Here is a 230,686-nt window from a genome sequence, read left to right as displayed (position 1 = left end):
CGCTGAGCTCAACGACCGTGAGCGAGGCTCACAGAGCGCTGGGTGCCACCAGAGAGTGCACGAAGCCGATCTTCTTCACGACGGTCGCCGGCAGCACGAACGGGTACAGGTCCTGGTGACCCATCGATCGGTTGATCTGGTTGAGTGCCCACGACAACGGCAGCCACCAGTCGATGATCTGATCGAAGCCGACCTCGCCGGGCAGCGGGCTCTTGAGGGTGGATCCGGCCGGTGCCATCCCGAAGGCCGCGGCCGTGTCGAGGGTGTCGCGGATGTGCAGGTAGTGGGCGAAGGTCTCGGCCCAGTCCTCGGCGGGGTGCATGGTGGCGTAGGACGAGACGTAGGTGTCCTCCCAGCCCTCCGGTGCACCTTCGCTGTAGTGGCGATCGAGCGCATCCTGGTAGCTCGAATCCGGATCGCCGAACAGTTCCTCGAACGCCGCGCGGTGTTCACCGTCTCCGACCAGCACCATCTGGTAGTAATGGCCGATCTCGTGACGGAAGTGCCCGACCAGCGTGCGGTAGGGCTCCGACATCTCCACGCGGAGCTGCTCGCGGTGCACGTCGTCGCCCTCGGCGAGGTCCAGGGTGATCAGACCGTTGTTGTGACCGGTCATCACCTGCTGGTTGGCGCTGGAGAGCAGATCGAACATCAGACCCGTGGACGCGTCCTCGTCCCGGCCGACGATCGGCAGACCCAGCTCGGTGAGCTCGAGGATGACGCGACGCTTGTTGGTCTCCGCGTCCGCGTAGGCGGCCATGGCGTCCAGGTCGTCGTCGGCCGGGCGAGTCCGCGTCAGCCGGCAGGACAGGCAGAGGTCGTCGGAATCGGATGCGTCGACCAGCCAGTTGCAGCGTGCGGTGTTGAGATTGGCGCACGTCTTCCAGATGGCACCGTCCACCTCGGCCTCGGAGATGCCGTCTTCCTTGTCCGGGAGCACCAGGAGGGCTCTGCTCGGCAGATGGAAGCCGAGTGCGCTCGAGCAGCTCAGACACAGTGAGTTCTCGAACGACAGCTTCTGTCCGCACTTGCGGCAGATGAAATCACGCATGGATGTTCCTTAGTGGCAGGGGTGAGTCGGGCTCGTATTCCCGATTCTCGGCGGACTAATGCCGTTCGCCGAATATGTCGTGCACATCTCTTCGACAACGCTTCCCGGCAAGAGAACCATCCAGGGTACTGACCTGCGTGGAAGTAAAGCGTCGACCGCCGTGTTGGTACAGACTGCTTCACAACACCTCCGAGGAAGGACCCGGGCTGCAGATGGCAGATCAGATCACGCCGACGGACCGGCCGATGGCACGATTCGTCGAACGGATCTCGCGGGCTCGCGGCGAGAAGAACAGTGAAACCTTGGCCGCGGGCTTCCTGCTGGCGGCCACCTTGATCGCCCTGATCTGGGCGAACTCACCACTCGGTGACACCTATCAGTCGTTCTGGCACACCGAACTGTCGATCACCGTGGGTGAGCACGGCATCTCCCTCGACCTCGCCCACTGGGTCAACGACGGGCTGATGGCGCTGTTCTTCTTCGTCGTCGGCCTCGAGGTCAAACGCGAGTTCGCGATGGGTGAGCTCACCGACAGATCGCGCGCAGCGATTCCCATCGTGGCTGCACTCGCCGGTCTGGCCGCACCCGCGCTGCTGTTCCTCGCCTTCAACCCCTCCGGCCCGGCCGCCCAGGCCTGGGGCGTGGTCATCTCCACCGACACCGCGTTCCTGCTCGGTGCCCTTGCGGTACTCGGCCCGAAGAAGGCCGCGCGGCTGCGGATCTTCTTGTTGACGCTGGCCGTGGCCGACGACGTGGGCGCGCTGGCGATCATCGCGTTCTTCTACACCGACGATCTCGACGTGGTTCCGTTGGTGTTGGCGTTCATCGGGCTCGGACTGATCTTCCTGTTGCGTCGGCTCGAAGTGTGGCGCGGTGTCGGGTACTTCGTCGTCGCACTGTTCACGTGGGTCGCGATGTACGAGTCGGGAGTTCACCCCACGCTCGCCGGCGTGATGATCGCACTGATTCTTCCGGTGTACCCGCCGCGTCGCTCCGAGGTGGAACGAGCCTCGGACCTCACCCGCGCCTTCCGTCAATCGCCGAATCCCGAATACGCCCGAGCCGCGAGACTCGGCCTGGATCAAGCCGTCTCGGTCAACGAGAGACTGATGCGCCTGTATCAGCCGTACACCGCGTTCATCATCGTGCCGATCTTCGCGCTCGCCAATGCCGGGGTGGTGCTCAGCTCGGACACCCTGAAGGCTGCCTCCACGTCGACTCTCACCTGGGGCATCATCGCCGGCCTGGTGCTCGGCAAGCTCATCGGAATCACCGGGGCCTCGGCCATTTTCGCGAAGTTGCGACCCTCGGCTCTGGCTCCGGGGCTGACCATGTCGCACATCGCGGGCGGTGCGGCGATGTCCGGAATCGGATTCACGATCTCACTGTTCATCATCGACCTCGCGCTCGACGATCCGCTGCTGGCCGACGAGGCCCGCGTCGGCGTGCTGGCGGCCTCGGTCATCGCTGCCCTGCTCGGCTGGATTCTGTTCCGCATCGATGCGAAGATCCACCCGCCGAAAGCCGAAGCGTCGCTGCGTATTCTGCGTCCGGTCAGCGCCAAGCGCGATCACATCCGCGGGCCCGTCGACGCTCCGCTGACGATCGTCGAATACGCCGATTTCGAATGCCCGTTCTGCAGCAAAGCAACCGGCAGTGTCGCCGAGGTACGCAAGCACTTCGGTGACGACCTCCGGTACGTCTACCGACACCTGCCGCTGGACGACTACCACCCCCATGCCCGCTACGCGGCATACGCCAGCGAAGCCGCCGCGGCGCAGGGCAAGTTCTGGGAGATGGCCGACGTGTTGTTCCGCAACAGCGACGCCCTCGAACCCGACGACATCGACGGGTACGCACGCGAACTCGGCCTCGACATGGACAGATTCGAGGACGACATCCGCACCGGTGACTACGTGGTGCGCGTCGAGGACGACGAACTCGACGCCACGTCCTCCGATGTGGGCGGCACTCCGACGTTCTACCTGGGTCGCGGCGACAAGAACCTCACCCGCCACGTGGGGCCGTACGACGCGGCGACGTTGATCCGGGAACTCGAATCCATGTGAGGGTGGGCCGGGTTGCACAGAACACGGCTCGATCGACCGGATCCCGTCGACAACGCTACGTAGTGTGCAACCCTGCCCAGGCCGAGCGGAACTAGCTGTCGGTGCGGTTTCCTTCCGCATCCCAGTGCTCGGCGACTTTCTTCGACGGCTGCACTCGGGGCGGTTCGCCCGGCATCTTGGGGTAGTCGGGCGGGAAGTTCAGCTCACCACCCGGCAGTGTTTCCCACAGGTGCAGAAGCGGTTCCAGTGAGTAGGCCTTCGTGTCCATGTCGGCCCACGGGTCGCCGTCCTGCACCAGGTCCGGCACGGTGACGAGGTTGAAGTCACGCGGATCGGTGACGTCCGCCAACTGCGACCACGTCATCGGCGTACTCACCGTCGCTCCGGGACGGGCTCGCAGACTCCACGCGCTGGCTATGGTGCGGTCACGGTTGTTCTGGTTGTAATCGATGAAGATGCGTTCTCCGCGTTCTTCTTTCCACCAGTTGGTGGTCACCCCGTCGTCGCGACGTTCGAGTTCTCGGCCCAGGCCGATGGCCGCATGGCGCACCTGCTCGAAGGTGTACTCGGGCTCGATGCGCACGTAGATGTGAATGCCACGATTGCCGCTCGTCTTGGGGTAGCCGCGTAAGCCCAACTCCTCCAACAGCTCCCGCGTCACGTCGGCAACTCTCAGTGCGTCCGCGAACGTAGTGCCCGGCTGCGGATCGAGATCGAGACGTAGCTCGTCGGGATGATCCACTTCCGGTCTCCGCACCGGCCACGGATGGAACGTCAGCGTGCCCATCTGAGCCGCCCACACCAGCGCAGCCGGCTCCGAGGGACACAGTTCCTCGGCAGTGCGCTTGCTCGGGAACGCGATCTTCACGGTCTCGATCCACTCGGGCGCACCCTTGGGCAACCGCTTCTGATAGAAACCGTCGCCCTCCTTGTCCTGCGGGCCGAGCGCCAATCGCATGCCCTCGCGGTAGCCGTCGGGCCACCGCTCCATCGCGGTCGGGCGGTCGCCGATCGCCCGCATCAGCGGTTCGCCCACCGCGGCGAAGTATTCGCACACCTGGAGTTTGGTGATGTCCGGGGTGCGTTCGGTCGCTTCGTAGATCACGCGGTCGGGACTCGACACTCGCACTTCGCGCTCGCCCGCCTGCACGAACGCCGGTGGTGTTTTCGCGGCCATGCCTATCGCCCTCCAGCAATCACATCGGCGACGTCGTAGCGCACCGGCACCTCGAGCTGGTCGTAAGCGCACGAGCGCGGATCGCGATCCGGTCGCCAGCGCAGGAACCTGGCCACGTGCCGCAGCCGCGCGCCTTCCATCTGGTCGTAGGCCACTTCGATGACTCGCTCGATGCGCACCGGAATCCAATTGCGATCGTTGGACGAATTCCAACGGGTCGCCTCGCCGTCGTAGGTGACGTCGTCACCGAGCCGGAGCGGTTCGAGCTCTTCGAGCAACTCCAGCCGCCGCTTGTCGGTGAACGCCGACGCTCCGCCGATCATGCGCAGATCCTCGCCGTCGTACAAGCCGAGCAGCAGTGATCCGATACCGTTGCCGGACTTGTGAATTCGATAACCGATCAACACGCAGTCGGCAGTGCGAGCATGCTTGATCTTGATCATCTCGCGCTTGTTGGGCAGATACGGCCCGTCGAGCTTCTTCGCTACGACGCCGTCGAGGCCTGCTCCCTCGAACCGCTCGAACCAGTCCTCGGCCACGGCCGCATCGTCGGTGGCCGAGGTGACGAAGCAACTCGGCCCGCCCGTGCCCACCGCGTCGAGCAATCGCGCCCGCCGCGTCGAGAACGGCTCACCCGTCAGATCCTCGTCGCCGACGGCCAACAGATCGAAGCCGATGAACTGCGCCGGTGTCTTCTCCGCCAGCATCGTCACTCGGCTCGCCGCGGGATGGATGCGCTCGGACAACGACTCCCAGTCCAGGCGCGTGGAACCGTTCTTCTCGCGCGGCACCACGATCTCTCCGTCGATGACGATCTTCTCGGGTAGTTCGGCCTTGACGGCCTCGACGAGCTCGGGAAAATAGCGAGCGAGGTCCTTGCCGCCGCGCGATCCCAGCACCACCTCGTCGCCGTCGCGAAACACGATGGCACGAAAACCGTCCCATTTGGGCTCGTACGACCACACCGGCGGCCCGTCCTCGGGCTGAGGAGGCACCTCTTTCGCGGCTTTGGCGAGCATCGGCGCAACCGGAACGGCGAGAGGAAGATCCACGCACTTCATCCTGCCTCATGCGGCCGACAACCGAGTCCGATATTTTCTACACACATACGGTCGATGCACCCAGCACGCTTCTTTCGTCGAGAGCAGGACTCACCATGGCGTCACCCACTCGTTCGGTCCGCGCTTTCGTCGTCGCTCTGTCCGCCTGCGCGGCGGTGCTACTGAGCGGATGCGCCTCGGAGGTATCCGGGACCGCCGTCGCCATCTCCGGTGCCAGCATTCCCACCACCACCACGACGCCGCCTCGCACCACCACCGGTTCCCCGCCCCCCGACATCGACGAGGGCGGCAGCGTCGACATCGACGTCGAGATCGGCCAGTGCGTCGAACTCGGTGGGACGGTCGAGAACGCCACCGTCGCCAATGCGACCTGCGGATCCCCACAGTCCAACTACGTCGTGTTCGCCAAGACTCCGACCTCGGCCGAATGCCCGCCCGACGCCGATCAGTACTACTACGAGACGTACTTCGACATCGAGCAAGGGGCCCTGTGCCTCGACATCGACTGGATCGTCGGTGGCTGCATGGACCTGGTGGGCGAGTTCGCGCAACGCGTCGACTGCGCCACCCCGGGTGCCGACACCCGCCGGGTGGTGACCATCCTGCAGGGCACCACGTCGGTCGACGACTGCCCCGACCCCGCGTTGTACGGATTCGAGAAGGACTCCCGCAACTTCGTCGTCTGCGTCGAGAAGTTGTGATCGAGCAGCCTGCAGAGCGGCCCGATGTAACCATTTCGCTGTCCAGTGCGCGGGGCCGATGGATCGTCGCGGCCACCGTGCTCGGGTCGTCTCTGGCGATGCTCGACGCCACCGTGGTCAACATCGCGCTGCCGGCGATCGGTCGGGATCTGGGATCGGGTGTCACCGGGCTGCAGTGGACGCTCAGCGGTTACACGTTGGCGCTGGCGTCGCTGATCCTGCTCGGCGGCTCGCTCGGTGACCGGCTCGGACGCAGGCGGGTGTTCGTCTGGGGCACCGTCTGGTTCACGGCGGCCTCGGTTCTGTGCGGTCTTGCCCCCAACATCGAGGTGTTGATCGCGGCGCGGCTGCTCCAAGGCATCGGCGCGGCATTGCTGACCCCCGGTTCACTTGCGCTCATCTCGGCGTCCATCAGATCCGACGATCGCGGAGCCGCGATCGGGCTGTGGTCGGGGTTGGGCGGAGTGGCGTCGGCGATCGGTCCACTGCTCGGCGGCTGGCTCGTCGACGCCGTCGGCTGGCGCGCGGTGTTCTTGATCAATGTTCCGCTGGCCGTGGTGGTCGTGTGGGTGGCCATGAAACATGTTCCGGAGAGCCGTGATCCGCACGCTGCCGGTCGCCTCGACGTCCCCGGCGCGGTCACGGTCGCCGCTGCCCTCGGGCTGCTGACGTACGGCCTGATCGAGTCCCACGTTCTTGCGCTCGCGTTGGGGATCGTCGCGGTCGGAATGTTCGTGGTGATCGAGCGCCGCACCCACGATCCGCTGGTACCGCCGTCACTGTTCGCCTCGCGCGTGTTCCTGGCAGCCAATCTCGTGACCTTCGCCGTGTACGCGGCGCTCGGCGGGGTGTTCTTCCTGCTGGTGTTGCAGCTGCAGTTCGCGGTCGGATTCTCCCCTGTCGCAGCCGGATTGGCCACCATTCCGATCACCGTGCTGATGCTCGTACTGTCGGCCCGCGCGGGCCGGCTCGCGTGGCGCATCGGCCCGCGCATTCCGATGACGGTCGGGCCGCTGCTGTCGGCGGCGGGGCTGCTGCTGATGCTGCGCATCGGGCCCGGATCCACCTACGTCGCCGATGTTCTCCCCGCCGTCGTCGTGTTCGGCCTCGGCCTCTCCGCTCTGGTGGCCCCGTTGACCGGAGCCGTTCTGAGCGCGGCACCGGACGACCGCGCCGGAATCGCATCGGGCGTCAACAATGCTGTCGCCAGAACCAGTCAACTGCTCGCCGTTGCCGCGCTGCCCGCATTGGCAGGCATTGCCGGGTCCGATTACTCCGCGCCACAGGTTTTCTCGTCCGGGTTCCACTCGGCGATGCTGATGTGCGCCGGGCTCTTGGTACTCGGCGCTGTCATCGCGGCGGCGCTGATCAGGAGCGCTGGTAACCCCTCCGACTGCCCACCGCACTGCGATCTGGGTGCCCCGCCGGTCGACAGACGCAGCGTCGACTGACTGCTCACCGCACGATCAACACCGAGCATTCGGCATGGTGTACGAGGTTCTGACTGACCGACCCCAGGATCGCACCGCGGAGGGCACCTCTACCTCGGCACCCGACAACGAGCATCGATGCCGACGCAGACAGCGCTCGCAAGCCTCGTGTCGGGCTCGATTGGGCACTGACGGTCGTGAGCTGCACAGCCGGATACTTCTCGTGCATCTTCTCCACATGCGTTTCCAGCCAACGCTTCTCGTCTTCCTGCACCGCCTGCCAGTCGATGTAGCCGGCGCTCATCCCGATGCCGGCCTGAGCCGCGAACCCCCAGTAGTTGACCGCGATCACGGGTGCGCCCAGGTTGTCGGCCATCTCGAGCGCGGCACCCAGCGCTCGATCGGACTGTTCGCTGCCGTCGATCCCGACCACGATCGGGCGGCCCACGTCGGCCTTGTCGTTTTCGTTGCGGAGCAACAACACCGGACACTGCGCGTGCGTCATGACGCGCAGCGTGTTGCTCCCGAGGGTGAGGTCGCGGATCGCGCTCGACTTCCTGGATCCCAGCACCACCATGTCTGCTCCCACGTCGGCCACGTACGACGCTATGGTGCCGTCCACACTGACGGTGTCCACGGATACCCCAGGTGCGGCGGCGTGTACCTCGCCCTCTGCTCGAACGAGGTGTTTGCGGCCCATGGCACGAAGATCCCTCTCCAGCGCGCCACCGTCGACGAATGCTGCCGACCCGTACCAATCCCCCACCGGGACTGCATGAACGAGACGTACGGTCGCGTGGACCTTGTCCGCGTAGGTGCCGGCCCATCGGGCTGCAGCCTCGGCCTCGGCCGATCCGTCGATACCCACGACGATGGGAAGTGTGCGGGCGGTGGAATTACTCATGTGATCTTCCTGTCTCGATGTCGACGGCTCAGTTGCCATGACGTGATGATTTGCAGTGCAGTCGAATTGGCAGTCCGTGTTCGTGTCCGGTCAGCGGCCGAAGAGCGCGGACACCTCGTCGAGATCGATGTCGGTTCGGCAACCGCTCGGCTCCAATTCGACGTAGAAACTCTCGTAGCCGCGCGGGTCTGCACCCCGCTCACCCGTGCTGCGCCGCTCGAACACTCGTGCGTCCGGCCACCGTTCGAGCACGGCTGTTCTGAGGATGTGTCCGTCGGGCGAGACCCCGCTGAGAGGCCCGTACTCGGCGATCACCACCGAATGGACGACACCGTCGATCGATGCAGTGGTCACCGGAAACACCATCGGTACCGATTGCGTCGGAATCTCGACGACCAAGGAGTCGGAATCGACCCGCATCGAGCCCGTCACCTGCGGCCATTCACTGTCGGTCCTCCTCGTCGTTCCTGCTCTCGCGGGCTCACGTCCGCCGGAAGTCGGCGTCACATCGACCCCGCGACAGAATCGGAACCCGAAGGCGCATGCGACCTTTGCGCGGCGTGCTGCCCTGCACGAAGGCTCACTGCGGCCATCACGAACATCGCTGCTGCCGCACCTCCGCAGACCGCAGCCCAGCCGGTCACACCGGACGCGAGCAACGTCAGGAAAAGGCCTACCGCGGCGACGGCACACACCAGTAGCACTTCGGCGAGGACATTTTCGGCCTCGGCCAACACGGCCTGCCCGTCGTGTCCGTCGTGTACTTGCTGCTTCATCTCGAACTCCTCGAAGTCGACGAATCGGTAGAACCGACATTGCCGAATTCTCGATGCCGACGGCAGGGTCGAAAGTCCCGATCCTTCCGCCATGAGGCCCGGCCTCACCCTCGTGAATTCGTCTCGCCCGCAGTCGGTCCACGCATCAGCTCGACCCCCGACACCGACGTCGGGGTCACTTCGACGAGTCGGTGCATCGGCGGGCCGTCCGAATGCGGCCGGGGCAGTAGCTGTTCGAGGACTTCGAGTCGAGCATCCACGACCGCACGGGCGATTCCGTGAATCACGACAGTCGATACGGTCAGGTGAGCGTCGTCCTCGGCGTCCACTTCCAGGACGACCGAGGAATCGAGCGCACTCCACCCCAACCGCGACCGCCCCTCGGCGTAGAAATACACCCGACTACCGCTCCATACGATGGAGACCGGGTCGATGGTGGGCCCGAAGTGGTCGTGGCCGATCAGCCGTGCGACGGTCGCCCGTCGCGCAAGCCGATGAGCGTTGTCGGAGTTCAGAACTCGTCGTCGATCATCACTCCCGCGCACACGATTCGGTACGGTGCGGTTGGTCATCGGTCTCTGCAGATCATCACCGGGCAGTGGGCGTGGCGGGTGAGGTTGCTACTGGTCGATCCGAACAGTGCTCGGGCAACCACTCCTCGCCCGTGACTGCCGACCACCACGAGGCCGGCTCGCTTGGACAGATCGACAAGGAGGTGCGCCGGGTTACCCTGTCGCACGACATGTTCGACACTGACATCCGGATATTTCTCGGCCCACCCGGCCAGACATTCGGAGAGCAGCATCTGCTGCTCACGCTCGATCTCGATGCTGTCATGCGGCCCCGGCGGAGAGAGTGCCGCGCCGTGAGACCACGAGTTCCAGGCGAGCGCTGCGATCATCGGTACACCGAACAACGAGGCCAGATCGAAGGCCTGTTCGACGGCCGCCTCACTCGTTGCACTGCCGTCGATACCGACGAGGACCGGCGCGTCGAAGCCGGCGTCGCCCTCCCGCCACACGATCACCGGGCACAGGGCCGCATTCGAGGTCTCCTGCGCCGTACTGCCGAACAATGCGGACACGATCGGACCGGAACCCGAATTGCCGACGACGAGCATCCGCGCGGTGGAGGAGAGTTCGACCATCATCGTGCACGCCGTCGCCTCCTCCACCAAGGTGGAGACGGCAAGGTCGGGATGACGGGCCAGCACTGCGGCAGCGACGTCGGTCACCATGTGTTCGGACGCTCGGCGCTGCTCGTCCCACACCTCCTTCGGCACGACCGCTGCGGGCTCGCCCATGTAGATCACAGGCTGCTGTACTGCAGTGGCGATGAGCAGGGGAGAGTCCACCCTTTCTGCCAGTGTCGCCGCCCAGAGCGCAGCGCCGATACTGCCGGCCGAACCATCCACCCCCACCACGATTTTCTGATGTGCTGCGAGAATCACGATCGTCTCCTGTTCGTTGCGCGTGCGGGAGCAGACAGCACCGAGGCCACCGCATGTCGTGGCGTTCGAGGCGCCGGGGCGCCGATCATCGGTGTACCGACTCGAATCAGCACCTGTGCCATGCCGATGTGCGGTGCCAACGACTGGACGAGTCGCCTGCTGCCGGCCTGTTCCGTCATGTGAGTCAGCGGGCACGTCGCCAAGCCGTCCGCGGTCGCTGCCAGCAGAAACGTCGACATGGCACGGCCACAGTTCAGCCAATCCAGTCGTTCGTCCGACGGTGTGCCGAGCAGCACCACCGTGGACTCGTCTTCGACCGGCTCGCGCGGAACCACCGTGCCGACGCGGTGCGGTTCGGGGAATGCTCGTCCCACCTGGACCCTCGACGCATCCGCGCGGTTCGTCAGCGCCTCGGGCGGAATTCCGCCGGAACGAAACGAGTGCCCGGCCCACCATCTGATCTCGGCCTGGTACGTCGCGTCGTACTTCCGGATGCCCGCGCTCAGCGTCGAGGCCCTCGCCAACGTCTGTTTCGACTCTGCCGACAAGACGGTCATCTCGGTGCCGTAGTGCTGACGACCGAGATACCGCGTCAGAACACGATCGGTCGGCACCGGTCCGAACGCCCGACGATCCGAGTGCCGACGATTGATCGCACTCAACATGTCGAACTCACGCGACCGAGGATGCGCGTCGTGCACGAGGCGGATACGCGCAAGATGATCCGGCGTGCCCGGGGCGGGCAACAGGTCGATCTCGGTCTTCCACCGAAACGCCGCGGCAGCCTTCTCGAGATGGTCCAACGCGGCCCCGCAGCTCATCACCATCTGCCGTTCGGTCGGGTCGATCACCCCCAGCACGCGGGAGGTGTCGGTGTACAGATCGAGTCCGTGTTCGGAGTAGGTCCACCTCCACGGCTGACTGTTGTGCACCGACGGCGCGCGGCACGCGAGCTCCACCAGCATTTCCACCACGGCCGTATCCGGCTGATCGCTCATCGTCTCTCCTCGACCTCCCACCGCGATGCGGTGGATCCGTCCCCACTGTCGCCCCGAGGTCCCGGTGCTCGACAGGGCCGTTCGTCACTCGATGGAGGGCATTCCGGTGCATGCCGAAAGAGCGCAGCGCCACAGGTTTAGTGTTGACGGTGAATGCGACTCGGGGCGGAACCTGAGGACGCGACCGAGGAGCCACCATCGCCGACCGTTCAGGAGTGTCATGACGACCCCGCACAATCCACCCGAAGTCGACGTCAAGCCACGTAGCCGGGACGTCACCGACGGGCTGGAGAAGACTGCCGCCCGCGGCATGCTCCGCGCCGTCGGGATGGGCGACGACGACTGGGTCAAGTCCCAGATCGGCGTCGCGTCGTCGTGGAACGAGATCACTCCCTGCAACCTCTCGCTCGAACGACTGGCGAAGGAAGTCAAGAAGGGCGTCCACGCGGCCGGCGGGTATCCGTTGGAATTCGGCACCATCTCGGTGTCCGACGGCATCTCGATGGGCCACGAGGGCATGCACTTCTCGTTGGTCTCGCGTGAGGTCATCGCCGACAGCGTCGAAACCGTCATCAGCGCCGAACGTCTCGACGGCTCCGTGCTGCTCGCCGGCTGCGACAAGTCGCTGCCCGGAATGTTGATGGCTGCCGCGCGTCTCGACCTCGCCAGCGTCTTCCTCTACGCCGGATCCACGCTGCCCGGATTCGCCACCCTGTCCGACGGCAGCGAGCACCAGGTGACGATCATCGACGCCTTCGAGGCCGTCGGTGCCTGCTCCCGTGGACTGATGTCGCGCGCCGACGTCGACACCATCGAACGCGCCATCTGCCCCGGCGAAGGTGCCTGCGGCGGCATGTACACCGCGAACACCATGGCCAGCGCCGCCGAGGCCATGGGAATGTCGTTGCCCGGCAGCGCTTCTCCGCCGGCACCGGACCGTCGCCGGGACGGCTTCGCACACGCCAGCGGCGAGGCCGTCGTCGAATTGCTGCGACGCGGCATCCGCACCAGCGACATCCTCACCAAGGAAGCCTTCGAGAACGCGATCGCCGTCGTCATGGCTTTCGGTGGATCCACCAACGCCGTGCTGCACCTGCTGGCCATCGCGCACGAAGCCCAGGTCGAACTGACCCTCGCCGACTTCACCCGCGTCGGAGCGAAAGTTCCACACCTCGCCGACGTCAAGCCCTTCGGCAAGCACGTCATGACCGACGTCGACGCCATCGGCGGTGTCCCCGTGGTCATGAAGGCTCTGCTCGACGCCGGCCTCATGCACGGCGACTGCATGACCGTCACCGGAAAGACCGTGGCGGAGAACCTCGCACACATCGCTCCCCCGGACCCCGACGGCAAAGTGCTGCGCGCACTGGACAAGCCGATCCACCCGACCGGCGGCATCACCATTCTCGAAGGATCACTTGCCCCGGGCGGAGCCGTCGTCAAGTCCGCCGGTTTCGATTCCGACGTATTCGTCGGTACCGCACGAGTTTTCGAGCGTGAACGCGCGGCCATGGATGCTCTCGAAGACGGCACCATCGCGGCAGGCGACGTCGTCGTCATCCGCTACGAGGGACCCAAGGGCGGACCCGGAATGCGCGAAATGCTCGCGATCACCGGAGCCATCAAGGGCGCGGGCCTGGGCAAGGACGTCCTGCTGCTCACCGACGGCCGATTCTCCGGCGGAACCACCGGCCTCTGCGTCGGACACGTGGCACCCGAGGCAGTCGACGGCGGACCCATCGCCTTCGTCCGCGACGGCGACCAGATCCGACTCGACGTCGGCAAGGGCACCCTCGACGTTCTCGTCGACGCAGCCGAAATGCAAGCACGCCAGGAGGGTTGGGCACCGCTTCCTCCGCGCTACACCCGCGGAGTGCTGGCCAAATACTCGAAGCTGGTCGGTTCGGCATCGAACGGTGCGGTGCTGATCTAGCCACCCGCCCTAGCCCTAGCCCTAGCCCTAGCCCCCGGCCCTAGCCCCCCCGGTTGGGATCAATGTGGGTTTCAGTCAGTTGGACTGCAACAAAGGCGCATTGATCCCAACCCGGCGGTAGTGCAGTGGTCCATTCACGCGTTCGGGAGGTCTACAACGGCATCGCCCAGATAGGGCTCGAGCGTTCGTTCAGCTCGGTGCACGTCGCGTGTTGTCGGCTGGCTCGTTGGTAGAACGTCTGCAGGGGTTCGGTCGGCTCCACGTCCGGCGGTGTGGGTACGACGGGCAGTTCGCCGAGTTCGAGCGCCAACTGATAGATGCTGGGGCGTTCGAGTTCGGCGTCGACCAGTGCCGGCGCGGCAGCGTTGTGCGGCTTCGCTGTTCGCGGTACACGCGGCGTACTCGGTTCGGGCTTGGCTGCCGACGGGCGTTCGAGTAGCTGCTCGAGCTCGGCGACCTCACGGACGGCCGCTGCGCGAGTGGCCGGCGGCGCAACGAAGGGCACGATCGGCTCGAACGCGATCATGTCCGACGACGACGCGAGCGCCTTGTTCTTGGCCGGGATGAGGAACGCCACGATCACGGTTCCGGTTCCGAACACCACGGCCGCAACGACACTGGTGTGCACGACGGCACTGCCGAAGGCAGAGATGGCATTCGCTTCGAGATTGTCTGCGAAGCCGCTCAGAAATGCATTCTGCTCGCGAATGATGTCCGAGACGATCACCGCACCGGCCAGCGAATCCTGCGATGCCGCAAGCCCTTCTGCGGCCTGACCGGTGTACTGGCCATTGGGTTGCTTACCGGGGAAGGTCTGCAGAAACCCCTCGATTCCCTGTCGATACGACGCCGCCAGAACCGAACCCAATACAGCGATGCCGAGAGACCCGCCCAGTTCGAGTGCAGTGTCGTTCAGTCCGCCGCCGACACCGAGCTTGTCGTCCGGGAACTCACCCATGATGGCGTCGGTGCAGGGCGAGACGGAGAGTCCGATGGCGAGTCCGAGCAGCGTCAGTACGGGTAGGAAGTCGACATACGTTGCCGTCGAATCGATTCCGACGAGGGAGACGACCGACAGCGTGCCCACGATCATCCCTGCGGTGACGGTGACACGCGGCCCCATCTTGGGGGTCAGCCACATCGTGATTCCGGACCCGACGAACACTGCGCCGGCCAGCGGCAGCAGATGCACTCCGGTGGAGACCGGGCCGTACCCGAGAGCGAACTGGAGGTACTGCGCCACGAGGTAGATCGCCCCGAACGTCACCAGGAAGAACACCAGTACCGCAAGGGTGGCGCCCCCGAGGACACGCGAGGAGAACATCCGCACGTCCAGCAACGGATTGGGGTGTCGTAGTTCCCAGCCCACGAAACCCAACACCGACAGCAGTCCGACGAGGCCGAAGTACAGCGGCCCGACGGTCCAGCCGAAGTGCATGCCCTCGATGATGGAGTAGACGATGGTCGAGACGGCCAGAACCGACAGCAACCCGCCGATCCAATCGATCGCACCGGCATCGACGGCTCGCGACGGCGGGACGAGTACGACGGCTCCGGCTATGGCGGCCAGCGCAATCGGGACGTTGATCAGAAATGTCGAACTCCACGTGAAGCTCTCGAGAAGCCACCCGGCCAGCAACGGCCCGGCGGCGATGGCGAGGCCGGACGTGGCCGCCCACACGGTGACGGCTGTGGCCCGCTCACGCTTGGGGAACGTGGCCACCAGCAGAGACAACGTCGCAGGCATGACGATCGCAGCCGCGACACCCATGACGATTCGGGCCAGGATCACGCCGAGCGTGGCATCGGTCAGCGCCCCCGCCACCGATCCCGCCACGAAGATGATCAGTCCGATGATCAGCGCGCCGCGTCGGCTGTACCGGTCGCCGATCACTCCGCACAACAGCATCAACGACGCGTACGGGACGGTGTATCCGTCGATCACCCATTGAAGATCACTGCTGGTCAAGCCCAGATCCATCGTCATCGACGGCGCGGCGACGAGCAGGGACGTGTTCGCCATGACCACGATCAGCAGGCTCAGGCACAACACCACCAAGGCCGACCATCGTCGGGCATAGGGTTTGTGCATTTCTTGGACAGGTGTCATCGCAAGCAGTGTCATGTGTTCCCCCCGTTGGCAAAGTGCGACACACCTTGCACAGTGCTGTGCAGCTTAAGAAATTCGCGCTAGGATCGGCAATCTTTTGTGGCGGCAACCACACTGCGTCGACGCGATCGTGCTAGAAGTGGACGTGTGCCGAAGACGACGGAGTCGAGACCGAGCGCACGGACAGACCGATCGCCCGTGCAGCGAAGTGACGCCCGCTCGAACAGAGCGCGAATTCTCGATGTCGCCCAGGGGGTACTGGCGAACAACCCGGACGCGACCATCAACGACGTCGCGTCCGCGGCCGGGGTGGTCCGACGAACGGTGTACTCGCACTTCGCCTCTCGCGAAGCCCTGATCGACGGCATCGCACTCGAAGCCGCAGAACGCATCTCGGCCGCGCTCGAACGTGATCCGGCCGTCGACGAATCCGCCGTCACCGTGTTCGTGCGCCAGACGCTGGCACTGGCACGCGTCGGCGATCAGTACCGGCTTCTACTTGCGGTTGCCCGTACGACCTGGGACACAACGGTCTTCACGACCTACTGGGACCGATGCGGGAGTCGGCTGCGGCTGTCATACGACGTGGACAGCGCGAGGGTGTGTTCTCCACCTATCTGCCGGCCGAGGTGCTGATCCTCAACATCGAAGCCATCGCGCTGTCGATCCTCGAGGCCACCAATGCCGGGCTGCTCACCGACCCCACAGGTGCGGCCACCACGTCGAGTCTGGTCCTGCTCGGAATCGCACCGGACGAAGCCGAACGCATCGTGCTCGGTGTCCGTGCCGCGGACGCGCCAGCCGAAGCCCACCCCTGAAACGACGAATGCCCCGCCTGCGCAATGTGATTGCGCCGACGGGACATCGGTCTACGAGTGCGGGTCAGGGAGCGGGGACGAATCCTGCGCCGAGTCCGTTGCCCTGATCGACGTTGCGAAGGATCGCGTCGAAGTTGGTGCCGACCTCGGGGCCGAAGCACGCGACGCCCAGGTACGCGTTGACCATGCCGACGAGGGTGTTGCCGACGACGACCGGGCTACCCGAGTCACCCTCGACGACGCACAGCTGCGCCCAGGTCTCCTGCGACTGCAGAACGTCTCCGTACGCGAGGCCGCAGGTGTTGCCGGTCGTGCGGCCTTCCTTGCAGACGATGTTCGGGAACGCCGTCGGCGGGCCGACCTGAGAGATGGTCACGTTGCCCACGCGGCTGATCGGGGCAACCTTGTCACGCTGAAATTCGATGAGGGCGTAGTCGTACTCCGGGTTGGAGAATGCGATGCGGCCCACCTCACCGAGGGAGGTGTCGTACTCCGGGACGATGGAGGCACCCGCTTGGCCACAGTGACCGGCGGTGAAGCCCACGAGATTTCCGTTGCGGTCGTTGCCGATCGTCGTCAGCGTGCACTCCGCCTGGCCTCCGACGATGATTCCGGACCCACCGCCGAGAGCTGCAGGAGCGGCCGCGGATGCGGTCCCCACGCCGACGCTGGCTACGATTGCAGCCGCCCCCACGACGACGAGCATGAATTTCTTGAACATGTACTCCCTCTCAGCGGTGTCGGCAGAACCCTAGCAACAGAACGTGTCGTAACACGAGCTAGTCGCTCATACGTCCTGCTCGAGGGCCGCAAGAGTCGTCCGAGCTTCGTCGAGTTGACGACTCAGTTCGGCCACGCGGCGTGCCGCCTCTTCACGTGCATGGGAGATAACAGCCTCGACGGCATCGCGGGCGGTGACGTCGCCCAGTTCACGGACGGCCCGACCGACCGCTTCCGGACTCACCGGCTGCGCCTTACTGGGCCTCTTCGCGCCCTGCATGACGGTGACCGACCAATCGTTGTCGGCACCGGCATGAATGGTCACGCTCACTCCGCCCGGCGCCTTCTTCGGACGACGTGGGGCCGAGCCGGTCGACGCAGACCCCGCACCGGCGGGCTTGGCGGCAACGTCGGTCGCCGGTACCGACTTCGGAGCAGCGCTCGATGTCGACGCCGTGACCGATGTAGAAGCCGTGGCCGATGTAGAAGAAGGGCTCGTTTTCGAGACAGCGACCGGCTCGGAGGCAGCGACCGGCTTCGATACCGGCGCAGTCGATGCCGTCTTCTTGGCGGGGATGCGCTTGGCAGGCGCGGGTGGGGTCGCCGGGTTGCGGGTGATGCGCAGTTCCTCGGCCTCGTAGGGCAGTTCGTCGTTGACGCCCTTCGGGCTGATGGTGACGGTGTTGCCGTCGATGGACACCACCTTGGCCGACGTACCGTCGGGCAGGCCGAGGCTCGGATTCGGCTCGCGGAGATACACGGTGGCGCGACGCCCCTCGGCGAGCGCTGCTGCCAGCGTCGTCAGGTTCTCGGGAGTCAGCGAATCGTTCACGGCGCGCCCACGGGGTGGCATCGACTACCGGCCTTTCTCGAAAGTGTTTGCGAATACTGTCGCACAGATTCACGTGCGCAGGCAGCACGGCATCGAGTATCGGTCGCGAGGATGACGTCGATCCCAAGTATGTGTAACCCCGAGTAACTGTAACCGCAAGTAACAGTTACTGCGATTAACACCCGAGAGGCTTGGCCAGAGAAGGCCGACGACACGACTCTAACCGACAGGCCGTTCGAGCGCCCGTCGAGTGCCGTCGACCACCTCGCCGAACCGCCCTCGCGCCGGGATTCTCCCGCGTAGCCTGACGGCGTACCTTCTTGCGCAGGTACGGAACAGGAGCTTCGATGTACCACCTCGACGCGGACCAGCAATCGCTCAGCGACGGTCCGCACGTGTACTTGCTCGATGCCAGAAGCACTCTCGAGGTTCAGGCCCTGAATCAGTGGATCGACGCCACCACCCCGGACGGAGAACGTCGGCCCCCGTCGGTCGTTCTGTCCGGTGAGGCCAGGACATCACTGTTGGACACCGTCCGCGGGTACGCCGACGATCCGCTGCTCATTCCGCTGCGGGTCACGTTGACCGATCGCAGCACCGGCATTCTGCACCGCATCTTCGCCCCGAGAGGCCGCTCGAAGCCGACACGGGTGTGGCAGCGGTGGGTGGCCAACGACGATCCCGATCACTCCGCAGTGTTGGTCGGTGAACCCGCCACCCTGAGCGATCTGCAGGATCGGTTCGAGCGCGGCGGCGGCACGTCGTTGTCGTCGTTCATCCTGCGGCAGGCGAGTCTCGCACTGGACAAGGCCGAACGCGGAGTCATCGGCTCGGAGTACAAGATTCCGCGGTTCGTCGTCGAGGACATGACGGAGCAGAAGAAGTTCAGGGACGGCATCACCGAGCTCGCAGACCACGTCGGCCAGGATCGCGACACCGTCGACAAGAGGGTTCAGGACATCCTCGGCGAGATGGTGGCGACCGAAACCAGGCGCGCCGTCGAGATGTGGGGCACCCTCGGCGCGTACTTCTCGCGGGCGTACAAGGTCGACGTCGATCGCGATCAGCTGCAGAAGGTTCGCGAGCTCAACAAGAACTATCCGTTGGTGTTCCTGCCCAATCACCGTTCCTACCTCGACCCACTCGTGCTGCGTCCCGCGCTTCTCGCCGAGGGACTGCCGCTCAATCACGTCATGGGCGGCATCAATGTCGGCTTCTGGCCGTTGGGCCCGATAGCCAAACGCAGTGGCGTGGTGCTCATTCAGCGCAAGTTCTCGGACGCGATCTACAAATGGACGCTGCGTCAGTACATGAGTTTTCTGCTCAGCAAGCGGTTCAACCTCGAGTGGTACATCGAGGGCGGACGCAGCCGCACCGGAAAGCTCCGCCCGCCGCGGTTCGGTCTGCTGACCTACCTCGTCGACGCCCTCGAGTCGAGCGACGCGGAGGACGTCTATTTGATTCCGACGTCCATCACCTACGACCGACTGCACGAGGTCGGCGCGATGGCCGAAGAATCGCACGGGGCGAAGAAGCAAGCCGAAGGCATTCGCATGGCCATCGGGTACATCCGCGCTCAGGGCACGTTGCGCGGCAACGTCTATCTGAACTTCGGAGAGCCGATGTCGGTGGCGGCGATCGTCGCCGAGAACACCGACAAGCGCGTCGCGGTGCAGAAGATCGCGCTCGGTGTCTCCCATGCGATCAACGATGCGACGCCGGTGACCCCGGCAGCACTGGTCACGATGGCGCTGTTGGGTATCGAGGATCGCGCACTCAACGTCAACGAAATGTGGGCCATCATCTCGCCGTTGGCCGGCTACATCAAACGCAGAAACCTACCCACTGCGGGCGGGGTGGACATCGCCGACGTCGACGTCGTCCGCTCGGCCGTCATCGCACAGGTCAACGCCAACGTCGTCAAGCGTTTCGACGACGGCCCCGAACCGCTGTTCTACCTGGCGCAGGACAAGCATCTGGTGGCAGCGTTCTTCCGCAACAACGCCATTCACTTCTTCGTGATGCGCGCCATCGGCGAACTGGTGGTGCTACCGACCGAGGGTGACTCGACGCCGCTGACTCAGGAATCGTTGTGGACGTCGGCCCTGCAATTGCGAGATCTACTCAAGTTCGAGTTCTTCTTCGGCGACAAGAAGGACTTCGGGGAGCGTCTCGAATCCGAGGTCGATCTCATCGACCCGGACTGGCGCACCAGCATCAGCGACCCCGATTATGCTGCGCGACAGCTCGAATCGCAGGATCTGCACCTGGCGCACCGCGTACTGCAGCCGATCTTCGAGGCCTATCAGGTAGTGGCCGACCAGCTGATGCTGCTCCCGCAGAGCGGAGAATTCGACAAACCGAAGTTCATCTCGGAATGCCTCGGCGCTGCCCAGGCCAGGCGGCTCCGCCAGCAGCTCGATCACAGTGAGTCCATCTCGGGCGAACTGTTCGACACTGCACTGCAACTGGCCGAAAACCGCGACCTGATCGATTCCAGCTCGGACGGCATTGCCCGCCGCCGCAGGGACTTCGCGCTGGAGATCGACGAATGGGCCCGCAAGGTACGTACCATCCGGGATATGGCGCACCGAATGCTCCGTGAGGTGGAACCGATCTCTGCCCCCGAGGAGAACAATCCATGACCGACTTCGACGATCGACTGATAGCGATCGCCGCCGCCCCACCCGGCCGAGACACCATCGCCTTCTTCGATCTCGACGGCACCCTCATCAACGGATTCTCTGCTCGCGCAGTGTTTCTCGAACGCCTCAAGACCCTCGACGTCACGGTCAAGGAACTGTGGGAGATCTCCAGTGCCGTCGTCGAGATGCGGATGCGCAACTCCCCCGTCGACAATCTGATGGGCAAGGCCGTCCGCGGCCTCGAAGGCCGTCGCGAAGAGGACCTGATGGAACAGGCATACACCCTGTTCCGCAACGAGATCGCGCCGATGATCTACCCGCAGGCCCGGGCCCTCGTCGAGGCTCACCGGCACGCAGGGCATCGCCTCGTGATGGCCACCTCGGCCACGCCGTACCAGGCACTGCCGGTGCAACAGGACATGATGTTCGAGGAGTTGCTGTGCACGACTCCGGTGGTCACCGACGGAATTCTCACCGGCGAGCTCGTCGGCGATTCACTCTGGGGACCCCGCAAAGCACAGGCGGCGATCGACTACGCCGAACGTGAAGGCATCGCTCTGGCAGGCTGTTTCGCATACTCGAACGGCGGTGAGGACGTGCCACTGCTCGAAGCCGTTGGCCGTCCCATCGCCCTCAACCCCGATCCTGATCTCGCGCGCTATGCCGCCAAGAAGAACTGGCCGGCCCTGACGCTGGACAGCCCGAAGCGTGGCACGGATATCACGTCGGCCGTACGCAGCACGGCGGCGCTCGGATCGGTGCTCGCGAGTGCGTCGATCGGGCTCGGCCTGGGATTGCTCACCCGCAGTCGCCGCACCGGTGCCAATATCACCAGCACCATCGCCCCGGACATCGCGCTGACCCTCGCCGGAGTCAAGCTCGACGTCACCGGAACCGAAAATGCCTGGTCGGCCAGGCCCGCCGTCTTCATGTTCAACCATCAGAGCACCGCCGACTCGATCATCGTCACTTCCATCCTGCGACGCGACATCACCGCCGTTGCCAAGCGGGAACTCGAACGCGACCCGCGCTTCGCATTGTTGGGCAGGATCTTCGACGTCGCCTATGTCGACCGCGGCGATCCTGCGCAAGCGCGAGAGGCCATGCGACCCGCGATCGAGAAGCTGCACAGTGGCATCTCGGTAGCCATCGCACCCGAGGGCACTCGCATGCCGACGTCCCGTCTCGGCCGATTCAAGAAGGGCGGCTTTCACCTGGCGATGCAGGCCGGCGTGCCGATCGTTCCGATCGTCATTCACAACGCCGGTGACGTGATGTGGAAGAAGGACTTCACCGTTCACTCCGGTACGGTCAAGGTCACCGTCGGCGAGCCCATACCCACCACGGATTGGGATCCCGACAAGATCGACGAGTACGTGGACGCCGTCCGTTCCTATTTCGACAGAACGTTGGGATATGCCTGAGAATCAGATCAACTCGGTAGTACAGACGGAGATCGAGCGGAATCTATTGGGCGGCGAGCCCAAGTACAACCGCGCCGACATCGTCGAGAAGTCCGGGATTCCGCTCGAGCGGGTCATCGCCCTGTGGATCGGCATGGGCTTCCCCGTCCACACCGATACCGACGCGCTCGTCTATACCGACGCCGATCTCGAAGCTCTGAAGCTGATCACCGCACTGACCGCGCAGAAGGTGATCAAGCCCGAGATGGAGGTTGCGATCGCACGCACCCTCGGGCAATCGATGTCCCGGCTCGCGGAATGGCAAGTGGGCGTTGTGAACTCTCACATACTCGAACGCATCATCGACAGCCAAGAAGACACGAACGACATCGACGCGATTCGACGGAACGCCCGTGCCATCGCCGCAGAAACCGTCCCCACCCTCGAAGCACTCCAGGGATACACCTGGCGACGCCACCTGGCAGCTGCGGCCGGTCGATCCATCGCCGCTCCCGACGACGCCGCCGACAGTCCCACTATGGCCGTCGGGTTCGCCGACATGGTCGGCTACACGAGCCTGACGCGTCGACTCGATATCGGCGAGTTGACGACGCTACTCGAGGAATTCGAGTCATTGGCCACCAATATCATTGCGCGAGGGCGCGGTTCGGTGATCAAGAATGTCGGCGACGAGGTGATGTTCAGCGCGCAGACCCCCGAGGATGCCGCCCACATCGCCCTCGACCTCCAGGACGCCTTCGACGAGCAGGAGGACATGCCGGACCTGCGGGTCGGGCTGGCGTGGGGCCCGGTACTGGCCCGGTACGGCGACCTGTACGGGTCGGTGGTCAATATCGCTGCGCGCCTGACCAGTTCGGCCAATCCCGGAACGATCCTGGTCGATACCGTCATGACGGATGAACTGCGCCACGACTCCGAGTTCTACCTCAAATCGGTTCGCTCACTACGGGTCAAAGGGTTCCACAAGCTCAAGCCTCACCGGCTCAAGCGCAACAAGCGAACCGGTCAGCGTAGCGAGGAGTAGAACTCCAGGTGTCGACGCGCAGCCTCGTCCCAGGTGAGGCTGTGCGCCAGCGTCAGCCCCGGTGACGGATCCTGCGGCTCGTGCAACGCACGGTCCAATTCGCTGGTCATGGCCTCCACCGACGATGCGTAGGTGACGCTGTCTCCGAACACCTCTCGCAGTACCGGCAGATCACGCGCCACCACCGGAGTCGATGCGGCGAGCGCCTCCATCGCGGCCAGGCCGAAGCCTTCCTTGGTGGAGAAGAACGGCAGCACCGCAGCCTGCGCCACGAGATGCGGCAGCTCGTCGTCGTCGACGGTTCCGAGTATCACCGGCTCGATGCCCAGTTCTACTGCTCGACGGTCGAATTCGGACCGATAGTCACGGTAGTCGAACAGGGTCTCGCCGCCGGCGAACACCAGTTGCACGTGGCGATCGGACAGCCCGGCGAAGGCGTCGAGTAGATCGAGACTGCCCTTGCGTGGCTCGATGCCGCCGACGGCGAGCACGTACCTGCCGAACTTCCCGCTCCAGTGCGATCGGCCCGATTCGGCTGCTGCCGAGAACCTTCCGGCATCGACTCCATTGGGAATGACGACCGGATCGAACCCCCAGCCGCGTCGGACGTCGTCGGCCACCGCACTGGACACACAGATTCGCGCGTACGGCGCGGTGATCGCTCGTTCGTGACATGCCGCGAGCTCGGGAGTGGTGAACTCGTCGAGATGGTGGATGGTCCTGATGCACCGGCCGACGGCGTTGGCCGAGATGCAGTCCTGAGCATGGACGATGTCGTACTCGTCGGGCGTGAAGGCCTGCCGCAGAACGCCTATCGATCGCAGAATCCGCTCGCCGACGCTCTCGTTCTCGCGGTGGGAAAACGGGACCATCCGCACGGTGACAGCCGGGTCGACCTTGCGGAAGAACTCACTGTCGCCCCCGCGGCCCAGCGACCACACCGACACATCCTGGCCGGCGCGTGCCAGCGCTTCGGCCAGAGCCAACGTATGCACCACGCCTCCGCGCGGTTTGGACGAATAGGTCAACAGCGCGATCTTCATCGATCCGGTTTCTCCCGCAACAAGTTCGGATAGGCATCGACGCGTCGCTCGGCCAGGTGATGCAGACCTCTCCGGGCCCGATCCACCTCGGCATCGACGTCGATCTCGTGCACGGCCAAACCGCCTTTGGACCACGTCTTGGCCAACACGTCTCCGCCGGGCCCGACAATTTTTGCCTGGCCGAGGAACCGCAGGGATCCCATCACCCCGGTCTGGTTGGACGAGACGAGCACCACCTGGTTCTCGGCGGCGCGCGCAGCGTCGTACAGATCGAACAGTCGGGACTGTCGATCGTTGGGTAGCGACGACGCTCGATCGGTGACGCTGGCCGGCCACGCGGACAGCGCCGCAATGATTCTCGCGCCGTCCAATGCAAGCGTCCGGGCCGACTCCGGGAACGTCTTGTCGTAGTCGATCAGCATGCCCATCCGTCCGACCGGAGTATCGAAGGCCTCGAACCGATCTCCGGCGGCGTAGGCCAAGGATTCCCCGAGCGGCTGATGCACCTTACGGTGACTGCCGAGGATCCCGTCGCCCGTCAGGCACGCAGCCGCGTTGTACCGCAGCCCCTTCGACAACTCGGTGTACCCGATACACACCGTCATCGCACCCGCCGCCGCGATGATGGCGGCCAACTCCGGACCGTCCGGATCGAGAGTGGGCGGCAACTCGGACGGATCCGGATTGCTCAGGCTGTTGATGTAACCCCCGAGGGATGCGTCGGGCAGCACCAAGAGATCGATGCCCTCGCGGGCCGCACTGGAGATGATCGTCGTGATCTTCAGTACGGCCCGATCGACATCTCTACCGAAATGTGCTGCCAATGCACCGATCTTGATGGGAGCCACGTCGAGATCAGACCATCTGGCTCTGCGGTTGCGCTGGGTTTCGGGACTGCGTCGAGTTTCGGGACTGCGCAGCACTGATTTCGAGGCCGATTTGATCGGCCAGGAATGCGGCGTCGCGGGCCACCGAGGCGAAGCGTCCGGAACCCCAGGTGTGCTGCCAGGGCAGGCCCAGGAAGTACAGGCCGGGAACCGATGTGACGCCGCGGTTGTGCGTCGGGTGGCCCTCGCCGTCGAACGCCCCGACCTTCAGCCAGCGGTAGTCGGTACGGAAGCCGACCGACCAGACGACCGCGGTGATGTCGGTGGTGGCGAGATCGAGTTCGGTCGTCTCGAATTCCGGACGCCACACCGGCACGTAGCGGTCCTCCGTGGGGGCAGTGATGCCCTCGCGCTCGATGTACGCGTCGATGTTGTCCTTGATGCTCTCGGCCACCCGATCCGCAGCGTCGAGGGACGCTTCGAGGGTCGGAGCGAACTGCAGGACGCCGTCCTCCACGCCCACCAGACGGCCGTACAGCTGCATGCCCTCGGTGGCGAACGCGCGCAGGTCGATGTCTCGACCACCGTCACGGCCGGTGACGTAGTGGTTCGTGTTCTCGCGTTTGCCGACGCCACCGGGTTGATCTTCGATGGAGACATCGTAGACGCCCATGTCGTGCAGCCAGGCGACACAGTCACGCCCCCGATAGAAGCGTGCGACGCGAGGTGCGGTGCCGGCGACGAGATGAACCCGGCGGCCGTCGAGATGTAGATCCTCGGCGATCTGCGCTCCGGACTGGCCGGTGCCGACGACCAGTACCTCGCCGTTCGGGAACTGGTGCGAGCCGCGGTATTCGGACGAGTGAATCTGGACGATGTCGCGGGGCAGCTTCTCGGCGAATCGCGGAATGGTCGGGATGTGGTAGCCGCCGACGGCAACGACGATCTGATCGGCGTGCATGGGGCCGGCGGAGGTCTGTAGATCGAAGCCGCCTGCCGCAGATTGCAAGGCCTGATTCACCGAAACATACTCTCGGACCGGTGCATCGAAGCTCTCGGCGTAGCGTCGGACGAAGGCGTAGACCTCGTCGCGCTGCATGAACCCGTCGGGATCGTCACCGTCGTAGGAGTATCCGGGGAGCGCGCACTGCCAGTTGGGGGTGACGAGGGTGAAGTTGTCCCAGCGCGAGTCCTTCCATTCGTGCGCGATGGTGTCGCGTTCGAGGACGACGTGGTCGATGCCTCGCTGCGTCAGATGCCAGCTGATGGACAGTCCGGCCTGCCCGCCGCCGATGACGATCACCGAGTAGTTTTCTGTTGCACTGTGGCTCTCTGTCATAGCAATTCAGCTCCCGACATACTCAGTACGCGAACGGCACCGGCCTGATACGACGCGCTGACACCGTGAATCTCTTCCATCTGCTGCGCGGCCGACGTGCACCGCATCCCGAATTTGGCGAGAACTCGATCGCTCGCCACGGTCAATGCCTCGGACGTTCGCTGAACGAACTCGGCCACCGGGTATTCCTGCCCGGGGCTCAGATAGTCGTGCATCACCAAAGAGGGCGAGTAGCAGGACTGTTCGCGTCCGTCGGGCCACCGCACCACGAACGACATCTCAGGCATGAACGGTCTCCTTGGTGATGGTGCGATAGACCGAGGGCCGTCGGTCGCGCAGGTTGTACATGCCACCGCCACGTGCCGCGCCGATGAGCGCCTCGACATCGACGGTGGCTGTGGCCAAACCCGGCTCGACGCCTGTGCCCGCGAGGATCTCACCGCCGGGCCCGACGATCTTGGCGCTGCAGACGAACCTCAGAGACCCGAACGTGCCGGCCTGATTCGCTGCGACCCAGATGATCTGATTCTCCAGTGCACGAGCGCGGTCATAGATGTCGAAGCGTTGCTTCCACCGATCTTCTTCCATGTTCGGGGTCGTCGCGGTACGTGCCGTCGGCCACGCGGAGATGGACGCGACGATCTCGGCTCCGTCGAGCGCGAGTTCGCGAGCCGCCTCGGGGAATCCCTTGTCGTAGCAGATCTGCATGCCCATCCGGCCGACCGGAGTGTCGAAGGCGGAGTAGCTCTCTCCCGCTGCGTAGCAGAGGTTTTCGCCGAGTGGCTGGTGCACCTTGCGATACGAACCGAGGATGCCGCTGCCGTCGACCGTCACCGCGGCGTTGTAGCGGGTATCGCCGTCCTTCTCACAGAATCCGAACGTGACGACAGTATCGCCCGCCATGTCGATGACCCGCCTGATCTCGGGGCCTTCGAGTTCCAGAGCCGGCGGTAGTGCCTTCAGTCGACGCTGTCTCGATTCTTCGGTCTCGTCGCCGCCACCGAGGCTGGGCAGGTACCCACCCAGGCACGCTTCCGGTAGCACCAGCAGTTGGCTACCGCGATTACGCGATTCCTCGAGCAGGGCGGCGATGGTGGCGTAACCCTGTTCCATGTCGCGGCCGAACTCGGCTGCGGCCACGGAGATCGTGATGTCGTTCATGCTTCTCCCAATCCGGTCACCGTCGAAGTGACCGCGCGCGTGGTGATTCCGTCGGGCCATCGCAAGGCGACGCCCGGAATGTCGGTGAGCTCTCCGCATTCTGCGGACAGTGCAGGTCCGGACGGTGCAGTCGGTGCACCGGGACGGTCCGCGGTGATCATCGCGAACCCGGGAAAACACGTGATCCATTCGCCCATCGACGCCGAGTCGGGCTTCGGAATCGAGGAGATGTCCAATACGGCACCGGTTCCGCTTGCCTCGGCCAGCATCCCGGTAGTGCCCGCCAGGCCGGCCATCGAGACGTCCTTGGCGGCCTTGGGCGCGGTACGGGCGACGAACGACGCCATGGTCGTCAGTTCGGCCGAGTTGCGCCGAGACGTCGAATCCCATTGCTGGCCCTGATATCCACGACGCCAGCCACCCTCGACGTCCGCCGTCAGCGTCAATCGATCGCCGACGCTTCCCCCGCCGGCCCGTACCGGGTTCGCTGTGCGCCCCAGAGCGGTGACCGACAGCGACGACGGCACCCCGGCCTGGGTGTGGCCACCGAGTACCGGAACCTGCCAGGCCGCAGACGCATTGGCGAGGCCGCGGATGATGCGGGTCAATCGAGATTGCGTCGGTGCTCCGACGGAGTCGAGCATGCCGACTGCATAGGCACCCATCGCCGAAAGGTCGTTGAGGTTGACCAGGGCCGCGCACCAGCCGGCCCACTCCGGGTCGCGGTCGACCATCGAGGGGATGATCGCATCGCAGGCGGCGATCATGTCGCTCCCGGGAACCGGGACACCGTCGTCACCTCGAAATCCTTTGGCACCGAGCCCGAGTGGCTGCGCCTTCAGCGGCGCGAGGACGCCGGCGAGCATCGCCTTGGTCGACGACACCAGCCGTTCGATCCTGTCGATCGGCCAATACATCGCCACGTGTGGAGTATTCGCCACCTCGACGTCGCCACGCCTGATCCAGCCGAGACGGGTGAACAGTGTCTCGTTGCGCTTCTGCACCGTCGCGTCGAAGCGCAGCACGCCGCGACTTTCGGCATGAGCACAGGCCGCACGAACCAGCGCTGGGCCCACACCGGAAGTGCGCGCAGAGGTGGTGACCACCAGGCGACTGCCGGCCCACCACCCCAGATCCGTTGCCGTGCAGGGTGCCAGGCGCACCCCACCGAGCACGGTGCCGTCTCGATCGGTGGCCACGAGAACAACGCAGCGAGGATCGTCGTCGACGTCGTCGTGATCGGTGCCGGCGAACAAGCCCTGTTCGGCGACGAACGTCTCTCTGCGCAGCGCCCGGTACGCATTCAATTCTGCTGTACCGGTGCACGGCTGAACGATGAACTCCGGTTGCACAACAGTGATTGCAGCGCCGGACAATCCGGCGAGATCGTTACCCTCCACGACGCCGTACATGTCACCCTCCCGCGTTCTGCAGAACGCTGCACGCACCGCAGGCCGCGCAGCCTGCTTTCTGATCGGACCCGAGCATCGCCGCTGCCTGAAGTTCCTTGGCGACGCGTCGGGTGACGCTTTCGAGGACGTCGGCAGCGGGAGCCGTCGCCCGGTCGACATCCACCGCCAACGTGCCTGCGAGCGGCCGGAACGGAACGACGAAGGGATACACACCCATCTCGATCAGTTCCGCTGCACCCGAGACCAATTCGTCGGGATCCTCGCCGAGACCGACCAGTATGTACGTCGAAACCTGGTTACGCCCGAAAACCCGGACCGCTTCTTTCCATGCCGCGCGGTACTCGTCCATCGAGACCGATGCCTTGCCCGGCATCCATCTGCGGCGCACGTCGTCGTCGAGCGATTCGACGTGGATACCGATGGACTCGGCTCCGGCGTCGTACAGATCCTGGATGGTCTGCAGGTCACCCGGAGGTTCGCACTGCACCTGGATCGGTAGTTCCGGGACCACGGCCTTGATGGCACGTACGCACCGAGCCAGATGACGGGCACCGCGATCCTTCGCGGCCGAAGTGCCCGTCGTCATGACCATCTGCGTCACCCCGTCCAGTCGGACAGCGGCCTCCGCCACCTCCGCAAGTTGCGCGGGCGTCTTGACAGCGATGGTGTCGCCCGCGTCCAGAGACGCTTCGATGGAACAGAAGCGGCACCGTTGATCGGCGTCGTAGCGAATGCACGTCTGGACCACGGTCGTGGCCAGGACACTGGTGCCGTGCAGCTTGGCGATCTTCTCGTAGGCGACACCGTCGGTGGTGGAGAGGTCGTAGAACTTCGGGCGATCGACGGCCTGAACATCGAGGCCGATGTCGTTGCCGTCGAACAGAACTCGCCCTTCTTCGAGTACGTACGGACTGAGCGGGTTGCGCGGGATTGCTGCGCCGAGACCATCGATGCGGACATGTCCATCGTCACTCGGGCCGGCACCGGCAGTTCTGGACACCGGCGTTGCTCCTCGAATCCCGAGCAACGCCAGATCCACACGTGTAGAGATGGACATAACCGTCCCCTAGACCATGTAGGTCGAATTGATGATGGCACCCTTGCGCGCGTAATGGATCAATGCGTCCTGCACGTCCAGGGGGTGGGCCGGGATGACGCCCTCGATGAGGTCTTCTTCACGACCCCCGTGCAGGGCCAGTCCGAAGCGGCAGCAGAACACGGTGCCGCCCTCGGCGATGAACGTCGCGAGGGAGTCGTTGATGTTCTGTTCACCCGGGAAGCCCGAGTCTCCGGTGGTCGGGAAACCGCGTGTGGCAAGGCAATTGATAGCACCGGGTCCGTAGAAGTACATCGCCGACTCGAAACCCTTGCGCAGAGCGCGGGTGGCCTGCAGCACCGCGACGAACGATACCGACGACTCGTGGGCGATGCCGTGCACCAGCGTGAAGTAGCTTTCGCCGTTCTCCGCCTTGTAGTCGGGGAAGATCTTGGTGGAGCCGTAGATGTTGCTGCCCTTGGGAAGTGAGGGATGCGGAATCTCCTCGAGGGACTTCTTGATGTTCTCGGCGATGGACTGGTCGAGATCTGACACGTGCGTCTCCTGAGGTTCGCAGAGCGGGCTGGATGCGGTGGACACCGATGTCCACCCGAGAAAACCGTCATGTCCGACGAGAGGGCAGATCCTCTGCGGCCATGGAACAAGTACAGGCCTCGTCGATTTCCGATTGGTCACGCTCGGAACAACGTCGTGTTTCAAGGGCCTCACAGTGTTGACGTGGTGTTACGCGGTTACTGTGAAGGGAAGTCCATCCACCCACCGCAGCATGACGAGGAACTCGATGATCGGCGCCGTCACCGGCTTGTTGTACGTGTTGTCCCTGGTAGTGGGGATCTGGGTGCTCGTGAAGCTCGCCACGAACAGGCCCGTTCTTCTGAAGAACAAGGCCGACCGCGCGCTGTTCTGGACGATCGCGGCTACCGAAGGCGTCGTTGCACTGCAGGCCGTGATCGGGTTCGTGATGATGTTCGCCTCCGATCGCGACATTCACCGCCTCACGTTCGGGTCGTACCTCGTCGGACTGCTGTTCCTGCTCCCACTCGGAACGTGGTGGTCTCTGGGCGACCGTTCCCGCGGCGGCACCGCGGTGCTCCTCGTAGCCGTCCTCACCCTCGCAGCCATGGTGTTGCGACTGAGCCAGATTTGGGCCGGATATGCCTGACAAACTTCAGCAAGCCACGCGCACCGGATTCGGACGCTTCCTCATCGCCGTCTACGCCGTGTTCGCCGTTGCCGCGACATCGCGATCGATCGTGCAACTCACCACCCGATTCGACAACGCCCCGGTCGCGTACCTGCTGTCGGCATTTGCAGCCGTGGTCTACATCATCGCGACGGTCGGCCTGGCACGAGCAACCGAGGCATCGCGACGAGTGGTGACGGTCTCCTGCATCATCGAACTCGTCGGAGTCCTCGGCATCGGCACCCTCAGCTACATCCAGCCCCAGGACTTCCCGGAGCCGACGGTGTGGTCGCACTTCGGATCCGGTTACGTCTTCATCCCGGTCGTGCTGCCCATCGCAGGACTGTGGTGGTTGCGAAAGACACGCCAGCAGTAGAGGTCTGCTCTACATCTCGCGCATTGCAGTCCGACCCCTACATCGAAGCCACTGCGCGCCGCCCCGTTCGAGTTCAGCGGTCCCGGGCGATCCTCACTCGACTGACGTTGCGGCCATATCACGGGCCACCGACAGGTTCCGCATCCCGAATCCTTGTGCACAGCAATAGTTTTCGATTGCACCATCATTGCGCATCGAACACCCGTTCGATACACTTGGTCCATGACGACGGAGATCTGGCAACTGAGCGAAAGCGAACTCCTCGCCGACGCTGCTGATGTCTCCCACCGAATCCAACTGCTCGAAGCCCGGCGGATCGCCCTCGTCGCCGACATCGACACCCGCGTGAGCCGAGAGAAGCTCGGCTTCCCCGGCCCCGCAGGCTGGCTGACCTCCACCACCCTCCTCACCCCCAGCAAAGCCACCAAGATCGTGGCCCTCGCTCGCGGGTTGAAGAACTTCCCCGACATCGCCGACGCCGTGAACACCGGCGTCATGTCCGTCGACCACGCCGCCCTGATTCTCACCTTCGCCGAAACACCACCGAAGAACCTCCCGCAAGAGGGTCGCGACATCGCCCGCAAGGCCATGATCACCGCAGCAACCGGACCCGGCGCACGCACCGACAGCATCCGAGAAGCGATCACCAAACTCGAGGACACCTACGGCGGCGACAAGCCACCACCGGAAGACACCGACCGCAACGAACTCTTCGCCTCGAAAACCCTCAACGGACGTCTCGTGGCGAAGATGGATTTCGATGCGATCACCGGAGAAAAGCTGCTCACCGCACTTTCCCCGTTGACCGAACCCCACCCCGCAGCCGACGGCACCCAAGACGACCGCAGCCCCGCCAAGAGACGAGCCGACGCCTTCGGACACATCCTCGACCGCTACCTCGCCACCTCGAATCGCCCCACCGAAGGCGGCGAAAAACCACACGTCAACCTGCACGTCCGGCTACAGGACCTCCAAAGCCAGAGCAGCCAGAACAACAGCGACATCACCGACGACGAAACGACCCGCGCCGCAGCAGAATACGAGACAGATCCAGCCGATCCGGTTGACATCGACACCGGAAACCCGATCCACCCCGACTCGGACGAGTCCGATCGCCGGGGCGAGGCGGATCCCCGGGGCGAGTCCGATAGCCCGACCGCGAACCGGAGCGCGTATCGGGATCTCTTCGGTGACGGCACGTCGGTCGGCTGGCTGCCGTGGATGGGCCCGCTCTCCCGCAACACTTCCCGACAACTGGCCTGCGATTGCCTTCTCACCGCCATCGTCATGGACGAGAACGGCAACCCACTCAACCTCGCCCGCACCGCCCGTACCGTCACCGCGAAACAGAAACGCGCATTGACTGCCCGCGACCACGGGTGCGCGTTCCCGGGATGCGGAAAACCCCCCGCCTGGACCGAAGGTCACCACATCTTCACCACATCTGGCATTGGGCCGACGGTGGCCCCACCGACATGGACAACCTCGTCCTACTCTGCGGATTCCACCACCGACTCATCCACCACTCCGACTGGGACGCGTTCATCGGCACCGATCAGCACCCCTGGTTCGTACCCCCGGCATCCGTCGACCCGTACCGAGAACCCCGACAATCCCACGCACGAGCCGGCCCCCACATCGCATGAGCCCGCGCAAACACGCACCAGCCCCACACAAACACACCAGCCCCGCACCGAGAACACGGTGCGGGGCCGGAAAGGTTGCGTTACAACGATTTCAGAGAGCGGAAGTCCCGTCCCTACTTCTTCGGCTTGTCCGACGAGGACTCCGAGGACAGTGCCGCCACGAAGGCTTCCTGCGGAACTTCGACCCGTCCGATGGTCTTCATTCGCTTCTTGCCTTCCTTCTGCTTCTCGAGCAGCTTGCGCTTACGGCTGATGTCGCCGCCGTAGCACTTGGCAAGCACGTCCTTACGGATGGCGCGGATGTTCTCGCGGGCGATGATGCGAGATCCGATAGCAGCCTGAATCGGCACCTCGAACTGCTGCCGCGGAATCAGTTCCTTCAGCTTGGTCGTCATCTTGTTGCCGTAGGCCGCAGCGGCGTCCTTGTGGACGATCGCGCTGAAGGCGTCGACGGCCTCGCCCTGCAGCAGGATGTCGACCTTCACCAGCGCTCCGCTCTGCTCGCCGATCTCCTCGTAGTCGAGGCTGGCGTATCCACGAGTACGTGACTTCAGGATGTCGAAGAAGTCGAAGATGATCTCGGCCATCGGAATCGTGTAGCGCAGTTCGACACGAGTCTCCGACAGGTAGTCCATACCGCCGAGCTCGCCTCGTCGCCCCTGACACAGCTCCATGATCGAGCCGATGAACTCGCTCGGCGAAATGATGGTGCACTTGACCATGGGCTCGAACACTTCCCGCGCCTTGCCCTCGGGCCAGTACGACGGGTTGGTGACGATGTGCTCGGCACCGTCTTCCATCTCGACGCGGTAGACGACGTTCGGCGAGGTCGAGATCAAGTCGAGGTTGAATTCACGCTCGAGCCGCTCGCGGGTGATCTCCATGTGCAGCAACCCCAGGAAGCCGCAGCGGAAGCCGAATCCGAGAGCCACGGAGGTCTCCGGCTCGTAGGTCAGGGCCGCGTCGTTGAGCTGAAGCTTTTCGAGGGCGTCGCGCAGGTCCGGGTAGTCGGAGCCGTCGAGTGGGTAAAGGCCCGAGTAAACCATCGGCCGTGGCTCGCGGTAACCGGTCAGCGGCTCGGTAGCACCCTTGCGGAACGTGGTGACGGTATCGCCGACCTTGGACTGACGGACGTCCTTGACGCCGGTGATCAGGTACCCCACCTCGCCGACGCCGAGGCCCTTCGTTGCCTTCGGGTCCGGCGACACGATGCCGACTTCGAGCAACTCGTGCGTCGAGCCGGTCGACATCATCGTGACCTTCTCACGGGGATTCAGTGCGCCGTCGACCACTCGGACGTAGGTGACGACGCCTCGGTAGGTGTCGTAGACCGAGTCGAAGATCATCGCGCGGGCAGGCCCGTCCGGGTTGCCGACCGGAGCCGGCACCAGCTTGACGACCTCGTTGAGCAGTTCTTCGACGCCCACTCCGGTCTTGCCGGACACCCGCAGCACGTCGTCGGCCTCGCATCCGATGATGTGCGCGATCTCGGCGGCGTAGCGATCCGGGTCGGCAGCAGGCAGGTCGATCTTGTTGAGCACAGGGATGATGGTGAGCTCTTTGTCGAGAGCCAGGTAGAGGTTCGCCAGTGTCTGCGCCTCGATGCCCTGAGCAGCGTCGACGAGCAAGACAGCACCTTCACACGCTTCGAGCGCGCGGGACACCTCGTACGTGAAGTCGACGTGGCCGGGGGTGTCGATGAGGTGCAGAACGAATTCTTCGCCGTCGACGACCCAGGGCAGACGCACGTTCTGCGCCTTGATGGTGATGCCGCGTTCGCGCTCGATGTCCATCCGGTCCAGATACTGCGCACGCATCGACCGGTCGTCGACGACGCCGGTGAGCTGCAACATCCGGTCTGCCAGCGTCGACTTTCCGTGGTCGATGTGGGCGATGATGCAGAAGTTCCTGATCCTGGACGGATCGGTGAACGTCGTGTCGGCGAAGCTGGGCACTCGTATCCTTCGGCTGGCGTGTTCGAAATGAGCGAACGGGTTTCCCTATCGTCCCACGAGCGGAACGGTGCGCCGTCCCCGGCTGTCCGTCGTGGCTGGTCGCCCGGTGAGTCAGGGCGGTTTGTAGCGCTGCCGCCGTGGCTACACTCGCCGCATGGCTGGCAACTGGAGCAGATTCGGCAAGGAACTAGGCAAGATCGCACTGCGCGAGGGCCCGAGGCTACTGCGTCAACTACAGAACTCCGGTGCGCTGCAGAAGGGCAAGGACGCGATCTCCGGAAGCGCGTCGCGCACGCGGCTCCTGCACCTCGCCCTGGCCGTCCAGTGGCGTCGCAGACCAGACCGACCGCCCAACGGGCGCGGACCGTCGAATACTCCCCCGATCTGGACGGCAAGGCCGATCCGGGTGAGATCGTCTGGACCTGGGTCACCTACGAGGAAGACGCCACTCAGGGCAAGGACCGCCCGGTGCTGGTCATCGGGCGTGAGGGCAACGATCTGCTCGGCCTGATGCTGTCGAGCCAGAGCAGCCGCGACGGCGACCGCGACTGGCAGTCGATCGGATCCGGTGCGTGGGACGCCGAGGGGCGACCGAGTTGGATCCGTTTGGACCGAGTTCTCGACGTGCCCGAGGACGGCATTCGTCGCGAAGGCGCAATCCTCGGTAGAGCTCAGTTCGAGTCCGTGGCAGATCGGTTGCGTCGGGACTACGGCTGGAACTGACCTCGTGCGCGTTTTGCGTATCCCTGGGTACGCAAAACGCGCACGACGCTAGGCCAGTCGCGTGATCTCCACGACCACGTCGAGAGCCGTCGAACCGCCGCCGGAGAAGATGCCCTTGAGCGGCGGGACGTCGGCGTAATCACGGCCGAGTCCGACCGACACGTGCTGCTCGTTGACGGCGATGGCGTTGGTCGGGTCGTAGCCCCACCACGCACCGGTCCAGGCCTCGATCCAGGCGTGAGACTGGCCCTCGACCGTCGCACCGATCGCGGCCTGCTTCTTCGGATGCAGGTAGCCCGAGACGTACCGACTGGGGATGCCGACGCTGCGCAGCATCAACAGCGTCAGGTGGGCGTAGTCCTGACAGACACCCTTCTTCTCCGACCAGGCCTCCACGGCCGAGGTGTGCACACCGGTGGTACCGGGAACGTACGACATCTCCTGGTTGACCCAGTTGGAGATCTCGACGACCGATTCCTGCGGCGGCAGACCCTTCGACAGCTTTTTCGCGACCGACGCGAGTTGCCTGTTCTTCGGCACGTATCCGGTGTTGTCGAGGACCTCGTTGAAGCGGTCGATCACCTGGTCGCTCGCGAGTTCCTCCCAGGAGGCATTCTCATCCGGGTAGACGAAGGGATCGGTCTCGACCACCGACGATCCGGTGACCTCGAGCTCGGTGTGCGGTGCGTGCAGGTCGAACGCCGTCACCGCTGTCCCCCAGTAGTCGGTGTAGCGGTAGGAACGCGTCACCGGGTTGGTCTCGACTCGGTTGAGAATCACGTTCTGCCGATTGTCACTTCGCGGCGTCAGTCGAGCCTCGTTGTACGACGACGTCACCGGTGCGTCGTACTGATAGCCCGTGGTGTGCACGACACGCATACGCCAGCTCACAGTTCACCTTCCAATTGATCTTCGAATGTTCCCGAGCCGGCGTCCGTCCACGCCACCCACGGAGCGGCGTGGAAATACTGCTTGGAGATCGCATCACCGAGCTCACGGCAGGTTTCCTGCAGGGAGAGCAGGCGCTCCTGCAGATCGTCGAGAATTTCACCGGGACGCAGGAATTCGAGTTCGCTGCGAGCGCGACCGAGTAGACGCTGCGCCTCTGCGCGCGCACCGACTCGACTGTTGGGCTGATGGTCGAGCTGATCGAGTGATCGTTCCGCCTCGTTGAGTGCGTAGAACACCGATCGTGGAAAGAGCCTGTCCAACAACATGAATTCCAGTACTCGCTGGGCATCGAGCGCGCCGCGGTAGGTGCGCAGGTAGGTGTCGTGGGCACCGGCCGAGCGAAGCACAGTGACCCACGCCGGCGACGACGGCCGGTCACCGGCTCGCGAGAGCAACAACCGAACGATCATGTCGATGCGCTCGACCGAGCGACCGAGCAGGAGAAAGCGATAGCCGTCGTCGTGGCTGAGGGTGGAGTCCGCGAGACCGGCGAACATCGCGGCGCGCTCCTCGATGTAGCTGAAGAACTCGGCCGGGCCGGTGCGCTTGGACGCCCTGATGCGCTCGTTCAATCCGTTGTACGTGGTGTTCAAGCACTCCCACATCTCACTGGACGTGACTTCACGCGCACCTCGGGCGTTCTCGCGCGCACTCGACAGTGAGTCCACGATCGAACCCAATCCGTCGCGGCTGAAGGCGACGACCTCGGTAAGCGACCACACGTCGAGCGAGACGTCCGGCTCGTGCTGGAAACCGAGCACTCGCAACAACACTCGCGAAGTGTGGTCGGGATCGACTGTGGCGTCTTCGAGAAGTTGGTGGACGGTGACATCGAGAATGCGGGCCGTGTCGTCCGCTCTCTCGACATACCGACCGATCCAGTAGAGCGACTCTGCGTTGCGCGCGAGCATTTACTGTCCACCGCCGTTCGAGTCCGAGTTCGTTGCCTGCTGCTGTTGCTGCTGCTGCTGATTCATTTGTTGGTCCATCGTCAGCTCCGGGCCTTGTTCGGCCATCGGTGACTCCGGCGGAACGCTGACGATCTCGTCGCCGGCGAGCTCCTGCTCCTCCTGCGACGTACGGGTGGCGAGCACCCACGTGTCCTTGCTACCGCCGCCCTGGCTGGAGTTGACCACCAAGGACCCCTCCGGCAACGCCACCCGGGTCAGACCGCCGGGCAACACCCAGACGTCGTCGCCGTCGTTGACCGCGAACGGCCGCAGGTCGACGTGGCGGGGTACCAAGCGATCGCCGATCTTCGTCGGCACCGTCGAGAGCTGTACGACGGGCTGGGCGATCCAGCCGCGCGGATCCGCGCGGACCTTTTTGCTGATGGTGGCGAGTTCCTTCGGCGAGGCGTCGGGTCCGAAGACGATGCCGTAGCCGCCAGAACCTTCCACCGGCTTGATCACCAGTTCGTCGATGCGGTCGAGGACTTCCTCGCACTCGTCGTCGAGCCAGCACCGGAACGTGTCGACGTTGGCCAGCAGCGGCTTCTCGCCCATGTAGTAGTCGATGATGGTGGGAACGTAGGTGTAGACGAGCTTGTCGTCGCCGACGCCGTTTCCGACGGCACTCGAGATGACGACGTTGCCTGCGCGGGCGGCGTTGACCAGACCTGCCACTCCCAGCACCGAGTCGGGACGGAACTGCATGGGGTCGAGATAGTCGTCGTCGATTCGTCGGTAGATGACGTCGACCTGACGCTCGCCCTCGGTGGTGCGCATGTAGACGATGTTGTCTCGGCAGAACAGGTCTCGACCTTCGACGAGCTCGACGCCCATCAGCCGAGCGAGCAGCGAGTGCTCGAAGTACGCCGAGTTCGCCACGCCCGGAGTGAGAACCACCACGGTCGGGTCTGCCTCGTTGAGGGCGGCCGATGCGCGCAGTGCCCGCAGCAGGTGCGAGGCGTAGTCGCCGACGGCACGCACGCGGTGACTGGCGAACAGGTCCGGGAACACCCGGGCCATGGTCCGGCGGTTCTCCATGACGTAGGAGACGCCCGAGGGTGAACGCAGGTTGTCTTCGAGGACACGGAACGTGCCCTGCGCGTCGCGGACGAGGTCGATTCCGGCGACGTGGATACGTACGCCGTTGGGCGGGGTGATGCCGACGGCCTCACGGTGGAAGTGCTCGCACGACGTGATCAGCCGTTTCGGAACGACGCCGTCTCGCAGGATTTCCTGGTCTCCGTAGATGTCGGCGAGAAACATCTCGAGAGCCTTGACGCGTTGCTTGATGCCGCGTTCCAGACGCGACCACTCCCCTGCTGCGATGACGCGGGGCACCTGGTCGAGCGGGAACGGGCGTTCTTGGCCGGACAGTGAGAACGTGATGCCCTGGTCGACGAACGCGCGTCCGAGCGCATCCGATCTGGCGTCCAGGTCCACGGCGTTCGCCGGGGCGAGCGCCGTGTGGATTCCTTTGTACGGCGTTCGAGTACGGCCGTCCGAGTCGAACATCTCGTCGAAGGCGAGGCTGTACTTTCCGACGTCGGAGTACCCCCCGAACACCCCGTCTGCATCGGGTTCGACACGATCCGCTGACTTCGTTCTGGTCGCTTTGGCCTTGGAGGCGGCATGCGTTGCCGATCGCGGACTCATCCTGGCAATGTTGCTACAGAGACAGGAGTTAGGCGCGGTAGAAGCGTTAAATTCTTGAAACGGCTGTGGAGGGCGACTCCGAATTGGGTTCTGCCGTCCTGTGCTGGTATTCTCGATCTTCGGCGCAGGGCTCAACGCTCAGCAGCAGACTTCGGGCATTCCAGCATGGATCGCCCTGACCGGAATACCGACGAAGACGACAAGGATTTTACGCGTGGCCAATATCAAGTCCCAGAAGAAGCGGATTCTCACCAACGAGCGTGCACGCCTGCGCAACCAGTCGGTGAAGTCCTCCCTTCGCACCGTCATCCGCTCGTTCCGCGAGGCACAGGCTGCGGGCGACAAGGACAAGGCTTCCGAGATTCTCCTCGATGCCGGCCGCAAGCTCGACAAGGCCGCCAGCAAGGGCGTCATCCACAAGAACCAGGCCGCCAACAAGAAGTCGGCACTGGCTCTCGCAGTCAACAAGCTCTGATCTCGTACTGAGCTCGACCGAGCCCGCTGCATCCGACGAGGACGCAGCGGGCTTTGTCGTGCGCCGGGCACCCCGCTAGCGGTCACCCAACGAGGCGACCTCGGCGACAGCTCGCTCCACCGCGTAGTCCGCGTCCGCTGCCTGACCTTTGACGTCGGCGTTCAGCTGCGCCACCACGCGCAGGGCCTGCGCTATCGAGCGGCCGTTCCACCCGCGCGCTTGGCCCTGCGCCTTCTTGATCTTCCAGGGCGGCATTCCCAGTTCGCCTGCCATCCGGAACGGGTCACCGCGACCGGCCGAGCCGACGAGCGCGATGGTGCGCACGGCATCGGCGAGCGCATCCGCGAGGAGAACGTGTGCCACTCCCCGGTGCATCGCCCACCGCAAGGCTTCGAGAGCGCCGGCTCGATCACCGATGACGGCCTTGTCCGCGACGTCGAATCCCGATACCTCCGCTTTGCCCGAGTAGTACCGACGCACGGCGGCCAGATCGACTTTGCCTCCGGTATCGGAGACCAACTGCGAACACGCCGAGGCCAATTCGCGGAGTTCGTTACCGACGGACTCGACGACAGCCTCGATCACCTCGCCGCTGACGCGGACGTCCGCCGCGCGAAACTCGCCCCGGACAAAATCGATCCGCTCGGCCGGTTTGGTGAGCTTGACGCATTCGTGGACCTGAGCCCCGCATTTCTGGAGGGCACCGACCATCGCTTTGGCGCGGCCGCCGCCGGAATGCATGACCACCACGACGGCACCCTCGGGTGGATCGGTAGCCGCGTCGAGCACCAGAGTGACTGCATCCTTACCGGCCTCGGCCGCCGCCTCGAGTACGACGACACGGTCTTCGGCGAACAGCGACGGACTCAGCAGTTCGGCGAGCTCGGGAGCACTTGCGTCACCGGTCCGCAGCCGGGTCACCGGGAGGTCCTCCCCCGGGATCGCCGCATTCGCACGCACCTGCGTCACGATCGCGGCCACCGCACGATCCATCAGTAGTTCCTCGTCGCCGAGTACCAGATGCAGAGGAGCCACACTCGAAGTCACGACCATGATCGTGCCATGCGCCGCCGACACCACGGACATCCGCTTCGGACCGGCACTCACCACACGACGTGGGCCGTCCACAGCGCCAGAAGTGCAATCGCGAACGTGGCCGACACCCAGCGGAACAACGCCCATCGCAGCGCGCCCAGGAGCGCGACTGTGCCGACGGTCGCCGCCGCGATTCCTCGGACACCCTCGGGAACGACGACCGATGCTGCCGGCACCGACGCGGCACGCTCGGCCACCGTGATCAACCACCACAACGGTGCCGACGCCAGCTGCGCCGTCACGTCGGCCAACGAGGTGCTGACCACAGCCAACACCGCAGTCACGATGCCCACCACGGTGATGGGGGCGACGACCGGCGAGACCAGTACGTTCGCAACCACACCCACCACGCTGAACGTTCCCGCCATTGCCGCGACGACGGGTGCCGTCACCACGTGGGCCGCCGCGGCGACCGCCACCACCTCCGCAGCTGCCCGGGGCCATCCTCGGGCCCGCAGCCAGTCCACCCAGATCGGTGCCACCAGCACCAGCCCCGCGGTGGCGAACACCGACAACACGAATCCGACGTCCACGGCGAGCCGCGGCCACCACCCGAGTAGTGCCAACACCGCGCCGCACAAGGCCGGGACCGCTTGCTTCCGTCTGCCGGTCACCAAGGCCAGCAAACCGATCGACCCCATCACCGCGGCGCGCAACACGCTCGGAGACGGTCGGGCCACGACGACGAAGGCAATCAGAACGACGAAGGCAATCGTGACGGTCGCGCGAGGCCCGATCCCTATGCCGCGCAACACCAACAGCACGGCACCGATCAGGATCGAGAAGTTCGCACCCGACACCGCGGTCAGATGCGTCAATCCCGCGGCTCGGAAGTTCTCGACTACCTGCTCGTCCAATCGTGAGACATCGCCCACGACGAGGCCCGGCAGTAGACCTGCCCGGTCCGACGGGAGCGAATTCTGCGCCACATCTGCCAGATTCGAGCGAAACGAGCCCGCCGCCGACGAGACCGGTCCGGGCTCACCTACGGCCACCGGCGGACCGGTCGTTCGGATGACGGCCACGGTCATATCGGACCTGGTGGGTACCCCGAGCCGGCCCCGGACCGTGATCTGCTGGCCCGGAAGCAGTGCCGACCATGTCGACTCCGGTGCCACGATCGATACCCGGCCGCCGACGTAGAGCGCCTCGCCACCGACATCGACGCGGGTCATCTCCGCCTGCAACATCACCATCGGCGGCCCGGGCGCGGGCAGACGTCGCGGGTCTTCTTCGATGTCGACCACTGCCGTGATCCATGCCCGATTCTGCGCGGCCGCAGCCACTGGATGCTCCGCCACCGAGCGCATCTGGAGCCAGATCGCACCGCCGAAACACAACGCCACGACGATCACCGCGGCCGCCCCGGACCACACGTGTCTCGCGGTGTCCGCTCGACCCTTCGAGATCCTCTGCAGCACAACGGCTCCCAGCACCACGATCGCGCACGTCACCACCGTGGCCTTCACCGCCGCGCTCGGACCGGCGAGAATACCGGTCGCAGTGATCGACCAGGATGCCGCTGCCGCCGGAATCAGGCGGATGTCGAAAGGAACTGGTTCCTCGGAGTCCGACGACGACGGCACCCCGGTCACGAGACTCGGACCAGGTCGCGAATCTTGGTGAGCCGGCCCGGGCCGATACCGTCGACCTCGGCGAGCTGATCGACCGATACGAAGCGGCCGTTCGTGTCTCGCCAGCTCACGATCGACGTTGCCGTCACCGGTCCCACACCGGGCAGCGCGTCCAATTCTGCGACCGTGGCCGTATTGAGGTCCACCGCCCCGCCGGCGGCCGGGCCCGCCTGGTCCGTCGTCGAACCGGCAACTCCGCCCGGCCCTGCGCCCTGACCCGACGTGGTGCCGCTGACCGGAGGGGCCGCCGGAGCCGGCACGAGCCCCACGACGATCTGATCGCCGTCCGACACCCGAGCTGCCATGTTCAGCGCCAACAGATCGGCGCCCTCCACGGCCCCTCCCGCTGCGGCCAAGGCGTCGGCGATGCGCGAGCCCGGTTGCAGCCGAACGAGACCGGGATGCGCGACGAGTCCGACGACACTGACGACAAGTTCTGTTTCCGCGACCGGTGCCGTGCCGGCCGTCTTGTCCGGCGACCGGCCCGACGATCCGGATTCGGACATCGCCGAGTCCGGCGCGCGGGTATCGGCGGCGTCGGTGGAGACCACCGCCAGTGGTGGTGCGGGCGCAGGCGTCGGCGCATCTCGAAACACCGCGAAGCCGGCGACGAGGACCACGAACACACCCGCCGCCGCCAACGCCTTCACACCGGGTCGGCCGGGATCCACCCGCGCGAATCGCCACCGCTGCGGTAGCAACGACGACCATGGTGATTCGGGACGCTGCACGGCAGGAAGCAGCCACTCCGGATCGGGATGCACGACGCCGTCCTGTGGTTGCCCGATCGGCGGCTCGCCCTGGGGGTCATCGAATTCGTCGACTCGGCGCGGCTCGGCGCGCGCGGAATCACTCTGCCTCCGCACGGAATTCAATCGTGCCACCGTGTGTGCCCGATCGTCGTCGCCGCCCATGTCTCAGGACGCTAGCGCCCTCCGGACGGACCTGACCGGGGCGAACAGTGGTCGCGAACTGCCCTGTGCACAACCGAGATTCTGTGGATGATGCGGCTCGATACGCCCTACCGATGATCAGGAGCGACGACTACGCCGACGGCACCGGGACCGACGTGTGCACCGAGCACCGCACCGAACGGCAGCACGTCGACGCTGGTCAGGTTCGGGATACGCGCCATCAGCATGGCTGAGACGTCCTCGGCTCGCTCGGCGCACTGCATATGGTGCACCGCCACGACAACCCCGGAATCCGTACCGATGTCGGCTGCCGCGGCAGCTGCCGCGTCCACCAGCTTGCTCAGTGCTTTCGAGGAGGTTCGCGTCTTCTCGCGCAACACCAGCGCACCATCGCTGATGTGCAGCACCGGCTTCATCGCCAGGGCCGTACCGAGCAGGGCTGCGGCAGTGCCGATACGACCGCCGCGGCGCAGGTGATCCAATCGATCGACGACGATGAAACATCTCGACGACGCAGACCTGCGAACAGCATCGTCGTAGACCTCGTCGAGTCCGGCTCCACCCGCTGCAACATACGCTGCTGCCAGCGCCGGGTAGCCCAATCCCATTCCGGCAGAACCGGAATCGACCACCTTCACCAACGATCCGATCTGCTCGGCGGCCTGCCGCGCAGCCTCCCAGGTGCTCGACAGGCCCCGGGAGATGTGCAGTGCGACGACGCCCGCCCCGCGACTGCGTTCGAGAGCTGCGGCATAGACCTCGGTCAGCTCGCCCGGAGACGCCCCCGCGGTCGTCACCGGCTTTCCGTCGGTCGATCGTTCGGGAATCTCGTCGATACCCTCACGATGGTCGACGCCGTCCACCAACACATGCAGCGGTGCCACCGCGATACCGCACTCGGCGGCTACGGACGCGGGCAGGCAGGACGACGAGTCGGTGACGACGGCGACGGTCATGGGTGCCGGATCGCTGCCGCCGCTGCCACCGGTCGCAACACCGTCAGCATTGCGTCGGCCACGGCCACGTGTGCGTCCCAACCCCAGTGGATTCCGTCGGGGTTGGCGTTCTCGGACTCGATGTTCGGCCGAACTGCCTCCGCGAGATCGACCATGGGAACACTATTTTCGTCGCTCCAGGCACGCAGCGCTCGTACCGCGGGCTCGCGCCCCAAATGCACCCGCCCGTAGGCGTCGCACCGATGCACCGACGGATAGGTACCGACGACGGGCAATTCCGGCCGCACGTAGGCCAATGCGGCGCGGGTCTGCTCGAGGTAGTCGACACTCAGTCGCGGCGGAAGCGCCACCGGCCAACCGAGATGCGACAGAACCGGCTGCACCGCTTGATAACCCGCGCGAACGACCCGCCGAAGTGCGGGCGGACGGATGTAGCGGATCTGCTCACGCAACGCGGTCGGTAGCGGCGACGGCAACGAGTCCATGCCGCCGATTCCGAGTACGACGGCACCGGCCCGCGGTATCACCGCCCACACTCGCGGATCCTGGGTCAGAGCCCACCACGCATCGCGGCTCGTCCAGCCGATACGGGCTACCAGCTCGACATCCCAATCCAGCTCTGCAGCAACGATATTGGGCCACAATCGAGGATCGTCGACCGGCAGCCCGCCCTCGGGTCCGTAATAGCTCAGCGAGTCCGCCAGCACGAGCAGCACGGGGCGCGCGGTGGCCTCCTCAGAGGACGTCACTGGCCACCCGCGCCGAGGCGTTCCAGACGTCGAGCCGCCAGGACGGGTTGTCGCCGGGTCCGTGCGCACCGAGCTGTACCCAGCTGGTGTTGGCGAGGCCGCCGAGCACCGGCCAGCGATCGGTCGGCAGTGCGAGCAACGCTGCGGTCAGGGCCGCGATCAACCCTCCGTGCGCCACGAGCACCAGTGGTCGCTGGTCGCCGTCGGCACCCCACTCGGGGACGCCGCCGAGGAGCTCACGCACCAGCGGCACGCTGCGGTTCGCAACGTCGATGCGACTTTCCCCACCGGGCGGGGCGACGGTTGCGTCGGCACGCCAGGCCGGACGCGCACCGGGGGCGATGTCGTCCACTTCGGTGTGGGTGAGTCCTTGCCAGTCGCCGAGATGTGTCTCCCGCAGCCGCTCGTCCGTGGACACCGCGACTCCAGCCGCGTCCCCGAGAGCTTCCGCAGTGTCGAGAGCGCGCTTGAGATCGGACGAGACGATGCGGATGGGCGCGCGGACAGCCAGTTCGGCCGCAGCCGTCTTCGCCTGACTGCGGCCCAGCTCGGACAGATCGGTATCGAGCTGGCCCTGCATACGGTCGGTGGCGTTGTAGTCCGTCTGACCGTGGCGAAGCAGGATGAGCCGCCGGATCATTGCTCCGGTTCCGGTGCCGGATGCTGACCGAGGCCCGGAACCTCGATCGTCGGGCAGTCCTTCCACAGCCGCTCGAGCGCGTAGAAGTTGCGCTCCTCGTTGTGCTGGACGTGCACCACGATGTCGGAGTAGTCCAACAGCGCCCAGCGGCCCTCTCTGGTGCCCTCGCGACGCACCGGCTTGTGTCCGGCCTCACGAAGCTGGTCCTCGATGTTCTCCACGATCGAGTTGACCTGACGCTCGTTGGGCGCGGAGGCGATCACGAAGCAATCGGTGATGTAGAGCTGGTCGGAGACGTCGAGGATCACCACGTCGCTGGCCAGTTTGTCGTCGGCTGCGAGCGCGGCGATACGCGCCATCTCGGCGGCTTCGGCTGTTGCAGTCACTTCGGTGTACTCCCACTCGTATGGCTCGGGTTCGCGGTCACTGCGCTGGTGACCGACCCGGCCGGTTGCTTCTTCTGTGGCGCCGGTTCCGACATGGTGACGGATCCGTCGAGGCGCTGCGCGCCCCGTGGTCGATAGAGGTTCCTCTTCGAGATGTATTGCACGACGCCGTCCGGGACGAGGTACCAGACCGGCCGATTTTCACCGGCACGACGTCGGCAGTCCGTCGACGATATCGCGAGTGCCGGGATTTCCATCAATGTGAGAGTGTCGGCGGGCAACGATCGTAGATGGTTGGCCAGATGATCGACGCCGAGCTCGAACCCCGGCCGCGTCACTCCGACGAACTTCGCGAGCTCGAAGAGCTCCTCCCAGTTCTGCCACGTCAAAATGGACTCGAGCGCATCGGCACCGGTGATGAAATACAACTCGGCATCGGGGTGCTGCGCTCGAAGATCCCTCAGGGTGTCGACGGTGTAGGTCGACTTCTCCCGGTCGACGTCGACCCGGCTCACCGAGAACCGAGGATTCGACGCGGTGGCGATGACCGTCATCAAGTAGCGATCCTCGGCCGGGCTGACCGACCTGCCCTCCTTCTGCCACGGGGTCCCGGTGGGAACGAAGATGACCTCGTCCAGACCGAACGTGGCCGCCACCTCGCTGGCAGCCACGAGGTGACCGTGGTGAATGGGATCGAAAGTGCCGCCCATGACCCCCAACCGGAGAGTCGGCGTGGTGTTCGTGTCCTCACCGGGGCCGGATTCGTGCTGCACAACCGACGATTCTACGTCCGTGGCAGCGACGCCGGTTACACGCCTCATACCGGCAACAGACGTGAGACCACCATCGCGAGCTGCTGGGCCGACCGACACTCGTGCATCGCAATCACGTCCGCATACACCTTGGCCGCCGAATCACCGGATCCCCACTGAGATTTGGGCTCGGGGTTGAGCCAGTAGGCGTGCTTGGCCACCGAGACGATTCGGGCCAACGCCGGCAGCTTCGGTTCGCGATAGTTCGTCCGGGCATCGCCCAGAACGAGAACCGAACTGCGGCTGGTGATGACCTGCGCGTACTTCTCGTCGAACGTCGTCAGAGCATGCCCGTAATCCGAATGACCGTCGTAGGTCACCAGGTCCGCTTCCCGCACGATCCGGCTCATGGCGGCCCCGAGGTCTGCCCCGGAATCGAAGAACCGCGTCACCTCGTCGGTGGAGTCGACGAACGCAAAAATTCGCACCCGGGAGAACTGTTCACGAAGAGCATGCACCAGCAGCAGAGTGAAGTTGCTGAATCCGGCCACCGACCCCGAGACATCGCACAGCACAACCAGTTCCGGCCGCGCCCGACGGGGCTTGCGCTCCACCAGATCGATGGGAATACCGCCGGTCGACATGGATTTGCGCAGCGTGCGTCGCAGATCGATGGAGCCGTGCCTGCTTCGACTGCGGCGCACCGCAAGTCGCGAGGCCAGCAACCGCGCCAGCGGTGCGACGTTACGTCGCAACGCAGCCATCTCCGTGTCCGAGGCACGCAGGAAATCGACTTCCTCTGCCAGTTTCGGAACACCGTAGCTCGCTACCCGGTCGCGGCCCAGTTTCTCGGCCGACCGACGCCTCGTCTCGCTCTCGACCATCTTGCGTAGGTCGGTAATACGTTGCGCTGCAGTACGTTTGGCCACCTCCGACTCGTAGTCGTCGGTGGGCCGATCCGGCGCGTCGTCACTTCGGCCCAGCAGGCCGTCGAGGATCTTGCGAAGCAGCGTGTCGGGAGCGACATCACGCAACGCCTGATAGGCCGAGAACGACGGCCCGTTCGAGGACTTGTACTGACCGAGCTCCTCGACCATCTGGGCCGCCAGCATCTGGGTCAGTTCGGCCGCCTCCGCCGAGTCGTCCGAGAGCAGTTCGACGATCAGTTCACGCAACGCATCGATATCGACCTCGCCTGTCTCGGTGCGAGGCAGCGCGGTGTCGATCTGCCCCGAATCCCTGGTACCCGATGCCACCGGAAACCACAGGTCGAACAACGCGTCGAACACCCCGCGGTGCGTCGGACGTCGCAGCAGCGCGCAGGCCAGCCCCTCGCGGACCGCTTCTCGGTCCAACAGATCCAACACCGCCAGCACGCGTCCGGCATCGACGGTCTCCGACGGCCCCACCGAGATCCCACGCTTACGCAACGCCTCGACGAAGCCGACGAGATGACCGGGAATTCCGTGTGGGGCGAGCATGTCAGTTCAGCCGCAGTTCGGCGGCGGCGCGCACCTGATCCGACTGATGCTTGAGCACGACTCCGAGCGTCGACCGGACCGCGTCGTCGTCGAGGGTGTCCATGCCGAGGGCCAGGAGTGTGCGACCCCAGTCGATCGTCTCGGCCACCGACGGCAACTTCTTGAGCTGCATCCCTCGGAGCACGCGGACGGTCTTGATCATCTGCTCCGCGATCGCCTCGGGCAGTTCGGGAACGCGGCTGGCCAGGATTCGACGCTCGAGGTCCGCGTCGGGGAAGTCGAGGTGCAGGAACAGGCAGCGGCGCTTGAGAGCTTCCGACAGTTCGCGCGTGGCATTGGAGGTCAACACGACGAACGGGGTGCGCTCCGCAGTGATCGTGCCCAGCTCGGGAATGGTGATCGCGAAGTCGCTGAGCACCTCGAGAAGCAAGCCCTCGATCTCGACATCTGCCTTGTCGGTCTCGTCGATCAGGAGCACGGTCGGCTCGGTTCGGCGAATGGCCTGCAGCAGCGGCCGAGCCAGCAGAAACTCCTCGGAGAACACGTCGAGCTTCGTCGAGTCCCAGTCGGCACTCGAGCCGGATTGGATACGCAGGATCTGTTTGGCGTGGTTCCACTCGTATAGTGCCCTCGCCTCGTCGACACCCTCGTAGCACTGCAGTCGCACCAGTTCGGCTCCGGTCGACTGCGCGACCGCGCGCGCCAATTCGGTCTTGCCGACTCCGGCGGGACCCTCGATCAACAGCGGCTTGCCGAGGCGATCGGCGAGAAAGACCGATGTGGCCGTGGCCTTGTCGGCCAGATACCCCGTCTCGGCCAGACGGGCCTGAACATCGTTCACGCTCGCGAACAACGGTGGTGTCGTCGGTAGGGCACGGTCCACGTCACAACTCCTGGAAGATCGGGTCTGGCGGGTCGAGTGGCTGCAGGCCGGTCAGACGGGTCTGACGTGCCCGTCGCCCCACACCGTCCATTTGGTCGAGGTCAGCTCGGGCAGGCCCATGGGGCCGCGGGCGTGCAGCTTCTGGGTGGAGATGCCGATCTCGGCACCGAAGCCGAACTGCTCGCCGTCGGTGAACGCGGTGGAGGCGTTGACCATCACGGCAGCCGCGTCGACTCGTCGGGTGAATTCGCGCGCAGCACCGATGTCCGACGCGACGATCGCCTCGGTATGGCCGGTGCCGTATCGGTCGATGTGGTCGATTGCCTCGTCGATGCCGTCGACCACCTTCAGCGCGATGTCGAGCGAGAGGTATTCCTGCGACCAATCGTCGTCGCCTGCAGGAACCAACCCCGGCAGATCACCGTGCACCGTGACACTGTGCATCTGGAACGCCTGCAACAACCTCGGCACCATGGTCTCGGCGATCGCGGCATCGACCAGCACCGTTTCGGCGGCGTTGCACACGCTCACCCGGCGGGTCTTGGCGTTGAGCACGATCTTCTCGGCCGTCTCCGCGTCGGCGGAGGAATGCAGATAGACGTGGCAGTTACCCACCCCGGTCTCGATGGTGGGAACCGTGGCATCACGCACGACCGCGGCGATCAAACCCGCTCCCCCACGCGGGATCACGACATCCACCAGCCCGCGGGCCTGAATGAGGTGGGTGACCGTCGACCGATCAGCACTGCCGAGCAGTTGTACGGCCGATTCCGGCAGCCCGTGGCTCGTGAGCGCACCCTGCAGCGCCTCGACCAGGGCTGCGTTCGACTGCGCCGCGGACGAGGACCCCCGCAGCAGCACTGCGTTCCCGGATTTGAACGCCAGACCGAACGCGTCGACGGTCACGTTGGGGCGCGCCTCGTAGACCATGCCCACGACGCCCAGCGGAACCCGCATCTGCCTGATCTCGAGCCCGTTGGGGAGCGTCGATCCGCGGATGACCTCGCCGATCGGATCGGGTAGGCCCGCCACCTGCCGCAGCCCGGCGGCAATACCGTCGATGCGCGGTGCCGTCAGCCGCAGCCGATCGAGCAGACCCTCGTCCGTTCCCGCAGCGCGGGCGATCTCGATGTCGGCGGCGTTGGCTGCGAGCACCGGCTCCGCTGCGGCCAGCACGGCGTCGGCCGCGGCATGCAGCAGCGAATCCTTCTCCGCAGTGGTCAGCAACGCCAATGCACGTGAAGCGACGCGGGCTCGGCGAGCAGCCGAGTGCACGTTCTCGCGCAAGTCGGCAGAGGACGGCACCGAAGCGGCCGAGACGGAAGCAGTCATGCACTACACACTAATAGGGCCGGGGAATGAAGCTGCATCTCCACGTCGTTGCAGCACAGCGTGGACATCGCCGACGTCACCGACGTCGAGACCGACAGACCGGAGGAACCACCTGTGAGTGCCCTGTTCGAGCCCCTGACATTGCGCGAGCTCACCTTTCCCAACCGGGTATGGATGGCACCGATGTGCCAGTACTCGGCCGACGAGACGGGCGAGAACGTCGGCGTCGCGGGTGCCTGGCATCGCACCCACCTGGTGAGCCGCGCGATCGGCGGAGCCGGCCTGATCATCACCGAGGCCACCGCGGTCAGCCCCGAGGGCCGAATCAGCCCGTCGGACCTGGGCATCTGGAACGACACACAGGCCGACGCACTGGCCGAGATCGTCACCGAGATCTCGTCCTTCGGTACCGTCCCGGGCATCCAGCTGGCGCATGCGGGCCGGAAGGGCTCGACGGCGGCTCCCTGGCTCGGTGGCACATCACTGCCCGCCGAGGATCCCCGGAGCTGGGAGACCGTGGGCCCGAGCGCCGTACCGTTCGGTCGTTACGCGACACCACGGGAAGCGACAGCCGACGACATCGCGAAGATCGTCGACGATTTTCGTAACGCTGCGCGGCGCGCACTGAAGGCCGGGTTCCAGGTAGCCGAGATACACGGCGCACACGGATACCTCCTGCACCAATTCCTCTCGCCAGCCAGCAACACCCGCACCGACGCCTACGGCGGCGACTTCGCGGGGCGGACTCGCCTGCTGATCGAGGTGGTCGACGCGGTCCGTGAGGTGTGGCCGGCCGAGCTTCCGGTGTTCGTCCGTCTGTCGGCAACGGACTGGCTCGACGAACCCGAGAAGTCCGATGCTGCAGCCGACTTGGAAGCTCCGAGTTGGACCTCTGATCAGACTGTCGCGCTGGCGCAGATACTCACCGAGCACGGCGTGGATCTCGTCGATACGTCCACCGGCGGGAACGTACGCGCCGAGATTCCGGTCGAACCCGGTTACCAGGTGCCGTTCGCACGGCGTATCCAGAACGAGACCACGATGCCGGCCGCAGCGGTGGGGATGATCACCGAACCGAAACAGGCCGAGGACATCGTTTCGCTCGGCGAGGCAACTGCGGTGCTTCTCGCCCGTGAGCTGCTGCGCGATCCGTACTGGCCACGGCGCGCGGCCCGCGAACTCGGAGTGGAGATGACACCGGCAGTGGCACCGCAGTACGAGCGGGCCTACTGACAGTCACATCACGAGACCGGTCACACCACGAAACCGAGCTTCTTGTCGACGACGTTGCGCAGCTGTTCGCCGCGGAAGTATCGCTGCGCGTTGTCGACGAAGACGTCGGCGAGACGACTCTTCCACCCCGACGCGTCCCCGCTCATGTGCGGAGTGACGACCACGTTCTCGGCCGCCCACAGCGGGTGGTCGGCCGGGAGCGGCTCGGTCTCGAAGACGTCGAGCGCAGCCCCGGCGAGGTGTCCCGAATCGAGATGTTTGAGCAGGGCATCGGTGTCGAGTAGCTCGCCGCGACCGACGTTGATCACCCTGGATCCGGGCTTCATCGCGGCCAACACGGAATCGTCGACCAGGCCCCTCGTCTGTTCGGTCAGCGGGGCAACCAGAACCAGGTAGTCGGCCCGCCCTACTTCGTCCACCAGATCATCACTGGCGTACACGGTGCCGAAGTCTCCGTCGCCGCCTCGCGCTGTTCGACCCACGCCGGAGACCGACATTCCCACAGCACTCAGCAGAGTCGCGATGGCACGACCGATTGCTCCGGTGCCCACGATCATCACGTGTGCGCCATCGATGCGTTCGGTCTCGCGATGCTGCCACATCTTCGAATGCTGCAGTGTGCGCGAACGTTCGGAGTCCTTGGCGAACGCGAGGATCTGAGCCAGCACGAACTCCGCGATAGGTCGGTCGAACACTCCACGCGAATTGGTCACGACCACATCGGATTCCACCAGTTCGTCGAACAACAACGAGTCCACGCCGGCAGCGGCGATATGGATCCACTTCAGCGAACCGCACCGCGGCCATGCGGATTCGACTGCGGGCGAGAAGAAATCCCACAGCAGCAGGGCTTCGGCACCGTCGACGGCCTCGGCGAGCGTGTCGGCGGTGGCATATCTGATGTCGGCGACCTCCGCGACGGACTCGAGTCCGTCGGGAAGGTCGCCGGCATGCAGAACGGCCAGAACCGGACGCACTACTTCGACTTGTATCCGACGAGCTCGACGCCGGACGCAGCGACCTCGTCGTCGTTGTCACCGGGGCACTGGGTGCCGCGCAACGACCGGCCCGCGGTCTCTGGCATCAACAGGATCGGAACGAACGCGATGGCAGCTGCGATCATCATGTACCAACCCGGGATCAAGTTGGAACCCGTTCGGTCGATCAGGAACGTCAGAATCAGCGGTGCCGTGCCGCCGAAGAGCGCCGTCGAGACGTTGTATCCGATGGCGAACGCTCCGTAGCGCACCTGGGTGGGAAACAGTGCGGGCAGCGTCGACGACACGCAAGAGCACATGATGACCAGCAACACGCCGAGACCGAGCAGGCCGATGCTCTGGCCGATCAGGCCGGTGTTGATGATCAGCAGAAACAGCGGGACGCTGAAGACGAAGTACCCCACACAGGCGACCAGCAGCAACGGCTTTCGGCCCACCCGGTCGGACAGAGCGCCGATGGGGTTGATGATCAACATCATGATGATCATGATGGCCACGAGAGTGAAGTTCGACTGAGTCGTGCTGTGCCCCAACGTGTCGCTGAGGTACGAGGGCAAGAACGTGAGCACCGTGTAGTACGCGATGTTGAGCAGCAACACGAATCCCATCAGAATCAGGATTCGCTGCCAGTACGTCAGGGTGGCCTTGAGGGAGGTGACTGCTCCACCTGCACCTTCTTCGACCGTGCCGCCGTCTTCCTTGGCCTCGGCGAACACAGGAGAATCCTCGAGCCGGGTCCGCAGCCACAACGCGACGATGCCCAGCGGGAGCGTCACCAGGAACGGAATTCGCCAGCCCCAGGCCTCCATGGTCTCGTCTCCGAGCCCGACGTTGAGCAGGGTGCACAGGGTGGCACCGCCCACCGTGCCTGCGAGGGTGCCGAATTCGAGGAACGACCCGAAGAATCCGCGGCGCTTGTCGGGCGCGTACTCGGCCATGAACACTGCTGCGCCGCCGTACTCACCGCCGGTGGAGAAGCCCTGCACCAGTCGGCAGACGAGCAACAGCAACGGCGCTGCGATACCGATGGTGTCGAACGTCGGCAGCACACCGATCGCCGCCGTGGCCAACGTCATCATCGAGACGGTCAGGACGAGGACCTTCTGACGACCGATGCGGTCGCCGAGCGGGCCGAGCACGATGCCGCCGATGGGGCGAATGATGAACGACGCGGCCAGCACGGCGAACGTGGAGAGCAGGCTCGCTCCACCGTCGTCCGACGGAAAGAAGTTGGCGGCGATGTAGACGGCGAGGTAGCCGTACACCGCGTAGTCGAACCACTCCACGGCGTTGCCCAGTGCGGACCCGCCGATCGCGCGATGCAGAATTTTCGTTTCGTTCGCGCTGAGTGTGTCGGTACTCGGCGGATATCCGGTCGGCGAAGCTGCCGACCCTGAAGTTTCGGTCACGGTCCAATACCTCTCGCTTTATGACAACGTGGAGCGTCGGTTTGGTACTTCGCAGCGTCCGACTTTACGTCGACGCCGGACGCACGTCTCGAACAACCCCCTCTTGGAAAACTAAAGACCAGGTGGCGCAGCGATTCTGGTGGCGATCAACGCGTACGCCTTTGCGCTGTCGGTCAATTGCTGCACGGCGACGGACTCGTCCGGCCGGTGCGCCTGGTTTTCGATCTCCCCGGGACCGAGCACGACGGTGCGGATACCCATCTGCTGTGCCACGAAACCACCATCGCACGAAGCCGTCCAGATGTCAGTGAAACCGGCAGATCCGATGTCGCGAACCGATTGCATTGCAGTGGTGACCAATCCGTCATCCGCAGCGGTCAGAAAGCCCGGCATTTCCATCGACACCTCGAGTTGCACCTGGATTCCCGAACCAGTGATACCTGCCGCGTCGATCCGCGAACGCAGGTCGTCCACCACCTCCGCAGCGCTCTCACCGGGTAGCAGCCGACGGTCGACCGTGAGCACGCACCGGTCGGCAACCATCGACGTACCGGTGCCTCCTGTCACGGTGCCCACGTTCCAGGTAGCGGGACCGAGTTCGGCGTGTGGATCCTCGTCCAATTCGATCTGCCAGTCCTCGATGACGGCGACGATGCGGGCGGCAGCGGATATCGCATTGGCACCGTTTCGCGGACGACCTGCATGAGCCGAACGCCCGCGCACGTCGATCTCGATATTCGCGGCTCCTCGGCAACCGACGATGGTCACCAGGTCCGTCGGCTCGGCCACCACGCAACACTGGAAACGACGGGGTCCCGGGTCGGCCACGAATGCTCGAATACCCAAGCCCGTGTCTTCCTCGTCCACCAGACACGCCAACGTCATCGGGAAGCGATCTGCAAGACCGGCACGGTTCACCGCATCCATAGCGGCCACCACTGCGGCCACTCCGCCCTTCATGTCGCATGCTCCCCGTCCGACCATGCGCCCCTCTCGTACGACCGCGGTGAACGGATCCGTCGTCCAGCCCGTGCCCGCCGGAACGACGTCGGAGTGGCCGACGAACAGGACCCCGGGGGTGTCATCGGGTCCGATCGAGGCGATCACGTTCGGTCTGCCGGGAGCGACCTCGATCGTGCGAACGTCGAATCCCAGTGCGCGACATCGCTCCGCGAGTATTTTCGCGCACTTTTCTTCGGTGTCGCCCGGATTTTCACCGCCCGCCTCGATCAACGAGGCTGTGAGAGAGACGATCTCGTTCTCGTCGACGGCGTCGAGCAGAGACTGCTGGACACTAGGAACGGTCATCGCGTGGGGTCGGAGGCGAGCAGATGCTTCGATTTTTCCACCGCGACGGCCAACCGCCTGATGCCTTCCTCGATGCGCTCGGGTGCCGACGAGGCGAAGCACAGCCGTAGCGAATCGTGAAACTTGCCGCCCACCGACAACGCCGGTCCTGGAATGTAGGCAACTCCTTCGGCCAGTGCGGTTTCGAACAGATCCTGCGTCGAGAAATCGTGATCGTTTCCGCGCAACGTCGCCCACAGAAAGAAGCCCCCGTCGGGATCCGTGGTGGACATCGCGTCACCGAAGTGTGTCGCAATGCTGTTCTGCATTGCCATCTTTCGCGGTAAGTACACCGCAGCCAGCGACCGCAGGTGCTCCTCGAGCAGCCCGCGCCGGATGTACTCGGCCACCATCCTCTGGGCCGGAAGATTCGTACAGGTGTCCATCGCCTGCTTGGCGTTGACGATCAACCGACGCGCTTCGGGGGCCGCATCCACCCACCCCACGCGCAGACCGGGAGCGATCATCTTCGAGAAGGTCCGCACCGAGAAGATCAGCGGATCGTTCGGACTCAGCGCCCCGAAACTCGGGATCGGGTCCCCCGAGAAACGCAGCAGGCCATAAGGATCGTCGTCGAGAATCACCGAACCCCATCGGTGTGCCAACTCGATCAACAACAGTCGACGCTCGAGCGAGAGCGTGACCCCGGACGGATTCTGAAAGTTGGGAATCACGTAGATCATCTTCGGTAGACGCCCGGTTCGCTCGACGAGTTCGGGTAACGCCTCGACGATGAGACCGTCACTGTCCATCGGTGCCTCGAGAATATCGCCGCCGTAGCTCAGCACGGTGGCAGTTCCGTTGGTGTACGTGGGACTTTCGACGATGACCAGATCACCGGGATCGACGAACAGCTTGCAGGCGATGTCGAGACCCTGCATGCCGCCCGAGGTGATGACGACCCGATCCTCGGACGTGGGTTCGCCGACGGACTCGAGATACGCCAACAACGCGTCGAGCAGACCCGGATCACCCTCGGTGGCACCGTAATCGAAGGCGTCCGCTGTGAGCACACTGCCGGCGATCTCGGTGAACGCGGCAGCCGGAACCGTCTCGGCTGCAGGAGATCCCATCGCGAACCTGACGATGTCGTGTTTCTGGGCGGCGAGAAGCGATGTCGACGAGTCGATCACCGATCCCACCAGTTGGTCGGTGCGCAGGGCCCAGGGAATGGCAGGAGTGGAGCCTGCGGAACGACCCGAAATGGCAGGAGTGGAGCCTGCGGAACGACCCGAAATTGCAGGAGTGGAGCCTGCGGTGGAGGTGGTCATGTCTCACTCCTTCGTCAGTAGTTCTCGGGGGTATGCGGTGAATGTTTCGACGCCGGTGTCGGTGACTCGGACTGCTTCGGACACCTCGTATCCGTAGTCGTCCATCCACATTCCGCCGATGATGTGAAAGGTCATGTTCTCGGCCAGAACGGTCTCGTCGTCGGTGCGGAGGCTCACCGTGCGCTCGCCCCAGTCGGGGGCGTACGCGACGCCGATCGAGTAGCCGATGCGCGAGGGTTTGTGGAGGCCGTGCTTGGCCAGGCTGGTGTTCCATACCTGAGCCAGCTCGGTTGCGGTGACCCCGGGGCGGACCGTTGCCAGTACCTCGTTCAGCGCTTCACCGGTGGATTCCGCGAGGTATTTCAGACGCGGACTCGGCTTGCCGAGCACGATCGTCCGAGCCATCGGAATGTGGTACCGCCGGAACACCCCGGCCAGTTCGACGACGGTGGTCTCGCCGCGGACGAACCGTTGGTCCGACCACGTCAGATGCGGAGTGTCCGCTCCTGCCCCGGTCGGCAGCATCGGCACGATGGCTGGGTGATCGCCGCCGAAGTCGGCTGTGCCGCGTACCTGTGCGCTCATGATGGCGGCAGCGGCATCGCACTGCCGTTCCCCTACCGAAATCGCGTGGTGCGCAGCAGACATCGCGGCCTCGCACACCGTCGCCGCGCCGCGCATCAACGCGATCTCGGCCGGCGACTTGACCACGCGGATCCAATTGACCAACTCGTACGAGTCGGTGAATCGGTACTCGGGTAGCGATTTGACGAGCGCTTCGAAGGCCTTGGGGCTGAAGTAGTACGAGTCCATCTCCAGTCCCACTTGACCGTGCTCGAAGTTGTTGACCAGCCCCAACTCTCGTAGCTTGGCGGCTACCCAGACGAACGGGTGGGTGTCTCTGCGCTGAACGAACGTCTCCGGGTATCCGAAGGTGTGATCCTGCGGCAACCACGACGTACGGAACGCACCGTTGGCATCCATCTCGCGAGCGAAGAAGTACAGCTCGCCGTCCAGCGGCACGTACAACATCTGCGGGGTATAGAACGAGAGTGCGTTGTAGCCCAGCAGATAGTAGAGATTCGCGGGGTCGGTGACGATCAGCGCAGTCAGGTTCTGCGACGCCATGCGCTGACGGACGGCTGCGAGCCGGTCGGAGTATTCCTCGTCGGTGAACGTGATGGGCGTGCTGTTCGGTACGTCCGGGTAGCGAGCCAGGCCGGGAGCAGCCCGTCCTGGAGTCTGCGCGGGTCCGATTGCGGTGACGCAGGCATCGTCGGATGAGGCGTTCACGGGCACCCCCTTCGGGAGGTCTTTTAGTAGATTGTTGACAATCAGGCTATCCGCCGGTGCCGGAGGGGTGCAAGGGCTGCCGTGTTAAAGCTGTGTTGCGCCCGAAGGCTCTACCCGGGTGATGCGAGTACGGATTGCTCGGCCTGTTCGTCGACCATGGCTCGCGTCAGATCGTGCACGGCGGTGTCCATGTGTTCGTGCACGCCCTTCTCGAGCGCATCCCAATCCGATCCCAGCAGCAGATCGACGATCAGCTGATGTTCCTCGACCAGAGCCTCGGGACGGTAGTAAGCAGTTTCGAGATTTGCCATGCAAATGCGTGCCTCGGCCGCCAGCGTGGCGTACATACGCGACATCCGACTGTTCCTCGTGGCCGCTACCAGGGCAGTGTGAAAGGCAAGGTCGCGTTCGGCGAGGCCACGCCAATCCGCCCGATCGATGAACGGCTGCATCTGCATCACGATGGCCGAGAGTTCGTCTGCGGTCTTGATCAGCTGCGCACGATCTCCATGTACCAGAGTCCATGCCGCACCGACCTCGATCGCTGCACGCGACTGGTAGATCTCGGCGACGTCCCCGCTGCTGAGCTCGACGACGAACACACCGCGGTTGCGGTAGCTGACGAGCAGTCCCTCCTGATTCAGACGCTGCAACGCCTCTCGCACGGGGCCACGTGAAATCTCCAGCTCCGCCGCGACATTCGCCTCGTTGATCTGTTCTCCGGGCGCGTAGGACCCGTCGATGATGCGATCGCGAATCTGATCCGCGATCACCATCGACGTGTTGCGTGCGTCGATCGGTGTCAGGCGTCTCGAACCGGGCATGATCAGAACCTTCCTCAGCTGCGGGGAATCGCGAAGTATTTGTACTCCAGAAACTCGTCTATTCCGACTTTCCCGCCCTCGCGGCCGAGTCCCGATTGTTTGACACCACCGAACGGGGCTGCCGGATTCGACACCAGCCCGGTGTTGAGCCCCACCATGCCCACCTCGAGGCGCTCCCCCATTCGCAGAGCCCGATCGATGTCCTGGGTGAACACGTATCCGACCAGTCCCCATTCGGTGTCGTTGGCCAGCGCGACGACCTCGTCCTCGGTGTCGAAGGGAACGATGGCGGCCACCGGTCCGAATATTTCCTGGGACATCAGATCCGATTCGGTATCGACATCGGTCAGGACGGTCGGTGGGTAGAAGTAGCCCGGCCCGTCCGGGGCCGCACCACCGACGACGGCGCGGGCACCGCGCGCGAGAGCATCGTCGACCAGAGCCTGGACCTTGCCCCGGCCTGCGTCGTCGATCAGCGGCCCCACCTCGGTCCCGTGAGAAGCGCCCGCGCCCACCCTCAGCGCGCCCATTCGGTCGGCCAAAGCATCCGAAAAGCGTTGTGCCACACTGCGGTGAACGAAGAACCGGTTCGCTGCGGTACATGCTTCGCCCATGTTGCGCATCTTGGCAACCATGGCTCCGTCGACGGCGCGGTCGAGATCTGCATCGTCCATGACCACGAAGGGTGCATTCCCGCCCAGCTCCATCGACGTCCGCATCACCGTCGCCGCCGCTTGTTCGAGCAGAATCTTGCCCACTGCCGTGGATCCGGTGAAGCTGATCTTGCGGGCAGCGCCGCTGCTCATCCACGACCCCACGACACCCGACGCATCGGTGGTCGGCACGATGTTGACGACGCCCGCAGGCACCCCCGCCTCGTGCAGAATCTGTACCAGCGCAAGTGCGGTCAGCGGCGTCTGCTCGGCGGGCTTGAACACGACGGTGCAGCCTGCCGCAAGGGCAGGCCCGATCTTGCGAGTTCCCATGGCCAGCGGGAAGTTCCACGGCGTGACGAGAATGCAGGGCCCGACCGGCGCGCGGGTGACCACGATGCGGTTCTTCCCGTCTCCGGTCAGGGTGTGATCACCCGAGATGCGTACCGCTTCCTCCGAGAACCAGCGAAAGAACTCGGCTCCATACGCCACCTCGCCGCGCGCGTCGGCGAGCGGTTTACCCATCTCGGCGGTGATGATCGCAGCGAGCTCCTCCGAGCGGGCCATGATCATCTCGTATGCCGTCCGCAGTATGTCGCTTCGCACTCGCGGTGCGGTGGCCGCCCACTCCGCCGCGGAGTCGACGGCTGCAGCGAGCGCTTTCTCTGCGTCCGCGATACCGCCGTCCGCAACCGTGGCGATGACCTCGCCCGTGGCCGGGTCCACGACATCGAATCGGGCGTCCGATACCGACGGCACCCACTCACCACCGATGAAACAGTCTGTGGGAGAGGTGATGCGCGGACGCGTGAGGCTGGTGGTCGAGCTGGCGGTCATGGCCGCGGTCCTTTCGTCGAACGTGGATCGAGTATCTGTGCCAGGTGTACGGATGCATCGTCGCCCGAGTCACCGGTCAGTTGGCGCACCTGCATGTGACAGCTGAATCCGTCGGTCAGAACAGGAGTGTCGGGTTCGGTGGCCCGCAACGCGGGCGCGAGAGCCTGCTCGGCGACATCCATGCTGAGCTCGTAATGCCGACTCTCGAAACCGAAATTACCTGCTACACCGCAACATCCGGTGGCCTCACGTACCGACTCGACGCCCACGGCGGCGAGGGCTCGGCGCTGCGTTGCGTCGCCGAAGACGGCGTACTCGTGGCAGTGAGTCTGCACCGTGACCGCAGCCGGCATGTCGCCCGAGGGCTGCCAGCCCGCGCTTGCTTGATCGATCACCGCTCCGGCGAAGCTCTGGACGCGTGCCGCGACCCTCCTCGCCGCGTCCGTGGGGACCAGTTCGGGCATGTCCTTACGGAACGCGGCCGCACAGCTCGGTTCGGTCACGACGATCGGCCTGTCGGTACCGTCGTCCAGCGCCGCAACGGCTTTCGTCAGCTGCTTGCGAGCGGACTTCAGCTGACCCGTGGAAATCCACGTCAAACCGCAACACACATCCGTTCGGCATTCGGTGGTGCGTCCGGAGTCTTCGAGAACGCGTTGTGCCGCACCCGCGACCTCGGGGCGAAAACCTTGTGTGAACGTGTCGACGACGAGCACCACATCGGCGTCGCGGCCATCGCCGATTCGGACGGCATCGGCCAGTTCCTTCGACGACGCGAACCGAGGCAGTGCGCGTTCGGTGGTCAGCCCACCCAGACGTGCCGCCACTGCCGACACCCGGGGTGTCAGCAGACGATTGAGCAGCGGTGCCGTTCGCCTCGTCACCGCGAGCCATCGAGGCAACCACCCGAGCGAGTAGTGCGACAGTGGCCGCAGCCGCCTCGCGTAGTGATGGTCGAGGAACTCCGATTTGTACGTGGCCATGTCGACGCCGACGGGACAGTCCGAGGAGCAGGCCTTGCACGACAGGCAGAGATCGAGCGACTCCGCAACGTCTTTCGATGCCCATCCGTCGGCCACCGTCGGAGAACTGCGCACCATCTCCTGCAGCACCCGCGCCCGGCCCCGCGTCGAATCCTTCTCGTCACCCGTCGCACGGTAGCTCGGGCACATGACGCCACCGGTTGTCGTTCGACATTTCCCCACGCCCACACAGGATTGGGTGGCATGGACGAACGGGTCCAGATCGGGTCGCGACCCTATCTGGTGCAGATCGAAGCTGGTCTTCCACTCCCGGGCCGGAATGCCTTGAAGCATCAGGTTGTCCATCAGGGGTTCGGGGTCGGTGATCGATCCTGGGTTCAGGATTCCCGCGGGGTCCCAGATGCGCTTGAACCGGGAGAAGGCGTCGAGCATGCGAGGGGAATACATGACCGGCAACAACTCCGAGCGCGCGCGGCCGTCACCGTGCTCGCCCGAAAGACTGCCGCCGTGCTTGACGACGACGCGTGCGGCAGCGCGCAGGAAGTCGTACATCACTCGTCGTCCGGCGTCGGTGCGTTGGTCGAAGGTGATCCGTACGTGCATGCAGCCGGCACCGAAGTGGCCGTACATCACTCCGGTCAGATTGTGTTCGGCCAGTAGCGAATTCAGGTCCGCGAGATACGCCGACAGGTTTTCCGGTGCCACGGCGGCGTCTTCCCAACCGCCCCAGGACTCGACTCCACTCGCCAGGCGCGTCGCCAGCCCAGCACCGTCCTCGCGCACCCGCCACAACGCTGCGCGATCGGCCGCATCGGTCACGATACGACCCTCTTTGACGCGCCCGAGCCGACCGAGCGCCTCGAGCAACCGAGATGCCTTGTCCTGCACCTCTGTCGCGTCGGCCCCGTCGAGGTCGACGTACAACCAGGCATTGCCTGCAGGGAGCCCTCGTACCGAGTCCGGTCCGCGGCGATACTCCATCGTGCCGGCGATGTTGTCGTCGATTCCTTCGACGGCGGCGGGTGAGAACTCGAGAATGGTCGTCACGTCCGCCGCGGCGGCCACCACGTCGTCGTATCCGAGACACAGCAGCAGTGCGGCTGGGGGTACGGGCACGACGGCGACGGTCACCGACACGATCACCGCGCAGGCACCTTCGCTTCCGACGAGGGCCCGGGCAACGTCGAAACCGTTCTCCGGCAACAGATGCGAGAGGTGGAATCCCGATACCTGACGCGGGATGCGACCCAACTCGACCCGTAGAAGGGCCAGATTGTCCGACACCAGCGAGCGCAGCTCATTCGAGATACGTTCGGCTGCAGCGACAGCCGCCGAGTCCTGGGTTCGCAGCGCCTGCACACCGGTGCGGGTGACTCGCAGCAGGTATCCGTCGGCGGTCACCACGTCCATGGCCACCGTGTGATCGGCGGTGCGTCCGTACCGCACGGAGTGGTTACCGCACGCGTCGTTGCCGACGGCTCCGCCCACTGTCGCGCGGGTCTTGCTGGACGGATCGGGCGCGAAGGTGAACGCACCGTCGGTCCGCGTCACCAGCTGACGTTGCAAGTCCGAGATGACGATTCCGGGCTCGACGACGGCAGTCCTGGACTCGGTGTCGACCGAGAGCACCCGGTTCATGTGGCGCGAGAAGTCGAGGACGATTCCACGGCCGATTGCGTTGCCCGCCATGGAGGTACCGCCGCCACGCCCGATGACGACAACGTCGGCGGCGGCACACAGCGACACGACCGTAGCCACTTCGTCGGCGCTGCGCGGAAAGACGACAGCGGCCGGCGGGACTCGGTAGTTCGACGCGTCGTAGGAGTATTCGGCCAACCGTCGGGACGAATCGTCGACGTCGATGCCCAGTCTTCGTACTCGCTGTACGAGTGCGGGCACCTCGGAACGAACAGGGGCTGCTGTCACAGGACGTTCTTCAATGTCCGCGACAACGCGTCGAGTCCGAACGTCATCTCGTCGTCGTTCACGATCAGTGCGGGGATGATACGAACCACGTTGCCGAGCGCACCGCAGGTGAGCAACAGCAGCCCTTCGTCGATGGCACCCTGTTGCACCCGCAGAGCAGCGGCGGCGTCGGGATTGCCCGAGCTGTCGACGAATTCGAGCGCCTGCATCAATCCGAGTCCCCGAGCATCACCGATGGCCGGGTGCTGTTCCTTCAGCGCGAGAAGGCCGTCGAGGAGAACTCGGCCCTGCGCTGCCGCGTTGTCGACCAGACCTTCCTCGCGCACGACGTCGAGGGTAGCGACTCCCGCCGCGGCAGCGACGGCGTTGCCGCCGTAGGTTCCGCCTTGCGACCCCGGCCATGCCTTCCCCATCAGCTCTGCCGATGCGGCGATCGCCGAGATCGGGAACCCGCTGGCGAGTCCTTTTGCGGTGATGAGGATGTCGGGAGTGATCGACGAGTGCTGATGGCCCCAGAACGTTCCGGTGCGTCCGACTCCGGCCTGCACCTCGTCGACGATCAGGACGATGCCGTGGGTGTCGGCGCGTTCGCGCAAGCCCTCGAGGAATGCAGGGGGTGTGGGCAGGTACCCGCCGTCGCCCAGCACCGGCTCGATGATGAACGCAGCCGTGTCGGCGGGGCTGGACATCGTCATCAACAGGTAGTCGAGTTCCTTCAGCGCGAAGGCGACTGCGGTGTCCATGTCCCATCCGTACCGAAATGCATACGGAAACGGTGCGATGTGCACCCCACCCATGATCGGCGAGAATCCCGATCGGAACTTGGTTCCCGCCGTGGTGAGCGATGCAGCCGCCACCGTTCGCCCGTGGAAGCCGCCGTGGAATGCAACGATGTTCGGTCGACCGGTTGCCATGCGCGCCAATCGGATCGACGCCTCGACTGCCTCGGATCCCGAGTTCGCGTAGAACACACTGTCCAACCCGGCAGGCAACACTTCTCCGAGCTTGTCGGTCAGCGCGAGCAGAGGCTGATGCATGACGGTCGTGTACTGGGCGTGGATGATCTTGCCCACCTGTTCGCGAGCTGCCTCGACCACGCGGGGATGGCAGTGACCGGTGCTGGTGACGCCGATGCCGGTGGTGAAGTCGAGGTACTTGCGCCCGTCGGTCCCGATGATCCAGCTGCCCTTTCCGTGGTCGACGACGATCGGGGTCGCCTGCTTGAGTGCGGGGCTGAGGTGGGTGCGAGTCGACGCTGTCATGGACGCCATCGTCACCCACCGATTCCGGATTGTCAACAATCTGCAATTGTGAATTCCGGGCGGGATCGACCCGTTCGGTCGAGCCGAGAGCGATAGGGTTCGGTCGTGTCCGCATCGAACCCCCGCTCGAGCAGCCCGCGCATCGTCGTACTGGGCAGCATCAACATGGACCTGATCACTCGGACCCCCGCCCTGCCCGAACCGGGCGAAACCGTGTTGGGGACCTCGTTCGACACCGCACCCGGCGGCAAAGGTGCCAACCAGGCGATCGCGGCGTCGAAGTCGGGAGCTCGCGTGAGCTTCGTCGGGGCGGTCGGGGACGACGAATTCGGGCCGACACTGCGGCACACCCTCACCAGCGCAGGCGTCGACGACCATGCTCTGCGAACCGCAGCAGGAGCGTCCGGTATCGCCGCCATCACCGTCGACGACCGAGCCGAGAACAGCATCGTGGTCGTGGCCGGAGCCAACGGCGGTGTACACGAGCTCACCGACGACGACCTGGCAATCATCGACGAGGCCGATATCCTGCTGTGTCAGTTGGAGATTCCCCTCGAGACCGTACTCGCCGCGTTCGAGTACGCACACTCCCGCGCCGTCGTGACGATGCTCAACCCGTCCCCCGTCCAGGATCTGCCCGACGCTCTCGTTGCGGCCACCGACGTCCTGGTGGTCAACGAGGCCGAGGAAGCGCGCATCGGGAGTCGAGTGAAGAACATAGAACATGTGGTCACCACGCTGGGCGCACGAGGCGCGAGATATCGCGGCTCGGAATCGTTCGAGGTACCCGCGCCGAAGGTCGAGGCGGTCGACACCACCGGAGCGGGTGACGCATTCGCCGGAGCACTCGCGGCATCCTGGTCGAGCGGACCCCGCGCTGCCATCCAATGGGCCGTCGCCGCAGGTGCTTTCGCTGCGACGGGAGCCGGCGCGAGCGCGTCCTCGGGAACGAGGGCCCAGATCGAATCCCTCCGCGGTGCGGACGCGCGATGAGTGCGTACGACCCGACCGAGCTCCGCCTGCTGCGCCGCGCACGCGATCGAATGGATCGCGATTTCGCGAAACCGCTCGACGTCCCGTCACTCGCCAGAACCGCGCTGATGTCCACTGCACATTTCAGTCGCCGGTTTCGGGAGGCCTACGGCGAGACGCCGTACGCGCATCTGATGACACGACGGATCGAGCGCGCCAAAGCGCTGCTGCGACGCGGAGACGTCACGGTCACCGAGGCGTGCTTCGCCGTCGGCTGTACCAGTCTCGGGTCGTTCAGCTCGAGATTCACCGAGATCGTGGGCGAGACACCGAGCGCCTACCGCGCCCGCGATCATCGTGGCAGCCACGCCGTACCCAGCTGCACCGCGATGGTTCTCGGACGCCCGATGCGAGGGCCCACATCCCCGACGGCGGCGGTGACCGAGCCGAGCAGAATCGAAGAAGCATCTGCGGCCGGGGCGTCCTAGCCTTCATCAATGACACTTTCACTGAGCCACGTTCACGTCTACACCGACGACCCCGATGCCTCGGTTGCGTTCTACCGGGACGCTCTCGGACTCGAGGTCAAGAGCGAGGTGGCCAACGACGGCTACCGCTGGATCACGCTGTCCACCAGCGAACAACCCGAGATCGAGGTCGTGTTGTCGCAGCCGCACGCGGGCCGTTCTCGGGAACTGGGCGATCAGCTCGCCGCGCTGCTGGCCAAGGGCGAGTTGCCGGGACTACTGTTCCGCGCCGACGACCTCGACGCCGCGTTCGAGCGGATCCGCGCGGCGGGTACGGGCGAGATACTGCAGGAGCCGACGAGTCAGCCCTGGGGTGCCCGCGATGCCGCGTTCCGTGACCCGGCCGGAAACATGGTGCGCGTCAGCCAAGCCTGAAGTGTGGCGCCCGCCTCGACTACAGAGCCGAGGCGAGCGCCAGACCGCCACCGCACGCGAGTACGGACGCCACCAGTGTGCCGATCGCGTTGACGGCGGCGTCGACCCGACGGCGCTGCTGCAGTAACCGCACGGTGTCCACGGTTGAGGTACTGAAGGTGGTGTAGCCCCCACAGAACCCGGTTCCGAGAACTGCCTGCGCATCGGTGGAGCCGGCGCGCAGCATCACCCAGCCGGCCAGCAACCCGAGCAGGAACGAGCCCGAGATGTTGATACCGACGGTTGCCCACGGGAAGCTCGTGCGCGAGCTCAGCCGTGACTTCACCTCGGCATCGACGAAGAATCGCGCGACCGACCCGAGCGCGCCGGCCAGGATCACCAGGGCCGCGATCATCGGATCACTCTGTTGGCGAACATGATTCCGGCTCCGGCCGCCACAACTCCCAACACCACACTGACGACGGCATATGCCGACGCCAGTCCGATGAATCCGCCCCGGACACCCTCGACCGTTTCGAGGGCGAAGGTGCTGTACGTGGTGAACGCGCCACAGAACCCCGAACCGCCGAGCAACCGGAGCCGACGCCGTCCACCCGTATCGGGACCACTGCGCAGCAGCGACTCGAGCAGCAACCCCAGCACGAACGCACCGACGATGTTGATTCCGAAGGTGGCGAGAGGCCACTGCGACGTCGTGTGCGGGAGACGTTCCTCGATCGCATAGCGAGCAGCAGTGCCTGCCGCGCCGCCGACGAATACCGTTGCCAAGGCCGCGAGGTTGCGATGCGATGCCGGGTCGCTCACCGCCGGCTCTGCTCTCTGTCGTACCGATGCTGCACGATGAACAGTATGACGACAGCGACGCACGCGACCGTAGGCAACTTGCGCGAAGACGCCGAAAGGCTGCTGCGTGAGCTCGCCGGCCCCGATGCGGTGTTGCGCGAGGACCAGTGGACGGCAATAGAGGCGCTGGTCGTGCACCGTCGGCGGGCGTTGGTGGTCCAGCGGACCGGTTGGGGTAAGTCGGCTGTCTACTTCATCGCCGCGAAACTACTGCGCGCCCAGGGTCTGGGACCGACGGTCATCGTGTCGCCGCTGCTGGCGTTGATGCGAAACCAGGTCGCCTCTGCGCAGCGCGCCGGGGTGCGGGCGGCGACCATCAACTCGGGCAACATGACCGAGTGGGACGAGATCCATGAACAGGTGAACTCGGGTGAGCTCGACGTGCTGTTGGTCAGCCCGGAGCGCCTGAACAATCCCGACTTCCGCGACCAGGTGCTGCCGTCGTTGGCCGGTGACGCCGGCCTGGTCGTGGTCGACGAGGCCCACTGTGTCTCCGATTGGGGACATGATTTCCGGCCCGACTACCGGCGGATCCGAACCCTCATCGCCGAACTGCGCGACGGCATACCCGTGCTGGCCACCACGGCGACCGCGAACGACCGGGTGGTCGACGACGTCGCCGCCCAACTCGGGGTCGGCGGCGGAGACACCCTGGTCCTACGCGGCGGACTCGCACGAGACTCACTACGGATGTCGGTGGTGCGGATCGAGAACGCCACCGAGCGCGCAGCGTGGCTCGGCGATCACCTGAAGACCCTGCCGGGCTCCGGAATCATCTACACGCTGACGGTCTCGGCCGCCAAGGATCTCGCCGCGCTGCTCACCGACCAGGGCCACGTCGTGGCGTCGTACACCGGTCAGACCGACCCCACCGAACGCGAATCACTCGAAGCCGACCTACTCGCAAACCGGGTCAAGGCGCTCGTCGCGACCTCCGCACTCGGCATGGGGTTCGACAAACCCGACCTCGGCTTCGTCGTGCACATGGGGGCACCGTCCTCGCCGATCTCCTACTACCAGCAGGTCGGTCGCGCCGGCCGCGCCACCGAACGCGCCGACGTCGTACTACTCCCCGGCCACGAGGACCGGCAGATCTGGAGCTATTTCGCCTCCGTCGCATTCCCGCGGGAACATCTCGTGCGACAGGTCATCGAGGCACTCGATACCGACAAGGCTCAGTCGACCCAAGCTCTCGAGCCACTGGTCGAGCTCAATCGCAGCAGGCTCGAGATGGTGCTCAAGGTCCTGGACGTCGACGGGGCCGTCAGACGCGTCCGTGGCGGTTGGATGGCCACCGGTGAGTCGTGGACGTACGACGCGAGCCGCTACGAACGCCTCGAGCAAGCCAGGGACCGTGAGCAGCAGGCGATGCTCGACTACCAGAGCACCGATGGGTGCCGGATGGAATTTCTTCGTCGGCAGCTCGACGACCCCGATCTCGGCGCACCCGGCACCGAGTCCGACCGTTGCGGCCGATGCGACAACTGCACGGGCGAGCATCTCTCGTCCGCGGTCGATGCCACGTCGGTCGACTCTGCGAGGGCCCGGCTCGATCGCCCCGGACTCGATCTCCAGCCCCGAAAGCAGTGGCCCAGTGGGATGAAAAAGCTCGGTGTATCGCTCTCGGGCAAGATCGGCAACCCGCACCGACCGGGTCGCGTTCTCGGCCGCCTCACCGACCTCGGGTGGGGTGGACGCTTGCGAGCCCTGCTGGATGCACCCGACGCTCCCGTCACCGAGGCGCTGGAGAAGGCCTGCATCTCGGTGCTGGCCAACTGGGACTGGGCCGACCGCCCGACCGCCGTGCTGGCCCTCGACTCCCCCACCCACCCGCTGCTGGTGCGCTCGGTAGCCGAGCGCCTGGCAACCGTCGGGAAGCTGGAGAACCTGGGAGTGATGCAGGTCAGACCCGGACATCCCCCGGTATCGGCCGCGAATTCGGCCTTCCGAGTTGCCGGCCTGGTGGACTCGTGGGAGGTTCCGGACGTATCGTCCGTAGACGGGCCGATTCTGCTCGTCGATCTGCTCACCGACACCGGTTGGACGTTCACGTGTGCCACCGCCGCGCTGCAGGCTGCGGGAGCGGATGCGATCCTTCCCTTCGCATTGGCAACGCCCAAGTAGGGCTCCGGCACAACGTGCGGGTTTGAAAACGCGCCAGGTGGGTACCGCCAGCCGATCCTGAAATATGTGAGCACCATCACAATCGGCGGTTAACCAGGCAAAGCATGTCCGATTCGGGCGTCGATTCTCCGACGCACTCGATATGCTCCCGCCTCCTTGTTACGGTCGTATTTCCTATGAAGCCTGCATTGCTGAGAGGTACCCCGCTCACTGCGCCGGACGCAGTGAAGTTTCGTAAGCCACAGATCTCCGACGGAGTCCGGCTCTGGGAGATCGCAAGAGATTCACGAGTTCTGGATCTGAACTCCAGCTACTCGTACGTGTTGTGGTGCCGAGATTTCGCGGCCACCACTGTCGTATCCGACATCGACGGCCGCGCAGTCGGTTTCGTCACCGGATACATCCGCCAGGACGCCCCTCGAACGCTGTTCGTGTGGCAGGTCGCCGTGGATGCGGACCAGCGCGGCAAGGGACTTGCCGGTCGCATGCTCATGGAGCTGCTCGACCGCCTCGAGCCACAGGGCATCACGCACCTCGAAACCACGATCAGCCCGGACAACGAAGCGTCCATCGCAACCTTCACCAGCCTCGCACGCAAGCGAGGTACCGACATCGTCAAGTCGGATTTGTTCGCGCCCAACGATTTCCCTGATAGCCACGAAGCAGAAGAGCTCTACACCGTAGGCCCGGACGCATCGCGGAATTACGAAAGGAACAAGCAGAACATGACCGAAAAGAACACAGTGACAACAGAGAAGCCCGACGTATTCGAGACCGTCGAGTCCGGCGTGCGTAGCTACAGTCGCCAGTGGCCCGCCGTATTCACCACAGCGAAGAACTCGGTCATCACCGACGAGAACGGCAACGACTACCTCGATTTCTTCGGTGGCGCAGGCGCACTCAACTACGGCCACAACAACGACATGATCAAGAGCGCGTTGGTGGACTACATCACCAGCGATGGCATCACCCACGGACTCGACATGTCCACCGTCGCCAAGCGTGAGTTCCTCGAGTCGTTCAAGAAGAACATCCTCGACCCCCGCGGCTTGGACTACAAGGTTCAGTTCCCCGGTCCGACGGGCACCAACACCGTCGAGGCAGCGCTCAAACTCGCTCGCAAGGTCACCGGGCGCGAAGCGATCATCAACTTCACCAACGCATTCCACGGCATGACACTCGGCGCGTTGTCGGTCACCGGCAACTCGATGAAGCGAGCTGGCGCCGGAATTCCATTGGTGCACACCACCCCGATGCCGTACGACAACTACTTCGGCGGCGTCACCGAGGATTTCCAGTGGTTCGAGCGCGTTCTCGACGACTCGGGCAGTGGATTCAACCGACCGGCCGCGGTGATCGTAGAGACCATTCAGGGCGAGGGCGGAATCAACGTCGCACGACCGGAGTGGTTGCGCGCGTTGGCCGAACTGTGCTCGCGACGCGAAATTCTGCTGATCGTCGACGACGTGCAGATGGGCTGCGGCCGCACCGGCCAGTTCTTCTCGTTCGAGGAAGCCGGCATCACCCCGGACATCGTCACCCTGTCGAAGTCCATCGGCGGCTACGGCATGCCGCTGGCGCTGACACTGTTCAAGCCCGAGCTGGACGTCTGGGCACCGGGTGAGCACAACGGCACCTTCCGCGGCTTCAACCCGTCGTTCGTCACGGCAAAGGCAGCCATCGACCACTACTGGTCCGACGACAAGTTCGAGAAGGAAACCCTCGCCAAGGGCGAGCACATCCAGGATCGGTTCATGAAGTTGTGCGCCAAGTTCGACGGCATCTCGACTCGCGGTCGAGGCATGGTCCAAGCCTTGGTGTTCGACGACGCGGAGTTGGCCGGCAAGGTGTCTCAGCTGTGCTACGACGAGCGTCTGCTCGTCGAGACCGCGGGCCCCAAGGACGAGGTCGTCAAGCTTCTTCCCCCGTTGACCACAACGATCGACGAGCTCGACCGCGGCCTGGACATCATCGAAAGTGCAGTGGCGAAGGTTCTGTCCTAGCCGCGCCCAGCACACACGGACATCGAAGGAGACATCGCATGATCGTTCGCACCACCGAAGAAATCACCGGAACCGACCGCGACATCTCGAGCGAGGACGGCAACTGGCGCAGCAAGAGAATCATTCTGGGCGGTGACAAGGTCGGCTTCTCGTTCCACGAGACCACCATCCAGCCCGGAACGGTGAACAACTTCCACTACGCGAATCACGTCGAAGCGGTGTGGCTCATCGAGGGTGAGGGAACGCTGACCGATCGCGAGACCGGACAGACGTACGAGCTCGGACCGGGGTCGATGTACCTGCTCAACGGGCACGAGCGTCACACCGTGGAGCCGCGCACGACAATGCGCATGCTGTGTGTGTTCAACCCGCCGGTCGTCGGCAACGAGACGCACGACGAAAACGGCGTGTACCCCCTCGTCGAGGTACCTGCGTAACGCATCTCTTCACAACACCGGGCCCGTATCGACGCATTGTCGGTGCGGGCCCGGTGTCGTCGTTGTCGGTCGATGCGTGACACGACTCTTCGCTATCCTGGACGAGGTGAATGCTCCGACCGCGCCCGCGGAAACGTATCGGCAATTGCTTTCGATGCTGGACGGAAGAACTGTTGCAGTGCTCACCGGTGCCGGCATGTCGACCGACTCCGGAATTCCGGACTATCGGGGTCCGAAGTCACCACCGCGCAATCCGATGACTTTTCAGCAGTTCATCGGTGATGCCGAGTTCAGAAGGCACTACTGGGCGCGTAATCACGTGGGTTGGCGACACATGGACGCGGCAGTGCCCAACGACGGCCACCGAGCCCTGACCCGTCTCGAACGCGCAGGAGTCGTCACCGGCATCATCACCCAGAACGTCGACATGCTGCACACCAAAGCCGCCAGCCGCAACGTCATCGATCTCCACGGTGTCTACGCCCGCGTGCGCTGCCTGAACTGCGAGCGGTTGGTATCGAGGTTCGAGTTGGCCGGACGCTTGGATCGAGCCAACCCGGGCTTCGTCGAATCCGTTGCTCCGGCCGAGGGCGTCGAGATCGCACCCGATGCCGACGCGATCATCTCGTCCACCGCGCATTTTCGGATGGTCGATTGCGAATACTGTTCCGGCATACTCAAACCCGACATCGTCTATTTCGGAGAGAGTGTCCCCAAACCGCGCGTGGCCGAGGCCTTCGACCTCGTCGACCGCAGCGACGCACTGCTGGTGCTGGGGTCCTCGCTGACCGTGATGTCGGGCCTGCGATTCGTCAGACACGCGTTCAAGACCGGCACGCCCGTTGTCATCGTCAATCGGGGTTTTACCCGTGGCGACGAATTTGCCTCTCTCACACTGCACACCGGCTGTTCGGAAACAGCGACTGCGCTGGCCGACGCGTCCGATCAGGCGCGGACGAGATCGTCCGCGTGAACCACCGGACGCTGTAGCTCCGCGGCCAACTCCCCCGTGGACCGCCCGAGCATTCCGGACAACTCCCCGGAGTCGTAGGCGACGACCCCACGGGCCACCAGTACACCGTCGGTATCGACGAGAGAGACGACGTCTCCGCCGTGAAAAGAACCGGACACGGCCGTGATCCCCGCAGACAACAACGACCTGCGCCGCTCGACGACTGCTCGCACGGCGCCGGCATCGAGGTGTAGCTCACCTGCCGCGTCGGCCGCATGCCGCACCCAGAACTTTCGTGCCGACAACCGCGTCGGGCGCGCCGCGAAGGCGGTGCCCACTGCGGACGTCGTCAGAGCGTGAGCAGCATCGGATGCCGCGGCCAGCAGCACCGGAACCCCGGCGTCGGCCGCCAGGCGCGCAGCAGAGAGTTTGGAGGCCATACCGCCGGTACCGAGCGCTCCCCCGGACCCGGCGACGACGCCGTCCAGATCCTCCGGGCTGGTCACCTCGGGGATCAACGTGGCCGAACCCTTACGCGGGTCACCGTCGTACAGCCCATCCACATCCGAGAGCAGGAACAGCGCGTCGGCACCGACGAGGTGTGCCACGAGTGCCGCCAACCGATCGTTGTCACCGAACCGAATCTCGGCGGTGGCCACGGTGTCGTTCTCGTTGACGATCGCTACTGCGCCGAGCGACCGTAGCCGATCCAAGGTGCGCTGCGCATTACGGTGATTGGTTCGCCGCGCGATGTCCTCGGCGGTCAGCAACACCTGCCCGACCGTGCGGCCGTACCGGTGGAACGACGAACTCCAGGCGTTGACCAGAGCAAGCTGCCCTACGCTCGCCGCAGCCTGCTTCGTTGCGAGGTCACGCGGGCGTCTGGTGAGACCGAGTGGTGCCATGCCTGCACCGATCGCGCCCGACGAGACGACGACCACGTCGGTGCCGCTACGCATCCGCGACTCGATGGCGTCGGCCAACAGGTCCAGTCGAGCCAGATCGAGACCGGCATCGAGGCTGGTGAGCGCCGAGGATCCGATCTTGACCACGATGCGCTTGGCGTCGGCGATCGTACGACGGGTATCGGTGAGAGCCTCTGCGGGCGAATCGGATTCACGCACCGACACCTCGTCTACTCCTGTTCGGTATCGAGCCCGCGGCGAACCTGACGGGCATGCTTGCGCTCGGAGGCACCGATGCGCTCGACCTGATCGAGTCGAGCATCGGTGCCGCGACCGGTCATCGTGATCTCGACACCGGCCGGGGTCTGCGGTTCCCAATCGAAGGACACGTCGCCGATGGTGACCGACGCGCCCGGCTGAGCGCCCGCCTTGATCAGTGCATCCTCCACGCCGAGCCGCGCGAGGCGGTCCGCGAGGTAGCCGACAGCCTCGTCATTGGTGAACTGCGTCTGGCGCACCCACCGTTCCGGACGGGTACCGCGCACGATGAAGCCGTCCGGGATGTCCGGATCCTTGACGACCTTGAAGCTGTCGTCGTTTCGTGCGACGGGACGCAGCACCTGACGCCGCGGCTCCGGTGCCGGGTGAGCTGTGCGGTAATCCTCGACGAGCTTCGCCAACGCGAACGTCAGAGGCTTGAGACCGGCGCGCGTCACTGCGGAGATGGTGAACACCGGCCAGCCGCGAGACTCGAATTCCGCGGTGACCATCTCGGCGAGCTCGGCACCCTCGGGAATGTCTGCCTTGTTCAGTACGACGATGCGGGGCCGGTCGGCGAGATCACCGAGGCTGGCATCACCGGACAGGGCCGGCTTGTAGGCCGCCAGCTCCGCTTCGAGAGCGTCGACGTCGGAGATCGGGTCACGGCCCGGATCCAGTGTCGCGCAATCGACTACGTGTGCGAGCACAGCGCATCGCTCGAGGTGACGCAGAAAGTCCAGTCCGAGACCGCGGCCCTGACTCGCGCCGGGGATCAGTCCGGGGACGTCGGCGACGGTGAACGTGGTGTCTCCACTGGAGACGACACCGAGGTTGGGCACCAGTGTGGTGAACGGGTAGTCGGCGATCTTCGGCTTCGCTGCGGAAAGAACCGAAACCAACGAGGACTTACCGGCCGACGGGAATCCGACGAGGCCGACGTCGGCGACGGACTTGAGTTCGAGGACGAGTTCGCGTTCGATGCCCTCTTCGCCGAGCAGAGCGAAACCGGGCGCTCGACGAGCCTTGGACGCCAGTGCTGCGTTGCCGAGCCCGCCGCGCCCGCCGGGAGCGGCGTCGAAACGCGTTCCCTCACCGATCATGTCGGCGAGGACGTTGCCCTTCTTGTCGAGCACGACGGTGCCGTCGGGGACCTTGAGAATCAGGTCCTCTCCGTTGGCCCCTTCACGGTTTCCGCCCATGCCCTGAGTTCCGTTGCCGGCCTTCGCATGACTGGAGAAGTGGAAGTCGAGCAATGTGTGGACGTTGCTGTCGACGACGAAGATGACTCCGCCACCCTGACCGCCGTTGCCGCCGTCCGGGCCGCCGAGAGGCTTGAACTTCTCGCGGTGAACCGAAGAGCAGCCGTTGCCACCTTTGCCGGCGCTGACGTGCAGCACCACGCGGTCGATGAATCGTGACATAGCTGTCTTCGATCCTTTCTGGAAGAAAAACGGGGTGAAAAAAGCGATAGGGGCGGACCGGTCTCGTGACCCTGGTCCGCCCCTATCGGGAGCTGTGAACGTGCGCGGTGGACGTCCGACCCGGGCAGTTGCCTGCCGTGCCGGTCATCGTGAGCGCGAGCTGCAGAAGGACTAGGCCTCTACAGTGACCGGAACGATGTTCACGGTCTTGCGTCCGCGCTTGGCACCGAATTCGACTGCGCCGGGAGCGAGTGCGAACAAGGTGTCGTCGCCGCCACGGCCGACGTTGACGCCGGGGTGGAAGTGCGTGCCGCGCTGGCGGACCAGGATCTCGCCTGCGCCGACGGTCTGGCCGCCGAAACGCTTGACGCCGAGGCGCTGTGCGTTCGAGTCGCGACCGTTACGGGAGCTTGATGCACCCTTCTTATGTGCCATGTTGCATACCCTCCTCGGGGTGAATCAGCTGAAAAGAACTCGGGTCCGGTAAGACCTGGTTACTTGATGCCGGTGACCTTGAGGACAGTCAGCTTCTGCCTGTGTCCCTGACGCTTGTGGTATCCGGTCTTGTTCTTGAACTTGTGGATGCGGATCTTCGGGCCCTTGGTGTGCTCGACGATCTCACTGGCGACCGAGATCTTTGCCAGCTTGTCTGCATCTGTGGTCAGGTCGGATCCGTCTACGACGAGGACCGGAGCAAGCGAGACAGCAGTGCCGGGCGCTCCCTCGATCTTCTCGACCTTGACGAGGTCACCAACAGCGACCTTGTACTGCTTTCCGCCGGTCTTGACGATCGCGTACGTTGCCATCGGAGGGCTACCCCTTGCTTCTTCGAACTTGCTCGCGTTGCGCATGGCACCGCGACTGGTCTGATAAAACGTGTTTGCTTGCTCCCATTCGGCCGATCCGGACCGAACTGCATCCGAACCACTCGAGAACTGTTTCCACTTGCAGGACCGCTAGGCACAACAAGACAGTGTCACCGGGAGCGACTTATCAAGGTTACGGCAGAGAGACGGCCAGGGTCAAACCGCCTCGACCCCTACACATCGATGTCCACCGGCGGGCCTGCCGGACGTGCCGCTGCCCGTCTCCTGCGCGGACGCGCGGTCGGCACGTCCACCTGCTCGACAGGCTGCTCCGCCGCCGCTGTCAGCGGCGCTGAATCGGCCACCGTGTCACCGCCGGCCGAACCTGCGTCGGCACCATCGTCGGCGTCTGCCGTGGCCGAAACCACCATCAGCACACCGGCATCCGGCGCAGCACTGGTCGGCGCGGCGGCCTTCCGAGCCACCCGTCGACCCCGTCGTGGAGTGGCCACCACCGGCTCCGGCTGGGCGGGGGTGTCGTCGGACGACTGCGTCGCCCCGGTATCCGCGGAACCGCCGTCGCCGACGGATTCTGCAGCCGGCACCGGCTCGTGAGCCTGCGCGCTGTCCACGGTTGCCTGCGCGACGTCCGCGTCCTCGTTCGCCGCTGCCGCGACAGCCACGTCCTCCGCCGAGACCACGGTGACCGACTCGTCCTTGTCACCGGCGGAGCCGGACGATGCCTGCGAGACCTCCGCGGGGCTGACATCGGCCACCACGTCGTCGTGATGCGCTGCCATCGCCAGGGCCACGGGGTGTGCCCGCTTGATCGACGGGTCGACCACCGGGTGGTCGGTCCCGTCCGTCGTGCCCGACTGTCCGTTCGGCGCCGACCGCTCGGTGTTGTCGGACCGATCGTTTCCATCGGACTTGGCGTCCTTGCCGCGTCGACGCCTGCTGCCGTTGCCCGAACCGTTCGAGTCCGAACGTGACGAGCTCGGGCGTCCACCGTCGGAGTCCGGCTTGGCGTCGATCGGGAACGGATGCACGATGATTCCGCGACCCTGGCAGTGCTCGCACGTGGTGGAGAAGGCCTCGACCAACCCCGTGCCGAGCTTCTTGCGCGTCATCTGCACCAGACCGAGCGAGGTCACCTCCGACACCTGATGACGGGTCCGATCACGGCCCAACGCCTCGGTCAGGCGGCGGAGCACCAGATCACGGTTAGATTCCAGCACCATGTCGATGAAGTCGACGACGATCATGCCGCCGATGTCGCGTAGACGCATCTGCCGAACGACTTCCTCGGCCGCCTCGATGTTGTTGCGGGTGACGGTCTCTTCCAGGTTGCCGCCGGAGCCGGTGAACTTTCCGGTGTTGACGTCGACGACCGTCATCGCCTCGGTGCGATCGATCACCAGCGTGCCGCCCGAGGGCAACCACACCTTGCGATCGAGGGCCTTGGCCAGCTGTTCGTCGATGCGGTGAGCTGCGAACACGTCCACGGAGCTGCCGTTGGCCTCGTAGCGCTGCAAGCGCTCCATCATGTCCGGAGCCACGGTCTCCACGTAGTTCGACGTGGTCGTCCACGCCTTGTCACCCTCGATGACGAGCTTCGAGAAGTCCTCGTTGAAGAGGTCGCGAATGACCTTCACCAGCATGTCGGGCTCTTCGTACAACGTCTGCGGCTGCACGCCCTTGCCTGTTTCGGCGTTCGCGGACCGCTCTTCGATGCTGGCCCACTGGGCCTGCAGCCGCGTCACGTCACGCGCTAGTTCTTCCTCGCTGACCCCCTCGGCCGCGGTCCTGATGATGACGCCGGCCTCGGGGGGAACGATGTCGCGCAGAATCTCCTTGAGTCGCTTGCGCTCGGTGTCGGGCAGCTTGCGGCTGATGCCGGTGGAACTGCCACCGGGAACGTAGACGAGGAAGCGTCCGGCCAACGACAGCTGAGTCGTCAAGCGAGCGCCCTTGTGGCCCACCGGGTCCTTGCTGACCTGCACCAGAACCTGATCGCCCGGCTTGAGGGCCTGCTCGATCTTGCGCGCACTTCCGCCGAGACCGGCAGCGTCCCAATTGACCTCGCCTGCGTACAGCACACCGTTACGACCACGGCCGATGTCGATGAACGCTGCTTCCATACTGGGCAGCACGTTCTGCACGCGGCCGAGATAGACGTTGCCGACCATCGACGCGGTGGCGCTACTGGTCACGAAGTGCTCCACCAGAACGCCGTCTTCGAGCACGGCAACCTGCGTGGTCAACGGATGGTCCGGGGTGGCCTTCTCGCGAACGACCATCACGCGGTCCACCGACTCGCGGCGCGCCAGGAATTCCGATTCGGTCAGAATCGGCGGCCGACGTCGCCCGGCATCGCGGCCGTCACGGCGACGCTGCCGCTTGGCCTCGAGCCGAGTCGAACCGGAGATGCCCTGCACCTCGTCGCGCGGTGCGCGGCTCTTGTTGCGCGGCTCGCGTTCGTGCACGACGGTGTTGGGCGGGTCGTCCTCGGACGAGGCAGCTGCTTCCGCCGCGGCCTCGGCTCCGGTCTTACGACGGCGGCGGCGCCGACGACGACGGCTCGAGCCGTCTCCGTCCGAATCACCGTTGTCGGAATCACCGTTGTCGGAGTCGCCGAAGTTGTCCTGAGCGCCGGACTCGGACTCGTCGTCACTGTCCTCGCCCTGCTTGTCCGACCCGTCGGTGGTGGCGTCGGTCGTGGCGTTCTGCCGATCGGACCCGCGGCCGCGTGACCGCGAGCGACGCGAACGCCGTCCCGAACTCGAGGGCTGGTCGTCGCCGGAGGTCTCGTCGGCATCGGAATCGTCGGACTCGTCCGCTCCGGTGGACTCGCCGTCTGCCGAAGAGGCGGACGTGCTGCTGTCCGTCTCGGAGTCGGTGTCGTCCGAATCCTCGTCGGTCGAGTTGTCGTCGGACGAGTTGTCGTCGGACGACTGCTCTCCGCGTCCACGCCCACGACCGCGGCGACCGCGGCGACGGCGACGGGGCTGAGACTGGTCGTCGTCGTCTCCCGAGCCGTCCGCTGCCGAGGAAGCCCCGGACTCGTCGGACGACGCATCCGATGCACCCGACTCGGCAGCACCGGACACAGCGGTGTCCTGCGCGGCGGTGTCGGAGGTGACCGTCGAGACGTTCTCCGCGACGGTCGACTCGCCGGTGGCGGGCTCGTCCGTGGCCTTGTCGGACGCAGCGTTGTTGTCGGACGGTGCCTCGTCCTTGGGTGCGGCCTTGCGGCTACGTCGACGCCGTGCGGGGGCCTCGGACGGAGCATCCGCCGATTCTGCTGCGGGCTCTGCCGCTGCCGGCTGCAGGAACACCGGCGTCGCGAAGGTCGTGGCCGTGGGTTGGGCGGCCTCGGGCTCGGCCGTGGGCGCGCTGGTGAACAGCGTTGCCTCGGCAGCGGGGACCTCTACCGAGGGTGCCGTCTCGGCCGGGACCTCTACCGATGCGGGCTCGGGCTGCTGGTCTGTCGACGCATCCGGTGCCGGCGACTCCGCTGCGGAGGCATCGGGGGCGGGTGCGGTCGGCCCGTTCACCGAATCGCGCACCGACTCGGCAACGTCTCGGCTCAGACTCGACTGCGCGCTGCGGGCTTCGATGCCGAGCTCACCGAGAGTGACGAGCAACTGCTTGCTGGTCACGCCCAGAATTTTCGCCAGTGCATGCACACGCAGCCTGGTCGGCAATTCGATGGTGTCGGGTTGCACGGAAACCGCGTCGGATTTCGCGGACGACACCGCGTCGGTGTCCTCCGGATTTCCTGCGTTCGTGCTCTGTACATCTTCGGGCGGGCTTTGATCGGCCACGTAGTCTCCTCGGGCCCCCGGGCGCGTTCATCCGAAATCGGGTGTGACGCGGCCACGCGAGGGCAATCCTTGTGTACTCACGTCGGGTTGGACGTCAGCTGTTCGGTCTCGCTCTCCACAAATCGTTTGAGCCACCTCGTGAATCTCGGTGGCCGACGACGGCGTGTGCAGTGCCTGGCTGGATGGTGGTGTCTCGGCGATCCGAGCGCCTGATCATCAAGCATGAACGCGAACGAGCCTGTCTCTCGTTCGCGACTCTGCGATGACGGGCAGCGGGTCGACGACAGTCATCCGATCGATCCCACGAGCACTTTTTCTCTAGCGAACTTCGGTGGAGCTGAACAGAGGTGGAGCGTGTGAACGTACAAGTGCTGTGGGGTCGATCTCCGTCGAGTATCCCACACGCGATGATCCGTACGAGCCACGCCGCACCGATCGGACTTCGAGCGGGTGCGGCGTGACTGCGGAAGTGCTCTGCGACGGGCTTCTAGGAGGCGGTCAGGTCGGGGAACCACAGGGCGATCTCGCGCTCTGCGGATTCCACCGAATCGGATCCGTGTACCAGGTTCTGTTGACCGTCGAGGGCCAGGTCACCTCGGATGGTGCCGGGAACTGCTTTGGCAACCGGATCCGTGCCGCCTGCGATCTGACGGAAGGCTTCGATGGCACGGGGGCCTTCGAGAACCGCGGCCACCACGGGCCCGGAGGTGATGAACTCGAGAAGGTCGGGGAAGAACGGCTTGCTCTCGTGCTCCGCGTAGTGAGCCGAGGCCACGTCGCGAGAGACGGTCTTGAGCTCGAGGGCGACGATGCTCAGACCCTTCTTCTCCACGCGGCCGAGGATCTCTCCTACGTAACGCCGGGCAACTCCGTCTGGCTTGATCAGTACTAGGGTGCGATCGGTCACGTCGACGACAGTAATGGACACCGGCACCCGGTCGCGCGGCGCATGGCCCCCAACCGACCGGTCCGGTGTCAGTCGCGTTGCCCGGGCAGCATGCCGCGTCGAATGCGTTCGGTGATGTCCCGGCGCAGATAGAGCAGATACAGCCACACGGCAAGGAAGATCAGACCCACGGCGCCGATGGACAGATGGAACACGGCCCCGGCCATCACGAAGAACTGCAACGCGAGGTTGAGCTTCATCGCCCAGGGTTCGCCCTGTTTCCCCGCGGCCAGAATCATCACCACGGCGAGCGCCACGATATAGGTGGTCGAGAACCACGTTGCGCCGCCGCCGAGAGTCGCCACGACCGGAAGAGCGAGCAGAGTCACGATCGCTTCCAGTACCAGTGTGCCCGCCGACACACCGCGAAATCCCTTCCACGGGTCGGTTGTCGGTGGTCGAAACTCTGCTTCGCTCACGCGGGATCCTTTCCGAACAACGTGCGCGCTGCGCCCACGGTCACCACCGAGCCGGTGACGACGACCCCGGCACCGGACACGGCTTCGCCGGGCTCGGCCACTTCTTCGGCCAACCCGATCGCCGTTTCGAGCGCATCGGGCAGCGTCGACGCCACCACGACCCGCTCGTCGCCGAACTTGGCCACGGCTATGTCGGCCAACGCGTCGACATCCATCGCTCGACCGGACCCGTTGTGGGTGACGACGATGTCGTCGAACACCGGTTCCAATGCTTCGAGGATCGCGCCGACGTCCTTGTCCGCCATGACACTGACGACTCCGACGAGTTTGCGGAAGTCGAATTCGTCGGTCAGGGCGGCCGCCAGTGCAGCGGCCCCGTGCGGGTTGTGCGCGGCATCGAGAAACACCGTGGGCGCGTTGCGTACTCGCTCGAGACGACCGGGATTGACCACGGTCGCAAAGGCTTCGCGCACGGTGTCCTGGTCGAGTTGACGGTCCGGGCCCGCCCCGAAGAATGCCTCGACTGCTGCGAGAGCGAGAGAGGCGTTGTGCGCCTGGTGCTCTCCGTGCAACGGCAGGAAGATGTCGGTGTAGACACCGCCCAGCCCCTGCAACTCCAGCTGTTGTCCGCCCACGGCTATCTGCCGACCGAGAACGGTGAACTCCGATCCGGCCCGTGCCACGGCAGCGTCTGCCTGCACCGCCGCACGAAGCAGGACCTCGGACACCTCGGGCTCCTGCTTGGCGAGGATGGCCACCGTGTCCCGTGGCACGAGTAGTTCCGGTGCCTTCTTGATGATGCCGGCCTTCTCCCCCGCGATCGTGGACAGATCGTCCCCGAGGAATTCGACGTGGTCGAGACCGATCGGGGTGATGACGGCGATCTCACCGTCGACCACGTTGGTCGCGTCCCAGCGGCCGCCCAGCCCGGTTTCGATGACGGCGACCTCGACCGGTGCCTCGGCGAAGGCCGCGAACGCCATGGCGGTGACGACCTCGAACTTGCTCATCCGCGGTCCACCGGCGGCCTCGGACTGTGCATCGATCATCTCGACGAACGGTGCGATCTCGTTGTAGGTGTCCACGTAGGTGCGCGGGGACACCGGACGGCCGTCGATACTGATCCGCTCGGTGGCCATCTGCAGATGCGGGCTGGTGGTGCGGCCGGTACGCCGATGGAAAGCGGTCAGCAACGCATCGATCATGCGGGTGACGGACGTCTTGCCGTTGGTTCCGGCCACGTGGATCGACGGATACGCCTTCTGCGGAGAACCGAGCAGGTCCATCAGCGCCGAGATTCGGGCGGTAGACGGCTCGATCTTCGTTTCGGGCCAACGCTTGTCGAGCTCGGCCTCGACGAGTGCGAGCTCGGCCAGGTCGACCGGGGTCGGTGGTGGTGACGGCAGGGCGTCGTCCGGCTCGGTCACTTAGCTTCCCATCGATTCGAGGCGCGCGCCGATGCGCGCGATCTCTTCGCGAGCGATCGTCTGACGAGTTCTGATCTTGTCCACCACCGCATCCGGGGCTTTGGCCAGAAATGCCTCGTTGCCCAGTTTGCCGGTCGTCTGGGCCAACTCCTTCTCCGCAGCGGCGAGATCCTTCACCAGTCGCGCGCGTTCGGCGACCAGATCGACCGTGCCCGAGGTGTCGAGCTCGACGACGACGGTGGCCTTGCTCGTACGCACCTCCACCGATGCCGTCGCCGCGAAGTCCGCACCCGGCTCGGTCAACCGGGCCAGCGAGGTCACTGCCGAGATCTGGCCCTCCAGGTCGGCGTCGCCCACTCCCACGATGCGAGCGGCGACCTTCTGCGAGGGCTTGAGCCCCTGATCGCTGCGGAACCGACGAATTTCAGTGATGAGGCGCTGCATGTCCTCGATACGTTGCGCAGCAACAGGATCGACCGGATCGGCGGCAGGGGTCGGCCACGTGGCGACCACCAGGGACTCTCCCCCGGTCAGCACCTTCCACAGGGTCTCGGTCACGAACGGGACGACCGGGTGCAGCAGGCGCAGCACCGCGTCGAGAACGTTGCCCAGGACTCCACGGGTGGATTCGGCGATGCTCTCGTCGGCGAACTGCACCTTCGCAATTTCGAGGTACCAGTCGCAGACCTCGTCCCACGTGAAGTGGTAGAGCGCCTCGCACGCCTTGCTGAACTCGTAGCGATCGAACGCCGAATCCACCTCTGCTCGAACCTGATCGAGTCGGTCGAGGATCCAACGGTCGGCGTCGGTGAGTGCGGCGCGCGACGGCAGCTCGGCCGGCGCTGCGCCGTTCATCAGGGCGAACTTGGTGGCGTTGAACAGTTTGTTGGCGAAGTTGCGCGAGGATTGCGCATGGTCCTCGCCGACGGACATGTCGGCACCCGGGTTGGCACCGCGGGCCAGCGTGAACCGCAGTGCATCCGCACCGAAGCGGTCGACCCAGTCGAGCGGATCGATACCGTTGCCCCGAGACTTGGACATCTTCTTACCGAACTGATCGCGAATCAGTCCGTGCAGGAAGACATCTCGGAACGGAACCTGTGGGCCCTGCTTTCCTGCGGTGATGGCGTCGTCGGCTCCGACGTAGGTGCCGAACATCATCATCCGGGCGACCCAGAAGAACAGAATGTCGTAGCCGGTGACGAGTACGCCGGTCGGATAGAACTTCTCCAGTTCGGGAGTGGCCTCCGGCCAGCCCATCGTCGAGAAGGGCCACAGGCCGGAAGAGAACCAGGTGTCGAGGACGTCGGGGTCCTGCTCCCACCCCTCGGGTGGGGTCTCCCCCGGTCCCAGGCACACCGTCTCGCCGTCGGGGCCGTACCAGATCGGAATTCGGTGGCCCCACCACAGCTGACGCGAGATGCACCAATCGTGCATGTTGTCGACCCAGGCGAACCAGCGCGGCTCTTGACTCTTGGGATGAATGACGGTGTCGCCGTTACGAACTGCGTCACCAGCCGCCTTGGCCAGGGTGTCGACCTTGACCCACCACTGCAGCGACAGACGCGGCTCGATCGGCTCACCGCTGCGCTCGGAGTGTCCGACGCTGTGCAGGTACGGGCGCTTCTCGGCGACCACTCGGCCTTGCTCGGCCAGGGCCTCACGGACCTTGACACGCGCCTCGAATCGGTCCATCCCGTCGAACTGCGTTCCGGTATCGGCGATGCGGCCGGCCTTGTCCATGATCGACGGCATCGGCAGTGAGTGCCGAACGCCCATCTCGAAGTCGTTGGGGTCGTGCGCCGGAGTGATTTTCACTGCGCCGGTGCCGAATTCGGGATCGACGTAGTCGTCGGCGATGATCGGTATTCGTCGTCCGGTGAACGGATGCTCGAGGGTGGTGCCCACCAGAGCCCGGTAGCGCTCGTCGTCGGGGTGCACCGCCACAGCAGTGTCGCCGAGCATCGTCTCCACTCGAGTGGTGGCCACGATGACGTGCGGTTCGGAGTCGTCCAGCGACCCGTATCGAAGCGAGACGAGTTCACCCTCGACGTCCTCGAACTTCACCTCGATGTCGGAGATTGCCGTCTGCAACACCGGCGACCAGTTGACCAGCCGCTCGGCGCGGTAGATCAGACCGTCGTCGAACATGCGCTTGAACATGGTCTGCACGGCCTCGGACAGGCCGTCGTCCATGGTGAATCGCTCACGGCTCCAGTCGACACCGTCGCCGATACGACGCATCTGGCCGCCGATCGTGCCGCCCGACTCGCGCTTCCAGTCCCACACCTTGTCGATGAACAGTTCGCGACCGAACTCTTCCTTGGTCTTTCCGTCGGCGGCGAGCTGCTTCTCCACCACCGACTGCGTGGCGATGCCCGCGTGGTCCATTCCCGGGAGCCACAGCACCTCGTACCCGAGCATGCGCTTGCGCCGACTCAGCGCGTCCATCAACGTGTGGTCGAGGGCGTGGCCCATGTGCAGGCTGCCCGTGACGTTGGGCGGCGGCAGCACGATGGAGTACGGCGGCTTGTCGCTGGTGGCATCGGCCTCGAAATAACCGGCATCCACCCAACCCCGGTACAGCTCGGCCTCTACCTCGCTGGGGTCCCAGCTCTTGGGCAAACGGTCGGCTGGGTTGTCTGGGGTCTCTGGCGCTGAACTGGTCACCGGTCGATTCTAGTGGCCCAGTATTCGCGGCATCGACGCGCTCTCGCCCAGGACATGCCCCGCCAGAAATGCCAGTACCACCTCGTACCAGACCTTGGCGTGTTGAGGCGTCAGAATCCAGTGGTTCTCGCCGGGGAAGTAAAGGAATCGGTGCTCGGTCTGACCGTCGTCGTCGGCGGGCAGTCCCGATTCGCTGAGCAGTTCGTACCACAACCGTAGGCCCTCGCCGATCGGCACGCGATAGTCCTTGTCACCGTGGATGACCAGCATCGGCGTCGAGATGTCCGCGACGAACAGGTGCGGAGAGTTCTCCACCGCCATCTCGGGGGACATCTCCCGCGCCCAGTACCACGGTGCGTCGGTCGTCGGTCCGAACTGATCGAGTGCCCACAGACTGGCGTGGGTGACGATGGCGTCGAATCGGTCGGTGTGCCCGGCGATCCAGTTGGCCATGTACCCGCCGAACGAGCCACCCATTGCGGCGGTGCGCGTGTCGTCGATATCGGTTCGGGCAACCGCCACATCGGTCAACGCCATCAGATCGGTGAACGGGGCACTGCCCCACGCGCCCCAACCACGCTGCACGAAATTCTGGCCGTAGCCCGTGGACAACGCCGGATCCGGGAGCAGCACCGCGTACCCTCGCGCCACCATCAGCCATGGATTCCACCGCCAGGACCACGTGTTCCACGAACCCAGTGGGCCGCCGTGCACCCACAGCAGCAGCGGCGCGGGCGAATCGTCCGACACACCGTGCGGCAACGCCAGCCATCCTCGGACTCGACTGCCGTCCTCGACGGCGGTCTCGATCTCGGTCAACGTGCCGGGCAGCGGGCCGTTGTCGATTCCGGCGTCGAGGTCGACCACGGTGCCGTCGGACAGGTCGATCGAGACCGGGTGCGGGGCGGCCAGATACGAGGCGGCCACAGCGACTACGCGCTTTCCGTCCGACGACACATGGATGTGGGTGTACGCGTCGTCGGTATGCGTCAGACGACGCGGCTCCGCACCCGCCTCGATCACGAAGATCGGCGACCGGCCGTCGTCGTCCGCGGTGACCAACACGCCGGACCCGTCCGGCAGCCAGACCGGACCGATCGGCCATCGATCCCAGCCCGGAGCGAGATCGGTGACGGAGTCCGTACCGAACTCGTACTGCTGCAACGTCATTCGTGGCGCTTGTTCGGGAGTCGAGATCGATTCACGGACGAACGCGACGGCACGGCCGTCGGGCGAGATGGCCGGTGCACCCAGATCGGCATCCGCGTCGTCGACGATCGTGGTCCGTTCTCCGGTCCCGGTGTCGATGCGCACCAGTATCGTGCGGACGGTTGCCAGCGGGCCGGGCACCGACCACGTGGAGACGACGAAAGTGCCGTCGGCGCTGATGTCGAAGGCCGCTTCCTGCAGAGCGCCTGCCGCGTCACGCGTCAGATCACGCAGTGGTGCCGACTCGAGGTCGGTTTCCGTCTCGCCTGCGAACAGATGCGGGGTTGCGGGACCGAGATCGTGATCCCAGAAACGCACCGGCACACCGGTGTGCAGAATTGCATCCACCTTGTTCGTCTTGCGCTCGGTACGCAGGCCGTCGTCGTCCTCGTCTGTCGTGGACGAGCCGAACACCGGCGAGAAGCCGGCGAACCGATCGACGGACCGAGCCGCTCGCACGTCACCGATTCCCGCCGACCGGGTCTCGACCACGTGGGCCTCCCCGCCGGCGGCGGGCAGTATCCACAACTGTGCCGGATCATCCTCGCTGGAGCGGCGCGAGAACATCAGATTCCCGGACGCGGTGAACACCGGCGCGCTCTCGCCCAGCTCGCCGTGGGTGATTCGCCGCGCCGGAGACCGTCCGTCCACGTCGATCTCCCACAGCGACGTTCGGTACTCGGTGCGCGAATCACTCAGAGCAGCAACGACAACGACCGCACGAGAACCACTGCGATCCACCGCCAACCCCGTGACACGTCGGGCCGCGATGTACTCGTCGATGTTGTCGTAGACACTCATGCGAACGACAGTAGTGGCAACAGATCGTTCCGCGTCGGCTGTGTCCGGTTCAGTCCTCGCCGAGATCCTCACGCAACTGAGCGAGCGTGCGCGCCAGAATGCGCGACACGTGCATCTGCGAAATTCCGACCTTTTCGGCGATCTGCGTCTGAGTCATGGACCCGAAGAACCGGAGCACCACGATGCGACGCTCGCGCTCGGGCAGCTTCTCCAGTGCGGGCCGCACAGCGAGGTAGCTTTCCATCTTCTCGAGTTCCGGGTCGTCGGCACCGAGCGTGTCCATCAGCGGGAGGCGATCCTCGCTCACCACCGAATCGACCGACACGGTCTGATACGCGCTGCGGGCAAGCAGTGCCTGCGATGCTTCCTTGACGTCGATCCCGAGTTCGGCGGCGATTTCGCTCGCGGTCGGGGCGCGACCGAGCTTCTGCGACAACGATCCCACCGCCTGCGAGATCATCGAGTTCAGCTCTTTCATGCGTCGCGGTACCCGTACCGACCAGCCGGCGTCGCGGAAGTAGCGACGTGCTTCGCCCATGATGGTGGGGACGGCGAACGAGACGAAATCCGACCCACGCTCGATGTCGAACCGGTCGACTGCATTGACCAGACCCAGCCTGGACACCTGCAAGAGGTCCTCGTGCGCTTCACCGCGCCCACCGAATCGGCGCGCGATGTGTTCGGCAAGGGGAAGGCAGCGCGTGATGATGCGGTCACGCAGCACGGAACGCTGCGGTGAATTCTCGTCCAGCGCCTGCATCTGCTGGATCAGCGCGACCACGTCGCTGTAATCGTCGGACTCTCGCCGTGTGCTTCGTTCCTGCGGCACCGGCACTAGACCTTGCTCCTCCGCTTGACCACGTCGATCGCGACGGTGCGGCCGGCAACGTCGTCGATCGCGTCGTCGGCGCGGAGTTCGATGGAGTCTGCGAGAGTTTGCAATACGTGCCAACCGAAGCTGTCCTGCTTCGGGACCGACGTCGGAGTCAGCGTGGACGTCACGACGATTCGGATCCCGGCATCGTTGACGGAGAACCTGCACGAGAGTTCCGCGTCGGCGACCGAACCTTTGATGAGCTGGGAGCACACCTCGTCTACGACGAGTTTCACGTCGGCGATGTCGTCGAGAGTGAAGTCACTGAGCACCACGAGAGTCTCCGCGACGGCCCGCACAACCGGCAATTGGTCGGCTTCGGCGCGCACCCTCAGCTCGACCGGTGCACCGGAACCTCGCTCCAGTTCTTCGATCTTGCTGACCCCAGCCATCCGCACTTCCCATCGTCGCCAAGCAGTTCGTTTCTCGTGTGCCGAGCAAGACTACCCAGCGGGGAAGCTTTCAACCCTCGCAGTACACGAGTGTCGCCCCCCGAACACACCGCGGAACGAACCTGCGGTGAACGGCCGACCGGTGCGGGTGACGTGCGCCCGTCGAACTGGCACGATCGACACCGTGGCACATTCGGATGAGGATTACTCGCAGGCCCTACGGACTCTCGCCCAGCGGCTCGGTACGTCGACGTCGTACCGAGGCTGGGACGACACCGAGCACGACGTGAGCGACGCGACCCTGCGGCAGGTATTGGCCGCACGCGGTTACGCAACCGAGACCACCGAGGATGTCGATCGGGCACTGGAGGACATCGAGAACGCACCGTGGCGTCGCCTGCTTCCTCCTGTGGTCGTCACGACCCAGGGCACCGAGGCGACGGTGTGGGTGCATGTGCCACACGGCAATCCGGTGGAAGTGTCGATGGTGTCCGAGGACGGCGACGCCATCGAGGTACCGCAGGCCGACGTCTGGGTCGATCCGCGCGAGGTGGACGGACGGCTGATCGGACGTGCCACGTTCGTGGTGCCCGGCGATGCCCCGCTGGGATGGCACAGCCTCACAGCGACGACGATCGGTGAGGACAACACCGTCCGAACCTCGGACACGGTCGTCGTGGTCACACCGAAGTCGTTGTCGCCCAATGCCGAACTTGCCGACAGGCAACGTACCGGTCTGCTGGCACAGCTGTATTCGGTGCGCTCGACGCGTTCGTGGGGCATCGGTGATCTCGCCGACCTGGAGGACATGGTCGACATCGCCGGCCGCGTGCATGGATTCGACTATCTGCTGGTCAATCCGCTGCACGCCGACCGGCCGACGACGCCCGTGGAGGCCTCTCCGTATCTACCGACCACGCGACGCTTCTTCAATCCGCTGTACATCCGTGTCGAGAACATTCGGGAGACGGCGCTGCTCTCGCCCAAGCAGTTCGGCAAGATCCAGGATGCCGCGGCTCGATTCGACAAGGCGAACGTTCGCACCAAGAAGCTGAACCGGGACGCGACGTTCAAGGCCAAGCTCCGCGCCCTCGAACGCGTCCACAAGGTCGAGCGCAGTCCGGCCCGCGAGTCCGCGTTCCGGGCGTTCGTCGAACGTGAGGGCACCGGGCTCCGGGATTTTGCGGTGTGGAGCGCGCTGGCGGAGAAGTTCGGCCCGAACGATCCCGCATGGACCGATCGCGCAGCGCACCCACGCACCGATTTCGTCCTCGAACAACGCGCAAAGCTGGCCGGGCGCATCGACTTTCACATGTGGCTGCAGTGGATCTGTGACGAGCAACTGGCCGCTGCCCAGCGGGCCGCGCTCGACGCCGGGATGGATATCGGCGTCATGCACGACCTCGCGGTGGGAGTCGCCCGCGGCGGCGCCGATGCGTGGACGCTCGGCGACGTACTGGTGTCCGGAGTCACCGTGGGAGCGCCGCCGGACAACTTCAACCAGCAGGGCCAGAACTGGAATCAACCGCCATGGGATCCGGATCGACTGCGCGAGATGGCCTACGTCCCGTACCGAGACATGCTGCGCACGATTCTGCGTCACGCCGGGGGCATCCGCGTCGACCACATCCTGGGCCTGTTCCGGTTGTGGTGGATTCCGCAGGAGGCCGAGAACGCCGGCGGCGGAACGTATGTCGAATACGACCACGAGGCGCTGATCGGCATCCTCGCCCTCGAAGCCGAGCGCGCGGGCGCGGTAGTGGTCGGCGAGGACCTCGGGGTGTTCGAGCCGATGGTGCAGGAATACCTCACCGAGCGCGGAATCTTCGGCACCTCCATCCTGTGGTTCGAGGCCGATGATTCCGGGCCCATCCCGCCCGAGGACTACCGGACTCTGTGCCTGACGTCGGTGACGACGCACGACCTGCCTCCGACAGCCGGATACCTCGAGGGCGAGCACATCGAACTGCGATCTCGACTCGGCCTGCTCGAGCGCGACATCGATGCCGAAAAGGAAGTGGATTCCCGTGCGCGAGAGGCGGTCCTGGACCTGGCCCGCACCCGTGGATTACTCGCTGCCGATGCCGACAACCACGAGACCGTCGAGGCGTTGCACCGGCTGGTCCAGCGCAGCCCGTCACTGCTGATCGGCGTCGCTCTCGTCGACGCGGTCGGTGAACATCGCATTCAGAACCAACCGGGTACGGACGAGACCCAGTACGGCAACTGGAAGGTCCCGCTCGCCGACTCCGACGGCTCGGCAGTGCTGGTCGACGACCTCGCCGAACACCCGCGATTGGTGTCGCTCGTGCGGGCAATGGCAACCGAGTCGTCGGACCGATGACACGAGGGTCCACAATCGAGGTATGAGCTTTCGACGTCGCCGCGTATCGAGTCGGCACTGATGGGCCGGATCACCGCTCGCAGACCCGTCGTCCGAATACGCGGCGAACACCGAGTCGACCGTCCCGACACCTTGGTGGTGGAGGAACCGATGGAACTGCGCGTCGACGGCAGAGCCCTTGCCGTCACGATGCGTACGCCGGGACACGACGTCGAACTGGCCCACGGTTTTCTGCTGACCGAGGGCGTCATTGCATCGCGTGCCGATATCGCTGCGGCACGGTACTGCGACGGCGTCGACGACGAGGGCGCGAACACCTACAACGTCCTGGACGTCACGCTGGCACCGGGCGTGGCAGCCCCCGAGACCGGGGTGGAACGCAATTTCTACACGACCTCGTCGTGCGGGGTCTGCGGCAAGGGGTCACTCGACGCAATTCGGTTGCGCACCAAGCATTCTCCTGCTGACGACGACGTCGTTGTGACGTCCGATACCCTTGCCGGGCTACCGGACACCCTGCGCGCAGCGCAGAAGGTCTTCGACACCACGGGCGGCTTGCACGCTGCGGCGCTGTTCACTGCGGACGGCGACATGCTCGTCCTCCGCGAGGACGTCGGACGCCACAATGCGGTGGACAAGGTCGTCGGCTGGGCCACCGAGCACGATCGAGTTCCGCTGCGCGGCACGATATTGATGGTCAGTGGCCGCGCCTCGTTCGAGCTGGCGCAGAAAGCGGTGATGGCCGGGATCCCCGTACTTGCTGCGGTGTCCGCACCGTCGTCTCTCGCGGTCGATCTCGCGACCGAATCAGGACTGACGGTGATCGGCTTTCTCCGCGGCCGGTCGATGAACATCTACTCCCGCGCCGACCGCGTCCTTGTGTCAGACGGTATCTCCTGAGTCGTTCCGCAGGCTCCACTCCCTAGCAACATCGACGAGTAGCTCGGCTGCGGTGGCGTTCCTCACCTCGTCCACCGAGATTCCCGGCGCGGTCTCGACGAGGCGCAGTCCGTCGTCGGTGACGTCCAGAACCGCCATGTCCGAGATGATCCTGTGCACGCAGCCCTTTCCGGTCAGCGGCAGAGTGCAGGACTGCAGAATCTTCGGTTCACCCTTCCGGGAGACGTGCTCCATCATGACGATCACGCGACGGGCACCGTGCACCAGATCCATGGCACCACCCATCCCCTTGACCATGTGCCCGGGGATCATCCAGTTCGCGAGGTCGCCGGTGGCGCTGACCTGCATAGCACCCAGCACGGCGACGTCGACCTGGCCGCCGCGGATCATTCCGAACGACTGCGACGAGTCGAAGTAGGACGAGCCGGGAAGCACCGTGATGGTTTCCTTGCCCGCGTTGATGATCTCGGGATCGAGTTCGTCCTCGGTGGGATAGGGGCCGACGCCGAGCACGCCGTTCTCGGAATGCAGAATCACCGAGACGTCGGTCGGAATGTAGTTGGGCACCAGGGTCGGCATGCCGATTCCGAGGTTGACGTACTGCCCGTCGCCGAGCTCCTGCGCCACCCGGGCGGCCATCTGTTCGCGGGACATCTTCTCGCTCATGCTCGTACCGTCCTCTGCTCGATGCCGACCTCGACCGGGCCGACATGCACGACCCGCTGCACATGGATGCCCGGGGTGTGCACCTCGTCCGGACCGATCTCCCCCGGCTCGACCAGGTGCTCGACCTGCGCCACGGTGATCCGACCCGACGCGGCGGCGGGTGGATTGAAGTTCCGTGCGCTGGCATGGAACACCAGGTTTCCGTGCCTGTCGCCCTTCCAGGCGTGGACCAAGGCGTAGTCCGCGACGATGCCGCGCTCCATCACATAGGTGACCCCGTCGAATTCCCGGGTCTCCTTCGGCGGACTCGCCACGGCGATGCCGCCGCTGCCGTCGTAGCGCAGCGGCAAACCGCCGTCGGCCACCTGCGTCCCGACACCCGCGGGGGTGAAGAACGCCGGAATACCGGCACCACCGGCTCGCAGCCGCTCGGCGAGGGTGCCCTGCGGGGTCAGCTCCACCTCCAGTTCGCCGCCGAGGTACTGCCGTGCGAATTCCTTGTTGGATCCCACGTACGAGCTGATCGTGCGCCGAATGCGGTGCTGCGCCAGCAGCACTCCCAGACCGAAGCCGTCGGTCCCGCAGTTGTTGCTGATGGTTTCGAGGTCGGTCGCTCCCTGCTCGAGCACCGCGGCGATCAGGATCTCCGGCACTCCCACCAACCCGAACCCGCCCACGGCGATCGACGACCCGTCGGGGATGTCCGCTACCGCTTCTGTGGCACTGGCCACGACTTTGTCCAACATGGCAGCGACGGTACCCGACAATGTGCGTTATGTGAACAGGTTGCCACCATGCGAACACCTGTATACGGTGGCGAGTGCGCTTGATCACCACGATCGTCAGGAGCTGTCGATGCTTCATCTCCCGCCCGAGTACCGGGACCAGACGGGTGTCCATGCACCACGCGACTTCGCCGAGTACCGGACCACTGCCCTGCGGCATCCGGCGCAGCCGTTGACGCTTCTCCCCCAACGACTGACCGAGATCACCGGTCCGGTTCTGGGCGAGGGACGGGTCACCGACTCCGACGCCGACCTGACGCTCGCGCGAGGTGGTGAAGCTCAGGGTCAACGCATCATCGTGCACGGACGAGTGCTCGACAGCGACGGCAGAGCGATCCCGAACACCCTCGTCGAGGTCTGGCAGGCCAACGCGGGCGGGCGTTACCGACACTCGGGTGATCGCTGGCCTGCACCTCTCGACCCACATTTCGACGGCGTGGGCCGAGTACTCACCGATGCCGACGGCCGATACCGGTTCACCACGATCAAACCGGGCGCGTACCCCTGGGGCAACCACCACAACGCATGGCGGCCTGCCCACATTCACTTCTCCCTGTTCGGTCACGCATTCACCCAACGGTTGGTGACGCAGATGTACTTCCCCGACGACCCCATGTTCTTCCAGGATCCCATCTACAACGCAGCCCCCGAAGACGCGCGTGCTCGCATGATCAGCACCTTCGATTACGAAGCAACACAACCGAACTGGGCTCTCGGGTTCAGGTTCGACATCGTTCTGCGCGGACGCAACGCCACCCCGTTCGAGGAGGACGACCACGATGACTGACCCCGAGTTCGCTCCCCGGTACCCGGTGGTGACCGGTGCCGATTTCACCACCGCACCGTTCGGTCAGACGCCTTCTCAGACGGTCGGGCCGTACGTCCACATCGGTCTGCTGTGGCCGGACGGACAGGACGTGGTACCTCCCGGCACCGCCGAGGCGATCATCCTGACGTTCACCCTCGTGGACGGGGCTCGTCAACCGGTGTCCGACGCGATGATCGAGACCTGGCAGGCCGACTCCGACGGACGCTTCGACCATCCGGACGATCCACGGGGTGCCGTGGCACCACGTGTCGCAGGTTTCCGCGGCTTCGGTCGAGCATTTGCCGATGCACGGGGAACGATGACGATCACGACCATCAAACCGGGGCCGTTGCCCGCCGAGAACGACCTCGTCGAAGCACCCCACATCGACGTCGGAATCTTCGCCCGCGGAATGCTCGAGCGGGTCGTCACGCGGATGTACTTCCCGGACGAGGCCGAGGCCAACGAAATCGATCCGGTGCTGTCCGCCTTGCCCGCCGACAAGCGAGCCCGACTCGTCGCCACCACAGTGGACGGCGGCTACCACCTCGATATCGTGTTACAGAACACCGATCCGGACGGAGACGAGACCCCGTTCTTCGCGCTGTGATGCACGCTCCCGAACTGATCGACGATGCGGTGAAAGAGGACCATGGCTTCCGATAGAGGGGCACTGTTCGATCCGACATTCGGCAGCGAGATCATCGCACCGATCGTCGGCGACCGAGGCTGGGTTCGGGCGATGTTCGACGTCGAGGCAGCCCTCTCCCGGGCCGCTGCCTCTGTCGGCGTGGTCGACGCGAAGCATGCGGACATCATCACCGCGGTCGCGGCAGAGCTGGGTGAATCTCTGGACATCACAGCACTCGGAGCGGCTGCAGCGGCCGGTGGGAATCCGGTGATACCACTGGTGAAAGTACTGCGAAACGCGGTGTCCGCGAGCGGAGTTCCTGCTGCTGCAGTGCACCCCGGGGCGACCAGCCAGGACATCATGGACACCGCGTCCATGCTCGTCGCACGTGACGCACTCACGGTCGTCGAGGCGTCGGTCGGTGATGCACATACCGCGGCGCGAGGCCTGGCGCTGGCGCACCGAACCACTCCTATGGCCGCGCGCACCCTCGGCCAGCAGGCGCTACCTACTACTTTCGGGCTGGTGGCCGCCAATTGGGCTGGGGCGCTGCATCGTTCGCGTCACCGTCTCGCGGCGGTTCGGCGGTCGTGCTGTGTGCAATACGGAGGTGCCGCCGGAACGATGGCCGCCGTACATCCGCACGGTCCGGCCATTGCCGCCGCGCTCGCGGAAGCACTGGATCTGGCACCACAGACTGCGCCCTGGCACACCGACCGCGTCACCGTCGCAGATCTGGCGTGCGCGTTGGGTATTGCCGCGGGCTCCACTGCGAAGATCGCCGGGGACATCGTGTCGATGTCCGCCACCGAACTGGCCGAGGTGTCCGAGAACGCGCCGGGGGGTTCGTCGGCGATGCCACACAAGCGCAACCCTATCGCCGCCATCACCGCGCGGGCTGCGGCCCGCCGGGTGCCGGGAGCCGTTGCGACAGTGCTGGCGAATATGGACCACGAGCAGCAGCGCGCCGCTGGCCCGTGGCACGCCGAATGGGAGACCGTCACCGATCTGCTACGACTCACCGGCGGCGGTGCGCATCGTATTGCGACGAGCCTCACGGGTCTGCATGTGCATCCAGATGCCATGGCGCGCAACCTCGAAGCGACGGGTGGTGCACCACTCGCCGAACGGGTCACGGCCGCGCTGGCACCGCACACCGAGCGCGCCCGCGACATCGTCACCGACCGATGCGCAGCAGGTGCGCCACTGGACACGGATCCCGCCATCACCGCCTTCCTGACGCCGGCGGCGGTGCGCGAGATGTTGAATCCAGCAGGCTATGTGGGTCACGCACCCGACTTGGTCGACGTCATCCTCGCTGCGTGTGCACCGGACACCGAACGCCCCACGGACTCGAAGGACATCTGATGACAGTCACTCTGGCTCACCACCGCACCGAGGGGCCGCACCCCGATGCGGATACCGTCGTGCTGATCGGCTCGCTCGGCTCGGACCGATCGATGTGGGACCCGCAGGTGGGCGCACTGTCGGCTTCTGTCCACGTGTTGACGGTCGATCTACGGGGACATGGTCGATCACCGGTACCGCCCGGCCCCTATTCCGTGGCCGATCTCGCCGGTGACGTTCTTGCACTGCTGGATTCACTCGCTCTGGAACGCGTCCACGTGGTCGGACTCTCCCTCGGCGGTGCCGTCGCTCAATGGATTGCGATTCATCGCCCCGAGCGGGTGCGCACTCTGTCTCTGCTGTGCACGTCCGCCAAGTTCGGTGAAGCCGCTCAGTGGATCGACCGTGCCGCGACCGTCCGCGCCTCGGGGACAGCAGCACTCGCGGACGCTGTACTCGCACGGTGGTTCACGCCCGAACTCGCCGCCCGCGACACCGATCTCGTCGCACGGTGTCGACGCATGATCGCCGAGACCTCCGACGAGGGGTACGCGGCATGCTGTGAGGCGTTGTCCGAGTGGGATTCTCGCGCGGACCTCGCCAGGATCGCCGCTCCCACCCTCGTGATCGCGGGCCGACAGGATCCGTCGACCACTCCGGACGATCTGCGCTTCATCGCCGACGGCGTTGCAGGATCGACGCTCCTGACACTCGACCCGGCCGCACATCTGGCGAACGTCGAACAGGCAGGCCGCGTCACGGCGGCCATTGCCGCTCACGTCGGAGCGAATGCGTACTCCGCCGGACGGTCCGCGGCGCACGACACCGGAATGGCAGTACGGCGCAGTGTGCTCGGTGACGCCCACGTCGACCGCAGCATCGCATCGAGAACCGAATTCACGGCCCCGTTCCAGGATTTCATCACCCGAACCGCATGGGGCGACGTCTGGGCTCGTCCCGGACTCGACCACCACACCCGCCGACTGCTGACTCTGGCCGTTCTGACGGCCCTGGGTAACCACCACGAACTCGACATGCACATCCGAGCGGCGTTGCGTGCCGGTATCGCACCCGACGAACTCGCCGAGGTGTTCTTGCACACCGCGGTCTACGCGGGAGTACCGAACAGCAACAACGCTTTCGCATTGGCTCAGGCCGCCATCACCGAGAGCGAAACCTCGTGAGTGCCGCGGACACACCGCCGTCCTCGGATTACGTCCAGTCTCTCGGACGCGGCTTGGCAGTGATCAGAGCCTTCGACGGTGAGCATCCGCGTCGAACGCTGGCCGACGTGGCCCGAGCGACCGACCTGACCCGCGCCACCGCCCGACGGTTTCTGCTCACGCTCGTCGAACTCGGATACGTGCGTACCGACGGCTCGATGTTCTGGCTCACCCCGCGCGTACTCGAATTGGGGTACAGCTATCTGTCGAGTCTCTCGCTCCCCGAGGTCTCGGGCCCCCATCTCGAGGCGCTCGCCGAACGAGTGCGTGAATCGTCCTCGGTGTCGATACTCGACGGTGACGATGTGGTGTACGTCGCCCGGGTTCCGGTCAGCCGCATCATGACCGTCGGCATCAACATCGGCACCAGATTTCCGGCGTTCGCGACCTCGATGGGCCGGGTGCTGTTGGCCGGTCTTCCCGAGGACGAGCTGGATGCGTACCTGGAGCGAGTGCGGTTGACGCCGTTGACGGGCAAGACCATCACGACCGCGGCCTCGCTCGCGCGGGAACTCGAACGAGTGCGGGTCGACGGCTTCTGCCTGGTGGACCAAGAACTCGAAGAGGGACTGCGTTCGATCGCCGCACCCATCCGCGACAGCGCCGGCGTGGTTGTCGCCGCAGCCAACGTCTCGACCCAAGCTGCACGTCATTCTGCGGACGCCGTGCGCGCCGAACTACTCCCGGCCTTGCTCGACGCCACCCGCGCCATCGAGACCGATCTGCTCCGGGTAAGTACCGGAGCCAACGACAAGCGAGGAAACACCCATGCCTGAAGCCGTGATCTGCGAACCCCTGCGTACCCCCGTCGGCCGTTTCGGTGGCCAGTTCCGTGACATTTCCGCCCAGGCCCTGGCTGCCACGGTCATCACCGAACTCGTTGCGCGAACGGGCATCTCCGGAGCGGACATCGACGACGTGATCCTGGGCCAGGCGTCACCTAACGGTGATGCACCGGCCATCGGTCGAATCGCCGCCCTCGACGCCGATCTCGGCATCGATGTGCCCGGCATGCAGATCGACCGACGCTGCGGCTCCGGCCTACAAGCAGTACTGCAGGCGTGCATGCAGGTGCAGTCCGGCGGCAACGACCTGGTTCTGGCAGGCGGCGTCGAAAGTATGAGCCAGACCGAGTTCTACGCGACCGGCATGCGGTGGGGCGTCAAGGCCGAGGCGGTCGCCCTCTCCGACCGACTTGCGCGGGCCCGAGTGACGGCGGGTGGCAAGAACTTTCCGGTGCCCGGCGGCATGATCGAGACCGCCGAGAATCTTCGCCAGGAGTTCTCCATCAGCCGCGCCGATCAGGACGCGCTGGCCGTGCAGTCGCATCGGCGGGCGGTCGCCGCGCAGAACAGCGGCGTGTTCGCCGAGGAGATCGTGGGTGTGTCCGTCCCCCAGCGTAAGTCGGAACCGGTTCTGGTCTCGACCGACGAGCATCCACGGGCCGACACGACCGTGGAGTCGTTGGCGAAGCTGAAGGCAATCCGTGCATCGATCGATCCCGAGTCGACGGTCACCGCGGGCAATGCCAGCGGGCAGAACGACGGCGCCGCGATCGCCATCGTCACCACCCCCGAAAAGGCTGCGGCGCTGGGACTTCGACCACTGGCGCGGCTCGCGAGCTGGGGCGTTGCCGGAGTCGCTCCGCGCACGATGGGAATCGGCCCGGTGCCCGCCAGCGAGAAAGCGCTCGGACGCCTCGGGCTCACTCTCGACGACATGGGCGTCATCGAACTCAACGAAGCCTTCGCCGCCCAGGCGCTCGCCGTGACTCGGTCCTGGGGTATCGAGTCGGACGACCCGCGGTTGAATCCGCACGGTTCCGGCATCTCGCTCGGCCACCCGGTCGGGGCCACCGGTGCCCGAATCCTTGCCACCCTGCTCCGTGAAATGGACCGCCGAGAAGTCCGCTACGGACTCGAGACGATGTGCATCGGCGGCGGACAGGGCCTGGCCGCGGTGTTCGAGCGACTGTCCTGATCGCTACTCACTGCTGTAGTTGCGCAGCCAGGCGCACAGCCGAGTTGGTCTCCCCGTAGCCTTCGTACCCGCCTACCCGCTGCACCACCTCGAAGAAGAGGTCGTCGCCCACGGTGCCGGTGAAGAAGTGGAAGAACTCGCCGCCTGCGGAGTCGGCGTCGTACAGGATGCCGAGCCGCTGCATCGCGTCGAGGGTGTCCTGACCGAGGCCGAACCGTGCGTTCAGGTCGCGATAGTAGTTGGGCGAGATGCGCAACGGCGTGAGACCGCGTTCGGTCATTGCCTCGGCCGCGGCGTAGATGTCCTCGCATCCGAACGCCACATGTCCGACGCCTCCGCGGCGGGCGGCGGGCAGGGGGTCGGCATCGGACGGGCGACCGGGAACCATGTTGAGCGACAGGCGAATGGTGCCGTTCATGGTCGTCAGGGTGAGGGCCTGGCTTCGCACCAGTCCGATCGCGTCCACGACGTCCTGACCGTCCCGGGGCACCATGCCGAACACCGAGCGGAGCAACAGCATCACGCCGTCCCAGCTTTCCGCCGGGACCGCGAGGGCGATGTGGTCCACGTGCGAGACCAAGGGCTTCACCTGCGGCACAGGCACTCTGGGAGCGAGGTCGAATGCGGACTGCCAGGCACCGGCGCTGTCTCGGGTGCGTAGGTCGAGCGAGGTTGCACCGGTGACGGCGAGCCGCACCACCGCGTCGGTCGCGTCGGCCACGCCCGGCATGGTGACCGTCGCGGCGGGGACCCCCAGAGCGCGGGCTCTGGTCAACCACAGATCGGGCCGCTCGCTGCGGACCCCGATCTGGGCCAGTGCGGGCAGGTGGGCGGGGACGCCCGGTGCCGTCCACAGGGTGTCGACGGTCGTGTCGACCGCGACGGCGAGTGGGCCCTGGGTGAACAGCGACAGTCCGTGTTCGCTGTGCGCGGCGGTGAGGTCGAAGCCGAGGTGACGCAAGGTGGTGCCCAACTGGGCGGCCTTGGCAGGGCCCGCGGCGATACGTAGGGACACGATGTTCTCGATCGGGCCGGGCGGAGGCAGGGAGAACAGATCGGGATTCGGCACGACGGTGTCGACGCTGCGGACCTGCTCCTGCAGGTGGAGCAGCGAACGGTGTGCGTCCGACGCCGTTCGGCCGGTGTCCGAATGCCGGAAGACGTCGTTGAAGATCTCGAGCGACCACGGGCCCGTGTAGCCCGAGGCCACGACGTCGGCTCCGAAGGTTGCCAGATCGAAGTTCCCCTGACCGGGGAAGCATCGGTGATGGCGACTCCACTGCAGGACGTCCATCACCAGGTGCGGGGCGTCGGCCAATTGCACGAAGAAGATCTTTTCGCCGGGTATCTCGCGGATGCCGGATGGGTCGTCGCCGCGGGAGAGGATGTGAAAGCTGTCGAGACAGGTCCCGAGCGCTGGGTGGTCGACCTGCCGGACGATGTCCCAGGCATGACGGTAGGTGGCGACGTGGCTACCCCAGGCGAGCGCTTCGTAGGCCAGCCGCAGTCCGCGGCGATGTGCACGCTCGGCGAGAGTTGCCATCTGTTCGATCAACATGTCGTCCTCGCGCACTGCGCCGGCCAACGGTGACGAGCAGACCAGCAGCAGGTCGCATCCCAGCTGTTCCATCACGTCGAATTTGCGTTCGGCGCGAACGAGGTTGCGCGCGAACTGGTCCGGGTCGTCGGAGTCGGCGTCACGGAAGGGTTGATAGAGATCGACGGTCAGTCCCAGATCTGCAGCCTTCTTCGCAATGTCTGCAGGCAGGTCCGGTGAGCTGATCAGATCCGGCTCGAACACCTCGAACCCGTCGAACCCGGCTTCGGCGATGGCGCGCATCTTCTCGTCGAGAGACCCGCTGAGCGAGACAGTGGCCACCGACGTGGCAATGGCCGTCATGCGGAGGCCCCGGTGGCAGCGACGCGATCTTCGCTGTCGATGAGGGTGCCCATGTGCGCGATCATCCGATCTGCGTTCGCAATTCGGCCGGTGAATATCTCGAAGGCGTCCGCTGCCTGGAACACGGCCATGCCGGTGCCACTCAGGGTTCGGCACCCCGCTCGCGCTGCCTGCATGAGCAATTCGGTCTCGGCCGGCCTGTACACGACTTCCGAAACCCACATCTGCGGACGCAGAAATTCTTGCGGCACAGCAGATCCCGGATGCTCGAGCATTCCGACCGGCGTTGCGTGCACCAACCCCGACGCTGTGCTCAGCACGTCGCCGAGCCGATCGAGGCCGGTCGAGCAGATCTCGGACTCGGGGAACATCGAGGCCAGCGAGTCTCGAAGTTGCTGCGCCCGAGAACGATCGGCATCGACGAGTGTCAGCTTGGCGGCTCCCCGGCGTGCCATTGCGTACGCGACGGCGGCACCTGCTCCCCCGGCTCCGAGTTGCACCACATCACTCAGATCGGCTCCCGGTAAGCCACGTCCGAAATTTCGGTCGAACCCGGACCAGTCGGTGTTGTGACCGATCGCGCGCCCGTCGGAGAACACAACGGTGTTGACGGCACCCAGACGCGCGGAATCCTCAGAGAGATCGTCGAGGCAGTGAAGAACCCGTTGCTTGCACGGGTGGGTGATGTTGAGGCCGCGAAATCCGAGATCGGCTGCCGTGGCCACCAGACGCGGTAGGTCGTCCACGGTCAGCCCGCGCCGATCGAGATCGATGATCCGATAGAGGTAGGTCAGACCGTGCTCGGCACCCTCTCGCTCGTGCATCGCGGGCGTGAGCGATTTGCCGATACCCGTCCCGATCAGCCCGCAGAGCAGGGATTCCGGCATGTCGATCTCCTCGAGCGTTAATGTACTAATTGGTGAGTTAGCTCGACGGTACTACGGTGACGGCACGCACACACCCTTTCTCCGCAATTCCCGGCGATAGAGTCGACCCATGGCTCCGCGTAGAACCGACACCTCCGACGACAGCGGACCGGCCGTCAAACGTCGGCGCAACAGCGATCTGACCCGACACAACATCCTCGAGGTAGCCACGGAGGAGTTTGCGGACAAGGGCTTCGCCGGCGCACGCATCGACGAGATCGCCGAGCGAACACACACGACCAAGCGGATGCTGTACTACTACTTCACCGACAAGGAAGGCCTGTACAAGGCCGTTCTGGAGCGGTCCTACCTCCGCATCCGCGAGCGCGAACGAGCCGTGGACGTCGAAGGACTCGGTCCGGTCGAGGCGATCCGCGCCATCGCATCGGTCACGTTCGACCATCACGAGCAGAACCCGGACTTCATCCGGCTGGTATCGACCGAGAACATTCTGCGCGGCGAACATATCGGCACTTCCGAGGCGCTGAGCAATCTCGGCAATCCGGCCGCCGAGCTGTTGGCCGACATTCTTGCGCGCGGGCAGGCCGACGGGCTCTTTAGAACCGATGTCGACGCGTTGGACATCCATATGGCGATCAGCAGCTTCTGCGTGTTCCGGCTGTCCAACCGATACACGTTCGAGGCACTGTTCGGGCGCGACCTCACCGACCCGGCGCACCGCACACGACTGCGGGCCATGCTCGGCGACATGATCATCGCGTTCCTCACCTCCACCGACGCCTGACACCGAGATCGAGCGACCCGCATCGCATCGGGGGTTGACACGTGGCATGGATCACGTTCAATATCTAAGAGCGCCCGGAGTTAACTATTTCGTACATTAGCGGCCGATCGGGTCGTGGATGTCGAACTGTGCGCCCGGCTTCCCGTCACACGAAAAGAGACGACACCGATGGATCCCCTCACGTCCGGTCACCCGCCCCTGCGCCCCGGAGCCAACCCGCGTAAAGCCGCAACCGCGGCCTGGGTGGGCAGCGCCCTCGAGTACTACGACTTCTTCATCTACGGCACCGCCGCTGCGCTGGTCTTCGGCCGCGTGTTCTTTCCCGGTTCCAACCCCGCCACCGGAACGTTGTTGGCCCTGGCGACTTTCGGGGTCGGATACCTGGCCCGCCCACTGGGCGCATTGGTGCTCGGTCACATCGGTGACCGTTACGGCCGCAAGAAGGTCATGGTTGCCACCGTCCTGCTGATGGGAGTCGCCACCCTCGGAGTCGGCGTCCTTCCCTCGTACGAATCCATCGGCCTCGCGGCCCCGATAATCCTGGTCCTGCTGCGCCTGGCCCAGGGCTTCTCTGCGGGCGGTGAGCAGGCGGGTGCCAACTCCATGACCCTCGAGCACGCACCCGACCACCGACGGGCATTCTTCACCAGCTTCACCCTCAGCGGCACCCAGGGCGGTCAGATCCTTGCCACCGCAGTCTTTCTCCCGGTCGCCATGCTCCCCGAGGACCAGTTGCTCAGCTGGGGCTGGCGAATCCCGTTCTTCCTCAGCGCATTCGTCGTTGTCGCCGCATTCCTGATCCGGCGCTCGCTCGACGAGACTCCCGTCTTCGAGGAAGAGGTGGCGTCCGCCGAGCCGCAGCGTCTCCCGCTGACCGAACTGCTGTCCGAGCACTGGCCCGCCGTTCTTCGAGTCATGTTTGCCGCCGTGATCGCCTCGGTCAGTACGATATTCACCGTCTATGCGCTGTCGTACGCAGTCAACACAGTCGGCCTGGAACGAACTCCGATGCTGTGGGTCGGCGTACTCGCCAACGTCGTCGCGCTGTTCGCACTCCCGTTCTTCGGGTCGCTGTCCGATCGTGTCGGTCGCAAGCCGGTGTTCCTGTTCGGATCGATCGGTTGCGCAATCCTCATGTTCGGATACCTCTGGTCCATCTCGGTCGGAAACTACGCGCTCATCTTCGTCTTCGGCATCGTCATGTTCGGTTTCGTCCACAGCGCGACGGGCGGTGTCTGGCCCTCGTTCTACGGCGAGATGTTCCCGGCTCGGGTACGTCTGACCGGAACTGCGCTGGGTACCCAGATCGGTTTCGCCATAGCAGGATTCGCGCCCACCATTGCCGGTGCCATCGCCGGGGCCGAGATCGGTGCGTGGTTGCCGGTCGCCATCGTCACCGCCGTGTTCTGCGCCGTCAACGTTGCGATCGTGTCCACGTCCAAGGAGACCTATCGCACGCCCACCGACGAGCTCGGACGATCCACTCGAACGACTCGGCGCGAGTCGGTCGCTCGTACGACGTCGAACTGACCCGCGATGATCGACGGACTGCGACCGGACCGTAGCGGTGAATGGCGTGTGTACGCCGTGCGCTATGCGAGCCGAACATCCCTGCGCAGCACGCACTTCCACTATGCGGACGACCGGGGTCACGAGCCGCACCCCACCGCGTACTACGTGTGGCTCGCACTGTCGGACACCGAGACCGTCCTCGTCGACGCCGGTCTCGCACCGGCGACGGCGTCACGGATGAAGGGACTGGACTACGTCGGCTCCCCCGTGGACCTCATCGGAGAGCTGGGAATCTCCCCCGGTGACATCGACGTATGTGTGCTGACCCATCTGCACTACGACCACACCGGAGTCGTCGCAGATCTGCCGTCGGCCCGCTACGTCGTCCAGCAGAAAGAGCTCGACTACTGGAACGGTCCGTGGGCGACCCGCGTCGGGCAGGAACGCTGGTTGCACTCGCGGTCCGACATCGACCACGTCACGGGAAGTCCGCGTCTCGACATCGTCGACGGCGACCGCGAACTGGCACCGGGACTCTCGTTGCATGCGGTGGGCGGACATACCGCGGGCATGCAGGTAGTCAGCGTGCACACCGAGCGCGGGACCCTGGTGCTGGCGTCGGATGCGAGTCACTTCTACGAGAACATCGAATCCGACAGTCCCTTCGCGATTCTGCACTGCCTGCCGGACATGTTCGGCGCGTTCGACCGGATCAAGGAACTCGCCGACAGCCCCGAGCATGTCGTGCCGGGCCACGACCCGTTGGTGGCGCAGCGGTGTGCCGCGGTCGACCCGGACCTGCACCCGCACATCTCGGTCCTCGGCTGACAACCTCGATCGAGAACCTCCACAACACAGAACGAGCCCCGATCATCGCGTTCGATGATCGGGGCTCGTTCGGTGTCGTGCCGGAGCTGGTCAGGCCGACTTGTCGCGACGCTCCGGGCGTTCGGGCTTGCGCGGAACGATGGTCGGCAAGACGTTGTCGTTGACCGTCTCTGCCGTGACCACGACCTTCTCCACGTCGTCCCGGCTCGGGATGTCGTACATCACCGGAAGCAGCACTTCTTCCATGATGGCGCGCAACCCACGAGCACCGGTGCCACGCAGGATCGCCTGATCGGCAATTGCCTCGAGTGCCTCGGACGTGAACTCGAGCTCGACGCCGTCCATGTCGAAGAGTCGACGGTACTGCTTGACCAACGCGTTCTTCGGTTCGGACAGGATGGTGACCAGTGATTCCTTGTCCAGGTTGGTCACCGACGCGATCATCGGGAGACGACCGATGAACTCGGGGATCAAACCGAACTTGATCAGATCCTCGGGCATCACCTCGGCGAAGTGATCCTGCGTGTCGATCTCGGCCTTGGAACGCACCTCGGCTCCGAACCCGAGACCGCGCTTGCCGACGCGATCGGACACGATCTTCTCGAGACCTGCGAAAGCACCGGCGACGATGAAGAGCACGTTGGTGGTGTCGATCTGGATGAACTCCTGATGCGGATGCTTACGTCCGCCCTGCGGCGGGACGCTGGCCTGGGTACCTTCCAGGATCTTCAGCAGTGCCTGCTGTACGCCTTCACCGGAGACATCGCGGGTGATCGACGGGTTCTCGCTCTTACGAGCGATCTTGTCGACCTCGTCGATGTAGATGATGCCGGTCTCGGCCCGCTTGACGTCGTAGTCCGCGGCCTGGATGAGCTTGAGCAGGATGTTCTCGACATCCTCACCCACGTACCCGGCTTCGGTCAGTGCGGTGGCGTCGGCGATCGCGAACGGCACGTTGAGCATCTTGGCGAGGGTCTGGGCCAGATACGTCTTGCCGCACCCGGTGGGACCGAGCATCAAGATGTTCGATTTGGCCAGCTCGACGGATTCGCCGCGCACATCGCGCGCCTTGTCGCCGGCCTGAATGCGCTTGTAGTGGTTGTAGACAGCGACGGCCAACGTGCGCTTCGCAGCGTCCTGGCCGATCACGTAGTTCTCGAGAAAGTCCTTGATCTCGGAAGGCTTGGGCAGGTCGTCGAGCTTGACTTCGCTCGATTCGGCCAACTCCTCCTCGATGATCTCGTTGCACAGGTCGATGCACTCGTCGCAGATGTACACCCCTGGTCCTGCAATGAGCTTCTTGACCTGCTTTTGGCTCTTGCCGCAGAACGAGCACTTCAGCAGATCGCCACCGTCACCGATGCGTGCCATTCGGAGGTTCCTACTTCCTTGTCCGCGTACGACCCGGCCGACCGCATACGCGGAAGGACGGGCTACTTCTCGATCGATGGCATGCCGAGTTCGAGATGCTCCGACCGAGTTCTTGGATGCGACGCTACCCGTGTTCGCCGAACATGGGCGGGTTGTTTCCGGTGATTCGCCGCCCGTTTTCACCAATCACGGCATTCGGGGCGTGAATCGAGACAGCCGGGCCGAGTTGTCCACTCGTGCCCGGCGTCCGATCGTCTGCCGGACCGCGAGGCGATCCGACCGGTGGTACTTGCGTGCTACTTCTGAGCCGAGAGCTTGCGGTACTCGAACACGGTGTCGATGATGCCGTAGTCCTTGGCCTGCTCGGCGGTGAGGATCTTGTCGCGATCGGTGTCCTTGCGGATCACGTCGGGATCCTTGCCGGTGTGGCGGCCGAGGGTGGTCTCCATGAGTCGACGCATACGTTCGATCTCGGCGGCCTGGATCTCGAGGTCCGAGACCTGGCCCTGGATTCCGCCGCTCGAGGGCTGGTGAATCAGCACTCGTGCGTTCGGCAGAGCCGCGCGCTTGCCGGGGGTACCGGCTGCGAGCAGTACCGCGGCAGCCGAAGCCGCCTGGCCTAGGCACACTGTCGCCACGTCGGCGCGGACGTACTGCATCGTGTCGTAGATGGCCATCAACGAGGTGAACGAGCCACCGGGCGAGTTGATGTACATCGTGATGTCACGGTCGGGGTCGAGGCCCTCGAGCACCAGCAGCTGTGCCATGACGTCGTTGGCAGACGCATCGTCGACCTGAACGCCGAGGAAGATGATGCGCTCCTCGAACAGCTTGTTGTACGGGTTCGACTCCTTGACGCCGTAGCTCGAGTGCTCGACGAAGGACGGAAGGATGTACCGCGAGGACGGCAACTGGTTGGGATCGAACAGGTTTGTCATCGTTTCTCCAAGATGTGAGTGATCGAGGGTCGCCGGTAGCGGCCGAATTACTCGCCGACTCCGCCGGCCTGCCGCGCGCGGCTGACGACGTGATCCACGAACCCGTATTCCTTGGCCGCCTGTGCCGTGAACCACCGGTCACGGTCGGAATCCTCGGTGATCTGCTCGACGGTCTGGCCGGTGTGCTGAGCGATGAGCTCGGCCATCTCACGCTTGGTGTGCGCGAACTGCTCGGCCATGATCGCGATGTCCGAAGCGCTGCCGCCGATACCGGCCGAAGGCTGATGCATCATGATGCGCGCGTGCGGCAGGGCGTACCGCTTGCCCTTCGCACCGGCCGAGAGCAGGAACTGGCCCATCGAGGCAGCCAAGCCCATCCCGTAGGTGGCGATATCGCACTCGGCGAATTCCATGGTGTCGAAGATCGCCATACCTGCGGTGACCGAGCCACCGGGCGAGTTGATGTACAGCGAGATGTCGCGGGTGGGGTCCTCGGCCGACAGGAGCAGGATCTGCGCGCACAACTTGTTGGCGATGTCGTCGTCGACCTGGGTACCGAGGAAAATGATGCGGTTTTGAAGCAGACGCTCGTACACGGAGTCGCTGAGATTCAGCCCTGCTGCGGCCGAAGTCATGACGGGACTCTGCTCGTGCGAAGCCGCCGGATTCTGAACAGTCACGGTACCTGCCTTTTCCATAACAAATCGTTGGTTCCTGACACAGACACTAACGAAAGACGGCGGCTCCGGAGTCCCGGAACCGCCGTCGTTCGCTGTGAGCGTTACTTCTCTTGTTCGCCCTCGGAAGAATCAGCTGCTTCGACCTCGTCGGGAGCATCGGCAGGGCTGCCGAACAGCTCGGCGGTGTCGACGCTGGCTCCGTTGGTGTCGGTCACGGTGACGCGCTCGACCACCGAGGCAAGCGCCTTGCCGCGCTTGACGTCGGCGAACACGGCACCGAGCTGGTTGGCCTGCTGCACCTGCTGGATGAACTGCTCGGGCGGCATGCCGTAGCGCTGGGCCTGGAAGATGATCCGCTCGGTCAGCTCGTCCTGGCCGACCTGAGTGTTCTCGGCCTCGGCGATGGCGTCGAGCAGGAGCTGGGTGCGCACCGACTTCTCGGCACCCTCCTTGACGTCCTTGTCGAACTCCTCGCGGCTCGAACCCTGCGACTCGAGCAACTCGGCGAGCGCTTCCTCGTTGTGATCGAGGCCGTGGATGGCCTCGTGCACCTGGGAATCGACCTCGGCCTTGACGACGGCCTCGGGAGCCGGAATCTCGAGCGTCTCGAGCAGCGTCTCGAGCACCTTGTCGCGAATCTGACCGGCCTGCTCGACCTTCGCGACTCGCTCGACGCGCGTCTTCAGATCGGCGAGCAGCTCGTCGAACGTGTCGAACTCGCTGGCGAGCTGGGCGAACTCGTCGTCGGCCTCGGGCAGCTCGCGCTCCTTGACGGACACGACCTTGACCGTGACGACGGCTTCCTTGCCCGCGTACTCACCGGCAACGAGCGTGGAGGTGAACTCCTTCGACTCGCCGGCCGAGACGCCGATGATCGCGTCGTCGAGGCCCTCGATGAGCTGACCGGAGCCGACCTCGTGGGACAGTCCGCTCGCGGTGGCCTCTTCGACGTTCTCGCCGTCGACCGTGGCCGAGAGATCGATGGACACGAAGTCGCCGGACTGAACCGGGCGATCGACACCGGTGAGGGTTCCGAAACGCTGACGGAGCGACTGCAGCTGCTCGTCGACGGCTTCGTCCTTGATCTCGAGCGGATCGACGACGACGCTGATGGTCGAGTAATCCGGCAGCTCGATCTCGGGACGCACGTCGACCTCGGCGGTGAACGTGAGCTCGGTGCCGTCTTCGATCTTGGTGATCTCGATCTCGGGCTGGCCGATGACCTTGACCTTCTCGTTGGTCACGGCCTCGGAGTAGCGAGAGGGAAGAGCGTCGTTGACGACCTGCTCGAGTACTGCACCACGGCCGACTCGCGCCTCGAGCAACTTGGCCGGAGCCTTGCCGGGACGGAATCCGGGGAGGCGGATCTGCTGAGCCAAAGCCTTGTACGCGCGGTCGAAATCAGGCTTGAGCTCCTCGAAGGGCACCTCAACGTTGATACGGACTCGCGTCGGGCTCAGCTGCTCGACGGTGCTCTTCACGGGACATGCTCCTTTGTGGTGATTCTTGCTTGCTGGCAGTTCTGGCTTGCTGTCTTCCGCTCGCCACGAGCACGGTGAGCCGTGCCCGCGGCTCTCATTTGTCGGGGTGACAGGAATTGAACCTGCGACCCTCCGCTCCCAAAGCGGATGCGCTACCAAGCTGCGCCACACCCCGTCGTACGGACACCATTGAACAGCAACCGATAGTAGCCCCTCATGGGCGCCCCACCCATGACGTTCCGTGAGACCGGGCTCGACGGGCCGGTTTGGAATCCGGCAACCGCTTTGGGTACAGTCTTGAAACGCAGGCGACGGAACTGGCGATCCCACGACTGTTGTTTGCACGCCGATGTAGCTCAATGGTAGAGCCCCTGTCTTCCAAACAGGCTACGCGAGTTCGATTCTCGTCATCGGCTCCATCGAAAGCCCCGCACTTCACGAGTGCGGGGCTTTTTCGTGTCCGCGTATCGTCGAGAGTGTTCGAGTGAATCGGACGAACTGGACATGTATCGCCGATGGAAGGCTCAGAAGTGGAAATCGTCCTGATCGTCATCGTCGTGGCCGTAGTGGCACTGCTGGTGCTGCGCAGCAAGAAGAACTCCGCCGCAGCCGCGGCCACCGCACTGGCCGATGCGAAGGCCGACGCCCGCCAGTCGATCGAACGGCTCGGCGGCCAGGTCTACAACCTCGTCGGCTCCGACACCGCATCCAAGCAGGCCCTCGCCGACGCATCCGAGCGCAATATCGCAGCAGGCTCGCAAATCGACCAGGCGACAACCGTCGAACAGGCGAGGCTGGCCAAGCAGACCGCGTTGGAAGGGCTCTATTACATTCGCGCAGCGCGCCTGGCGATGGGCATGGACCCGGGCCCCGAGGTGCAGGGCATCGACGGCCAACAGCAGGCAGGCCGTGTCACCGAGGAACGCAAGGTCGACTTCGAGGGACGAGAGATCGCGGCCTCACCGGAACCGTCGGACCGGACCCCGAACTACTACCCCGGCGGACGGGTGGCGGGCCGACCCGTCCCCGCAGGCTGGTACTCCGAACCGTGGTGGCGTCCGGCCTTGGTCGCCGGCGCATGGGGAATGGGCTCGATGTTCCTGTTCTCGGCGATGTTCTCCGGCATGGCCGGGGTTCCGGACGAGACCGCAGCGGGTGGCGACCTGGGTGCGGACGGTTCCGACGGGGGTGCTGGTGACAATTACGACGGTGGCGACGCCGGAGCAGGTAACGACGGCGGTGACGGCGGCGGCTTCTTCGACAGCGGAGACGGCGGTGGCTTCTTCGACGGCGGCGGAGGCGGAGGGGATTTCGGCGGATTCTAGCTCGCCGGCCCTACGTCGCCTGACAGACGGGGCACCAGAACAGGTTTCGCGCCTGCATCGTCGAGTGCAGGATCTCGGCTCCGCACACGCGGCACGGGAGGCCTTCCCGGCGGTAGACGTACGAACGCGGTCGGCGGGCACCGTAGGTGTCACCGTGATCGTCCTCGGGCCTGATGGTGATGATGCGCCCGCGTCGGACACCGATGGCCATGAGGTCCACGAGATCCAGCCAGATGGCGTCCCACTCGGCTCGGTCGAGGTCCTTTCCGGGCCGCATCGGGTTGATCTCGTGCCGGAAGAGGATCTCGGCGCGGTAGACGTTGCCGACGCCGGCGAGCACCTTCTGATCCATCAGCAACGTGCCGATGGCCGTGCGTGACTTGGATATTCGTGCCCAGGCCGCATCCGGGTCGGCGTCCTTGCGGAGCGGGTCCGGCCCCAGACGCGCCAGGAGGGCGTCGACCTGCTGCTCGGTGTAGATCTCGCAGGCCGTCGGGCCGCGGAGGTCGGCACCGTACTTCTCCCCCACGATGCGCAGACGCACCGCGCCGACCGGATCATCCAATGGCACAGCGTGTTCGGTGAACTTTCCGTACAGGCCGAGGTGAATGTGCACGATCAGGTCGGATTCGTAGCGGTGCAGCAGATGCTTGCCCCACGCCTCGGCCTTCTCGAGGACGAGGCCGTCGATCAGCGCGGCACCGGAAACGAAACGTCCCTGGGGACTGCTCGCCTCCACCGGTGCCCCGCCGAACCGACGTTGATGCAACCGAGCGAGTCGGTGCAGGGTATGCCCTTCGGGCACTTACTCGGGCTTTCCCGGAACCTCGGGTGCTTCGCCGCTGCGCTCGTACTCGGACAGGATGTCGATGCGACGTTGGTGGCGCTCCTCGCCCGAGAACGGGGTGCCGAGGAACGCGTCGACGATGGCAAGTGCTTCGGGCAACGTGTGCATGCGACCTCCGATGCCGATGAGCTGCGCATCGTTGTGTTCGCGAGCCAACTTCGCCGTCTCGACGCTCCACGCGAGGGCACAGCGTGCGCCCGGCACCTTGTTCGCGGCGATCTGCTCGCCGTTTCCGGATCCGCCGAGCACGAGGCCGCGGCTGCCCGGATCGGCGACGACGCGACGTGCTGCGTCGATGCAGAAGGCCGGGTAGTCGTCGACGGGGTCGTAGTCGAACGCACCGCAGTCGACGGGCTCGTGCCCGGTTGCCGTCAGGTGTTCGATGATCTGATTCTTGAACTCGAGGCCGGCGTGGTCGGCACCCAGGTATACGCGCATGCCTAGAGTCTGACAGGTGATGTCACGAGCCGAGAAATTCGCCGGTGTCGACGGCGCGAAGGGTGCGTGGGTGGTCGCAGTGGTCGACGGCACGAGAGTGACGTGGACGGCCTGCTCCTCCGTCTCCGACGTGTTGGAGCACACCCGAGACTGCGCGCGAGTGGGCGTCGACATGCCGCTGTCGCTACCCGTGGACGGTTATCGCGTCAGCGAACTGGAGGCGAAGGAGTTCCTGGGGACGGCGCGCAGTTCGATCTTTCACACCCCGGTCGCGGATGTTCTGGGCGCGGTGTCGTACGAACAGGCGTGCTCGATCTCGCGGTCGAAGACCGGCAAGGCGATCAGTAAACAAACGTGGCACATCTTGCCCGCGGTCCGGGCGTGGCGAGATTCGGACTTCGATCCGGAACGGTACGTCGAAGTGCATCCCGAATGCTCGTTCAGGGCGATGTCACCGACCACGGTCTACGCATCGAAGAAGACCGGCCGCGGCGTCGGGCAACGGTTGGCCGCACTGACACGATGGACCGGGGATCTCGATCTGGACGACCTGCCCAACGGGCCGCTCGTCGACGACATCCTCGATGCCGCCGCAGCGGCGTGGTCGGCCAGGCGCTTCCATCTGGGCGAGCATCTGACGTTCGGCACCGACAGCGGCTCGGATCGAATCGTCGCCTGATCCCCCGTGCGCGAACTGGCCCCTCGTGCGTGAAAGTTCGGCTCCTGCTACGAGTTTCCACGCACGAGGGTCTCGCGATCAGTCGAACTGCGGGTCCTCGTTGCGGGTGCGCTTGAGCTCGTAGAAGTGCGGGTACGCCGCGAAGATCACCGAGGCGTCCCACAACTTGCCTGCCTCTTCACCGCGTGGAATCCGCGAGAGCACAGGGCCGAAGAACGCCACGCCGTTGACATGAATGGTGGGAGTGCCCACGTCGGGGCCGACCTTGTCCATTCCTGCGTGGTGGCTGGTGCGCAGGTCCTCGTCGTAATCGGTGCTCTCGGCTGCCGAGGCGAGATCGGCGGGCAAGTCGAGTTCGGCCAAGGACTCCCGGATGACGACGTCGAAATCCTTGTTGCCCTCGTTGTGAATTCGCGTGCCCATGGCCGCGTACAGCGGCGCGAGGATCTCGTCGCCGTTGCTCTTCGCCGCGGCGATCGCCACCCGCACCGGACCCCACGCCTTCTTCATCATCGCGGCGTACTCCTCGGGCAGGTCGCGGCCCTCGTTGAGGACGGCCAAACTCATGACGTGGAAGTTGACGTCGATGTCGCGCACCTGCTGGACCTCGAGAATCCAACGTGAGGTGATCCAGCACCATGGGCACAGCGGGTCGAACCAAAAATCAGCGGTGTCTTTCTGTCCTGAACCGGCCACTGTCTGCTCCTCGAAAGTCGATGTCGCTGTCTCTTCATGTCGTAACACCCGGCCACCGCGCGGACATTCCACGCGACCCGTCAGCCAGCGCGCGACACGGCGGACGTGATGGGATGGACGGCACTACCCATAACTACACGAAGAGGTGTCGACTGAAGTGGTTGCTCCCAACCTGACGCGTGACCAAGCCTCCGAGCGCTCGGCGATCATCGGGGAAACGAAGTACGCGATCGTTCTCGATCTCACCGACGGCGAGGGCAATCCCGGCGAGAAGACGTTCCGCTCGCTCACCACCATCACGTTCGCCGCGACCGCCGGAGCGTCGACTTTCGTGGACATCGTCGCAGGCACCATCCGGTCGGCGACGCTCAACGGCACAGCGCTCGACACGACGAACTACGACGAGTCGACGGGGCTGGCTCTGGTCGATCTCGCCGAACACAACGAACTCGTGGTCGATGCCGACTGCGTCTACTCGCACACCGGCGAAGGCCTGCACCGTTTCGTCGATCCGTCGGACGGTTCGGTGTACCTGTACTCGCAGTTCGAGACTGCGGACGCCAAGCGCATGTTCGCGTGCTTCGATCAACCCGATCTCAAGGCCACGTTCGACCTGAAGGTCACCGCTCCCGAGAGCTGGACCGTCATCTCCAACGCAGCGCACGGTGCCGAGCCGGCCGCAGGTGAGCACGTGTTCGACACGACGCCGCTGATGAGCACATACCTGGTTGCTCTGATCGCCGGTCCCTACGCCGAGTGGACCGATTCGTACACCGACGATCACGGCACCATCCCTCTCGGAATCTACTGCCGCGCATCCCTTGCCGAACACATGGATGCCGAGCGACTGTTCACCGAGACGAAGCAGGGTTTCGGTTTCTACCACGAGAACTTCGGCACCCCGTATGCGTTCGGCAAGTACGACCAGCTGTTCGTGCCCGAATTCAACGCCGGAGCCATGGAGAACGCCGGGGCCGTCACGTTCCTCGAGGATTACGTCTTCCGGTCCAAGGTGACGCGGTACTCCTACGAGCGACGCGCCGAGACCGTGCTGCACGAGATGGCGCACATGTGGTTCGGCGATCTGGTGACGATGACGTGGTGGGACGACCTGTGGCTCAACGAGTCGTTCGCGACGTTCGCCTCCGTGTTGTGCCAGTCCGAGGCGACCGAGTACACCAACGCGTGGACGACGTTCGCCAACGTCGAGAAGGCCTGGGCATACCGACAGGACCAGCTGCCCTCGACGCACCCCATCGCCGCGGACATCCCCGATCTGGCCGCCGTGGAGGTCAACTTCGACGGCATCACGTACGCCAAGGGCGCCAGCGTGCTCAAGCAGCTGGTTGCGTACGTCGGTAAGGAAGACTTCCTGGCCGGGTTGCGGGCCTACTTCGTCGATCACGCCTTCGCCAACGCAACGTTCTCGGATCTGCTTGCGGCACTGGAGAAGTCGTCGGGTCGCGATCTCTCCGATTGGGGTGCGCAGTGGCTGCGGACCACCGGCCTGAATACTCTGAGCCCCGATTTCGACGTCGACTCGGAGGGCAAGTTCACCCGGTTCGCAGTGTCGCAGACCGGCGCAGCACCGGGCGCGGGCGAGCATCGCGTACACCGCATCGCGATCGGCATCTACGACGATGTCGACGGCAAGTTGGTGCGTACCGACCGCGTCGAGCTGGACCTCGATGCTGCCGAATCGACGAATGTCGAAGCGCTCGTAGGTGTATCGCGCGGCAAGCTCGTGCTGGTCAACGACGACGACCTGACGTATTGCGCAGTGCGGCTCGATCCGGATTCGCTCGGTGTTCTCGTCGATCGGATCGGCGACATCGCCGAGTCGCTCCCCCGCACTCTCGCCTGGTCGGCCGCATGGGAAATGACTCGGTCCGCCGAGATGAAGGCACGCGACTTCGTGGCTCTGGTCCAGCGCGGAATCGGTAGCGAGACCGAAGTGGGTGTGGTGCAACGCCTTCTGCTCCAGGCGCAGACGGCTGTCACCAGCTACGCCGATCCGGCGTGGGCGGCAGAACACGGAGTCCCGGAGTTCGCCGACGCAGTGCTCGAGCTGGCCCGCGGTGCCGAGTCGGGCTCGGATCACCAGTTGGCGTTCGTCAACGCCCTCACCGGTACCGAACTCAGCGAGCGCCATGTCGAGGTATTGCGCGCCCTCCTGGACGGTGACGCCCAGGGGCAGTCCTTGGCCGGACTCGACATCGATACGGATCTGCGGTGGCGCATCGTCACCGCCCTTGCGGCGGCCGGAGCCATCGATGCCGACGGGCTCGATTCGCCGGTCATCGACGCCGAAGCCGAGAAGGACAACACCGCCGCCGGAGCGCGGTCGGCTGCCGCTGCACGAGCTGCGCGTCCCAGTGCCGAGGCGAAGGAGCGGGCATGGACGACCGTCGTCGACGACGACGCGGTTCCGAACATCACGGCGCGGTCGATCATCGGTGGTTTCGCGGGCCCCGGCCAGGGCGAACTGCTCGAGCCGTACGTCGACCGCTACTTCGAGGCGATCGACGGCGTGTGGGCTCGTCGATCGAGTGAAGTCGCACAGACCGTCGTGGTGGGCCTCTACCCCTCGTGGTCGATCAGCGAGCAGTCGTTGGCCGCAGCCGACAGGTTCCTCGATGGCGATCTTCCACCCGCTCTGCGCCGACTGGTGATCGAAGGCCGCGCCGGAGTCGTTCGGGCACTCGCCGCCCGGGCATACGACGCCGGCTGATCGCAGGTACACACACGACGAGGGCCGGTTGCGTCTCACCCGCGAAGGTGAGATGCAACCGGCCCTCGTCGTCGCCGGGACCGCCGGCCGAGAACTACGGGGATGGAGCGCGACGAGCTACGGCGCGAGGATGGATGCTGCCATCACGCGGACCGAGGTCACGAGACCGTCGATGAGGTTGCCGTCGCGGAACGGGCCGAGCGCAGCGGTGACGCCGAGCTGAGCAACCCGATCGGTAGCGCGGTTCGAGACTCGCTTTCCGGTGCGGATCTCGAGCGCGTGCCGGTTGGGGTCGACAGCGATCAGAACCGAACGAATCGCATCGGGGGTGCCGGGGAAGACCGAATCCGCTCCCGCAGCCGGATCGACTCCCAGGTCACCGACGTAGATGTTGAACCGAATCTTCGTCTTCCGGGTCGCCTCGCTCAGTGCGTCGTCGAGCGCGACCAGATCCTGCGTCGCGAAAGGCAGGTGCTCCGGGCTCGGCGTGCCGAACTCGTGTGCCACCGATACGCGACCACTCGCCGTCAGCGCAGCCCCGAACGGCAGGTCCTCTTCTCGGATGTCACCGCCACGTACCAGTTCACCACTTGCCACTTGCAGCACCTCCGATTGAATCGGCTGTGTCCGCGTCGTGCGATCCGTGGCCTCCGAACGGAGTCACCTCGTCCGTAGCGCTCCACAGCAATGGCTCGCGCGTCCACTCGTCCGTCAGCCGGTACGGAGCGACGTCCATCCCCGGCTGCTTGTCGGTCAAGTAGGACAGCGCGCCGACGATTCCGATCACCGCAACCGGAATCACCCCGAATATCAGCGTGGTCTCCAAAATGCTCACGGGGTGTGACGTTAGTCGACAATTGCCCGTCGGACCACGTCGGGGCTGGTGTTGTGACCGAAAAGAGCCAACGGCCGACAGTCAGGCAGCACCTTCGCCGAGGTACGCCAACCAGCTCGGGTCCAACTCCTTGGTGGTCGCCAGCAGACGCCAGTGCGGGCCCTTCGGCGGCACGAGCTGGGCTCGCAACGTCCACCCGATCTCACTGAGCAGCTTGTCCGCCTTGCGGTGATTGCAGGAGGCGCAGCACGCCACGCAGTTCTCCCACGAGTGGCCGCCGCCGCGGCTGCGAGGCACGACGTGATCGACGGTCTCGGCCTTGCTGCCGCAATAGGCGCAGCGGAATCTGTCGCGATGCATCAGTGCCGCGCGCGTCATCGGCACCCGCGCTCGATAGGGAACTCGGACGAACGTCCGCAATCGAATCACCGACGGCACCTGGACGGAGTAATCGGCCGACCGGATGAACGGCCCCTCCGGATCGTCGTGGATCACGTCGGCCTTGCCGCAAACGAGAAGAACCACCGCCCGGCGCATCGGAAGCGCGGTCAGTGGTTCGAAAGTTGCGTTGAGGAGCAGCACACGGCGCTTGACCCACGCCGGCACGGCGTCGTCGCCCGTGGCGTTGTGGGCCGTCGGCACCACGCGCAGCGGAGAAGCCCCCGAGGCCGTCTCACGCTGGTCGTGCGTGGTGCGGCCCTCAGTGGGCGGGAGTTGTCGGTGGCGGTGTTGAGAGTTCTTCATGCATTACTCCAGGGAGTGTCGGCGCCCGCGCATGGCTTGCGTGGAACACGGTTCACAGTGGAACACGAATACACCGCCCGCGCACAGCCTTTTTCTGCGCATTTTCTGTTGCCGATCGGTGAACATTCCGGTTTCCGATCGGCGAGTTCGAGGATCGATACCGCGATGCGCTGCGCGACTGGCAAGATTTCTGTGTCTCCGTAGACTTTTCGGGTGGCTGTATCAACCCTTCTGTCCGTATCGCCGTTACCCGAACCTTCGCTGCTGCGAGAGCTCGACACCCGAGCATTCGAACTGACCGACACCGGACGCGACTGGCTGGTCGACCGTCCGTTGCAGATCCTCGGCTATCTGGTTCTGGCGATCGTGCTCAGGCTCGTGTTGCACCGAATGATCGACCGCTTCACTCGACACGACGCCGGCCGATCACCTGCACTTCTCCGGCCGTTACGCGACCGGTCCTCGGGAACGGTGAAGGGCGAGATACTCAACGAACGGCGCAGACAGCGGGCCAACACGATCGGTTCGGTACTCCGATCTGCGGTGTCGGTCATGATCCTGACCTGGTTCGTGCTGTCGGTGCTCGACGTCGTGGGTGTGAACGTCGCCCCGTTCATCGCGTCGGCGGGGATCGTCGGTGTCGCCCTCGGTTTCGGTGCGCAGAACCTCGTCCGCGACTTCCTGTCCGGAATCTTCATGCTTCTCGAGGATCAGTACGGGGTCGGCGACGTCGTCGATCTCGGTGAGGCGATCGGCACGGTCGAAAGCGTGGGATTGCGCGTCACCACGATCAGAGATGTCAACGGCACCGTGTGGTACTGCCGAAACGGTGAAGTTCTGCGGGTGGGCAACATGAGCCAAGGGTTCGCGGTCGCTGTCCTCGACCTCCCCGTCTCCCACACGGCCAACATCGACGAGGCCTGCGCGGTGGCCGAGAGAACCACCAACGAGGTCGTGGACTCCGGCGACTTCGACAGTGACATCCTCGAACCCCCGGAGATGCTCGGCGTCAATGCCGTCAGCGCCGATACCGTGACCATCCGAATCACGATCAAGACCCGACCCGGCCGCCAATGGGCGGTGCAGCGTCGCCTCCACCGCGACATCCTGCAGTCGTTCGACGATGCCGGTATCAAAGCCCCGTATGCGCTGGGCCGTCCGGGTGGGGTTGCAGTCGAGAGCAGCAGCTGAGGGACAATGAGCGTGACCGACGCCGACGAGGAACGAACAGAGAGAGTGTGATGACCGAACCGCAGCAGACGTTCTACGACGCGGTCGGCGGTGCGGAGACGTTCCGGTTGCTCACGGCGAAGTTCTACGAGGAAGTGGCCAAGGACGAGATCGTGCGGCCCCTGTATCCAGAGGAGGACCTGGCACCGGCCGAACGGCGGATGCGAATGTTCCTCGAGCAGTACTGGGGCGGGCCTCGTACGTACTCCGACGAACGTGGTCATCCACGACTGCGGATGCGGCACAACCCGTTTCGGATCGGGCCGCTCGAACGTGACGCCTGGCTTCGATGCATGCACATCGCGATCGCCTCGATCGACCCGGCGGTCCTCGATTCTGCGCACCGAACGCAACTCGTCGACTACATGGAGATGGCCGCCAATTCGATGATGAACTCGGCAATCTGAGAGCTACGGCGTCACGTACTACAGCGTCACGAACTACAGCGATGCGCCTCGCCGCGGGCCCGCTGCGCCACCTCTGAGGCGGCCGAGCCGTCGGCGGAGCGAGCCGGCTACCCCGAGCACGAAGCTCAGCGGCGCGGGCAGGTGCTGCCGCAAGATGGCGTGCTTACGCACGTAGTTGTCAACGCGCCATTCCGACCATGTGCCGGCGCGGAACAACGCCGCGTCGCCGGCGACCAGAGTCCGGGGCGCGTGATCTTCGCTGGACACCACGACCGACCCGTCCATGATGTGGACGATCTCGTCGACCGCGAAGTACCACCGAAAGCGTCCGGCCGTGCAATCCCACACATTGGTGGTCGTGGTGCCGTCGGTACTCCTGGACCACTCCGCGACGCGAGCCCGCGGGTTTCCCTCGAGGATCCACGTGGGTTCGATGGGACTGTCGGAGAGCGAAACATCTTCCAGCCGCACGGCTTCTATGGTCGAGGTTCTCATGGTGTCGTCGCGTCCTCACCGTCGGGCGCGGCGCCGGCCGCTGCACGTTTTACGTTGCAGAACATACAACACTTTCCAAACGTGCGGATACGTGTCGGTCATGTGAATGAGCACAATCCTTTACCTTCGGATCGACCGCCAGTGCAGGGTGCCGGGTGCACCCCAGCGCCCTCGAATCGTTCGCAGCCCATTCGTTTGGCACTATTGCCAGTTGTGACCGATCCGATCGAAAGCACCGAGTTGTCGTGGTGGCAGGACGCCGTCTTCTACCAGATCTATCCCCGGTCGTTCGCAGATGCGAACGGTGACGGAATCGGTGATCTCGACGGCATCAGAGACAAGCTCGGCTACCTCGAATTGCTCGGTATCGACGCCATCTGGATCGGACCGATCACGCGGTCGCCCATGGCCGATCACGGCTACGACGTTTCCGACCCCCGCGACATCGACCCCATGTTCGGCAGTCTCGAGATCTTCGACGCGTTGCTCGACGAGGCGCACGCCCGCGACATCAAGGTCACGATGGATCTGGTGCCCAATCACACCAGTAACGAACACCGGTGGTTCCAGGCGGCTCTGAACGCCCCTCGTGGCAGCGCCGAGCGAGCGCGCTACATCTTTCGAGACGGGCTCGGCGACGACGGTTCGCGGCCGCCGAACAACTGGCCGAGCATCTTCGGGGGTCCCGCCTGGACGCGAGTCGACGAGAAGGACGGCTCCCCCGGTCAGTGGTACCTGCACATCTTCGCGCCCGAACAACCGGATCTGAACTGGGACAACCCCGAGGTCTTCGACGACTTCGCGCGCACACTTCGGTTCTGGCTGGACCGAGGCGTCGACGGATTTCGACTCGACGTCGCCCACGGCATGGCAAAACCTGCCGAGCTGGCCGACATGAGCCTCGAGTTCAACGCACTGATGAAGAACGACGACGACGATCCCCGGTTCAACAACCCCCGAGTCCACGAACTGCACCGCCGCATCAGAGCCGTCATGAACGAATACCCCCACGCGGTGACGGTCGGCGAGATCTGGGTCCAGGACAACGTCCGGTTCTCCGAATACATCCGCCCCGACGAGCTGCACCTGGGCTTCAACTTCCGCTTGGCCAGTGTCGATTTCGACGCCGAGACCATCCGCGATGCGATCTCCAACTCGCTCGCGGCCGTCGAACTGGTCGGCGGCACCCCGACGTGGACACTGTCGAACCACGACGTCGAACGCGAGGTCACCAGATACGGCGACGGAGACCTGGGCTACCACCGGGCCCGGGCCATGATTCTCGTCGAATTGGCCCTTCCTGGAACAATTTTCGTATACAACGGTGCCGAGCTCGGGCTACCGAACGTGCAGCTGCCCGACAGCGCCCTGCAGGACCCGGTGTGGGAGCGGTCCGGGCACACCGAGCGCGGACGCGACGGCTGCCGAGTCCCCATGCCGTGGGAGGGTGATGCCCCTCCGTTCGGGTTCTCCACCACCGATCGCACCTGGTTGCCGATGCCGCCGGAGTGGAAGGGGCTGACCGCCGAGGCGCAGCTCGAAGAGGTCGATTCGATGCTCAGCCTGTACCGCACGGCGTTCGAATTGCGCACCCTGCGGCCGGAGTTCACCGGCGGCGGAATCGATTGGTACGGTGCCCCTCCCGGGTGCCTGGCCTTCCGGCGCCGCGGGGGCTTGATCTGCGCCCTCAACGCCTCCGACGAGTCGATCCCACTCCCACCCGGCGAAGTGTTGCTGACCAGCACTCCGCTGGTCGACGGGATGCTTCCCGCGAACGCGGCCGCCTGGCTCGTCTGAGCCGGCCGGCCGGCTCGTCCGAACCGGCCGACCGGCCACGCTCAGCGTTCGACGGTGAGCGACAACTGTTGGCCCGGGCGGCGAACGAACACCGACCCGAACCTGGCATCGAGGCGCAACCACACCTTGGTGGCGCGTACTCGTACCACCTCTGCGGCGGCGATCCTCTCCGGGTCGACGTCGATCGTCAACGGATCGTTACCGTCGTGCGGCACGAAACCCATTGCGGTCAAAGCGAATACGGTGCGCATGGTGACCGAGACGTCGTCGCCGTCACCGGTCACGTGCAACACCTGCTGTTCGAGCAACGAGCTCGGCGGCCCGTGACTGCTGCCGTGTTCCTTCGCCAGTGCGGCACCGCGCTGTGCGAGTCCGATGAGCACCCGCGCGGGGACGTCGTCGAGATGCTCGAATCCGCCGTCGGGAGGAAGGGTGCCACGCCACGCGGAGTCCATCGAGAAACCCGGGTCGATCACGCCGTCGTCCGCGTTCTGCAGAGCGGACACCAACACATCGGCACCCGCACTGGTGTCGTCGGGCACGATGGTTCCCGCAATCACCCGCGCGGCGAGCGCATCGAAACCGGTTGCCGCCCAACACGACACGCCCCCGCCGGCCCGAGTGCGCAACCGAACGACAGCAGCCTCGTCCAAGCGCAATGCCCTGCTGCAGAACGTCTGGAGGTTCTCCCGCTCGACCGCATCGGGAACGGTCAGAACGCGCTCATACACGCTGCCAACTCACCAGGAACTCGCGCTCGGCGGGAGTGAGCCGGCGCAGTCGCTGCGCATCGATGTCGAACGCCGCGATCTGCGTCGACGCCACCACCGCTGCCGGCGTATCCAGCGACGCCCCGCGTGCCCGCACCTCGTACCCCACGACGAAGTCCACCGCGCGGACCGCATCGATCCACATGAAGACGTCGAGGGGTCCGTCCTCGTGTCGCAGCTGCCCGCGATACTTCACGTGCAGATCGGCAATGACGGCACCGTGACGCAGATTCGCAGTCGGCCTGCCGTCCACCAGCAGCCACGGGATCCGCGCCTCTTCGAGCAACGTCACCATTCGCGCGTGGTTGATGTGTTGATACACATCCATATCCGACCACCGCACATCCACAGCGGCGTGAAAGCCCACCCGCTCGGTGGCGGGTCGCTTGTCGGACAGATGGTCGTCGGGCACACTCACGCGCTTACTACCTCTTCTCGATCGAACGAAAGTTCCATGCTGTCAGGGAACCATGTTTCTCACCTGTCGGGCGGCAACCGAGAGTGTCGCCAGGTCCAGCGTCCCCGTCTCGGCGATCTCGGTGAGCGCTGCACGCGAGCGGGCCAACCGCGACGAATTGGTCGATTCCCATTCGGCGATCTTCTCCGTGACCGACTCGTCCGGTTCGCCCGCGGCCAACACGGCCTTGGTGATTCCGCGAAGGGAGGCGTACAGATCGTCACGAAGAGCCAAGCGCGCCAACGAATGCCATCGATCGCCGCGGGCAAGCTTCGAGACCGCGGTGAGCAACCAGTCGATGCCGATGTGCGCGTCGAGCGCGAAGTAGAGCTCGGCCACCTCCGCCCCGTCCCGGTCGACGATGTCGGCGATATCGATGATGTCGAGCAGGCAATACACGTCGAGCAAGCCGTAGATCCGACGTGCCAGCTCGGCCGGAGCACCTCGTTCCATCGCGGCCCCCGAACGCCGGTCCAAATCGACCGCCTGGTGACCGGAGATCCACGACGCGACCCGCGGCTGCAGAGCGCGAACCTGCCCGGCATAGCGACTGATCTCGGCCCCGACCGCCAACGGCTGCGGCCGATTGGCCAACAGCCACCGGGATACTCGATCGAGCATGCGACGCGATTCGAGCAGCAGCTCGGCCGACACTGCGGTGGGTACGTCGGCAGCGCGAATCGAATCCCACACCTCGTCGAGGCCGAAGATTTCGGTGGCCGCGGCGAATGCGCGGATGGCGTCGGTGCCTGCGGCACCGGAGTCCTCGGTCAACCGATACGGGTAGGTGATTCCGCCACAGTCGATGGCCTCGTTGGCGAGCGTCGTCGCCACCAGTTGACGCCGTAGCGGATGCGCCTTGATGGCATCTGCGTACGGATCCCGCAGTGGCTCGGGGAAATACTTGGGTAGCCGGGGGGCGAAGACGTCGCTGTCGGGAAGCTCGCTGTCGAGCAGTTCCGCTTCCAGTGCCAATTTCACGTGCGCCATCAACGTCGCGAGTTCCGGCGACGTCAGTCCACGCCCGTCTTGCTTGCGACGACGGAGATCGGCCTCGGTGGGCAGAGCCTCGAGCTCCCGGTCGAGCCCTCGACGCGTCTCCAGATCCTCGATCACTCGGCTGTGCACCGTCACCAGATGTGGTGCGTCGAATCTGGACGTACCGAGCAACTCGTTCTGCATGATGTTGTCCCACAACACCAATCGCCCGACCTCGTCGGTCATGGACGCAAGCAGCTCATCGCGGTCTTCGCGCGCCAGGTTTCCGTTGGTGATGGCAGTCTCGAGCAGGATCTTGATGTTGACTTCGTGATCGGAACAGTCGACGCCCGCCGAGTTGTCGACGGCGTCGGTGTTGATCTTGCCGCCGGCTGCGGCGTACTCGATCCTGCCCAGTGCGGTGGCACCGAGGTTTCCGCCCTCCCCCACCACGGCCGCCCGCACATCCACGCCGTCGACCCGCACTGCATCGTTGGCCTTGTCGCCGACTTCGGCGTTGCTCTCACTGGAAGCCTTGATGTAGGTGCCGATTCCGCCGTTCCACAGCAGATCGGCGGGAGCCTTCAGGATCGCGTTCACCAACTCTGGTGGTGACAGTGCAGCAACCGATTCGTCCAACCCGAGGGCCGAACGTGCTGCGGCGCTGATGGGTACGGATTTGCGGGTCCGCTCCCACACCCCTCCGCCGGCACTGATGAGCGAGGTGTCGTAGTCCGCCCACGACGACCGCGGCAGGGCGAACAAGCGCTCCCGCTCGGCGAACGACGACTCCCGATCGGGGTCGGGGTCGAGAAAGATGTGCCGGTGGTCGAACGCCGCGAGCAAGCGAATGTGTCGGCTCAGCAGCATGCCGTTACCGAATACGTCTCCGCTCATGTCGCCGACGCCGACGACCGTGAAATCCTGACTCTGCGTGTCGATTCCGAGCTCACGGAAGTGCCGCTTGACGCTCTCCCACGCACCCTTCGCGGTGATTCCCATGGCTTTGTGGTCGTATCCGGCGGATCCACCGGACGCGAACGCGTCACCGAGCCAGAATCCGTACTCGGCAGCGATGCCGTTGGCCATGTCGGAGAAGGTCGCGGTGCCCTTGTCCGCCGCGACGACGAGGTAGGTGTCGTCTCCGTCGCGGCGCACCACCCCGGTAGGTACCGATACCGACCCGGTAGCGCGGTCGAGATTGTCGGTGATGTCGAGCAACCCGGCGATGAACAGTCGGTAGCAGGCTTTGCCTTCCTCGGCGTATGCCTGTCGATCTCGGTCGGCTTCACCGGTGGTCACCGGAGGACGCTTGACGACGAATCCACCCTTGGCCCCGACGGGCACGATGACTGCGTTCTTGACCATCTGAGCCTTGGCGAGCCCGAGAATCTCCGTCCGGAAGTCCTCCCGTCGATCGGACCAGCGCAACCCGCCTCGGGCCACCGCACCGAACCTCAGATGCACCCCCTCGACGCGCGGGGAGTACACGAAGATCTCGAACGTGGGCTTCGGTTTGGGCAGCTCTGCGATGGATTGCGGGTCGAACTTGAGCGAGAGGTACGGGCGATGTGCACCGTCGGATCCCACCACGAAGTGGTTGGTGCGCAACGTCGCTCGAATGAGCTCGAACATGCTGCGCAGAATGCGGTCGGCATCGAGGCTGACGACCTCGTCGATCAGCTCGCCGAGCTGGGTTCCGATGGCCTGCGCGTCCGCCTCGGCACTGGTCTCGGGGTCGAACTGCGCCTCGAACAGTCCGACGAGCAGCCGCGCGGTACGCGGATGCGCCAGGAGGACGCCCTCGATGTTGAACTGACTGTAGGGAAAACCCGCCTGCCGCAGGTACTTGGCGTAGGCACGCAACACCACGGCCTGCCGCCAGTGCAGACCTGCACGCATCACCAGTTCGTTGAAACGATCCGCTTCTGCCGCGCCGCTCCACACGGCCGCGAATGCGTCGGTGAATCGATGCTGGACCCGGCTCTCGCGATCGGCCGTGCCTGCCTCGGACAGCTCGGCGTCGAGGTCCCCGTCGATGGCCGAGCGCAACATCTCACGCGAGGCGGAGAGGCCGAAATCGTATATCCAGCAGGACATTCCGTCCGGACGCACCACCGGGTACGGCCGCTCGTCGTCGACCTCCACACCGAGACTCTGCAGAATGGGCAACACCTGGGACAGTGATACGCCCGCACCGCCGATGTACAGCGAGAAGCGCCAGCTCCCCACGGCCGAGCGCTCGTTTCGGTAGAGCTGCATGTCGATCGCTTCGTCGCCGAGTGCTTCGAGGCGGGCAATGTCCGTGACGGCCCTGGCCGGACTGAAGTCCTGCTTGTACGCCTCGGGAAAAGCCTCGGTGTAGCGCTGAATGCGCGCCGGGTCGACGGCTCGGTCGAGGGACACGGCGTCACCCAACGAGTCCTCCCACGTCCGGGTGGTCTCGGTCAGCGCCGCTTCGATCCGGGTGATGTCGTCGGCGGACAGGTGGGGAGAGACGGTGCCCGGTGCGCGGCGCACCGTCACGTGCAGCAGCGCGAGATCCGATTCGGTGACGCGTGCGGTGTAGTCGAGCGAGGTACCACCGAGCTCTCGGAGCAGTCGGTCCTGGATCGCGAGTCGGACGCGAGTGGTGTAGCGATCTCGCGGCAGGTACACCAGAGCACTGACGAAGGACCCACTCGCATCGGGTCGCACGAACAGCTTGACCTTGCGCCGACGACCCAGCGCCAGAACAGCACTCGCCGTTTCGAACAGCCACGAGGCAGAGGTCGCGAACAGTTCCGACCGCGGCATCGACTGCAGCACCTCGAGCATGGCCTGGCCGGAGAAGGACCCGAGATCATGGCCGGCCTTGGCGATCACCGACCGCACTCGACGCTCGATCACCGGAATGTCGAGGACGTTCTCGTGCAGCGCGGTGACGGTGAAGACGCCGACGAATCGATGCTCGGCGGAGTCGTCGGCGTCGATCACACTGACGAAATAGGGATAGACAGCACGATGAACCGTGGCCGGGTTCGGACCCTGCGTCAGAGCAACCAGATCGCGCTCACCGACCGGTTCGGGTCCGTCTCCATGTTGACCGGCATCGCGCAGCACACCCAGGCTGCTCGATTCCACACCGGTTGCGGTTCGGTCGCCGTCGCTACCGTCGATCGTGTATCTGCGGTAACCCAGCAAGGTGTAATGGCCGTCGCCCAGCCAACGCAGCAAGGCAGCCGCATCCCGGTGTGCGACGGCTGCTTCGGAATCGAGGTCGCCGGACGCCGCGGCGACACCGTCCAAGCGATCGGCCACGGCAGCCTGCACGCGACGCATCTCGTCGGTGTCGCCGACGACCTGACGCACATCGGCGAGTACTCGACTCGTCTCCCCTTCCAACTGCGCGACGGCATCGTCGGAGGTGGACGGGTGCAGCTGCACGTGTATCCAGGATTCGGCGATGCCGGCCGAGCTCAGCCCGACGAGCACTCCTTCTGCGTTCCGATCGACGGAGAGAATGGGATGGACCACGTCGGTGTATTCGATGCCGAGACGCGAGAGCAGCGACATGATCGATTCGACCAGCAACGGCATGTCGTCGGTGACGATTTGTAGGTAGCTTCCCGCAGCCTGCTGTGCTGCAGACTCGTTCGGTCGATGGACCGCCACTTTCGCCGTCCCCGGCAGCCGCTCTGCGGCGAGCCGAACGTGCCGTCGGAAAGAGGTGATGTCGGGGGTATGCGCGGACACTGCGACCGCAGTGGCGTCGGTGTGCTCGAAATACTCCGTACGCAATGTCGCCAACTCGGCCACAAGCCTGTCGTCGAGCCCGTCGGCCCAGTCGTCGTCGGTCAGGTCAAGCGAGCGTGACATTGTTTTCGAGTACTCCCTCGTGAGGATTTCCCGACGCCCGCCGATCGCCGGTCGTCGATGACCCCTCGACCCTAGTGCGGGTGACCCCGCAACCGCAGAGATCTCGGGAACCAGCGCGTCAGGCCGATCCGGCAGTCACGACGAATCGCTGTGGAGATACTCGCTCAGTGCAGTTCGTTCGTGTTCGCGCAGCGGCCTCGACTTGGACGTGTCGAGGTCGAAGGCCACCATCAGTGCCTCCGCGTCTGCACACACCGTTCCGTTTCGATCGGTGACGACGTGCCGGACGCCGTACGAGGTGGTTCCGATACGAGTGATCCACAGCTCGATCACCAGCGGGCCGGAGTCGTCCAGGATCGGGTGCAGGAAGTTGGTGGTCAACGTGCGAACCACCACCGCGCCACGACCTTTCGAGCCCCCCAGGACCGCGTTCAGAAACTGAACGCGGCCTTCCTGGAGGTACTCGACGAACCGGGTGTTGTTGACGTGCCCGAGGCGGTCGGAATCACCCCACCGCACCTGAAGTGTGCAGGTGAAGGTCTGTGCCGACATGTCAGTCTCGGGTCAGCTTCCGGTGCGTGACGCGGTGGGGACGCGCCGCGTCGGGACCGAGCCGCTCGACCTTGTTGGCCTCGTAGCCCTCGAAGTTGCCCTCGTACCAGTACCAGGCAGCCTCGTTGTCTCCGAAGCCGCCTTCCCACGCCAGGATGTGGGTGCAGGTGCGGTCCAGGAACCACCGGTCGTGCGAGATGACCACGGCGCAACCGGGGAATTCCTCGAGCGCGTTCTCGAGCGATCCGAGTGTCTCGACGTCGAGGTCGTTGGTCGGCTCGTCGAGCAGGATCAGGTTGCCACCCTGCTTGAGCGTCATTGCCAGGTTCAGACGGTTGCGCTCACCACCGGAGAGAACTCCGGCGGGCTTCTGCTGATCGTGGCCCTTGAATCCGAACGAGCTGATGTACGCGCGGGACGGGAATTCCGAGTTGCCCACGGTGATGAAGTCCAGGCCGTCGGAGACCGTTTCCCAGACCGTCTTCTTCGAGTCGATGCCCGAGCGGTTCTGGTCGACGTAGCTGAGCTTGACGGTCTGCCCGATCTTCACCTCGCCGCCGTCCGGCTCCTCGAGCCCGACGATGGTCTTGAACAGCGTCGTCTTGCCGACACCGTTGGGTCCGATGACGCCGACGATTCCGTTGCGCGGCAACGTGAACGACAGATCCTTGATCAGCACGCGGCCGTCGAAGCCCTTGTCCAGGCTCTTGACCTCGACCACGACATCGCCGAGGCGCGGCGGGTTGGGGATCTGGATCTCGTCGAAGTCGAGCTTCCTGGTCTTCTCGGCCTCGGCCACCATCTCGTCGTAGCGCGCGAGACGAGACTTGCTCTTGGCTTGACGAGCCTTGGCACCGGAGCGAACCCAGGCGAGTTCGTCCTTGAGCCTCTTCTGCAGCTTCTGGTCCTTCTTGCCCGAGACCTCGAGGCGCGCTGCCTTCTGCTCCAGGTAAGTCGAGTAGTTGCCCTCGTACGCGTGCAGTCGACCGCGGTCGACCTCGCAAATCCACTGCGCGACGTGATCGAGGAAGTATCGATCGTGAGTCACGGCGAGAATGGCACCGGCGTAGGCGGCCAAGTGCTGCTCGAGCCACAGCACACTCTCGGCGTCGAGGTGGTTGGTCGGCTCGTCGAGCAGCAGCAGGTCGGGCTTGCTGAGCAGCAGCTTGCACAGGGCCACGCGACGCTTCTCACCACCGGAGAGGTTGGTGACCGGGGACTCGGGCGGCGGGCAGCGCAGCGCGTCCATCGCCTGCTCGAGCTGGGAGTCGATCTCCCAGGCGTCGGCGTGGTCGAGCTTTTCCTGCAGCTCGCCCATCTCTTCCATGAGCTCGTCGGAGTAGTCGGTTGCCATCAGCTCGGCGATCTCGTTGTAGCGCTTGAGCTGGACCATCGTCTCGCCGAGACCGTCCTCGACGTTCTCGCGAACGGTCTTGGTGTCGTCGAGAATCGGCTCCTGCATGAGGATGCCGACCGAGGCACCGGGATCGAGAAACGCCTCACCGTTTCCGGGCTGATCGATTCCCGCCATGATCTTGAGGATGCTCGACTTACCGGCGCCGTTCGGGCCGACGACGCCGATCTTCGCTCCCGGGTAGAAGCTCATCGTCACGTCGTCGAGGATGACTTTGTCGCCGTGCGCCTTGCGCACCTTCTTCATGGTGTAAATGAATTCAGCCATGCCGCCCAGCTTATCGGTGCGGCCGCGTCGGAACACCATCGACCGAGTCCGCGCCGAGCCCACATCCGTCGTCCGCGGTCGTGCGCGGGTTGCATCCACCGGGGACGACGGACGTCGGCGGGCCGTCAGGCGGGTACCGCCTCGCGGACGTCGTCACCGATTCGATCGCGATCCGGCTCGTCCTCCGGTGGTTCGGCGGCACCCCGATCGTCGTCGGTGAGTGCCTCGTCTGCAGGTACTTCGGGCGCGACCGTCCTGGTCCGATGGATTGCCACGTTGCAGCGCGCAAGGTCCGGCCCGACGGCGCTGGCCCGCATCTCGAGGTCGGATCGTTCGACGCCGTCGCGATTGGTGTATTCGTTGGTGCGCAGCTGTCCGTAGGCGATGATCGGATCGCCCTTCATCAACGATGCGCCGACGCCGCGCACGAGTCGACGCCAGCACGTGACCGTGAGATAGAGGGTGCCGCCGTCGGTCCATTCACCGGTGTTGCGGTCCTGCCGTCGGGCATTGCTCGCCATCCGGAAGCTGAGGACCTCGTCGCCGGTGGGCGTGGAGCGCTTGACGGGATTGGTGATGACGGTGCCCACAACAGCGCACTGAGCTTCGTACATGGTGTCTTCCTCTCGATGAATGTCGCGTGATTGCGATCGAGATCGACACTGCTACGCCGGAGCCGCCCGTGACGGACGTGTTCGCGAAATGTGGACAACCGCTGAGCCTGTGGATGAACGTCCAGGATCGGCTGGTCATGACGCCACTCGTGTCGGACCGGTGTGCTACTCGGTTGTTTCTACGTAAACGTGCCCACCGAGAGCCGGCACCACCCGTCCGGCGGTGAGCGACGCCAACAGCGCTGCAGTCGAATCGGCGTCTGCGACGGCGACGGTGAGCACGGCTCGAGTGTCGTAGGCGGTATCGAGCACCAAGGCCCCGTGTCCGCGTAACTCCGATTCGACCCGTCCCACCTCGGCGTGGTCGAGTTCGAGGGTCAGCACGTCGCGTCGCTCTCGGGTGAGAAACCGAGCCTGGGCAAGTGCCTCGGTGACCGCACCGCCGTACGCGCGGGCCAATCCGCCGGTACCGAGCTTGGTGCCGCCGAAATATCTGCCGACCACCGCGACCACGTTGGTGAGCCCATGACCGCGCAACACCTCGAGCATCGGCGTTCCTGCCGTGCCGCTCGGTTCGCCGTCGTCGTTGGATCGCTCGATGCGGTGGGTCGAGTCTTCGTGGACGACAACGATGCCTGCAGCCGAGGATTCGACGATGAATGCCGAACAGTGATGTCCGGCAGTCGGATCCGCTTTACGTGCCGCAGCGATGACCGCGCGAGCGTCGGCCTCGGTGCTCGCCCTGTCCACCACGGTGACGAACCGCGATCTCTTGACCTCGGTCTCGCACACAACCCGGCCGGCGATCGTTCGAAGCTCGCTCACGCGGCAGCCCAACTCATGCAACAACCCTGATCATGCAGCAACGCTGTCCACGACATCATCTGCGGCACGGACCAATTGGGCGTACATACCGTCTTCGGCGAGCAGAGCCTCGTGGTTTCCGACCTCGCGCACGATGCCGTGGTCGAGTACCGCGATGGCGTCTGCTGCACGCACGGTGGACAGGCGATGGGCGATCAGAATGGTGGTACGGCCGTGCATCAAACCGTCGAGCGCTGTCTGCACTGCGCGTTCGGTGCGATTGTCCAGGGCGCTCGTCGCTTCGTCGAGCACCAGAATCGGCGGGTTGCGCAGGACAGTTCGGGCGATTGCGATGCGCTGCTTCTCACCGCCGGAGAATCGGTAGCCGCGCTCGCCGACCATCGTGTCGTAACCGTCGTCGAGGCCGTCGATGAAGTCGTGAATCTGGGCCGTCCGAGCGGCAGCCACGATCTCGTCGTCGGTGGCGTCGGGTTTGGCGAACCGCAGGTTCTCCCTGATGGTGGCGTGGAACAGGTAGGTCTCCTGAGAGACGACGCCCACCAGGTCGGCAATGTTCTCCGACGCCAGATGCCGCAAGTCGACACCGTCGATGGTCACCGAGCCGGCTGTCGGATCATGCAGGCGGGCAACGAGGTATCCCAGCGTGGTCTTGCCCGATCCGGTTGCGCCGACGAGCGCGAGCGTGCTCCCGGCCGGTACGTCGAGATCGATGTTGCACAACGTCGGGACAGTCGCGGCGGCATAGGTGAAGTCGACGCCGCGGAATGCGACATCGCCGCGCACGCTCTCTCGCGAGAGTGTGACCGGGTGCTCGGGTTCGGCGACATCGATGGGCAGATCGAGATACTCGAAGACTCTGCCGAACAACGCCAAGGATGCCTGTACTTCGACGCCGGTGTTGAGCAATTGCATGGTGGGCCGGAACAATTGGGTCTGCAATGCGGTGAACGCGACCAGGGTGCCGATCGTCAACGCACTCCCCTGACCGATGGTGATGCCGGCGAACCAGTACACCAGAGCGGGCATCACGGCGAAGCTGATCTGAATTGTCGCCATCCGCCACTTGCCCGCCATCATCGCGGCCAGTTCGACACCGGCCACCTCGTGCGATCGGTCGGCGAATTTGTCGGTCAGCGCCTGGGCGGAACCGGTGGTCTTGCCCAGAAGAATTCCACTGACGGACAGTGATTCCTCGATCTGGACGGACAGATCGCTGAGCAATTTCTGCCGCTTGGTCGAGATCTTGCGACGCTCGTCGCCGATACGTCGAGCGACTCGCACGAAGATCGGCAGGATGATCAGCGAGAACGTGGCGAGCTTCCAATCGAGCAGGAAGAGCGCGACCACGGTCGCAGCGACCGTCGTGGCGTTCTGCGCGATGGACGTCGCGGTGTTGGTGACGACGGATTGCATGCCGCCGATGTCGTTCGCGATACGCGATTGCACCTCACCGGTGCGCGTTCGCGCGAAGAATCCGAGGGACTGTCTCTGCAGGTGCGAATAGACCTGCACGCGCAGATCGTGCATGAGTTGCTGACCGACGCCGTTGGACATCCAGGTCTGCACCACGCCGAGAGTGTTGGTGGCGACTGCAACAGCGATCATGCCGACCGCGATGAGGCTGACGAGCGTGACGTCGCGGTCGGGAATTGCATGATCGAGGAGTTCGCGAAGAAGTAGAGGTGAGGCGAGCGCAATGACGGCGCTGGCCACGATGATCGCGCTGACGACAGCGATCTTGCGCCGGTAGGGCGTGAACAAAGCCAGGACTCGCCGGACGGGCGCTGGATCGGAAGCGAGTGGTACGCGTTCGGGACGGCTTTCCAAGTAGACCTCCGTGGTAGCTGAAGTAATATGCAGAGGTTACCTCACTATGAGGTTGCGAGCAAGCCTCGCTATGATCCGTCGTATGGACACCGGACACTCGCCCAACCTGAGCGATTCGTTCATGGCCGTTGCCCGAAGAATTCGGCGAAGCCACATGACTGCGCTGGAACCGTTCGGACTCAACCCGTCGCAGAGCAGGGCCATGCACGTCTTGGCGCGCGAACGAGAATCGGTCCGATTGCGTGATCTGGCCGAGCACCTCCGCATCGTCGCGCGATCGGCCACCGACATCGTCGACTCGCTCGAAGCGGCAGAACTGGTGACGCGAGCGCCGGACCCGAGTGATCGACGCGCTGTCCTGGTCGAGCTGACCGACGCCGGCCGCGCCCTGCTCGACCGCGTCGACGAGGCACGACGTCAGGTGTCCGCGGACATGTTCGACGGCCTCGAGCCGGCCGAACGCACCGAACTCGACCGGCTTCTGCACAAGATCGCCGGCAGCGACTGAAACGAAGCTACTGCCTGCCGTCCCGATCACGACGGGCCAGCTCGGCGAACATCGCGTTGTGCGCGGCCAGGTCGGCGTCGTGGTCACGCTCGGCGGCTCTGTCGCCGCGCCTGGCGTCGCGATCGTCGCTGCGGGACCACTGGATCAGCAGTGCGAGCATGACCAGCACCAGAGGCACCTCGCCGGTTGCCCACGCGATGCCGCCACCGAGCTTCTGGTCCCCCAGTAGGTCGGAGTTCCAGTCGAGGCCGAGCGTGCGGTAGAACCAGGCACCCATGACGGTGTTCATGCTCATCAGCGCCACACCGAAGAACGCATGGAACGGCAGTGAGCCGAACACCACGGCGAGTTTGGTGACCGGAGCAATCTTGCGCGGAGACGGATCGACGCCGATGACCGTCCAGTAGAACAGGTATCCGCTGAGCACGAAGTGCAGGTTCATCAACAGATGAGCTCCGTGACTGTCCAGTACGGCCCCGAAGATTCCGCCGAGATAGAGCACGTAGAAGCCGCCCACGAAGATCAGCGCCGCGACGAGCGGATGGGTGACGAACTGCGACAGTCGACTGTGCAGGCCCATCAGCAACCACTCGCGCATCCCCGGGACGCCGTCCTTGCCTGCCGCGGGCAGGACACGCAACGCCAACGTCAGTGCACCACCGAGCGCGAGCAGAACCGGCGCAAGCATCGACAGCATCATGTGTCCGGTCATGTGCACGCTGAACACTGCCGTGGAATACCGTCCGATGCCCGAAGACGTACTGATCAGCAGTGTGAGGCAGCCCAGGACCCAGGCGACGGTGCGACCGACGGGCCACGCGTCGCCGCGCAGTCGCAGCCGACGGACCCCGATCAGATACACCACGGCCATCACGATCGCGGCGGTGCCGAAGATCAGGTCGAAGCGCCAATCGAAAGCCATACGAGCGAACGTCGGCGGTCCGCTGAGGTCGTATCCGAGCGCGGCCTCGGTCGGCGTCAGGTTCGGGTCGATCTCGGCGGGCGGAGGTGTTCGCCCGAGCCCGACGGCCAGACCGACGGTCGCGGCGAGAACGAGCACCTCGGCCCCGGCGAACCGGAGCAGCGGTCCACGGGCGGTGGGATCGGCGATCAGTGCGGGCAGAGCGCGACGCCGCTGCATCCAGCCGAATCCGCCGAGCACGATCAACGCGAGAATCTTGCCCACGATCAGCAGGCCGTACGTCGTGGTGAACAGGTCGGCGAGAGACACCCGAACCAGGGCGTTGATGACTCCGCTGATGCCCATGACGACGAAGCAGACGCCGGCGATCGTGGAGAACCGCCGAGCAGCGACGTCGGTGTGCGCGCCGCGTCTGCGAACATGTGCAAGCAGTGCGAACAGCCCGCCCGCCCACAACGACGCGGCACCGAGGTGCAGGATCAGCGAGTTGGTCGCGATGTCGTGCGATCCGCCCGCCGAGGAATGACCACTGAGCGCAATGGGCAGCAGGGTGGCCAGCGAGAATCCGAGCAGCGCAGGCGTCCAGGACCACCGCAGTACCGTCCTCGATGCAATGGCGACGACGACGGCCATGATGGCCGTCCACCGCCATGCACTGGCGATCTCCACCTGATCCAGCGCGATCCACAGATTCGCCGGCTTCACGGCCTCGGCGAACGGCTGGCCGGAGGTGTCGGACAGCGTCAACGGCACGAGGAGAAGCGCACATACGGCCCAGACGATGGATGCGACCGAGCCGGTGCGAACCGCCCGGTAACCGTCCACGTCGAGCACGCCGTTCTTCTGCGGCGGAACCAGGAACGCCGCCAGCAGGAACGAGCCGACCGCGATGACCGCTGCGATCTCACCGATCGCACGCAGGGCGGGCAGTCCGTAGGTGGTGGCCGGGCCGGGATCAGGGATACCGAGCAGGACCAACGCGTCCGACGCGGACAGCATGACGATCAGGGCAGCGACGACACCGGCGATGACGCCGGCAGTGACGAACACCGACGTGGTTGTCGAGCGGGGATCTGCACTGCCCGTACCCTCGTCCGACCGCACATCGCCGGTGGAGTCCCCGGCGTGCGACGGGTCGGTCTTGTCGAGATCCGGTGTGGCCATACCACCAGAGTAAGAGGTGTTCGGCAGTACTCGAAACGCGAGTCCTACACAGCGTCGTACTTTGCCCCGTCCTCGGCGTCCAGCGAGTCGTGGTGGATGCGTCCGTGCTGCTGCCGGAGAGGCGTGCCGCTCCCGCCCCATCTCTGGGCGATGATCTCCGCCGCAATGGACACCGCGGTCTCCTGCGGCGTGCGTGCACCCAGGTCGAGTCCGATCGGGCTCGACAATCGCGCGAGTTCGGTCTCGGTCACTCCTGCCGCCCGTAACCGGGCGATGCGGTCGTCATGGGTTCGCCGCGAGCCCATCGCTCCGACGAACGCCAGGGCCGGAATCCGCAACGCCACTTCGAGCAGTGGCACATCGAACTTCGGGTCGTGAGTCAACACACAGACCACGGTCCTCTCGTCCAACTCCCCCGCCGCCCACTGTTGGTTCAGGTAGTCGTGCGGCCACGCGACCACCACCTGCTCGGCAGCGGGAAAGCGCTGCGGGGTCGCAAACACGGATCGGGCGTCGCAGACGGTGACGCGGTAGCCCAGAAAGGCACCCTGCTGCGCAACCGCCGCAGCGAAGTCGATGGCACCGAACACGAGCATTCTCGGCGACGGCGCATGACTGGACACGAACACCTGCATTCCCCGACCGCGGCGCTGGCCGTCGGTTCCATACGTCAGAACAGTCGAACGTCCCGCTGCAAGTAGCCCTTTCGCGTCGTCGGCAATGGCGGCGTCCGCCCGCGAGCTGCCGAGGGAACCGCGAATACCCGACTCCGTCAGAACTGCTCTCCGACCGACCCGTGTTGCGTCGGCATGAGCGATCACGGTGGCCACTGCAACCGGGACGTTGCGGCGCACGTTCGCCACGACGTCACCGAACTCGGGAAAGGTGTGCTTCGACACCGCCTGCACGAACACATCCAGCGTTCCCCCACACGTGAGCCCGACTGCGAATGCGTCGTCGTCCGACACCCCGTATCGAGTGAGTATCGGGGTACCGGACTGCATCACGTCCTGCGCCGACTCGTACACGGCACCCTCGACGCAGCCGCCGGACACCGAACCGGCGACCGCACCGTCCTGGCCGACCATCATCGACGCACCCACAGGACGCGGCGCGGAGTCGAATGTCTGCACAACCGTTGCCACCGCGGCCGCGTCGCCGGTCTGCCAGGCGTGCAGCAGCTCGTCCAGAATGTCGTGCATCGAACCTCCTTCGGGTGCCGGCCGGAACGTCTACGACATCACAGGCTTCCCCCTGCACTGCTCCCTCAACCCATGCCGGTGTGATCGCCGTAGGCGGAAAGGTACACTCGTCAACCGTGCTCGAGCGGGCCTGTCCGCGCGTGCCAGCCTCCGTAGCTCAGGGGATAGAGCAAGGGCCTTCTAATCCCTTGGTCGCAGGTTCGAATCCTGCCGGGGGCACCCTCTGACCAGCGCGAACGCTGGCCGACTCGCGTTACTGTGGTTGACTTCGCGTAACGAAGGGTTACACGTGCATCAGCTCACTCTCGGAGTCCTCTCACGTTCGCGCAAGCCCGATGAGCGTCGACTACCGATTCATCCTCTTCATTTCGATCGCATCGACGCCGACATTCGAGGCCGAATGTTCCTCGAATCCGGCTACGGCGAACCGTTCGGAATCTCCGACGAGCACCTGGCCACGCAGGTCGCGGGTATCGGCACCCGCGCCGAGCTCATTGCTCTATGCGACGTGATTCTGCTGCCGAAGCCTCAGGCCGAAGATCTCGAGTCTCTTCGACCCGGCCAGACGCTCTGGGGTTGGCCGCACTGTGTGCAGGACGAAAGGCTCACCCAGATCGCTGTCGATCGCAAACTCACGCTGATCGCCTTCGAGGCCATGAACCACTGGACGCAGGACGGCTGGTTCAATCTTCATGTGTTCCACAAGAACAACGAATTGGCCGGGTACTGCTCGGTGCTGCACGCATTGCAGCTGATCGGTTCCACCGGGGACTACGGCCGCAGGTTGCGGGCCGCTGTCATCGGTTTCGGAGCCACGGCTCGCGGCGCGGTCACCGCGCTCAGTGCACACGGGATTCACGACGTCGATGTCCTCACTCAGCGTGGGGTCACGGCGGTGGGTTCGCCGATCCACTCGGCCAACATCGTCAATTTCGATCTCGACGACGCCGATCCCCGCCGGAGCCGAGCTCTGACTCCCGACGGTCGAATCACACTCTCGCAGTTTCTGTCCGACCACGATGTGATCGTCAATTGCGTACTGCAGGATACGAACTCACCACTGACGTTCCTGACGAACGAGGACCTGCCCACATTGACTCCGGGCACCCTGGTCGTGGACGTCTCGTGTGACGAGGGAATGGGATTCGAATGGGCTCGGCCCACGTCGTTCGCCGACCCGATGTTCACCGTCGGTGACAACGTGCACTACTACGCCGTCGACCACAGCCCGTCCTATCTGTGGAATTCGGCGACGTGGGAGATCAGCGAATCGTTGCTGCCTTACCTTCGCGTGGTTCTCGACGGGCCCGCAGCGTGGAGCGAGGACGTCACCATCGAGCGTTCCATCGAAATCAGGGAGGGTGTCATCGTCAACCCCAATATCCTTGCCTTCCAACATCGCAGTGCGGAGTACCCGCACACTGCAGCATGAGCGTCACGTGGGTCGAGGACGGCATCGAACGGTCCGCGCGATGGCAGTCGGAGAACGGTGCGCCGCCACCACGGGTGGTGCGGATCGTCGACGACGCGACGACGGCGGACGTGGCCTACAAGCTGGCGACGATCGGCGAGTCTCTGCTGTGGCGTGGCGATTACAACAACGCTCGCCAGCTCCTGTCGGCCATGACGCGGCGGGTACCACCGGCCACACAGCCCGAGAACGCGTCGCCCGCCGAGCGGTTCCACCTGCATCGTCAGTACCAGGCGCGGCGCGCACGGGTATTGGGAATGCTTCTGGTGCAACTCGATTCGGACCTACGGCTCGATCTCGGCCGAGCGCCGGAGGTGCGATCGGCCGTAGCGGAAGCACTGGGTCCCGATGCCTCGGCCTGCGTCCTGTCACTACGGGAACTGCTCGGGATCATCGGCGCACACGAGTGGCGCCGCAAGGGAGTGTTCGTGCCGGCGCTGGACGCGTCCGTTCATCCCCACTACGGAGTGTTCTCGCCTGTCCGCGGTGAGTACATCCAGCTCGTCGCCGACGCACCGCTACCTGCCACGGACCGGGCTTTCGACATCGGGACGGGCTCGGGTGTGCTGGCTGCGGTACTCGCGCGCCGGGGCGTACCTGCGGTGGTGGCGACCGACAAGGACCTCCGATCGGTCGCGTGCGCCCGCGCCAATCTCGACGCACTCGGGTACAGCGATCGGGTCGAGGTGGTGCAGACCGACATCTTCCCGAGCGGCCGCGCGGGATTGATCGTCTGCAACCCGCCGTGGATCCCCACCAAGCCGACGTCGGGGATCGAGCATGCCGTCTACGATCCCGGTTCTCGCATGCTCAAATCGTTCCTCAGCCGCCTCGGCGGGCATCTGACGCCCGACGGCGAGGCCTGGTTGGTGTTGTCCGACCTCGCCGAGTTGCTCGGATTGGTCACGCGCACAGACCTTCTCGCGTCGATCGACAAGGCCGGCCTGACCGTCGTCGACCGGATGGACACCGTGCCATCGCATTCTCGAGCGACCGACGCCTCCGATGTTCTGCACGAAGCTCGGTCGCGCGAGACCACGTCACTGTGGAGACTGCGCCGCCGCTAGCCATCCACGCCCGACACGAGAAAGCCGCCCGAGCAATGCTCGGGCGGCTTCGTCGATCGTGCGGTGAGTCAGTGCCGGTCGCGGGTCTCGAACTCCCCGTTGATCACGGTGCCCAGCGGCGCATCACGCTCGGCCTTCTTCGCGGCCTCACGCATTTCGATTCCATCGGTGATCAGATCACCGATCTCGCGAGTGACGTCACGGACCGCTCCGGCGATGATCACCACGATTCTGCCGACGTGTGTCGCCGCAGACTCGGTGAAATCCTGCACGGTGTCCTTGTTGCGCTCGAACCTTCCCACCACCAGGACCGCCCCCTTCGAAGTCGTCACGCTGCGTCGGTCTTCTTACGCTCGACGATAACACTGGCCGGCGCAGCCGATCCGGTGAGCGAGTTGGGCAGAGCGAGCTTGAAGATCTTGCCCCACACGGTGCCGATCTGGTGGAAGAAGCCGCCGGTGTTGTACGGCAGGTCGTACTTCTGGCACAGAGCCTTGACCTCGGGTGCGATCTGCGGGTAGCGGTGCGCGGGAAGATCCGGGAAGAGGTGGTGCTCGATCTGGTGCGAGAGGTTGCCGGACATGATGTGGAACAGCGGCGAACCCTCGATGTTGGCCGATCCGAGCATCTGACGGACGTACCATTCGCCCCGGCTCTCGTCGGCGGTCTCTTCCTGACTGAAGGTCTGCACCCCCGTCGGGAAGTGGCCGCAGAAGATTATCGAGTACGTCCACACGTTGCGGATCAGGTTCGCAGCAACGTTGCCGACCACGGTCGAGGCGAAGAACGGCCCGGTCAGAGCGGGAAAGATGACGTAATCCTTGAGAGCCTGCTTGCCCGCCTTGCGCCACATTCCCTGCAGCAACGGCTTGACGTCGTGCCACTTCCTCTTGCCGGCGACGATGTTCTCGGTCTCGAGGTCGTGCAGCATGACGCCCCACTCGAAGAACGTCATGAGCAGGAATGCGTAGACGGGGTTGCCCAGGTAGTACGGGTTCCACTTCTGGTCCTGATCCATGCGCAGGATTCCGTACCCGATGTCGCGGTCCATGCCGACGATGTTGGTGAACGTGTGGTGCATGTAGTTGTGCGAGTGCTTCCACTGGTCTGCCGGGCAGACGGTGTCCCACTCGAACACCTCGGAGTTCAGACCCGGCTCACGCATCCAGTCGTACTGGCCGTGCATGACGTTGTGGCCGATCTCCATGTTGTCGAGGATCTTCGCGACGCCGAGTGCGCCGACACCGGCGAGCCATGCCGGCGGGACGAAAGGCAGGTACATCAGTGCGCGTCCGGTGATCTCGAGCCCGCGCTGCGCCTTGATGATCTTGTAGATGTATTCGCGGTCCTCGTCGCCCAGTTTGGCGACGGTGCGGGCCCGCAGGTCGTCGAGTTCGCGGCCGAGCTCTTCGACCTGTTCGTACGTCAGTACGGTCGGCTCGTCGGGCAGCGTTTCGTTGCGTCGGAAGGGAATGACGGCGGTGGGCAGGATCGAGAGAATCGTTCCGAGCATCTGCTGATCTCCAATTCGATCGGGTGGTGGGCGGGAGCTCCGGGACTAGATGTCGATGTCGACGTCGCCGACGGCAACGGACACACAGAGCTGGATCTTCTTGTCGGATTCGGTGTCGGTCTCACCGGTCTTGATGTTCTTGGTGCAGCCGGACTTCTTCACCGAGGTGCAGGTGAAGCAGATGCCCATTCGGCACCCGTTGGCCGGCGACAGACCGGCTCCCTCGGCTTGTTCGAGCAACGTTGCACCGTCGTTCTCGGCGGCGACGTCACTTCCGGAGAACGTGGTGGTTCCCGTGACGTCGTCGCTCACGGTGGCGAAGGACGGTGTGAATTCCTCGAGGTGCAGTCGGTCGCCGAGCCCTGCGTCGTCGAAGAACGACGTCACGCCCTTCATCAGCCCGGGTGGACCGCACAGGAAGGTGTCCGCGTCTGCGAACCACGGCGCCACGGCGTCGAGATGCTCTTTGCCGAAGAACCCGTGCAGGTCCCCGCCGGTCGTCTGCTCGGTGTATGCGAAGACGAGGTTCACATTGTCGTGCTCGGCGGCGATCTTCTCGAGCTCCTGCTTGTACGCGACGTCGTTCTCGGTGTACGCGTAGTGCAGGAAGGTCAGGTCGCTGCTGTACCCCTCGTCCAGCAGCGACCTGAGCATGGACAGCACGGGCGTGATGCCGCTGCCGCCGCTGATCAGCAGCGTGCGCGCCGGGCGTGGCTGGGGAAGCTTGAACGTGCCGTCCGCCTGCGACAGGCTGACGACGAGGCCGACGTGCGCGTTCTTGTGCAGATACTGCGAGACCAGCCCCTCGGGGTGCGCCTTGATCGTCAGCTCGATTCGGCCGTCCTTGCGGTACTGCGAACAGGCCGGCGAGTAGCAGCGAGTCTGACGTACGCCGTCGATGACCACCCCGACCTGAACGAACTGGCCGGCCTGAAAGCCCTTCCACTGTCGGGTGGGGCGGATGGTGAGCGTGAGCGAATCTTCGGTGGACCGGTGTATCTCGGTCACTTCACCGCGCAGATCACGAACGGTCGTCATGGGGTCGACCAGCTCCAGGTACCGATCGAGCGCGTGGGGCGTGGCCATGGCCTCGAACAGGGAAAGAAGCGAGAACTTGCGCGAACCCGTGGGTCGCGTCGGACGTTCTTGAAGCGTCATTCCATCCTCCCTAACCGGATCGAACCCTACGACCCATTCAGTGAACGATTGTGCACTAACATGAGTGTGACAGAGCGACACCGGTACCTGTCAACGTTTATGTGACCGCCATTACAGACCTCATGTGAAGTTCACGGGGACCGCGGAAGCAACCGGAGGGGAGATCACAGAGTGCCCGCCCATAAACTGGACGCCGTGACAGAACCGGGTACCCGCGCGGAGCGCAAGGAGCGCACGCGGCAGGCCTTGATCGACGGCACACTCGATCTGCTTCGCGAACGGTCGTTCGCGAGCGTGAGCCTGCGTGAGGTCGCGCGGTCCGCCGGCATCGTCCCCACCGCGTTCTATCGACACTTCGCGTCCATGGAAGACCTCGGGGTCGCGTTGGTCGAGGACAGCATGCGCATGCTGCGCCAGATGCTGCGCGACGCCAGACGCAACCCGAGTACCAAGACGGCCACCGAATCCTTCGGCATCCTGGTTCGTCAGGTCCGCAGCCACGAGGATCAGTTCCGCTTCCTCAGTCGCGAGCGCTACGGCGGAGTCACCGAGGTACGTCGCGCGTTCGCCACCGAGCTCCGGCTGTTCGTCAGCGAGCTGACCATCGACCTCTCTCGCATGCCCGGTCTCGAACGATGGGACGTCTCCGATCTCGAGATGACGGCCGACCTCCTGGTCTCGACGATGCTGACGGCGGTGGTCGGTCTGTTGGAAATCGACCGACCGGGTAGTCAGAACGAGAAAGACCTCATCGAACGCACCGAGAAGCAGATCCGGATGATCATGCTGGGGATGAGCAAATGGGAACCGCGACGGGCCTGACCGTCGGGCACGAGCGCGAGCCGCGAAGGAGCATCATGACCACCGAGGTACACATCGGCGAGTACACGTTCGAGCTGGCACAGGCAGGTCCCGTCGACGGCGTACCCGTCGTTGCGCTGCACGGCTTTCCACAGACCAACGCGTCGTGGTCGCGGGTGACCCCCGAATTGACGGCCGCGGGCTGCCGCGTCCTGGCCCCCAACCAGCGGGGCTACTCCCCCGGTGCCCGCCCGATCGGCGTCGAGCACTACCGCATCGAGCGTCTCACCGAGGACGTCCTCGGTCTGCTCGACGCCTTCGACCTGAACTCGGCGCACCTGGTGGGTCACGACTGGGGCGCTGTGGTCGCCTGGCATGTCGCCGCCGAGCATCCCGACCGCGTCCGAAGCCTCACTGCCGCATCCGTTCCGCACTCTGCGGCGTTCAACTGGGCCATTCGCGAGGACCCGGACCAGCAACAGCGGTCCCAGTACTTCGGCTTGCTTCGCGAACCCGAGAAGGCCGAACGAGTGCTGACCGAGAACGACGCCCAACGGCTCCGCGCGATGTTCGGGGCCGAAAGCCTCGACGACGAATACGTTCGCCATCTGACGGTGCCGGGAGCACTGACGGCTGCGTCGAGTTGGTATGCCGCGATGACGCGGGAGTTCGCGAACCTACCTGCGGTGACGGTGCCGACCACCTACGTGTGGAGCAACGGCGATACCGCCATCGGTCGAGCCGGCGCGGAGCGCTGCGGCGAGTTCGTCGATGCGCCGTACCGATTCGTCGAACTCGACGGCATCTCCCACTGGATCCCCGAGGAAGCCCCCGACAGACTCGCAGCCGAGATCTTGGATCGTATCGGGTCGGTCTAAACCTGTTCCGGGGCGCGAACTTTCAGCAATGCCAGCAGCCCGGCGGCGAGGACGATGATCAGCCCGGCGATACCCGCGCGGTCGGCGTCGAACATCCACACGAACAGCCCGAACAGCGAGGGCGCGAGAAACGACGCGGCCCGACCCGTCGTCGCGAACAGTCCGAAGAACTGCCCCTCGCGCCCGGGCGGTGCCAGTCGGGCCAGGAAGGTGCGCGCAGACGATTGCGCGGGCCCCACGAACAGACACAGGATCAGCCCGAAGATCCAGAACATCGTCGGGCCCGACACGAACAGCAGAATGGTTCCGGCCGCGATCATGGACGTGAGCGAGAAGACGATGACCTTCTTGGGTCCGATTCTGTCGTCGAACCGCCCGGCGACGATGGCACCGAGGCCCGCGATGACATTGGCGGCGACGCCGAACAGAAGTACGTCCGCCGCGCCGATGCCGTAGACGCTGACGGCGAGAACGGCTCCGAAAGTGAACACGCCCGCCAGCCCGTCCCGGAACAGTGCGCTGGCGATCAGGTAGTAGACGGCACGCCGGTCTGCGCTCCACAACTCGCGCACATCGCGAAAGAGAACGCGATAGGACTCCGCGAAGCCGGCCTGTGCCACCTCGGGATCGGCGATGGCCCTGGGTACTTCGGGAACTGCGAACATCACCGGGATGGCCGAGACCGCGAACCAGACGGCCGCCAGCACGGCGACGAGCCTGATGTTGAGCCCTCCGTCGGTGCTCAGCCCCAGCAGGCCCCGAGTGTCGCCGTCCCCGACGATGAAACCGAGGTAGCACAGAAGCAGTAGGACGATTCCACCGAAATAGCCCATCGCCCAACCGAATCCGGACACGCGTCCGATATTGGCCGGGGTGGAGACCTGCCGCAGCATCGAGTTGTACGGAATACTGGCCAGCTCGAACATGATGGATCCGAGACCGAGCAGCAGCAGCCCGAGCCACAGATAGTGGTAGTCGTCCTGTACGAAGAACAAGCCGGCCATGGCCACGACCGTCAATGCGGTCAATAGCCCCAGCAGCCATTTTCTCTTGCCTCGGGCGTCGAAGCACTGCCCGCACACCGGTGCCAGCAGTGCGATGACGACGCTCGACAGCGCGATGGACCAGCTGAACCACGTGGTCGCCGAGATGGATCCGGGTAGGTCGTCACCGACGGCATCGGTGAGATACACCGAGAACACGAACGTGAGAATGACGGCATTGAACGCGGCCGATCCCCAGTCCCAGAACCCCCAGGCGGTGACCTGCTTACGCGTTGTGGCGACTCCGACGACAGCGGCCTCCGGCTGGGTTCCCATGGTTGCCAACACTAGCCCGCGACGGGCCCATGTTTGGGTGCACCTAGTTGCATAGTCACCACGTTGCATACATACTCTCGGGTGTGGCTTTGGAACACGCGATTCTGGTCTCCCTCACCGAGCTGAGCGGCTCGGGGTACGAGCTCGCCCGACGGTTCGACAAGTCCATCGGCTTCTTCTGGAGTGCAACTCACCAGCAGATCTACCGCACTCTGACGCGGATGGATGGAGCGGGCTGGATCACCGGTGAGGCAGTCGCGCAGGACGGCCGACCCGACAAGAAGGTCTATTCGGTCAGCGCTGCGGGCCGAGCCGAGCTCGATCGGTGGATCGCCGCACCGACCGATCCTTCGCAGCTTCGCGAAGAACTCGCCGTGAAGATTCGCGGAGCGGCCAACGGTGACATCGAAGCGTTGAAAGTCGAAGTCGCCCGCCACCGCGACGTACATGCCACCCGTCTCGACGTGTATCGACTGATCGAGAAGCAGGACTTTCCGGCCCCCGCTGCCCTGACCGGTACCGCGCTGCATCAATACCTGGTGCTCCGCGGCGGGATTCGTGTCGAAGAAGGATTCACCGAATGGTGCACCGAGGTATTGGAGAAACTGTGAAGACCGAGCAGACCACTGGTCCGTACCCGATTCTGTTGTCGCCGTTGGACGTCGGCGCAACCACGCTGAAGAACCGCGTGATCATGGGATCGATTCACACCGGCCTCGAAGATCGCGCCCGCGACACCGGCCGCCTGGCGGCCTACTTCGCCGAGCGTGCCCGCGGCGGAGTCGCACTCATCATCACCGGGGGTTACGCCCCCAATCGCACCGGGTGGCTGTTGCCGTTCGGGGCCAAGCTGACCAACCGCATCGAGGCCCGTCGGCACCGCAGGATCACCACTGCCGTGCACCGCGAAGGCGGCAAGATCGCGCTCCAGATCCTCCATGCCGGACGCTATTCCTACCAGCCGCTGAGTGTGTCGGCATCGTCGATCAAGGCTCCCATCAATCCTTTTCGGCCCAGGCGATTGACCTCGAGGGGCGTTCGCTGGCAGATCAGAAACTTCGTGCGGTGCGCCCGACTCGCACAGAGCGCCGGCTACGACGGCGTCGAAATCATGGGCGGCGAAGGCTACTTCATCAACCAGTTCCTCTCCGAGCGCACTAACAAGCGACGCGACGAATGGGGTGGTTCTGCGGAGAACCGTCGCCGAATGGCAGTCGAGATCGTGCGGCAGATCCGTGCCGCCGTCGGATCCGACTTTCTCATCGCGTTCCGGCTGTCGATGGCCGACCTCGTCGAGGAGGGCCAGAGCTGGAACGACATCGTCGCCCTCGCCGAGGACATCGAGGCCGCAGGCGCGAACATCATCAACACCGACATCGGCTGGCACGAATCGCGGGTGCCGACCATCGTCACCTCGGTTCCGCGAGCAGCATTCGCCGACATCACCGGCAAGCTCGAAAAATACGTGAGCATCCCCGTCGCCGCGTCCAACCGCATCAACATGCCCGAGATCGCCGAGAACATCCTCGCCCGCGGCGACGCGCAGCTGATCGCCATGGCCAGGCCGATGCTCGCCGATCCGTTCTGGGTCGAGAAGGCTGCTTCCGATTCCGCGGATCGAATCAACACCTGCATCGCCTGCAATCAGGCCTGCCTCGACCACGCCTTCGTACACAAGAAGGTCTCGTGCCTGGTCAACCCTCGCGCCGGTCGCGAGATCGACCTGCAGTTGTTGCCGACGAAGAAGACCAAGAAGGTCGCGGTCGTCGGGGCCGGGCCCGCCGGACTGTCTGCGGCGCTCACCCTTGCGCAACGCGGACACGCCGTCAGCCTGTTCGAGGCCAGGAGCGAGATCGGCGGCCAATTCGGTATCGCCCGTCTGATTCCCGGCAAGGAAGAGTTCGCCGAGACCATTCGCTACTTCTCCACCGCTCTGCGCGACGCGGATGTTGCGGTACACCTCGATACTCGGGTCACCGCCGCAGAACTCACCGCGGGCGAATTCGGCGAGGTGGTCCTGGCCACCGGTGTCACTCCCCGGATGCCGCAGATCTCAGGTATCGATCACCCGTCCGTGCTCTCGTACGCGGAACTGGTGCGCGACGGTAGGGCCGTCGGCGACCGGGTCGCGGTCATCGGTGCCGGCGGCATCGGCATCGACATCTCCGAGTTCCTTACTACCGACGCCTCCCCCACGCTGGACCTGAAGGAATGGAAGCAGGAGTGGGGAGTCACGGAGCCCGAGGCCGCGCCGGGCGCGTTGACCACCCCGGTGCCTGCCGCATCTCCTCGGGAGGTCTACCTCCTGCAACGCAAGCCGGGACGTATCGGGGCCGGTCTCGCGAAGACCACCGGGTGGGTCCACCGCGCAGCGTTGAAAGCGAAAGGCGTGCATCAGCTTTCGGGGGTGAACTACGAGAAGATCGACGATGCGGGCCTGCACATCTCGTTCGGCGAGAAGCACGAACGCCCACGCTTGCTCGAGGTCGACACCATCGTGATCTGCGCGGGCCAGGAGTCGGTTCGGGATCTGGTCGACGAGCTGAAGGCAGCGGGTACCACCACGCACATCATCGGCGGTGCGGACGTGGCGGCAGAGTTGGACGCCAAACGGGCGATAGAGCAGGGCACCCGGCTCGCGGCCACGATCTGATCTGTCCGCTAGCCTGTCTCACCGTGAGCCTGCCCAAGCCCAGCCCCGATGCCCGCGCCGTCGTCACCGGAGCCTCCTCCGGTATCGGTGAAGCCCTGGCCACCGAACTCGCCACCCGTGGTCACTCGCTGATCGTCGTGGCCCGACGCGGCGAACTGCTCGAGGCGCTGGCCGCGAAGCTCACCGCCGATCACGGCGTCACCGTCGAGGTGCGGGCGTCGGATCTGTCCAACCGCGAGCAGCGCCAGGAGCTGGTCACCGAGCTCTCCGAGCGTGAGATCTCGATCCTGTGCAACAACGCAGGCATCGCGACGTTCGGACCGGTGGCCGGGCTCGATCCCGCGTACGAGCGTGATCAGGTGGAGCTCAATGCCGTTGCCGTACACGACCTCACGTTGGCGGTCATGCCCGGCATGATCGGTCGCGGAGCAGGCGGCATCCTCATCACCGGTTCTGCGGCGGGCAACATGGCCATCCCCAACAACGCGACCTACGCCGCGACGAAGGCCTTCGTCAACACGTTCTCGGAGTCACTGCGCGGTGAGCTCGCGGGCACCGGCGTCAACGTCACCCTGCTCGCTCCAGGCCCGGTCCGCACCGAGACACCCGACCCGGCCGATGCGTCGATCGTCGACAAGATGGTTCCCGACTTCCTGTGGATCGACAGCGCCTACACCGCGAAGCTGTCACTGGACGGCCTTGCGAAGAACAAGATGCGCGTTGTGCCGGGTCTGCTGAGCAAGGGCATGTCGGTAGCCGGGCAGTACAGCCCGCGCAGCATTTCGGCGCCGATCATCGGCAGCTTCTACAAGAAGCTGGGCAACTAGTACCCGAATCCTGGTCGTTCTGCGGGCTCCTCTCCCGACTGAGCAGGCTCAGCGCCGCCGACGCCGTCGTCCGGTTCCGAAGATGCTGCGCGAGATTTCCCGCCCGGCGGCCGAGGCAGCTGATCGAAGGAAGCTCTTGACCGCTGGGTTGCCCATGATGCGCTCCGCGGCCGACGGCCCGTCCGGCTCGCTCGGGGGTAGATCCGGCAGATCGGCGGGCAGCGGTGGGATATCGAACTTCTCTGCCGGAGCGGGCACGTCGGTCACGCGAGCGTTCATCCGCTCGTAGGCGGACTCGCGATCGATTGTCTCGCGGTACTTGGCGGACAGGGTGCTCGACGACGCGGCAGCCGCGATGGCGTCGTTGCCGATGGTGTCCATCAGGGAGCGGGGCGGGCGAATCTTCGTCCATGCCACCGGTGTCGGCGCGCCTTTCTCCGAGAGCACCGTCACGATCGCTTCTCCGGTCCCCAACGACGTCAGTGCCTTCTCGAGGTCGTAGGCGTCGGTCTTGGGGTACGTGCGCACCGTCTTGTTCAACGCCTTCTGGTCATCGGGCGTGAACGCGCGAAGGGCATGCTGAATTCTCGCGCCCAATTGGGAGAGAACATCGTTGGGAACGTCGGTGGGCAGCTGCGTGCAGAAGAAGACCCCGACGCCCTTCGAGCGAATGAGCTTGACGGTCTGTTCTACCTGCTGCAGAAAGGCTTTCGACGCGTCGGCGAAGAGCAGATGCGCCTCGTCGAAGATGAACACGAGCTTGGGCTTGTCGACGTCACCGACCTCGGGCAACGTCTGGAACAAATCGGCCAGTACCCACATCAGGAAGGTGGAGAACATCACCGGACGTGGCGCCTGAGCGCCGAGCTCGAACAGGGTGATGACGCCTCGTCCGTCGGGTCCGGCGCGGAGCAGGTCCTCGGTCTCGAGTTCCGGTTCGCCGAAGAAGGTGTCGCCGCCGTCGGCCTCGAGATTGGCCAAGGCGCGCAGGATGACTCCGGCGGTCGCCGACGAGACACCGCCGATGCCTTTCAGGTCGGCTTTGCCTTCGTCACTCGTCAGATGCATGATCACCGACCGCAGGTCCTTGAGATCGAGCAAGGCAAGTCCCTGGGAATCGGCCCAGTGGAAGATCAGCCCCAGGGTCGACTCTTGAGTGTTGTTGAGCCCCAACACTTTGCTGAGCAAAATCGGTCCGAACGCGGTGATCGAGGCCCGCACCGGCACCCCGATTCCCTCAGTGCCGAGCGAGAGAAATTCCACCGGGTGTCCGGCTGGAGCCCAGTCCGTCAGGCCGGTGTCCGCAGCGCGGCTGCGGATCTTGTCGTTGTCTTCGCCCGGCGCGGACAAGCCCGAGAGATCTCCTTTGACGTCGGCCATGACGACGGGAACCCCTGCGGTAGAAAGCTGTTCGGCTATCCCCTGAAGCGTCTTGGTCTTGCCGGTTCCGGTGGCCCCGGCAACGAGACCGTGCCTGTTCAACGTGGCCAACGGAATACGAATGCGGGCAGCGGGGTCGGTGACACCGTCCAGAACGACGGTTCCCAGTTCCAATGCCGCACCTGCCGATGTGTATCCGGCGGCGATCTCGCTTGCTTTACCCTGCACCGCCGGTGCCGACCCTTGCTCTGCGGCACGCGCCTCGGCCTCGGCGGCGTCGGCCGCAGCCAAAGCTTCGGCAGCCACCCGTGCGGCTTCCACGGCCGCCGCTTTGGCCGCCTTCGCCTTCTCGGCAGGGCTGAGCGTGGGTGCCGGCTGCGTCGGGTCGCCTGTCATGTCCGCATCCTTTCGTGAACGTGCGCTGAAGTGAACGGGGTCGATCGCCACCGCAAACCCTAGTGGCTGTGGTGGGCGCACTACTGTGGAGCGAGTGCAGGACAAACTCGTGTGGATCGACTGTGAAATGACCGGCTTGGACCTGAGCAAGGACAAGCTGATCGAAATCGCGGCGTTGGTGACCGACAGTGAGCTCAACATCCTCGGGGAGGGTGTCGACATCGTCATCCACGCCGACGACGATGCGTTGGCGAACATGCCGGCCGTCGTCACCGACATGCATGCCAAGTCGGGCTTGACCGACGAGGTGCGCGCGTCGACGGTGAGCCTGGAGGAAGCCGAGCAGCGCGTGCTCGCGTACATCAAGGAGCACGTCCCGGTGGCCGGAACGGTTCCGCTCGCGGGAAACTCGATCGGGACCGATCGTGGATTCATCTCTCGCGACATGACCGCGCTCGACACCTACCTCCACTACCGAATGATCGACGTCAGCTCGATCAAGGAACTTTCTCGACGGTGGTACCCACGGATCTACTACGGGCAGCCGGCCAAGGGCCTTGCGCACCGCGCCCTCGCGGACATCAAGGAGTCGATCAAAGAGTTGCAGTACTACCGCCGGACGGCCTTCGTGGCTCCGCCGGGGCCCTCTACCAGCGACATCGCAGCAGTTGTTGCCGAACTCGACACGCAATCGGGGGCGGATTAGCAACCTCGGATTCAACCCGCTAGTATTGTCGACGCTGCTGATGCAGAGCCCGAAAAGGTTCTGCGGACGCGTGCAATGGTGGGCGTAGTTCAGCTGGTAGAGCACCAGGTTGTGATCCTGGATGTCGCGGGTTCGAGTCCCGTCGCTCACCCCACACGAAGAAGGCCGGTCTCCTCGCGAGACCGGCCTTTTTCGTGCATTCACTCCTCCCTTCGCCAGGGTGTTCGAGCGGACGGTGCGTACCCACCCTGACCTCGAATTACGTTGTTGTAATTCACTTTTCGAGTTTCTTATGGGGTTTCTGTGACGTACGGTTACCAATGGCACTTTTGGGGAAGAAAAGTACCAACGTGATTCATGTGTTTTCTGCTACGTGAGTTCAGCGTGCCCCGAAGCGTCACCGAACATGCTCGACGCCCAGCTCGCACCCATCCGACGGGTGCACGGCGGGCAGAGACCAGGAGGCTTTTTCGTGGGTCGCAGAATGCACAGAGTCATAGCGGGTTCGATCTTGTCGGCAGCACTGTGCATCGGCACAACCGGCTTGCTCAGCCCAGCGGTGGCCACCGCTCAACCCACGATCGAATTGCCTCAGATCCCGATCCCCCAGCCCGATGCGCAGCAGCGGGCCGCAATACTCGCCGCGGTGCTCGACGCCACCGGTGTGCTCATCAACCAGGTCGCGGCGATCGTTCTCGACGGCGACGTGCTGTCGGTGCCGGATACCGCAACTCCCGCGGATGTACCCGAGATCGAACTTCCGAGTGCGCCGCCCACGGTGGGGCTCGGCGGTGCCGTGCTCCCGATCGACGCAGGCAAATATCGCATCACTTCGGGTTACGGCGGACGCAACAACCCGACTGGCAACGGCGCGCAGTACCACCAGGGTGTGGACCTGGCTGCCGACAGCGGAACCCCGATCCATGCGGTGACCGGCGGAACCGTCGTTCAGGCCGGAGACGCGGGCGACGGCTACGGCAAGCTCGTTCGGGTCAAGAGCGGAAACACCGAGACCTACTACGGCCATCAGTCCAGCCTCGCTGTGTCCGTCGGTGACGAGGTGGCACCGGGAGATGTCCTCGGGGCGGTCGGCAGCACCGGCAATTCGACGGGACCGCATCTGCACTTCGAGGTCCGCAACAACGGCTCGAGCATCGAACCGGTCGCGTACCTGAAGACACTCGGGATAGATCCTTCGCTCTACCAAACCCGCGATCGAAGCTGATCGACACCGATCAGACAGTGGTGGCGTTGCCCGCTTTCCACTCGTCCCAGGGAATGTTCCAGTCGCCGAGACCATCGGTGCCCGACAACGTTCCACCGACGGTGTTCTTGACCACGACGATGTCACCGCGCTTGGTGTTGTCGTAGACCCACTTGGCGTTGGTCGGACTGAGGTTCAGACACCCGTGCGAGGCGTTGGAGTAGCCCTGCTGCCCCACCGACCACGGTGCGGAATGGAAGAAGATGCCGCTGTACGACATACGCGTCGCCCAGTCGACCGGAGTGCGGTACCCGGTGGACGAGTTGACCGGCACACCGTAGGTCGACGAATCCATGACGAGATGCTCGAATCGATCACCGATGATGTAGACGCCGTTGTCCGTCGGGGTGGAGTCCTTGCCCATCGATGTCGGCATCGTGATGACGTCCTGGCCGTTGACGTTGAACGTCACCTGCTTGGTGTTGTCGTCCGCAGTGGCAATGACCGCGTCGCCGATCGTGAACGACGTCGTCGCATTCTCCTGGCCGTAGATGTCGTCACCGAGATCACGCCCGTACACGTTGACGGCCACGTCGACCTTGGTGCCCGGTGCCCAGTAGTTCTGCGGTCGCCAGCGAACCTCTTTGTTGTTCACCCAGTAGAACGCACCTTCCACGGCCGGCGTCGTGGTGACCGTGATCGCATTCTGGGCAGCAAGCTTGTCGGTGATCGCCTCGTCGAACTGGACCGCGACAGGCTGCCCGATACCCACCACGTCGCCCGGGTTCGGCAGAACGTAGGGCTTGGTGAAATTGCCCGGCTGGCTGGTGGTGAAGCTCGACACCGTGCTCGACGATCCTCCGAGTCCGTACGCATCGGCCTGCACTCGATACTCGCGGTTGTAGCCGAGGGGTTCGGTGTTGGTCCACGACAGCCCGTCCGGAGCAATGGCTCCCGATACCGGCTCGCCGTCGGGGTTGAGCATGGTGACCGAGGACAACTTGCCGTCCGCAACCGAGACGGTCACCGGGTCCGCCGGTGAGAATCCGACTGCTCCGTCGAGCACGCTCGCGGTCAGCTTCGGTTTCATCAGTTCGGTCATCGGGTTGGAATCGATCGGAACGGAGGGTTCGGAGATGTCCGTCTGCGAGCTGCACCCGGACAGCACCGCCACCGAAGCGACAACTCCCACCGCGGCGAGAACGAATCCTCGAGACACCCTCATGAACACACCACTTCCCACTTCGAGCCCGACCCGGACGATTCTGCCAGCGCAGAATCCACACATTCCACTCGACAGCCCGTTCGACAAATAACGTTCGAGTACCAATCGTGCTGCAGAAAGTTGGTGTTACCTCCCTGCCACACAGGGCGGTGCCGCGAACGCACATCACCGCCTCGTTCGACGCCCGGTGAGGACAACGTCATATCCGGCTAACCGATGTGTAATGGCCGCGCACACTGCACCGGGCACTGTGGAAGCCATGGTCACCACGGTGAAGACACTCTGCGCATACTGCGGCGTGGGATGCGGCATGGTGCTCGAGGTCGGTGGGCCGTCGGCGGCGAAGTCCCAGTCGAGCTCCCGGTCGACGCTGCCGATCGGGCCCACGGTCACCAAGTCGGTCGGCGACAAGACCCACCCGGCGAACTTCGGCCGACTGTGCACCAAGGGAAGCACCACCGCAGACATGCTTGCCGCGCCGGGCCGCCTCGACAAGGCTCGAATTCGCCACCGGCGCGGTGACCGGCCGGAGAGTACGGACACCTCGGTGGCCATCACCGATACTGCCCGCAGGCTCCGCACGATCCTCGACGAACACGGACCCGATTCCGTTGCGCTGTACGTATCGGGGCAGATGTCGATCGAGGCTCAGTACCTGTCGAACAAACTGGCCAAAGGGTTCATCGGTACCAATCAGATCGAATCCAACTCACGATTGTGCATGGCCAGCGCGGGGACCGGCTACAAGCAGTCACTCGGAGCCGACGGTCCGCCGGGGTCGTACGAAGACTTCGACAACGCCGACGTGTTCCTCGTCATCGGCTCCAATATGGCCGACTGCCACCCCATCCTGTTTCTGCGAATGATGGACCGGGTCAAGGCCGGTGCGAAACTGATCGTGGTCGATCCGCGGCGCACCGCCACCGCCGACAAGGCGCACCTGCACCTCATGCTCGAACCGGGATCCGACCTGGCGCTGCTCAACGGCCTGCTGGCTCTGATCGTCGACAGCGGAAAAACAGACCCAGACTTCATCGCCCAGTTCACGGACGGCTGGGACGCGATGCCGGAGTTTCTTCGCGATTACACCCCCGAGAAGATCTGCGCTGCAACCGGTCTCGCCGAGGAAGATCTGCGTGCCGCAGCGAAGATGATCGGGACTGCAGAGAACTGGATGAGCTGTTGGACGATGGGACTCAATCAGTCCACCCACGGCACCTGGAACACCAACGCACTGTGCAATCTCCACCTGGCGACGGGTGCTATCTGCCGGACCGGCAGCGGCCCCTTCTCGTTGACCGGTCAGCCGAACGCGATGGGTGGCCGGGAAATGGGATACATGGGCCCCGGACTGCCGGGCCAACGGGCGGTCACCAACGACACCGACCGCGCGTTCGTCGAGCAGGCCTGGGGAATCCCGCCCGGAACACTGCGCACCGACGTCGGTGGTGGAACCATCGAGATGTTCTCGAAGTTGGCTGCGGGCGACATCAAAGCTTGCTGGATCATCTGCACCAATCCTGTTGCGTCCGTAGCCAATCGAACAACCGTGATCGATGGTCTCGAACGTGCCGAACTGGTGATCACCCAAGACGCCTTCGCCGACACCGAGACCAACCGATACGCCGATGTGATGCTGCCCGCTGCGCTGTGGACCGAGGCCCATGGTGTCATGGTCAACTCCGAGCGGAACCTCACGCTGTTCGAGCCGGCTGTCGAAGCACCCGGCGGAGCACTCCCCGACTGGAAGATCATCGCCGACATGGCCTGCGCTCTCGGCTATTCCGAGTCGTTCACGTACTCCAGTGCCGAAGAGATCTTCGAGGAGATCAAGCAGTTCTCGAACCCCGCCACCGGTTACGACATTCGCGGCGTCACCTACGACGGGCTCCGCGAGGGTTCGATTCAGTGGCCGTGCCCGCCCGAGTCGGCTACCACCAGACACCCCATCCGGTACCTCAACGACGGAGTCAGCCAAACCCTGCGGGTGTCGGAGGACGGCTCGATTCCTGCCCTGTCGTTCCCCACCGCAAGCGGTCGAGCGCAGTTTCTCGCCCGACCCGCCATGGCACCGGCCGAAATGCCGGACGACGACTATCCGTTCCTGCTCAACACGGGGCGACTCCCCCATCAGTGGCACACCATGACCAAGACCGGCAAAGTCGCGAAGCTGAACAAACTGAACCCCGGCCCGTTCGTGGAAATACATCCGACCGATGCGGGCCGGCTCGATCTGTCCGACGGCGATACCGTCGAACTGTCGTCGCGTCGAGGCCGTGCAGCACTGCCCGTTGTCGTTACCGACCGAGTGTTACCCGGCGGCTGCTTCGCACCGTTCCACTGGAGCGACGAGTTCGGTGAATCCCTGGCGATCAACGCGGTGACCAATGACGCCGTCGATCCCTACTCGCAGCAACCCGAATTCAAGGCCTGCGCCGTGTCGCTGACGAAAGTATCTGCTGCTCAATCGGATTCGTCCGATACGTCCGAGGACGTGCACGACCCGGTCGACGCTCTCGCCGTGTTGGTCGGCCGCCCGAGCCGACCCGCAGAACCTTTCACCGTCATCGAACAAAGTTACATGGCAGGCCTGCTGGAGGGACTTCGGACCGACGCCGCCCGTTCTGCGCCGGGAACCCCCACGCTGCCCGAAAAGACCCCGCTGACTCCCGAGACGCACGCGTGGCTCGACGGTGTTCTCGCAGGCCTGTTCTCGCGCACTCCCTCGCCGGGCACCGAAGCAACCGCCGGGGACACCTCGTCGGCAGCGGGCAGACCACTGCTCCTGCTGTGGGCCTCGCAGACGGGAACTGCCGAGGAGTTCGCCCAGTCCAGTGTTTCTCATCTGCGAGCTGCTGGGTCTGCCGTCACCGAACACTCCATGGACTCCTTCACCGCAGACCGACTACCGGCCGAGGCCGACGTGTTGATCGTCAGCAGTACCACCGGGGACGGCGAAGCACCCGACAACGGCGCAACCTTCTGGGAGAGCCTGACAACAGATTCGGTACCTGCACTGGACGGAATCCGTTACGCCGTGCTGGCGTTCGGCGACTCGAGTTACGCAGACTTCTGCGGGCACGGCCGCAAGATCGACGAACGCCTCGAGCAACTCGGTGCGCGGCGACTACTCGGCAGGGTCGACCTCGAGCCCGACTACGAGAACGAGGCCGCCGAGTGGCTCGACTCGGTGAGCGCGCTGCTGGCAGGTGACTCGCCAACGTCCGACCCCGCGACCGCGCCTGCGGCACCCGCATGTCGGCCTGCGGCTGCTGACGTAGAACCGCGGTACAGCAAGAAGTCGCCCCTCGTGACCACTCTCGTTCGGAATCGAGTGCTCACCGCACGCGGATCGCTCAAGGACGTCCGTCAACTCGGATTCCACCTTCCCGCGGGCACCCTCGAATACGAGGTGGGTGACGCACTCGGGGTCTGGCCTCGCAACAGTGACCAGTACGTGCAGGAGTGGCTCAGTGCCACCGGACTCGACGGTGACGCCGTCGTCGAACTGGCCGAGCACGGTGAAATGCCGCTCCGTACGGCGTTGGGTCGGCACCTCGAGATCGCCCGTGCCACACCGGATCTGTTGAAGTTCGTACACCGGCGTACCGCGGACGACGACCTCGAGGCCATGTTGCATCCGGACAACAGACACACGCTCGCCGACTGGATGTGGGGACGGCAATCGATCGATGTACTTGCCGCACATCCGGTTCGCGCGTCGGTGGACGATTGGCTCGGCGTTCTCAAGCCGTTGCAGCCGCGTCTGTATTCCATCTCGTCGAGCCCGAAGGAGAATCCCGAGGAGGTGCAGGTGACCGTCTCGGCTGTGCGATACAACGTGCACGGTGTCGCTCGACGCGGGGTGTGCTCGACGTATCTGGCCGACCATGCCGCCAACCATGACATCGGGATATTCGTACAGAAATCGACCCATTTCAAACCGCCCGAGGATCCCGCCACGCCGATGATCATGGTCGGTCCCGGCACCGGCATTGCACCGTTCCGGGCGTTCCTGCACGAGCGGCGCGCGCTCGGGCACACCGGCCCGAACTGGCTCTTCTTCGGCGAACAGCACGCGGACACCGACTTCTACTACCGCGACGAACTCACCGCGATGCTGAGCGACGGGTCGCTCGACCGTCTCGACGTCGCCTTTTCCCGGGATCAGAAGGACAAGGTCTACGTGCAGGATCGTATGCGTGAACACGGCAGCGAGCTCTGGAACTGGATTCACCGAGGTGCCCACTTCTATGTCTGCGGCGACGCGTCGAGAATGGCCAAAGACGTGGATGCGGCCCTGAAAGGCGTGGTCGCACAGCACGGGAAACTGGCCCCGAGCAGTGCCGAGGCTTACGTCAAGGCTCTCGCTGCGGAGAAGCGGTACGTGCGCGACGTCTACTGATCCGCAGCCACCAGCGGCGGGACAGTGCGCAGGAGGAAGGCGATTTGGTCTGCGACCACCTGCTCGAAGTCATTACCGAGATAGATGTCGAAATGGCCTGCGTCATAGGTTTCGATCTCCCCGAGCGGGGCTGTCCGGGCGTATCGCAGGGTGGCCTTCGCCGGCGCCACAGAATCCGTGTTGCAGACGACGAAGAGTATCGGGCAGCGGACGTCCTTCGCTCGACGTCCGGGCCGATGGCGCACGATCTGCAGCGCGAAGCGGGCGGCAACCCGATTGTGGAACGACTCGTCGGAGTCCGGAGCGAGCGCGAGGTACCCGTCGTAACTGTCGGGTGACGTCATCAATGCGGTAGTCCCCGGTCGTCCGGCGGTCGCCACCATCACCGGCGGCCGCCCGATCACCGATCCCAGCAGATCGCGCACGGCCCGCACGGACAGTTTGACCGAGGTCCATGTGTTCGAAGCGAGCCCGGAGGCGATGCCGTCGGTGAACGGACACTGCGCGACCACCGCGGCGACACGCTGATCCCGTGCTGCCGCGACGATGACGTGGCCACCGCCGAACGACGAGCCCCACAACACGATTCGCGAACCGTCCACGTCCTGCCGACCCCAGGCGCACGCGATCGCTGCGGCCCAGTCCTGCAACTGGGACTCGATATCGAGCAATTGTCGCGGTCGCCCGCCACTGTCTCCGAAGTACCGATAGTCGAACACCAGGCACGCGTAGCCCTCGGCGCGAAATCGTTCTGCGTAGGCGTCGAGTCGCATTCCCCGGGTTCCGCCGAGACCGTGCGCCATGACGATCACCGGGGCCGGCTCGGTGCTGTCGGGCAGGTACAGCCACGCCGCACAGTCGACGCCGTTCGAGTCGAACGTGATGTCCTTACGATCAGGGACCGCGCCCCCCGGCTGCGAATTCATGGGCGAACCATAGCCCACGAACACCGGCAGCGGAATCGGTCGATCTACGGTGCCGAATGCTCCGCGGCGTAGGCATCGACGCGACCGTAGGCGATCTTGGGGGTCCAGTCTCTGCGAACCAAGCCGAAGTTCTGTTCGGTGTCGGCGGTGTCGGACCCGGCGTCTCGGAGACTGTAGACGTAAGCCGGTCCGAGCCAATCGTTGCCGAGGACGGCGTCGAGAACGATCCCGATGCTGTCCGATTGCACCTGCTCGCTGACGCTGTTGGGGTTGGTCCCGGTCGGTGCGCCGAATTCGGTGATCCAGATCTGTTTGCCACTGTCACCGCCGGCAACCATGGTGTCTCGCATCGACCACATCTTCATGGCGGTGTTCCATGACGCTGTGCTGGGGTCGTTGGGTAGGTACGGCCACGTGTAGGGATGCACGTTGAAGGCGTCGAAGTACTTGTTGGATCCTTGCGCGTACATCTTCGACAGGAACGACGTGCCCGCGATGTTGCCGTTCGTGTCCTCGGACGGTGCCATCCCACCGACGAGCACGGTCGAACCGGGCTGCACCTGTTTGATCGCCGTGTAGGCCGCTCGAAGCAGCGCCGAGTACGCCGTGACGTCGGGAACGGGCTTGAAGAACGTCACGATGTTCGGCTCGTTCCATACTTCCCAGATCTTGATGCGGTTCTGGTACCGCTGAACCACCGTCTTGGCGAAAGCCGCGTAAGTGGACGGGTTTGCAGGACGGGAGTGAGAATCGTTGACCGCGGCAGCTACTCGCGCCCATCTGGGGGTGTAGGCGATGATCCCGTGCGGGCACATCCCGTGGGCCACGACGGCATCGATCACTCGGTCCGTTCGACTCCAATCGAAAGCGCCCCGTGTCGATTCGATTGCGGACCAATCGATGTCGAGACGAACCGCGAAGGCTCCCGCGGCTTTGGCAAGCGTCAGTTCGCGATCCAGATCTGCTGGGGAGAGGCTACCTATCGACGCGCCCGGCGAGACTCCGATCCGGATGGCGTCGGACTGCCCGCCACAGTTCACCGGACCGGCCTGAGCCCGCACGACGGGAGATGCACCCACTGCCGGCGTCGCAGCGAACGGCAACACCAGAGCCGCAAGAACGGCCATCACCCGCAGAGGAGCATTTGCTTTCATCTGCGGGATGATAGCAACACCGGTAGGCGATCTTCGCCGAAACGGATTGTCATACGCTTTGTGGCAATTACGGCAACGATTCGGATTGACGCAGAATTCGACCCCGCAGTCATCGGTAGGACGACATTGCCTGTACTACCATATGCCCAATGACAACAGGATTTCCCGGTTTCGACGAGCGTCTCAACGAGTTACTCGCCCGGCAGGCGGAGAAATCCGGCCTCGGGACCGATGAATTCATTCGGCGGGCCGTGGTCGATCGACTCGTTCGTGAACTGTCCGACGATCAGGATTCCGAGGTCGGTGCTCTGCTCCGGGCTTTGCAGGCCGCTTCGGAGAAGGGCGTCGAACCGGCCGAGGTGACCCGGGCATTCGGTACGCCGATCGACGACCCCGAGAGGCTGGCAGCAGTGACTCGGACAGGGTTGATGGACACCGGATCCGACTCCGGCTACGACCGGATCGTCGCGATGGTCGCCGATGCATTGAGCGCTCCGTCTGCCGCATTCTCGCTTCTCGACGACAAGCGTCAGTACTTCAAGAGTGCACTCGGACTGCCGTCGGAACTCGGTGGCGCGCAAGAGGTTCCTCTCGAAGCGTCCATCTGCCGTTATGCGATCGATCTAGGCCAGCCGCTGGTGGTGGAAGACGCGAGACTCAACGACGCCCTCAAGGATCATCCGTCGGTCCAGAGCAACCTGTTTGTTTCCTACCTCGGAGTTCCGCTCACCGACGATGACGGCCATTCCGTCGGAACCCTGTGCGTGTGGGATCGACAGCCGCGGCAGTGGACCACCGGCCACGTTCAGATACTGCAGGACTTGGCCTGGATTATTCGCGAGCGAGTTTTCGAATAAGGGGCGCTTTCCCCGACAAGTATTAGCATTTTCGACCTACAACCGACTTCGAGTTTTTTTCGTGAAGTCGACCGGGTGTCCACTTTCGTGGCGGTATACATTAATTGGGATATTCAGGACCGACCTCATTCGAAACTAACCACCGGAAGAAGCCGTGCCCGAAACACTGGAATCACCCCACACTCGCCCGCGGGCTGCCGAGCCCGACGTCGTCGTAGCCCGTCGCACACTCGCGGACCGACTACGGGTCGATCCGCTGAACACCGCCGTCAATGTTGCGGTCGACGTGTTCGGTGCCGCGGTCGCAGTTACCGGAGCGCTGCTGTGGTATTCGGGCAGTCTCGTCGACACCGGCTGGCTGCCATGGCTCTTCCTCCCGCTGCTCATCGGAATCATGGCGGGCAAGTCGATGTACAGGCGCAGCCTTCGTCGCAACTTTCTCGACGAGATCGGGCCTGCCGAAACGGCTGTTGCATTCGCTGCGCTCGCGTTGATGGTCGTGATGTTCCTCGCCGACACCGAGTACCGGCCCAGCGCGGTCGTGTTGCGACTGTGGCTGCTCAGCGCATTCACGATTGCGATCGTCCGGCTCGTACGCATCGTCGTCCAGCGCGTGATTCGCACCAAATTCGGATCGGCAGCACCGACCATCGTGCTCGGCAACGACCCGATCGCGCATCAACTCGTCTCTCGCACAAGACAATTTCCTGAGTACGGTCTCGCTCCGGTCGGTTACGTAGGAGAAATCCCCGTCGCCGACGTCTCATCGGGAGGCGAGCTGCCCGATCTGCCGCACCTGGGACTGCCCAGCGATTTGGAGGCAGTTGCGCGCAGGACCGGTGCGGAAGAGCTGATAGTTGCGTTCGCTCCGACAGAAGACCGAATATTGGTCGGCGCGATCAGGACTGCGCACCGACTCGGCATGCGGGTGTGGGTGGTGCCCAGGCTGTACGACGCCGTCGGCGTCAACACTCGTGTCGAACACATCGGCGGCTTGCCGCTGATGGTGCTGCCACACGTCAATCCCAAGGGGTGGCAGTTCGCCCTGAAGGGTGTACTGGATCGAGTCCTGACGGCATTCGGACTCCTGCTGCTCTCCCCCGTCTTCCTGACGCTGATGCTGCTCGTGCGCCTGAGCTCCCCCGGCCCGATCTTCTTCGCACAGGAGCGAATCGGCCGTGATGGGTTGCCGTTCGACTGCCTGAAGTTTCGGTCCATGCGGCCCCCGCGGGCATCCGACGCGGCGTTCGAGCGGAAGGCCGGGGACGCACCCGGCGGCGTCGAGGGTGTCGACCGGAGAACCCGTATCGGAAAGATCATGCGACAGACCTCGTTGGACGAGCTGCCCCAGCTGCTCAACGTCCTTCGTGGCGACATGAGCTTGGTCGGCCCCAGGCCGGAGCGGCCCGAATACGTGGACCTGTTCGAGATGCAGATCCGTCGGTACGGCGAACGGCACCGGGTCAAGGCCGGCGTGACGGGATGGGCGCAGGTGCACGGCCTTCGCGGCCAGACCTCCATTGCCGACCGCGCGGAGTGGGACAACTACTACATCGAGAACTGGTCCATCTGGCTCGATGTCAAGATCCTGTTCCTCACCGTGCTGGCCGTTCTGAAACGCGCCGAGGACTGATCGTGGTCTACGCCGAACACCGCCACGTTCGGGTCACCCCGTGATCACGTACGTTGCGCTTGCTTTCGGCGCAGCGGTGGTCCTCGTGCTCGGCTGCGCGGTGGCATCGGCCATCTACCGCCGCCCGCAACGTGGAGTGTTGCTGTTGGCGGGATTGGTTCCACTGCACGGACTTCTGGTTCTCGTTCCCCTTCCCGGGGTCGTGTCGGGCTGGAAGGAAGGCCTTGTCGTCTTCACGGTGCTGTGTGCGTGGTTACGCCGACCACGACATGTCCCCGGCTCGCCTGCTCGGGTGTTCGTGCCGTGGTGGCCGGCGGCTGCGGTGTTCGTCGTGTTCGGCAGCGTGTCTGCATTCGCCACGTTCGGAATAGTCGGTCTGTTCGGCATCAAGGTCACCTTCTTCTACGTTCTGCTGGTAGTAGTCATGTGGCTCGCGCCGTTCGACGCCAAAGACCGTGACCACCTCGTCTCGGTTCTGATGGGCATGGGTGTGTTCACGTCTGCCGTCGGCATCGCTCAACTGGTGGCCGGGCCCGCCGCACTGGTGTCGCTGGGTTACGAATACGGCACGCAGGTCCGAACATCTGGCGGGCTGCTGCGCACGTTCAGCACGTTCAACCTGCCGTTCCCGTTCGGGCTGTACGTGATGTTGGCGTTACTCGTCGGCGGTGCGGTCGCACTGGCCGATCCGCGCCGTCGTCGAAACTTGTTGTTTCTCTGCGCGTCTCCGATGATGGTGGTCGCGATGTCCAGTTCGATCGTGCGTGGAGCGATACTCGGGCTCGCGGTCGGGGTCATCTACTTGATCGCCGTGCGTTTTCGATACCTCGCTGCGCCGTTTGCTCTGGCGGCTCTGGCCGTCGCCGTCACGGTCCCCTTCGTACCCAAGATCACGTCGGTCTTCTTCTCGTCCAGCAGTCTGGGTCAACGCGGTGACGGTTGGGCCAACATCATCGCCAGCATCCTGATTCATCCCTTCGGCACGGGTCTGGGATCGAGTGGATCTGCGGCAGACCGCATTTCCACCGCCGATGGCCGAGCGTTCACTCAATCTGGACTCTCGACCAATTACCAACCCGACAACTACTACGTGAAGGCCCTGCTCGAACTGGGGCCGATCGGCCTCTGGGCGGTGGTGGCGCTGCTGGTGACGTCGTTGCTGTGGTGCACACGCCTGTCCCGGGCACTACGGGGCGACGACGGGGCGCTCGCTCTCGGCGTCGGCGCTTCGATCGTCGCCGCCATGTTCGCCAGTCTGGTCTCCACGTATTTCGAGATCTTTCCGATCGATGTCTATTTCTGGCTCTTGTTAGGAGTGGTGGGATGCGCAGCAGCGCAACACGAATCGTCTTCGGGGCGCTCGCCCTCAGGCCGGGCGGAAGTGGAGTACAGACCTACATTCGCGAGCTCCTGAACGAGCTACCGCATCGTCTGCCCGACGCCGATCTCACCGCGGTGGTGCAGCGCGACGCCGTCGGCGAGCTGCCACCCTCGGTTCGGGCGATGGAACGGCCTGTCACCAGCGGTGCGGCTCGGGCGGTGCTCGGCGCACTCCCCGTCGGCCGGTGCGATGTCGTACACGGCCTGGACGTCGACCTTCCGTTTGTCACCAAGGCCTTCACAGTCGCCACGGTGCACGATCTTTCGGTCATCGACATGCCGTCGGCCTCCAGTAGATTTCGCGCGCTCGGTGAACAGAGACTGGTGCGGCGAGCTCTGCGCCGTGCCGATCTGCTCATCGCTGTCTCGCAATTCACCGCCGACCGGATCAAGGCCGTCAGCGGCCGCGACGCCACCGTCGTCGGCCTGGCACCCGCAGCGTGGGCAGAAGTCCCCACCGACAGCCGAGTGGACGCTGTTCGGTCCAAGTACGACCTACCGGACCGTTTCGTCATGCAGGTCGGAACGGTGGAGCCTCGCAAGAACGTTCAGCTGGTGGCCGACGCAGCGGAGAGTCTGGGTATCCCGTGTTTGCTGGCCGGAGCCGGCTCGACCGGTCCCCACGCTCCCCGCAATTCCCGTGGGCTCGGGTACGTCGATGTCGAGGACCTGCCTGCCCTCTATGCAGCTGCGACCGTCACCGCGTACGCCTCTCGCTACGAGGGCTACGGGCTCCCACCCGTCGAGGCCATGGCCTCGGGTGGCGCGGTCGTCGCCAGTGCAGTCGGTGCCCTCCCCGACGTCGTCGGCGACGGTGCCGTGCTCGTCGCATCGGAGAACGTGGACGACTGGGTGCACGCGATGAAACCCATCGCTTTCGACGCGGATGCACGCGCAGCCCTCGTCGGCGCGGCAGCCGACGCCTCTCGCGAGATCAGTTGGCGTCGAACGGCTGAGCTCACTGCCGACGCGTATCGAGCCGCGGGCGTGGTTTGATGTCGGACGAGCTCGCGCTCGACGGCACAGAGCAGCCCCCGGACTACCGCGCGATCGCAGCGGATCCGAAGGCCGCAGCCAAGGCGACGATTGCCGTTCTGATCAGCAGAGTGATCATCGCGGCGCTGGGCTGGGTCGGCAGTGTCGTCGTCGCGAGGTCCCTCGGAGCGGACGACTGGGGTCAGTTCAGTTTCGTCTTCGCACTGCTGGGCCTGATGTCCGTCGTCACCGACCTGGGAGTCGGACGCGTCGTGCTGGCGAAGTTGATGGACGACGATCCCGAGGAAATCGGTCGAACCGCGTCGTCGTTTCTGGCCCTGCGTACTGCCCTCGGACTGGTGGGTTACGTACTGGCCGTGGCATACGTTCTCCTACTGCAGTATCCGAGCGAGGTGGTCCTCGCGACGGTGCTGGGTGGACTGGTGGTCGTGTTCGCCACACCGGGCCACGCCTTGAGCGTCCTCTTCCAGAGCCGTCACCGGCTGATTCTGGTGGCGGTGGCCGAAAGTGCCGGTCAGGCAATCCAGTTGGCCTTGACCGTGTTGGCGGCCGTGCTCGCTCCCACCCTGCTGATCTTCGTACTGCCGGCTGTGGTCAACGAGGTGTTCAAACTGATCACCAAGGGTTTCGGCATAGGCAACCGTTCCATGGGGTTGCGACCGTCGAGGCACATCGAGGTGCGCCGCTGGGGTCCGTATCTGAGGGAGGCCGTGCCCCTCGCCATCGGCTTCGCCCTCACCATTGCCATGCTCAAGATCGACATGCTGATGCTCAGCCTCCTCGACACGTTCGAGGCCGTCGGTCTGTACTCGATCGGCTACAAATTCTCCGACATGATCGACACCTTCGTATTGGCGGCAGTGGCACCGATCAGCACCCTGCTCGTGGCGTCGTGGCCTCACGACACCACTGCATTTCGAGCGCGCACCCGTTCGGCCGCACTGCTGTTCGCAGTCTTCGGTGCAATGGCCGTGGCGGCATTCGTACCGTCGGCCGAGCCGTTGATCGGCCTGCTGTACGGCGACAGATTCGTGGACGGAGCACACGCGGCCCGGCTGCTCGTCATCGGCGCGGCACTGATGTCTTTGGTGATGCTGGGCATCTTTCTGCTGGCCTCGGCCGGGATGCAGCGTCACTACCCCGTGGTTGCGTTGGTCGGCCTGGCCCTGAACATCGGGTTGAACCTCGTGCTGATCCCACGGATGTCTTATGACGGAGCTGCCATCTCCACGGTCGCGACGATCGGAACCACCCTCGTCCTGCTGTGGATCGTGATAGCGCGAAGCATGCCCATCCCCGGACTACTTCCGGTGCAGTCCCTTTCGGTCGTCGTCGTGATCACCGCGGCCGTCACGGTGGGCGGCTGGTTCCTGGTACAGCACTACCCCGGCCTGTGGCTGCTCGTGTCCGTCGGGGCGGCATTACTGGTCGCGACCTCGCTCGCCGCGTGCGTTGCCATCGGAGTCGTCGAGTCACCGATGCCGGGATCAGCCGAGAAAGGACGACACCGTGCGCACGTGCAGTGAGAAGCGGATACACAACAGACGAATCACCCGATTCCGGCGGCAGGCTTCGGAGCCGAAGTTCGGTTTCACGATCTTTTCCGACCGCCGCCCCTGCTATTCCAATGTCGTTGAGATGCAGTTTCATTCGCAGTCGGCACGGCTACGCGGACTGTGTCCACACCCAGCTATCATCGAGCCTGTCGGCTCCACGAACCACCGAAGCGGTCCATCCGCTCGCATCGACGACGGAAGGGTACGCGGTTGATGTCCGTCCACGATGCCGTACACCGGGGCGACGTGCCCCCACCGATCGACCTCGCAGGACACATGCGCGAACTCGGCCGGGCATTGCTGCCCGCCGTGATCATTGCCGTGTTGGTCGGTGCAGGCATGTTCTACCTCAGGAGCGAACTCACCGACAAGCAGTACGCCGCGTCGATCGTCGCGGAGATCGAACCTGCCCAAACGCTCGTTCCCGGTGACGCGTTCATCGAGCAGATGCGCGCACCGTTCATCGAATTGGCCACCGATCGCGGCGTTCTCGATCAGGTCCTGGAACAGGTCGACGCCGATATGGACGCGTCGCAACTGGCCTCGAGCGTCGAACTGTCTCCTGGCACCTCACCCGCGCTGCTGACAGTGACCGTGACGACCCGATCTCCCGAACTCGCCGCGGAACTGGCCGAGGCGATGGTGTCGACGATGGCAAGTACGTCCTCCGCCAACGCGATCCGCGACTCGCAGGAACGAACGGCCGAGGGGCAGTCCACCGTCGACGCGCAACAGGCTCGGGTGGACGCTCTGCCTGCCGACGATCCGAGTCGACCTGCGGCACTGTCCGAACTGGCCCAACTACGCACCCAGCAGAGCGAACTCGAAGCAGCTGCCAGCGGAGATCGACTGGTCGTGTTGTCGAAACCAGAGCAGAGTACAACTCCGGTCTCACCGAAACCGGTCTCGGAGGCACTCGTCGCAGCTCTGGCTGCACTCATCGTCGCGGCCGAACTGATCGTGTTGCTTCGAGGAAGGCTCGGCCGCAAGCCCTCTCGCTCCTGGGCTCGTCGGGTGTCCCGGAAATACGGTGCACACTTCGACCCGGCGACCGGCGACACGGTACCGCCCGTCGTGGCTTCCCGGATCGCTGCCCTCGAGCGTGGCGACCGACCGGCATCGAGAAGTGCGCGACACGCAGCCCCGAAGGGCGACAGCGTGATTCTCGTCCTGGTCGGCGACGGTGCAGTCTTCGAGTCGACGCACGGCGACGGACCGACCACCGGCCACCATCGAGCCACCGCCGAATTCGGCCTGTCGGAGCAGTGGTGGCAGTACACCGACGTCGGTGACGTCGAGACCGTCGTTGTGCTGGTGTCGAAGCGTGGACGGGACAAGAAGGCAGCAACTGCGGCGCTGCGACGGCTCGACGACTTCGACATTCCCGTACACCTGGTATTGCAGAACAAGAACTCGACCCGACGAGCAGAACAGACCGCGCAGACGATCGCGCCGGAAGGCCAACGCCATGCCAGCTGACAGAATTGCCGTCGTACACGAAAGATTCACGGAGATCGCAGGATCCGAGCACGTCATCGAACAGCTGGCCTTGCACTGGCCCGCTGCCGAAGTGTTCGCACCGATCTCCCGCCCGTCCGGGGTTCCGTCCGGAATCAGCCGCGCGCCGCACACGTCCGCCCTCAATCGGGTGTACAACGCATTGGGCCAACGGTCGTACGCACCCGTTCTTCCGATGATGCCGTTGGCCTTTCGTCGGATGCCATTGCGCGGTTACGACGCCGTCGTGGTGAGCCATCATGCCTTCGCGACTCAGGCCGTGTTCGCCACCGACTCCCCCGTGATCGCCTACGTGCACAGTCCCGCACGATGGGCCTGGGATCCCGAACTTCGCGCAGGTGAAGGCGGCGGCAGAGCCGGAGCAGCGATACTGACGGCACTGTCGGCCGTTGCCCGTCGATGCGAGATCGCCGCCGCACCGAAACTGACGACCGTGGTGGCCAATTCGACGGCGGTCGCTCGCCGCATCGATGACTGGTGGGGCCGAGACGACGCCGTGGTGGTCCATCCTCCGGTCGACACCGAGGGTTTCGCGCCGGATCCGTCGATCGAGCGTGAGAACTTCTTCCTGCTTGCCGGCCGCCTGGTCCCCTACAAGCGTCCGGACATCGCGGTGCGCGCCGCCGCCGAGGCCGACGTTCCCCTCGTGGTGGCGGGAGACGGCCGTGCAATGAACGCCTGCCGGGAACTGGCCGGACCCAAAACGACCTTCCTGGGGCGGGTTTCGCACGAGAAGCTTCTCGAACTGCACCGCACGACGCGCGCCCTGCTGATGCCCGGAGTGGAGGATTTCGGCATAGTCCCGGTCGAGTCCATGGCCACCGGAACACCGGTCATCGCACTGGGAGACGGCGGGGCCGTGGACTCGGTGATTCCCGGTGAGACCGGCTTGCATGTACAGCCGGGCTCCGACGAGGCCGTCATCGCCGGGTTCGCCGAGGCCATGCGCTCGTTCGACCCGGCCGACTACGATCGCGCCGCCATTCGTAGATGGGCGGAAGGCTTCTCACGGGCCAACTTCCGCAGTCGAATGCAGGAGGTCGTCGATGCCGTCCGCTGAGCGTAGTTATCGCTCGACTGCACTGGATCGCGTCTTCGCCGACACCCGGATAGTCACCGCGGTCGGGCCCGTCCGCGGTCTCGACATCGAGCGGACGCGTCGAACGCTCACCGCCGCCGAACACGTCGACGCGGAGCCGCACATCGCGCTGGAACCACGCTCCGATGCTCGACGGTGGCGCTACCGCAGCAACATCGCCGGCGACAATGTCACCACGAGCAGTGGCGGCACCGAAGACCTGGGGCAGATGCTCACCGACATTCGGTCGCGACAAGGTGCTCGCGGTCCACTCGAGGTGGTCGTGTTCGACGATCACCTCGCCATCGACTATTCGCACGGAATCGGGGACGGCCAGATCGGCGTCCTGATGTTGGCGGCATTCTGCGACGATGCCGACGGATCACTGGTTCCCGGCCTCGCCGCAGGCTTGCCACCGAGCACGACCTGGAAAGCTCTGTGGCGGCACTACTCTCGGCATCCGAAGACGCTGGCGGACTTCTGGTCCCTGCGTGCTCGACACCGGCGCGCAGCGGACGGCGGGTCCGGTCCCCGTCGTCGGATCGAGAACTGGGAAGACGGAAAGGTCAGCCGGGCCGGGTACATGAGCAAAGCCGACGTGGACGAGCTGAAGAACTGGACTGCGGAGAACCTGCCCGGAGCGACCGCTGCGTCGATCTCGATTGCCCTGTGGAGCGCGGCGCTACGAGCGGAATCCGTCGACATCGACGAGCACATCATGGTGTTGTTCAACAGCCGCCGCTATCTCGATCCGGCCCAGCAGGGCGCGCACGGGAACTTTGCCGTCGGCATCCCATTGCATCTTCCTGCCGACACGACACCCGTCCGAATCACCGCATCGATGCGTGAGGTGATCGAATCCGGCTGGCCCATCGCGGTACTGGGCATGTCACATCTTCGCGATGTGGCGTCACGCATTCGGCCGTCTGCACCGTCGCAGGACAAGAATTCGGTCGTCGAGGTACCCGAGACCTTGCGGCTGGCCGTGAGCGACCTCGGGAAAGTGCGGGTGTTCGACCACCTCGACTGGGCCGACGACGGCAGGCCCCCGCAGATGGCCGCGTCGCTCGAACCGGACGGTCCGGACGGCTGCACGATGCTCATCGCCGAAATCGCCGGTGGGCGAACCTATACGGCCTCGTTCTGCAGCAAGATGGTCGATGTGGCCGTCATGGATGCAGCGCTACGCAGAATGTGTGAAGACCCAGTGGCACTGCTCCGCGATGCGTACTGATCAGCCAGAACCACCTTTGCCGCACAGACGGGCCGATACATGACCGACGAATCGACAGTTCTCTTCCTCGCGCACACCGGCCAGGTGTCCGGTGCCGAGAAGGTGCTGCTGGATTTGATCGACGAGGCCACGCGTCGCGGCCATGCCACCGTGATCGCCTGCCCTGCAGGCCCATTGGCAGATCGCCTGCCCGACACGACGCGACACGTCCGCATCGACGAGCTCGGACTGGGTGGGCAACGTGGTGCCGCGCGCGGTATCGCGGCGATCAGGATGGTCGCACGATGGGTCGGGGCGGCGCGCGCCGTGCGCACGATCGCCCGCGCACCGGGCACCGCCACGGTCGTCAACTCGCTGTTCGCGCTTCCGGTGGCGCGGTTTGCGCGGCCCGCTCGCGGGGCGTCGTGGCTCGTCCACGACACGATGACCTCTCTCAAGCAGCGTGTGGTGGTCCGGTTCGCCCGGCCGGCCGTTCGCGTTGCGGTATCGGTGTCCGAGGCCACCGCAGAACCGCTCCGAAAGGCCGGCCTCCCCGTGGTGGTGTCACACAACGGCGTGCCGTGGCCGGTTCCGCGGTTCGGCGGTGCGCTGCACTCTCCGCCGGTCGTCGGGATGCTGGCGTTGTTGACGCCATGGAAGGGGCACCGCGTGCTGCTCGACGCCGTCGCCATGCTCCCTGACGTCCGAGTCGAATTGGCCGGGGGAAGCTTCCCCGGTGATCGCGAATACGTCGACGAACTCCGCGCGCGCGCCGCGGAACCGGATCTTGCCGGACGTGTCGAGTTCCTCGGACACACCGATGCCGAGTCCGCTCTTCGCAGGTGGGATGTCGTCGTGTCGGCCAGTACTTCTCCCGAGGCAGGTCCGTTGTCGGTCTTGGAAGCGATGTCGCACGGATTGCCGGTGATCGGAACCGATCACGGTGGCACGCACGAATTCCTCGCCGACGGTGCTGGAATTCTGGTCGAGCCCGGCAACTCCGATGCTCTCGCTGCCGCCGTCTCGGCGGTGGTCGACGACGCCGATCGACGGCGGCTGCTCGGTGAGGCCGCCCGCTATCGGGTGGCCAGCCGGCACGACATCAGCGAGACACTGCCGGAGCTGTTACACCAATTGACCAGCTGATCGTGCCGCACCGTCGGCCAGAACACGGTGAAAGCCGAACGTCGAGCGGTGCGACTGTGTTTCAATCGACTCCCGATTGGAACGAGGGGGCACTGTGACTCGCGCACTGACGAGGTCCAACGAGCATTACCAATGGGGCATGGGCGTGATGACGTCGCTCGCTGTCACGACGCTCGTCAAGCGGATCGTGTCCGCCGCCGCCCTGGCCATGGCCGTCGTGGTCACCCTCGAGCTGGCGTTCGGGTACGGCGCGACCACCCCCATCCCCGCGATCGTGCAATGGACGTGCATGATCGCCGCGTACGTCATGGGCGCGTTCTGGTGGTTCGGACCGTGGCCGACGCTCGGGCAAGCCTTCGCCTTCGTCGTCATCGCCGATCTGTCGATCTTCGGAGCCACCATCACCGCGAATTTCGCGCCGGAAGTCACCCTCGGCAAATGCACCTTCCTCATCCCGATGGGAATGTTGGCCGGGTTCTTCTTCGACAAATGGCGACTCGCTGCTCACATCGCCCTGTGCCTGTTGGGAACGTCGATCGTCGCGGTGTACATAGTGCTGGAACGGGATGTGGACACCTTCGTGGCGGTGGTGCTGTGGGCCCCGATCGTAGTGACGCTGACCGGCTTCGTGCTGATGCTGCAGCTCACGACACAGTCGATACGAACCGAATTCGAGTAGTAGCCCGTCAGAACGTCAACAGGACTTTGCTCGATCGGGATGCATCGGCGGCGAGCGCGAACGCGTCGAGGGCGTCTGCCACCGGATACTCCGCGGTGATGACGGGTGCCACATCGAGTGAACCGTCGGCCAGAGCTTGGATCACGTCGTCCATCTCGGTGTTGAACCGGAACGAGCCGATCAGGTCGATCTCCCGGGTGATCGCCAATGACAGCGGCACCGGCTGAGGCCCCGCCGCAGGTAACCCGACCATGACGACACGACCGCCGCGAGCCGTGCCGTTAATTGCCGACGCCAGACCATGGTGGTTGCCCGAGCACTCGAACGTCACGTCGGCCTCGACCGCCGCGACTGCCGTCCCGTCTCGGGCGTCGACTGTTCGATGCGCTCCGAGTCGACGCGTCACTTCCAGGGCGTAGTCCTCGAGGTCGACCGCGACGATCCGAGCTGCTCCGGCTCGGCGAGCGACCGCCACGATGAGGGCACCGATCGGACCGGTCCCGACGACGAGAACCGTCTTGCCGGACACCGCCCCAGCACGCTCGACGGCATGCCATGCGACGCTCGCCGGCTCGGCCAACGCAGCAATTCTCAGATCCAGACCGTCGGGCAACACTCTGAGCATTCGTGTCGGGACGGCGACGTGACCGATGAACAGACCGTCGTCGTGCGGTACCTGCGCGGCGCTTCCCATGTAGCGGCATCCGGGAGACAGGTTCGGACGATCGACCGGATACTTCGCGCCGGTGGCGGCGGGAGTCGCCGGATGGACAGTGACCGGGGTGCCTTCACCGGGGCCACTGCCGTCTCCTGCGCGCCGAACCACGATGCCCGACGCCTCGTGCCCCAATCGCATCGGCGCCTTCAGTACCGATTGCCCTGCCGCCCCGTGCTTCCAGTAGTGCAGATCGGAGCCGCAGATTCCGCCGTAGGCAATTGCGACGATGGCCTCGTCCGGCGAGGGGTCGGCCACCGCCACTGTTTCGACGCGGATGTCATCGGTGCCGTACGCGATCAGGGCGACCGTTCTGTCGGGCACAGGATTCGGTTCGGTGGTCATCGTGTCGTCCGTTCCGTTCGAGGTGGGCAGGTCAGACCCGGTCGAGCACCGGATCGGTTGCGTTGGCCGGATCGGTCAGATCGCGGTCCCGAGTTTCCGGTGCGAAGGATGCGGCGACGAGCACCGAGACCGCCATGATCATCATGTAGACCGCGACCGGGACCCAGGATCCGGAGAACGCGGTGATCAGTGCCGCGCACAGCAGAGGAGCGATTCCGCCGCCGAAGACGGACGCGAACTCGCGGCCGAGAGTGACTCCGGCGTACCGGTATCGAGCCCCGAAGATCTCCGGGAAATAACTCATCGTGACACCGACGGCCCCCTGGCACGCCAGGATGAATCCGATGATCATCACCAGGGTGATCAGTACGTGCGAACCGGTGCTGAGAGCCATGAACGTGGGAACCGGAAGAATTACGAGCAGGCTGACGATCCCGATGTACACGGGCTTACGGCCCACCTTGTCCGATAGCCATCCGAAGCCCCAGGCCGCAATGCCGCCGCAGATTGCGCCGATGAGCAGAACCTTGGGTATGAACGTGGGATCGACGCCGATGTCGTTCTTCATGTAGGAGGCCATGAACACCTGGTACGTGTAGGACTGAGCGCTGATGCCGACGGTCATGAACATGACGATGAACAGCGGTCGCTTGCCGTTGGTGAACACTTCCTTCACCGGTGCCTTGGGTCGCTCCTGGGCCGCCTTCAGCTCCTGGAACACCGGTGACTCGTTGAGCTTGCGCCTGATGATGAACGCGGCCACGGTGACCAGGATGCTGCTGAGAAACACCATGCGCCAGCCCCAGGACATGAGCTGATCGTCGGGGAGCAACTGGGCAAGGATCCAGGCGATGGCTCCGAGAGCGGTGCCGAGCGCCGCGCCGGTCATGACAAGAGCGGCCAATCTGCCACGCTTTCCGATCGCGGCTGTTTCCGTCAGAAGCGTTGCGCCACCTGATTGTTCGGCACCAGCGCCGAAGCCCTGGAAGAACCGGCACAGGACCAGCAACACCGGGGCCAGTAGTCCCACCTGCTCGAACGTCGGCAGCAGACCGATCGCCATGGTCGCGCCGCCCATCAGCATCAGCGTGGCGACCAGAACCCACTTGCGCCCGAGCCGGTCACCGTAGCGTGAGAAGAACAGTCCACCCAGTGGCCGGGCGAGGAAGCCGACGGCGTACGCGCTGAAGCTGGCAATGATGCCGGCCGCCGGGGAGATGTTGGGAAAGAACAACTTGTTGAAGATCAGCGCGGACGCTGTGCCGTAGATGACGAAGTCGTACTGTTCGAGTGTGGTTCCGATGAGGCCGGCCCACGCTGCGCGTCGTACGGCGGAAGGATCATGTTGGGCCGGAGCGATTCTGGGAGAATCTGACGGTTCTGTGGTCGTGTCCATGGTTGTCCTCGGGTGAGTTTCGGCCTCGGCCGAACGAAGGAAGGAGAATGAGTCAGTCGAGTGTGGTCCGGGATGCCGTGACGACGGGGCGGAGCGAAGAACTCGCCGCTTCGACGGCTGCGGCCATCGGACCGTGACGAACAACAGTATCCATCAATTCCGCTGTGCGTGTGATGAATTCGGGAAACTGCGCCAACTCGACGGGGAGTATGTCGCCGCGTTCGAGAACCGAGCGGACGAAATCCTCACTGGACGCTACCGAAGCGGCAAGTCCTGCCAAACGCGCACGTGCAGGGTCGGCCATCGCATGCGCATGCGGGCCCGGGTCGAAACCGTCGGGCGGGCACACGCAGCAGAGATAGGCGGCGATGGTCAAGGAAAGGTGTTGCGGTACAACACCGTTTCTCAGGTGATGGAGCGCTGGGTCCGGGATCCTCTGCGCGAGCTTGGCAGAGCCGTCCGAACCGACCTGTGCGGTCTTGTGCCCCAGAGCGGAGTTGGACCACCGCACGAACAGCTGGGCGATGTAGTCGTCGATATCCACCCCGTCCGGAACGGGCACGGTCGGGAGGTATTCGTCGACCAACACTGCTCGAGCTGCGGCCTCCACGAACGGGCGACCGATCGAGTCCGGAATTGTCGCGCGACCGTCGAGTGCGCCGAGATAGGCAATGAGAGAGTGAGTTCCGTTGAGCAGTCGAACCTTCATCAGTTCGTACGGTTCGACGTCCTCGGTGAACACGGCACCACCGGCTTCCCAGCGGGGACGTCCTGCGGCGAACTCGTCCTCCATCACCCACATCGTGAACGGCTCCGCCGGCACGGCAATGGTGTCCACAGCGCCCAGCTCGGCGGTGGACTCGGCGTCGTACAACGCACTGCTGGACGGAACGATGCGATCGACCATGGAGTTGGGGAACGTCACCGCCGCCGCCAGCCACTCGAGCACGTCGTGCGCACCGCAACGGTCCAAGAACTGACGCACGAGTGCAGCGGTGCGATCACCGTTCCCCAGCAGGTTGTCACAGCTGGCCACGGTGATCGGAGCCCCGTGCGTTCGCGCCCGCATCGCCAGAGCCCTCGCGAGCTGCCCCACCGTGGTCGTCGGCGTTTCCGGCCGCTGCAAGTCCTGTTGCACTGCAGTCGATTCGAGGTCGAGAGAGCCCGTCCGGGACGACAGCGTGTAGCCCAGCTCGGTGACGGTGATCGTCACGATTCGGACGTCCTCGTCCGCAATGGCCCGTACGACGGCGGAGGGGTCGTCGGCGGCGACCATGGCTCCCGTGTGTGCTCCGGGGACGCTCACCTTCGATCCCGACGGCGAGATCTCGACGACGCCGTAGAGCAGTTCCTGAGCGAGCATGGCGTCGACAATCGTGCGAGATCTGTTCGCTACGCCCAGAATCCCCCACGAACCGCCGTCCTGCGCCAGTGCCGCAGCGGTGTACACGGCCTGATGTGCGCGATGAAAGTTACCCAGCCCCAGATGGACGATCCCGGTGCCGTCCGGTCGTGCCGGGACGGCCCCCGAGCGAGCGAGTGCCGAACGAGTCAGTCTGGATTCGCTCATCTCGTCACCAGTCCGTCATCGAGCCGTCGAGGCGGCGAGCGACGGGGAGATACGCGGGCTCGTACGGGTACCGCGCCGCCAACGACTCGTCCATGTCGACGCCGAGGCCGGGGGCGTCACCGGGGGTCAGGTAGCCGTCGGCGAACGACCATGCGTGTGGGAACACCTCGTCGACCAGTGGGTCGTAGCCCATGAATTCCTGAATGCCGAAGTTCGGAGTGGCCATTCCGAGGTGCACGCTCGCGGCGAGGGTGATCGGCGAGACGTCGGAGGGCCCGTGCGGTCCGCAACGAACCTGGTGTACCTCGGCCAGCGAGAAGATCTTTCGGACATGACTTATCCCGCCGGCATGCGCGATGGCCACCCGAATGAAATCGATCAGCTTCTCGGAGATCAACTGCTGGCAGTCCCAGATGGTGTTGAACACTTCACCGATCGCGAGCGGGGTCGTGGTGTGGTGACGCACCAGCCGCAGGGCGCTCTGATCCTCGGCGGTGGTGACGTCCTCGAGCCAGAACAGATCGACGTCCTCGAGCGACTTGCCCAGTCGCGCAGCCTGTTGCGGTGTCAGCCGGTGGTGCGCGTCGTGCAACAGCTTGAGCTCGGATCCCACGTGTTCACGCACCGCTGCGAGCACCCCGGGAACGTGATTGAGATACGCATCGGTGTCCCAGACCTCTTCGACGGGAACGGCACCACGGCCTGCGGGTTCGTATCCCTGCGCGCCTCGGTGCACTCCGTACACGGACTCCAGGCCGGGAACACCCGATTGGGCCCGCACGGCGCGAAAACCCTGTGCTCGACGTCGATCGACGGAATCGATCAATTCCGACGTGTCCCAGCCGGTGGCGTGGGTGTACGAGAGAATGCGGTCGCGGACGGCTCCACCGAGCAGCTGGTAGACGGGTTGCCCGAGGGATTTGCCCTTGATGTCCCACAAGGCGAGGTCGACGGCACCGATCGCGGCCATCGTCACCGGCCCACGGCGCCAGTAGACACCGCGGTAGAGGTATTGCCAGGTGTCCTCGATGCGTGCGGGATCTCGGCCGATGAGAAGCGGCGCGACATGATCTTGCAGGTACGACGCCACCGCGAGTTCCCTGCCGTTCAAGGTCGCGTCGCCGTAGCCGACGACGCCGTCTGCGGTGGTCACTTTGAGTGTGACGTAATTACGCGTGGGGCTGCAGACGATGACGTCCGCGGCGACGATCTTGTCGGTCACGAGCGCTCTGCTTTCTCCGTGAAGTTCTCTCCGGCAACGACATCGGTCAACGGTTCGCGCGCGGCGAGTCGACCGATGTTGGCAGTGATGTCGTCGACCCGGCCCTCGAAGGTTTCGCGTGTGATGCCGGACGAATGAGGTGTCATCAGGACGTTGTGCAGCGTGTGGAACGGATGACGCGAGGGGGCACCGATGCCGTCGGCCGACGGGTAGTCGTACCAGACGTCGATGGCGGCGCTCCCGAGCGATCCGGCGGACAGCGCGTCGAACAGTGCATCCTGCTGCACCAGGGGGCCGCGCCCGACGTTGATCAGCACTCCGTCCGGTCCGAGAGCTGCGAGTTCGGTGTCGCCGATCATGCCGGTCGTGCGCTCGTTCAGTGGTGCGGACACCACGACGACATCCGCTTCGGTCATCAGGTCGGACAAACGATCGGTCGATGCGGCCCAGGCCAATCCGTTCTCGGCAGCGTTCACCGATCCGCTTCCCGTAACCGCGATGCCCCGGCAACCGAAGGCTCTCAGCAACTGCCACGTCTGTGCACCGATGTGACCGAAGCCCACGAATCCCACCGTTGCCGAACCCAGCGAATTCGATTGCCGAAGCGTCCGGTCGTACACCGGCGACGCCCACCGATCCTCCCGCATGAGGCGGTCCTGCCCGAGAAATCCGCGCCGGAGGACGACGGCGGTGGCTACGATGTATTCGGCGATCGAGCGCTCATGGTGAAAAGTGTTGGCCACCAATGTCTGCGGGCTCAGAGCGTCGAAGGAAACGCCGTCCGTGCCTGCCCCCGCAACGTGCACCAGCTGCAGATCGGGTGCCGCCTCCGCCATAACGGCCGGGAACTTTCCGCCGACATACACGGTCGCATCGGCGATGTCCGCGACGAGTGCATCGACGTCGAACTTCTCGTGCCACGACAGCTCGATATCGGAGGCGACTCGGCTCTCGAAGCGGCCACGATGCGGTAGGAGGTTGGAATCTGCGATGACGACCTTCATTTCGTGTCGTCCTTTCCTGGTGCGAGAGTGCGGATCCGAGCGGGCCCCGATGAGCCGCGGACCACGAGTTGGGTAGGGAGATGGATGGTTCTGGGCGACGACTCCGGTTCGACTGCCCGCTGGAACACCAGATCGGACGACACCAGGCCTGCACGGCCCATCGGAACGTTGATACTCGTCAGAGCGGGATGCGCGAGTTCGGCCAGGGGCGAATCGTCGATGCCGATGACGCTGAGGTCTTCCGGTACTGCCAGGCCCATCGACCGAACCCCGTTCATGACGCCGATGGCCATGGGGTCGTTGTGGGTCATGACGGCGGTAGCACCCGTGGCAACGACGCTGGCAGCCGCAGCATGGCCACCGGCCAAGGTTTCCTGCTGCCACCCCAGTACATCGAGCACGATTCCTCGCGCCGCACAGAACTGTTCGACGGCGTCGACGCGTCGCTCGTTGGACCACGATTGCGGCGATCCCTGGACGTACGCGATATGCGTGTGACCGAGAGCTGCCAGGTAATCGACGGCCTGCCGGATACCGTCCTCGGAATCGGCGACGACACAATCACATTCGCTCGATGATCGGTTGACGAGCACCAGCGGTGTGTCGCCCGCCAGCTGCACGATGTCCTCGGCCGGTAGTCGTGGAGCACAGACGATCAGAGCGTCGACTCGGCCCTGCAGGTCACCGATCACTTCACGCTCACGGTCGGCGCTTCCGTCGGTGTCGGTGAGGACGATGGTCTGCCTGCGATGCCAGCCCTGCGCTTGCGCAGACTTGACGAAGCTCGCGAAGACAGTGTGGCCGATGTCGGGTACCACGACTGCGACCGTCGTTGCCGCGACCCTGGTGTCGGAGGACCGACCAGAGGCCGCGACGTAGCCGATCTGGTCGGCGACGGCGATGATCCGAGCCAACGTGTCCGCCCCGATTCGATCCGGGTTGCTGAAGGCGCGCGATGCCGTCGACAGCGACACACCTGCACGTTGCGCAACCTGCGTGAGCGTGGGTGCCACGGTTCACCTCCCGGGTTCGTTGTGATGCCGAGCACAACGATGACAGAAGTTGCGCAATATTGTCAACGCCTTGCGCAATAGCGGCCTCGTCCGAACCGGGACCGGGTTTGACACACTCGACTGCGATCACGTCCACACAGAGGGAGACTCACCTTGCGCACCTTTTCGCACCCCCAGACCGGCACAACCGTGTCGAGCATCGTCCTCGGGTTCATGCGCATCCTCGACCTGGACGACGACAGGATTCGCAAGTTGGTCGACACCGCCCTGGACGTGGGAGTGACCGTATTCGATCACGCCGACATCTACGGCGGCAGACCCCACGGGTGCGAGGAGCGCTTCGGACAAGCGGTGACACTCACTCCGTCGCAGCGTGAGCGCGTCAGCATTCAGAGCAAGGTCGGCATTCGCGACGGCTATTTCGACTTCTCGGAAGACCACATCGTGTCGACCGTCGAGGGTTCGCTCTCGGCACTCGGCGTCGATCATCTCGACACCCTGCTGCTGCATCGACCGGACAGCCTGGTCGAGCCCGACGAGGTCGCGGCGGCATTCGACACACTGCACACGTCGGGCAAAGTGCTCGGTTTCGGCGTCTCCAATCACACTCCCGGTCAGATCGAATTGCTGAAAACAGCCGTCACCCAACCACTTCTGTTCGACCAAGTGCAGTTGAGCGTCGTCCATTCACCGCTGATCGCTGCGGGCCTGACCGCCAACATCGGCGCGCTGGACCAGTCGGTGGATCGCGACAACGGGTTGCTCGACTACGCGAGGGCACGCGGCATCACCGTGCAAGCGTGGTCGCCACTCCAGAGCGGGACCCCGTCGGGTGTGTTCGTCGGAGATCGCAAGAACTACTCGGCCCTCAACGATGCGCTCGACGACATTGCCGGCCGATACGACACGACACCGGCCGCGATAGCGGTCGCGTGGATAACACGCCACCCGGCCGACATTCAGGTGGTCCTGGGGACCACCACGCCGGATCGGATAGTAGAGGCCGCTACAGGGTCGGACATCCGCCTGACCAGGGCGGAATGGTACGGCCTGTTCCGCGCAGCAGGTCACACACTGCCCTGATGCCGGGCATCGGGCTGTGTTACCTCGCCGTTACCAAGTAGCGACGAATCCGTGATGTTGCAGGCTCGGTTCGGTGATGTTGCGCTGTCAGGATTACGGGACAGCGTGCACCGGAACCTGCAGCCCTCGGGTTCCACACCGAGCACGCCGGTTCGATAGGCCACCCGAACTGAGAGGTTCGCACCGTGACTGTTTCCGATTTCACCGATGTTCGCTCCACCGCCCCCGCTCGACGCCACTCGATCGGGATCGAGTCCTACTCCCCCGATCTGACCGTTGTTCGCGCCGTCGGCGAGCTGGACATGAGTGCCCGAGCAGATTTGGTGAACGCCCTCGACGGTGCCCTGCGGGGCAATGCAGTTGTGCTGCTGGACTTGTCGGCGGTGGACTTCATGTACTCGGGTGCCGCGAGCGTGATCGTCGATGCTGTCGAACGTTCCGACGGACGCGTCGAGGTCTTCGCTCCTACCCGGCCGGCGCGCCGGGTGCTCGATGCGGTGGGTGCGAGCTTCATCGGGGAAGATCCCTCCGCGCGCTGATTCGCAAGGTTTGCGTGCCGGTGCAACCGGCAAACCTCGTGTGGACAGCGACTCCAGTCGGTAACGACCGTGAATCGTCTCGAGAACTGGGGCGGCTTTGGTTTTGCCGCAATGGGTCCTCTTCACACGAGGCAAGGATCGACAATGTCCGACCAGTTCACCAAGAGCGACCCCACCACTGCTTTCTCCATGCCCGATCGGGACGACCAGCCCGAGCTCGAGCATCCGGGATTGACTCGCGACATGGTCACCGCACCGGATCACGGCGAGAAGTCGTACCGGGGTTCGGATCGGTTGCACGGCCGAAAAGCGTTGATCACCGGTGGTGATTCCGGGATCGGACGAGCGGTGGCGCTGGCATTCGCACGAGAAGGTGCCGATGTCGTCATTGCTCATCTCGAATCCGAGGGCCCCGATGCCCAAGCGACCGTCGACCTGATCGAAGCCGCTGGACGGTCGGGCCGAGCGATCGCCTGCGACCTCACCGACGAAACGCAGTGCACCAAGTTGGTCGACACTGCCGTGGAGGTTCTCGGAGGCCTCGACATCGTCGTCAACAACGCCGCGTTCCAGATGGCCCAGATGGGCGGCATCGCTGATATCACCACCGACCAGTTCGACCGTGTGCTCAAGACCAACTTGTATGCCTTGTTCTGGATTTCGAAGCACGCCGCCGCCGTCATGGGTGCGGGCTCCACCATCATCAACACCACCTCGATTCAGGCATCGAATCCGTCACCGGAGTTGATGGACTACGCCACCACCAAGGCAGGCATCGTCGCTTTCACCAAGGGCCTGGCTGGCGACCTCGCCAGCCAGGGCATTCGAGTCAATGCCGTTGCGCCCGGACCTATTTGGACTCCCCTGATTCCTGCGACCATGCCTGCCGAGAAGTACGGCGAGTTCGGCGAGACGGTTCCGTTGGGCCGCCCGGGCCAGCCCGCGGAATTGGCTCCGGCCTACGTTTTCTTGGCCTCGAACGAGTCCAGCTACATCACAGGCGAGACCATTGCGGTCACCGGGGGCACCCCGTTCAACTGATCTCGGGGTCTTCGGACTTCGACGCCCGCCACGCCAACAGCACCCCGTCTCCTTCGGGTCGCCGCCATGGCAGGAAGAGCGCCACAGCGATCGCGCATGCCATGGCGGCCCCGACGGTGACGAACGAAGCCAGTTGGAACCCTTCCAGGGAGGCTGCTTTCATCGCGTACACCAGGTCCGCTTTCTGCGCCGCGAAAATGGGATTGGTCGGTGAGTTCACAATTTCGATGACGCTGACGACCGTCTCGCGGGCGAAGGCCTTCTGGTACGGCTGCATGATCGCATCGGGAATGGCGTCGATCCTGGGACCCACATTCGTGGTGTAGATGGATGCGACTATCGAGCCGAGGACCGCAACTCCCAGCGTTCCCCCGATCTCCCTGGTGGTGTCGTTCACTGCAGACCCTGCCCCCGCTTCGTCCAACGACACCGAGGACATGATGGATTCTGTGGCCGGGCCCTGCACGATTGCCAATCCCAGACCCATCAGGATCATCGAGATCACAACAGGTCCCAGGTATGGAGTCTCCACCTCCGTTCGGCCGGCGATGAACATGCCGACGCTCATCACCACCAGACCGAACACAATCACTGCGGTAGTACCGATGCGTTGGGCGATCAGTGTGGCCAACGGTGCGCCGATTGCGATCGCGACCGCGAACGGCAGCGAATGAATGCCGAACTGCAACGGTGTCAGCTCCATGACGCCCTGGAAATACTGGGTGATCATGAACAGGAAACCGAACATGCTGAAATATGCCACTGCAATAGCCAGTGCGGGCAACGAGAAACGTGGGTTTCGGAACAGCTGCAAGTCGAGTACCGGTGACGGCGCGCGAAGCTCCCACCACACGAACGCGCCCAATGCCATACATCCGACGATGTAGCCCCCGAGGCTCAACGGCGACAGCCACCCGTTGTGCGGCGCTTCGATGATCGCCCAGACCAGCACGGTGATACCGGCCAAGGAAAGCACGATCCCCAGTGGATCGTATTTTCCGACGTGCTCCGCCTTCGATTCCGGCACGCAGGCAAACGCTGCGATCAGAACGAGCAGAGCGACCGGAACATTGATCCAGAATACCGAGTGCCACGAGAAGTGTTCGAGCAGAAAGCCGCCTGCTGTGGGGCCTATGGCGATAGCGAAGCCTGCCATCGCCGTCCATGCGGCGATGGCCAGTGCCCGTTCCTTGGCGTCGGTGAAGATGTTGATGATGAGCGCCAGCGTGGCCGGGAACACCGCGGCGGCACACACTCCCATGGCAGCGCGGGCCGCCACCACCTGCCCGAGGTCGGCGGCGACAGCCCCGCCCACAGACATCACTGCGATGCCTGCCAAACCGAACATCATGACCTTCTTGCGCCCGTAGCGGTCTCCGATGTGACCGAACGCCAGCAATAGACCCGCGAACGTCAGCGTGTAGGCATCGACCACCCACTGAAGCCCACTGATGTCCGCTCTCAGCTGCAACCCGATGGACGGCAGCGCCACGTTGACAACGGTGTTGTCCAGAACGACGAGCAACTCGGCGATGCAGATGACGAGCAGCGCGAGGTATCGCCGACGGAACGGCGGCGCACCTGGTCGATGGAGGGCGATCGTGGGCAGCGACATGAGGATCCCTTCAACTATGCCGGACGGCATAGTTCCTGAAAGGAAAGTATCTGCAACTGGCCGTTATAGCAACCGCGTCGCGCGGAACCGACTCGACGACGACGCGCGTTGCGCCCCTCCAGCAGGCTGAACACTTCACTATCCATCCGGGACGGGACGCGACAGCCGTGCAGACTATGGTGTCTGGCATACCCTGCCGCCACTCTTCGGAATCGGAGCAACGCCATGTCCCCTGACACAGACGTCGTCGATCTGAGCAGCCCACTTTTACTTGCTTGTGGGCAGATCCTGCCGAACCGCGTGATGAAGTCGGCGTTGAGCGAGGGTTTGGCGACCGTCGAGCATGCACCCGACTCTCGTCTCGAAACGCTGTACCGCCAGTGGGGTGCGGGCGGTTACGGACTCGTGGTGACCGGAAATGTCATGGTCGACCGATCCCACCTCGGCGAGCCGGGCAACGTCGTCATCGAAGACGATCGCGACCACGATGCACTTGCTCGATGGGCAAAAGCGACATCCGACGGCGGTGCACCCATTTGGATGCAGCTCAATCACCCGGGCCGCCAAGCCAATCCGATCGTGACGCGCACCAAGCCCGTCGCACCGTCCGCCGTTGCTCCCAACATCCCGGGGATCCCGGCACCGCGGGCGTTGAGCGAGAACGAGATCCGCGACATCATCGGCCGGTTTGCGACGGCAGCGGCGGTGGCCGAAACGGCAGGCTTCGACGGTGTTCAGATCCACGGCGCGCACGGATACCTGGTGTCTCAATTCCTGTCGCCCTTGTCCAACCGACGCGACGACGACTGGGGCGGCGACCTCGACGGGCGAATGCGATTCGTTCTCGAGGTGGTCCGAGCCATCAGGTCGGCGGTCTCCCCCAGCTTCGCGGTGGGAATCAAACTCAATTCGGCAGACTTCCAGCGCGGCGGATTCAGTGAAGAGGAATCACGGATCACCGTCGAGCACCTTGTCCGGGAATCGATCGATCTCATCGAAATCAGCGGTGGCAGTTACGAATCACCCGCAATGATGGGAACGGCGAGCACCCGCGAGCGCGAGGCCTACTTCCTGGAGTACGCGCGCACGGTCCGTGACGCTGCGGGACCGGTTCCATTGGCCGTGACCGGAGGCTTCCGCACCCGATCGGTGATGAGCTCGGCGGTCCGGTCGGGCGAATGCGACATGGTGGGTCTCGGGCGGCCGACCGCTCTGACCCCCGGTGTCGCCGGTCCGCTGGTCGACGGCACGCTCGACCGCGTCGAGTCGCCGCAGGTAGCCCTCCGGCTCCCATCGAAGGCGAACGCCTTCAAACAGATCAACGGAGCTCTGGACCTACAGTGGCACACCGACCAGCTCCAGCTCATCGGTGCCGGCCGGCAACCGAACTCGAGCCGCCCGGCATGGAGAACCGCCGCGACGATGGTGCAGCGCAACGGCTGGGACGCGTTTCGCAATCGCAGAACGGCCGCGTCGACGAACCCATCCTCAGCGATCGAGAAATTTCGCCGTGAACGGTGGATCGGCAGATACGTTGCGAATCCGATCGTCGACGCGCTCACGGCGGTCGGTGTCAGAACGTCCCTGATCACCGATATCGAGACCGTCGGCCGCAAGTCCGGCCTGCGCCGTCGCGTGCCGGTGTCCGCATCGTTCGATACCACCGGAGCATGGCTGATCTCACAGCACGGAACCCGATCCGGCTGGGGCGCCAATATCACCGACGAGCCCGCCGTTCGTATTCGGGTGGGTAGCCGATGGCGCAGCGGGACCGCCACTTTTGTGCCCGGTGATGACGTCGCCCTCCGTGCGCGGTCGTTCTCGAACAATCCGGTACTCCGGCGGGTCATCGGAGCGGGCTTCCGCGCGCTGCAAACCGATCCGATCTCGGTGCGCGTCGACTTCAGCGACTGACTCGAAAATGGACGCGCGCCGATCCGGTACTCGACGGCATCAGTGCCGAAGTCGCATAATCACTCGATGGAACCGATCCCCACCGGCACACTGCGCAGCACCGATAGCGGCTTCGCGCTCGAATTGAGCAGAACGCTTGAGCTTCCACGTGAGGACGTGTGGGCAAGACTCACCGAATCGTCCCTTACTGCGCAATGGTTCGGTCCGTGGGAACGGATTTCGGACGACTCCATTCGGATCACCATGAGTTTCGAGGAGGGCGCACCGGCCTCGGATATGGCCATCGAAGCGTGCGAGCCGCCGAGCCGGCTGGCCGTGCGGACGCTCGACGACATGCAGTGGCCCCTCGAGGTTCGGCTCGATGATCAGGGCGATTCCACGGTGCTCGTCCTCGTACACAGTTGCGAGAACACGGACGGTGTGGGCGAGATCGGACCCGGCTGGGAGTACTACCTGGACATGTTCGTCGCGTCTGCACGCGGCGGACCCCTGCCGAAATTCGACGACTACTTCCCATCACAGCAGACGTACTATGCGTCGCTGCGCCCGCTGTGAGTCAATGGTTACGCAGCGCGTCGATGAGCTCATGCTTGTTCAATTTCGAGTACCCCTCGAGGCCCAGTTCCTTGGCTCGGTCGGTGAGTTCGTCCACCGTCCAGTCCTCGTAGGATCCGGACTCACCACCCTTCTTACCCACCTCGTCCCGACCCTTGTTCGCGGCCGCATTCGAGATGCGGGCAGACTTCTCTTTCGAGTTGCCCTCCTCCCGGAGCTTCTCGTACAAGCCCTGGTCTTTCAACTGCGGCTGGTCTGTGTTGTCGTTCTTCGCCGGCATCGTGATCCCCTCGCACTGGGCTGACTCGGTCAATGACAGCGCTACCCGGTCTGCATGACGACAAACCTGGTTCCGACACCTAGGAATGGTGTGCGTCGAGCATCATCGGGTAACCGAACTGGATGCATTCGGATGGATCACACGAAGTGGCGGGAGACGTCACCGACAACCAGGACAACAGAGAAGAAGAGGCCCCACTCTCGGTGGGAGTGGTCAGTGACGACGGCTTCGCGTCTACCGTTGCGTCGTCCATCATCGAAAATCTGCCCGATCACGCGATGATCGACGGGCAGCGGCGGGAACTCCGGGTCTCCGGAGCATCCGTTCCGCTGCCGCCCACAGCAACCGGCTCCGCCCCACTCGGTCAATGGCTGGCAGCGGTGCGAGCTACCGACGACTACGACATCGTGTTGTGTGTGTCGGAGGTTCCTCGCCGGCTCGGGTCGCGTCCGGTGATCGCCGAGCTTCGCGACGGTACGACAGGCGCGGTGTACGTGCCGTCCTTCGGAACACTGGCTGTACGTCGCCGTGCCACCACCGCTGCTCTCGCTGTGTTGCACGAGTTGATCGAGGCCGACGATTCGTCTCGACCGCCGAGACGATATTTCAAGTCGAGCTGGATTCCGAGCGATTCCGGGGAAGGCGACGAAGTACTGGTGACGTCGAGCATCCTCGGCCGAATCAGGTTGATATCGGGAATGATTCGTTGTATTCGCCCGTGGCGGTTGGTTCCCACACTGTCGGGCGCGCTCGCAGCTGCGAGTGCGGCGTCCGCCTTCGGCGTGTTCTACGCGAGCATCTGTCAGATGGCGGCGTCGATGAGTGTGATGCGCTTGGCGATGATCGGAGTTGCCGCGGTGATGGCCATGACGGTGTGGGTCATCTTCCCCAACGGGCTGTGGGAGAAACGGTCGTTCCGAAGCTCGACGATCGACCGTTGGATGTACAACGCGGCCACTCTGGGAACAGTGCTGACCGGTGCACTGTGCATGTACGCCCTGCTGTTCGCTGTCGTTTTGCTCTCGGCGGCGGTCGTGATCTCACCGGTCTTTCTCGCTGTGCAGATAGACCGCACCGCAACCCTCGGCGACTACTTCTCGTTGGCGTGGCTCGCAGCTTCGCTGGGTACGGTGGCGGGTGCCGTCGGGTCCTCGGTCGCAGACCGCGAGGACATCCTCGGTGCCACGTACGGTCACCGCGAGCTGATTCGACGGCAATCGGCGACGCCGTCGTCCTGATTCGGAACGAACCGGACCGCAGTTGTGAGTGAGAACAACAAGATGTGGGTACGTTCGGGAAATGCCATACCTGGAACGCACCGCTGATGTCTTCGTTCTCAACCTCGGAAGCCGCGGGGTCGACGACACCGAGAACCGCATCAGCCCGAACTGGGTTGCCGAGATCAACACCCTGCTCGACGAGGTCCAGGCCGGCTCCGGTTCTGCTGCGCTCGTCACAACAGCGACAGGCAAGTACTTCTCCACTGGAGTCGACTTGTCGTGGGGCGCGGAAAACCTCGACCAGATCAATCGGTTCATCGGCACCGTGCAAGAGATGCTGGTGCGCTTTCTCACGCTTCCGATGCAGACAGTCGCAGCCATGCAGGGGCACACTTTCGGCGGTGCCGCATTCTTCGCAATGGCGCACGACTACCGGATCATGCGATCCGATCGCGGTTTCCTGTGCTTCCCCGGTGTCAACATCGGCGCTACCTACAGCCCCGGAACCGTGGACATGGTGCGAGCGAAGATGGCACCGAACGCCTTTCACGAGGCACTCACCACCGGACGCCGCTACGGCGGAGACGACGCTATGGCACTCGGCCTGGTCCACGACGTCTCGGCCGCAGATTCGCTCCTCGACACCGCTGTCGCACGCGCCGGCGAACTCGCCGGAACGCGAGGCGACGTCTTGGGCGAGATCAAGCGAACCATGTACGCACCCGAGATTCGGTCACTGCTTACCCCGGTTGCCGGTGTCGACGAAATGGAATGGGCCTCGAACTGAGTTGAGCCCTACTTTCCCGCTACGAGGGGTGCCACCTCGGTACCGAGCAATTCGATGCCGCGCAGCAGATCGCTGTGCGCCAGGCGTGGATTCGTCATCTGAAGCGAGAGTCGATCCACACCGCCCAGTTGCTCGCCGACTCGCAGAATTTTGTCTGCCACCGTCTGGGGATCGCCCATGAAGAACGCACCGTTCGGACCGGAGGTGGCGTCGAACTGCTGCCTGCTCGGGCGGGCGAATCCACGCTCACGAGAGATCTTGGTGAACATCTCGTTCCAGCCGGGATAGATCGTGTCTGCGGCGATCTCCGTCGTCTCGGCGACGAAGCCGAACACGTGCAGACCCACCTTCAATCGTTCCGGCGGGTGGCCCGCTTGGGCTCCGGCACGCCGGTACAGGTCGACGAGCGGGGCGAATTGGCGTGGCTCGCCGCCGATGATCGCGATCATGAGCGGGAGTCCCAGAAGTCCTGCGCGAGCGAACGATTCGGGCGTTCCACCGACACCGACCCAAATGGGCAGCGGATCCTGCAGCGGACGCGGATAGATCCCCTGCCGGTTCAGCGCCGGCCGGTGACGACCCGACCAGGTGACCTCCTCGTTGTCCCGGATCTGCAGCAGCAGGTCCAGCTTTTCGGCGAAGAGTGAGTCGTAATCGGCCAGATCCAGGCCGAAGAGTGGGAACGACTCGGTGAAGGAGCCGCGACCGACAACCAGGTCGGTCCGTCCCTTCGAGATCAGATCCAGGGTGGCGAACTCTTGGAACACCCGTACCGGATCGTCCGCACTGAGTACCTTGACCGCGCTACCGAGCCTGATGTTCTCGGTTCGCGCAGCCGCGGCGGCCAGAATGATGGACGGGGCCGAGTCGTAGTACTCGCTGCGATGATGCTCACCGATGCCGAACGAGTAGAGCCCCACCTGATCGGCGAGAGCGATCTCTTCGAGCAGGTGACTCATGCGCTCCTCCGGAGCGATCACGCGACCGTCGGTCGGGTCGGTCACGGAAGAAACGAAACTGTCGACGCCCAGATGCACGATGGGACCTCTCGATCGGTGGTGGACGTAGTCGTCAGCGTAGGTGAAGCTTCAATTATTCCGGATGAGAAAGCAGTCGAATACTATTCGACTCCGCGTCTCGATTCTTCCCCGTGAAGTCCATCTACCGACTATCACCGACGAGCATCGTCAGAAGTGCGCTCGATGAATCCCCTAACGCCGTCCGCGTTTGCGAGCGCGTCGTTCGTCGAGCTTTTTCTTGCCGTACCCCCAGGTGATGCGTCCGAGTCCCTCGAAGAGTCGACTGGAAAGACTCCTGCGGCCGCTCATACGGTGTCCTCGTGTTCGGTGATGGTCATGTCGGTTCGGTTCCCTTTCTCGTCGGCAGCCGATCCAGGCGGTACGCCGGGTACGTACTGACTGCGCCGAATAAGTCGAATCGGGAACGAGCAAGCACACATCGGTCAGGCGTGATCTACGTCACGGACCGCGTGCCGGCTCCCGAGCTACCGCCCCTCGACGAGTCGATAGATCCATCCGATCACTTCGGGGTAGGCAACGGCGTTGGCAGCCGGATGGTCGATTGCCGGAACCAGCTCGGTTCCGAAGTCGAGCTCCCGGACTGTGATGTCCGTGAAACCGACGGCACCCCAGCGCTGTGTCAGGAGCCGGCTCTGCTCGATGTCGACGGAGCGGTCGTTGATGCCCTGCACGATCATGACGGGCAGCGCGGGCGGGGTGAACCCGATGGTGTTCGCATCCGTGAGTGGACCCAATACGGGACCCCTCATGAGTGAGCCCAGCGATGCGCCGTCGGCCGTCAAGTCCTCGGACCGCAGCGACCCATGTGCGAGCGCGTCGGTATTGCAAAAGTTCAGTGCCGCATCCAGGGCCGTTCGCCCGCGTTCGTTGAAGAGGGCACGTATCTCGCCGGCACGCTCGGGATGCGCTCCGATCCAGCCGTCGACCGTGTACAGCATTGTTGCGGCCCACTCGGTTCCGTCCTGGCCCTCGACACGCAGCACAGGATCGGTCGGTGCGGCACCGACGAAGGCACCGACCACGGACAGGTCGGGCGCATAGGTAGAGGCGAGTTCGGCGGCGGCGGCCGAGGCAACGCCGCCCGCAGAGTATCCGTAGAGCACGATCGGCGCACCGGTCTGGCTCGCCGCGGCACGAGCCGAGTCCAACAGCGCACGCGCGCCCGCGACTCGGCCCAGGAATTCGTACTCGCCGGGGGTTCCGAGCCCCTGATAATCGGTGGTGACCACCTGATATCCCTGGGCCAGTAGAGGCAGTAAAGCCGGCATCGTAGTTGTCAGTCCGAGCTCGGACGAACCCGAGCAACGATCAGATATGCCGTAACTGCCTGGCGCATAGGCGATCACGGGCCGTGGCCCCCGACCCTTCCATGCGCGATCAGGTGTGATCAAAAGCCCCGACACCGCCACCGCACGATCACGGGGATCCACTGATCGATACAGGATGCGCTCGGTGCGTGAGCCCAGAAAATCGAGCTGCGGCACGGCTTCTCGCCGCACGACGGCCCCGGGCGCAAAGGCTTCGAGATCGGCGACGGGAGCACCGTAGAAATCGGCTGTCGCAGGTGCTGCCGAAGCGGGTGCTGCCGAAGCGGGTGCAATCGACAGAACGCAGGACACGACAAGGACCAGCGCGGCGCACGTGACGGAATGGAGTCTCATCTCGCGAGTAAGTATGCGGCTCAACGTGACAATTCGCATTCCGCCACAGGCTGTGCGGTAGCGGTGTAGCGCGAGCTCTCCCCTACTTTGCCGACTTGATCCACGCCGGGGAAAGCCTGCGTACCTGTGGTGCAGAGGCCAGTAGTGGGGCGACTTCGCGTTCGTACGCCAGATATGCAGGATGCCGAAGAAACCCGACTGCGTCCTCAGCGGTTCTGTAGTGCTGAAACGCTGTGATGCCATCCGGATCGTCGGAATCGAGGCAGTAGTAGTAGGCGAGATGCCCAGGGTTGTCGAGCACGGCCGGTGCCAGGCGCTTTTCCCACAGAGCCCGGACGGCGTCGCGTCGATTCGGCAGAGTCTTATGAGTTACGACGACGGTGACGCCGGGTTCGACTGGCATGACAGGTCCTTTCGACCGAAGCAACCGATGTACCGCGATCATGCACCACGGTCCCGACACCGGCCGGCATCGCGAAGATTCGGCCGCCCGAATAGTCGGGCCTGTAGTGTCCCCGGTCATGACGGCACGAGCTTTCACGAGATCGGCAGTCGTCGCGGGGTCGGCAGTTGCGCCGCCCGTCCGCGCAATCTCGGGCTCCGGAGAGAACGGCCGGAGAAGTGAAAGTCGAGTGATTCTGCTGCACTTCACTTCTGGCGCGTTCGAGCCACATTCAGGGGATTTCACCGTCCCGATGCCATCCGGTGGTGGATCCATGATTGTCGTATCCGACGCGGCGAGCACGACATATCTCGATGCGCTGGCGAACACCGAGCGGTCCGCCCAGCCGTGATCTGGCTCGCGTGGCGGTCGAACCGGGCACCTCTGCTGATCTCGCTGATCACCATCGCAATCCTGATCACGGCGACGTCGACGGCCGGAGCCTACGTTCCGCGTTATCCGCAGACGTCGTGGTCGTTCCCTCGAATGTGTTCTCGATGGAACGATGTGGGACCGTGCAGACCGGAGACCGCACTGACCCTGTCGACGCTGGGTGCACTGCTTCTACCGTTGCTGCTCGGAATGTTCGTCGGGGTACCCGCTTTTTCTCGTGACGTGGACTCTCGTACCCATGTGTTGGCGCTGACGCAGTCGCGGAGTCGACTGCGGTGGTACTTCGCACCCGTAATCGTTGTCTTCCTGCCCATTTCGGCTGCTATGACGTGCCTCGGCCTGGCATTGCTTTGGGCCACGGGCCGGTCGCGCGATTCTTCGAGTGCCGACCACGGCCCGTCCGTCGGTTTCTCGTGGTTCGATTTTCCTCACTTCGAGACGGCCGGCGTCGCTCTCGGTGCATACACCTTGCTGATGCTTCTCGTCGGCAGCACTCTGGCACTGGTGTTCCGACGCGGGATCGTCTCCATGCTCGCTACCCTCGTCGTCTTTCTCTTCTTTGCACCGGTGGCGTTCACCTGGATTGCGCGCGAGCACTACGGATCGCCCAGCATCGACAGTGAGCCGATCAGCGGCTTGTATCGCGAATCGGAATATCCACCCAACCCGTACTACACCACCGACGGAACGTGGGTCGTCGACGCCGGGTACGTCGACAGCAGCGGGGCGGAGGTCGGACCCGACACAGCGCGGTGCGCGCAGCCGTACCGGGACGGGAATCCACCTGCCGGGGAGACGAACGAACAGCGTTCGGAGCGAACTCGACTCGAAACCGTGGACCGAGCAGCACGATTCGACGACTGCTTACGCGACCAAGGCGTCGCCCGCTTCGATATCAGATACTTTGCCGACGACGAGTTCTGGCGTTTTCAAGCGATCGAAACCGGCCTCATGCTCGCATTCGGTCTCGCGGTGAGTGGCGCGGGAATATCGGCGGTCCGGCGTCTTACCTGAAGATCTGCTCACTGTTTGTGCAGCGTGAAGCTCGGACAACTGTCGCCCTGACCTTGCGGTGCCCGCAAGTCGACATCCCTACCCGCCTACCGACAGCAGCTGGGGCCGTTTTGCCGTCCGACTGTCGCCCGAGGAGCGCCTACGGACGCGGCGAGTCAACCACGGCGCAAGGAACATTCCGGCCCAGTTCAGGTCGCCGCGAACCCGGGAGACCAGATGTGGGCGCCCGAGTGGGGCCAGAGGACGATCCCATGCGTCGGTGGCACCCGGCAGGCCGAGAGCGAATGCGGCGGCCGCGGCGAGCCGCGCGTGTCCTTTCTCGTTCAGATGCAAGCGGTCCCAGCTCCACAGACGCGGATCCGATGCCACGTCATGCTTCTCAAGATCAATTACTATGACACCGAATTCTTCTGCAGCCGTCCGAATCTCGGCGTTCAGCTCGGTCATACGCTTCGCGATGATCGCTCGACCGGGGACGGGGTGTGCGAGGCGGGGAAACGTCATGGTGATCACGGTGCAGTCGGCCGCTCGCAGCGCGCCGAACATTGTGCCCAGCTCACCGGCCACAGTGCGCGCATCGAAATGGGGTCGCAAGATGTCGTTGACGCCGGCAGCGACGGACGCGACGGTGGGTCGCAACGCCACGGCGGCGGGCAATTGCTCTGCTCTGACCTCAGCAGCTTTGCGACCACGCACCGCGAGGTTCGCGTACACGACCGTGTCGTCGCTCTCGGCCATGTGCTCGGCGAGCCGATCGGCCCAGCCACGAAAGCCCGCCATGTCGTCGCCGTCGTTCAGCCCCTCCGTCTGACTGTCACCGAGAGCTACGTACCGCAACTGACCTTCTCGGTTCTCCATCACCGCTCCTTCGTCGAGCAGAAATATACAACAAGTTGTGCATGAAGACGCTTTTCCTGCGCGACGGGTACTGTGCCGGATCATGTCCCTACGTGATGCCGTGCTCGCCGCACTGGTCGACGGGGAGCTGTCCGGCTACGACTTGTCCAAGGCGTTCGATGCAACGGTCGCCAACTTCTGGACTGCCACTCCTCAACAGCTCTACCGCGAGCTCGATCGAATGGATCGAGACGAGGTGATCACCGCGAGACTGGTAGAGCAGGACGGTCGCCCCAACAAGAAGCTGTTCAGCCTGACCGACAAGGGTCGTGCGGCGCTGCGCCAGGTCAGCCACCGCCGCCCGAAGCTTCCCGCGATTCGCGACGAGCACCTGTTGGCAGTGCACGCACTGGAGGCCGGCGACCTCGAGCCGATGACTGCCGCGATCCGCGAACGGATGCAGCTCTCACGCGACAAACTGGCCAGGTACGACCGGATGGCGCACCGCCTGCTCGACGGACGCACCGAGACCGACTTCCTGACGACCGCAGATCGCATCGGCCCATACCTCACCCTGATGCGAGGACGAATGTTCGAGGAAGAATCTCTCCGCTGGGGTGCCCGGATTCTCGACGTACTCGAGGTCCGCGCTGGTCGACGCTGACCGCCATTACCCGATCAATAGTCACAAAGTTGTGTATCGTTCGCGATAACACCCGAACCCGGGTCCGACCCTACTCAGGAGATGACGCGTGCAGCGGTTCCGACAAGCCGTCGAGGCGAACGACCACGACGCCATGGCCTCCACCCTTGCTGACGACGTCGTCTTCAGCTCGCCAGTTGCGTTCAAGCCGTACCACGGCAAACCGATGACCGCGGCGATCCTGCGGGCCGTCACGCGGGTGTTCCGCGACTTGCGATACGTCCGAACTGTCGAAGACATCGGCGGTCGCGATCACGTCCTGTTCTTCGAGGCCCGCATCGACGATGTGACCGTCCATGGCTGCGACATCCTGCACCTCGATTCCGACGGCCTGATCGACGACTTCACCGTCATGGTGCGTCCGCTGTCGGCGGCACAGGCACTCTCCCGGGCCATGGCTAAGGAATTCGCCGCCGAGATGGCGTCGAACACTGCGACCGACAAGATGGACTGACCCGCTGGACTTCTCACTCGACGCCGATCGTCACCTCGGTGGATTTGACGAACGCGGTTGCCTGCTGCCCCACCGCGAGCCCGAGCTCCTCGGCGGCCTCGCGGGTGATCGAGGAGGTGACTGTCTGGTCGCTGCCGTCGAGACGAACCTTCACCGTCGCCATCACACTGCCGAGCGTGACCTCGGTGATGGTGCCGACGAGCTGATTGCGGGTGGACAGTCGCACGATGGTTCCTCCATGTGAAAAGTAGTTCATGAATGGTCGAGCGAAGCGAACGATACTGGAGGTGCCACACAGCGTCTGCATTCTTCGGTGCTGTCCGACCCGCACTGCCGAGCCCCCCTGCTCACTCCAGGGCGGGCATTGCGTCCACGCGCGCGGGCACGTGCTTGTGCCACGGAGTCGCGGAAAACTCGTCGCGGCGAGCGGCATCGGTCAATTCGTTGGGTGCAACTCCGACGCGGGCCGCGGAACCGGGAAGGTCGAGTCCGAAGCCGTTGGGAAGGGAGATATGGCCGGGTTGCATCGTGTTCGTGATCTCGACCTGTGCCACGGCCGACCCCTTGGCGGTCGTGATCTTGGCACTGCAGCCTTCGGACAGTCCGAGCGCCTCGGCGTCGACCGGGCAGATACGCAATGCACCGTTCCCGCCCCGTTTGCGCCAGGTGTCGTCCCGAAAAATGGTGTTCGCAGTGAACGCGCGACGTTCGCCTGCGGAGAGTACGAAAGGGAAGTCATCGCTGGTGTGAGACGGATCGCTGTTCTTCAGGTTTCTCAAGGAGCCCAGCAGGGGTGCGATGGCCAGCTGTATAGGTCTGTTGGCGGCGGGAACATAGTCCCACGCTCCGCCGTCGAGGTCGTCGACGGTCATCTCGACGCCTGATCGGTTCTCCAGAATTGCGGCGAACAAGGCTTCGGCATTGCGATGGCCCGCTGCGCGGACCGATCGGGGGTGCTCGCGGTAGATCTTGTGGGACAGCGCCCACAGCGCCGCAGCCGATGTCGCGCCGTTCGGGAGCGTGGGGCCGAGCGTTGCGTAGAGCAGGTACGCGGCGACCGGGACGGACTTCTTGTCGAGCCCGAGCAAGGCAAGAAACGTTGCTGCGTACACCTTGTGGCCCAGCTTGAGCGCCCCACGCAGCAAGATGATCCAGCGGGGTTTCACCAAGCCCAATTCGTTGATCAATCGTGCATAGATCTCGGGTTCGGGCAACGTTCCCGGCAATGGGTCGAGTATCGGTGCCCGCAACTGAAAGCTGTTGCGCGGGTATTCGAGACAGAAGAACGTCGCCTCCCATTTCTCGAACTGACTGGACGCGGGAAGCACGTAATCGGCGCGTCGTGCAGTCTCGGTCATCGCAACGTCGATCACCAGGCTGAATTCGAGTTCGTCCATCGCTGTGCGAAAGCTTGCAGAGTCGGCCATCGAATGCGCAGGGTTGGACGACTCGATCACCATTGCCCGGAACCTCGCGGGGTGGTTGTTCGACACCTCCTCTGCGATGGCGTTACCCGGAACCAACCCACCGAACATCGGCGTACCGTGAACCGGTGTGCTTTTGACGTCGAGTGAGTAGTTCAACAATGGTGCGAGCCACGAGTGATTATGCATGGCACCACTTTTCGCGAAATTTCCGGTGACGAGCCAGATGAGCTTCTCGAGGTAGGAGACCAAGGTGCTGTTGGGGCTCTGCTGGACTCCGAGATCCTCGTAGATCGAGACGCTGTCCGCTGTCCCGATGAGATGCGCCGCGCGCCTGATCGCGGACTCGTCCACTCCGCACACACCTGCGTAGGCCGAAACGTCGAGTCCGTGAACTGCGGCCACTACCTGTTCGACACCAGCTGTGTTCTCGTGCAGGAAGGCGTGGTCCATCATCCCGTTATCGACGATGATCGCCAAAATGGCTGCAAGGCACCACGCGTCGGTTCCCGGCTTGATCTGTAGATGTATGTCGGCGCGCTCTGCAGTTTCCGTTCGCACCGGATCCAGGACGATCATCGACCTGAGGGGGTCTTTGCCGATCTCCTGCAGCACGGTACGAGCTCGGGCGACACCGTGCGACTGCCACGGATTCTTGCCGAGAAACACACTGACCTGCGCACGGTCGAAATCACCCACAGTGTGGCTACCTGTGAGGTGCGCGTCGACCCACGCCTCTCCGGTCTTCTCCTGCGCGATGGCGTTCGATCGATACCGCGCACCCAGTCCGCGCATCAGCGCACCGGCGTAGGCACCGCCCAGATGATTTCCCTGTCCGCCGCCGCCACAGAAGAAGATGCTCTCACCGCCGTGCTTGTCACGAACGGAGCCCAGACGCCGTGCGATCTCTGCGATCGCCGTATCCCAGTCGACCGGCATGTACGTGCCGTCGGCCTCGCGTCGCATCGGAGTATCCAGTCGCGACCCGCCGTTCTGGTAGTGGTCCAGCCTGAGCGCTTTGTTGCAGGTGTATCCGAGCGACTTGGGGTGGTCCTTGTCGCCACGAATCTTGGCGATCCTCCGACCTTCCGTGGAAACGGTGATACCACAGTTGTTTTCGCACAGAATGCAGGCGGTCTTCTTCCAGTCCACACTGCTCTCGTCCGTCACATTCGTCTCCAGTAATTGTATGTGGAACTGCATAGTACGCCTGCTGCACAATCGAGTCGGTGTGCAGTCGAATGAGGAGGTGATGAAACGATTTCGATGCCTCGACTGCGATCGGCCGTGATGGCGAGTGTCGCGCGATCGGGTATCGACGACAAGGTACGGGAGTACATACCTCCGCCGGAATCATTGTGCACGCGCACACTTCACACGGCATTTCGGCCGTTCTACCGAAGTTCGTTGCGCCGCAGACGATCCTCTGTACTATGACGGAATGCATAGGACTTGGGGCTCGTGACGTACATCGATGACATCCATCTTTCGACTGCGGTCGTCATCGACTTCCTGCGCTCATGATGCGGTCGGTACCCGGCCTGCGGACGGTGGAAGAACATCGTGCGCTCATCGACGGCTTGATCTCGCGCACCCCCACGGTGATGACGCCCCTGTCGCAGGCAGCAGGACGCGCCCTCGGCGCGGAGGTCGATGCTCCGATCCCACTTCCGCCCTTCGACAACTCCGCAGTCGACGGGTACGCGGTGCACGTCGCCGACCTGGTCGGTGCCGGACCCGACGCGGTCGTACACCTCCCTGTTGCACGCGTGATAGCCGCAGGTGATGGAACACGAGAAAAATTACGTGCGGGAACGGTTGCCCGCATCATGACCGGTGCCCCGATACCTGCAGGGGCCGACGCCGTGGTTCCGGTCGAGGATGCCCGGTACGACGGAACAGAGGCGGTGTTCGGTAGCCCGAGCAGGGCCGGCGCGAATATGCGGAGAACCGGGGAGGACGTCATGCCTCCGGAGCGCCTCTTCGATGCGGGAACGGTCCTGACGCCGTCGCGTATCGGACTACTGGCTGCATCCGGTCTGGGACGGGTTCTCGTACACCGTCGGATCCGGGTCGCCGTGGTGTCGACCGGCGCCGAGATCGTCGACGCTGCCACTCTTCTGCGTCACGGTCGTATTCACGACTCCAACTCGGCACTCCTGTCGGCCGCGGTCGAAGACTGCGGTGCCGAACTCGTGGCGTGTATTGCCTTGCCGGACTCGGCGAACCAACTCAGATCGCACCTAGCAGAGCTCGGAGCGTGTGCAGACGTCGTCATCACATCGGGCGGAGTCAGCGCCGGGGATCACGAGGTGGTCAAGCAAACGCTGATGCCCTACGGCGTGCGCTTCGCCGGCGTCGCGATGTCGCCCGGGCGACCCCAAGGTGCCGGAACCGCTTTCGGCACAACGTTATTGACCTTTCCTGGAAACCCCCTTGCCGCCTACGCTTCATTCGAGCTTCTCGCGCGTCCGATTCTCCGACGCGCTATGGGCCTGGTTCCGGACAACCGTCCTACCCTGCGGGTGCCGTTGGCACATCCACTACCCAGGAAGTGTGGAAGACACACCCTGGACCTCGCGATCGGACGCCCCGACGGGTCGATCGCCATGCTCACCGGCTCGGGAAAGCACGGGCTCGGCGCGGCGCGAGAGGCGGGCTATCTCGTGGAATTGAACGGTGCAGTTCCTTCCCTCGACGCCGGCGAGACGGTCACGGCGACAGTGCTCTGACCCGCGCGATCACATCCGATGACATGTAACGAGTGAAAAGAGAGCTCCATGGTCGAGAACGGCGCCACCGGCGACTGGCAGAAGACGGCATGCATTCTGTGCGAGTGCAATTGCGGTATCGAGGTGAAGGTCGAGGACAGGGCGCTTCTCAAGATCCGAGGCGACAAGGATCATCCCGGATCGCAGGGCTACACCTGCGAGAAGCCGCTCCGGTTGGACCGTTATCAAAACGGCGCTCACCGCATCGACTCGCCTCTGCGACGCCGTGCGGACGGCACCTACGAGGAGATCGACTGGACTACCGCGCTCGACGAGATCGCTGAACGTCTGCGGGCAGTTCGTGAACGACACGGAGGCGAACGCATCTTCTTCTACGGTGGCGGCGGACAGGGCAATCATCTCGGCGCTGCCTACGGTCGATCCCTGTTTCACGCAGTCGGAGCGAAATACACGTCGAATGCTCTGGCGCAGGAGAAGACGGGTGAAGCGTTCGTCGACGGTGAGCTCTACGGCAGTCCCACCGCAGGCGACTTCGAGAATTCCGAAGTGGCCGTGTTCGTCGGCAAGAACCCGTGGCAGTCCCACGGACTGGCTCGAGCACGGCCCACACTCAAAGAGATCGCCCGTGATCCGGAGCGGTCGATCATCGTGATCGACCCGCGCAGAAGCGAGACAGCGGAGCTGGCGGACCACCACCTGCAAGTGAAGCCCGGGACGGACGCGTGGTGCCTCGCAGCTCTCGATGCCACTCTCGTGCAGGAGAATCTGATCGCCCACGAGTGGCTCGCGACCCACACCGTGGGGGTGCACGACGTCCTCGAGCTACTCCGCAGTGTGGACATCACCGACTACGCTCGTCGGTGCGGTGTGCCGGAAAACGACATTCGTGCGGCCGCACGTCGCATCGGACGGGCAAGCAGCGTCGCGACGTACGAGGACCTGGGAATTCAGCAGTCCCCCAACAGCACGGTGTGCGCGTATCTGCAGAAATTGATGTGGGTGCTCACTGGGAACTTCGCCAAGCCCGGTGGTATGCACATGCATTCGTGGGTCTTCCCTCTCGCCGGTGCCTGGTTCCCCATCCCGCGCGAGAACAGACCGCCGCTCGATGCGGCACGTCGAATCGCCGCACTACGCGCCATGCGCGCAGGTGCAGGTGCGGTGCGGTCGTTGACGACTCGGATGGGAGGCCATCGCAGGACTCGCAGCATCGTCGAGCGCGCGGCGCAGCTCGCCCTGAACAACTTCTTCTCCTCCGTGTCGGTAGCCGTGGCCGATCCGATAGCACGCACGATGGGTAATCCGTATCAGACGGGCTTCACACCGGTCACCGGCGCTCGCATCGTCTCCGGCCTCATACCGGGGAACTCGATCGCCGACGAGATACTGAACGATCACCCTGATCGACTGCGCGCCATGTGGATCGACTCGTCCAATCCTCTGCACTCCCTGGCGGACAGCGACCGATTCCGTCGCGCGATGCGCAGTCTCGAACTGACGGTCGTGGTCGACGTCGCACTCACCGAGACAGCGCGGGAGGCCGATTACGTTCTCCCTGCCTCGAGCCAATTCGAGAAGTACGAAGCGTCACTGTTCACTCTTCACTTCCCGCACAACGTGTTCCAGCTACGGGTGCCGCTCATGCAGCCGATGGCAGGCACTCGATCCGAGCCCGACATCTACGCCGAGATCATCGACAGACTCGGCGTCGTGGACGACAACGTGCTGTCGGCCCTCGGTGCGGCGGCACGTACGGGTTCGGCGACGTTCAACCTGGCACTCTTCTCGACCATCGAGCAGAAGCCGGAATTGGCCGGGCTCCTGCCGTACATCCTGTACCGCACACTCGGAGCCACGCTCGACGTAGGCAAGGAATCCACGGCGCTGATCTGGGGCCTTGCACAGCTCGCCTGCATCGCCAACCCGGATGCCGCGCGGCGGGCCGGATTCGACCGAGACGGTGCCGCGCAAGGAGATCAACTCTTCGACGCCATTCTCGCCGATCCGCAGGGCGTGACCTTCACCGAAGACCGGTACGAGGACGCATGGCGCTACATCCGCCACCCCGACGGCAAGATCCACGCCGCCATACCGGAGCTGCTCGCGGAAATGCGGCTGCTCGACCGAGAAGAACCGGACTACACCAGCGACGATTACCCCTTCATCCTGTCCGCGGGTGAGCGACGAGCTTTCACCGCCAACGTCATCATCCGTGATCCCGAATGGAGACGACGGGACAAAGAGGGAGCGTTGCGGATGTGTCCCTCCGATGCGGAATCGATGGGGGTGGCCACAGGTGACACCGTTCGGCTGATCACGGAGACAGGTAGCGCCTCGACCGTGGTGGAAGTCAGCGACATGATGCAAGCCGGCCATGTGTCGCTTCCGAACGGAATGGGCGTCACCTACCCCACGGGTGACGGCAACGAGACAGTCGTCGGGGTACCTCTCAACACGTTGACATCGATCACTCGTCGGGACAAGTTCTTCGGCACTCCCTGGCACAAGAACGTGCCGGTTCGAATCGAGCCTATCCAGAACTCGGCACAGGGGTCGAGCAGGTGACCGCCCGGCAGTACTCGGAAGCATCGGCATAGCACGCTGATCGGTCCATGGCCTAGGCCATGGACCGATATGTTGCGGGCGGACGATGACTACCGCAGAGCGACGGCTGCCACCAGATGTCCCGCCGCCAGTGACGCACTCGTATCGTCCAGACGCACGAAACAATCTGCGCCGGCTGCCGATTCGAGGCCATGCCGTTCCACCCCGGTCAGCAAGGTGACCGTTCCGTTCGTATTCAGGTGTGCGAGATGAAACGAAGGATGTCCAGGCCGCGGGTCGACGCCGTGAGCAAGCGGCACAGACACCTGTCGACGCTCCTCGGCGCTCAACCCCATGCCCAACCGAAAATTGGGGCGGGCGAACAACTCGAAGGATTCGTACGCGGCCAGTGGATTACCAGGAAAGCTGAGCACCGCAGTGCCCAACATGCGGCCGGCACCTTCTGGTCGGTCCGGCCACATAGCGACGTCCACGAATCCCATGTCCTCTGCGCGCAGAGCTGTGTCGACTACTCCGTCACGGCCCGCATCGATCCCCCCGGACGTGATGACGACGTCGGCTCCGGCGCACGCCGTCGCCAGAACGGCCCGAAATTCGTCCACCGAGTCCGCCACCGAAACGCACATGGTCACGTCGGCACCGCAGGCCACTACGGCGGCGGCGAGCATCACCGAGTTGCAGTCGTGAATCTGACCGAATCCGAGAACTGTTGATCGGTAGATGATTTCGTCACCAGTCGAAATCACGGCTACGCGCAATCGCCTTCGGACCGACACGCTTCGAACGCCGACTCCGGCCAGCAGACCTGTATGCACCGGGGACAGGGCCGTTCCCGGCGCGAGAAGTCGCTGCCCTTCCCGCACATCCCGACCCCTACGCCGGATGTGAGCGCCGAAAGCGCATCTCCCACGAAATTCCACCCGGCCCTCATCTACTCGCACCTCGTCCATGGGCACTATCCCGGTAGACCCAGCGGGAACGGGAGCCCCGGCCGAGATTTCGACAGCCGTGCCGACAGCCGACACCACCGGCGCGCGATATGTCACCGGAACATGCTGTGCAACAGGCAATAGGACGGGAGATTCGGCCGAGGCACCGATGAGATCGGATACATGCACCGCGCATCCATCGACTACGGACGTATCGAACAGGGGAAGCGGATCCGGTGCGAACACAGGCTCTGCCAGGACAAGGCCGGATGCCGCCACAAGATTGGACTGCCTGACCGCAGTGATCCCGATCAGACCGGCAACCATCGCAGAGTGCTCCTCCACCGACCGCAAGGCGACAGTGGACGTAGCGAACGGCGAGTTCATGAACGAGCCTGAACCGAGGCAACCAGCATCGTGTCTTTACCTGTAGGTCCAGTCTTGGCAGCACCCCCTGGGAAACCGAGTTCCTCGAAGAACTCGGCATTGGTGGATACGTAGCCAGTCCACTGCGGAGGTACGTCCTCCTCGAAGAAGATCGCCTCCACCGGGCAAACCGGCTCACACGCACCACAATCCACACATTCGTCCGGATGGATATACAACATCCGATCGCCCTGATACATGCAATCCACCGGGCACTCCTCGATGCATGCCTTGTCGAGAATGTCGACGCAAGGTTCGGCCACGATGTACGTCACGAGACTCCGTCCGTCATTGATTTCCAGCCCACAATTATGCCGAACGTCATACTACATACGAATAACCAACGTAGATAGCAACTTTGGGCGTACATCGATGGAAATGCCATCTACCCTTGCCGGTTGTGCACGCGCACATCGTCTCTGGCCCAAGAGTGGACACTCGCACCTTCCGCCCGGCCCTTGCTGCCATCCACAATCTATCGAGTCCCCTGTGACCGACCGATTCGAAGGGCTTGTGAACAATGACGTCCGTAGCGGGAAAAGTCGCATTCATCACCGGAGGGGCGTCTGGCATAGGCCTCGAAACAGGTCGCCGACTCGCATCGCTCGGCGCGCACGTGGTCCTCGTCGATCGGTCCGAGATTTCCGCATCGGTGTTGGAGACCCTGGACACGACCCGCCACTGTCGACACATGTCGGTCGTGGCAGATGTCACCGACACCGCGTCGCTGGAACTGGCCGTGTCCACTGTCTTGACCGAATACGGATGCCTGGACGTGGTCGTCGCCAACGCCGGCATCGCCGAGGCCGGCACCGTCGCGATCAGCGATGTCGAATCGCTGGTCGCCATCGTCGAAGTCAACCTCATAGGAGTCATCCGGACGGTTCACGCAACCTTGCCTGCAGTGACGGCCCAGCGAGGTTACTACCTCCTGGTTTCCTCTGCTGCAGCCCTGAAGAACATCCCGGGCCAATCTGCCTACGCCGCATCCAAAACCGGTGTCGAGGCGTTCGGTGGCGGGCTACGGCTCGAAGTGGCTCACAAGGGCGTCGGCGTCGGCGTCGCCCACCCTGCATTCGTGCGCACACCGATGTTCGAGTCGCAGCACAGCATAGCGGCGGTGCGCGCAGGTATCGAGGAAATGCCGTGGCCGTTCAGCGTCGTGACAGAACTCGACGACTGCGCAGCGGCATTCGTGAACACGATCGTCGAACGTGGTCGAAAGGTCTATGTACCCGGTGCACTTCGCGGCGTGGACACCGTGCGCGGAGTGTTCACAGGCCGTCTGTGGGACGCCATTCTGCGTCCGCGGGTGAAGAAGACGGTTCCCGCTCTAGAGGACGGGATTCTTCGGGCCCGCACGCAGCGCTCGGTCACGGGTCAGTAACCACCACACCAAGACCAAATCCGCGGTCGAGTCGATGTCCAGCCCGGTGAGGTCGCCGAAACGGGCGACGCGGTTGCGGACGGTGTTGCGGTGCACGAAGAGCGCAGCGGCGGTATCGTCGACGCGGCGATCGTTGTCGAGATACGTTGCGACAGTGTCCATGATCTCTCGACCGGTCGCGCCGCGAACCAATAGAGGGCTTAGGTGAACGCCGGCTATCTGCTCAGCGACTTCGTCGGCGAAGGCCAGCAGAGGAAGTGGTCCGAGCGCCGCGAGATCCACCAACCCGGTTCTGCCGAACATCGTGGCCAACGAGAGCGCGCGTTGGGCCTGCTGGTACGAGGAGCGCGCGTCGGAGGGTTGGCGTGCGTCACCCACCCCGATGGCAATCTCGGACTCCAGCCGTTCCGGGACGATGGGCAACAAGGCTATCAATCGACCGTCGATGACCGCGTCGACCACATCGAGAACCTCTCCTCTACAACGCATCCGGAGCAACGCACGAGCGTCCGACGCTGTCACCGTGTCGTCCCACACGATGCAGGCGACCCGGTACGAATGCGACAGGTCTATGCCGTGCTCCTGTGCGTCGCCGGCCAGGGAAGAGGGTAGGTACGAATTCTCGACGAGTTGCCGGATCAGATCCGAGCGGCGGATGGCACCGGTGACTGCCCGCTCCTGCATCACGGTGTTGACGGCTGCCGAATAGGACGTCGCCCACTCCCACATCATGTCTTGCATGTCGTCCACTGCGTCCGTGGGCAGATTCTGCTCGGCCGCATTGTGCCTGATTATCTTGAACAGCTCCCGCGCCCCCAATTGGATGCTGTGGGCAACCAATTCGAGTGGGATCGTCTGATCCGCCCAGCGCCGGACCAATTCGGTCACGTCGCTTTCGTCCACCGACGGCGAGTTGCTTTGCACGCGCCACACCACTATATCGAGCACGGCCCTGGTATTGCGTTCCACTTCCTCGCGAGCGACGGAGTCGTACAACGGAATCCGCTGGCGATACAGATCCGTCAATCGCGATGCCACCGAGTCGAGCTCTACGTCGGCACCGGCGATCAGCGACGAAATCCGTGCCGCGATCGCCCGCTCCCTGGTGGTGTCACTGTCTTCCTGCATCGAGCTACCTTCCGTCGCTACGATCGTGTCATATCCCGAGCCGACAGCCGTCGAATTTCGGGTGCGATGGCACGACTGCGGGCGGTGAAAGGTGCCGTCGTCAGTACCGCTCGTAGAGCGAGCAGAAGCCTGCCTGCCCGCGGATAGATCATTCTGGAGGAACGGTTTTCGAGTGCGCGTACGAAGTGAGGGACGATTCTGTCCGTGTGTGTGACAGCACCGAAAGGCCCGGGGAGAGCTTGTAGCAGCGCAACGAACGCTGGTTGGCTCATTTTGTTCGTGACCAGCGTCGTGTCGATCCACCCCGGGTGAAAGGACCCGACCCGTACGCCGGTTCCGCTCAGTTCGAGTCGAAGCGAGTTGGCGAAGGCTTCGAGACCCGCCTTGGCCGCTGCGTACGCCGAGTGCCCGGGCTGGTGAGCGAACGAAGCCCACGAACAGGTGAAAGCAACATAGCCTTCCGCTTTCATGACAGCGGGCAAGGCTGCTCGGACGATATTGTGCGCGCCGATCAAATTGATATCGATGATGCGCTGCCACGTTCCCTCGGGAAGCAGGTCGATCGGACCGTAATCGGACACCCCAGCGTTCGCCCAGACGATGTCGATCCGGCGACGGGTGGCGAGAATTTGCTCGACCATTCGGTTGCAGGCCTCGGCATCGCGAACGTCCAACTCGTATGTGTCGCACTCCCCCGGTATGGTGGCCGCCACGCGGGCCAGACCGGCTGCGTCCACATCAGCGAGAACGACAATGCCTCCTTGAGCGGAACACTCGAACGCGGTAGCGGACCCGAGCCCGCCCGCCGCGCCGGTGATCAACAGGACTTGTCCGGAAAGCGGCGAAGCGGTCACGAAACAACCCCTTGTGGGTGGTCGGGCAGATCCACTACGGCAAGGGCCGATTCCGAAATGCTCCCCAGGATCAGTTGCGATCCGCGCCGCACCACGCTGGTGACCATGGCAAAGTCGGGCGTCGGCGACTGCAAGTCATGGACTATCGACCCGTTTCGGTCGATCGCCATGACCCACGTGGTCCGTTCTCCTTGTCGGAGCTTCTCCGGCAAGGAGTAGGAGATTCGGCGGATGATTCCCGGCAAGCGGGCCACTCGATCGTGCAGCGCATTCCGGGGCGTCGCCATCGACACCCACGTCAGGTCGCCGTCGACCGAGATGTTGTCGGGGAACGCGGGCAGGTTGTCGATCAGAGTTCGCGGGACCGCTGTCCCATCGACGAGAGAATACCGAATGATTTCGAAGTCTCCCGTCGACACAACCGTTGCGAACTCTTCGTTATCCGACACAGTCAGGCCGTTGGCGAACTGAATGCCATCGACGACGATTCGCGCCGTACCGTCCGGTGTCAGTTTCACCAGATGACCGGTGCCCGAGTGCTCGAGCAGATCCGCCAAGAAGTCGTCGAACGAAAACCTACGCGAGGACACGGTGAAGTAGATATTTCCCGATGGTGCCCGAACGACGTTGGACGCGAACGTGATCGGGACGGAGTCGAGGCGGTCCAACACTACGTCGACACAGCCACTGCCGAGATCGACACGCAACAAACCGCGTTCGCTGTCGCACACCAGAATCGTCGAATCGTCGACGACGGTGATGCCCAGCGGCCTACCCCCTGTGTCGGCGAGAGTCTCGACAGTAGAAGTACTGTCGTCGATCAGTGTCACCCGGAGAACCCTCCCATCCACGAGTCCGGTGAGAATCCGTCCCTGGGAATCCAGCCGAACGTCCTCCGGGCCCCGGCCCGGCAGTTCGACGCGTCTGATCGAGCCCATCGGGGTGTCGCTGTACTTCGCTCTCGCACGGGCAGTCGACTTCGGCGGTGTCCACCGGACGGGCCGCAGACTCGGACTGAGTGTCGTCGCCGGAAGACGGGCCGCCGACGGTGAGGCCTGACCGTTGACGACCGCGGCGATGGCACCCGCCGAACTCCAGGGCGCACCGTGCCCCTCGTGAGGCAAAGGGTAGGCGTCGATCCTCGGATCACTCGCCGACAACGCCATGTCACTGGAGTTCACTCGTCGATCGTCGAGTCCATAGACCACCGACACCGGGCAGCTCAGTGCAGGTAGACGTTCCGAGAGCGAACGCTCCTCGAGGTAGTGATCGATCGAGGAGGTCGAGGTACGGAACCGTCGAATACCCGTGGCCAATAGGTCCTGTACCGCGAACTCCGGCACCGGACCACTCGGAGCGAACGCAGAGCCGAGCCCTGCACGCAGCATTCTCGCGGGAAGCATTGCCCACACTGCGTTGCCGACTAGCGGCGTCCTGAGAATTCTCTCGGACAGACCGCGCGAGGTCAGTCGACTCGACACGGTCGGCGTCGTCGCGACGAGCACCAGTCGTCGAACGAGCGTGGGGTACTGCTCGGCCAGTGATGTCGCGACCAGGCCGCCTCGCGAATGGCCTACCACGGTGACGGACTCGAAACCTGCTACTCGTATCTCACGGGCGACATGAAGTGCATCGTGCTCGATGGTGTCGCTTCCCGACAGGTCGGGCACGAGGACGTTTCCGGCCAGGAGCGGTTCCACGCGATCCCAGGTGGCGGCCGAAGCGCCGAGACCATGCAGCAGAACGATTGCCTCGGATGTCATCGTGGCCTCTCGGAGGTACGCACGAGGTGGTCCTCGGGATCGAATCGAACTGCACGAGAGCGATAACCGAGAACGCTGCCGGGCCACAGGTTGCTGTTGCGGCCGGAAGGATCGAGATACCAACTCCGACAGCCGCCGCTGGTCCACACTGTTCCTTCGGTCAGTGCATCGATGTCGGTCGAGTACTTCGCCTGAGCCTGCGGCGTCGGCTCGATGAAGCCACCGGCATCGATTGCACGCTTCATGGCCCTCCCGATGTACTGGATCTGCGACTCGAACATCATGATGACCGAGGTGTGCCCGAGCGCAATATTGGGGCCGTGCATCAGGTACAGGTTCGGAAAACCCGAGACAGAGGTACCGAGATAGGCCCGTGGGCTCTCGCCCCAACTCTCGGCCATCGATCGACCCTGTCCATCGAATACTCTGTCGGTCAACGGTAGTCGGCGCGTATCGAACCCGGTGCCGAAGATGATCGCATCGACATCGTGCACTCCGCCCGCTGCATCCACGACTCCCGTGGGTGTCACCTTCGCTACTCCCCCGTTCTCGACGGTCACGTTCGGCTGAGCCAACGCCGGGTAGTACTCGTCGGACAGCAGAATTCGCTTGCAGCCCATCCGATAATCGGGCGTCAACTTCGCCCGCAGCGCAGGATCGCTCACGGCATGCGCGAGATGTGCTCGTCCTTCCTTTTCTCCGATTCGCATCAGTGCCGGGTGCCGGAAGGCCAGCAGCTTGATCTCACGTTTGGCGTAGACGACTGCTCTGGATGCACGCTGGTAACCCGGAACCGACCGCAAACGCCTACGGGTTCTCTCGGATATCGGCCGATCGTTGCGAGGCATAACCCACGGTGCAGTGCGTTGGAACAGCGTCAAAGACTTCACGACCGGCTGGATCTTCGGCACGAATTGAATTGCCGATGCACCGGTACCGACGACGGCCACTCGCTTCCCCGAGAGATCGACCTCATGGCGCCACTGAGAGGAGTGGAAGACGGGGCCGGTAAAGGTGTCTATTCCCTCGAGAGCAGGCAGCGACGGGTCTGCGAGCGATCCGGTGGCGAGCACGACATGGTCGGCAGTCGACCTTCCCCGGGCGGTGTCGAGTATCCATCGTGAGGTGTTCGAGTCCCACGCCAAAGATCGCACGGCACAACCGGTTCGGAGACGCGGGATCAGACCGTGATCGCGCGCGAGATTGTGCAGATACGAGCGAATCTCAGACTGCCTCGCATACGTGTGCCGCCAGGTGTGGCTCGGGGCGAACGAAAACGAGTACAGCAAGCTCTGCACGTCGCAGGCGGCACCGGGATAATCGTTGTCGCGCCACACTCCCCCCAGCGACGACGCCCGCTCGAAGATGACGACGCTGCCGCTGTGCAATTTTTCCAGCCGGATAGCGGCACCGAGACCGGCGAACCCCGAACCGATGACTGCCAGGGTGTGATGATCGGGATCGGCGTCGGACCCGGTTTTCACCATGATTCTCTCGCGTTCTGTGAGTGAGGCTTTCGGGAGAATTCAGACCACGAGGTGACCGAAGCCGGCAACTCAGTGGGCAGTGCGAACGCGCCGTCGAGGGTCAAGATTTCAGCGGGACCGACCGAACCGTGAGTCTTGCTCGTCAGGCGAACAGACACGAACGCGGTCGCATAGTCGATGTCGCCGATGTGGAATACCTGCTCGAAGTAGAGATTTTTGGCATCGGTGCCCAGCAGGCGTGTTCGCACGCGGTACGACCGAGGGAAAGTGAGAGAACGGTGATATGTGATGGTTTGGGCGGTCACCACCGGGCTCCACCCGCGGCTGCGAAACTGCGCCCAGAGACCTGTTCTTGCGTAGTACGAAATTCGCGCAGCGTCCAGAACGGACAGGTATCGACCGTTCGTCATGTGCATCAGGACGTCGAGATCCACGAGAAGCACCCGGAACCGCGTTTCCAAAGCCTCCCCTACCGTGGCTTTTCGCCTCGTGGACCGCATGCGAACGAGCCAGCGGATCGTCATGATCACAGTGTTCACCCCTTCGCCGACGTATTCTCTGCACCATCGTGGTCGAGAAGGTTCGTCGTCGCGATAGCTGCCACAACACGTCCGAACGCAGGAAGGTGTGCGCATGCACAACGCCCGAGGAAGGCTCGGCCGATACAGTGTTCACCGACAGCCAGGAGAGACCATATGAAGATCTTCATCATCGGAGCTGCCGGCGGCATCGGCTCCAGACTGAGCACCGTTCTGACCGCTCGCGGTGACACGGTCTCCGGAATGATCCGCAACCTCGCTCACCGTGACCGAGTCGAATCAACCGGCGCTACAGCTGTTTTCGGTGACCTCATCGATAGCGACGCCGCCACGCTGGCAACCGCGTTCGCCGGCCACGACGCCGTCGTCTTCAGTGCAGGCGCACACGGTACCGGCATGGACAAGACGACGTCGATCGACGGAAAAGGTTTGGAAAAGGCAGCCGACGCAGCGCACAGTGCGGGCGTGAAGCGGTTCGTACTGGTCTCGGCGTTCCCCGAATCGGGCCGCAGCCAACAGCCTTCCGAAGGATTCGAGCACTACATGGCCACCAAGAAGACTGCCGATGTCTACCTGTCCCACACCGAGTTGGATTGGCTGATCGTCCGGCCCGGAGTGCTACTCGACGAGCCGGGGGGTGGCACCGTCACCGCCGGATTGGCCATCGAGCACGGCGACGTACGGCGCGACAACGTCGCATCGTTCATCGCGGCAGCGTTGGCCGAACCCGCACTGACCCGGACGATCGTCGAACTCACCGACGGCACAACGCCTGTCGCCGATGCGGTTCGGCAAGTGATCGCAGGCTCTGGCGCTCGGCTACCGTGACGAGTCGACGACTCCATTGAACAAGAGCACCATTTCTTTCTCTACAAGGTCCAGCGCCCTGGTGCTCCGCTGTGCCTTGCACAGCAGCAAGGCGCCCTCGATAGCCGAGAGTGCCATGGTGGCCAACCCATGGGCGCGTTCCTGATCGATACCGTGCTGCCACAGTGACGCCGCGATCGTGTCCTCCCACGAGGTGAACGACTCCCCCGCGGCAGCGAGTGCGGCCGGACTCTGAGGCCCTTCGATAGCGACGGAGGCCACCGGACACCCCGATGCGAAATCGGTGGCCAGTAACTCGCCGCGAAATCCGGAAATGATCGCTTCAACCGTCCGCAGCGGACCGAGGGTTGTCAATCCTGCCGAGATCATCGAACCCATGAAGGTACCGGCCGCTCGGGTCGCCTCTTCCACCAGCTGTGGTCGACCCTGCGGAAAATGGTGGTAGACCGAGCCTCGCGGAGCACCCGCATGTTCCAGGACGTCGGCGACGGACGTTGCCTCGACGCCCCTCTGTTTGAACAACGCGATGGCGCTGCGCAGCATGTCTTCGCGTGCGGTCGACCGTCTCGGCATGGTGCCACCTCTCGGGTCGGCTCTGATTATGTCGTCCATCATAACAAGGGTGCTCAGCTGTGCACCCGACCCGCCGCACCCCACCTCGACGTCGCTGACGTGGGGAGGCTCGAGATGTATCACTCGGACTGATATGCGGTGTCAACACATTCGATTTCCCTGATCACCGACACCGACACACACTTAGCGGCGATGCGTGACCCACCTCACTCGAGGTCCTTCGTACGATTCAGGGAGATCTACATGACTCAACTCGGTTCCGAACCTGGTGTGCAGCAGAGGACGCCAGGTCGCACCCAGGGAATTCTGTTGGTCTCGATGAGTTGCCTGCCGGTGCTCGGTGCGGTGTTGCTCGCCCCGATTCAACCGCAGATGCTCGACGAGTTTGCCGACACACCCGGCGTCGAAGCCTTGGTTCCCCTGACCATCACTGCGCCTGCGCTGATGATCGGTTTGCTCGCGCTCGGCGCGGGACGGGTGATCGACAAGGTGGGCCGCATCCGACTGCTGACTGTCGCGCTCGTCGTCTACTCGCTGTTCGGAATCGCCCCGTTCTTTTTGGACTCACTCCCGTTGATCGTGGCGTCGAGACTCGGTGTCGGCGTTGCCGAAGCCGCCATCATGACCTCTTGCACCACACTGATCGCTGATTACTTCTCCGGCAAGGACCGCGCTCGCTACTTCGGGTTGCAGGTGGTGTTCACGAGTTTGTCGGCCGTGGTCTTCATCGGTCTCGGCGGCGCACTTGCACAGAACGACTGGAGAACTCCGTTCTGGCTTTACACCGTCGGAGTCGTCTTCGCGATCCTCACCCCGATCATGCTGTGGCAGCCTCGTTCCACGACCACGATGCAAGACCTGGTTGCGTCGATTCGATGGCGGCCTCTGCTCAAACCGTTGGCCGTCACACTGTTCGGCGGGGCCGTGTTCTACACACCGATCGTGCAGATTCCGATCAAACTCGACGCCGTCGGTGTGAACAACACAGCTACCATCGGCATCGTGAGTGCGCTAGTCGCGCTGGCTACGGCACTTGCCGCGCTCACTTTCGGTCGACTTTCCGACGCCGGTCCGAAGATGTTGTTGCCCATTGCATTCGGTGCATCCGGTATCGGCCTGGCCGTCGTCGGACTGGCATCGAATCCCCTGTTCGTCGCGGTTGGTGGCATCATCGCTTCGGCCGGATGTGGACTGCTGCTTCCGACGTTGCTCCACTGGGTTGTCAGCGACCTCGACTACGCTCAGCGAGCCCGCGGCACCGGAGCGTGGACGGCCGCCATGTTCACCGGCGAATTCCTGTGCCCCCTCGTCGTCGTCGCCCTCGGTGCCGTGTTCGGCGGGCTCACCGGAGCACTGATCGCACTCGGGACCGCGTCCGTGCTCATGGCAGTGATGCTTCCGAGGCTCGGGTCATTCACGGTCCACACCACACCGTCCAGCAACTCCTGAGAAACCAGCAATCCTGGGCCATGCCTGAGCCTCTTGGTAACTGAGAGCCTCTTGATACCTGAGCGAGCATGCGGTGCGGCCACGCCGCGCAGAATCCTCGAACCTGACACAGAGCGCACTAGCGTCTGAGCCTGGCTTCGTACCGCGGGCGAGTGATCGGCGGTGCCCTGGCCGGCATACCGGTATACGGTGCACTGGCGACAGGAGGACAGACCTGGTGGATTCGAGCAAGGGCGTCGACGAGTCTGCACTGCACCGGAACCGGTCCTTCCTGATCCTGTGGACCGGCGGTGTGCTCTCCGGTGTGGGTTCGTCGATGAGCACATTGGTATTCCCCCTGGTCGGCTTTGCCTTGACCGGCTCGACGTTCTTGGCAGGCCTGGCCGCCACCGGCGTCCTGACCGGCGAGCTGCTGGGGCGGCTGGTGTCCGGTCCGCTCGTCGACCGGTGGCCTCACCGTCGGACGCTCACTGTCGCCAATGTTGCTGCAACCGTGTCGATGTCGAGCGTCGCCGCCGCCTCGCTCACCCACGCACTGAGTCTGATCCATCTGGTGCTCGCCGGGTTGGCGATCGGGGTGGCCGACGCGTTCGTCGGTCCTGCGGTATCAGCAGCAATTCGGCACGCGGTTCCGATAGGCCAGCTTCCGTTGGCGTACACACGCATTCAGGTACGGGAGCACCTTGCGACTTTGATCGGCCCACCGTTGGGTGGGGCGCTGTACTCGATTGCGCGCAGTGTGCCGTTCATCGTCGACGCGATCAGCTACCTGACATTTGGGCTCCTCTCGAGCCGATTGCCGACGACGACGAGAACGTCGGATCAACCGAGCAGGTCCTTTCTGAGCGACGCACGCGACGGCTTCGTTTTCGTGTGGCGACACAGTTCGGTGCGCGCAATCCTGATGTGGGGAGGAATGTTCAACTTCGCCTTGGCATACGTCTTCACCGCTGTGACCTTGCGGCTGATCCGAGATGGCGTGAACCCGGTGGCCATCGGTCTCATCGACACGGTAGCCGCCGCCGCAGGTCTGATCGGCGCAGTTGCGGCGGGGCGAATTGTTGCGACCTTCCGCACCGGGCGGTTGACGATGTCCACGGGCTTGGCGTTGGCCGTCATCGTCGCCCCGATGGGATTGACGACAAATGTGGTCCTGATCGGTGCGCTGTTCGCCGCCGGCATCGTGCTGCTCCCCGCCAACAACGCCGGCATCTCCGCCTTCATCGCGTCGGTAACGCCCACACACCTCCAAGCACGCGTCAACGCCGCCGGTGGAGTCTTCTCGCTCGGACTTGCGCCGCTGGCCCCACCAGCAGCGGGGCTGTCGGTCGCCGCTGCCGGCGGACCGGCGTCGATGTTCATCGGCTCGGCACTTCTGGTCGCCAGCCTCGCGCCGCTAGCGGCCAGCCGCGACGTCCGGGGGCTGAGCAAGCCGGCCCACTGGCCGACAACTGCACTTTCCTCATGACGGTCACGATCACCACCGCGTCGAGCAGAAACCGCCGTCCCGAAATCGACCATCGCCGGCGCTGAGGGCGGCGTCGTCATCCCAATCGATCGACGCAGCGCGCACATCGAGGGAGCCGTGGGCGGTGATGATGTCGAGGTCGGCGTCGATCGGAAACTCCTCGTCCTGCTTCCAGACGTCTTGACCTTCCCAGACAACAAAAAGTGCGCATGACAGCAATTAAGCAGTTCAGGGGCACTTGGTGTGCGCCATCAGGGATTCGAACCCCGGACCGCTGTACTAGAGATAACAATTCAGGTGGATGTATCGGCGTCCATCGTCGGCCCGTTGAGCTGAGTGTTCGGCAAATCGAATGACCACCTGCGTCCGTCTGCGTTTATGCGAGTACGACCCAAAGTGATGAGTAGAAGATGACTTCCGTCGATCTGCTCCCGGTCATCAAGATCATAAGCACTGTCCGGTCAAAACTGTTGATTGCGAACAGATTGCGCTCTCATCATCCGAGCGGATGAAGCGAACTCGAATCTCGGCATCCCCGCCACCCGCCGCGCTGCGCTCCATCTACTCGGTCGACACAGGTGGGGTTCCCTGTCAGTGCCTTCTAGCTGCGCGTCGTGGGCAATAGTGTCGAAGACGGATCAATCCAGGACGTTTGCGCCTACTGGCAATGAGTAAGCATCGCACCCAGAGTCGGACGCCGATCTCGCCTGCGCTCGGTACGAGCTCGAAACAACAGAACCCCACCCGAAAGAACTCAGCTGTGTCCAATTCCACCAGTGAACGAAAGTCCTTGCCGTTCCTCGTCTACGTCCTCGCAATGGGTACGTTCCTCATGGGCACGTCGGAATTCGTCGTTGCCGGACTCCTGCCCGATATCGCCTCCAACCTCGCCATCGGCATCTCCGAGGCCGGACTCCTGGTCACTGCGTTCGCGATCGGCATGATCGCCACCCCGTTGATCGCGGTGGCGGCACTCGAGATGCCCGAACGAACGACACTTCTGCTCGCGCTCGCTGTTTATTCCGCCGGACACATCGTCGTCGCACTCACAGACGACCTGTCCGTCATCCTCGTGGCTCGCTTCGTGACCGCGCTCGCAACGGGCGCATTCTGGTCGCTCGCCGCATCTGTCGCGTCCCGCGTTGCGGGACCGAACGCCAGTGCGCGCGCCATTGGTCTGGTCCTCAGTGGAGGCATTCTCGCGACGGTGATCGGGGTGCCCCTCGGCTCTGTTGCCGGCCAGCTCGTAGGTTGGCGCGGCCCGTTCTGGATCCTCGCGGTATTTGCCGTACTCGCATCGGTGCCTATCGCCCGCTTCGTTCCCAGTGGTCGTTCGGTATCGACGGTCATCCCTCTTCGCTCGCAACTCGCAGCGGTCGCCACCGGAAGACTCTGGGTGGTCATGGCAGCGTGCGTGCTGATCTCGACGGCCGTCATGTCCACCTACTCGTTCATCGCACCACTGCTCACAGAACGCTCCGGCCTGGCCGTCGGACTCCTCCCCCTGGGTCTCACTATCTTCGGCGTCGGTGCCGTCACCGGCACCCTCAACAGCGGTCGGTTCGCAGACCGCGCGCCCTACGTCACCGCGCTGAACGGTGGCGTCATCGTCGTGATCGCACTCGGACTACTGAGCGTCTTTTCATCTTTCGCTACGCCATCGATCGCCCTTCTCGCTGTCGCGGGAATGGCCGGCCTGGGCACGAACCCCGTGCTCATGTCGATGGCCGTCCGATTCGCAGAGGGCGCGCCGACTCTGGCCACATCGCTGTGCACGTCGATGTTCAACCTCGGCACCGCCGTCGGCACATGGGTCACAGCGCAAGCGATCAGCGAATACGGACCCGCCGCGATTCCCGTCGTAGGTGCACTGTTCGCAGTGTTGCTCGTGGTTCCGCTGGCCGCGCTCGTGATCATCGACCGGGCACGTCGGGATAGCGATGCTGCGTCTGCACCGTCGCAGTCGGTCGCCGGCCACGAAGTCGAAGTTCGCTGACCGAACGCGTCGCAGCGCGGCGGTCGTCTGGACTGTGAAACTGCCGACGACGATCCGGAGCTCAGGATGGTTGGACGTGGTCCGACGTCGGTGTCGAACCACGTCCAACGTTGTGCTCCAGAGGGCCCGAAACGCAGCAGCCCCCGCCCGACAGGGCCAATAGTGCGACCACAGTACTTATCCCTCGACGGCACCGGTGTTCAACCGCGCCTATACGCAGCGAGAAAGGCGACCTCGCCTCCCTGGTCCCTGACGATGTCGAGTTGAACGAGACGCTGTGGATCACCGCAAATTCGACCGTTGAGGAGCCCCAATATCTTTGCTGCATTGTGTATTTCGAATATCCGACTGCACGCAATGACCAGGACTTCCCCCGTTTCCATACCGAGGATTTCCGTGACAAGGCGTGGCGTCGGCAGCAGCGACAAAGATCCGCCCGGCCATCGATGACTTCTGCGGAAATGACGACGCCGAACGAATCTCACTGCCCGACGCACGTCAGCTAGCCCTCGAACTGTGTTGCCCCGTTGATGGTTCCACCACACTGGAAGCTGTCGGTCACCGACGATGCCGCGGATCACCTCGACCTGCTCGCCGTAGTCTCCAACGTCATGACGGCACCGGGGATCATGGACCTTTCTGTTCCCGGACTGAGACAACCATGGGGTGCCCTTTCGGTACACCTCTCATCAGACACTGGTTCGATCGGGTCCGCTGTTGTTGTATCGAAGTATGACAACTTCCGTAAAGGCCTACGCCGCCACCGCAGCCGACAAGCCACTTTCCCCCAACACAATCGAGCGCCGTGCCGTCGGACCTCACGACGTCCGCATCGACATCAAATTTGCCGGCATCTGCCACTCCGACATCCACACCGCACGCGGCGAATGGGGACCGATCAGCTACCCCCAGGTCGTCGGACACGAAATCGCCGGCATCGTTGCCGAGATCGGCTCCCAGGTCACCAAACACGCCGTCGGCGATCGCGTCGGAGTCGGCTGCATGGTCAACTCCTGCGGCGAGTGCGCCCAGTGCGTCAAAGGACTCGAGCAGTACTGCCTCGTCGGCAACATCCAGACCTACGGCAGCACGGACCGCGACGGCACCACAACCCAGGGCGGCTACTCCCAGCAGGTCGTCGTCACTGAGCACTTCGTCGTCAAGATCCCCGAGGGCATCGCCCTCGACGCCGCCGCGCCACTCCTCTGCGCCGGCATCACCACCTATTCCCCCCTCCGCCACTGGGGTGCCGGACCCGGCAGGAAGGTCGCCGTGGTCGGTATGGGCGGATTGGGCCACATGGCCGTCAAGATCGCCCATGCCATGGGTGCCGAGGTCACCGTGCTCTCGCAGTCGCTGAAGAAGCAGGAAGACGGACTTCGTCTGGGAGCAGATCACTACTACGCCACCAGCGACCCCGACACCTTCGAGACGCTCGCGTCCACGTTCGATCTGATCATCAACACCGTCAGCGCCCCAATCGATCTGAACGCACACCTGTCGCTGCTCGCCGTCGACGGCGCGATGGTCAACGTGGGGGCTCCTGCGGAACCACTTCCGCTGCAGATCTTCTCGCTCATTCCCTCTCGCAGGACGTTCGCAGGATCCGCTATCGGCTCCATCGCCGAGACCCAGGAAATGCTCGACTTCTGTGCCGAGCACCATCTCGGTGCCGAGATCGAGGTCATCTCCGCCGACAAGATCAACGACGCCTGGGAGCGCGTGCTCGCCTCCGACGTCCGATACCGATTCGTCATCGACACGGCGACACTGGCCTGATCAGCCCGGCACAACGATAGAACGAATACCGCCTGTGCACGCACACGATGTGCGTGCACAGGCGGCTTTCTGCGCCGCAATGGATACCGCGGTTTCCTCCGGCGACTGCGCATCCAGATCGAGTCCGAGAGGTGACTGCACGCGCTGGATCGCCTGCGCGGAAATCCCTGCAGCATTGAGTCTTTCGACACGATCGCGGTGCGTACGCCGTGAACCCAGCGCACCGATGAACGCCAGGAGCCTCACTCCCCGGGGCTTCACGGCCGGCGTCGTCGCGAAGGGTGCCCCGACAGGGCCTCGCGCGAGGTCACGCTCAGCCTTAACCTTGGATTTATGAACAACAAAGCCGAGGTACGTGAGTTCCTCATGACGCGCCGGGCCCGGCTGACGCCCGACGCGGCCGGCATCGTAGGCGGAATCAACCGCCGGGTCGCCGGACTGCGACGCAGCGAGGTCGCGTCCCTGGCCGGCCTCTCCGTCGAGTACTACGCACGCATCGAGCGCGGCGCGATCGGCGGTGCGTCGGCGTCCGTGCTCGATGCACTCTCACGCGCCCTGCAGCTCGACGACACTGAACACGCACATCTACTCGACCTCGCACGAGCCGCTGACGGAATTCCGAACTCCGGCCGCCCACGTCGCAAAGCCTCGCGCCCGATCAACCAGAGAATCAGTCTGCAGTGGGCGCTGGACTCGATAACGGAAGGCGTTGCTTTCGTTCGCAATCAGCGTCAAGACCTGCTGGCGACCAACGAACTCGGTAGGGCGTTCTACGCCCCGATAATCGGAGACGGTGGACGAACGCCCAACCTCGCTCGATTCCAATTCCTCGATCCGTTGTCCCGGGAGTTCTACCCCGACTGGGACACCTTCGCCGAAATGTGTGTATCCATCATGCGTGCCGAGGCCGGACGCGACCCTCACGACAAGGGCCTCCAGGATCTCGTCGGTGAACTTTCCACGCGCGACGAGACATTCCGGACGTTGTGGGGTGCCCACAACGTCCGGACGCACGGGGCGGGCAAGAAGCGTTTCAACCACCCGTTCGTTGGCGAAATTCACCTCGCCTACGAGGAGCTCGTCGTCACCGCTGATCCCGGATCCATCCTCATGGTCTACACCGCGGAGCCAGGCTCGCCGAGCGCCGAACGCTTGCATCTACTCGGATCATGGGCCGCGCAACACGCAGAGGCTTGAACGTAGCCCCCGGCACGCATGGCGGTCAGGGTTCGGTGATCTCGACGTCGAATGTTGTCGGGTCCACCCCGTCGCGGTCGGGTCCCCCGCGTACACCTCGGTCGAGAGCATCCATGGCGGCCAGCTCGTCGTCGTCGAGCTCGAAATCGAACACGTCGGAATTCTGCGCGATACGTTCGGGGTTGGTCGATTTGTAAAGGTCCCGAAAGGTCGAGCTGAACAGTGGTCTGTGGACCACCCCACGAGTCCGTGGACGGTGGCCGAGCTCTACTGCGCGGTGTACCCCGCATCGACGGGCAAAGCCACGCCGGTGACGTAGCTCGCGGCATCGCTACACAGCCACAGCACTGCCGACGCAATCTCCTCCGGCCGCCCGAGCCGCCCCAACGGAACGCCGCTCGCGGCAGCGTCGGAATCGAGCTCTCCGCCCGCGATCATTCGTTCGACCATGGGTGTACTGATGGTTCCGGGGCACACCGCGTTGACTCGCACTCCATGCTGGCCGTATTGCAGCGCAACGCTTTTGGTGGAACCGATGACGCCGTGCTTGGTTGCGTGATACGTGGCGCGACCAGCTCCGCCGACCAGACCACCGAGCGAGGAGCAGTTCACGATGGCACCGGACCCCTGCTCACGCATCTGTACGAGTTCGTGCTTCATCGACGCCCACACACCCCGTAGGTTCACGGCAACGATCTTGTCGAATGCGTCGGCAGTTTCGTCTGCGGAATCGACGGGCGGAAGCATGATTCCGGCATTGTTGAACGCCATGTCCAGGGTGCCGTAAGCCTCGACGGTGGCCTGGACTGCCGCGGCAACCTGATCCTCGTCGGAGACGTTGCACTGCACTGCAATCGCCGTGAAACCATTGGCGTTCAACTCGTCTGCGAGGTGCTGGGCAGCGTCCCCGTCGAGGTCGACAATGGCGACTTCGGCACCGGCTTCGGCGAACGCGCGGGCCGTTGCCGCGCCCATTCCGGCGCTGGCACCGGTGACGAATGCGGTCTTGCCGGTGAAGTCGTACGTGACGGTCATGAGGGTGTTCTCCTTCAGGTCGATCTAGCTGTGCTGCAGGTCGATTCCGGTGTGCTGAGCGAGAGCAGCGAGCAGTTCGTTCTGGAATCGTTCGTCGTGCACCGCGGGGTGGGGCGCTTCGGTGCGCTGGTGGTGCCAGTAGCGCCCCGAGACATGAGCCTGCGAATCGTCGGTGATTGCAAGCCATGCCTGGGTCACGTGGCCGAGTTCGAGATCATCGCTGGCAGACGGTCCGCCCATCTTGGTCGGCACCCAACCGGGATCGACCGCATTCGCCAGCACCGAGGGCCACAGCCTGGCCACCGCGGCCATGAGCGTGGTGATCAGCAGCTTGCTGTCCGAATACGAGGCCGTTTCCTTCGATCCGGACCAGTCCGCGCCGACGAGGTCAGCATGCCCGCTCCGGTGCATGCTGCTGCTGAGGAAGACCAGCCGCCCCGGATCGCGAAGCAGGGCGGTGAGCACGTACGGTGCCACAACATTGACCGGCAGAAGCGAGGCCCCGTCGATGACACCGGCGTTGTGGATGACAGCGCTGATGGAACCGATACGGTGTGCTTGCTCAGCGACGTCCTGAACCTGGTCCAGGTGAGCGAGGTCGCCGACAACGCCGAACGCACCGCGGGAGGTCAGGTCCTCCACGGCGGACAACCGTTGCCGTGTGCGGGCGTGAACAACCACCTCATGTCCGGCATCGAGCAGCGATTCGGCAGCGGCGCGGCCGATGCCGTCGGTCGATCCGGTGATCAATACACGCGACACGAATTCCTTCTCTCTGTCCTACCGTTACAACTACGGCACGCGATCACAGCTCACGTCATCTCGTAGATACCGCGCCAGGTCCTTACCCTCGACGGTAGAGCGTCGTCAGCGTGCGAGGGAGGCCCTGCGAGTACGTGCTCCGTGGTCTTGCGTTCCGGCCCTGTTGCGGTGGACTCGGAGCCCGTCCGTGATCAGGTCGGCAGAACGGAGAGAATCCAGGCCACTAGCGGGGCGATGGCGATCACCGACATTCCCCAGATCAACAGCCCGCGAAAGGTTTTGTCTCTCAACTCTTCTTCGGTATTCGCGAATATTGGCGCACCGTCTGTGGAGAACGGGTTGCCAATCAACGCTCGGTTCCTGCTCGACTGGAGCTGAATACCGCCTCGATACTCCAAGGATCTCGAGATCTGCGCACCCTAGGCCCGACGCGTCATATCCCATCGGGGCCGATGAAGCCGTCTGATCGATGGGATATGTGTGCCGATTGCGCAGCAGTGAGCTACTCCGAACGTGAAACGGTCACCGTCACATCACCGTCGATGGAACCGACAGTGTCCGAACCTGTTTCGTCCATGCTGCCAAGAATGACGATGCCTGGGAACTCGCTCTGATCGCCGTAGTAGAGGACGAAGTCGTTTCCCGGTGCGTAGTAGCCGATGTCGCCCGGGTTCGGGTCTGCGCTGCCTGGCGCTCCGTCGGTCGACAACTCTGCCGGCAGCGGCCCGGTCTTCTCGACCGAACCGTGGTCGGACAGATTCAGCGTCAGCGGGAGTTGGGCCACGAGGTCACGGCTGGCCGCGGTGTAGTTCAACGTTCCGACGACGATCCGTTCGCCGACCTGGAAGTCGATCTGCATGGCTTCTCCGTTCTCGACCTGCTCGTTCGCAGCGTCGACCGTGGCGGGGACACTCGCACTGGTGACATTCGGGATCGTGACGCTCGCGCTGGTGGAGCTGGACCTTTCAGCCGTCGACTCCGAGGCTGTCCCGGCGGAACAGGCCGCCAGCGCGAGAACCGAGGACGCCGCGACCAGACCTGAAAAGACTCGGCTCCGCACGGCCGATGCCGTCACGACGCGGACTGTCGTTCGTAGGTCACGCGAAATCTTTCGGCGGGATCGCGCGGTGTCAGCACCAGGGTGTCACCGTCGACCTCGTAGTTCCGCTCGAACGTCTGCCCGATCAAATCGCGCACTGCCGCCGATTCCACTGTGACGGTGAGGGTTCCGGCATCAGCGTCGGTGGTGAGGTCACCGAAGTATGCCTCGTATCCCTGGACCGTCAAGGGGGTGTCCGGCGCGGACGTGTCCGGGTTCATCGCCTGTACCGACATCGTCTCGTCCGTGAAGATGACCTGCCCCGAATACGGTGTGGGTGTCAGATCGCCCTCTGTTCCGACCTCGAGCGAGGTCATCCGCCACTCGCCGGTCAGGCCGTCACTACCTGCCTCGTCCGATGCTTGCGAGCAGGCGGCGGTCGTGATCAACAGTCCGACTGCTGCGACCCAGGAGATCAAGAGTTTCTTCACCATGCTTACCTCTTTACGTTTTCGGCTGGATGAGACATGAGTTGTTCGGACGAACCGGACAGTGGGATCCCCTGTCAGGGAATACCTCCCACGTCCTCGACGAGACCGACTCGATCGTTGGGGCCCCGCTGCGATCAGCGGCCCTCGTACTGCTCATCGGTGATGTGCTCGGCCCACGTCGTCGTGGTGGCCGGATCCTCACCGTTCTGAAGCATCGCGATGTGCTCCATGTACACGCCGGGAGCTGCTGCGTGCCAATGTTCTTCGCCGGGAGGGGTGTAGAGGGTCTGGCCTGGATGAACCTCGATGATCGTGCCGTCGCGGCTTCCGAATCGCGCGATTCCCTGCGTGACGCGCAGGTACTGTCCGTTCTCGTGTGAGTGCCAGGCCGTGCGAGCGCCGGGTGCAAATCGAACCGTCGCAACGACCATCGTCTGATTCGCTTCGTGCGGCATCGCGATCGGGTCCAGCCACACATCGCCGGCGAACTGCTCGGCGGGGTTCTTGGTGGTGGGAACTGCGGGTTCGATGTTCATCGAGGGCCTACTTTCTGTCGTATACCTACCCAAGAGGGGCTGGACCTCAGGACGCGTCCGAGCTGCCATTCTCACCGAAGAGCTTCTTGGCAACGCCCATGGCCGCCATACCCTTGGGCCAGCCCGCGTACAGCGTCACGTGCGTCAACGTCTCGATCAGTTCGCTCTGCGTCACGCCGTTCTCGATCGCGCGGCCGAGGTGGAACTCGAGCTGCGCGGTGTCGCCTCCCGCCGCGAGTACGGCCACAGTCACCAGACTCCTGTCACGGGCGGCGAGCTCGGGCCTGTTCCACACGTCCGCGAAAAGTACGTCGTCGGTGAGCTCAGCGAGCTTCGGAGCGAAATCTCCGAACATCGACCGCCCACCTCCTACCTGCCTGGGTCGATCGGTCATCACATTCCTCGTCTCGCGTCGGATCGTTCGCGCTCAGCGCGACTCACATGGACCAGTCAATCGCCAAAACCCTGTGTCGGGGAGTCACTGTCGAGGGGTGCACCAGCAGGGCACCTCTTGCCAGTCCGATCCGATCCGATCCGCACGATTCGATCCCGGCGGTCGGCCTCGCTGAGCTCCGGACCTCCTCCTGACCTGGGCACTGACCCCGGACGTCGGCAGCTACCTCGCCGCTCGATCTTCGAAGCCCGGTGCCTGGCGTCGGTTCTCGCGGCGGCACCTGTCGACATGTAGCTCGTCGAGCCGTCGGTGCAGCCATCATTTCCACGTGGTGACTGCGGACTGAACAACACCCTCGAACTTCCCGAGGTGGGCACCACCGAACACGAGAACCGTCTCGACACCGCAGGAATTGCCAATTTCTTCTCGTGCTCGTCCGTCGTCTCAATGCCGATACTGCTCGAACACCTCCCGCAGGATGCCTACGGGTATTGGCCGCGTTCGGTTCTGAGGGCTCAAAAAGATGAGTAAATGATGACTCAAGCGTCCACAGGCGTCCATCAGCTACCCCGCGGTGCGAATCCGGCACACAACTCGCAGGTCAGCAGGGAGGAAGCCCGAACCTGACTCCCAGTATTCGCAATTGGGAATCAAGTCTCCGAAACGCCCTACGCCGCTTGAGAACCCGCAGGTCACAGAGTTGTCCATTCTTGCGAAGCTTGCGGTCGCCTACGCGTACCCAGACAACAAAAAGTGCCCCTGAGCAGCGAATATGCTGTTCAGGGGCACTTGGTGTGCGCCATCAGGGATTCGAACCCCGGACCCGCTGTACTAGAGATAACAATTCAAGTGGATGCACCCGCGTCCACCATTGACCCGCTGAGCTGGATGTTCGGCGAATCGAATGACCATCGGCGTCCGCGTGAATCCACCCGGGTGCGCCCCAAAGTGATGAGTAAACGATGACCTCCGTCGACCTGATCCCGGTCCACCGGGCTCCCGTATGGTCCGGCAACGTGTAAACGGACCGCCACGGACATTCGACGCCACCACTGCTCAAAGTGACGAGCTACCTCGTACCGTTTGGGACCTCAACAACGAAACAAGGATAAGCCGCGGACGCACCGCGCAGTAGAGCATTTGCCCGTGCGATTGCAATCGCCGTGGACTGCGATGTTCACGCATCAGCACCAATGGCGGTGACCGCCGTTCAAGTAACGTCACGCCCGAGAAGGTACGCCGGATCGTCGTCGGCGATCCTCGCTCACATCGTTCGGAGCGGGTCGATGACCTGCTCGGCACGCGCAAAATGGCTGCGCGATGCAGTTCAGTCAGCTCAATGGCACCCCACGCCCCGACTCGGACAACCGTAGGTCATCGAACTCCCTCTTCGTGCGGCCATTCCCCTCCCGAAAGGGATGGACAAATTGACGAACTCGTACATCTCCGAGAGACGGAGGCAGTTCCGCGTCCGAGACCGAGCGAAGCTGATTCGTCTGGGCGATCTGCGCAGCGATATAGGCGACCGGCCGCCCAATGTCTCCGGGCATCATGAAGGATTCACCGTCGTTCTCAATCCCTATCGTCCGCAGTTCGCCGGCCCACACGTGCAAATCCTGAATCAGATAGCTGTGCAACACCGCCACCACAGCACATGATCGCGATCCAACCTCACGCCGCCAAGGGAGTGGTCGAACACGGCAACTCACACGCTGGATCTAGCGGGCCCAACTTCGTCCATGCCATCGCTTATTCGTCCATGCCATCGCTTAAGGGAAGCCCTTCGGAAGGTCAGTCGCCGACCGCAGATATCAGCAAGACCATGACCGCGGCAACCTGGACAAAGCTAGACACCCTCGAAGCCTGTGGCTTCGCCGCCTGAACGAGCTACCGCCGCAGTCAGCACCACCCCGCCGGCCAGTCCTTGGATTCCCATCGGGCCTCGAATATGCCGTAGATCTCCGACACCTTTGTCAGCGGACATGTAAACCTTCATGGCCACGGACACGCATCCCAATGCCCGCACCCCGGCGGTCGTGACACTCTGCCGCATCGCCATGCTCACGTTCCCGTGTCCGGCGTACTTTGTGCCGTCTAGGACGCACTGCCCGCATCTTCTACAAGCTCCACACCGTCGGGAGTCTCTTGCGGCCAAACAGTCGATTGCGTGTACGCGGTATCCGAGAAGTACGTGCCAGCCAAATTCGCGCCAGACAAGACTGCACCCGACAAAACAGCACCCGAAAGATCGGCTCCGGAGAGGTCTGCGTTCGCAAGGTAAGCGTCGGTAAGGTCAGCACCGGTCAGAAAGGCACCGGATAGATCGACACCAGCCATTTGGGCACCCACCAGGTTTGCGCTGGTGAGCTCATGATTGGCCAACTTTGCATCAGTCAAGTCGACACGAGTGAGCTGCGCCCCGCCCAAACGGGCGCTCGTCAAGTCCGCGCCACTCAGGCAAGCGTCCGTGAGAACAGCTCCACCAAACTCTGCTCGGCTCAGTTCAGCGTCTGTCAAGTCGGCTCCGCTAAGTTCACAATCGGTAAAGTCTGCATCGGTCAGTGTTGCACCGGATAGATCAGCAGCTTGGAGATCTGCTGACGTTAGAACCGCCCCTGTCAGGTCGGCGTACTTCAAAATCGCCCTATCGAGCCTTGCATCGGTCAACTTACCGTTGGCAACCTTCGCGGCAGTAAGATTGGCACCAGAGAGAATTGCCTGCTCAAGCTTGACGCTGACCAGTCTCGTGCGACGCATTTGCGCGTTCGCCAAGTTCGCGCCCGCCAGGTTGGCTCCGGATAAGTTGGCAGAGCCTAGTTGCGCGCCAGCGAGATTTGTCCCAGCCAAGAACACTTTCGCGAGCATGGCGCTTGTGAGACGCAGATTGCAACTCGACCAGTCAGTCGTCGCCTGAGGCCCGGCCGTTATCTCCGGGGGCTTTGCGAGTGCGCGGTGCTGCCGGATGATACCAACAATCGTCGCGCGAACCTCTTGCTCTTCTTGTCTCAATCGATCGGGCAATACCTCTTGCTCCGCTCCTCTAGGGGAGATCTGTTCACGCGGGATCGTATTTGTTCGAAGATAAGCACATAACAGGTCGACACAAACCTGCCGTTCAGAATCGTCACCAAACTTGTGCCACCCGTCGGCAAGCGCTGCAATCCCGTAGACGCCTGCCAACCTAATGGCAAACTTGCTCGACCCGAGTTGCTCGGCAGACTCGGTGTATCTCTCTCGCAGGGCACGCTCGGCTGTGTGCTCAAACTGCTGCTGACTAAGACGGAGCGCTTCCGCGGCAGTTCGTTGAGCCTCTGCGGACGTCGCCTGAGCCCGCGCCGCGGTTGCTTGAGCTTCGGTTGAGATGCCGAGTGTTCGTACTGCAATCTCTTGAGCTCGTTCGGTGACACGCTGCCGCCGATACGCCAGAAAAGCGGCACCTCCAAGGCCAATCACCGTTAACATTGTCAGCGATGTCCGCGCTGCGCTGAACAGGATGTCGCCATCGACTTTTCCGGCCGCAGTGAAGAACTCGCCGGCTCCAAGATGTGCCTGCGTCCATGTGAACAGAAGGAATAGGAAGCCGCCGACCGATATAGTTATACCGGTTCCAATCACTACAAGTCGCCCGAGTGCCATCTGCCGTTCCATCGGCACCACCGGAGCGGCAGTGACAACTCGTGCCGGATCCGTTGAGGGGTCGAAATTCTTGCCTGCTGGGCCCGGCGTTTGCGAGGTGGTCACCTACACATCTTGGCGCACGTCTGGGGCGGCTATGACACCGGCACCTCTCGTTTCATACACCACTTCAGAGGACCCTGAACTTCTCTCACCGGATCGGCAATATTTGCGTTGAGTCGCCTTGGGAGATGACGACAAAATTCGAAGGAATATGCAAATTTGGGTGCGATTGATTGCCATGAAGGTATCGGCAGTGTCGACCGATGCCGACTGCCGTTGCCGGTTAGGGTCGCCAGGACTGCGGAACGGAGAGGATCGTGCGTAGAAGCTCGTGCAGCGTGCTCTAGTAGAGGCCTGTCCACCGCACGGCCGTTTCCCGTAAGACCATATCGCCTCGCAGACCTGAAGCACTTGCCGACCAAGTCTCGAAAAGTGGCCGCCGAGTCTCCCCCGAGTAGGCGGGGAGCTCAGAGAAAATGACATCGCCGAATTGCTTCGTCGATTGCCGCCTGAACGACTACGTCCTCGGATAGGAAATGGATATACATGCCCCCCTTTAGGTAATCCCGCAGCCGCTATCAGATCGTTAACGGTGACGCCGCTTTCCGTCGCATGCGATGGTGCGGGCCGCGCCCGCAATCACGGCGTCACGGGTACGTTGTGCACGTCTCTGCTGAGGGCGAACGCGATGATCGACTTGCTCCTGTTCCGAGTCTTGTTGGGCAACAATCGTCATGTAACTCTCTCGGTTTTGTCACGGAGTGGACTGCCATTACACCGATCGCACCCGCACGGACAACTGCGTCAACGACCGAGTGGCTACAGAGCTTGCTCCGTAAGCTCGCATTGCGCGATGTTGATCGGTTCCATCAAGCCATGATTATGCCGAGGGAAGCGGCTCCTTGGAGTGGTGAGAATATCGGAAGGCCGCAACGTATGCTCCCGCAGCACCTGAATTTGGACGTGCTTCGAGGCTGCCGTCCGTAACCGCTTGAGTCGCTCAGTTTGTCGACCCGAATACTCTTACGAGATGGATATCAGTGGTGTGGCCTCAATCATCGGTGCTCTCGGTATCGGATCCTTCGCAGGTCAGTACCTGATCGGCAGCCAGCAACGCCGCCAGCTACGCAGCGAAGTCCTCCGACGCCTTGCAAGCACAGAGCGCAACCGATGGGCAGGGGTGTCGACCTCTGATACATCGTTCGAGCAGTTCAAGGATAGTGTCCGTGAACTGGAGACTGCCGCGATCATCGCTAGGGTGCCGCGCAGACCACTCGCGCTGTACATCCAACTTGCCACTGCAGCGCGCCTCCTCAGCGACACCGATGTCGAGGAAAAGGACGGCTACGACGAAGCTGGCGCTATCAACACAGCAATGAGTCGATACGTCCGCGCCGCTGCAGAACAACTCAGCCATCTCATGTGGTCACCGTGGATTGCACGGACACGCATGACCAAACACGCGAAAGAGATCGAACGAGCAGTGCACGAACTTCCCGCACCGGTGCTTTCAGCAGTCAAGCGAGCCAGAGAATTTCGGCCCTACTAGCGAATGGGCCCCGGTGATATATGTGGCGCACTAGTGCCCCATCATAGTTTTACTGAGGCCCACCACGTGAAGGCTAGCCACCGCCTAACCCGCAGCGAAGCGACTGCGTGCGCCGTAGTCTATCGACATGAGTACACCGTTCGACCCTGACCGTGTTAGATACGACATTGAACGCCAGCAGAGGATCGCGGCGGAGGCTCTGGAACCGTCGAGCACTATCGAACGACTGATGCTCCAGATCCTGGGAGGCTGGTCACGGGTCGCCGAGGATGTCGTCTTTCTACGACACATCGTCCGGGACGATGCGCTTGCAGCGCCGCCCCGAACCGATGCGGGGCGGCTAGCCAACCATTTCAAGATGCTTGGTCGCGAACTAGGGGTGCGAATACCTGATAAATCCGCCTTTACCAGACGATGCAAGCCAACCGGGGCGATACGAAACAACCTTGGCCACATGCTCTACATCAAATCGATCACCGGCAGCGAACCGAACCGAAGCGTGGAAATCCTCACTGCGGGCGAGATGAATCTCGACGACGCCAACTGGGCGAAGCGTGAAAACCCCACCGTCACAATCACCGAATCCGAACTGAAGAATGCGCTCGCCGACCTCAAGTGGTTGTCCGATTGCATCTTCGCGATCCGGAAGATTGGAGTGGAGTGGCAGGATCGGCCTGACGACTCCAGCGTCGCGCATCTGCGAGGAATCATTCCGTGGGCTTTCAATGACTGGGATCCCACCGACCTAAGAATGCGCGACTTGCGCGCCGAAAAAGATGTCGTAGACACCGAGGCGGCCATCACCAGATTCCTCAGAGGAATTCGGCGGGTAACTGCAGGGTTGAACATGCAACAGAAGAAGATTGCTGACAACGACCGCGTCATTCAAGAACTCGCAGCACAGCACCCGGAGAGCCTGGCTGACTTCACAGGTTCTCCGGAAAACGACGTTGACTACTACATCTACGAACTTGGCCGACTCACTGCCCTTGCCCGCGAAATCTCAAACTTTTTCAAAAGCCCAACAGAACTGGTCACAGCGCTTGCACAATTCGAACGCGAAGTACCCAAGCTCAAACAGGTCCGCAATCCGTTGACGCATCTGGATAGAACGGCTCGGCTCGAC

Annotated in this window: 203 protein-coding genes, 4 tRNA genes and 5 pseudogenes (1 of these 212 running past the window's edge); 86 read left to right on the top strand and 126 right to left on the bottom strand. The window is 64.3% G+C overall.

The features are described 5' to 3' along the window. Window positions 1–28: 28 nt before the first annotated feature. Window positions 29–1,051 carry a zinc-binding metallopeptidase family protein gene (locus CH285_RS07350; RefSeq protein WP_032369554.1) on the bottom strand — a complete coding sequence of 341 codons (1,023 nt, stop codon included), beginning with the start codon at window positions 1,049–1,051 and terminating at the stop codon, window positions 29–31. Window positions 1,052–1,263: 212 nt separating this feature from the next. Here CH285_RS07350 and nhaA point away from each other — a divergent pair, with 212 nt between their 5' ends. After that, window positions 1,264–3,120, top strand: a complete 1,857-nt coding sequence (gene nhaA, locus CH285_RS07345) for a Na+/H+ antiporter NhaA (protein ID WP_032369555.1) — start codon at window positions 1,264–1,266, stop codon at window positions 3,118–3,120. A 91-nt stretch (window positions 3,121–3,211) separates the two neighbouring features. On the opposite strand, the gene CH285_RS07340 is transcribed toward nhaA, so the two are convergent. Then, on the bottom strand, window positions 3,212–4,297 hold the full coding sequence (locus CH285_RS07340; protein WP_032369556.1) for a DNA polymerase domain-containing protein: 1,086 nt from the start codon (window positions 4,295–4,297) through the stop codon (window positions 3,212–3,214). A 2-nt stretch (window positions 4,298–4,299) separates the two neighbouring features. Beyond that, on the bottom strand, window positions 4,300–5,349 hold the full coding sequence (locus CH285_RS07335; protein WP_032369615.1) for an ATP-dependent DNA ligase: 1,050 nt from the start codon (window positions 5,347–5,349) through the stop codon (window positions 4,300–4,302). A gap of 104 nt (window positions 5,350–5,453) precedes the next feature. Here CH285_RS07335 and lppU point away from each other — a divergent pair, with 104 nt between their 5' ends. After that, on the top strand, window positions 5,454–6,059 hold the full coding sequence (gene lppU / locus CH285_RS07330; protein ID WP_032369557.1) for an LppU family putative lipoprotein: 606 nt from the start codon (window positions 5,454–5,456) through the stop codon (window positions 6,057–6,059). Then, window positions 6,056–7,510 carry an MFS transporter gene (locus CH285_RS07325; protein WP_371827996.1) on the top strand — a complete coding sequence of 485 codons (1,455 nt, stop codon included), beginning with the start codon at window positions 6,056–6,058 and terminating at the stop codon, window positions 7,508–7,510. Before lppU ends, CH285_RS07325 begins: the two co-directional genes overlap by 4 nt. A 4-nt stretch (window positions 7,511–7,514) precedes the next feature. Here CH285_RS07325 and CH285_RS07320 read toward each other — a convergent pair whose 3' ends face one another. From CH285_RS07320 to CH285_RS07295, 6 genes are all read right to left on the bottom strand, one after another. Next, window positions 7,515–8,393, bottom strand: a complete 879-nt coding sequence (locus CH285_RS07320) for a universal stress protein (protein ID WP_032369558.1) — start codon at window positions 8,391–8,393, stop codon at window positions 7,515–7,517. 90 nt (window positions 8,394–8,483) lie between these two features. Further along, complete coding sequence (locus CH285_RS07315) at window positions 8,484–8,813, bottom strand: hypothetical protein (RefSeq protein ID WP_141214567.1); 330 nt, start codon at window positions 8,811–8,813, stop codon at window positions 8,484–8,486. A gap of 83 nt (window positions 8,814–8,896) precedes the next feature. Beyond that, a complete protein-coding gene (locus tag CH285_RS07310; protein WP_139278565.1) occupies window positions 8,897–9,169 on the bottom strand; it encodes a hypothetical protein in 273 nt (90 codons plus the stop codon). 104 nt (window positions 9,170–9,273) lie between these two features. Next, window positions 9,274–9,741, bottom strand: coding sequence for a pyridoxamine 5'-phosphate oxidase family protein (locus tag CH285_RS07305; RefSeq protein ID WP_032369560.1), 468 nt, complete (start codon window positions 9,739–9,741; stop codon window positions 9,274–9,276). After that, window positions 9,738–10,619, bottom strand: coding sequence for a universal stress protein (locus CH285_RS07300; RefSeq protein ID WP_176458488.1), 882 nt, complete (start codon window positions 10,617–10,619; stop codon window positions 9,738–9,740). The genes CH285_RS07305 and CH285_RS07300 overlap by 4 nt, the downstream gene beginning before the upstream one ends. Continuing rightward, window positions 10,616–11,617 carry an Acg family FMN-binding oxidoreductase gene (locus tag CH285_RS07295; protein ID WP_051364975.1) on the bottom strand — a complete coding sequence of 334 codons (1,002 nt, stop codon included), beginning with the start codon at window positions 11,615–11,617 and terminating at the stop codon, window positions 10,616–10,618. The genes CH285_RS07300 and CH285_RS07295 overlap by 4 nt, the downstream gene beginning before the upstream one ends. A gap of 220 nt (window positions 11,618–11,837) precedes the next feature. Here CH285_RS07295 and ilvD point away from each other — a divergent pair, with 220 nt between their 5' ends. Continuing rightward, window positions 11,838–13,550, top strand: a complete 1,713-nt coding sequence (ilvD, locus tag CH285_RS07290; RefSeq protein ID WP_027495252.1) for a dihydroxy-acid dehydratase — start codon at window positions 11,838–11,840, stop codon at window positions 13,548–13,550. Window positions 13,551–13,701: 151 nt separating this feature from the next. Here the strand turns inward: ilvD and CH285_RS07285 are convergent, their stop codons facing one another. After that, window positions 13,702–15,675 carry an MFS transporter gene (locus CH285_RS07285; protein WP_094643604.1) on the bottom strand — a complete coding sequence of 658 codons (1,974 nt, stop codon included), beginning with the start codon at window positions 15,673–15,675 and terminating at the stop codon, window positions 13,702–13,704. A 183-nt stretch (window positions 15,676–15,858) separates the two neighbouring features. Here CH285_RS07285 and CH285_RS07280 point away from each other — a divergent pair, with 183 nt between their 5' ends. Both CH285_RS07280 and CH285_RS07275 read left to right on the top strand, forming a co-directional pair. Further along, entirely contained in the window at window positions 15,859–16,296 is a 438-nt protein-coding gene (locus CH285_RS07280) for a TetR/AcrR family transcriptional regulator (RefSeq protein ID WP_176458476.1), read from the top strand. Next, window positions 16,263–16,478 (top strand): hypothetical protein, encoded by a 216-nt coding sequence (locus tag CH285_RS07275; RefSeq protein ID WP_094643606.1) that lies wholly within the window; start codon window positions 16,263–16,265, stop codon window positions 16,476–16,478. The genes CH285_RS07280 and CH285_RS07275 overlap by 34 nt, the downstream gene beginning before the upstream one ends. A 64-nt stretch (window positions 16,479–16,542) precedes the next feature. On the opposite strand, the gene CH285_RS07270 is transcribed toward CH285_RS07275, so the two are convergent. Both CH285_RS07270 and CH285_RS07265 read right to left on the bottom strand, forming a co-directional pair. Next, on the bottom strand, window positions 16,543–17,199 hold the full coding sequence (locus CH285_RS07270) for a hypothetical protein (RefSeq protein WP_027495249.1): 657 nt from the start codon (window positions 17,197–17,199) through the stop codon (window positions 16,543–16,545). A 66-nt stretch (window positions 17,200–17,265) separates the two neighbouring features. Then, window positions 17,266–18,051, bottom strand: coding sequence for a DUF6319 family protein (locus CH285_RS07265; protein WP_094643607.1), 786 nt, complete (start codon window positions 18,049–18,051; stop codon window positions 17,266–17,268). Between the two features lie 326 nt (window positions 18,052–18,377). Here CH285_RS07265 and CH285_RS07260 point away from each other — a divergent pair, with 326 nt between their 5' ends. From CH285_RS07260 to CH285_RS07250, 3 genes are read left to right on the top strand one after another with little or no spacing between them, the layout of a single operon-like run. Next, the gene (locus tag CH285_RS07260; RefSeq protein WP_094643608.1) at window positions 18,378–20,675 is read left to right on the top strand and encodes a glycerol-3-phosphate 1-O-acyltransferase; all 2,298 of its coding nucleotides are present in this window, start codon (window positions 18,378–18,380) and stop codon (window positions 20,673–20,675) included. After that, window positions 20,672–22,099, top strand: a complete 1,428-nt coding sequence (locus tag CH285_RS07255) for an HAD-IB family hydrolase (RefSeq protein WP_032372538.1) — start codon at window positions 20,672–20,674, stop codon at window positions 22,097–22,099. Before CH285_RS07260 ends, CH285_RS07255 begins: the two co-directional genes overlap by 4 nt. Beyond that, a complete protein-coding gene (locus CH285_RS07250) occupies window positions 22,092–23,123 on the top strand; it encodes an adenylate/guanylate cyclase domain-containing protein (protein WP_027495245.1) in 1,032 nt (343 codons plus the stop codon). Before CH285_RS07255 ends, CH285_RS07250 begins: the two co-directional genes overlap by 8 nt. Here CH285_RS07250 and CH285_RS07245 read toward each other — a convergent pair. Genes CH285_RS07245 through CH285_RS07210 form a run of 8 tightly spaced genes read right to left on the bottom strand, consistent with a single transcriptional unit; the run spans window position 23,105 to window position 30,496 of the window. Beyond that, window positions 23,105–24,166 carry an MSMEG_0565 family glycosyltransferase gene (locus CH285_RS07245; protein ID WP_094621794.1) on the bottom strand — a complete coding sequence of 354 codons (1,062 nt, stop codon included), beginning with the start codon at window positions 24,164–24,166 and terminating at the stop codon, window positions 23,105–23,107. The genes CH285_RS07250 and CH285_RS07245 overlap by 19 nt on opposite strands. After that, a complete protein-coding gene (locus CH285_RS07240; protein ID WP_032392706.1) occupies window positions 24,163–25,014 on the bottom strand; it encodes a carbon-nitrogen hydrolase family protein in 852 nt (283 codons plus the stop codon). The genes CH285_RS07245 and CH285_RS07240 overlap by 4 nt, the downstream gene beginning before the upstream one ends. 7 nt (window positions 25,015–25,021) lie before the next feature. Further along, complete coding sequence (locus CH285_RS07235; RefSeq protein ID WP_094643609.1) at window positions 25,022–26,332, bottom strand: MSMEG_0569 family flavin-dependent oxidoreductase; 1,311 nt, start codon at window positions 26,330–26,332, stop codon at window positions 25,022–25,024. After that, window positions 26,329–26,619: an MSMEG_0570 family nitrogen starvation response protein gene (locus CH285_RS07230; RefSeq protein ID WP_027495242.1), complete on the bottom strand. Its 291-nt coding sequence runs from the start codon at window positions 26,617–26,619 to the stop codon at window positions 26,329–26,331. The genes CH285_RS07235 and CH285_RS07230 overlap by 4 nt, the downstream gene beginning before the upstream one ends. Next, the gene (locus CH285_RS07225; RefSeq protein ID WP_032406338.1) at window positions 26,612–27,493 is read right to left on the bottom strand and encodes a carbon-nitrogen hydrolase family protein; all 882 of its coding nucleotides are present in this window, start codon (window positions 27,491–27,493) and stop codon (window positions 26,612–26,614) included. Before CH285_RS07225 ends, CH285_RS07230 begins: the two co-directional genes overlap by 8 nt. After that, window positions 27,490–28,905, bottom strand: coding sequence for an MSMEG_0567/sll0787 family protein (locus CH285_RS07220; RefSeq protein WP_094643638.1), 1,416 nt, complete (start codon window positions 28,903–28,905; stop codon window positions 27,490–27,492). Before CH285_RS07220 ends, CH285_RS07225 begins: the two co-directional genes overlap by 4 nt. 1 nt (window position 28,906) lies before the next feature. After that, on the bottom strand, window positions 28,907–29,962 hold the full coding sequence (locus tag CH285_RS07215) for an MSMEG_0568 family radical SAM protein (protein WP_094643610.1): 1,056 nt from the start codon (window positions 29,960–29,962) through the stop codon (window positions 28,907–28,909). A 9-nt stretch (window positions 29,963–29,971) separates the two neighbouring features. Beyond that, entirely contained in the window at window positions 29,972–30,496 is a 525-nt protein-coding gene (locus CH285_RS07210) for an MSMEG_0572/Sll0783 family nitrogen starvation response protein (RefSeq protein ID WP_027495238.1), read from the bottom strand. 232 nt (window positions 30,497–30,728) lie between these two features. Here CH285_RS07210 and CH285_RS07205 point away from each other — a divergent pair, with 232 nt between their 5' ends. The 3 genes and pseudogenes from CH285_RS07205 to CH285_RS07195 all read left to right on the top strand — a co-directional run bounded on the left by CH285_RS07205 (window position 30,729) and on the right by CH285_RS07195 (window position 33,167). Further along, window positions 30,729–31,124 carry a hypothetical protein gene (locus CH285_RS07205; protein ID WP_230074147.1) on the top strand — a complete coding sequence of 132 codons (396 nt, stop codon included), beginning with the start codon at window positions 30,729–30,731 and terminating at the stop codon, window positions 31,122–31,124. Beyond that, complete coding sequence (locus CH285_RS07200; protein WP_027495236.1) at window positions 31,117–31,521, top strand: hypothetical protein; 405 nt, start codon at window positions 31,117–31,119, stop codon at window positions 31,519–31,521. Before CH285_RS07205 ends, CH285_RS07200 begins: the two co-directional genes overlap by 8 nt. 222 nt (window positions 31,522–31,743) lie before the next feature. After that, window positions 31,744–33,167 (top strand): annotated as a pseudogene (locus CH285_RS07195) (DUF222 domain-containing protein). A 113-nt stretch (window positions 33,168–33,280) separates the two neighbouring features. On the opposite strand, the gene lepA reads toward CH285_RS07195, so the two are convergent. Beyond that, window positions 33,281–35,128: a translation elongation factor 4 gene (gene lepA / locus CH285_RS07190; protein ID WP_045194648.1), complete on the bottom strand. Its 1,848-nt coding sequence runs from the start codon at window positions 35,126–35,128 to the stop codon at window positions 33,281–33,283. A gap of 148 nt (window positions 35,129–35,276) precedes the next feature. On the opposite strand from lepA, the pseudogene CH285_RS07185 reads away from it, so the two are divergent. Continuing rightward, a pseudogene (locus CH285_RS07185) lies at window positions 35,277–35,845 on the top strand (type II toxin-antitoxin system PemK/MazF family toxin). A gap of 48 nt (window positions 35,846–35,893) precedes the next feature. On the opposite strand, the gene CH285_RS07180 reads toward CH285_RS07185, so the two are convergent. From CH285_RS07180 to CH285_RS07170, 3 genes are read right to left on the bottom strand one after another with little or no spacing between them, the layout of a single operon-like run. Further along, the gene (locus CH285_RS07180; RefSeq protein ID WP_027497519.1) at window positions 35,894–36,724 is read right to left on the bottom strand and encodes a transglutaminase family protein; all 831 of its coding nucleotides are present in this window, start codon (window positions 36,722–36,724) and stop codon (window positions 35,894–35,896) included. 8 nt (window positions 36,725–36,732) lie between these two features. Beyond that, on the bottom strand, window positions 36,733–37,707 hold the full coding sequence (locus CH285_RS07175) for an alpha-E domain-containing protein (protein WP_027497520.1): 975 nt from the start codon (window positions 37,705–37,707) through the stop codon (window positions 36,733–36,735). Beyond that, complete coding sequence (locus tag CH285_RS07170) at window positions 37,708–39,258, bottom strand: circularly permuted type 2 ATP-grasp protein (protein WP_230591495.1); 1,551 nt, start codon at window positions 39,256–39,258, stop codon at window positions 37,708–37,710. Between the two features lie 355 nt (window positions 39,259–39,613). Between CH285_RS07170 and rpsT the strand changes: the two genes are divergently transcribed. Further along, window positions 39,614–39,874, top strand: a complete 261-nt coding sequence (rpsT, locus tag CH285_RS07165; RefSeq protein WP_027497522.1) for a 30S ribosomal protein S20 — start codon at window positions 39,614–39,616, stop codon at window positions 39,872–39,874. Window positions 39,875–39,949: 75 nt separating this feature from the next. Here rpsT and holA read toward each other — a convergent pair whose 3' ends face one another. The 11 genes from holA to CH285_RS07110 form a co-directional block, all read right to left on the bottom strand. Beyond that, the gene (gene holA / locus CH285_RS07160; protein ID WP_179271311.1) at window positions 39,950–40,927 is read right to left on the bottom strand and encodes a DNA polymerase III subunit delta; all 978 of its coding nucleotides are present in this window, start codon (window positions 40,925–40,927) and stop codon (window positions 39,950–39,952) included. Between the two features lie 50 nt (window positions 40,928–40,977). Beyond that, window positions 40,978–42,564, bottom strand: a complete 1,587-nt coding sequence (locus CH285_RS07155) for a ComEC/Rec2 family competence protein (RefSeq protein ID WP_094644308.1) — start codon at window positions 42,562–42,564, stop codon at window positions 40,978–40,980. Further along, the gene (locus CH285_RS07150; RefSeq protein ID WP_094644309.1) at window positions 42,561–43,517 is read right to left on the bottom strand and encodes a ComEA family DNA-binding protein; all 957 of its coding nucleotides are present in this window, start codon (window positions 43,515–43,517) and stop codon (window positions 42,561–42,563) included. The genes CH285_RS07155 and CH285_RS07150 overlap by 4 nt, the downstream gene beginning before the upstream one ends. A gap of 107 nt (window positions 43,518–43,624) precedes the next feature. Then, on the bottom strand, window positions 43,625–44,473 hold the full coding sequence (locus tag CH285_RS07145) for a DegV family protein (protein ID WP_094644310.1): 849 nt from the start codon (window positions 44,471–44,473) through the stop codon (window positions 43,625–43,627). Then, window positions 44,470–45,222 carry a diglucosylglycerate octanoyltransferase gene (octT, locus tag CH285_RS07140; RefSeq protein WP_094644311.1) on the bottom strand — a complete coding sequence of 251 codons (753 nt, stop codon included), beginning with the start codon at window positions 45,220–45,222 and terminating at the stop codon, window positions 44,470–44,472. Before octT ends, CH285_RS07145 begins: the two co-directional genes overlap by 4 nt. Further along, a complete protein-coding gene (locus CH285_RS07135; protein WP_032384542.1) occupies window positions 45,209–45,862 on the bottom strand; it encodes a histidine phosphatase family protein in 654 nt (217 codons plus the stop codon). Before CH285_RS07135 ends, octT begins: the two co-directional genes overlap by 14 nt. Then, window positions 45,859–46,248: a ribosome silencing factor gene (rsfS, locus tag CH285_RS07130; protein WP_027497529.1), complete on the bottom strand. Its 390-nt coding sequence runs from the start codon at window positions 46,246–46,248 to the stop codon at window positions 45,859–45,861. Before rsfS ends, CH285_RS07135 begins: the two co-directional genes overlap by 4 nt. Beyond that, window positions 46,245–46,958, bottom strand: coding sequence for a nicotinate-nucleotide adenylyltransferase (nadD, locus tag CH285_RS07125; protein ID WP_027497530.1), 714 nt, complete (start codon window positions 46,956–46,958; stop codon window positions 46,245–46,247). Before nadD ends, rsfS begins: the two co-directional genes overlap by 4 nt. Window positions 46,959–47,065: 107 nt before the next feature. Further along, complete coding sequence (locus tag CH285_RS07120; protein WP_094644312.1) at window positions 47,066–48,481, bottom strand: vWA domain-containing protein; 1,416 nt, start codon at window positions 48,479–48,481, stop codon at window positions 47,066–47,068. A 1-nt stretch (window position 48,482) separates the two neighbouring features. Next, entirely contained in the window at window positions 48,483–49,364 is an 882-nt protein-coding gene (locus tag CH285_RS07115) for an AAA family ATPase (protein ID WP_027497532.1), read from the bottom strand. A 51-nt stretch (window positions 49,365–49,415) separates the two neighbouring features. Next, on the bottom strand, window positions 49,416–50,696 hold the full coding sequence (locus CH285_RS07110) for a glutamate-5-semialdehyde dehydrogenase (protein WP_094644313.1): 1,281 nt from the start codon (window positions 50,694–50,696) through the stop codon (window positions 49,416–49,418). Between the two features lie 114 nt (window positions 50,697–50,810). On the opposite strand from CH285_RS07110, the gene CH285_RS07105 reads away from it, so the two are divergent. Further along, window positions 50,811–51,929, top strand: a complete 1,119-nt coding sequence (locus CH285_RS07105) for an NADH:flavin oxidoreductase/NADH oxidase (protein WP_176458483.1) — start codon at window positions 50,811–50,813, stop codon at window positions 51,927–51,929. A 20-nt stretch (window positions 51,930–51,949) separates the two neighbouring features. Here CH285_RS07105 and CH285_RS07100 read toward each other — a convergent pair whose 3' ends face one another. The 9 genes from CH285_RS07100 to CH285_RS07060 form a co-directional block, all read right to left on the bottom strand. After that, the gene (locus tag CH285_RS07100) at window positions 51,950–52,906 is read right to left on the bottom strand and encodes a D-2-hydroxyacid dehydrogenase (protein ID WP_094644314.1); all 957 of its coding nucleotides are present in this window, start codon (window positions 52,904–52,906) and stop codon (window positions 51,950–51,952) included. Beyond that, window positions 52,906–54,336, bottom strand: coding sequence for an MFS transporter (locus tag CH285_RS07095; protein WP_051365181.1), 1,431 nt, complete (start codon window positions 54,334–54,336; stop codon window positions 52,906–52,908). Before CH285_RS07095 ends, CH285_RS07100 begins: the two co-directional genes overlap by 1 nt. A 111-nt stretch (window positions 54,337–54,447) precedes the next feature. Then, on the bottom strand, window positions 54,448–55,644 hold the full coding sequence (locus CH285_RS07090; RefSeq protein ID WP_094644315.1) for a M20 family metallopeptidase: 1,197 nt from the start codon (window positions 55,642–55,644) through the stop codon (window positions 54,448–54,450). Beyond that, complete coding sequence (locus CH285_RS07085; protein WP_228139237.1) at window positions 55,641–56,954, bottom strand: aminotransferase-like domain-containing protein; 1,314 nt, start codon at window positions 56,952–56,954, stop codon at window positions 55,641–55,643. Before CH285_RS07085 ends, CH285_RS07090 begins: the two co-directional genes overlap by 4 nt. 3 nt (window positions 56,955–56,957) lie before the next feature. Next, a complete protein-coding gene (locus CH285_RS07080; RefSeq protein ID WP_032370380.1) occupies window positions 56,958–58,136 on the bottom strand; it encodes a M24 family metallopeptidase in 1,179 nt (392 codons plus the stop codon). A 221-nt stretch (window positions 58,137–58,357) separates the two neighbouring features. Next, the gene (locus CH285_RS07075; RefSeq protein WP_228139238.1) at window positions 58,358–59,071 is read right to left on the bottom strand and encodes a GntR family transcriptional regulator; all 714 of its coding nucleotides are present in this window, start codon (window positions 59,069–59,071) and stop codon (window positions 58,358–58,360) included. 14 nt (window positions 59,072–59,085) lie between these two features. Next, window positions 59,086–60,561, bottom strand: a complete 1,476-nt coding sequence (locus tag CH285_RS07070) for an NAD-dependent succinate-semialdehyde dehydrogenase (protein ID WP_032368192.1) — start codon at window positions 60,559–60,561, stop codon at window positions 59,086–59,088. Beyond that, complete coding sequence (locus CH285_RS07065; protein ID WP_080729204.1) at window positions 60,558–63,470, bottom strand: FAD-binding and (Fe-S)-binding domain-containing protein; 2,913 nt, start codon at window positions 63,468–63,470, stop codon at window positions 60,558–60,560. The genes CH285_RS07070 and CH285_RS07065 overlap by 4 nt, the downstream gene beginning before the upstream one ends. Then, entirely contained in the window at window positions 63,467–64,732 is a 1,266-nt protein-coding gene (locus CH285_RS07060; RefSeq protein WP_032370377.1) for an aspartate aminotransferase family protein, read from the bottom strand. The genes CH285_RS07065 and CH285_RS07060 overlap by 4 nt, the downstream gene beginning before the upstream one ends. A 105-nt stretch (window positions 64,733–64,837) precedes the next feature. On the opposite strand from CH285_RS07060, the gene CH285_RS07055 reads away from it, so the two are divergent. Genes CH285_RS07055 through CH285_RS07045 form a run of 3 tightly spaced genes read left to right on the top strand, consistent with a single transcriptional unit; the run spans window position 64,838 to window position 66,606 of the window. Continuing rightward, window positions 64,838–65,725, top strand: a complete 888-nt coding sequence (locus CH285_RS07055) for a ribokinase (RefSeq protein ID WP_072692169.1) — start codon at window positions 64,838–64,840, stop codon at window positions 65,723–65,725. After that, a complete protein-coding gene (locus CH285_RS07050; protein WP_032368193.1) occupies window positions 65,722–66,192 on the top strand; it encodes a helix-turn-helix transcriptional regulator in 471 nt (156 codons plus the stop codon). Before CH285_RS07055 ends, CH285_RS07050 begins: the two co-directional genes overlap by 4 nt. Window positions 66,193–66,201: 9 nt before the next feature. Beyond that, window positions 66,202–66,606: a VOC family protein gene (locus CH285_RS07045; RefSeq protein WP_027497546.1), complete on the top strand. Its 405-nt coding sequence runs from the start codon at window positions 66,202–66,204 to the stop codon at window positions 66,604–66,606. 19 nt (window positions 66,607–66,625) lie between these two features. Here the strand turns inward: CH285_RS07045 and crcB are convergent, their stop codons facing one another. Together crcB and CH285_RS07035 are read right to left on the bottom strand one after the other, a co-directional pair. Beyond that, on the bottom strand, window positions 66,626–67,000 hold the full coding sequence (crcB, locus tag CH285_RS07040; RefSeq protein ID WP_032370224.1) for a fluoride efflux transporter CrcB: 375 nt from the start codon (window positions 66,998–67,000) through the stop codon (window positions 66,626–66,628). Further along, entirely contained in the window at window positions 66,997–67,410 is a 414-nt protein-coding gene (locus tag CH285_RS07035) for a CrcB family protein (protein ID WP_080729203.1), read from the bottom strand. Before CH285_RS07035 ends, crcB begins: the two co-directional genes overlap by 4 nt. Before the next feature lie 45 nt (window positions 67,411–67,455). Here CH285_RS07035 and CH285_RS07030 point away from each other — a divergent pair, with 45 nt between their 5' ends. The 5 genes and pseudogenes from CH285_RS07030 to CH285_RS07015 all read left to right on the top strand — a co-directional run bounded on the left by CH285_RS07030 (window position 67,456) and on the right by CH285_RS07015 (window position 72,986). Then, complete coding sequence (locus tag CH285_RS07030; RefSeq protein ID WP_032370223.1) at window positions 67,456–69,573, top strand: RecQ family ATP-dependent DNA helicase; 2,118 nt, start codon at window positions 67,456–67,458, stop codon at window positions 69,571–69,573. 104 nt (window positions 69,574–69,677) lie between these two features. After that, window positions 69,678–70,250, top strand: a pseudogene (gene ectA / locus CH285_RS28280) (diaminobutyrate acetyltransferase); the annotation flags it as partial. Window positions 70,251–70,298: 48 nt separating this feature from the next. Further along, window positions 70,299–71,576: a diaminobutyrate--2-oxoglutarate transaminase gene (gene ectB / locus CH285_RS07025; RefSeq protein ID WP_045841368.1), complete on the top strand. Its 1,278-nt coding sequence runs from the start codon at window positions 70,299–70,301 to the stop codon at window positions 71,574–71,576. 38 nt (window positions 71,577–71,614) lie between these two features. Continuing rightward, window positions 71,615–72,013 carry an ectoine synthase gene (locus CH285_RS07020; protein WP_027497550.1) on the top strand — a complete coding sequence of 133 codons (399 nt, stop codon included), beginning with the start codon at window positions 71,615–71,617 and terminating at the stop codon, window positions 72,011–72,013. Window positions 72,014–72,167: 154 nt separating this feature from the next. Then, complete coding sequence (locus CH285_RS07015; RefSeq protein WP_094644396.1) at window positions 72,168–72,986, top strand: Sir2 family NAD-dependent protein deacetylase; 819 nt, start codon at window positions 72,168–72,170, stop codon at window positions 72,984–72,986. Here the strand turns inward: CH285_RS07015 and proB are convergent. From proB to CH285_RS06955, 12 genes are all read right to left on the bottom strand, one after another. Beyond that, window positions 72,959–74,038 (bottom strand): glutamate 5-kinase, encoded by a 1,080-nt coding sequence (gene proB, locus CH285_RS07010; protein WP_370878787.1) that lies wholly within the window; start codon window positions 74,036–74,038, stop codon window positions 72,959–72,961. The genes CH285_RS07015 and proB overlap by 28 nt on opposite strands. A gap of 62 nt (window positions 74,039–74,100) precedes the next feature. Further along, entirely contained in the window at window positions 74,101–75,552 is a 1,452-nt protein-coding gene (obgE, locus tag CH285_RS07005) for a GTPase ObgE (protein WP_032368196.1), read from the bottom strand. A 171-nt stretch (window positions 75,553–75,723) separates the two neighbouring features. Further along, window positions 75,724–75,987: a 50S ribosomal protein L27 gene (rpmA, locus tag CH285_RS07000; RefSeq protein ID WP_027497554.1), complete on the bottom strand. Its 264-nt coding sequence runs from the start codon at window positions 75,985–75,987 to the stop codon at window positions 75,724–75,726. A gap of 59 nt (window positions 75,988–76,046) precedes the next feature. Next, the gene (rplU, locus tag CH285_RS06995) at window positions 76,047–76,358 is read right to left on the bottom strand and encodes a 50S ribosomal protein L21 (protein WP_027497555.1); all 312 of its coding nucleotides are present in this window, start codon (window positions 76,356–76,358) and stop codon (window positions 76,047–76,049) included. Window positions 76,359–76,591: 233 nt separating this feature from the next. After that, window positions 76,592–80,185 (bottom strand): translation initiation factor IF-2 N-terminal domain-containing protein, encoded by a 3,594-nt coding sequence (locus CH285_RS06990; RefSeq protein WP_094644316.1) that lies wholly within the window; start codon window positions 80,183–80,185, stop codon window positions 76,592–76,594. A 487-nt stretch (window positions 80,186–80,672) separates the two neighbouring features. Continuing rightward, window positions 80,673–81,092: a nucleoside-diphosphate kinase gene (gene ndk / locus CH285_RS06985; RefSeq protein ID WP_027497557.1), complete on the bottom strand. Its 420-nt coding sequence runs from the start codon at window positions 81,090–81,092 to the stop codon at window positions 80,673–80,675. A gap of 68 nt (window positions 81,093–81,160) precedes the next feature. Continuing rightward, on the bottom strand, window positions 81,161–81,550 hold the full coding sequence (locus CH285_RS06980) for a DUF4233 domain-containing protein (protein ID WP_027497558.1): 390 nt from the start codon (window positions 81,548–81,550) through the stop codon (window positions 81,161–81,163). Then, a complete protein-coding gene (folC, locus tag CH285_RS06975; protein ID WP_052053192.1) occupies window positions 81,547–82,977 on the bottom strand; it encodes a bifunctional tetrahydrofolate synthase/dihydrofolate synthase in 1,431 nt (476 codons plus the stop codon). Before folC ends, CH285_RS06980 begins: the two co-directional genes overlap by 4 nt. After that, complete coding sequence (locus CH285_RS06970) at window positions 82,978–85,647, bottom strand: valine--tRNA ligase (protein ID WP_032384532.1); 2,670 nt, start codon at window positions 85,645–85,647, stop codon at window positions 82,978–82,980. Window positions 85,648–85,656: 9 nt separating this feature from the next. Beyond that, window positions 85,657–87,657 (bottom strand): S9 family peptidase, encoded by a 2,001-nt coding sequence (locus CH285_RS06965; RefSeq protein ID WP_032370219.1) that lies wholly within the window; start codon window positions 87,655–87,657, stop codon window positions 85,657–85,659. Window positions 87,658–87,706: 49 nt separating this feature from the next. Beyond that, a complete protein-coding gene (locus CH285_RS06960) occupies window positions 87,707–88,492 on the bottom strand; it encodes a SigB/SigF/SigG family RNA polymerase sigma factor (protein WP_032368200.1) in 786 nt (261 codons plus the stop codon). Next, entirely contained in the window at window positions 88,492–88,923 is a 432-nt protein-coding gene (locus tag CH285_RS06955; protein ID WP_094644317.1) for an ATP-binding protein, read from the bottom strand. The genes CH285_RS06960 and CH285_RS06955 overlap by 1 nt, the downstream gene beginning before the upstream one ends. Before the next feature lie 184 nt (window positions 88,924–89,107). Between CH285_RS06955 and malQ the strand changes: the two genes are divergently transcribed. Next, complete coding sequence (gene malQ / locus CH285_RS06950; RefSeq protein WP_255032534.1) at window positions 89,108–91,267, top strand: 4-alpha-glucanotransferase; 2,160 nt, start codon at window positions 89,108–89,110, stop codon at window positions 91,265–91,267. A 60-nt stretch (window positions 91,268–91,327) separates the two neighbouring features. Next, the gene (gene fdhD, locus CH285_RS06945; protein ID WP_094644318.1) at window positions 91,328–92,167 is read left to right on the top strand and encodes a formate dehydrogenase accessory sulfurtransferase FdhD; all 840 of its coding nucleotides are present in this window, start codon (window positions 91,328–91,330) and stop codon (window positions 92,165–92,167) included. On the opposite strand, the gene CH285_RS06940 is transcribed toward fdhD, so the two are convergent. Then, entirely contained in the window at window positions 92,150–92,833 is a 684-nt protein-coding gene (locus CH285_RS06940) for a CoA transferase subunit B (protein WP_048318597.1), read from the bottom strand. The genes fdhD and CH285_RS06940 overlap by 18 nt on opposite strands. Then, window positions 92,830–93,579: a CoA transferase subunit A gene (locus CH285_RS06935; RefSeq protein WP_179271310.1), complete on the bottom strand. Its 750-nt coding sequence runs from the start codon at window positions 93,577–93,579 to the stop codon at window positions 92,830–92,832. Before CH285_RS06935 ends, CH285_RS06940 begins: the two co-directional genes overlap by 4 nt. A 109-nt stretch (window positions 93,580–93,688) precedes the next feature. Here CH285_RS06935 and pcaH point away from each other — a divergent pair, with 109 nt between their 5' ends. From pcaH to CH285_RS06905, 6 genes are read left to right on the top strand one after another with little or no spacing between them, the layout of a single operon-like run. After that, window positions 93,689–94,405 carry a protocatechuate 3,4-dioxygenase subunit beta gene (pcaH, locus tag CH285_RS06930; protein WP_027497567.1) on the top strand — a complete coding sequence of 239 codons (717 nt, stop codon included), beginning with the start codon at window positions 93,689–93,691 and terminating at the stop codon, window positions 94,403–94,405. Then, window positions 94,398–95,036: a protocatechuate 3,4-dioxygenase subunit alpha gene (gene pcaG, locus CH285_RS06925; protein WP_032389268.1), complete on the top strand. Its 639-nt coding sequence runs from the start codon at window positions 94,398–94,400 to the stop codon at window positions 95,034–95,036. The genes pcaH and pcaG overlap by 8 nt, the downstream gene beginning before the upstream one ends. A gap of 42 nt (window positions 95,037–95,078) precedes the next feature. Continuing rightward, window positions 95,079–96,425, top strand: coding sequence for a 3-carboxy-cis,cis-muconate cycloisomerase (gene pcaB, locus CH285_RS06920; RefSeq protein WP_094644319.1), 1,347 nt, complete (start codon window positions 95,079–95,081; stop codon window positions 96,423–96,425). Continuing rightward, window positions 96,425–97,588 (top strand): bifunctional 3-oxoadipate enol-lactonase/4-carboxymuconolactone decarboxylase PcaDC, encoded by a 1,164-nt coding sequence (gene pcaDC, locus CH285_RS06915; protein ID WP_032370216.1) that lies wholly within the window; start codon window positions 96,425–96,427, stop codon window positions 97,586–97,588. The genes pcaB and pcaDC overlap by 1 nt, the downstream gene beginning before the upstream one ends. Beyond that, entirely contained in the window at window positions 97,585–98,403 is an 819-nt protein-coding gene (locus CH285_RS06910; RefSeq protein ID WP_027497571.1) for an IclR family transcriptional regulator domain-containing protein, read from the top strand. The genes pcaDC and CH285_RS06910 overlap by 4 nt, the downstream gene beginning before the upstream one ends. Next, window positions 98,396–99,607 carry an acetyl-CoA C-acetyltransferase gene (locus CH285_RS06905; RefSeq protein WP_032368206.1) on the top strand — a complete coding sequence of 404 codons (1,212 nt, stop codon included), beginning with the start codon at window positions 98,396–98,398 and terminating at the stop codon, window positions 99,605–99,607. The genes CH285_RS06910 and CH285_RS06905 overlap by 8 nt, the downstream gene beginning before the upstream one ends. A gap of 7 nt (window positions 99,608–99,614) precedes the next feature. Here the strand turns inward: CH285_RS06905 and CH285_RS06900 are convergent, their stop codons facing one another. Together CH285_RS06900 and CH285_RS06895 are read right to left on the bottom strand one after the other, a co-directional pair. Then, window positions 99,615–101,507: a sugar phosphate isomerase/epimerase and 4-hydroxyphenylpyruvate domain-containing protein gene (locus tag CH285_RS06900; RefSeq protein ID WP_094644320.1), complete on the bottom strand. Its 1,893-nt coding sequence runs from the start codon at window positions 101,505–101,507 to the stop codon at window positions 99,615–99,617. Further along, on the bottom strand, window positions 101,504–102,394 hold the full coding sequence (locus CH285_RS06895) for a shikimate dehydrogenase (RefSeq protein WP_094644321.1): 891 nt from the start codon (window positions 102,392–102,394) through the stop codon (window positions 101,504–101,506). The genes CH285_RS06900 and CH285_RS06895 overlap by 4 nt, the downstream gene beginning before the upstream one ends. Window positions 102,395–102,503: 109 nt before the next feature. Here CH285_RS06895 and CH285_RS06890 point away from each other — a divergent pair, with 109 nt between their 5' ends. The 3 genes from CH285_RS06890 (at window position 102,504) to CH285_RS06880 (ending at window position 105,518) form a co-directional block, all read left to right on the top strand. Continuing rightward, the gene (locus CH285_RS06890; RefSeq protein WP_094644322.1) at window positions 102,504–103,178 is read left to right on the top strand and encodes a TetR/AcrR family transcriptional regulator; all 675 of its coding nucleotides are present in this window, start codon (window positions 102,504–102,506) and stop codon (window positions 103,176–103,178) included. Between the two features lie 168 nt (window positions 103,179–103,346). Beyond that, complete coding sequence (locus CH285_RS06885; protein ID WP_032368463.1) at window positions 103,347–104,708, top strand: MFS transporter; 1,362 nt, start codon at window positions 103,347–103,349, stop codon at window positions 104,706–104,708. 6 nt (window positions 104,709–104,714) lie between these two features. After that, entirely contained in the window at window positions 104,715–105,518 is an 804-nt protein-coding gene (locus tag CH285_RS06880; RefSeq protein WP_094644323.1) for an N-acyl homoserine lactonase family protein, read from the top strand. 90 nt (window positions 105,519–105,608) lie between these two features. Here the strand turns inward: CH285_RS06880 and clpX are convergent, their stop codons facing one another. From clpX to CH285_RS06855, 5 genes are all read right to left on the bottom strand, one after another. Then, entirely contained in the window at window positions 105,609–106,889 is a 1,281-nt protein-coding gene (clpX, locus tag CH285_RS06875) for an ATP-dependent Clp protease ATP-binding subunit ClpX (protein ID WP_027497577.1), read from the bottom strand. Window positions 106,890–107,185: 296 nt separating this feature from the next. After that, window positions 107,186–107,827, bottom strand: a complete 642-nt coding sequence (locus CH285_RS06870) for an ATP-dependent Clp protease proteolytic subunit (RefSeq protein WP_008715342.1) — start codon at window positions 107,825–107,827, stop codon at window positions 107,186–107,188. A 47-nt stretch (window positions 107,828–107,874) separates the two neighbouring features. Then, window positions 107,875–108,525 (bottom strand): ATP-dependent Clp protease proteolytic subunit, encoded by a 651-nt coding sequence (locus CH285_RS06865; protein ID WP_072692168.1) that lies wholly within the window; start codon window positions 108,523–108,525, stop codon window positions 107,875–107,877. An 83-nt stretch (window positions 108,526–108,608) separates the two neighbouring features. Then, the gene (gene tig / locus CH285_RS06860; protein ID WP_032368208.1) at window positions 108,609–109,988 is read right to left on the bottom strand and encodes a trigger factor; all 1,380 of its coding nucleotides are present in this window, start codon (window positions 109,986–109,988) and stop codon (window positions 108,609–108,611) included. 101 nt (window positions 109,989–110,089) lie between these two features. Continuing rightward, window positions 110,090–110,163, bottom strand: a tRNA-Pro gene (locus tag CH285_RS06855). Between the two features lie 170 nt (window positions 110,164–110,333). Between CH285_RS06855 and CH285_RS06850 the strand changes: the two genes are divergently transcribed. Both CH285_RS06850 and CH285_RS06845 read left to right on the top strand, forming a co-directional pair. Continuing rightward, window positions 110,334–110,407, top strand: a tRNA-Gly gene (locus tag CH285_RS06850). A gap of 111 nt (window positions 110,408–110,518) precedes the next feature. Next, window positions 110,519–111,313, top strand: a complete 795-nt coding sequence (locus tag CH285_RS06845; RefSeq protein ID WP_094644398.1) for a hypothetical protein — start codon at window positions 110,519–110,521, stop codon at window positions 111,311–111,313. A 10-nt stretch (window positions 111,314–111,323) separates the two neighbouring features. Here CH285_RS06845 and CH285_RS06840 read toward each other — a convergent pair whose 3' ends face one another. Both CH285_RS06840 and CH285_RS06835 read right to left on the bottom strand, forming a co-directional pair. Then, on the bottom strand, window positions 111,324–112,118 hold the full coding sequence (locus tag CH285_RS06840) for an Fpg/Nei family DNA glycosylase (RefSeq protein WP_032368209.1): 795 nt from the start codon (window positions 112,116–112,118) through the stop codon (window positions 111,324–111,326). Further along, window positions 112,119–112,598 carry a ribose-5-phosphate isomerase gene (locus CH285_RS06835; protein WP_032374451.1) on the bottom strand — a complete coding sequence of 160 codons (480 nt, stop codon included), beginning with the start codon at window positions 112,596–112,598 and terminating at the stop codon, window positions 112,119–112,121. 19 nt (window positions 112,599–112,617) lie between these two features. On the opposite strand from CH285_RS06835, the gene CH285_RS06830 reads away from it, so the two are divergent. Then, on the top strand, window positions 112,618–113,277 hold the full coding sequence (locus tag CH285_RS06830) for a DUF429 domain-containing protein (protein ID WP_094644399.1): 660 nt from the start codon (window positions 112,618–112,620) through the stop codon (window positions 113,275–113,277). A 78-nt stretch (window positions 113,278–113,355) separates the two neighbouring features. On the opposite strand, the gene CH285_RS06825 is transcribed toward CH285_RS06830, so the two are convergent. Further along, window positions 113,356–113,973, bottom strand: a complete 618-nt coding sequence (locus CH285_RS06825; RefSeq protein WP_032368211.1) for a mycothiol-dependent nitroreductase Rv2466c family protein — start codon at window positions 113,971–113,973, stop codon at window positions 113,356–113,358. A 157-nt stretch (window positions 113,974–114,130) separates the two neighbouring features. On the opposite strand from CH285_RS06825, the gene pepN reads away from it, so the two are divergent. Further along, window positions 114,131–116,704 carry an aminopeptidase N gene (gene pepN / locus CH285_RS06820; protein ID WP_094644324.1) on the top strand — a complete coding sequence of 858 codons (2,574 nt, stop codon included), beginning with the start codon at window positions 114,131–114,133 and terminating at the stop codon, window positions 116,702–116,704. A gap of 117 nt (window positions 116,705–116,821) precedes the next feature. Here pepN and CH285_RS06815 read toward each other — a convergent pair whose 3' ends face one another. From CH285_RS06815 to CH285_RS06805, 3 genes are all read right to left on the bottom strand, one after another. Then, window positions 116,822–117,301, bottom strand: a complete 480-nt coding sequence (locus CH285_RS06815; protein WP_032368213.1) for a DUF5130 family protein — start codon at window positions 117,299–117,301, stop codon at window positions 116,822–116,824. Then, window positions 117,288–117,539 carry an aa3-type cytochrome oxidase subunit CtaJ gene (ctaJ, locus tag CH285_RS06810; protein ID WP_027497587.1) on the bottom strand — a complete coding sequence of 84 codons (252 nt, stop codon included), beginning with the start codon at window positions 117,537–117,539 and terminating at the stop codon, window positions 117,288–117,290. Before ctaJ ends, CH285_RS06815 begins: the two co-directional genes overlap by 14 nt. An 81-nt stretch (window positions 117,540–117,620) precedes the next feature. Then, window positions 117,621–118,283 (bottom strand): HNH endonuclease, encoded by a 663-nt coding sequence (locus CH285_RS06805; RefSeq protein WP_174557300.1) that lies wholly within the window; start codon window positions 118,281–118,283, stop codon window positions 117,621–117,623. 231 nt (window positions 118,284–118,514) lie between these two features. Here CH285_RS06805 and CH285_RS06800 point away from each other — a divergent pair, with 231 nt between their 5' ends. After that, entirely contained in the window at window positions 118,515–119,474 is a 960-nt protein-coding gene (locus tag CH285_RS06800) for a mechanosensitive ion channel family protein (protein ID WP_045841372.1), read from the top strand. A 50-nt stretch (window positions 119,475–119,524) separates the two neighbouring features. After that, the gene (locus CH285_RS06795) at window positions 119,525–119,920 is read left to right on the top strand and encodes a globin (RefSeq protein WP_027497590.1); all 396 of its coding nucleotides are present in this window, start codon (window positions 119,525–119,527) and stop codon (window positions 119,918–119,920) included. Between the two features lie 33 nt (window positions 119,921–119,953). Here the strand turns inward: CH285_RS06795 and CH285_RS06790 are convergent, their stop codons facing one another. Continuing rightward, the gene (locus CH285_RS06790; RefSeq protein ID WP_032370207.1) at window positions 119,954–120,415 is read right to left on the bottom strand and encodes a cupin domain-containing protein; all 462 of its coding nucleotides are present in this window, start codon (window positions 120,413–120,415) and stop codon (window positions 119,954–119,956) included. Between the two features lie 189 nt (window positions 120,416–120,604). On the opposite strand from CH285_RS06790, the gene CH285_RS06785 reads away from it, so the two are divergent. Next, window positions 120,605–122,212 (top strand): glycoside hydrolase family 13 protein, encoded by a 1,608-nt coding sequence (locus tag CH285_RS06785; RefSeq protein WP_371831955.1) that lies wholly within the window; start codon window positions 120,605–120,607, stop codon window positions 122,210–122,212. Window positions 122,213–122,253: 41 nt separating this feature from the next. On the opposite strand, the gene CH285_RS06780 is transcribed toward CH285_RS06785, so the two are convergent. The 8 genes from CH285_RS06780 to CH285_RS06745 all read right to left on the bottom strand — a co-directional run bounded on the left by CH285_RS06780 (window position 122,254) and on the right by CH285_RS06745 (window position 133,774). Beyond that, window positions 122,254–122,943 (bottom strand): hypothetical protein, encoded by a 690-nt coding sequence (locus CH285_RS06780; RefSeq protein WP_094644326.1) that lies wholly within the window; start codon window positions 122,941–122,943, stop codon window positions 122,254–122,256. Then, window positions 122,936–123,400 (bottom strand): acyl-CoA thioesterase, encoded by a 465-nt coding sequence (locus CH285_RS06775; protein WP_045841282.1) that lies wholly within the window; start codon window positions 123,398–123,400, stop codon window positions 122,936–122,938. Before CH285_RS06775 ends, CH285_RS06780 begins: the two co-directional genes overlap by 8 nt. 42 nt (window positions 123,401–123,442) lie before the next feature. After that, a complete protein-coding gene (locus CH285_RS06770) occupies window positions 123,443–128,275 on the bottom strand; it encodes an NAD-glutamate dehydrogenase (protein WP_094644327.1) in 4,833 nt (1,610 codons plus the stop codon). A gap of 135 nt (window positions 128,276–128,410) precedes the next feature. Then, window positions 128,411–128,827, bottom strand: a complete 417-nt coding sequence (locus CH285_RS06765; protein ID WP_032374459.1) for an acyl-CoA thioesterase — start codon at window positions 128,825–128,827, stop codon at window positions 128,411–128,413. A 1-nt stretch (window position 128,828) separates the two neighbouring features. Further along, complete coding sequence (ettA, locus tag CH285_RS06760) at window positions 128,829–130,508, bottom strand: energy-dependent translational throttle protein EttA (protein WP_032368469.1); 1,680 nt, start codon at window positions 130,506–130,508, stop codon at window positions 128,829–128,831. A 125-nt stretch (window positions 130,509–130,633) separates the two neighbouring features. Beyond that, a complete protein-coding gene (gene ssb / locus CH285_RS06755) occupies window positions 130,634–131,122 on the bottom strand; it encodes a single-stranded DNA-binding protein (RefSeq protein WP_094644328.1) in 489 nt (162 codons plus the stop codon). Window positions 131,123–131,287: 165 nt separating this feature from the next. After that, complete coding sequence (locus CH285_RS06750) at window positions 131,288–131,947, bottom strand: IMPACT family protein (RefSeq protein WP_094644329.1); 660 nt, start codon at window positions 131,945–131,947, stop codon at window positions 131,288–131,290. A gap of 30 nt (window positions 131,948–131,977) precedes the next feature. Further along, window positions 131,978–133,774 (bottom strand): ABC transporter ATP-binding protein, encoded by a 1,797-nt coding sequence (locus CH285_RS06745; RefSeq protein WP_094644330.1) that lies wholly within the window; start codon window positions 133,772–133,774, stop codon window positions 131,978–131,980. A gap of 82 nt (window positions 133,775–133,856) precedes the next feature. Here CH285_RS06745 and CH285_RS06740 point away from each other — a divergent pair, with 82 nt between their 5' ends. Further along, a complete protein-coding gene (locus CH285_RS06740) occupies window positions 133,857–134,282 on the top strand; it encodes a MarR family winged helix-turn-helix transcriptional regulator (protein ID WP_057473278.1) in 426 nt (141 codons plus the stop codon). 7 nt (window positions 134,283–134,289) lie between these two features. Here CH285_RS06740 and CH285_RS06735 read toward each other — a convergent pair whose 3' ends face one another. Next, window positions 134,290–136,203, bottom strand: coding sequence for a cytochrome c oxidase assembly protein (locus CH285_RS06735; protein ID WP_371827926.1), 1,914 nt, complete (start codon window positions 136,201–136,203; stop codon window positions 134,290–134,292). A 209-nt stretch (window positions 136,204–136,412) separates the two neighbouring features. After that, window positions 136,413–137,570 carry an XdhC family protein gene (locus CH285_RS06730; protein WP_032368220.1) on the bottom strand — a complete coding sequence of 386 codons (1,158 nt, stop codon included), beginning with the start codon at window positions 137,568–137,570 and terminating at the stop codon, window positions 136,413–136,415. 146 nt (window positions 137,571–137,716) lie between these two features. On the opposite strand from CH285_RS06730, the gene CH285_RS06725 reads away from it, so the two are divergent. From CH285_RS06725 to CH285_RS06715, 3 genes are all read left to right on the top strand, one after another. Beyond that, window positions 137,717–137,789: transfer RNA gene (locus tag CH285_RS06725), tRNA-Arg, on the top strand. Window positions 137,790–137,859: 70 nt separating this feature from the next. Next, the gene (locus CH285_RS06720; RefSeq protein WP_094644331.1) at window positions 137,860–139,002 is read left to right on the top strand and encodes a N(5)-(carboxyethyl)ornithine synthase; all 1,143 of its coding nucleotides are present in this window, start codon (window positions 137,860–137,862) and stop codon (window positions 139,000–139,002) included. Then, on the top strand, window positions 138,999–140,108 hold the full coding sequence (locus CH285_RS06715; protein ID WP_094644332.1) for a methyltransferase: 1,110 nt from the start codon (window positions 138,999–139,001) through the stop codon (window positions 140,106–140,108). The genes CH285_RS06720 and CH285_RS06715 overlap by 4 nt, the downstream gene beginning before the upstream one ends. Before the next feature lie 68 nt (window positions 140,109–140,176). On the opposite strand, the gene CH285_RS06710 is transcribed toward CH285_RS06715, so the two are convergent. From CH285_RS06710 to CH285_RS06700, 3 genes are read right to left on the bottom strand one after another with little or no spacing between them, the layout of a single operon-like run. After that, window positions 140,177–140,413, bottom strand: coding sequence for a hypothetical protein (locus tag CH285_RS06710; RefSeq protein WP_027497606.1), 237 nt, complete (start codon window positions 140,411–140,413; stop codon window positions 140,177–140,179). A gap of 23 nt (window positions 140,414–140,436) precedes the next feature. Further along, window positions 140,437–141,621 carry a fatty acid desaturase family protein gene (locus CH285_RS06705; protein ID WP_032368223.1) on the bottom strand — a complete coding sequence of 395 codons (1,185 nt, stop codon included), beginning with the start codon at window positions 141,619–141,621 and terminating at the stop codon, window positions 140,437–140,439. Window positions 141,622–141,666: 45 nt separating this feature from the next. Continuing rightward, on the bottom strand, window positions 141,667–142,779 hold the full coding sequence (locus tag CH285_RS06700; protein WP_032368224.1) for a ferredoxin reductase: 1,113 nt from the start codon (window positions 142,777–142,779) through the stop codon (window positions 141,667–141,669). 195 nt (window positions 142,780–142,974) lie between these two features. On the opposite strand from CH285_RS06700, the gene CH285_RS06695 reads away from it, so the two are divergent. Together CH285_RS06695 and CH285_RS06690 are read left to right on the top strand one after the other, a co-directional pair. Continuing rightward, entirely contained in the window at window positions 142,975–143,601 is a 627-nt protein-coding gene (locus CH285_RS06695) for a TetR family transcriptional regulator (RefSeq protein ID WP_027497609.1), read from the top strand. A gap of 35 nt (window positions 143,602–143,636) precedes the next feature. Continuing rightward, window positions 143,637–144,458: an alpha/beta fold hydrolase gene (locus tag CH285_RS06690; RefSeq protein WP_045841373.1), complete on the top strand. Its 822-nt coding sequence runs from the start codon at window positions 143,637–143,639 to the stop codon at window positions 144,456–144,458. On the opposite strand, the gene CH285_RS06685 is transcribed toward CH285_RS06690, so the two are convergent. Then, the gene (locus CH285_RS06685; protein ID WP_094644333.1) at window positions 144,455–145,777 is read right to left on the bottom strand and encodes an MFS transporter; all 1,323 of its coding nucleotides are present in this window, start codon (window positions 145,775–145,777) and stop codon (window positions 144,455–144,457) included. The two genes, CH285_RS06690 and CH285_RS06685, sit on opposite strands and share 4 nt — an antisense overlap. An 83-nt stretch (window positions 145,778–145,860) precedes the next feature. Here CH285_RS06685 and CH285_RS06680 point away from each other — a divergent pair, with 83 nt between their 5' ends. Genes CH285_RS06680 through cmrA form a run of 3 tightly spaced genes read left to right on the top strand, consistent with a single transcriptional unit; the run spans window position 145,861 to window position 149,257 of the window. Further along, window positions 145,861–146,388, top strand: a complete 528-nt coding sequence (locus tag CH285_RS06680) for a PadR family transcriptional regulator (protein ID WP_027497612.1) — start codon at window positions 145,861–145,863, stop codon at window positions 146,386–146,388. Further along, a complete protein-coding gene (locus tag CH285_RS06675) occupies window positions 146,385–148,430 on the top strand; it encodes an NADPH-dependent 2,4-dienoyl-CoA reductase (RefSeq protein WP_256984132.1) in 2,046 nt (681 codons plus the stop codon). The genes CH285_RS06680 and CH285_RS06675 overlap by 4 nt, the downstream gene beginning before the upstream one ends. A 23-nt stretch (window positions 148,431–148,453) precedes the next feature. Beyond that, on the top strand, window positions 148,454–149,257 hold the full coding sequence (gene cmrA / locus CH285_RS06670; RefSeq protein ID WP_032374479.1) for a mycolate reductase: 804 nt from the start codon (window positions 148,454–148,456) through the stop codon (window positions 149,255–149,257). A gap of 48 nt (window positions 149,258–149,305) precedes the next feature. On the opposite strand, the gene CH285_RS06665 is transcribed toward cmrA, so the two are convergent. After that, window positions 149,306–151,033, bottom strand: coding sequence for a helicase HerA-like domain-containing protein (locus CH285_RS06665; RefSeq protein WP_094644335.1), 1,728 nt, complete (start codon window positions 151,031–151,033; stop codon window positions 149,306–149,308). 94 nt (window positions 151,034–151,127) lie between these two features. Between CH285_RS06665 and orn the strand changes: the two genes are divergently transcribed. The 3 genes from orn to CH285_RS06650 all read left to right on the top strand — a co-directional run bounded on the left by orn (window position 151,128) and on the right by CH285_RS06650 (window position 152,964). Continuing rightward, window positions 151,128–151,739 (top strand): oligoribonuclease, encoded by a 612-nt coding sequence (gene orn, locus CH285_RS06660; RefSeq protein ID WP_027497616.1) that lies wholly within the window; start codon window positions 151,128–151,130, stop codon window positions 151,737–151,739. A 78-nt stretch (window positions 151,740–151,817) separates the two neighbouring features. Next, window positions 151,818–151,893 (top strand) — tRNA-His (locus CH285_RS06655). 330 nt (window positions 151,894–152,223) lie between these two features. Beyond that, window positions 152,224–152,964, top strand: coding sequence for a M23 family metallopeptidase (locus CH285_RS06650; RefSeq protein ID WP_205912818.1), 741 nt, complete (start codon window positions 152,224–152,226; stop codon window positions 152,962–152,964). A gap of 10 nt (window positions 152,965–152,974) precedes the next feature. On the opposite strand, the gene CH285_RS06645 is transcribed toward CH285_RS06650, so the two are convergent. Next, window positions 152,975–154,168 carry a L,D-transpeptidase gene (locus tag CH285_RS06645; RefSeq protein WP_032370364.1) on the bottom strand — a complete coding sequence of 398 codons (1,194 nt, stop codon included), beginning with the start codon at window positions 154,166–154,168 and terminating at the stop codon, window positions 152,975–152,977. A gap of 223 nt (window positions 154,169–154,391) precedes the next feature. Between CH285_RS06645 and CH285_RS06640 the strand changes: the two genes are divergently transcribed. After that, entirely contained in the window at window positions 154,392–158,573 is a 4,182-nt protein-coding gene (locus CH285_RS06640) for a bifunctional nitrate reductase/sulfite reductase flavoprotein subunit alpha (RefSeq protein WP_094644336.1), read from the top strand. Here CH285_RS06640 and CH285_RS06635 read toward each other — a convergent pair. Then, window positions 158,567–159,499 carry an alpha/beta hydrolase gene (locus tag CH285_RS06635; RefSeq protein WP_094644401.1) on the bottom strand — a complete coding sequence of 311 codons (933 nt, stop codon included), beginning with the start codon at window positions 159,497–159,499 and terminating at the stop codon, window positions 158,567–158,569. The two genes, CH285_RS06640 and CH285_RS06635, sit on opposite strands and share 7 nt — an antisense overlap. A gap of 44 nt (window positions 159,500–159,543) precedes the next feature. Further along, the gene (locus CH285_RS06630; RefSeq protein WP_037219422.1) at window positions 159,544–160,653 is read right to left on the bottom strand and encodes a cellulase family glycosylhydrolase; all 1,110 of its coding nucleotides are present in this window, start codon (window positions 160,651–160,653) and stop codon (window positions 159,544–159,546) included. Between the two features lie 149 nt (window positions 160,654–160,802). On the opposite strand from CH285_RS06630, the gene CH285_RS06625 reads away from it, so the two are divergent. The 10 genes from CH285_RS06625 to CH285_RS06580 all read left to right on the top strand — a co-directional run bounded on the left by CH285_RS06625 (window position 160,803) and on the right by CH285_RS06580 (window position 172,709). After that, complete coding sequence (locus CH285_RS06625; protein WP_027497622.1) at window positions 160,803–161,510, top strand: GAF domain-containing protein; 708 nt, start codon at window positions 160,803–160,805, stop codon at window positions 161,508–161,510. 154 nt (window positions 161,511–161,664) lie between these two features. Continuing rightward, window positions 161,665–163,143 (top strand): sugar transferase, encoded by a 1,479-nt coding sequence (locus CH285_RS06620; RefSeq protein ID WP_255032535.1) that lies wholly within the window; start codon window positions 161,665–161,667, stop codon window positions 163,141–163,143. Between the two features lie 40 nt (window positions 163,144–163,183). Further along, window positions 163,184–164,557: an O-antigen ligase family protein gene (locus tag CH285_RS06615; protein ID WP_094644337.1), complete on the top strand. Its 1,374-nt coding sequence runs from the start codon at window positions 163,184–163,186 to the stop codon at window positions 164,555–164,557. Further along, complete coding sequence (locus CH285_RS06610; protein WP_032370193.1) at window positions 164,467–165,519, top strand: glycosyltransferase family 4 protein; 1,053 nt, start codon at window positions 164,467–164,469, stop codon at window positions 165,517–165,519. Before CH285_RS06615 ends, CH285_RS06610 begins: the two co-directional genes overlap by 91 nt. Continuing rightward, entirely contained in the window at window positions 165,519–167,045 is a 1,527-nt protein-coding gene (locus CH285_RS06605) for a flippase (protein ID WP_094644338.1), read from the top strand. Before CH285_RS06610 ends, CH285_RS06605 begins: the two co-directional genes overlap by 1 nt. 243 nt (window positions 167,046–167,288) lie before the next feature. Continuing rightward, entirely contained in the window at window positions 167,289–168,554 is a 1,266-nt protein-coding gene (locus tag CH285_RS06600; RefSeq protein ID WP_230592963.1) for a hypothetical protein, read from the top strand. Next, window positions 168,544–169,653, top strand: coding sequence for a glycosyltransferase (locus CH285_RS06595; RefSeq protein ID WP_094644339.1), 1,110 nt, complete (start codon window positions 168,544–168,546; stop codon window positions 169,651–169,653). The genes CH285_RS06600 and CH285_RS06595 overlap by 11 nt, the downstream gene beginning before the upstream one ends. Continuing rightward, entirely contained in the window at window positions 169,640–170,905 is a 1,266-nt protein-coding gene (locus tag CH285_RS06590; RefSeq protein WP_255032536.1) for a hypothetical protein, read from the top strand. The genes CH285_RS06595 and CH285_RS06590 overlap by 14 nt, the downstream gene beginning before the upstream one ends. Before the next feature lie 39 nt (window positions 170,906–170,944). Further along, window positions 170,945–172,030, top strand: a complete 1,086-nt coding sequence (locus CH285_RS06585) for a glycosyltransferase family 4 protein (RefSeq protein WP_032368234.1) — start codon at window positions 170,945–170,947, stop codon at window positions 172,028–172,030. Window positions 172,031–172,124: 94 nt separating this feature from the next. Further along, window positions 172,125–172,709 (top strand): hypothetical protein, encoded by a 585-nt coding sequence (locus CH285_RS06580; RefSeq protein ID WP_027497630.1) that lies wholly within the window; start codon window positions 172,125–172,127, stop codon window positions 172,707–172,709. Window positions 172,710–172,716: 7 nt separating this feature from the next. On the opposite strand, the gene CH285_RS06575 is transcribed toward CH285_RS06580, so the two are convergent. The 6 genes from CH285_RS06575 to CH285_RS06550 are packed head-to-tail and all read right to left on the bottom strand — an operon-like array spanning window position 172,717 to window position 179,974. Next, window positions 172,717–173,769, bottom strand: a complete 1,053-nt coding sequence (locus CH285_RS06575) for a zinc-binding dehydrogenase (RefSeq protein ID WP_094644340.1) — start codon at window positions 173,767–173,769, stop codon at window positions 172,717–172,719. Between the two features lie 31 nt (window positions 173,770–173,800). Beyond that, entirely contained in the window at window positions 173,801–175,165 is a 1,365-nt protein-coding gene (locus CH285_RS06570) for an MFS transporter (protein ID WP_032370188.1), read from the bottom strand. A 52-nt stretch (window positions 175,166–175,217) separates the two neighbouring features. Beyond that, window positions 175,218–176,735, bottom strand: a complete 1,518-nt coding sequence (locus CH285_RS06565) for a mannitol dehydrogenase family protein (protein WP_094644341.1) — start codon at window positions 176,733–176,735, stop codon at window positions 175,218–175,220. Window positions 176,736–176,739: 4 nt separating this feature from the next. Further along, entirely contained in the window at window positions 176,740–177,957 is a 1,218-nt protein-coding gene (gene manD / locus CH285_RS06560) for a D-mannonate dehydratase ManD (protein ID WP_094644342.1), read from the bottom strand. Further along, the gene (locus CH285_RS06555; protein ID WP_094644343.1) at window positions 177,954–178,961 is read right to left on the bottom strand and encodes a 2-hydroxyacid dehydrogenase; all 1,008 of its coding nucleotides are present in this window, start codon (window positions 178,959–178,961) and stop codon (window positions 177,954–177,956) included. The genes manD and CH285_RS06555 overlap by 4 nt, the downstream gene beginning before the upstream one ends. Further along, window positions 178,958–179,974 (bottom strand): LacI family DNA-binding transcriptional regulator, encoded by a 1,017-nt coding sequence (locus tag CH285_RS06550; RefSeq protein WP_094644344.1) that lies wholly within the window; start codon window positions 179,972–179,974, stop codon window positions 178,958–178,960. Before CH285_RS06550 ends, CH285_RS06555 begins: the two co-directional genes overlap by 4 nt. A gap of 153 nt (window positions 179,975–180,127) precedes the next feature. On the opposite strand from CH285_RS06550, the gene CH285_RS06545 reads away from it, so the two are divergent. The 3 genes from CH285_RS06545 (at window position 180,128) to CH285_RS06535 (ending at window position 182,637) form a co-directional block, all read left to right on the top strand. Continuing rightward, a complete protein-coding gene (locus tag CH285_RS06545; protein ID WP_094644345.1) occupies window positions 180,128–181,057 on the top strand; it encodes an aldo/keto reductase in 930 nt (309 codons plus the stop codon). A 185-nt stretch (window positions 181,058–181,242) separates the two neighbouring features. Continuing rightward, window positions 181,243–181,596 carry an STAS domain-containing protein gene (locus CH285_RS06540; RefSeq protein WP_027497637.1) on the top strand — a complete coding sequence of 118 codons (354 nt, stop codon included), beginning with the start codon at window positions 181,243–181,245 and terminating at the stop codon, window positions 181,594–181,596. Between the two features lie 144 nt (window positions 181,597–181,740). After that, window positions 181,741–182,637 (top strand): SDR family oxidoreductase, encoded by an 897-nt coding sequence (locus CH285_RS06535; protein ID WP_094644346.1) that lies wholly within the window; start codon window positions 181,741–181,743, stop codon window positions 182,635–182,637. On the opposite strand, the gene CH285_RS06530 is transcribed toward CH285_RS06535, so the two are convergent. After that, entirely contained in the window at window positions 182,630–184,252 is a 1,623-nt protein-coding gene (locus CH285_RS06530; RefSeq protein WP_094644347.1) for an MFS transporter, read from the bottom strand. The two genes, CH285_RS06535 and CH285_RS06530, sit on opposite strands and share 8 nt — an antisense overlap. 225 nt (window positions 184,253–184,477) lie before the next feature. On the opposite strand from CH285_RS06530, the gene CH285_RS06525 reads away from it, so the two are divergent. Together CH285_RS06525 and CH285_RS06520 are read left to right on the top strand one after the other, a co-directional pair. Further along, window positions 184,478–186,166 (top strand): nitroreductase family deazaflavin-dependent oxidoreductase, encoded by a 1,689-nt coding sequence (locus CH285_RS06525; RefSeq protein ID WP_094644348.1) that lies wholly within the window; start codon window positions 184,478–184,480, stop codon window positions 186,164–186,166. Window positions 186,167–186,232: 66 nt separating this feature from the next. Then, window positions 186,233–186,721: an SRPBCC domain-containing protein gene (locus CH285_RS06520; RefSeq protein ID WP_094644349.1), complete on the top strand. Its 489-nt coding sequence runs from the start codon at window positions 186,233–186,235 to the stop codon at window positions 186,719–186,721. A gap of 1 nt (window position 186,722) precedes the next feature. Here CH285_RS06520 and CH285_RS06515 read toward each other — a convergent pair whose 3' ends face one another. Beyond that, a complete protein-coding gene (locus tag CH285_RS06515; RefSeq protein WP_032406787.1) occupies window positions 186,723–187,001 on the bottom strand; it encodes a DUF7218 family protein in 279 nt (92 codons plus the stop codon). A 122-nt stretch (window positions 187,002–187,123) separates the two neighbouring features. On the opposite strand from CH285_RS06515, the gene CH285_RS06510 reads away from it, so the two are divergent. Together CH285_RS06510 and CH285_RS06505 are read left to right on the top strand one after the other, a co-directional pair. Continuing rightward, complete coding sequence (locus CH285_RS06510) at window positions 187,124–188,239, top strand: hypothetical protein (RefSeq protein WP_255164690.1); 1,116 nt, start codon at window positions 187,124–187,126, stop codon at window positions 188,237–188,239. A gap of 61 nt (window positions 188,240–188,300) precedes the next feature. Beyond that, a complete protein-coding gene (locus CH285_RS06505; protein WP_032406788.1) occupies window positions 188,301–189,008 on the top strand; it encodes an enoyl-CoA hydratase-related protein in 708 nt (235 codons plus the stop codon). A gap of 8 nt (window positions 189,009–189,016) precedes the next feature. On the opposite strand, the gene CH285_RS06500 is transcribed toward CH285_RS06505, so the two are convergent. The 3 genes from CH285_RS06500 to CH285_RS06490 form a co-directional block, all read right to left on the bottom strand. Beyond that, a complete protein-coding gene (locus tag CH285_RS06500) occupies window positions 189,017–190,045 on the bottom strand; it encodes an LLM class flavin-dependent oxidoreductase (protein ID WP_094644350.1) in 1,029 nt (342 codons plus the stop codon). Window positions 190,046–190,512: 467 nt separating this feature from the next. Further along, the gene (locus CH285_RS06495; RefSeq protein ID WP_052060572.1) at window positions 190,513–191,709 is read right to left on the bottom strand and encodes an alpha/beta fold hydrolase; all 1,197 of its coding nucleotides are present in this window, start codon (window positions 191,707–191,709) and stop codon (window positions 190,513–190,515) included. An 82-nt stretch (window positions 191,710–191,791) separates the two neighbouring features. Then, entirely contained in the window at window positions 191,792–192,112 is a 321-nt protein-coding gene (locus CH285_RS06490; RefSeq protein ID WP_032406790.1) for a putative quinol monooxygenase, read from the bottom strand. A gap of 118 nt (window positions 192,113–192,230) precedes the next feature. On the opposite strand from CH285_RS06490, the gene CH285_RS06485 reads away from it, so the two are divergent. Beyond that, window positions 192,231–192,503 carry a hypothetical protein gene (locus CH285_RS06485; RefSeq protein WP_139278484.1) on the top strand — a complete coding sequence of 91 codons (273 nt, stop codon included), beginning with the start codon at window positions 192,231–192,233 and terminating at the stop codon, window positions 192,501–192,503. After that, window positions 192,500–193,558: an ABC transporter permease gene (locus CH285_RS06480; RefSeq protein ID WP_032406791.1), complete on the top strand. Its 1,059-nt coding sequence runs from the start codon at window positions 192,500–192,502 to the stop codon at window positions 193,556–193,558. The genes CH285_RS06485 and CH285_RS06480 overlap by 4 nt, the downstream gene beginning before the upstream one ends. A gap of 78 nt (window positions 193,559–193,636) precedes the next feature. On the opposite strand, the gene CH285_RS06475 is transcribed toward CH285_RS06480, so the two are convergent. After that, window positions 193,637–194,416, bottom strand: coding sequence for an SGNH/GDSL hydrolase family protein (locus tag CH285_RS06475; RefSeq protein ID WP_032406792.1), 780 nt, complete (start codon window positions 194,414–194,416; stop codon window positions 193,637–193,639). A gap of 82 nt (window positions 194,417–194,498) precedes the next feature. Here CH285_RS06475 and CH285_RS06470 point away from each other — a divergent pair, with 82 nt between their 5' ends. Next, window positions 194,499–195,059 carry a PadR family transcriptional regulator gene (locus CH285_RS06470; protein WP_032406793.1) on the top strand — a complete coding sequence of 187 codons (561 nt, stop codon included), beginning with the start codon at window positions 194,499–194,501 and terminating at the stop codon, window positions 195,057–195,059. Window positions 195,060–195,147: 88 nt separating this feature from the next. Continuing rightward, window positions 195,148–195,552: a nuclear transport factor 2 family protein gene (locus tag CH285_RS06465; RefSeq protein ID WP_032406794.1), complete on the top strand. Its 405-nt coding sequence runs from the start codon at window positions 195,148–195,150 to the stop codon at window positions 195,550–195,552. Between the two features lie 13 nt (window positions 195,553–195,565). Here the strand turns inward: CH285_RS06465 and CH285_RS06460 are convergent, their stop codons facing one another. Together CH285_RS06460 and CH285_RS06455 are read right to left on the bottom strand one after the other, a co-directional pair. After that, window positions 195,566–195,778 (bottom strand): TOBE domain-containing protein, encoded by a 213-nt coding sequence (locus CH285_RS06460; protein WP_032406863.1) that lies wholly within the window; start codon window positions 195,776–195,778, stop codon window positions 195,566–195,568. A gap of 121 nt (window positions 195,779–195,899) precedes the next feature. After that, window positions 195,900–198,146, bottom strand: a complete 2,247-nt coding sequence (locus CH285_RS06455; protein WP_032406864.1) for a molybdopterin-dependent oxidoreductase — start codon at window positions 198,144–198,146, stop codon at window positions 195,900–195,902. 350 nt (window positions 198,147–198,496) lie between these two features. On the opposite strand from CH285_RS06455, the gene CH285_RS06450 reads away from it, so the two are divergent. Next, the gene (locus CH285_RS06450; protein ID WP_094644351.1) at window positions 198,497–199,708 is read left to right on the top strand and encodes a molybdopterin molybdotransferase MoeA; all 1,212 of its coding nucleotides are present in this window, start codon (window positions 198,497–198,499) and stop codon (window positions 199,706–199,708) included. Between the two features lie 48 nt (window positions 199,709–199,756). Further along, complete coding sequence (locus CH285_RS06445; RefSeq protein ID WP_094644352.1) at window positions 199,757–202,273, top strand: molybdopterin-dependent oxidoreductase; 2,517 nt, start codon at window positions 199,757–199,759, stop codon at window positions 202,271–202,273. Between the two features lie 89 nt (window positions 202,274–202,362). On the opposite strand, the gene CH285_RS28790 is transcribed toward CH285_RS06445, so the two are convergent. The 3 genes and pseudogenes from CH285_RS28790 to fdxA all read right to left on the bottom strand — a co-directional run bounded on the left by CH285_RS28790 (window position 202,363) and on the right by fdxA (window position 203,903). After that, entirely contained in the window at window positions 202,363–203,019 is a 657-nt protein-coding gene (locus tag CH285_RS28790; protein ID WP_255032537.1) for a molybdopterin-binding protein, read from the bottom strand. 51 nt (window positions 203,020–203,070) lie between these two features. Beyond that, window positions 203,071–203,589 (bottom strand): annotated as a pseudogene (locus CH285_RS28785) (gephyrin-like molybdotransferase Glp); the annotation flags it as partial. Beyond that, on the bottom strand, window positions 203,586–203,903 hold the full coding sequence (fdxA, locus tag CH285_RS06435) for a ferredoxin (protein ID WP_032406796.1): 318 nt from the start codon (window positions 203,901–203,903) through the stop codon (window positions 203,586–203,588). The pseudogene CH285_RS28785 and the gene fdxA, both read right to left, overlap by 4 nt. Before the next feature lie 245 nt (window positions 203,904–204,148). Here fdxA and CH285_RS06430 point away from each other — a divergent pair, with 245 nt between their 5' ends. Beyond that, the gene (locus CH285_RS06430; protein WP_052060577.1) at window positions 204,149–205,015 is read left to right on the top strand and encodes an SDR family NAD(P)-dependent oxidoreductase; all 867 of its coding nucleotides are present in this window, start codon (window positions 204,149–204,151) and stop codon (window positions 205,013–205,015) included. Here CH285_RS06430 and CH285_RS06425 read toward each other — a convergent pair. From CH285_RS06425 to CH285_RS28640, 5 genes are read right to left on the bottom strand one after another with little or no spacing between them, the layout of a single operon-like run. Next, the gene (locus CH285_RS06425) at window positions 204,962–206,143 is read right to left on the bottom strand and encodes a PucR family transcriptional regulator (RefSeq protein WP_052060578.1); all 1,182 of its coding nucleotides are present in this window, start codon (window positions 206,141–206,143) and stop codon (window positions 204,962–204,964) included. The two genes, CH285_RS06430 and CH285_RS06425, sit on opposite strands and share 54 nt — an antisense overlap. A 17-nt stretch (window positions 206,144–206,160) precedes the next feature. Next, the gene (locus CH285_RS06420; RefSeq protein WP_176458484.1) at window positions 206,161–206,997 is read right to left on the bottom strand and encodes an SDR family NAD(P)-dependent oxidoreductase; all 837 of its coding nucleotides are present in this window, start codon (window positions 206,995–206,997) and stop codon (window positions 206,161–206,163) included. Further along, complete coding sequence (locus CH285_RS06415; protein WP_094644355.1) at window positions 206,994–208,760, bottom strand: alpha/beta fold hydrolase; 1,767 nt, start codon at window positions 208,758–208,760, stop codon at window positions 206,994–206,996. Before CH285_RS06415 ends, CH285_RS06420 begins: the two co-directional genes overlap by 4 nt. Beyond that, a complete protein-coding gene (locus CH285_RS06410) occupies window positions 208,757–210,247 on the bottom strand; it encodes a flavin-containing monooxygenase (RefSeq protein ID WP_032406797.1) in 1,491 nt (496 codons plus the stop codon). The genes CH285_RS06415 and CH285_RS06410 overlap by 4 nt, the downstream gene beginning before the upstream one ends. Further along, the gene (locus tag CH285_RS28640; protein WP_371829110.1) at window positions 210,241–210,747 is read right to left on the bottom strand and encodes a thioesterase family protein; all 507 of its coding nucleotides are present in this window, start codon (window positions 210,745–210,747) and stop codon (window positions 210,241–210,243) included. The genes CH285_RS06410 and CH285_RS28640 overlap by 7 nt, the downstream gene beginning before the upstream one ends. A 195-nt stretch (window positions 210,748–210,942) precedes the next feature. On the opposite strand from CH285_RS28640, the gene CH285_RS06400 reads away from it, so the two are divergent. Next, a complete protein-coding gene (locus CH285_RS06400; RefSeq protein WP_032406798.1) occupies window positions 210,943–211,614 on the top strand; it encodes an SDR family oxidoreductase in 672 nt (223 codons plus the stop codon). Here the strand turns inward: CH285_RS06400 and CH285_RS06395 are convergent. Further along, the gene (locus tag CH285_RS06395) at window positions 211,606–212,187 is read right to left on the bottom strand and encodes a TetR/AcrR family transcriptional regulator (protein WP_235581851.1); all 582 of its coding nucleotides are present in this window, start codon (window positions 212,185–212,187) and stop codon (window positions 211,606–211,608) included. The two genes, CH285_RS06400 and CH285_RS06395, sit on opposite strands and share 9 nt — an antisense overlap. Window positions 212,188–212,430: 243 nt before the next feature. Here CH285_RS06395 and CH285_RS06390 point away from each other — a divergent pair, with 243 nt between their 5' ends. Then, complete coding sequence (locus tag CH285_RS06390; RefSeq protein ID WP_052060582.1) at window positions 212,431–213,636, top strand: MFS transporter; 1,206 nt, start codon at window positions 212,431–212,433, stop codon at window positions 213,634–213,636. A 217-nt stretch (window positions 213,637–213,853) separates the two neighbouring features. Next, window positions 213,854–215,104, top strand: coding sequence for an MFS transporter (locus tag CH285_RS06385; RefSeq protein WP_032406799.1), 1,251 nt, complete (start codon window positions 213,854–213,856; stop codon window positions 215,102–215,104). 9 nt (window positions 215,105–215,113) lie between these two features. Here the strand turns inward: CH285_RS06385 and CH285_RS06380 are convergent, their stop codons facing one another. After that, window positions 215,114–215,323 carry a hypothetical protein gene (locus CH285_RS06380; RefSeq protein ID WP_032406800.1) on the bottom strand — a complete coding sequence of 70 codons (210 nt, stop codon included), beginning with the start codon at window positions 215,321–215,323 and terminating at the stop codon, window positions 215,114–215,116. 448 nt (window positions 215,324–215,771) lie between these two features. Between CH285_RS06380 and CH285_RS06375 the strand changes: the two genes are divergently transcribed. Beyond that, window positions 215,772–217,100 carry an MFS transporter gene (locus CH285_RS06375; RefSeq protein WP_072692163.1) on the top strand — a complete coding sequence of 443 codons (1,329 nt, stop codon included), beginning with the start codon at window positions 215,772–215,774 and terminating at the stop codon, window positions 217,098–217,100. A gap of 732 nt (window positions 217,101–217,832) precedes the next feature. Continuing rightward, on the top strand, window positions 217,833–218,879 hold the full coding sequence (locus tag CH285_RS06365) for an NAD(P)-dependent alcohol dehydrogenase (protein ID WP_048318551.1): 1,047 nt from the start codon (window positions 217,833–217,835) through the stop codon (window positions 218,877–218,879). On the opposite strand, the pseudogene CH285_RS06360 reads toward CH285_RS06365, so the two are convergent. Beyond that, window positions 218,880–219,116: pseudogene (locus CH285_RS06360) on the bottom strand (XdhC family protein); the annotation flags it as partial. A 96-nt stretch (window positions 219,117–219,212) separates the two neighbouring features. Here CH285_RS06360 and CH285_RS06355 point away from each other — a divergent pair. Further along, window positions 219,213–220,076, top strand: a complete 864-nt coding sequence (locus CH285_RS06355) for a helix-turn-helix transcriptional regulator (protein ID WP_094644357.1) — start codon at window positions 219,213–219,215, stop codon at window positions 220,074–220,076. A 25-nt stretch (window positions 220,077–220,101) separates the two neighbouring features. On the opposite strand, the gene CH285_RS06350 is transcribed toward CH285_RS06355, so the two are convergent. From CH285_RS06350 to CH285_RS06300, 9 genes are all read right to left on the bottom strand, one after another. Next, window positions 220,102–220,230, bottom strand: a complete 129-nt coding sequence (locus CH285_RS06350) for a hypothetical protein (RefSeq protein ID WP_255032538.1) — start codon at window positions 220,228–220,230, stop codon at window positions 220,102–220,104. 113 nt (window positions 220,231–220,343) lie between these two features. Continuing rightward, window positions 220,344–221,111 (bottom strand): SDR family NAD(P)-dependent oxidoreductase, encoded by a 768-nt coding sequence (locus CH285_RS06345; RefSeq protein WP_094644358.1) that lies wholly within the window; start codon window positions 221,109–221,111, stop codon window positions 220,344–220,346. A gap of 24 nt (window positions 221,112–221,135) precedes the next feature. After that, on the bottom strand, window positions 221,136–221,873 hold the full coding sequence (locus CH285_RS06340; RefSeq protein WP_048318546.1) for an SDR family NAD(P)-dependent oxidoreductase: 738 nt from the start codon (window positions 221,871–221,873) through the stop codon (window positions 221,136–221,138). A gap of 502 nt (window positions 221,874–222,375) precedes the next feature. Next, window positions 222,376–222,948, bottom strand: coding sequence for a cyclophilin-like fold protein (locus tag CH285_RS06330; RefSeq protein WP_048318544.1), 573 nt, complete (start codon window positions 222,946–222,948; stop codon window positions 222,376–222,378). Continuing rightward, the gene (locus CH285_RS06325; protein ID WP_228139243.1) at window positions 222,945–223,406 is read right to left on the bottom strand and encodes a lipocalin-like domain-containing protein; all 462 of its coding nucleotides are present in this window, start codon (window positions 223,404–223,406) and stop codon (window positions 222,945–222,947) included. Before CH285_RS06325 ends, CH285_RS06330 begins: the two co-directional genes overlap by 4 nt. 131 nt (window positions 223,407–223,537) lie before the next feature. Continuing rightward, window positions 223,538–223,939 (bottom strand): (R)-mandelonitrile lyase, encoded by a 402-nt coding sequence (locus tag CH285_RS06320; protein WP_048318543.1) that lies wholly within the window; start codon window positions 223,937–223,939, stop codon window positions 223,538–223,540. Between the two features lie 46 nt (window positions 223,940–223,985). Beyond that, window positions 223,986–224,333, bottom strand: a complete 348-nt coding sequence (locus tag CH285_RS06315) for a carboxymuconolactone decarboxylase family protein (protein WP_057473250.1) — start codon at window positions 224,331–224,333, stop codon at window positions 223,986–223,988. A 1,846-nt stretch (window positions 224,334–226,179) separates the two neighbouring features. Further along, window positions 226,180–226,392, bottom strand: a complete 213-nt coding sequence (locus tag CH285_RS27465; protein ID WP_141214944.1) for a hypothetical protein — start codon at window positions 226,390–226,392, stop codon at window positions 226,180–226,182. Window positions 226,393–226,427: 35 nt separating this feature from the next. Then, window positions 226,428–228,074 (bottom strand): pentapeptide repeat-containing protein, encoded by a 1,647-nt coding sequence (locus CH285_RS06300; protein ID WP_141214945.1) that lies wholly within the window; start codon window positions 228,072–228,074, stop codon window positions 226,428–226,430. Between the two features lie 967 nt (window positions 228,075–229,041). On the opposite strand from CH285_RS06300, the gene CH285_RS06295 reads away from it, so the two are divergent. Continuing rightward, the gene (locus CH285_RS06295) at window positions 229,042–229,560 is read left to right on the top strand and encodes a hypothetical protein (RefSeq protein WP_094644361.1); all 519 of its coding nucleotides are present in this window, start codon (window positions 229,042–229,044) and stop codon (window positions 229,558–229,560) included. A gap of 127 nt (window positions 229,561–229,687) precedes the next feature. After that, on the top strand, window positions 229,688–230,686 hold the 5' portion of the coding sequence (locus tag CH285_RS06290) for a hypothetical protein (protein ID WP_141214946.1). The gene runs 216 nt beyond the window's last position; the window shows 999 of its 1,215 coding nt (coding positions 1–999); the start codon lies at window positions 229,688–229,690; its stop codon lies off the right edge, out of view.

The sequence above is a fragment of the Rhodococcus sp. 05-2256-B1 genome, assembly GCF_002258465.1.
Taxonomy (GTDB): Bacteria; Actinomycetota; Actinomycetes; order Mycobacteriales; family Mycobacteriaceae; genus Rhodococcoides; species Rhodococcoides fascians.
Note: the sequence above shows the minus strand (reverse complement) of the source record. Positions and strands in the feature narration are given on the sequence as shown.

Coding starts and splice junctions, on each gene's coding strand:
- lppU (WP_032369557.1), top strand. CDS start 5,454: ATGGCGTCACCCACTCGTTCGGTCCGCGCTTTCGTCGTCGCTCTGTCC.
- CH285_RS06570 (WP_032370188.1), bottom strand. CDS start 175,165: ATGGACACGACCACAGAACCGTCAGATTCTCCCAGAATCGCTCCGGCC.
- CH285_RS06530 (WP_094644347.1), bottom strand. CDS start 184,252: ATGTCGCTGCCCACGATCGCCCTCCATCGACCAGGTGCGCCGCCGTTC.
- CH285_RS06770 (WP_094644327.1), bottom strand. CDS start 128,275: ATGTCACGCTCGCTTGACCTGACCGACGACGACTGGGCCGACGGGCTC.
- CH285_RS07090 (WP_094644315.1), bottom strand. CDS start 55,644: ATGACCGTTCCTAGTGTCCAGCAGTCTCTGCTCGACGCCGTCGACGAG.
- CH285_RS06900 (WP_094644320.1), bottom strand. CDS start 101,507: ATGACGGCCATTGCCACGTCGGTGGCCACTGTCTCGCTCAGCGGGTCT.
- CH285_RS07225 (WP_032406338.1), bottom strand. CDS start 27,493: ATGAACGACATCACGATCTCCGTGGCCGCAGCCGAGTTCGGCCGCGAC.
- CH285_RS06535 (WP_094644346.1), top strand. CDS start 181,741: ATGTCCGACCAGTTCACCAAGAGCGACCCCACCACTGCTTTCTCCATG.
- CH285_RS27465 (WP_141214944.1), bottom strand. CDS start 226,392: ATGGCGATGCGGCAGAGTGTCACGACCGCCGGGGTGCGGGCATTGGGA.
- CH285_RS06320 (WP_048318543.1), bottom strand. CDS start 223,939: ATGAACATCGAACCCGCAGTTCCCACCACCAAGAACCCCGCCGAGCAG.
- CH285_RS06575 (WP_094644340.1), bottom strand. CDS start 173,769: ATGACCACCGAACCGAATCCTGTGCCCGACAGAACGGTCGCCCTGATC.
- CH285_RS06795 (WP_027497590.1), top strand. CDS start 119,525: ATGACCGAACCGCAGCAGACGTTCTACGACGCGGTCGGCGGTGCGGAG.
- CH285_RS06665 (WP_094644335.1), bottom strand. CDS start 151,033: ATGACAGGCGACCCGACGCAGCCGGCACCCACGCTCAGCCCTGCCGAG.
- CH285_RS06590 (WP_255032536.1), top strand. CDS start 169,640: ATGCCGTCCGCTGAGCGTAGTTATCGCTCGACTGCACTGGATCGCGTC.
- CH285_RS07150 (WP_094644309.1), bottom strand. CDS start 43,517: ATGGGCGGCGACGACGATCGGGCACACACGGTGGCACGATTGAATTCC.
- CH285_RS07235 (WP_094643609.1), bottom strand. CDS start 26,332: ATGACAGAGAGCCACAGTGCAACAGAAAACTACTCGGTGATCGTCATC.
- CH285_RS07170 (WP_230591495.1), bottom strand. CDS start 39,258: ATGTTCGACTCGGACGGCCGTACTCGAACGCCGTACAAAGGAATCCAC.
- CH285_RS07245 (WP_094621794.1), bottom strand. CDS start 24,166: ATGAAGATCGCGCTGTTGACCTATTCGTCCAAACCGCGCGGAGGCGTG.
- CH285_RS06790 (WP_032370207.1), bottom strand. CDS start 120,415: ATGAGAACCTCGACCATAGAAGCCGTGCGGCTGGAAGATGTTTCGCTC.
- ectB (WP_045841368.1), top strand. CDS start 70,299: ATGACCGAAAAGAACACAGTGACAACAGAGAAGCCCGACGTATTCGAG.
- CH285_RS06515 (WP_032406787.1), bottom strand. CDS start 187,001: ATGCCGGCGAAGAACGACAACACAGACCAGCCGCAGTTGAAAGACCAG.
- CH285_RS07340 (WP_032369556.1), bottom strand. CDS start 4,297: ATGGCCGCGAAAACACCACCGGCGTTCGTGCAGGCGGGCGAGCGCGAA.
- CH285_RS06630 (WP_037219422.1), bottom strand. CDS start 160,653: ATGAAAGCAAATGCTCCTCTGCGGGTGATGGCCGTTCTTGCGGCTCTG.
- CH285_RS06510 (WP_255164690.1), top strand. CDS start 187,124: ATGCATTCGGATGGATCACACGAAGTGGCGGGAGACGTCACCGACAAC.
- rplU (WP_027497555.1), bottom strand. CDS start 76,358: ATGGCAACGTACGCGATCGTCAAGACCGGCGGAAAGCAGTACAAGGTC.
- CH285_RS06690 (WP_045841373.1), top strand. CDS start 143,637: ATGACCACCGAGGTACACATCGGCGAGTACACGTTCGAGCTGGCACAG.
- CH285_RS07250 (WP_027495245.1), top strand. CDS start 22,092: ATGCCTGAGAATCAGATCAACTCGGTAGTACAGACGGAGATCGAGCGG.
- CH285_RS06470 (WP_032406793.1), top strand. CDS start 194,499: ATGTCCCTACGTGATGCCGTGCTCGCCGCACTGGTCGACGGGGAGCTG.
- CH285_RS06645 (WP_032370364.1), bottom strand. CDS start 154,168: ATGAGGGTGTCTCGAGGATTCGTTCTCGCCGCGGTGGGAGTTGTCGCT.
- CH285_RS07285 (WP_094643604.1), bottom strand. CDS start 15,675: ATGACACTGCTTGCGATGACACCTGTCCAAGAAATGCACAAACCCTAT.
- CH285_RS07200 (WP_027495236.1), top strand. CDS start 31,117: ATGCCTGACAAACTTCAGCAAGCCACGCGCACCGGATTCGGACGCTTC.
- CH285_RS07295 (WP_051364975.1), bottom strand. CDS start 11,617: ATGAGCGATCAGCCGGATACGGCCGTGGTGGAAATGCTGGTGGAGCTC.
- pcaB (WP_094644319.1), top strand. CDS start 95,079: ATGGCTTCCGATAGAGGGGCACTGTTCGATCCGACATTCGGCAGCGAG.
- CH285_RS07045 (WP_027497546.1), top strand. CDS start 66,202: ATGACACTTTCACTGAGCCACGTTCACGTCTACACCGACGACCCCGAT.
- CH285_RS07075 (WP_228139238.1), bottom strand. CDS start 59,071: ATGCCCGGTTCGAGACGCCTGACACCGATCGACGCACGCAACACGTCG.
- CH285_RS06490 (WP_032406790.1), bottom strand. CDS start 192,112: ATGCCAGTCGAACCCGGCGTCACCGTCGTCGTAACTCATAAGACTCTG.
- CH285_RS06585 (WP_032368234.1), top strand. CDS start 170,945: ATGACCGACGAATCGACAGTTCTCTTCCTCGCGCACACCGGCCAGGTG.
- CH285_RS07030 (WP_032370223.1), top strand. CDS start 67,456: ATGACGACAGCGACGCACGCGACCGTAGGCAACTTGCGCGAAGACGCC.
- CH285_RS06610 (WP_032370193.1), top strand. CDS start 164,467: ATGCGCAGCAGCGCAACACGAATCGTCTTCGGGGCGCTCGCCCTCAGG.
- CH285_RS06905 (WP_032368206.1), top strand. CDS start 98,396: ATGCCTGAAGCCGTGATCTGCGAACCCCTGCGTACCCCCGTCGGCCGT.
- CH285_RS06375 (WP_072692163.1), top strand. CDS start 215,772: ATGAGTAAGCATCGCACCCAGAGTCGGACGCCGATCTCGCCTGCGCTC.
- ettA (WP_032368469.1), bottom strand. CDS start 130,508: ATGGCTGAATTCATTTACACCATGAAGAAGGTGCGCAAGGCGCACGGC.
- CH285_RS06650 (WP_205912818.1), top strand. CDS start 152,224: ATGCACAGAGTCATAGCGGGTTCGATCTTGTCGGCAGCACTGTGCATC.
- CH285_RS06940 (WP_048318597.1), bottom strand. CDS start 92,833: ATGAGCGAGAAGATGTCCCGCGAACAGATGGCCGCCCGGGTGGCGCAG.
- pcaG (WP_032389268.1), top strand. CDS start 94,398: ATGACTGACCCCGAGTTCGCTCCCCGGTACCCGGTGGTGACCGGTGCC.
- ssb (WP_094644328.1), bottom strand. CDS start 131,122: ATGTACGAAGCTCAGTGCGCTGTTGTGGGCACCGTCATCACCAATCCC.
- CH285_RS07310 (WP_139278565.1), bottom strand. CDS start 9,169: ATGAAGCAGCAAGTACACGACGGACACGACGGGCAGGCCGTGTTGGCC.
- CH285_RS06565 (WP_094644341.1), bottom strand. CDS start 176,735: ATGAGCGAATCCAGACTGACTCGTTCGGCACTCGCTCGCTCGGGGGCC.
- CH285_RS07220 (WP_094643638.1), bottom strand. CDS start 28,905: ATGTACGGCGTCGTGGAGGGTAACGATCTCGCCGGATTGTCCGGCGCT.
- CH285_RS06355 (WP_094644357.1), top strand. CDS start 219,213: ATGAACAACAAAGCCGAGGTACGTGAGTTCCTCATGACGCGCCGGGCC.
- CH285_RS06830 (WP_094644399.1), top strand. CDS start 112,618: ATGTCACGAGCCGAGAAATTCGCCGGTGTCGACGGCGCGAAGGGTGCG.
- CH285_RS07305 (WP_032369560.1), bottom strand. CDS start 9,741: ATGACCAACCGCACCGTACCGAATCGTGTGCGCGGGAGTGATGATCGA.
- CH285_RS06965 (WP_032370219.1), bottom strand. CDS start 87,657: ATGAGTGTCTACGACAACATCGACGAGTACATCGCGGCCCGACGTGTC.
- CH285_RS06635 (WP_094644401.1), bottom strand. CDS start 159,499: ATGAATTCGCAGCCGGGGGGCGCGGTCCCTGATCGTAAGGACATCACG.
- CH285_RS06700 (WP_032368224.1), bottom strand. CDS start 142,779: ATGACGCTTCAAGAACGTCCGACGCGACCCACGGGTTCGCGCAAGTTC.
- CH285_RS07320 (WP_032369558.1), bottom strand. CDS start 8,393: ATGAGTAATTCCACCGCCCGCACACTTCCCATCGTCGTGGGTATCGAC.
- CH285_RS07265 (WP_094643607.1), bottom strand. CDS start 18,051: ATGCCACCCCGTGGGCGCGCCGTGAACGATTCGCTGACTCCCGAGAAC.
- CH285_RS06595 (WP_094644339.1), top strand. CDS start 168,544: ATGCCAGCTGACAGAATTGCCGTCGTACACGAAAGATTCACGGAGATC.
- CH285_RS07085 (WP_228139237.1), bottom strand. CDS start 56,954: ATGACCACCTCCACCGCAGGCTCCACTCCTGCAATTTCGGGTCGTTCC.
- clpX (WP_027497577.1), bottom strand. CDS start 106,889: ATGGCACGCATCGGTGACGGTGGCGATCTGCTGAAGTGCTCGTTCTGC.
- CH285_RS06955 (WP_094644317.1), bottom strand. CDS start 88,923: ATGGCTGGGGTCAGCAAGATCGAAGAACTGGAGCGAGGTTCCGGTGCA.
- CH285_RS07020 (WP_027497550.1), top strand. CDS start 71,615: ATGATCGTTCGCACCACCGAAGAAATCACCGGAACCGACCGCGACATC.
- CH285_RS06895 (WP_094644321.1), bottom strand. CDS start 102,394: ATGCCGGAATCCCTGCTCTGCGGGCTGATCGGGACGGGTATCGGCAAA.
- CH285_RS06640 (WP_094644336.1), top strand. CDS start 154,392: ATGGCCGCGCACACTGCACCGGGCACTGTGGAAGCCATGGTCACCACG.
- CH285_RS06765 (WP_032374459.1), bottom strand. CDS start 128,827: ATGTCGGCACAGACCTTCACCTGCACACTTCAGGTGCGGTGGGGTGAT.
- CH285_RS06805 (WP_174557300.1), bottom strand. CDS start 118,283: ATGAAGAACTCTCAACACCGCCACCGACAACTCCCGCCCACTGAGGGC.
- CH285_RS06520 (WP_094644349.1), top strand. CDS start 186,233: ATGGAACCGATCCCCACCGGCACACTGCGCAGCACCGATAGCGGCTTC.
- CH285_RS06415 (WP_094644355.1), bottom strand. CDS start 208,760: ATGACATCCGAGGCAATCGTTCTGCTGCATGGTCTCGGCGCTTCGGCC.
- CH285_RS07260 (WP_094643608.1), top strand. CDS start 18,378: ATGTACCACCTCGACGCGGACCAGCAATCGCTCAGCGACGGTCCGCAC.
- CH285_RS06625 (WP_027497622.1), top strand. CDS start 160,803: ATGACAACAGGATTTCCCGGTTTCGACGAGCGTCTCAACGAGTTACTC.
- CH285_RS07270 (WP_027495249.1), bottom strand. CDS start 17,199: ATGTTCAAGAAATTCATGCTCGTCGTCGTGGGGGCGGCTGCAATCGTA.
- CH285_RS07120 (WP_094644312.1), bottom strand. CDS start 48,481: ATGCTCGCCCCACACGGAATTCCCGGTCATCTCGTCGGCTTCGTCGAG.
- CH285_RS07110 (WP_094644313.1), bottom strand. CDS start 50,696: ATGACTGCTTCCGTCTCGGCCGCTTCGGTGCCGTCCTCTGCCGACTTG.
- CH285_RS06425 (WP_052060578.1), bottom strand. CDS start 206,143: ATGCAGGAAGACAGTGACACCACCAGGGAGCGGGCGATCGCGGCACGG.
- CH285_RS06445 (WP_094644352.1), top strand. CDS start 199,757: ATGGTCGAGAACGGCGCCACCGGCGACTGGCAGAAGACGGCATGCATT.
- CH285_RS07070 (WP_032368192.1), bottom strand. CDS start 60,561: ATGACCGCCAGCTCGACCACCAGCCTCACGCGTCCGCGCATCACCTCT.
- CH285_RS06870 (WP_008715342.1), bottom strand. CDS start 107,827: ATGACAAACCTGTTCGATCCCAACCAGTTGCCGTCCTCGCGGTACATC.
- CH285_RS06865 (WP_072692168.1), bottom strand. CDS start 108,525: ATGGAAAAGGCAGGTACCGTGACTGTTCAGAATCCGGCGGCTTCGCAC.
- CH285_RS06605 (WP_094644338.1), top strand. CDS start 165,519: ATGTCGGACGAGCTCGCGCTCGACGGCACAGAGCAGCCCCCGGACTAC.
- CH285_RS06705 (WP_032368223.1), bottom strand. CDS start 141,621: ATGCTCGGAACGATTCTCTCGATCCTGCCCACCGCCGTCATTCCCTTC.
- CH285_RS07315 (WP_141214567.1), bottom strand. CDS start 8,813: ATGCGGGTCGATTCCGACTCCTTGGTCGTCGAGATTCCGACGCAATCG.
- CH285_RS06450 (WP_094644351.1), top strand. CDS start 198,497: ATGATGCGGTCGGTACCCGGCCTGCGGACGGTGGAAGAACATCGTGCG.
- CH285_RS06885 (WP_032368463.1), top strand. CDS start 103,347: ATGGATCCCCTCACGTCCGGTCACCCGCCCCTGCGCCCCGGAGCCAAC.
- CH285_RS06430 (WP_052060577.1), top strand. CDS start 204,149: ATGACGTCCGTAGCGGGAAAAGTCGCATTCATCACCGGAGGGGCGTCT.
- CH285_RS06715 (WP_094644332.1), top strand. CDS start 138,999: ATGAGCGTCACGTGGGTCGAGGACGGCATCGAACGGTCCGCGCGATGG.
- nadD (WP_027497530.1), bottom strand. CDS start 46,958: ATGGGCGGCACTTTCGATCCCATTCACCACGGTCACCTCGTGGCTGCC.
- CH285_RS06400 (WP_032406798.1), top strand. CDS start 210,943: ATGAAGATCTTCATCATCGGAGCTGCCGGCGGCATCGGCTCCAGACTG.
- CH285_RS06835 (WP_032374451.1), bottom strand. CDS start 112,598: ATGCGCGTATACCTGGGTGCCGACCACGCCGGCCTCGAGTTCAAGAAT.
- crcB (WP_032370224.1), bottom strand. CDS start 67,000: ATGATCGCGGCCCTGGTGATCCTGGCCGGCGCGCTCGGGTCGGTCGCG.
- CH285_RS06295 (WP_094644361.1), top strand. CDS start 229,042: ATGGATATCAGTGGTGTGGCCTCAATCATCGGTGCTCTCGGTATCGGA.
- fdhD (WP_094644318.1), top strand. CDS start 91,328: ATGGGCCGGATCACCGCTCGCAGACCCGTCGTCCGAATACGCGGCGAA.
- CH285_RS06485 (WP_139278484.1), top strand. CDS start 192,231: ATGACGGCACGAGCTTTCACGAGATCGGCAGTCGTCGCGGGGTCGGCA.
- pcaH (WP_027497567.1), top strand. CDS start 93,689: ATGCTTCATCTCCCGCCCGAGTACCGGGACCAGACGGGTGTCCATGCA.
- CH285_RS06390 (WP_052060582.1), top strand. CDS start 212,431: ATGACTCAACTCGGTTCCGAACCTGGTGTGCAGCAGAGGACGCCAGGT.
- holA (WP_179271311.1), bottom strand. CDS start 40,927: ATGGTCGTGACTTCGAGTGTGGCTCCTCTGCATCTGGTACTCGGCGAC.
- ilvD (WP_027495252.1), top strand. CDS start 11,838: ATGACGACCCCGCACAATCCACCCGAAGTCGACGTCAAGCCACGTAGC.
- nhaA (WP_032369555.1), top strand. CDS start 1,264: ATGGCAGATCAGATCACGCCGACGGACCGGCCGATGGCACGATTCGTC.
- rpmA (WP_027497554.1), bottom strand. CDS start 75,987: ATGGCACATAAGAAGGGTGCATCAAGCTCCCGTAACGGTCGCGACTCG.
- CH285_RS06345 (WP_094644358.1), bottom strand. CDS start 221,111: ATGACCGTCACGTACGACTTCACCGGCAAGACCGCATTCGTCACCGGT.
- CH285_RS07145 (WP_094644310.1), bottom strand. CDS start 44,473: ATGACCGTCGCCGTCGTCACCGACTCGTCGTCCTGCCTGCCCGCGTCC.
- CH285_RS28640 (WP_371829110.1), bottom strand. CDS start 210,747: ATGCGGTCCACGAGGCGAAAAGCCACGGTAGGGGAGGCTTTGGAAACG.
- CH285_RS06315 (WP_057473250.1), bottom strand. CDS start 224,333: ATGACCGATCGACCCAGGCAGGTAGGAGGTGGGCGGTCGATGTTCGGA.
- CH285_RS07060 (WP_032370377.1), bottom strand. CDS start 64,732: ATGACAGCGTCGACTCGCACCCACCTCAGCCCCGCACTCAAGCAGGCG.
- CH285_RS07255 (WP_032372538.1), top strand. CDS start 20,672: ATGACCGACTTCGACGATCGACTGATAGCGATCGCCGCCGCCCCACCC.
- CH285_RS06600 (WP_230592963.1), top strand. CDS start 167,289: ATGTCCGTCCACGATGCCGTACACCGGGGCGACGTGCCCCCACCGATC.
- CH285_RS07215 (WP_094643610.1), bottom strand. CDS start 29,962: ATGTCCATCTCTACACGTGTGGATCTGGCGTTGCTCGGGATTCGAGGA.
- CH285_RS07350 (WP_032369554.1), bottom strand. CDS start 1,051: ATGCGTGATTTCATCTGCCGCAAGTGCGGACAGAAGCTGTCGTTCGAG.
- CH285_RS06555 (WP_094644343.1), bottom strand. CDS start 178,961: ATGAAGGTCGTCATCGCAGATTCCAACCTCCTACCGCATCGTGGCCGC.
- CH285_RS06935 (WP_179271310.1), bottom strand. CDS start 93,579: ATGTTGGACAAAGTCGTGGCCAGTGCCACAGAAGCGGTAGCGGACATC.
- CH285_RS06740 (WP_057473278.1), top strand. CDS start 133,857: ATGGACACCGGACACTCGCCCAACCTGAGCGATTCGTTCATGGCCGTT.
- CH285_RS06495 (WP_052060572.1), bottom strand. CDS start 191,709: ATGAGACTCCATTCCGTCACGTGCGCCGCGCTGGTCCTTGTCGTGTCC.
- CH285_RS06325 (WP_228139243.1), bottom strand. CDS start 223,406: ATGGTGAAGAAACTCTTGATCTCCTGGGTCGCAGCAGTCGGACTGTTG.
- CH285_RS06505 (WP_032406788.1), top strand. CDS start 188,301: ATGCCATACCTGGAACGCACCGCTGATGTCTTCGTTCTCAACCTCGGA.
- CH285_RS06880 (WP_094644323.1), top strand. CDS start 104,715: ATGATCGACGGACTGCGACCGGACCGTAGCGGTGAATGGCGTGTGTAC.
- CH285_RS06735 (WP_371827926.1), bottom strand. CDS start 136,203: ATGCTGTCCGCGTCGGACGCGTTGGTCCTGCTCGGTATCCCTGATCCC.
- CH285_RS06395 (WP_235581851.1), bottom strand. CDS start 212,187: ATGCCGAGACGGTCGACCGCACGCGAAGACATGCTGCGCAGCGCCATC.
- CH285_RS06685 (WP_094644333.1), bottom strand. CDS start 145,777: ATGGGAACCCAGCCGGAGGCCGCTGTCGTCGGAGTCGCCACAACGCGT.
- CH285_RS07205 (WP_230074147.1), top strand. CDS start 30,729: ATGACGAGGAACTCGATGATCGGCGCCGTCACCGGCTTGTTGTACGTG.
- CH285_RS07050 (WP_032368193.1), top strand. CDS start 65,722: ATGAGTGCGTACGACCCGACCGAGCTCCGCCTGCTGCGCCGCGCACGC.
- CH285_RS06525 (WP_094644348.1), top strand. CDS start 184,478: ATGTCCCCTGACACAGACGTCGTCGATCTGAGCAGCCCACTTTTACTT.
- CH285_RS07135 (WP_032384542.1), bottom strand. CDS start 45,862: ATGATCCGGCGGCTCATCCTGCTTCGCCACGGTCAGACGGACTACAAC.
- CH285_RS06730 (WP_032368220.1), bottom strand. CDS start 137,570: ATGCACGACATTCTGGACGAGCTGCTGCACGCCTGGCAGACCGGCGAC.
- CH285_RS07230 (WP_027495242.1), bottom strand. CDS start 26,619: ATGCCTGAGATGTCGTTCGTGGTGCGGTGGCCCGACGGACGCGAACAG.
- CH285_RS07175 (WP_027497520.1), bottom strand. CDS start 37,707: ATGCTCGCGCGCAACGCAGAGTCGCTCTACTGGATCGGTCGGTATGTC.
- obgE (WP_032368196.1), bottom strand. CDS start 75,552: ATGTCACGATTCATCGACCGCGTGGTGCTGCACGTCAGCGCCGGCAAA.
- CH285_RS07180 (WP_027497519.1), bottom strand. CDS start 36,724: ATGCGTGTCGTGCACACCACGGGCTATCAGTACGACGCACCGGTGACG.
- CH285_RS06890 (WP_094644322.1), top strand. CDS start 102,504: ATGGCTCCGCGTAGAACCGACACCTCCGACGACAGCGGACCGGCCGTC.
- CH285_RS06365 (WP_048318551.1), top strand. CDS start 217,833: ATGACAACTTCCGTAAAGGCCTACGCCGCCACCGCAGCCGACAAGCCA.
- CH285_RS07015 (WP_094644396.1), top strand. CDS start 72,168: ATGCTGGACGGAAGAACTGTTGCAGTGCTCACCGGTGCCGGCATGTCG.
- CH285_RS06475 (WP_032406792.1), bottom strand. CDS start 194,416: ATGGAGAACCGAGAAGGTCAGTTGCGGTACGTAGCTCTCGGTGACAGT.
- CH285_RS06410 (WP_032406797.1), bottom strand. CDS start 210,247: ATGGTGAAAACCGGGTCCGACGCCGATCCCGATCATCACACCCTGGCA.
- pcaDC (WP_032370216.1), top strand. CDS start 96,425: ATGACAGTCACTCTGGCTCACCACCGCACCGAGGGGCCGCACCCCGAT.